Consider the following 227,500-nt stretch of genomic DNA (forward strand, 5'->3'; position numbering starts at 1 on the left):
TTCCTGTTTCGGGATGCGCTTCATGTCGTTCTTCCTGTCTTTGCGTCGATCGTACGACGACTACGTTGGAAGACGAAATCCGTGGGGCAGCTCACAATGGACACGCGGTTCACTGGGTCGCCGCAACGATGCGGAACCGGATCACGACCTCGTTGGCGACCACGTCGAAGGCCCTCCAGGCGCCCTCGCCGATCGAGAAGTCACCGCGCTGGATAGTGAGGCTGCCTTCGAACACGCCGGTCTCGCCCTGAGGCGTGAAGCGTGCGGGAACGACCACGTCCCGGGTCGTCCCCTTGATCGTCAGCTTGCCCGCAACCTCGTACTGGTCCGCGCCGAGCGCCCTGACTGCGGTGGATTCGAAACGGGCGGACGGAAAGTCCTGGGTGTTGAACCAGGTCTTGCGTGCGGCCTCCTCATCGCCTTCTTCGCTGCCGGTGTCGATGCTGGCGAGCGCGACTTCGATCAAGGCGCTCGATGCCTCCGGCGCCGCAGGATCGAAGCGCAACTGGCTGGAGAACTGTCTGAAAGCGCCCTCCATCGACACGCCCATCTGCTGGTAGCCGAAGCCGATCTGGCTCTTGTCGGCCTGCACCTGGTTGTATTCCACCGCATGAGCCCCCGAGGTGGCGATGGCGAGGGTCGAAAACAGGGCAAGTGCGATGCGTTTCATGATGTCAGTCCTTTGATGATCGTTTGGAGGGGACAGCCGTCCAGCTCAGTCCGCGCGCTGGCGCAACATTCTGGTCAGCACGTCGTCCTTGTCGATGAAGTGGTGCTTGAGCGAAGCACCGACATGCGCAAGCAGCGTCGCGATCAACAACAGGTTCAGGCTTGCATGCACCGACTGCAGCAGATCGCCGAGCGCCTTGTCCCTGGACAGCAGATCGGGCAGCGGTAGCACCCCGAACCAGACGGTCTGGAAGCCCTTGGCCGAGCTCATCAGCCAGCCGGTCAGCGGGATCGCGAACATCAACACGTACAACAGGAAGTGGCCCGCATGCGCGGCGAAGCGTTCGAGCGGCCCCATGTGCAAGGGAAGTGGCGGCGGGCGGTGGCTTACACGCCAGGCCACGCGCAACAAGACGAGCAGGAACACGCTGACACCCGCCCACTTGTGCCACGAATACAACTGCAGCTTGGCCGGGGAGAGATCCAGCCCGGTCATGTAAAAGCCCAGCCCGAGCATGCCGAAGATCAGCACGGCCAGCAGCCAGTGCAGCGTCTTCGCGGTGGTGGTGTAGTGCGTGTTCATGAGCAGGGTTCCTCGATCGATCCGCGGGGTCTCATCCCCGCGCTATCCATGCATGAACTCTAGTCACTCATGGCGACGGGAAAAAGGCGGTTTTCGACAAAGGTTTATCCCGATCAGTGCAACAATCAGTATTTTCTGATGCCATTGATCACATAAACTCGACCAAAACCTGCCCTGGCAGCGCCCTCGATCAACGATCCACGCGCGTGGCGCCTCCCCGCTCCAACCCCCACTGCTTCGCCAGCGCATACAGCACCGGGATCACCACCAGGGTCAGCACGGTCGAGGACACCATGCCACCGACCATCGGCGCCGCGATGCGGCTCATGACCTCGCTGCCCGTGCCGGTGCCGTAGAGCACAGGCAGCAGGCCGAGAATGACAGTGATCACGGTCATCATCTTGGGCCGCACACGCTCGACGGCGCCCTCCATCACCGCGGCGTAGAGGTCCGCCACGCCCGGCGTCTCGCCCTGCGCGGCACGCTCGGCGCGGATGCGCGCCCAGGCCTGGTCCAGGTAGATCAGCATGATCACGCCGGTCTCGGCAGCCACGCCGGCAAGCGCGATGAAGCCCACCGCCACCGCCACGCTCATCTGGAACCCCATCCACCACATCAGCCACACCCCGCCGATGAGCGCAAAGGGCACCGACAGCATGACGATGAAGGTCTCGGTGAGGCGGCGGAAGTTGAGGTAGAGCAGCAGGAAGATCAGCGCCAGCGTCAGTGGCACGACGATGGCGAGCTTTTCCTTGGCGCGCTCCATGTACTCGAACTGCCCGCTCCACACCGCGTAGTAACCGGGCGGGAAGCGCACCTGCTCGGCCACCGCACGCTGGGCGCGCTCGACGAAGCGGCCGATGTCGGCTTCGCGCGTATCGACATACACGTAGGCGACGAGCGCGGCGTTCTCGGTGCGGATCGCCGGGGCGCCGCGGGTCAGCTTCACCTCGGCGAGCTGGCCAAGGGGCACCGGGCCGAGCCGGGTCGGCACCAGCACCTGGGCGGCGATGCGCTCGGGGTTCTCGCGCAGCGCACGCGGGTAGCGCACGCTGACGTTGTAGCGCTCCAGGCCCTCGACGGTGGTGGTCACCGCCTCGCCACCGAGCGCGGTGGCAACCGTCATCTGCAGGGCATCGATGGTGAGGCCGTGGCGCGCAAGCTGCTCGCGGCGCGGCTCGATATCGACGTAGTAGCCGCCGGCCACGCGCTCGGCGTAGGCGCTGGAGGCGCCCGGCACGTCGCGCACCGCGGCCTCGACCGCCTTCGCCAGTTGCTCCAGGGTGTCGAGGTCCTGGCCGAACACCTTCACCCCCACCGGCGTGCGGATGCCGGTGCTGAGCATGTCGATGCGCGCCTTGATCGGCATGGTCCACGAGTTGGCCAGGCCGGGAAACTTCACCGCGGCGTCCATCTCGGCGATCAGCGCGTCCACCGTCATCCCGGGACGCCACTGGTCATGGGGCTTGAGGTTGATGACGGTTTCGAACATCTCCAGCGGCGCGGGGTCGGTGGCGGTGTTGGCGCGGCCCGCCTTGCCATACACCGACTCCACCTCGGGGAAGGTCTTGAGGATGCGGTTGGTGGTGGCGAGCAGGCGCCCGGCCTCGGTCACCGACATGCCGGGCAGCCCCGCCGGCATGTAGAAGATCGCGCCCTCGTTGAGCGTGGGCATGAACTCGCTGCCGATCTGGCGCGCCGGAATCAGCGTCACCCCCATCGCCACCAGCGCGAGCAGCACGGTGGTGAGCTTGAAGCGCATCACCAGCGCGATCACCGGGCGGTAGAGCCAGATCAGCACGCGGTTGAGCGGGTTGCGATGCTCGGGGACGATCCGGCCGCGTACGAAGAACAGCATCAGCACCGGCACCAGCGTCACCGACAGGAAGGCGGCGCCCGCCATGGCGAGCGTCTTGGTCCACGCCAGCGGCGAGAACAGCCGGCCCTCCTGCCCTTCGAGCGTGAACACCGGCAGGAAGGACACGGTGATGATCAGCAGCGAGAAGAACAGCGCCGGCCCGACCTCGCGACAGGCGTGGATCAGCACTGCGGCGCGCTCGGCCGCGCTGGCGTCCGCACGCAGGGTCTCGAGCCGCTTGTGGGCGTTCTCGATCATCACGATCGCGGCGTCCACCATCGCCCCGATCGCGATCGCGATGCCGCCCAGGCTCATGATGTTCGAGCCGATGCCCAGTATCTGCATGCCGATGAAGGCCACCAGGATGCCCAGCGGCAGGGTCACGATCGCCACCAGCGCGCTGCGCACATGGAGCAGGAAGACGATGCACACCGCGGCGACGATCAGGCTTTCCTCGAAGAGCGTCCATTTGAGGTTCTCGATCGCGCGCTCGATCAGCGTCGAGCGGTCATAGACCGGCACGATCTCCGCGCCCTCCGGCAAGCCGGGGGCAATCTCGGCGATGCGCGCCTTGACGTTGGCGATCACCTCGAGCGCGTTCTCGCCGAAGCGCGCCATGACGATGCCCGAGGCCACCTCGCCCTCGCCGTTGAGCTCGGCGATGCCGCGGCGTTCGGCCGGCACGAGCTCGACACGGCCGATGTCAGCCACCCGCACCGGGGTGCCGGTGCCGCTGGCATCCAGCTTGAGCACGATGTCCTCGATGTCGGCCACGCTGCGCAGGTAGCCGCGGCCGCGCACCATGTACTCGCGCTCGGCAAGCTCGATGACGCGGCCGCCGACGTCGCGGTTGGACTCGCGGATCGCCCGCCCGACCTCGTCGAGCGCGATGCCGTAGCCGGCCAGCCGGTAGGGGTCGACGGTGACCTGGTACTCGCGCACGAAGCCGCCCACGCTCGCCACTTCGGCCACGCCCTCGGCCTGGGTCAGCGGGTAGCGCACGTACCAGTCCTGGATGCTGCGCGTGTCGGCGAGCGACAGGTCCTTGCCGGTGATGGCGTACTGGTACACCCAACCCACGCCGGTGGCGTCGGGCCCGATCTGCGGCGCCACGCCGGCCGGCAGGCGCGCAGCGGCGGTGCTGAGGTATTCGAGCACGCGCGAGCGCGCCCAGTAGAGGTCGGTGCCGTCCTCGAAGATCACGTACACGTAGGACGCGCCGAACATCGAGAAGCCGCGCACCACCCGCGCCTTGGGCACCGCCAGCATCGCGGTCGTGAGCGGATAGGTGACCTGGTCCTCGACCACCTGCGGCGCCTGGCCGGGGTAGTCGGTGTAGACGATCACCTGCACGTCGGACAGGTCGGGCAGCGCGTCGAGCGGGGTGTGCTTGATCGCGTAGAGGCCGCCGCCGATCAGGAAGGCGGTGGCCAGCAGCACCAGGAAGGCGTTGCGCGCCGACCAGTCGATGAGGCGATCGAGCCAGCCGGCGTCGGGCGCAGCACCGCCCGCCTGCCCTGCCCGCGACCCGACCAGGGCGTCGTCTGCGCGCTCAGTGCCCGGCATGGTCGTGTCCGCCGGCGTTGGTGTCAGCGCCTGCGTTGGCGTTGGTCTCGGCCGGCGCTGCAGCGCCTGCGCCCGATCCGGGCGGGTGCGCAAGGCGCTCGATGCGCGTCACCACGTACTCACCCGGCCCGCGGTCCTCGAAGCGGAAGCGGATCGGTGCGCCCGCTTCCAGGCCCTCGACCAGCGCCGGGTCGGCGAGGCCGAAATCCATGGTCATTTCCGGCCAGCCGAGCGTGGGGATCGGCTCGTGCGACAGGCTGATCCCGTCCGCGAAGGCCTCCTCGAACACGCCTTCGACCTCGTATGCGGGGTAATCCTGCGGCGCATCACTCAACCCGGCGAGCGCGGCACGGAGCTGGCTCTCGGAGTCGATCAGGAAGTTGGCCGACACCACCACGCGGTCGCCCGCCGCCACGCCGTCGAGCACCTCGACGAACGTGCGTCCGCGCTCGCCCAGGCGCACCGCCACCGGCTCGAAGTGCCCTTCGCCGAGCGCGCGCAGCACGACGCGGCGCTCGCCATCGTCGATCACCGCCGATGCCGGCAGCAGCAGGCCCTCGCGGCTGGCGCCGGGGGCGAAATCGAGCTGGGCGAACATGCCCGGGCGCAGCAGGCCCTCCGGGTTGTCGAGCTCGACGCGTACCGGCGTGCTGCGCGTCCCGGCATTCAGGGTCGGATACACGTAACCCACCCGGCCGGCAAAGCTGCGCCCGGGGACGGCGTCCACCTTCACCTCTACCGCATCGCCCGGCTGCACACGGGCGAGGTCGCGCTCATACACCTCGGCGATCACCCACACCCGCGACAGATTGGCGATGCGGAACAGCGCCTCACCCGCCATGAAACGTGCGCCCTGGGTGGCGAGGCGTTCGAGCACGATGCCGTCGGCAGGCGCGTGCACGGTCTGGCGCGCACCGGTCTGGCCGGCGACCTGCAGGTTGGCGAGCCGTGCGCGGGCAGCGTCGGCCAGCCGCGACGCGGCGGCGCGGGCCTCGGTGTTAGCGGCGCTGTCCTGCAGCAGGCGTTCGGCGATGCGCACCTCCTCGCCGGCCGTCTGCAGCGCCGGGCTCCACGCGGTGGCCATCGGCTGACCGCGGCGCACGACGTCGCCTACGGCGTTGACATGCAGGCGCTCGATCCAGCCCTCGAAACGCGGCGCCACCACCACCTGCGCGCGCTCGTCGATCTCGATGCGGCCCGCGGCGCGCAGCACGCCGTCGAGCGCGCCGCGCATGACCTCGGCGGTGCGCACGCCCAGGGTCTGCATGCGCGCCGGGCTCACCCGCACCACGCCGGCGTCATCCTGCGCTTCGTCGGCATAGACCGGGATGTAATCCATGCCCATCGAATCCTTCTTCGGCACCGGCGAGGTGTCGGGCAGGCCCATGGGGTTGCGGTAGTACAGGATCTGGCGCTCACCGGGCTGCCCGGCAACTGGCGCTGCAGCCGACTCCGAACCTGCCTGGACACCCACAGCGGACGCATCCGGTTCGAGCGCAGACGGCGGTACGCCGTCGGCCAAGCCGCTGCTCCCCGCCCAGTAGGCCAGCACAGCAACGCCCGACAGTGAAAGTAGCAGCGCCAGCATGGCGACGACGCTGAAACCGCCCGTCTGCCGACGGATGCCGCACGTTTCGCACATGTCACGACTCGCGGCGCCAGGGCACTTCGACGCGAATCGCATCTCACGGGCAAGGCCCGAGTCGGAACAGCGCTGCGGGCCGACTGCAGCGTCTGCGTCCACGGCCATATGGTCTGGAATCACTCGATTTCTCCGGAGAGTCGGCCGATCTCGACCAGCGCCAGGCGCGCCTCGGCTTCGGCCTGCAGCAACGCGAACTCGGTGTCGAGCACCTGGCGCTCGGTCATCAGCACGGCTTCGAAAACATCGGTCGAAGACGGCGCACCGGCAGCGAGCGCCGCACGGGCAGCGTCACGCCCGGCGCGGGCCTGTGGCAGCAGGCTGGTGCGCACCAGGCGCAGACGGTCCGTGGCGGATTGCCAGGCAGACCACGCTGTGCCGAGTTCGCCCGCAAGGCGGGTTTCGGTCGCCAACCGGCGCGCGTCGGCGGCCAGACTCAGGGCCGCAGTCTCACGCTCACGCGCGTCGCGAACACCTTGCTGCAGCGGGATCATCACCTCGAACATCAGATCCCAGCTCTCCTGCCCTCCGCGCGGGCGGTTGTAGGTGAGGCCCACGGCGTAGTCGGGCTGGCGCTCGCGGCGGGTGCGTTCGCGCTCGATGCGCGCGGCTTCGACGCCCACGGCCTCGGCCCTTGCCTCGGGATGCGCCTGCCGCACGCGTTCGACGAGACTTGGAAAGTCGAGCTTCGCAGGCAGGGGCGGCGGGTCGTCCGGGAGGGCAAGCGGCGCATCCGGCGTCCGCCCGAGCAGGGCGTTGAGGGCTGCCGCTGCGCCCTCCCTGCGCTGCGCGATGGAGAGCGCGGCAAGGCGTTCGGCAGCGTGGGCACGCTGCGCCTGCAGCACCGCCTGCTGGCTGCCGATGCCATTGCGGTAGCGCGCCAGCGCGCTCTCTTCCACGCTTTTCAGCAGGCGCTGCTGAGCGCCGTTCAGCCTGGCCTCGCGATCAGCCTGCCAGTACCGCAGCCAGACGGCACGCACCTGCGCTTCGAGTGTGCGCCAGGCGGCATCCTGCCCCGCCTCCGCCCGTGCGGCCGCCGTCCGCGCAGCATCGCGCTCCAGGGCGCGCTTGCCCCAGCCGGGCAAGGGCTGCACCACGCGATAGCGGGTCTCGCCGACCTCGCCGGGCAGCAGCGCGGTGTTGCCGCCGCGCATGGTATTGGTGACATCCATCAGTTCCACCTGGAAGCGCGGATCGGGCAGCGCACCGGCGGCGCCGACGCGCTCGCGCACGGCCTGGGTCTGGTGGCGCTCGGCCGCGAACGCCGGGTTCGTCGTGCGGGCGAGCGCAACCAGCCCTTCCGCGCTCGCACCGGGCGAATCCTGCGCAGCGGCGAGCGGGGACGCGCCCAGGGACACCCCCAGCGACAACAACGCCGCGACACAAACCCGGCGCCACGCGGCACGTGTTGGCCGCCGCGTGGCGCACGCGGTCATGCCTGAAACCGGCAGGATCCCCGCCCCGCATCGCCGCTCCGTCCAGGCCGCGAAAGAAGTGTCCATCCCGAGACCCCGTCAGTCCTGTACGCGGATCTCGCTCGCCGTATAACGGCGCCCGTCCTTGCCGGCGATGAAGCGGACACGATCACCGACCTTCAGGGCCTTGAGCTGGGCCGACTCATCCACCTCGAAGGCCATGGTCATCGGCGGCATGCCGAGGTTCTCCAGCGGGCCATGCGCGATGGTCACGCGCTTGCGCGCAACGTCGAGGCGCTTGACCTCCCCCTCGGAGGGCGCGAGCTTCGCCCCGTCCTCGGCCTCCACGATCGCCGGGGTTCCGTGGCCGTGATGGGCATCGTGCCCCTGTGCCGCCCCGGCGCGCGTCGTGGCAAGCGATGCGGCGAGCGCAACCCCGCAGGTGAGCATCACCCACAGCGCAGCCACCGGTCGATGCGCGGCCGCATGCTGAACCGCTGCGTCACGGGAAGGTGCAGATCGCGCACCTGCGTTGAAAGCCCGCGCATGGCGCGCTGCGCCGGCCGGAGGGATGTCGTGATGCATGTGCCTTCTCCTGTTCTCTTCGGTGGGGTTCGGACGGTGGATTCAGGGCCATCGATTCCGCCAATACGAACCGAGTATGGAGAGCGGCGGTCGACCGCCTGCTTACGCGCGCATTACATTCCTGTCAGTTTCGTCCGCCGCGACCGCAGCGAGGCAGAATCACGGCCATGAAGATCCTGATCGTCGAAGATGAACCGAAGACCGGCGACTACCTGCGCCAGGGCCTGATCGAGGCCGGGTTCGTGGTCGACCTCGCGCGCGACGGCGCAGATGGCCTGCATCTGGCACTCACGGGCAGTTACGACCTCATCGTGCTCGACGTGATGCTGCCGACCCTGGACGGCTGGGGCGTGCTGCAGGTGCTGCGCCGCAGCGGCCAGGACGTGCCGGTGCTGTTCCTCACCGCACGCGATCAGGTCGAGGACCGGGTGCGCGGGCTGGAGCTCGGTGCCGACGACTACCTGGTCAAGCCCTTCGCATTCTCCGAACTGCTCGCCCGCGTGCGCACCCTGCTGCGCCGCTCACGCACCAAGGAGCCCGAGCAGTTGCGCGCCGCCGACCTCGAACTCGATCTGCTGCGCCGCCGCGTGAGCCGCGCCGGCCAGCGCATCGAGCTCACCGCCAAGGAATTCGCCCTGCTCGAGTTGCTGCTTCGCCGCCAGGGCGAAGTGCTGCCACGCGCATTGATCGCCTCGCAGGTGTGGGACATGAACTTCGACAGCGACACCAACGTGATCGAGGTTGCGGTGCGGCGGCTGCGCGCCAAGGTGGACGATGCCTTCGAGCCGAAGCTGATCCGCACCGTACGCGGCATGGGATACGTGCTCGAGGCGCCGCCGGAGCATGCGCGCACGATGCGGCCGGAGGGCGCATGAGCTTGCCGCGCAGCCTGTCGCTGACCGCCCGCCTCGCGCTGCTGTTCGCGGCGATGACCGCGAGCCTGCTGATCGTGGTCGGGGTGGTGATCGGGCGCGCGGTGGAGCACCACTTCCACGAACTCGACGATCACGAGCTCGCCGGCAAGCTGACCCTGGTCGGCAACCTGCTGCAGGGCGCGGACCCGGCGCACCCGCTGGACGAACGACTGCTGCAACTGGACGACGCCTTCGCCGGCCAGGACACGGTGGCGGTGCTGCTGCGCGATGGCGACGGCCGCGTGCTGCATGCGATCCAGCCCCACTTCTTCACCCGCGCCCAGCGCGAGGGCGGCGAGTTGCCCGCGGCGAGCACACCCTGGTCGCAGGACGGCCATGAGGTCATCGGCCGGGCGGCGCGCATCACGCTGCCTGAAGGGGCGGCGGAAGGCGGCGCCGTGCTTGCCCTGGTTGCCCTCGACGTTTCTCACCACATCCACTTTCTCGACACCTTGCGCCGCGGCCTGTGGCTGGGCATCTCGGCCGCGGCGATCGCCGCCGCGCTGCTCGGCTGGCTCGCCGCACATCGCGGCCTGGCGCCACTGCGCCGGGTCACCGCCACCGCCGGCCAGCTCTCGGCCGAGCGCCTGGGCGAGCGCCTCGCCGAGGACGACGCGCCTGCCGAGGTGCGCGAGCTGGTGGAAGCCTTCAACGGCATGCTGGCACGACTGGAGGGCTCGTTCCGCCGCCTGTCGGAGTTCTCCGCCGACATCGCGCACGAGCTGCGCACACCGATCTCCAACCTGATGACCCACACCCAGGTGGCGCTTGCGCAGACCCGCAGCAACGAAGAGTACCGCGACGTGCTGGCATCGAACATGGAAGAGTTCGAACGCATCGCGCGCATGGTGGGCGACATGCTGTTTCTAGCGCGCGCCGAGGACGGGCGCCTGCCGCGCGGCGACGAGGCCGTCGCGCTGGAGGCCGAAGCGCACGCCCTGGCCGAGTTCTACGAGGCGCTGGCCGAGGCGCAGCAGGTCAGCCTCACCGTACGGGGCACCGCCAAAGTGCGCGGCGACCGCCTGATGCTGCGCCGCGCACTGTCCAACCTGGTGTCGAACGCGCTGCGCCACACCCCCGCGGGCGGTAGCGTGCGGATTCGCCTGCGCACAACCCACCGCCGCGGCACGCAGGCCGCAGCCGGCGCCGACAGCGCCGCTCAGGAACCCGGCTGCGCCGCGCCGACGGTCGCCGAGATCGAGATCGAGAACGACGGCGAGCCGATCCCGCCCGAACAGCTCGAGCGCATCTTCGACCGTTTCCATCGCGCCAGCGCCAACCGCCGCAGCCATGGCGAAGGTGCGGGGCTCGGCCTGGCGATCACACGCTCGATCGTGCACGCCCACGGCGGACACATCCGCGCACGCTCCGCAGCGGGCACCACGACCTTCAGCATTTTTCTTCCTGCCGAGGCCTCATCCTCGGCGCAGTCCCCGAACCCACAACGAAGCACACAGGAGCCCACCTCATGAGCACCAGCCATTACGACAGGCGCCCCCTGCCGCGCACCCCACTGCGCAGCTTCTTCGCTGCCGCACTTCTCGGCCTCGCCACCCTCTCTCCGGCCCTCGCCGCCGATGAGGAGGTCGTCATGTACAAGGACCCCAACTGCGGCTGCTGCGGCAAATGGGCCGAGCACATGCGTGCGCAAGGTTTCACGGTGAAGGAAGTCGCGAGCCCGCAGATGAGCCTCGTCAAGGAGGAGGCCGGCGTGCCGCAGGCGCTGGGCTCCTGCCACACCGCCCGGGTCGGCGGCTATGTCGTCGAGGGCCACGTCCCCGCCGCCGACGTGCGCCGCATGCTCGACGAAAGGCCGGCCATCACCGGCCTATCGGCACCCGGCATGCCGCTCGGCTCCCCTGGAATGGAAGGCCCCTACCCGGCCGCCCGCTACGACGTGGTCAGCTTCGACGCGCAAGGCAGGACGGCGGTCTTTTCCAGCCACTGAGCGCCGGCTCCCCGGTACACGCGGCCCGAGGCCCTTCACGACGCGGCCCCGCCCGGCCGCCGCTGGACTGCGCAGAGGGCACGACGGGCGCAGCTACGAGGCGGCCCCGGAGGGCCGCACCGTCGGCGCGCGTCTTGCCTCGCGCTGGACGAAACCCAGCTTGATCTCGCGCGCGCGTAGCTGTCCGCAGCCCGCATCCACGTCCTGCCCGGCCGACTGGCGCAGCTTGGTGAGGATGCCGCGGCGATGCAGCGTGCGCGCGATCTCGGCCGCGCGATCGGCACTCGGTCGTCGGTAGGCCAGCCCATCCACGGCATTGAACGGGATCATGTTCATCACCGCGTACTTTCCGGCGAGCAGGCGCACGATGCCCTCGATCTCATCCGCGCCGTCATTGACGCCTTCGATCAGCGTCCATTGGTACTGGATCGGATAGCCGCTGGCGCGCGCCCAGGCCTCGCCGCACTCGACCAGCGTGGCGGGGTCGATGCGCGGCGCACGGGGCAGCAGTTCGGCCCGCAAGTCCGCCTTCGTGGTGTGCAGCGACAGCGCGAGCGCGGGCTTCACCGCCATCTGCGGCAGGCGCTCGAACACGCGTAGGTCGCCTACGGTGGACAGCACCAGGTTCTTGTGCGGCACCGCACCCTCGGTACCGAGCAGCTCGATCGCCTCGACCACTGCGTCAAGGTTGTGCGCCGGCTCACCCATGCCCATGAACACCACCTTGTGCACCCGGCGGCGCCGGCGTGCCAGCGCCACCTGCGCGACGATTTCGGCGCTGCCGAGCTGGCGCAGCAGGCCGTCCTTGCCCGTCATGCAGAACACGCAGCCCACCGCGCAGCCGAGCTGGGTGGACACGCACAGCCCCTCACGCGGCAGCAACACGCTCTCCACGGTCTGGCCGTCGGCAAGCTCGACCAGCAAGCGCGTACCCTCCTCGCCCGGGTGCTCGGAGCGCACGCGGGCAAGCGCGAGCAGCCCCGCCTCGAGTTCGGGCAGCGCCATCTGCAGGGCCTTGGGCAGGCGATTGGATTCGGTGTGCGGACCGCCATCCAGCGCGCGACCCTGCAGCCAGGCGCGCAGCAGCCGGCCTTCGTGGCTGGGACGGGCGCCAAGCGCGCGCAGGCGCTGGCGAATCTGTTCGACGTTCATGGCGCGCGATGCTAGCACCTCGACCGGCCCCACGTGCGCACGATCGTGCCGGGGGCGGGACCGCACGACCCGCCCCCCCCGGAAACACGGCCCCTGGTGTCCGACCGGAGGCATCCGCCCTCTATAATCGACGCTAACCGTTTCGAGGAAACCTGCATGTCCGATCTGCGCTTCGAAGGCTCACAAGACTACGTCGCCACCCCCGACCTGATGCTCGCGGTCAACGCGGCAATCCGCCTGCAACGACCCCTGCTGATCAAGGGCGAGCCCGGCACCGGCAAGACCATGCTCGCGGAGCAGGTGGCCGCCGCCCTGGGCCTGCCACTGCTGCAGTGGCACATCAAGTCCACCACCAAGGCGCAGCAGGGTCTGTACGAATACGATGCAGTCTCGCGCCTGCGCGACTCGCAGCTCGGCGACGACCGCGTCAAGGACATTGGCAACTACATCGTCAAGGGCGTGCTGTGGCAGGCCTTCGAGGCCGAGCAGCCAACCGTGGTACTCATCGACGAGATCGACAAGGCCGACATCGAGTTCCCCAACGACCTGCTGCGCGAAATCGACCGCATGGAGTTTCATGTGTACGAGACGCGCCAGACCATCCAGGCGCGCCACCGACCCATCGTCTTCATCACCTCGAACAACGAGAAGGAACTGCCCGACGCCTTCCTGCGCCGCTGCTTCTTCCACTACATCCGCTTCCCCGACCGCGACACGATGCAGCGCATCGTGGACGTGCATTTCCCGGGCCTGAAGAAGGCGCTGCTCGCCGAGGCGCTGGAGGTTTTCTTCGGGCTGCGCGACGTCCCCGGACTGAAGAAGAAGCCCAGCACCTCGGAGCTCATCGACTGGCTCAAGCTGCTGGTGGCCGAGGACATCCCGCCCGAGGCGCTGCGCAGCAGCGACGGCCGGACAGCGATTCCGCCGCTGCATGGTGCGCTGCTCAAGAACGAACAGGACATGCACCTGTTCGAACGCCTGGTGTTCATGGCGCGCCACAATCGCTGAGCGGTCCCCCATCGGCGGACCAGCCGCTGCCGACCCGGTACCCGCGGAACGAACCACCATGCTGATCGACTTCTTCCTGCACTTGAAGACACGCAAGCTGCCAGTCTCGACGCGCGAGTTCCTCGCCATGCTCGAGGGCTTGCACGCGCGGGTCTGCGGCCCCTCGCTCGAGGACTTCTACTTCTACGCCCGCACCTGTCTGGTCAAGGACGAGTCCCTGTACGACCGCTTCGACCAGGCTTTCGGCGAGTACTTCAAGGGGGCCAGCCAGGCGCCGGGTCTGGAAGCGGAGCTGCCCGAGGAATGGCTGCGCGCCATGGCGAAGAAGCACCTCTCGCCTGAGGAACGCGAAAAGCTGGAAAAGCTCGGCTGGGACAAGCTGATGGAAACGTTCCGCAAGCGCCTCGAAGAGCAGAAGGGGCGCCACCAGGGCGGCAACAAGTGGATCGGCACCGGCGGCAGCTCGCCTTTCGGCAACAGCGGCACCCACCCCGAAGGCATTCGCGTCGGCGGCGAGTCTGCCGGCAACCGCACGGCGGTGAAGGTGTGGGACAAGCGCGAGTTCCGCAACCTCGACGATTCGGTGGAACTGGGTACGCGGAACATCAAGGTCGCACTGCGGCGACTACGCCGCTTCGCCCGCGAGGGTGCCACCGAGGAACTGGACCTGGACGGCACCATCGCCGCAACCGCGCGCAATGCCGGCTGGCTCGACCTGATGATGCGCCCAGAGCGTCACAATGCGGTGAAGGTGCTGCTGTTCCTGGATGTGGGCGGCTCGATGGACGACCACATCAAGGTGTGCGAAGAGCTGTTTTCCGCCTGCCGGCTGGAGTTCAAGCATCTCGAGTACTTCTATTTCCACAACTGCGTGTATGAGGGCGTGTGGCGCGACAACCATCGGCGCCATTCCGAACGCACCGCACTGCTCGACGTGATCCACAAGTACGGGTCGGACTACAAGCTGATCTTCGTTGGCGACGCGACCATGAGCCCGTATGAGATCCTGCATCCGCACGGCTCGGTCGAGCACATGAACAGCGAGGCCGGCGCCACCTGGCTGCGCCGCCTGCTCGACGCCTACCCGGCCGCGGCCTGGCTGAACCCCGAGCCCGAGCGTCTGTGGCCCTACCGCAAGTCCATCGAGCTCATCCAGCAGATCATGGGCGCGCGCATGTATCCGCTCACGCTGGATGGCATCGGGCGTGCAATGCAGAACCTGTCGAAGAAGCACTGACCACGCGCAATACAGGCAAAAAGAGAGCGACCCATCGGGTCGCTCCAACTGCTGTCCGCATCAGTGCAAGAACACCAAGGGAACACGTTCGCCCGGCCCGCCCACGGGGCCGGCCGAGTGTCATTCGGTAAAGGGCAGCGGCTGCATGCCGAAGCCGTCGTCGAGGTTCTTGATCTGGCGGAGAAGCTTGTCCAGTTCGCTCTGCAGGCTGACCAGCCCTTCCTCGTCCATCAGGCGCAAGGCTTCGGGTAGTACGCCCCGTGCGGGAGAAGGCGCTCTGGTGAGCAAGGCGTTGCCTTCCTCGGTCAGATAGAGCCGCACCACACGCTGATCCGCGCTCGTGCGCTGCTTGCGCAGCAGACCCGCGGTTTCCAGCCGATCGACCATGTTCGAGGTCGTCGATTGGTGCAGCGCCATACGATTCGCCAACTCACCCACGCGCAAGCCATCGGACTCGCGGAGTTCCTGCAAAGCCCAAAGCTGTGCACCTGTAACGCCACTCTGCCGCTCTATCCACTGCGAGTGCCGCTGCGCCGTGCGGATCAGGATCCTGAAACGTTGCAGCACGGACAACGGGGTTGCCGGCAGCGCCGGCTTCTTCACTTTCTGTTGCGATTCCGCCATTTGAATCTCGTGGAAACTATATTTGTTCAAAGCTTCATTGTCAAAAAAACATCACAGCGTGCAGCGGCAGCTATGGTAGCGGTATCGTTCACCTTGCGCATGTGCAACATTGCAAAAAAACAAACGTTTCCGCGCCCGGCACACCCCGAACCCCGGAAGCGCTGAACCGCCGCCAGGCACCCGATGACGATCGAACCCACACCCGAAACAAGCAGTCGTACAACCCCGCGCAAGCCTGGCCGCTGGGCGCCCGCCCGCCTGCTGCGCGGCGGAAGACGCTACTTCCTTCCCTGGCTCTCACTGCGGCGCTGGCGGGTCCGCCTGTTGCTCGTCGGCGCGGCACTGTTCGCCGGGCTGATCGCGATCGCGTTCGCGATCGGGGCCGAACTCGCAATCGCCACGCACGCATCGATCATCGGCGAGCACCCGTGGCTCACGCTGCTGATCGCCCCCGGCGGCTTCGCCGCGCTCGCCTGGATCTCCTTCCGCCTGTTCCCCGGGACCGAGGGCAGCGGCATCCCGCAGGCAATCGCCGCATCGGCATCCGACGACGGACGGGTGCGGCGCAAGCTGCTTTCGCTGCGCATCGCGATCGCCAAGGTCTTCCTGACCTTGGGCGGCCTGCTCAGCGGCGCATCCGTCGGCCGCGAGGGGCCTTCGGTGCAGATCGGCGCCTCGGTGATGCTTCTGCTGTCGAGCCGCAAGCGGCGGCGGCGCATCGCGTCGAGCCGCGACCTGATCGTCGCGGGCAGCGGCGCCGGCATCGCGGCTGCATTCAACACCCCGCTCGGCGGCATCATGTTCGCGATCGAGGAGATGTGCCGCTACCACGCTTTCCGCGCCAACAGCACCACTCTTACCGCAGTCATCTTCGCCGGTCTGATGTCGCTCGCAGTGCTCGGCAACTACACCTACTTCGGCCGCACACTGGCGGCCATCGGCTGGCCGGACGGCATCTGGCCCGTGCTGGCCTGCGGCGTCGCAGGCGGGCTGCTGGGCGGCATCTTCACGCGCGTGCTGATCGCAAGCGCGCGCGGGCTGCCCGGACGTCTGGGGCTCATCGCACGCACCCGCCCGGTGGCCTTCGCCGGCATGTGCGGCCTGCTGACGGCCTTGATCGGCCTGGCAAGTGGCGGACTGACCTACGGTACCGGCTACGCCGAATCCAAGGCCGCCCTCGAAGGCAGCGCGGCCCTGCCGGTCGCCTTCACGCTGATGAAGATGGCGGTGATCTGGCTGGTCTTCGTTTCCCGCATTCCGGGCGGCATCTTCGCCCCTGCACTCGCAGTGGGCGCCGGTCTGGGATCGGACGTCGCGCTGCTGCTGCCCGGCGAGCCCGACCCGGCGATCCTGGTGCTGGGTATGGTGGCCTTCCTCGCCGCGATGACGCAGGCCCCGATTACGTCCTTCGTGATCGTCATGGAGATGACCGCGAATCACCAGATGCTGCTGCCGCTGATGGCGACCGCAGTGGTCGCACACAGCGTTTCACGTTCGGTCGCGCCCGTGCCGCTGTATCACGCGCTCTCGCACGCATGGCTGCGCAAGGCGCACCGGCAGGTGGAAGCCGCCGCTGCAGGACAAGCCGCGCAGAGCAGCGCCGCGGCAGCCACCGGGCAGGATGGCGCAGCCGCAGCCGCAGCCGCCAAGTCGACGCCGGAGCCGGTTTCCATCGAGTCAGGCACGGCGCCCGAGCCGAGCACTGTGACAGAAACTGCACTGCCTGCCGAGGAGACGCCTGTCCCCGACGCGCCGAGCGCGGTGGCAGCAATACCCGATGCCCCCCTTGCGCCCGATGCGCCAGCGCCCGGCGGCCGGCCCGACGCCACCACCTGAATGCACAAGGGCGGCCACCTTCCGGCGCGCCGCCCTTTTTTTCCCCTCGCGCTGGAGAGGCCGACTCAGTTGCCGCTCATCGCCATCATCAGCTGGTTGATGCGCTTCACAAACGTCGCCGGGTCATCGAGCGTACCGCCCTCGGCCAGCAACGCCTGATCGAACAGCACCGCCGCCCAGTCGTCGAAGTGCTTGTCCTCGTACTTCAGGCGCAGCACCGCCGGATGGTTGGGATTGACCTCGAGGATAGGCTTCGAGTCCGGTGCACTCTGGCCCGCGGCCTTGAGGATGCGCGCCAGATTCATGCCCAGGTCGTGCTCGTCGGCCACCAGGCAGGCAGGCGAATCGGTCAGGCGCAGGGTCACTTTCACATCCTTGACGCGTTCGCCCAGGCTCGCCTTCATCTTGTCGAGCAGTTCCTTGTACTCGTCGGCGGCCTTCTCAGCTTCCTTCTTCTCGGCCTCGTCCTCCAGCGCACCCAGGTCCAGGCCGCCCTTGGCGACAGAGACCAGCGGCTTGCCGTCGAACTCGGTGAGGTTGCCGGTCACCCACTCATCGACACGGTCGGACAGCAGCAGCACTTCGATGCCCTTCTTGCGGAAGACCTCGAGATGCGGGCTGTTCTTGGCCGCGTTGAAGGTCTCGGCGGTGACGAAGTAGATCTTGTCCTGGCCTTCCTTCATGCGGCCGATGTAGTCGGCGAGCGAGACGACCTCATCGGGCGTGTCGAGCTGGGTCGAGGCGAAGCGCAGCAGGCCAGCGATCTTCTCCTTGTTGGCGAAGTCCTCGCCCACACCTTCCTTGAGCACCTTGCCGAATGCCTTCCAGAAGGTGGCGTACTTGGCGCGCTCGGCTTCGTCCTCGCTGTTGGCCAGGCTCTCGAGCAGGGTCAGCACCTTCTTCGTGCAGCCGGCGCGGATGGTGTCGATGTCCTTGGACTCCTGCAGGATCTCGCGCGACACGTTGAGCGGCAGGTCGGCCGAATCGACCACGCCGCGCACGAAGCGCAGGTAGGTCGGCATCAGCTTCTCGGCGTCGTCCATGATGAACACGCGCTTCACATACAGCTTGATGCCATGCTTGGCGCTGCGGTCCCACAGGTCGAAGGGCGCGTTCTTCGGGATGTAGAGCAGGTTAGTGTATTCGTGGCGGCCTTCGACGCGCGAGTGGGTCCACGCCAGCGGGTCCTCGAAGTCGTGCGCAACGTGCTTGTAAAAGCCCGTGTACTCGTCGTCCTTGATGTCGTTCTTGGCGCGTGTCCACAGCGCGTTGGCCTGGTTGACCGTCTCGTCCTCGTCGGTCAACACCTGCGCCTTCTGCTCCTCGCTCCATTCCTCCTTCTTCATCACGATCGGCTGCACGATGTGATCGGAGTACTTGCGGATCAGGCTCTTGAGCTTCCACGATGACAGCAGGTCTTCCTGGCCTTCGCGCAGATGCAGGGTGATCTCGGTGCCGCGGCTGGCCTTGTCGACCTGCGCCACAGTGTAGGCGCCAGCTTCGTCGCCGGCCATCGAGCACTCCCACTTCACGCCCTCGCCGGCAGCCTGACCGGCGCGGCGGGTGAGCACGGTGACGCGATCGGCGACGAGGAAGGCGGAGTAAAAGCCGACGCCGAACTGGCCGATGAGGTTGGCATCCTTCTTCTGGTCGCCCGTGAGCTGGCCGAAGAACTCGCGCGTACCGGACTTGGCGATGGTGCCCAGGTGGGCGATGGCCTCGTCGCGGCTCATGCCGATGCCGTTGTCGGCGATGGTGATGGTCTTGGCGTCGGCGTCAAAGCCGATGCGGATCTTCAGCTCAGCGTCGTCTTCATAGAGCGCGCCGTTGTCGAGCGCCTCGAAGCGCAGCTTGTCGCAGGCGTCGGAGGCGTTGGACACGAGCTCGCGCAGGAAGATCTCGCGGTTGGAGTACAGCGAGTGAATCATCAGGTGAAGCAGTTGCTTCACCTCGGCCTGGAAGTTCAGGGTCTGGGACGATGCATTGTTCGGGTTCTGCACTTCGGACATGTGACTGCGGCTCCGTCTGTTTGATCAGGACGGAGCCGCAGATGGGGGCGTGTGCCCGCGCTTTCAAGTACCGGCCCGCGCATGCGAGCCGGTCCTCAACAGCGGAAGCGACCGACGAGCTGGTTGAGGTCGCCGGCGAGCTGCTCCATGCGTTCGGCGAGCTGCGCCATCTCGACCATCTCGGTGGAGGTGTTCTCCGCCATCGAGGTGATCTTCTCGACCTGCTGGGCGATCTCCGTCGCCGCGGAGCTCTGCTCCCGGGTGGCAAACGCCACACCACGGATCTTCTCCAGCGCCTCGCCGGCGCCCGAGCGGATCTGGTGCAGCGACTCGGTGGTCTCATCGACCAGCGCAACCCCGCCTTCCACCTGCGCCGAAACCTCGGCCATCGCTGCCACCGTGCCACGGGTCTCCGTCTGGATGCCCTCGATCACCTTCTCGATCTGCACCGTGGCAGAGGCCGTGCGCTCAGCCAGACCGCGCACCTCATCCGCGACCACCGCAAAGCCACGTCCCTGCTCACCGGCCCGTGCGGCCTCGATCGCCGCATTGAGCGCGAGCAGGTTGGTCTGCCCCGCGATCTCCTTGATCACGTTCGCGATCGAGCCCACCTCATCGGCACGTGCAACCAGGTGCTGGATCCTTTCGGCCGCAGCGCCCACCTTGGCAGCGATCGAGCGCATCTCCGTCACGACGCGTTCCGCCCGCCCCGCGCCCTCCTGTGCAAGCTCGGACGTGGCCGCGGAGTTCTCCTCGGCATGGCGGGCACCATCGGAGATGTGCTCCACGCTCACCGTCATCTGCTCGACGGCCGCCGCGATGGACGCGGTTGCATCGGTCTGCGCGGCCGATGCCCTGGAAACCACCCGCGAGGCCTGAGAGATATCCTGCGCAGTTCGGGTCAGCTGCCCCGAGCTCTGACCGATCTCGCCGACCATGGAGCGCAGCTGGCCGAGCATGTTCGATAGCGTGCCGAGCAGGCTTTCGCCCCCCGCCCGGTTCCGGACCTCGACATCCAGATGCCCATCCGCCGCGCGGCGCATGATCTCGTTCGCATAGACCGGCTCTCCACCGAGCGCGGAGACCACGCCGCGGACCACCCACCAGGAGATCAAGCCCAGAATCACGACCACGGCGAGCACGAATGCGCCGAGCCTCATCACCGCATCGCGCATCGAGGCGTCGATGTCGTCCACATACACGCCGGTTCCCACGATCCAGTCCCACTCAGCGAACATCTTTACGTAGGACAGCTTCGGCTGCGGCATGTCGGACCCCGGACGTGGCCACAGGTAATCGACGAAGCCCGCGCCATCGGCGTGTGCGACGCGCACGAACTCGCGGAACAGGTATTTGCCCTGTGGATCGCGGTTCTCCGACAGGTTCTTGCCCTCGAGCTCGGGGCGGATCGGGTGCATCACGATCACCGGCCCGCTGTCATTCACCCAGAAATACTCGTTACCCTGATAGCGCAACGCGCGCAGTGCGGCCTTGGCCGCTTCCTGTGCGCTCGCGCGGCTCATCGCCCCGTTGCGCTCCAGGGCGTGGAAGTGCGCGATCAGGCCATGCGCCACGTCCACCTGGTTCTTGATGTTGCGCTCGTACCCCTCGGCCATCTGCCGGTACTCATCGCGCACGGCCACCGCGGTGAGCAGCGCCAGGCCGGCCATCGCGACCACGACCATGAGCGAAATACGCTGCACGATCGACATTGATTTAAGGCTCATGATCCCTGTCCCTGTCTTGTAACGACGCCGACCCAAACCCCAGAGCACGGCGACCTCCCCTGTGCCCGGTATCGGTGAAAATCGTCCTGACTTGAGCCATTTACTTCACGGTCGTCGCGAAAACCTCCATAAAACGCACAGGCGGACATCCCGCTCGCATTTCAGACGTAGGCGATGTCCACGATCTCGAGCTCACGCGGCCCGGCCGGACTCTGGAAGCGCACGACCTCCCCCGCCCTGGACTTCAGCACGGCACGCGCAAGCGGCGAGATCCAGCTGATACGCCCCTGCGAGGCGTCGGCCTCATCCACCCCCACGATCTGCAAAGTCTGCTCCTCTCCGGTTTCGAGGTCGCAGAAGCACACCGTAGCGCCGAAGAACACCTGCTCCAGGCCTTGCTGGCGCTCGGGATCGACCACCTCGGCGTTTTCGATGCGCTTGATCAGGAAGCGGATGCGGCGGTCGATCTCGCGCAGCCGCTTCTTGCCGTAGATGTAATCCCCGTTCTCCGAGCGGTCGCCGTTGCCCGCGGCCCAGGCCACGGTCTCGACCAGCTTGGGGCGCTCGAAACGCACGAGCTGATCGAGTTCGGCACGCAGCGCGTCATAGCCGCGGCGAGTCATGTAGTTCTTGCTGCCGGCGGGCAGGCGCAAGCCCGGTGCGAGCGCCTCTTCGTCCTCGTCCCCGTCGGGCTCCTTCACAAAGGCCTTGTTCATCTTCAGCCCGCTTCGATCACCAAAGTGCGGATGGTACGGACTGGATCGCACTAGCGCCAACCCACCTGCCGCCCGCCGCCCCGCAGCAACCATCCCCGACGCATTGTCAGCCCAGGCCGGGCCGCATACCATTGGGAAAAAATACGGTGCGGGTGCGCCCTTCAGCATGCCGCGCGAAACATCGGGGGAGCGCATTCATGACAAACCAGCAATTCGACGAGGTCACCAGCCTTCGCACGCGACTCGAGGAGCTTCGCCTCGAGCACCGCGACCTCGACGACGCAATCGCCCGCTTCGCGCAGCAGCCGCCCGAAGACGAGCTCATGCTGCGGCGCTTCAAGAAACGCAAGCTCGCACTGAAAGACCGCATCGCTGCGATCGAGCACATGCTCGACCCCGACGAATACGCTTGATGCATGCTTCCCCCTGCCGGGTTCCGATGGCACGATCGTCGCGCATTGAGACAGGCGCTTGGACGCCAGGGCAAGCCCCCATCAAACATCGTCCGTGACGATTCGCACACAAACTCAGCGCTCAAAATGGGTACCATTCTCAACGCGTAAGCTGCTCCCGGGCTGTCGGTGCCGGCGAGCAGTTCCATGTCTCCGAGACCAGGACAATGGCCATTCCGCCCGCGGTCCAGCGAATCAGCACACCCGATCCGTACCGCGGGCAAGCAGGTTTCGTCCACACGGTGCTGCTGGTGCTCATCGCCTGTGTGGCCACCCTTACCGGCAGTGCGCACGCAGGCCAGACGGTGCGCGTGGGTCTCTACCAGAACAGTCCCAAGATTGGCATCACCGCCGAGGGGCGGGGCGAAGGGATCTTCATCGACATCCTCGAGGCCATCGCCGCGCGTGAAGGCTGGCAGATCGAGTACGTTCCCGGTTCATGGGGAGAAGGCCTGGCCCGGCTCGAAGCGGGCGAGATCGACCTGATGCCGGACGTTGCGCGCGACACCGAGCGTGAGATGCGATTCCTGTTTCATGATGAGCCAGTGCTGTCGAGCTGGAATCAGATCTACACCCTGCCGGATGCAGGCGTCCGCGCGCTGCCGGACCTCGCGCAGAGACGCATCGCCGTGCTGGAAGGATCGGTGCAACAGGATCAACTGCAGCAGTTGCTGGCCACGTTCAGCCTGAGCGCAACGCTGCGTGCCTTTCCCAGCTATGCAGAGGCCTTCGCCGCGGTCGCCGCGGGGGAATCGGATGCGGCGGTGACGAACCGCTTCTTCGGCATTCGTCATGCCGCGCACTTCGGTCTGGTCGACACGGCAATCATCTTCAGTCCCTCCCGCCTGTTCTACGCAATGAAGAGGGGCGGTGACCGCTCCCTGCTGGCCACAATCGACCGCCACCTGCTTGCGATGAAAGCCGACCCGAGCTCGGTATTCTTCCGCTCCCACGCCCGCTGGACCGTACAGGCGGAAAGCCCGAAGACTGCCCTTCCGGCCTGGATTGCCAAAGCAGCCATGCTGGTGATCGGGCTGCTCATCGCAAGCGCCCTGTGGGTGTGGATGCTGCGGCGGCAAGTCCGCGTGAAGACGCGCGAGATCACGCAACGCAACGAGGAGATCACGCGCCTCGCCCACGGGCTCGAGCAGCGCGTCGCCGAGCGCACCGCCGAGCTCGCCGACACCAACCGCGAACTGCTCACCGCCAAGCACGCCGCCGAGTCCGCCGACCGCCTGAAATCGGCCTTCCTCGCCACCATGAGCCACGAGCTGCGCACCCCGCTCAACTCCATCATCGGCTTCACCGGCATCCTGCTGCAGGGGCTCGCCGGCCCCCTGAGCAACGAACAGGCTCACCAGCTCGGAATGGTCCGGGACAGCGCCCGCCACCTGCTGGCGCTGATCAACGACGTCCTCGACATCTCGAAGATCGAGGCGGGTGAATTGCGTATCGCCCACGCGCCCTTCGATCTTGCCGCTTCGGCCGAGAAGGTGGCCGGCATCGTTCGTCCTCTTGCGGAACGCAAGGGCCTCACGCTCGAACTCGACAAGCCGCCCGTCCCCTGCGTCATGACCGGAGACGCGCGACGCGTCGAACAGATCCTGCTCAATCTGCTGACCAACGCGATCAAGTTCACCGAGCACGGTCGCGCCACCCTCCAGCTCGAGTATCCGGCGCCTTCGGCCGGGGACGAGCACATCGTGGCCGGCGCTGGTCCCACCGTAGCGAAACTGACCGTACGCGACACGGGGATGGGAATCCGCGCCGAGGATATGCCACTGCTCTTCCAGCCCTTCCGTCAGATCGACAGCGCGCTCTCGCGCCAGCACGAGGGCACGGGCCTGGGGCTGGCAATCTGCAAGCGGCTGGCAACGCTCATGGGCGGAGACATCACCGTCGAAAGCGAATGGGGCCACGGCAGCCGATTCACCCTCACGTTACCGCTCGACACGGCCGCGGTATCACACGGGAGAGAGTCATGAACCGGCGCATTCTGCTGATCGAGGACAACCCTCACAACCGCTACCTCGCCTGTTTCCTCCTCCGCGCTCGCGGATGGGAGGTGATCGAGGCCGAGGACGGCCCCGACGGCCTGCGTGTCGCTGCCGACGTCGCGCCGGCCGTGATCCTGCTCGACATCCAGTTGCCGGGAATGGATGGCTATGAAGTCGCGCGCAGGCTACGCGCAAACCCCAGCCTCGCAGAAGTTCCGATCATCGCGGTGACTTCCTACGCCATGCCCGGCGACCGCGAGCAATGCCTCGCCGCAGGCTGCACGGGCTACATCGAGAAACCCATCGACCCCGAACACTTCGCCGAAGAGGTGGAGCGTTACCACGCGGAGACCGACGCATGAGGAAGATCCTGATCGTCGACGACCGCACCGACAACCGGTACCTGTTGCGCGCACTGCTTCAGGGGCACGGCTTCACAGTGGAAGAGGCCGACAACGGCATTGCAGCGCTGGCCTCGGCCCGGACACACCGACCCAATCTGGTCATCAGTGATCTGCTGATGCCGGCCATGGACGGCTATACCCTGCTCCGCGAGTGGAAAGCGGACCCCAGCCTCGCACCAATCCCCTTCGTCGTCTACACGGCAACCTACACCGAACCGCGCGATGAGCGGCTCGCACTCGACCTGGGCGCCGACGCCTTCATCGTCAAGCCTGCAGAACCCGACGTCTTCATGCACGCGGTGGAGAACGTCCTCGCTGCCACGGCAGCCGACAAACAGCCTGCAGCCAAGCCGCGTACCGATGAAAGCGTCGTGCTCAAGGAATACAACCAGATTCTGATCGGCAAGCTCGAACAGCGCAGCGCACAGCTCGAGGCCCGGGTGGCCGAGCTGCAGCAGGCCGAGTGCCGTCTCGAACGCCTGAACCGCCTGTATGCGGCGCTCAGCGCGACCAACCACACCATCGTCCACGCTGCCGATGCTGCCGACCTGCTGCAGGCGACCTGCCGGATCGCCGTCGAACGGGGCGGACTGGCGGCAGCATGGATCGGCCTCCTCTCCCCCGGCAGCGAAGAACTCCGCGTGGCCGCGAACCATGGCGCACCCCTGCCCTGGCTCGAGCACCTCGCGCCACTGACCACGCAGCCGCCCCCGCGCACTCCTGCGGAGATCGCAACCGCCTCCGGACGCACCTATCTCTGCAACCTCCTTCAGGCTGACGCTGCACTGGTGCACCTGCATGAAGCGTTTGCGCAGGCAGGGGTCGAGGCCGCGGTCGCCGTCCCGTTGCAGCTGGACGGGTCGGTGAACGGCTGCTTCACCCTGTTCGCCCGAGAAGCCGGGTTCTTCGACGACGCCATGACCGAACTCGTCACCGAGATGGCATCGGACATTGCCTTCGCGCTGGAGAACTTCGAACGCGATGCACGCAGCCAACGCGCAGAAGAAACCGCCCATCTGCTGGGCAGGGCAGTCGAGGCCTCGGCCAACGGCATCATGATCACCGACCCGCGCCAGCCGGACAACCCGCTCATTCATGTGAACCGCGCCTTCGAGCGCATCACCGGGTACAGCGCTTCCGAAGCGCTCGGGCGCAACCCACGCTTCCTCGCGGCCAGCGACACCGGACAACGCGGCCTTACAGAGCTCCGCATGGCGATCAAGTCGGGGCGCGAGGTCGACGTCGTGCTGCGCAACTACCGCAAGGACGGCAGCCTGTTCTGGAACGAGCTCAGCGTTGCCCCGGTGTACGATGCGGCTGGCCGGGCGACGCACTGCGTTGGCGTCATCAACGACATCACCGAGCGCATTGCCTACGAGGAAGCGCTCGAGCGCCGAAACAACGAAGACCCCGTGACCGGCCTCGCCAGCCGCAACCTGCTGCGCGACCGCAGCAACCAGGCGATCGCCTTCGCGCGCCAGGACGGGCGGGCGCTGGCCCTGCTGCTGATCGACCTCGACAATTTCAAGCGCATCAACGACGGTCTCGGTCATGACGCAGGCGACCAGATGCTGAAGGAGATCGCCCGCCGCATCCGTGGCTGCGTGGACGCCCACGACACCGTCGCCCGCCTGGGCGGCGACGAATTCGTCGTCATGCTCGCCGACCTCGCCAGCCCCCAGACGGCAGCCCTGGTGGCAGCACGGATCCTGCGTGCGGTGCGCACGCCGATCATCGCGCACGGCCGCGAGATCGAGATCTCGGCCAGCATCGGTGCCAGCGTCTTCCCGCAGGATGATGACGACTTCGACGCGCTGCTTCGCGACGCCGATGCGGCGATGTATCGCGCCAAGGACGCCGGACGCAACACCTTCCGCTTCTACACCTCGGACATGAACGCGGAAGCGGTCACCAAACTCGAGATGGAGGCTCGACTCCGGCGCGCGATCGCGCAGGACGAGCTCGTCCTGCATTTCCAGCCGCTGTACGAGGCGCAATCGGGCAGCTTGTTCGCGGCCGAAGCGCTGGTTCGCATGCGTGCTGCGGACGGCGGGTTGATCCCCCCTGGAAACTTCATCCCGCTCGCGGAGGAGACCGGACTCATCCTCGCAGTCGGCCGCTGGGTCATGCTCGCCGCCTGCCGTGAGGCGCGCCGCTGGATCGACATGGGACGGGAGATGCAGGTCGCGGTCAACCTCTCTGCCCGCCAGTTCAACGACGCCGGACTCACCGAGCACATCCACGACTGTCTCGCCGAAACAGGCCTCTCCGCACGCCTGCTGAAGCTGGAGATCACGGAGAGCATGGTCATGTGCAATGCCGTCCAGGCCGCTCAGATCCTCTCGGGGCTCAAGGCGCTCGGGGTGGGCATCTCGGTGGACGACTTCGGCACCGGCCACTCCTCGCTGGCCTACCTGCGCCGCTTCCCGCTCGATCAGCTGAAGATCGACCGCAGCTTCGTGCACGACGCCGCACAGGACGAGGACAGCGCCGCGATCGTCCGTGGCATCATCGCACTGGCACGCAGCCTGCGCTTGCAGACCGTCGCGGAGGGTGTCGAAACGGCAGAACAGGCCCGGTTCCTGAAAGACGCTGGATGCGACCTCCTGCAGGGCTACTATTTCAACCGCCCGCTCGAATCCGAAGCGCTGGCGCGCCTGCTCGCCACCTGAATTCCCCCGGAGACTCCACGCATGCACACCCTCACCGTGCGCGACCACCCGGTCGCCTACGACGCGTTCGGCCCGAACGCAGCCCACCCGCTCCTGCTTCTCCACGGCGCGGGCCACGATCGCGGCATCTGGCAGGACGTCGCCGAGCGCCTGGCCCAGGCGGGCAGACGCGTGATCACCCCCGACCTGCCTGCCCACGGCGACTCCGGGGGCGATGCGTGCCCGAGCATCGACGCCATGGCTGACTGGGTGCTCGCCTTTGCCGATGCGCTCGGACTGAATGTTTTCGACCTGGGCGGGCACAGCATGGGCTCGCTGGTCGCACTCGCAGCGGCCGACGCCGCCCCGGGCCGGGTCGGCCACCTGATTTTGATCGGTAGCCTGGCGCCAATGCCGGTCGCGCCCTTCGTGCTCGATGCGGCACGCAATGACCCGCCGCAAGCCCACGCGCTGATCAACAAGTTCTCCTTCGCCCCCGCCGAACGGATCGGCGACGCCCGGCGCCAAGCGCTGGAAACCGCAAACCTGGCGCGCCTGCAGCGCAACGGTGCGGCCGTGCTCGCCTCCGACCTCGGGGCGTGCGACGCCTGGCAGGACGGCCTTGCTGCGGCGCGACGGCGCGTCGGCCGCAGCCTGCTGGTGTGCGGAGAAGTCGATCGCATGACGCCGGCGAAGGCAGTCGCGCCCCTCCTCGAGGCCCTGCAAGCGACCGGCGACGCGCACCTGGTGGTGCTGCCGGGATGCGGGCACGGCATGCTCGAAGAGGATCCCGCCGCCGTGGTTCAGGCCCTGCTGGCGGGCTGATCGTCCAGCGTCAGCATCACCGGCTGGTGGTCCGAAGCCGCCGTCCCGGCCACCACCGCGAGCGCACGCACGCGAGCAGCGAGGTCCGTGGTGACGAAGAAGAAGTCGCAACAGTAGGCACGATCGGGCCATTCCGCGCCATGCAGGCCCACCGTGGGCGCATGGAGCGTCCGGCCATGGACGAGCGGCCAGGCATCCAGCCAGCTTGCACGCGTGCCGCCCCATTCCGGGCTCGCCAGCGGCGCCTGAAGTGCCCGATGCTCCACCGAACCCGGCTCGCAGTTGAAGTCCCCGCACAGCACGGCGGCCGCCGGCCGGGGCGGTGCCGCGAACGAGGGATTCGATTCCTTCACCGCGGGCGGGCGCGCGGCCAGGTCAGCGGCTTCGGCCTGCAGGGCGCGCAAGGCTTCGACCTGCGCACGCCGTTGCGTGGTCGAGTAATACTCGAGGTGCGTGGTCAGCACGCGTAGTGGCCCCCAGGGCGCCTGCACCACCGCCTCCACGCAAACCCGCTGCATGGCCGGGTACTCCGGATCAGCCGGTGAGGGCAGCAGATGCCGGAAGATCTGTCCCACGGGCAGGCGTGACAGCAGCAGATTGCCGAAGCGTGCACGCCCCCCCTCGCCATCCGGCAGATCGATCCCCGCCCCGTACACCGGCTCGTACTCGGGAAAGGCCGCGGCAAGCAGCGCCGGCGCATCCTCGCGCGCACCGCCCGCCAGCCCCGGAAAATTGCTCGCCACCTCCTGCAGGCAGATCACGTCGAAGGCGCCCGCCGCGCGGATCGCCGCTGCGGTGCGCGCGAGGTCCACCCGCCCATCGGCCCCCCTGCCCCACTGTATGTTCCAGCTCAACAGCCTCATCGCCACCGCTCACTCCCCCACGCTTTCATGCCGCGTTAAAGATACCCTTCAACAGGCCGATAAGAATATCGACGTACATTCATGCTCGCCCCCCCCTCCCGACGCAGACCCTTCCACGGCACCCCGAATGTTCAATAGCAAACTGAAGAAGACCGTCGACGAGCAGGCTGCTCGGATCGTGCACCAGCAGGCGCTCATCGACGCAATCGACCGCTCGACTGCGCGCATCGAGTTCTCGCCCGGTGGAATCGTGACCGCAGTCAACGACCCCTTCCTCGCCGCGATGAAGTATCGCCGCGAGCAGGTCATCGGCCAGCACCACCGCCTGTTCTGCAGCCAGGCCGTGGCGTCCGCACCGGAGTATGCCGAGCACTGGCGAAGGCTGCGCAACGGCGAGCCGGTGTCCGGCCGCTTCCTGCGCCAGGACGCCGCAGGCAACCCGGTCTGGCTGGAAGCCACCTACAACCCTGTGCTCGGGCCGCAGCGCGAGGTCGTGAGCGTCGTCAAGCTCGCCACCGACGTCACCACCCGGGTGCAGGAAGGCGCCGAACGACGCGCCATCCTCGACGCCATCGAGCGCTCGATGGCCATGATCGAGTTCGACCTGGAAGGCAACATCCTCGGCGCCAACGAGAACTTCATGCGCGTGATGGGCTACGCGCGCAAGGAGGTCGTCGGCCGCCATCACCGCATCTTCTGCACCGCCGAGCACGTGGACTCGCCCGACTACGCCCGCTTCTGGGAACGTTTGCGCCAGGGGCACTACGCCGCCGGCCGCTTCCAGCGCATCGCCCACGGCGGCCGGAACGTATGGCTCGAGGCGAACTACAACCCGGTGGTCGGCGCCGACGGCAAACCCTGCAAGGTCATCAAGCTCGCTTCCGACATCACCGCCCGCATCGAAGCGCTGGAGGAGGAAGTGAACAAGGCCACCGAGGCGCTGCGAATCGCTCGCGAGAGTGCCCACCTCGCCGACAGCGGCGCAAACGTCATCACCCGCGCCACCGCACAGATGAGCACCATCGCCACCAGCGCCGAGGGGGCAGCGCGGACCATCGGCGAGCTCGGAGAGGAGACCGCCCAGATCACCTCCATCGTCAACACCATCCGCGAGATCGCCGACCAGACCAACCTGCTCGCGCTGAACGCCGCAATCGAGGCTGCCCGCGCCGGCGAGCACGGGCGGGGCTTCGCCGTGGTCGCCGACGAAGTGCGCAAGCTCGCCGAGCGCACCTCGAGCGCGACCACCGAGATCACCGGCATGATCACCATGGTGCAGGATGGAACCCGGCAGGCGATCAGCCGTGTCAACGAGATGCACGCGAGCGCCACCTCGAGCGCCGGCCTGGCCGGCGAGGCCGGCGACGTCATCGCCGGCATCCGCAAGGGCGCGATGGAGGTGGTGAGCGCGGTCGAGGGGTTCTCCGAGCTGTTGCAGCGCTAAGCCCAGGCCCGGAGGCCCGCGCCCAAAACACCAAGACGGGCGCACACCTCCCGGCGCAGCAGCATCCGAGCCCTTGCGCCCGAGCTTGACGCGCACGCCATAAAGGGCGAATTTTGTGCGGATGCCGCCACTGATCCGTTTCTTCCTCGCCGCGCTGGCGCTTGCTGCAAGCGCACTTTCCAGCGCCACCTCCCCGGGCAAACCGGTGCGCGTCGGCGTCCTGGCCTTCCTGGGGGCGGACGCGGCAGTGGAAGAATGGACGCCGGTCCTGCGCCGGCTGCAAGCGACCTTGCCGGGCTTCACGCCCGAGTTGCACCAGCTCGACCACGCGGGACTGCGCGAAGCCGCGCAGCGGGGCGAGCTCGACTTCGTCATCACGAACCCGGGCCACTACGTCGAACTAGAGGCCTCGCTCGGGGCAAGCCGCATCCTCACCCTGGACGTCGGCGGCGAGCGCCCGCCGCAGCGCGCGCTCGGCTCGGCGGTGATCGTGCCCCAAGCCAGCACGCTGCAAGGCCTGGAGGATCTGCGCGGGCGCCGGCTCGCAATCGTCGGACGCGGCGGCTTCGGTGGATATCAGCTGGTATGGGGCGAGCTCGATGCGCTCGGCATCGAACCCGAAGTGGATCTGGCCGCACTGCATGAAGTCGGCTTCCCGATGGGCGGCGTGGTCGACGCGATCGACGCCGGCCTGGCGGATGCAGGCGTACTGCGCAGCTGCCTGCTGGAGCAGCACCCCGACTGGGCAGCGCGCTTCCGCGTGCTCTCACCGCGCGACGAAGCGGGCTTCCCGTGTGCGACCTCGACGCCGCTCTACCCAGACTGGCCGCTCGCCGCGCTGCGCCATACCCCGCCCGAGCTGTCGCGCACGGTCGCCATTGCGCTGCTGGGCATGCGCGCCGAGCGAGACGGCCTCGCCTGGTCGGTACCGGCCGATTACCAGTCGGTACACGCGCTCTTTCGCCGCCTCGAGATCGGCCCCTACGCCTACCTTCGCGCGCCCACGCTGATGGTGCTGGCCGAACGCTACTGGCCCTGGGTGGGCGGTTTCGCGCTGCTGATCCTGGGCTGGATTCTGTACACGGTGCGGGTCGAATATCTCGTCCAGACACGTACCGCCGCACTGCGCGATGCACTCGCTGCACGCGAGGCGATGGAAGCGCGCATGCGCGGCGCACAGGAGCAGGCCGAACACCTGTCGCGCCTCTCGGTGTTGGGCGAGCTCTCGGGCACGCTCGCGCACGAACTCAACCAGCCGCTGGCCGCGATCGCCAACTACGCCAACAGCCTGGTGCGCCGCGCCGACAACCAGCGCCTGACCGAAGCCGCGGTGCGCGAGGCCGCGGGCGAGATCGCCGGCCAGGCCGAGCGCGCCGCCGGCATCCTCGGCCGCATCCGCACCTTCGCACGCAAGCGCACCGCAAGCCGCGAGGAGGTGGCCCCGCGCGAGCTGGTCGACGAGGCCGTGACCCTGTTCCGTGGCATGCTCGCGCACGCGCCGCCGGTCGCGGTCGACGACGCCCTGCCACCCGGCCTGCACATCGAGGTGGATCGCCTGCAGATCCAGCAGGTGCTGCTGAACCTGCTCAAGAACGCCTGGGACGCCAGCCGCGGGCTGCCGGCCGAGCGCCAGCGCATCGACATCCGGCTCGAGACGGCTGCGGGCAGCCTGCACATCCGGGTGCGCGACTACGGCAGCGGGCTGGACGAGACTGCGCGCGCGCAGCTGTTCGAATCCTTCTTCACCACCAAGGCCGACGGTCTGGGACTGGGCCTGTCGATCTGCCGCAGCATCGCCGAAGCGCACGGCGGGCGGCTCGCGGTGGCGACCAGCGACACCGCGACAGACACCGCGCCCGACGCCCCCCCGCACGACCCTGCCAACGCATCCGCGGACACGGCCCTGGGCGCCGTCGGCGCGACCTTCATCCTCAGCCTTCCGCTCTCCCCGTCCGCGCCTGGAGCTGCGTCCATCGAGGCCCCCAGCGCATAAGATCCGACCATGACCGTACCCGAAGACCTCCTGATCCACGTCATCGACGACGACGCCGCTTTTCGCCGCTCGCTGGTGTTCCTGCTCGAGTCCATGGGCTGGACCGTAGCCAGCCATGCGTCGGCAGAGGACTTTCTCGCCGCCACGCCCGAGCCCGGCGCCACCGCCTGCCTGGTGCTCGACATCCGCATGCCGATGATGAGCGGGCTGGAACTGCAGCAGCAGCTGCGCCAGCGCGGCTGGCAGGCACCGATCGTCTTCATCACCGGCCATGGCGACGTCGAGCTGGCGGTGCAGGCAATGAAGAACGGCGCCTGCGACTTCCTGGAGAAACCGTTCAAGGATCAGGCGCTGATCGACGCCGTCGGGCGCGCGGTCAAGCTCGGCTGCGAGGCGCGCGAGCAGATGGCACGCGCAGAAGAGGCGAAGTCCCTGCTCGAACGCCTTTCACCGCGTGAAATGGAAGTGGCGCGATTGGTCGCGCTGGGCTTGCCCAACAAGCTGGTCGGACGTGAACTAGACATCAGCGAAAAGACAGTGCATGTGCACCGTCATCACGTCATGGAGAAGACCGGGGTCGGCAGCGCCGCCGAGCTCGCGCGCCTGATGCTGCGCGCGAACCCGGCGGCGCTGGACTGAAGGCGCTCACACCCGCTCGAGCCGCGCCGGCAGGCCCTGGCGCACTGCGGTCCCGGACACCGAATCGACCCAGATGACCTTGTCGCCACGGGTCGGGTCGGTGAGTCCGAGGTCGTTGAGGTTGATGCCGGCGCGCAAGTCCGGGCGATCGGGCTGCATCTGATCGCCGAGGCGGTGCGCACGCGCGCCCAGCTCGCGGTGGCCGTAGCCGTGCTCGATCGCCATCACGCCCTGCATCACGCCCTCATGCACGATCACGGTGCACTCGGCCGCGCCGCCCGGGGTGCGGATGCGCGCGCTGTCGCCGGTGGCAAGACCGAGCTTTCCGGCGTCGGCCGGATGCACGATCACCGGATTGTCCGGATGCAGGCCGGTGATGCGGGTGGCGATGCTGTAGGAGTTCTGCAGCGCAGACTTGTAGCTCACCACCTGCAGCGGCCAATCGGCTTCGGTGTGGATCTCGCGCATCGGCGTGCCGTCGAAGAAGGACGGCGGCATCCAGGTCGCGCAGCCGCTGCTGCGCTGGCCGGTCATGGTGTTGCGCGCGGTGCCGATGAGCTCGTTCCACACCCACAGCGGCTTGTTGAAGCGGTTGGTCTGCCACTCGGGGTGCTCGGCATCCTGCGCCTCGCCGGCGCCCTGGTAGCGCCCGCCGCGGGTGTAGATCATCGCCGCCTTGCGCCACTCCTCGGGCTTCAACGTGGCCTCCATGATCGGGCGGATGCGCTCCACGCCGGTGAGTGCCATGTCCTCGTCGGTGGCGTCGCCCACCGGCGCCTTGCCGGCGAAGGCGATGTTGGCCGCGCCGCGCAGGTACCAGTCTTCGCCGCGATCGAGCGGGTAGCGCTTGCCGTCCATGTCGGCGATCGCGTCGGCGCCGAAGCCGGGCAGGCCCATGGCCTTGGCGAGCGCGATGTAGAAGGTCTCCATGCCGATGCGCTGGCCATCGGCGGTGGTCGCGGCCTTGGGCTCCACCACCGGCCAGCGCGCGGTCGTGGCCTTGGTCGGGATGCCCGCCCACGGCGCCGGGAAGCCCCAGCTCTCGTACATGATCGAGTCGGGCACGATGTAGTCGGCGAAGGCGTTGCTCTCGTTGATCAGCGGGTCGACCGCGATGATGAGCGGCAGCTTCGTCGGGTCCTTCAGCCCGTCCTCGATAAGCGGGCGGATGCCGGGGATGCCGTAGAGCGGGTTGCAGCTCCACAGCACCAGCGCCTTGAGCGTGTAGGGGTAGCCGCGCAGCGCGCCGGTGAACCACTCGGTGCCGAGGCCCGGCGCGTTGGGGAACCAGGCGTCGGTGGCCGGATAGGGCTTGCCCTCGGCCTGGCGGCGCTTGAACTCGCTCGAGCGCTCGTAGGGCACGTTGCGCCCGATCGGCGTGCCAGCGGGCTTGACCTGGCCGGGGAAACCGGCGAGGTCGTAGCGCGGGCCGGCGCCGTTGTCCTTGAAACCACCGCCATTGACGATGAAGCCACCCTTCCAGTTGAGGTTGCCGATCAGCGCGTTGAGCGTGACCACCGCATAGGCGTTACTGAAGCCGTTGCCGGCCATCATGCCGCCATGCGCCACCGCGCTCGCCTTGCGGCCGTGGCGGGTGAACTCCTCGGCCAGCCCGGCGATGACTGCTTCCGGAATACCGCAGGCGGCGGAATACTCCGCCAGCGCGAAGCGGCGCGCAGATTCGCGCAGCAGCTCGAAGGGCGTCTTCACCGTCACCGGCTTGCCGCCGAGCTCGATCACCCGCGTGGCTTCGAGCACGGCCGGCACCATTGCGGTCTCAGCCGCGACCAGTTCGCCGCTGGCGGTGGCGATCACATAGGGGTCGGCGTCCTTGTACCTGTCCTCGGCGGCAACCTCCATGCCGATATCCGAGCCACGCACGAAGCGGCCCTGGCGCGGATGCCCTTCCTCGGCGATCACCAGCCAGCCGGCGTTGGTGAAGGACGGCTCGCCGGCGGTTTGCGCGGCCTTGAGGTTGGGCCACGCGAGGTAGGCGGCATTGACCTTATCGTTGTCGAACATCCAGCGCATCATGCCCATCACCAGCGCGCCGTCGGTACCCGGGCGGATCGGCACCCAGCGCCCATGATCAGCGGCGGCAAGGTTGTTCGAATTGTTCAGCACCGGATCGACCACCACGTAGTCCAGCCGCCCCGCGGCGCGGCCCTTGGCGAGCTTGGAACCGAAGATCTTGAACGGGTTGCCGGCGTTGCCCGGCGCGGTACCGATGAAGAGCACGAACTCGGCGTTCGACAGATCGGGCTTGGCGTGCGGCATCTTCTTGAGATCGCCGAACAGCGCGCCCGAGCCAGAGCGGTAGGCACCGCCACAGTACGAGCCGTGGCCGACGTGATTAAGCGTGCCGAAGGACTGGTTCCAGAAGCGGCGGCTGAAGTTTTCGCGGCCGTCGTTGACGCTGGTGAGCACGCCCACCTGATTCACCCGCTTGCCCAGCTCGGGCGCCGCGGGGTCGATCGGGGCCTCGAGGTCGCGCAGCGCGGCCAGGCCGTCGACGTGGCCCTCGCCGAACAGGTCGCCGCCCTCGACCACCTCCTTCACCAATTGCTCGAAGGAGATCGGCTGCCACTGGCCTGCGTTGCGCGGACCGACGCGCTTCAGCGGCGTCAGCACACGGAAGGGCGAGTTCATCTGGTCCATCGCCGCATTGCCGCGCCCGCAGGCGGTCGAGCGCCCGGCCAGGCCCTGGTCCTGGAAGCGCGACAGGGCGATCAGGCTCTCCTTCACCGAAGCCTTCATCGGCAGGTGGGGCTCGGTCGACAGCGGACTGTAGGGGTTGCCGACCACGCGGATGACCTGGCCGCTGGCCTTGTCCACCCGCACGCGCACGCCGCATTGCGTGGTGCAGCCCAGGCAGGCGGTGTAGCTCACCTGCTGGTTGGGGTTGGGGGTGAATTCGCCGCTCACCGGATCGACGCTGTATTCCGGTTCGGCCGAGCGGCCGTGGATGTGGCGGCCTTCGGCGATCTTCTTCTCTTCGGGGCCGGTGAAGTTGGCCACCATGCGGCCCAGGGTCTGCGAGAAGCCGGCGGCAAAGGCGGCAAGGCCACCGGCGGCGACGATTTCACGACGTTCGATTTTCATGATGTTTCTCCTTGGTCGCCCGCGCTCAGGCGGCAGCCTTGTCGGTGTTGCCGGCCGCGAGGCGGTCGAGCGGCAGCAAGGTGGTGATGAGGATGAAGAGGAAGACCCACAGCCCGGCGGTGCCGACGATGCCCATCAGGCCCTCGGGGCCGAGCGGCAGCGAATAGGTGTAGTAGCCGGCGCCGGTCTTGGGCACTTCCTGGCCGCCGATGAAGATGGACCAGCGCATCATCCACGCCGAGTGCAGCGCCAGCAGGCCGATCAGCAGGCCGGAGCCGGGCCACTTCCACGCCAGCACCAGGGTGAGCACGGTGGCAGCCACTGCCCACGCGGCGGAGAGCTGCCAGTTGGCCGAGGGGCCGACTTCGGCCAGGGCCTGGGCATGGACTGGCGAGATGCCGGAGACGCCGAGCGCCAGCCACAGCGCACCCACGGCCAGCGCCACAACCTGCGTCGCGGCCAGCACGCCGGCCATGCGGCGGTTGGCGGCCGCGTCACGCACGCTGAAACGGTTGAACAGCAAGGCCAGGCCGACCGCGCCGGCAAAGGCGGTGATGAAGAACTGCAGCGGCAGCAGCGGCGTGTTCCACAGCGGACGGGCCTGCACCACCGCGACCTCGGCCCCGGTGTAGAGCGCCACCAGCGCCGCGCCGACGAAGGCGAGCAGCGCCGCGGCCTTCAGCGCACCACGGCTCTCGTGACCGCCGTAGGCAAGCACGCCTGCCAGTCCGGCAAGCTTGCCACCGCCCTGCGCATGGCGCGCCAGATCGGGACGGAAGGCGAGCCAGGCATAAGTGAGCAGTCCGCCCAGATACACCGGGATGAAGAAGGCGCCCCACGACATCCACGAGGTGGGTGTGAAGTAGGCATAGAAATGCCAGAAGCGACCGGGCTGGTGCAGGTCGGCCAGCAGCGCCACCGGCGCGGCCAGTCCGCACACCAGCGCGCCGAGCAGGGCCAGGCGCGAGATGCCCGCCCAGCCCGGGCGGCGGAAGACGATGCCCGGCAGCGACAGCAGGTAGGCGCCGTAGGACAGGCCGATGAGGAAGAAGTACTGCACCGCCCACGGCAGCCACGCGACTTCGCGCGCGACGTTGATGGTTTCGACGATGTTCGGGTTCATGATGGATCTCCTCGCGTGCGGTTCAGGCGTGCGGCAGGTTGCGGGGCTTCCACAGCGTGCCTTGGCCCTCGACCTTGCCGGTGAAGCGCTCGTCGAGGCCGATGTAGAACACCCGCGGCGCGGTCTCGAGCTCGGGCTTGAGCACCTTGAGCTGCGGCTGCGCCTCCTTCAGGCGGCGGGCGAGTTCGCTCTCGGGGTCGTTGATGTCACCGAAGATGCGCGCGCCGCCGACGCAGGTCTCGACGCAGGCGGGCAACAGGCCGGCATCCACGCGGTGGGCGCAGAAGGTGCACTTGTCGGCCTTGTTGGTCTCGTGGTTGATGAAGCGCGCGTCGTAGGGGCAGGCCTGCACGCAGTAGGCGCAGCCCACGCAGCGGTCGCCATCGACCGCGACGATGCCGTCCTCGCGCTTGTAGGTGGCGCTCACCGGGCACACCGGGATGCACGGCGGGTTGTCGCAGTGGTTGCACAGGCGCGGCAGCACGTAGGTGCCGGCGGGCTGGGCGCTGTCGGTGAGCTTGACGCTGTAGGTCGACACCACGGTGCGGAAGCTGCCCTCGGGCACCGCGTTTTCCTGGATGCAGGACACCGTGCAGGCCTGGCAGCCGATGCACTTGCGCACGTCGATCAACATCGCCCACTGCTGCTTGCCGGTGGCGGCGATCGCTGGCGCCGGCGCCATCGCCGCGGCGGCCGTGACGACGGGCACGCCGCGCAGGAAGTTGCGGCGCGAGACCGAGACCGGTGCCGGGCCGGCACAGGCAGCGGGATTGGGGGACGGGAAAGCCTTGTTCATTGCAGTACTCCACGAGCCATTGGCGTGGGTGCCACTCTAGGCTTTCGATACCCCTACAGAAATTGGGGAGATGAGGCAGGGGGCTAGATGGTTTTACCTATTGTGCCGACCGCCGCCCGCAATGCCGGCGTAGCCGCGGGAGGGGCATAATCGGCCAGGTTTTCCCTCGAGAGCGCGCAACGATGCCTACCCACCCCGGGCACGGTCCCGACCAAGAGCCCGAAGAGCACCCCGCCCACCATCAGCATGGCGGCGTTCATGACGGTCACAGCCATGGACCGCAAGGCCACCACCACCACGACCACTCGGCAAGCCGCTTCCTGCCACTGGCACTCGCACTCACGCTGGGCTTTGCAGCGGTCGAGGCCGTCGCGGGATGGTGGTCGGGCTCGCTCGCGCTGTTGGGCGACGCGGGGCACATGCTCACCGACGCGATGTCGCTCGGGCTGGCCGCGCTCGCCGCGCGCGTCGCCCTGCGCGCGCCGAGCGTGCGCCATTCCTACGGCCTGCGCCGGGTGGAGGCGCTCGCTGCGCTGGTCAACGCGTTCTTCATGCTCGCTGTGGTTGGCGGCCTGGTATGGCATGCGGTCGAGCGCCTGCTGACACCGCGCGCGGTGGCGGGCGAGGCAGTGATCCTGGTGGCGATCGGCGGGCTGGTGCTGAACCTCGTCGTGGCCTGGCTGCTCACCCGCGGCGAAGGCGACTTGAACACCCGCGGCGCGCTGCTCCATGTCGTAGGCGATCTGCTCGGCTCCGTCGCCGCGCTCGCTTCGGGCATCGTGATCCTCTACACCGGCTGGACCCCGATCGACCCGCTACTGACCATGCTGATCTGCGGTCTGATCCTGTTTTCCACGCTGTCCCTGCTGCGCCAGGTGCTCAACACGCTGCTCGAAGGCGTTCCCGAGCGGCTGTCGCTGCCCGAGGTCGGGCAGGCGATGGCAGCCGTGCCGCGGGTGCGCTCGGTGCACGACCTGCACATCTGGAGCCTGGACTCGCACCGCACCGCGCTCTCCGCGCACGTCGTGCTCGACGCCGCCGTACATTGGCCCGAGGCACTTGCGGCCCTGCAGACCTTGCTGCGCGAGCGCTTCAGCATCGAACACGTCACGCTCCAACCCGAACTACCCCCTGCATACCCCTTGCTTTTCGTGCCGCGCGCTGCCTCCGAAACCCGCATGAATACTGGGTTTTCGAGCAAATAGCCCCTCTTCAAGAGCTACTAGATCTAGTGCGTGCAAAACATTGAAAACACAAGTAAAACGTATAACTCATTGTTTATGAACGTTTTTATTTTTTTGCACTACTCACGCTTACGCGCTATTCTTTCGTCCGTTTCCACGCCTACCAAGGACGAAGAAGAAGACCATGAGCGAGACCACCAGCACCTCCACACCGCAAGGCGCCAAGCCCACCGCAGCCAACCTGCCGATGCAGGAGATCTCGGGCGAGGTCCTCGTCGAGAAATACGCCAAGGGTGACGAACAGACCGTCGCCGAAGTGCGCCGCCGCGTCGCGCGCGCGCTCGCCACGATCGAGTCCGAGGACAAGCGCGTCCACTGGGAGGCAAAGTTCCTCGAAGCGCAGGAAAAGGGTTTCGTGCCCGCCGGCCGCATCAACAGCGCCGCGGGCACCACGCTGGCCGCCACGCTGATCAACTGCTTCGTGCAGCCGGTGGGCGACTCGGTGACCGAGGCCGTCGATGGCCGCCCCGGCATCTACACCGCGCTGGCCCAGGCCGCCGAGACCATGCGCCGCGGCGGCGGCGTCGGCTACGACTTCTCGTCGATCCGCCCGAAGGGCGCGCTGGTGAAGGGCACGGCGTCGAACGCCTCCGGCCCCGTGTCCTACATGCGCGTGTTCGACCGCTCGTGCGAGACGGTCGAGTCGGCGGGTGCGCGCCGCGGTGCGCAGATGGGCGTGCTGCGCTGCGACCATCCGGACATCGAGGAATTCATCCACGCCAAGGACGAAGGCGACCTCACCAACTTCAACATCTCGGTTGGCGTGACCGACCCCTTCATGCAGGCCGTCGAGGCCAATGGCGACGTCGAGCTCGCGCACAAGGCCGAGCCCACCGAAGAACTGAAGCAGGCCGGCGCCTACCAGCGCGACGACGGCCTGTGGGTGTACCGCAAGGTGCGCGCGCGCGATCTGTGGGACCAGATCATGCGCTCGACCTACGACCACGCCGAGCCGGGCATACTGTTCCTCGACCGCATGAACCAGGACAACAACCTGTACTACTGCGAGACCATCGAGGCCACCAACCCCTGCGCCGAACAGCCGCTGCCGCCCTACGGTTGCTGCTGCCTGGGCTCGATCAACCTGACGCCCTTCGTCAAGAACCCGTTCAGCGACAAGGCCGAGTTCGATTACGCCGGCTTCGGCAAGGTGGTCGACGTCTCTATCCGCATGCTCGACAACGTGCTCGAAGCCACCCACTGGCCGCTCGAGCAGCAGCATGCCGAAGCGCAGTCCAAGCGCCGCGTGGGTCTCGGTTTCACCGGCCTGGGTGACGCGCTGATCATGCTCGGCAAGCGCTACGACACGACCGAGGCACGCGAGGAAGCGCGCAAGATCTCCGAATTCATGCGTAATCGTGCCTACCTCGCCTCGTCCGACCTGGCCAAGGAGCGCGGCGCCTTCCCGCTGTTCAACGCCGACCTGTACCTGTCGGGCGGCAACTTCGCCTCGCGCCTGCCGGCTGACGTGAAGGACAGGATCCGCAAGAACGGCATCCGCAACTCGCACCTGCTGTCGATCGCGCCCACCGGCACCATCAGCCTGGCCTTCGCCGACAACGCCTCGAACGGCATCGAGCCGCCCTTCTCCTACACCTACACCCGCCGCAAGCGCATGGCCGACGGCACCTTCAAGGAGTATGCGGTCGAGGACTACGCCTGGCGCCTGTACAAGCACCTCGGCGGCAACGTCGACAAGCTGCCGGAATCCTTCGTCACCGCGCTGGAGATCTCCGCGCAGGCGCACAAGGACATGGTCGCCGCGGTCGCGCCCTACATCGATACGTCCATCTCCAAGACGGTGAACGTGCCCGAGGACTACCCCTACGCCGAGTTCGAGGACCTCTACCTCACCGCGTGGAAGGCCGGCTTGAAGGGTCTCGCCACCTATCGCCCCAACAACGTGCTCGGTTCGGTGCTGTCGGTCACCCCGACCGCCGAGCAGAAGCAGCCGCACGACGTCGAGATCGCCGACGCCAACAAGCGCCTGTCGATCAAGAACCTGCCCGCCCCGGTGCTCTCCAGCCTGCGCTGGCCCGGCCGTCCCGACCTGCCCGACGGCAACCTGGCCTGGACCTACATGCTCAACACCCCGACCGGCGGCTTCGCGCTGTTCGTCGGCCAGGTGGGCAACAACGGCGGCAGCTTCCCGTTCGAAGTGTGGGTGAACGGTGCCGACCAGCCGCGCGGCCTGGGTGCGGTGGCCAAGACCCTCTCGATGGACATGCGCGCCAACGACCGCGGCTGGCTCAAGCTCAAGCTCGACACGCTGGCCCGCACCGTCGGCGAGCGTTCGTTCGAGATGCCCTTCCCGCCGCACGGCGAGAAGAAGCTGGTGCCCGGCGTGGTGTCGGCCTTCGCCCAGGCGGTGAACTACCGCTGCGAAAAGCTCGGCGTATTCGACAAGGAAGACGAGAGCAACGGCGTGCTCGACACCCTGTTCAGCCTCGAGGAGCCCAAGACCGGCACCGACGGCACGCTGTCGTGGACGGTGGACATCTACAACCCGGCCACGGGTGAAGACTTCGTCCTCGGCCTGAAGGAGATCACCCTGCCGGACGGCGTCACCCGCCCGTACTCGGTGTGGCTGTCGGGCAACTACCCGCGCGCCCTGGACGGCCTGACCCGCATCCTGTCGCTCGACATGCGTGTCATGGACCCGGCCTGGATCGGCATGAAGCTGCGCAAACTGCTCGACTACCCCGAGCCGCTGGGCGACTTCATGGCCTTCGTGCCCGGTACCCGCCGCCAGCAGAACTGGCCCAGCACGGTCGCCTACCTGGCACAGCTCATCATCCACCGCTACGCCATGCTCGGCGTGCTCGACGAGCGCGGCTACCCGACGCGCGAGATGGGCATCCTCGAGTCGCCGCGCGACGAAAGCGAGCCCAAGCTGATGCAGGGCGCGCTGTGCAGCGAGTGCGGCAACCACACGGTGATCCGCAAGGACGGCTGCGACTTCTGCACCGCCTGCGGCGCGGTCGGCACCTGCGGTTGAGCACGCGTGCGGCAGAGGCGGACACCGGGGCTTCATAGCCTATAATCGCGGCTGTCCGAACGAGATCGTGCAGGTGCGGGCCGCTCAAGCGGCCCGCACCTGTCTGAGCCCCCATGCCCACCTGCCCACGCTGCGACGGCACCGATTGTCGCGAATCTCCCTGGCAATCCGAAGACGAGAAGCGCGCCCACAAGGGCGAGCGCGCCTGGCGCTGCATGTCCTGCGTGCACCGCTTCCACGCGCCGGCACGCCGCAGCCTGCTGGTGGAGAATGCGCTCGTCGCCACCATTGGCGGCTCGACGCTGCTGCTCGTGATCGCGGTCGTGGTGATCATGATCGTCTGGAAGAGCTGACCGGACCGCCGGCATGAGCACCTCCGTCTGCTGCCCGTCCTGCACCGCGGCTGCGTGCCGCAAATCCCGCTGGCGCTCGCACGAGGAGCGCGCCGCCCATCCGGGCATGCACCCATTCCGCTGCCCGGCCTGCGGTGACCGCTTCCTCGCGCCCGTGCACCCGCAGGGGAGCGGACGACGCTGGCCGATGTGGGCTGCTGTGGGCGCTGCCGCCGCGGTCGCAGCCATCCTCGCGGCCACCGTGATCATCGCATTCGACGAGGACGCCCCGCCCGCGGTCGACACAGCAACGACCTCGACCTCCACCCGCGCCGCGGCCGAGGACGGCGACGTCGAGGCGCAGTTCCGCCTCGGCCGCGCCCTGCTCGCCGAGGCCGGCAGTGACGCCAGAAAGGGCGAGGAAGCCGGCAACTGGCTCAAGCGTGCGGCAGGTGCCGGTCACACCGGCGCGATGGTGCTGCTCGGCAAGCGCTACCGCAGCGGCATCGGCACGCCGCAGAACTTCGAGCTCGCCGCGCGTTGGCTCGGCGAGGCGGCGCGCGCAGGCGATCCCGAGGGCATGGTCGAGTTCGGCCGCCTGTACCGCAGCGGCATCGGCGTGGAACCCGATGCGGTCGAAGCCTATGTCTGGTTCAATCGCGCCGCTGCCGCCATGAACATGGAGGGCGTGCACGAACGCGACAGCGTCGCCCTGAAGCTGAACCCGGAAGACCTGCGCCGCGCCCAGGCGCTGTCGATCGACGAAGCCGAACTCGCCCCCGCCACGGCCGAGCCCGGCACTGCAGCGCCCGCAGAACCCGTCGCACCGGCGGCAGGCGACTGAGCGCGCTCACAACCTCCCCCGCCACCAACCCGTGCCCAACCAGCCCACCCCGTCTTCCCTGCCGCACCTCCCTTCCGATGCACCGCGACTGCAGTTGCGCGGCATCGGCAAGGTCTATCCGGGGGTGGTGGCCAACGAGGGGGTCGACCTCGCGGTGCAACCGGGCGAGATCCGCGCGGTGCTGGGTGAAAACGGTGCGGGCAAGTCGACACTGATGAAGATCATCTACGGCGTCACCCGCCCGAGCGCAGGCCACCTGTTCTGGGAGGGGATGGAGGTGCATGTCGAGAACCCGGCGCATGCGCGCAGTCTTGGCATCGGCATGGTGTTCCAGCATTTCTCGCTGTTCGAGACCCTGACCGTGGTCGAGAATGTGGCGCTGGCCCTGCCCGGCAACCCGGCGCTGGACGAACTGGCGCAGCGCATCACGGAGGTTTCCGAGCGCTATGGCCTGCCGGTGGATCCACGCCGTCGTGTACATGCACTCTCGGTGGGCGAGCGCCAGCGCGTCGAAATCATCCGCTGCCTGTTGCAGAACCCCCGCCTGCTGATCATGGACGAGCCCACCTCGGTGCTCACCCCGCAGGCGGTGCGAAAGCTGTTCGCAACCCTGCGCCAGCTCTCGGCGGAAGGCTGTTCCATCCTCTACATCAGCCACAAGCTCGACGAGATTCAGGAGCTCTGCCACACCGCCACCGTGCTGCGCGGCGGCAAGGTCACAGGCGAGTGCATCCCGGCGCAGGAAACGCCGCAGTCGATGGCGCGCATGATGATCGGCAAGGACCTCCCGCACTGCGTGCATGGCGCGGCACGCACCGACGGCGAGTTGCGCCTGCGCCTGGCCGGCCTGTCGCACGCCAGCGAGGACCCGTTCGGCACCGACCTCGAGGACATCCACCTCGACGTGCGCGCCGGCGAGATCGTCGGCATCGCCGGCGTGTCGGGCAACGGCCAGCAGGAACTGCTGCGCGCGATCTCGGGCGAGGAGGTGCTGGCGGAGAAGTTTCCCGTGCAGATCTGCGGCGTCGAAGCCGGCCGTCTGAAGCCCGCCGAGCGGCGCAGGCTGGGCCTGTGCTTCGTGCCGGAGGAGCGCCTGGGCCGCGGCGCCGTGCCCGGCATGTCGCTCGCCGACAATGCACTGCTCACCGCCGCTCGAGGGCAAGGCATGCTGGCCGGCGGCTTCGTGCGCTTCGCGCGCGCGCGCGACTTCGCCCGGCAGTGCATCGCGGCCTTCAACGTCAAGTGCGGCGGCCCCGACGCGGCAGCCAAGTCGCTGTCGGGCGGCAACCTGCAGAAGTTCATCGTCGGGCGCGAGATCCTGCAGGCGCCCAGGCTGCTCGTGTGCGCCCAGCCCACCTGGGGCGTGGACGTGGGAGCCGCCACCTTCATCCGCCAGTCGCTGATCGACCTGCGCGACCGCGGCTGTGCGGTGCTGGTCATCTCCGAGGAACTCGACGAGCTGTTCGAGATCTGCGACCGCATCGCCGTCATCGCCCAGGGCCGGCTGTCACCCACCCGCCCCGCGGCCACCACCACGCTCGAAGACATCGGCGTGTGGATGAGCGGCATGTGGCCCGCAGCCGACCTCGAACACCAACCCCCCGCCGGCATGCCGACGGAGCCCGCCGATGCTTGAACTCGAAGCCCGCGCCGAACCTTCACGCCTGATGTCCTGGGCCTCACCACTGCTCGCAGTGGCACTGACTCTCGCCGGCGGCATGGTGATCTTCACCGCGCTCGGCAAGGACCCGGCCGAAGGCTTCCGCATCTTTTTCCTCAATCCCGTGAAGGATCTGTACGGCGTCTCCGAGCTGCTGCTCAAGGCCACGCCGCTGATGCTGTGCGCGATCGGCCTGGCGATCGGCTTTCGCGCCAATGTCTGGAACATCGGTGCCGAAGGCCAGTTCATGCTCGGCGCGGTGGCCGCAACCGGGGTGGCACTGTCTTTCGATGGCACCGAAAGCGCCCTGCTGCTGCCGGCAATGGTACTGGCGGGCGCGCTCGGCGGCGCGGCCTGGGCCGCGATTCCGGCGCTGCTGCGCACACGCTTCAACGCCAACGAGATCCTGGTGTCGCTGATGCTGGTGTATGTGGCACAACTCTTCGTATCCTGGCTGGTGTTCGGGCCGTGGAAGGACCCCGACGGTTTCAACTTCCCGCAGACCCGCATGTTCAGCGACGCGGCGCTGATGCCGATGATGCTCGAGGGCACCCGCCTGCACTTCGGCTTCGTGCTCGCGCTGGCGGTACTGGTGGCCGGCTACGCCTTCATGAACCGCAGCTTCGCCGGTTTTCGCATGCGCGTGGCCGGCGAGGCGCCCGATGCGGCGCGCTACGCGGGCTTCTCGGCGCAGCGTATGGTGTGGGTCGGCCTGCTGCTGGGCGGGGCGGCAGCGGGGCTCGCGGGCATGGGCGAGGTTGCCGGGCCGATGGGCCAGCTTACCGACAAGGTGGGCAGCGGCTACGGCTTCGCAGCGATCATCGTCGCCTTCGTCGGCCGGCTCAACGCCTTCGGCATCCTGCTCGCCAGCCTGCTGATGGCCCTGCTCTACATCGGCGGCGAACAGGCGCAGCAGTACCTCAACCTGCCGAGCTCGATCTCGATGGTGTTCCAGGGCATGCTGCTGTTCTTCCTGCTGGGCTCGGACGTGTTCATCCACTACCGCCTGCGGCTACGCCGCCGCGCGCCCCAGAGCGACTGAGGAGGCAACGGAAATGGATGCGAGCCTGTTCACATCGATCCTGTTCGCCACCGTGGTGGCGGGAACCCCGCTGATCATCGTCGCGCTGGGCCTGCTCGTGAATGAGAAGGCCGGTGTGCTGAACCTGGGCGCCGAGGGCATGATGGCCATGGGCGCGGTCGCCGCCTTCGCCGTCACCCACCACAGCGCCAACCCCTGGCTAGGCGTGCTGGCCGGCATGGGCGCAGGCATTGCGATGGCGCTGCTGTTCGGCGTGCTGACCCTGACCTTGATGGCCAACCAGGTCGCCTCGGGCCTCGCGCTGGCAATCTTCGGCGTGGGCCTCGCGGCTTTCGTCGGCAAACCCTATGAAGCGGTCGCGCTGCAGGCGGTGCCGCCGATCCGCATTCCCTTCATCGCCGACATCCCGCTCATCGGCGAGGCGCTCTACAACCAGCAGGCGCTGGTGTATTTCTCCTGGGCCCTGTTCTGGACGCTGCTGTGGTTCCTGCACCGCAGCCGCGCCGGGCTGGTGCTGCGCGCGGTGGGCGAATCACCCGCGTCGGCGCACGCGATCGGCTATCCGGTGATCCGCATCCGCTATCTGGCGGTACTGTTCGGCGGCGCCATGGCCGGTATCGGCGGCGCCTTCCTGTCGGTGTTCTACACGCCGATGTGGGCCGAGGGCATGGTCGCCGGGCGCGGCTGGATCGCGCTGGCGCTGGTGGTGTTCGCCACCTGGCGGCCGCTGCGGGTGATGATCGGTGCCTACCTGTTCGGCGGCGTCATGATCACGCAGCTCTTCATCCAGGGCTCCGGGCTGCAGATCGACTTCCCCTCGCAGCTGCTGTCCTCCCTGCCCTACTGGGCGACCATCGTCGTGCTGGTGGCGATCTCGCGCAACGCCGGCACGATCCGGCTCAACTCTCCGGTGTCGCTGGGCAAGCCCTACCGGCCGGAAAGCTGACGCTGCCGAAAGCGTGAAATTTTCGGGTTGCCCCCTTCTCCGGGTGGCGTAGCATCGCGCCCGAACCTGACCGAAGAGGCTCGGCGCCTCCCCCATAATGCTCCTCGACCTGATCCGGACCACTGCCCTCCTTCTCGCCCTGTGCATGCTGCTCGGCGTCAACCAGCGTTTCTGGGCGTCGGGCAGTCTCCAGGCCCGGCTCGGCGCGGGGCTGATCTTCGGGCTGATCTGTGTGGCCGGCATGATGATGCCGGTGACCCTCGGACCGGGCGTGATCGTCGACCCGCGCTCGGTGGTGCTCAGCCTCGCCAGCCTGTTCGGCGGACCGTTGACCGGCGCGCTCGCAGGCCTCATCGCCGCGGGTTATCGCATCGCGCTCGGCGGGGGCGGCGCGGCAATCGGCGTTACGGTGATCGTGATCGCCGTGGCCAGCGGGCTGTTCTACCGCGGTACGCTGCGCAGCCTGGGGGCCAGCAAGGCGCCGCTTGGCCTGTTCGCGTTCGGGGTCGTCCTGCACTTCATCACCCTGCTGATGATCTCCCAGGTTCCCGGACAGAGCATGGCGAGCGTGTTCGAAGCGCTGGGCCTGCCCTATCTGCTCGTGATGGGCGCCGGCACCGCCCTGGTGGGCATGCTGCTGCTCGACATCGAACGGCGCCGCGCCACGCAGCTCGCACTGCAGAAGAGCGAGGCCCGCCTGCGCGCAATCACCGCGGCGCTGCCCGATCTGCTGTTCCTGATCGACGAGGACGGGCGGTTCCTGGAGGTCATCACGAGCAGGCACGAACTGCTGCACATCCCGGTGGCGAGCGTGATCGGCAAGCGCTTCGATGAAGTCCTGCCCGAGGCGCAAGGCGCTGCCGGTCTCGCGGCGATTGCGCGCGCGCTCGATACCGGAGAGCGCCAGACCCTGGAGTACACCCTGTCCACCGCAGCCGGCGCACGCGATTTTCGCGCCTCCATCCAGGCGCTCGACCACGCCCTGGACGGACAGCGTGCGGTGGTCGCGCTGGTGCAGGACGTCACCCAGGCGCGCGCCAGCGAAGCGGAGATTCGCAATCTCGCCTTCTACGATCCCCTCACCAGCCTGCCCAACCGCCGGCTGCTGACGGAAAGGCTGGAGCACGCGCTCGGCGATGGCAGTCGCGGCGGCGCACATGGCGCGCTGATGTTCATCGACCTGGACGACTTCAAGAACATCAACGACGTTTACGGCCACCAGGCAGGGGATCTGCTCCTGCGCGAAACCGCTACGCGGCTGCGTGCCATCGTGCGCGAAACGGATACCGTGGCGCGCTTCGGCGGCGACGAGTTCGTGATCCTGCTCGAGCACCTTCCACAAGGCAAAAGGGAGGCCGTCGCCGCAGCGGATCAGGTCGCTGCGAAGATCCTCACCCGGCTCGGCGCCCCATACCGCATCGGCGGCCGACAGCAGACCACCACCGCGAGCATCGGCCTGGTGATGTTCGGCGACCGCCCCTACACGGCGGAAGAGCTGATGCAGCGCGCCGACCTGTCGATGTACGAATCCAAGCGCAGCGGCAAGAACACCGTGCGCAGCTTCGATCCAGCCATGCAGAGCAGCCTCAGCGAGCGCATGCGCGCTCAGGCTGCTCTGCGTGCCTCCCTGGAGAACCGCGAGTTCTTCCTGCACTACCAGCCTCAGTTCGACCGCGAAGGCCGCATCACCGGCGCGGAGGCCCTGTTGCGCTGGACGCATCCGCGAGAGGGTGCCGTGCCGCCGTTCCAGTTCATCAAGCTTGCCGAGCAGATGGGGATGATGCCCGAGCTCGGCCGGCAGGCCATGGAGATGGCCTGCCGCACCCTCGCAGGATGGGCTGCGGACCCCCGGCTCCAGTCCTGCTCACTGGCGGTCAACGTCAGCCCCGCCCAGCTCTATCAGTCCGGCTTCGTGGACGAGGTAAGCGCCCTGCTTGTCCAGACCGGCGCCCCGGCCGAACGGCTCAAGCTCGAGATCACCGAATCGCTGCTGCTTAGCGACATCGAGCAGGCAATCACCGCCATGAAGCAGTTGCGCGCAATGGGCATCCGCTTCTCCATCGACGACTTCGGCACGGGGTATTCGTCGCTGAGCTACCTGCAGCAGCTGCCGCTCGACGAGTTGAAGATCGACCGCGTATTCGTGCGCGACCTGCCGGACAATGCAAGCAGCCTGGCGATCGTGCGCACCATCATGGCGCTTGCGGACGCGCTGAGCCTGCGCGTGATCGCAGAGGGCGTCGAGACCCATGCGCAACACACCTGCCTGCTGGACAACGGTTGCGATGGATTCCAGGGCTATCTGTTTGCCCGCCCCGAAGAAGGCCACGCCTTCACCGCACGACTCGGGAAATTTGCCTGATCCACTGCCAATCGGCGTGGTTTGGCACTAGCCTTGCGATGCCATGATCCGACCATACGGGCCCGCATCGCGAAGCGCATCGACGCGATCTCGGCCCACCTCGACCGCATCGACGGCCTGCTCTACCTCCCGGAAGGACGCGAGATGCTCACCCAGATCCGGGACAAGCGCCGGTCGTACGTAAGCTCTTTCCAGCAGGTTTCCTCGCTGCTGGAGGCGGGCCGAAGGGAAGACGCGTCCGAGCACATGGCGACCCATACGACACCTGCGCTCGATGAACTGCTCGCATCGATCGATGCGCTCATCCGCCTGCAAGGCAGGATCCTCGAGAGCACGGGCGAAGAAGCTGCGGCAAGCTATCTGCGTTCCCAAACGCAGATCTTCGTATTCCTCGCGCTGGCCCTCATATCCTCCATCCTCATCTCCGTCTGGATCGTCCGGGCCGTGACCCGCCCGCTCGGTGGCGAACCCGAGGCCGCGAAGGACGCGGTCGAACGTATCGCCCGAGGCGATCTATCCGCACTGATCCCGGTAAGGGAGGGCGACACGCACAGCCTGCTCGCAGCGCTGCACCAGATGCAGTCAAGCCTCCGCGAGATGATCGGCACCCTCACCGCGAACGCCGACAGCGTTGCCAGCGCGGCAGAGCAATTGGCCGTCGCCTCCAAACAGCTTGCAGAGAGTTCGGCACGCCAGAGCGATGCAGCCACCAGCATGGCGAGCGCCATCGACGAGATGACCACGAGCATCCAGCAGGTTTCCGACAATGCGACCGATGCGCGCCAGATCACGGTGGACGCGGGAGAACGCTCGGATAGCGGCAACCAGGTGATCGGCAGCACCGTCCGGGAAATGCAGGCCATCGCAAGCACGGTCGCCGAAGCGGCCACGACCATCCGGCAGGTCGGTGACGGCTCACAGCAGATCTCCACGGTCGTGCAGGTGATCAAGGAGGTGGCCGATCAGACCAACCTGCTTGCGCTGAACGCCTCGATCGAGGCCGCCCGTGCCGGAGAGCAGGGGCGCGGATTTGCAGTGGTTGCGGACGAGGTCCGCAAGCTTGCCGAACGGACGGCAAAGGCGACGATGGACATCAGCGCGATGATCGACACCATGCTGTCAAGCTCCGATACGGCCATGCGCACGACCGCAGCAGCGGTGACTCAGGTCGAGGACGGGGTCAAGCTTGCCCGGGCTGCGGGCGACGCCATGCGCGCAATCAGCGACGGGACCCAACAGGCTGTGCGCTCGGTCAACGGCATCTACACTGCGCTCAGCGAGCAGAGCCAGGCAAGCGCCGAGATCGCAACCAACGTCGAGCAGATCGCGCAGATGTCGGAGGAGAACAGTGCTGCAACCCAGCAGGCCTACGAAACCGCGCGGCAACTCCGCGAGCTTGCGGCTGAAACGCGAACTGCAGTCAGAGTGTTCAGCCTGTGAAGGCGGGCGCGTCTTCAACCCGCAGGGCGGCGTAGGAAGATGTGAGACAGATCACGAAGGAACATGATTGCTGGCGCGGCGGGGTTGTAAGCGACTCCCACCTTGCTAGAATCCAGACTCGTTCAAAACTAGTCAGGATGACGATGCTCTACCCCGGAACCATGCATCCGGACATCCGGTAAAGCCGGCAAGCCGAATCGGATCTGCGGCCTTCAGGGCTGTCACCGCACGGGCCCCAACCCTGCCCGAATTCTGATCGTCCGCGCGCCTTCTCCAGGTGGAGAGGCATGCTGGCCCTGAGAGTCGAACTGGAGAATCCGCCTTGGGTTGGAACATGAAACAGAGCAGGCCTCGCATCGCACACCCCTCGGGCAGCGCTCGACCATGAGCATCCGACGACTCGCCTACCTGCTATTGGCAGCATTCGCCCTGCTTTCAATGTCTGCAGGGGTCTGGCAGTTGGCCGACAGCCGCAAGAAGGTGCTTGCGGTGGAGTGGGTTCAGAATGCGAACCGGCTATCGGACCTGGCACAGCGCGCAAGCGCGCAACTGGCCATGGAGCGGGGCGCCACGGCAACCCTGCTCGCCAGCGCCGATACGGCGCCCCTCGCGATGCGGGACGAGATCCTGCGGATTCGCAGCGCCGTTGATTTGACCTATCGCCGGATTGCCGCGCACGCGGCGACGATGACGCATCGAGCACCGGATCACCCGCTGCTCAATCAGTTGGAACGGCTGGATCGGGGACAGCGGGAAATCGAGCTTTTCCGCGCTCGGCTCGATGAGCAACTGCAAGGCATCCCTCACGGCCTTGCCGCCGAAACCTGGATCGCGCTGATGAGCGAGCAGATCGAGCAGTTGCGCAGTCTGGGCTCGATCGCGACGCTTCCGCTGCCGAGCAATGACTATACCCAGGCCTCTGCCCCCATCATCAAGGATCAGCTCTTCACCCTGAGCGAGCACCTCGGGCGCGAGCGCGCCCTGGTCGGCGTGGCGATCGCGCGCGGCGCCGCCCTTGGAGAACGGGAACTGGAAGCCCTGGAGGAATACCGGACCATCGCCCTCCACGCCAGGCACCGCATCGAAGCAATCGTCGAGCAGATGCCGCAGACAGCCGAGATCGTGCTCGCACACGAGACCTATCGGACCGAGTTGCTCGACCGCTACGAAGCCCTGCGTGCCCAGATTCTCGCAAGCAGCTCGGGCGGTCAGGCATACCCCATCGACGCGGAGCAGTGGTATCGCGGAGCGACAAGCGGCATCGACGCCGTCCTGGGCCTGACAGCCGCCATCAGCGCGCATTTCGAGCGCGAGTTCGGCAGGCTGCGTACACAGGCCGAAAGCACCTGGGCATTGCTGTGTCTGATCGCTTTTGCCATGCTGGTGCTGCTGGTCGTCACCTTGCAGGTATTGCGCCGCAAGGTGTTGCAGCCGCTGCGCACGCTGGATGACGCAGCCGCCACGATCTCCGTAGGCGACCTGTCACACCCCCTGCCGCCCATGCCCGACGATGAGCTCGGCCGTCTGGGCCAGACCTTCGAAAACATGCGCGAAGCCCTGCTGGCCGATATCACCCGCAGGGAACAGGACGCCCGGCAGCTGAGCCGGTTCAAGTCGCTCATCGAGAGAAGTGCGAGCGCGATGGTGGTGACGAGCCCGGGCGGAATCGTCGAGTACGTCAACGCCAGCTTCGAGACAATGACCGGCTACAGCCCGACCGAATCCATCGGGCGTATGGCCGGCTTCTGGGGCTCCGAAACCGGGGCATCAACCAACCGCCCCAGCCTCTGGGAAACCCTGCGTCAGGGCAGAGCGTGGGAGGGCGAGTTCCTGAACCGGCGCAAGACCGGCGAGCTCTACTGGGCGTCGGCAAACATCGCGCCCGTTGTGAACGACGACGGCCACATCACGCATTTCATCGGCATCCAGAACGACATCAGCGAACAACGACGGCTGCAGGAACGGCTCAATTTCCTCCTGCACTACGATGAGCTGACCGTCCTGCCCAACCGGAACCTGCTCGAGCTTCGCTTCTCCGCGGCCCGCGAGGAAGCGCTGAACCAGGGCGGACAGCTTGCCGTCATCACCTTCGGCCTGAGTCGCTTCGAGCGCATCAACGACAGCATGGGGCGCGACGTGGGGGACCGGATCCTGCGCGAATTCGCTTCGCGCCTGGGTCAGCATGCACGTCGCGGCGACATGGTCTCCCGTCATGGAGGCATCGAATTCTCGATGCTGGCGACGGGGCTCCACAACAGCGAGGATCTCCACAAGCGGCTGGCGCCGATCCTGGAGTCGCTGAATCTGCCGTTCCTGATCGATGGAGAGAGCATGCGGCTGGTGGTACGCGCCGGCCTGAGCGTGCTCCCCGAGCATGGCGAGTCCCTCGAGGTGCTGCTGCGCAAGGCGACGATCGCCCTGCACCACGGCGAACGCTTCGGGCTCGATCGCTGCATCTACGCCGAAGAGCTCGACGAGGATGCGCGTGAGCGGCTTGCGCTCGAAAACGCCCTGCGGCGCGCCCTCGAGCAGAATGAGCTCGAGCTGTATTACCAGCCGAAGGTCGACATGGCCACCGGCAGGCTCGTCGGTATGGAAGCGCTCGCACGTTGGCAGAGCCGGGACACCGGCGAGTGGATTTCACCCGCGCGGTTCATCCCGGTGGCAGAAGAGAGCGGACTCATTCAGCACCTCGGCGCCTGGGCACTGCGCCAGGCCTGCCTGCAGAACTGCACCTGGCAGGCAGCAGGGCTGCCACCGCTGGTCGTTGCGGTCAACCTTTCACCCGCGCAATTGCGCCAGCCCGACCTCCCGGAGGTGGTTTCCAGCGTGCTCGCGGAAACCGGGCTCGACCCCGCGCTGCTCGAGCTCGAGCTGACCGAGAGCGCGCTGATGGACTGCCCGGAACAATCAAACGCAGCCCTGACCCGACTGAAGTCGCTCGGGCTGCAGCTGTCGATCGACGACTTCGGCACCGGATACTCCAGCCTGGCGTATCTGGGCAGGTTCCCGGTCGACCAGTTGAAGATCGATGCGAGTTTCGTTCAGAACGCCACGACCGACGCCACGGCCGCAGCGATCTCCACCTCCGTGATCGCCCTCGCGCATCAGATGGGACTGAAGGTGATTGCGGAAGGCGTGGAGACGGAAGATCAGCTCATGTTCCTCCATCGGCATGGATGCGATGCGATCCAGGGCTACTACTACAGCCGCCCGGTTTCCGCCGCCGCCTTCGCAGTACTCGTCGCCAGCGACAAACGCCTGGCCTTCCCAGATACCCGTCCCGCAGAGCGCACCCTGCTGGCCGTGGACGACGAACCGGCAGTGCTGGCGATGATCTCGCTCGCGCTCGAGAACGAGCCCATGCGCGTGCTCACGGCACGCAGCGCTCGCGAGGCGCTGGAGTTGCTGGCCAGCAACGAAATCCACGTCATCCTGGCCGACGACCGAATGCCGGAGATGAGCGGCACCGAACTCCTCGAGCGCGTGAAGAGCATGTACCCGGACACCGTTCGTATCGTGTTGTCCGGACACGCAGACCCGGGGAAGATACTCAACATCTTCAATAGCGGTTCGGTGTACAAATTCTTCACCAAGCCGTGGGATGCCGCCAGCCTTCGCGAACAGATTCTGGACGCTTTCGCGTATCGCGACGCCCAATCCAGACGCTCGGACAGCGCCTCGGCCCTCGACCACAGCACGAACATCGCCCACCGGACAGCCCGGAGAAAGTGAGCTGCGCGCGCGCCGGGCCTCAGACCCGCGCGCTCGGCCGCTCCGCGACACGGTCACGCCAGTCCTGCAGATTAGCCAGGCCCTCGGCACCGGGCCGGAACTTCATCAGCCCACGCGCGAACTCGATGGCGCAGAACGCGGTGATGTCGGCAATGGTGAAACGTTCCCCGGCCACGAAAGGGCGCGTGGCCAGTTCAGCGTCCAGCCAGCGGGCCACCTCACGCATCTTTTCCCCCTGCGATTCTCCGAACGCCGGAAACTGCGGCTGCTCCAGCGGCGCCAGCCCGGGATGGGTGTGGCGGATGCAGTTGGCAATCGTGCCGAACAGGTACAACTCCATGCGGCGGTCGGTCATTTCGATGAAGGCACGCTCCTCGAAGGTCTCGCCCATCAGGTTCGGCTCGGGGTACAGGCCCTCGAGGTAGCTGCAGATCGCCCGCGTCTCGCCCAGGTAGCGGCCGTCGTCCAGTTCGAGCACCGGCACCTTGGCGAGCGGGCTCTTGGCACGGTAGTTGGAGCTGCGGTGCTCGTCGCGAGCGATCTCGACCACCACCTCCTGAATGCTACGAATACCCTTCTCGGCAATGAACATCTGAACACGGCGCGGATTGGGCGCTCGCGGCGAAACGTAGAGCTTCATCTTCCTTCCTTGAGAACGGCTGGCATCGGTCAGCCCGGCATAGCGGGATGATCGGTCCAAGAAGCTACGCCGGCAAGCACGCCGCAAGCGCTTCAATGCCAACCCACGTAGCGGGCGTGAAGTCCGCCACGATCGCATCCCGAAAGCTGCGGGCCACGGCAGCAGGCACACTAGAATCGGACAATCTGTAGCGCACGGCGGACCATGAGCACTCCCGACTCGAACCTGTTCCACGCCGCGGTCATGCAGTCCTGGAACGCGATCGTGATTACCAGCGCGGACCTCGCGGCAGGCTGTCCGGTGCTGATTGCGAATCCGGCATTCTGCAAGATGACCGGCTACACCCTGGACGAGCTCAAGGGCTGCTCGCTGAAGGTGCTGCAAGGCCCGGAAACCGACCCTGCAGTGATCGAGGAACTGCGCGCCTGCCTGACGGAGGGACGCTTCTTCGAGGGCACCGCGATCAACTATCGCAAGGACGGCACGACCTACGTCGTGCACTGGAATATCACCCCGATCCGCGACACAGACGGCGTCATCACCCATTTCGTCTCGGTGCAGGAAGACATCTCCGCCTACGTACGCGCCAGCCGCGAAAACCGCCTGCTCGCCCGCGCGCTGGATGCTTCTGGCGACCCGATCATGGTGACCGACGCGCAGGAGCGGATCCTCTTCGCCAACGCCGCATTCTCGAAGACCACCGGCTATCCAGCCGAGGATTTGATCGGCAGCACCCCCTCCCTGCTTCGCTCCGGCCGGCACGATCCGGAGTTCTATACGGCTCTCCGCAGGGCGCTTGCGAGCGGGCGGGACTTCCGCGCCACCTTCATCAACCGTCGGCGCGACGGATCGCTCTACCACGCCGACCAGAGCATCTCGCCCATTGTCGACGAGGACGGCCAGACCACCCACTACGTGTGCGTCAGCCGGGACGTCACCGACCAGGTGGACCGGGAGGAGGCCCTGCTGGAGGCCGCCACACGGGATGCGCTGACCGGCCTGTACAACCGTCGCTACGGAGACCAGCGGCTCGACGACGCCCTGGAACGGGCGGAGGCGCTCGGCCACCCGCTGTCCCTGATCCTCGCCGACATCGACCACTTCAAGCAGATCAACGACCGCTACGGACACCCCGCCGGAGATCGCGCCCTGGAGGAGGTCGGGCGCATTTTGCGCCAGTCGGTCCGCGGCCGCGACGCGGTCATCCGCTGGGGTGGCGAGGAGTTCATGATCGTGCTCGAGGACTGCCCCCTCCAGCCGGCCACAGAGCTTGCAGAACGCATCCGGCTGAAGGTGAGCGAATATCGCGACGCCACGTTTGGCGGGCTGACGCTTTCACTCGGACTCGCCACCTTTGCCGCCGACGAACCGAGGAAGCGGCTGGTCGCCCGCGCCGATGCCGCGCTCTATGACGCCAAGCATGCGGGACGCAACCGGCTTTCGGTCGCCGCGCCGCCCGGCGCCGCTCCGGGCTGAAGAGCAATCGGGCACCAGGCGCCCCTAGGCCCGGTATAACACGGGGCCATCCGCACCGGAGCGTGAAATAACCCTTCTTCGATCAGGTATAAATCCGGCACAATTACGGCAAGGACTGGAGGAAACGTGCCGGGCCGCAACACCCCCGGCGGATCGCCCTCCGAACTTCAGCATGCACACCGTCATTCTCGATCGCAGCGCGCCCCAAGCGGCCACACCCCTGCTCAGCCCCGCCCAGATGCTCGGGCTGGCTGCGGTCATCGGCCTGCTGCATCTCACCGCGGCCTACAGCTTCCTGCTGTTCCACACCCTGGTCGAGACCCTGCGCATCGTCGTGCTCGGGGGCATCTTCGTGCTGGCCTGGCACTCCCGCCGCTGGAGTGCAAACAATTTCCTGCTCATCATCGGCACCGGCACGATCTTCGTGGCCGGACTGGAACTGCTGCACACCCTGTCTTACAAGGGATTGAACCTGTTCCCGGGGCACGACGCCAACCTGCCCACGCAGCTCTGGATCGCCTTCCGCTACCTGGAAGCCACCTCCTTCCTGTTCGCCGCACTGTCGATCGGGCGCAGCCACTCGCCGCACCGCCTGGTGCTCGGCTACGGGTTCATCACCGTTGCGATCACCGCTGCGGTCTTTGGCGGCTACTTTCCCGACTGCTACATCGAAGGCAGCGGGCTGACTCCGTTCAAGATCTACAGCGAGTTCGCGCTCATCGGACTCTTCGGCCTGAGCCTGGCGATCCTGTTCGCGCGACGCGATCACTTCACGCCCCAAGTGCTGCAGCTGATTGCGGCCGCGGTCGTCTTCGGCGCGCTGACCGAGGTCGCCTTCACGCAGTACGTGGGCGTCTTCGACTACGCCAACGAGGTCGGGCACTACCTGCTGCTGGTGTCGACCTACTTCCTGTACCGGGCAATGCTGGTCACCGGCATCGTCGCTCCGTTCGATCTGCTGTTCCGCAGCCTCAAACAGAACGAAAGCCAGCTCGAGGCCAGGGTCGCCGAGCGTACGCGCGCGCTGCGTGAAAGCGAATCGCTCAACACCGCCTTCCTGGACAACTCGCCCGCGGTGATCTACCTGATCGACCGCACGGGCCGCTATACCCTCGCAAATGCAGCCTTCGAGCGTCTTGCAGGGCGGCCGAAGTGCGACATCCTCGGCAGGACGCCCTTCGACCTGTGGCCCGCCGAGACGGCCACAGAACTCGACCGTAACAACCGGCGGACGCTCGAAGGAGGAGCGCCGATGCTGCTATCCGAGCGTCTCGGCAGCGGCATCGACACCCGCTTCTTCGAGACCAGCCACTTCCCGCTGCTGGACCCGAGCGGCGCAGTCGTCGGCGCGGGTGGCATCGCCTCCGACGTCACCGAGCACCGCCTGGCCGAAGAGCGCTACGGCATCATGATCCGCACCTCGATGGACGCCTTCGTGCTCATCGACGCCACGGCGCGCATCCTGGAGGTCAACGACGCCTGCTGCACGCTCACCGGCTACACACGTGAAGAGTTGCTCGGCCTGTCGATCCAGGACATCGAGGCCGCAATGGATACGCAGGCGGTGCACCGCACCATCGAGCATGTCGAGCGCGAAGGTGCGGCCCGCTTCGACAGCGTGCTGCGGCGCAAGGATGGCGAGCAACGCGACATCGAGGTCAGCATCCAGTGCCTGAACCACATCGTTGAAGCACGCCTGTTCTGCTTCATCCGCGACATCACCGAGCGCAACCGCACGATGGCGCGCATCGATTACCTCGCACACCACGATGCGCTCACCGGGCTGCCAAACAAGCTCCTGTTCCAGGAGAAGTTCGCCTCCCTGGCCGCACGAACGCTCGCCGCACAGCGCCGGTTTGCGCTCGCCTATGTGGACCTCGATAACTTCAAGAACATCAACGACACCCTCGGGCACGTCGTCGGGGACAGCCTGTTGCGTGAGGTCGCGCAGCGCCTGAACACCCTGCTCGGAGAAGGCGACCGTCTATGCCGCATCAGCGGCGACGAGTTCCTGCTCCTGTTCGACAATGTCGCCGACCAGGCCAGCGTCGCCGCGCGCGCCGAGGAAATCCTGAGCCAGATGGCAGCGCCGGTGTATGTCGACGGACATCAACTGAGCAGCACCGTCTCGGTCGGTCTGGCACTGTTCCCCGAAGATGGCACCGACTTCGACACCCTGTACAAGAAAGCAGACACCGCGATGTTCCAGGCCAAGGCGGCCGGGCGCAACGTGTTCCGCTTCTTCGACGAGGCGATGCACGCCGAGGCGATCGAACGCATCGCCCTGCTCGCCGAACTGCGCGGCGCAATCGAGCGCAACGAGCTGCGCCTGCACTACCAGCCCCAGATCGACCTCGAGACCGGTGCGCTGATCGGCGCCGAGGCGCTGTTGCGCTGGGAACGCGCCGACCAGCAGATGACGCCGCCCGGACTGTTCATCCCGCTTGCCGAAGACAGCGGGCTGATCGTACCGATCGGCGCGTGGGTGCTCCATGAAGCCTGCCGCGAGGCCGTGCGCTGGCAGCAGCAGGGCCTGCCCCCGATGGTGGTTGCGGTCAACCTTTCGGCCGTGCAGTTCCACCGCACGGACCTGCTCGAAACGGTCCGCAATGCGCTGGCCCAGTCCGGACTGCCCGCAGCCTGCCTCGAACTCGAACTCACCGAATCCCTGCTCATCGGCGACACCGACGCAGCGCTCGAGACCGTCCGCCAGCTCAAGGCACTCGGTGTCCGGCTGTCCATCGACGACTTCGGTACCGGCTACTCCAGCCTCGCCTATCTCAAGCGCTTCGCGGTCGACAAGCTCAAGATCGACCAGTCCTTCGTGCGCAGCATGGACAAGGAGCCCAGTAACGCCACGCTCGTGCGCACCATCGTGCAGATGGCGCACAACCTCGGCCTGAAGACGATCGCCGAAGGCGTGGAGCACGAGGGCCTGATCGCGCAGTTGCGCAACCTGCAATGCGACGAAGCGCAAGGCTATCACTTCGCGCGGCCGATGCCGCCGGACGCATTCGCGTCCTGGGCCACCGCGTTCGCGGCCCGGATCGCGGCCCGCCGCGAGCCCGAGAACGCATGAGCGAAACCCGCCTCACCGCGGTGCGCGGCGAGATCGTCCATTTCCTGGCCGATCCGGCACACGATACGGCCGCGCTCGTTCATTTCAATGACGGGCTGTTGATCCTCACTGGCGGTCGCATCGCCGAGTGCGGCCCGGCCCAGGACCTGCTCCCGCATCTGCCCAGCGGCACGCCGGTGGCCGACTACCGCGGCAAGCTGATCCTGCCCGGCTTCATCGACACGCACGTCCACTACCCGCAGACCGACATCATCGCCAGCCACGGCGAACAGCTGCTCGAGTGGCTGGAGAAGTACACCTTCCCCGCCGAGCGCCGTTTTGCGGAACGTGCCCATGCCGACGAGGTGGCGGGCTTCTTCTGCGACACGCTGCTGCGCAACGGCACCACCACCGCGTGCAGCTTCGCCACCGTGCATGCGAGCTCCGTGGACGCGCTGTTCGAGGCTGCACAGGCGCGCCGAATGCGCATGATCACCGGCAAGGTGCTGATGGACCGCAACTGCCCGGACTTCCTGTGCGACACCGCGGCCTCCGGCTACGCCGAATCAAAGGCCCTGATCGAGCGCTGGCACGATCGTGACCGCCTGCTGTACGCGATCACCCCGCGCTTCGTGCCGACCTCCACGCCCGAGCAGCTGGCGCTCGCGGGCCAGCTCTTCGCCGAGCATCCAAGCGTGCTGCTGCAGTCCCACGTCGCCGAGAACCGCGCCGAGCTCGAATGGGTCGCCCGACTCCACCCCGAAGCACGCAGCTACCTCGACGTTTACGCACACCACGGCCTGCTCGGCAAGCGCGCCCTCTACGCACACTGCATCTGGCTCGACGACACCGATCGCCAGCGCATGGCCGACACCGGCACCGCGATCAGCTTCTGCCCCACCTCGAACCTCTTTCTTGGTTCGGGCCTGTTCGACCTCGCCCGCGCCCGCGAGCGCGGGATTCGGGTGGGCCTGGGCACGGACGTGGGCGGCGGCACCAGCTTTTCGATGTTGCAGACCCTGAACGAGGCCTACAAGGTGCTGCAGCTTGCCGGCCAGTCGCTGTCGGCGGTGGCCGCTTTCCACCTCGCCACACTGGGCGGGGCGCGCAGCCTCTACCTGGACGACCGCATCGGCAACTTCGCGCCTGGAAGGGAGGCGGATTTCGTCGTCCTCGACCCCTGCGCCACGCCCCTGCTCGCACGCCGCAGCGCAGCCTGCAACACGCTGGAAGAGCGCCTCTTCACAATGATGATGCTGGGCGACGACCGCGCGGTCGCGGCCACTTTCGTGCTCGGCGAGGCGGCCTGGCGGCGCGACACGCTGCCCACCTGAGGCAGCAGGGCACCGGCACATCCGCGGCGGGGTGGTAAGCTTCGCTCGAGACTTCGAGCCACCCCGCCCCCGCCCGAACAAACAAGCACCTACGCGGAGATACCAAGCCTTGCACCCGCTTCGGGAATTCAGTCACATCCTGCTGCACGCATTTCGCAACCTGATGCCGATCGTCGTCGTGGTCGCGGTGTTTCAGCTTGCAGTGATCCGGGAAGTGCCGGACGGCTTGCTGTCGATGGCGGGCGGGCTGCTGATCGTCGCGATCGGCGTCGCACTGTTCCTGCAGGGCCTGGAACTCGGGATTTTCCCGATCGGGAAGAATCTGTCGAACGAGTTCGCCAAGAAGGGCTCCTTGCTCCTGCTGATGGTCTTCGGCTTCTGCCTTGGATTCGCCGCGGTGATTGCCGAGCCGGCGCTGATCGCGGTCGCCTCGCAGGCGGAATCCATCAGCGGCGGGCGGATCGACGGCTTCACGCTGCGCGTGCTGGTGGCCCTGTCCGTGGGCGCCGTGGTGGCGCTGGGCGTGGTGCGCACGATCCTCGGCCACTCGCTGCACTGGTACATGATCATCGGCTATCTGCTGGTGGTCACGGTGACCTTTTTCGCCCCGGCAGAGATCGTTGGCCTGGCCTACGACTCGGGCGGCGTCACCACCAACATCGTCACCGTGCCACTGATCGCCGCGCTGGGCATTGGCCTGGCGGTATCGATCCGCGGCCGCAATGCGCTCTCGCATGGCTTCGGCCTCGTGGCGCTGGCGGTGATGGTACCGATGGTCCTGGTGCAGCTCTACGGCATCGTGGTCTATCGCTTCGGCATGGGTCCGGAATCCGGCACGCCCGCCGTCGCACTCGCCACGGCCGTGGCCGACACCGGCCCCGCCACCCTGCTTCAGCATCTCATGCGCATTCTGGGCGACCTGCTCGGCATGCTGGGCGACGTGCTGCCGATCATCGCGGTGATCCTGTTCTTCCAGTACGCAGCAATCCGCAAGCCCATCGCCCACCTGCAGAAGGTCACCGGCGGCTTCATCCTCGTCATCGTTGGACTGTACGCCTTCGTGGTCGGGCTCAAGCTCGGACTGTTCCCGATCGGGCGCAGCATGGCGTCCCAGCTCATCGCGCTCGACACCCTGCTCTACGTGTATCTGTTCGCCTTCGCGATCGGCTTCGCCACCACCATGGCCGAGCCCGCGCTGATCGCCATCGGCGAGAAGGCCGAGGAAGCCGGCCAGGGACGTCTGCTCGCCAGCCGCATCCGCATCCTGGTCGCGCTCGGCGTCGCGGTGGGCATCACCGTCGGCGTACATCGCATCATCACCGGCGACTCGATCCACTACTACATCATGGGTGGCTACGCGCTGGTGATTGCGCTGACCTGGTTCGCGCCCAAGTACATCGTACCGCTGGCCTTCGACCTGGGCGGCGTAACCACCTCCGAGGTGACGGTGCCGCTGGTGACGGCGCTCGGCATCGGCCTGGCAACCAACATCGAGGGACGCAACGTGCTGATCGACGGCTTCGGCCTGATCGCGTTCGCGTCGATCTTCCCCATCGTGACCGTCATGCTCTACGCGATCGGGGTGGAGTGGTTGAAGCGAAAAGGAGAGGCAGCATGAAGTTCTCTGTACTGGTAGCGATCCTCGCCGAGGATCTGGAGGAGCAGGCGATCGAGGTCGCGCGCGCGGCCGGCGCAGGCGGCGTGACCATCCTGGGCGGGCGCGGCATCGGCGCGCGGGAGAAGAAGACCTTCTTCGGCCTGACCTACGAGGGTAGCCAGTCGGTGCTCGTGTTCGTGCTCGAGAAGAAGCTCTCGCTGGCCGTGCTCAAGGCGCTTCGCGACGCGCTCGAGCTGCGCGACAACAGCCGGGGAGTGATCTTCACCCTTCCGCTCGAGCATATCGCCGGCATGGACATGAGTCAGATTCACCAATTCGAGGATCGTCTGCGCGACGACATCTAGGAGACATCGACGATGCAACTGGTCAAGGAAATCATGGTGCGCAACGTTGCCACCATTTCGCCCTTCGCGAGCATCCGCGAGGCCATGCAGAAGATGCGCAGCCGCGGCGTCAAGTCGCTGGTGGTCGAACGCCGCGATGCGCACGACGCATTCGGCATCATCACCTACACCAATATCCTCAAGACCATCGTGGCCGAGGAAGGCGACATCGACCTCATCAACGTCTACGACATCTGCGCCAAGCCCGCGCTGACGATCCCGGTCGAGCTGAGCGTCCGCCATGCGGCCCGCATGATGGTGAACATGCGTCTGCGCCGGCTGCTGGTGCTCGACGGCAACGAGCTCGCCGGCATCGTGACCATGAACGACATCGTCACCGACATCCTGAACATGGCCGAAACCGAAACCCCCTGACTGCCTCCTCCGCAGCCCCCAGGAGCGCCGCGAGATGACTGCCCTGCATACCCTGCTCGCCCCGACCGACCTGTCCGCGCTCGCGCGCCACGCCGCCCTGCGCGCAGCGATGATCGCCACCGAAACCGGGGCGCGGCTTTGCCTGCAGCATGTGGTGAACATCAACGCACTCGACAGCCTTCGCCACCTGCTTGACAAGGAGGCGGACGAGATCGAGCGGCGCCTGCTCGACAGCGTGCGCGATGACGTCGAGGCGCTTGCTGCGGACATCGCAGCACGCACAGGCATCCCCCCTGAGGTCCGCCTCAGCAGCGGGCCGATCCTCACAGAAATCGCTGCCCACGCCGACGCCATCGACGCCAGCCTGGTGGTGATGGGCGCGCGCGGTGCAGGTTTCCTGCGCGAGATGCTCATCGGCTCGACAACCGAACGGGTGCTGCGCAAGACCCGCCACCCTTTGCTCGTGGTCAAGCAGAGCCCGCACGAGCCTTATCGGCGCGTGCTTGTCCCGGTGGATTTTTCCGAGCGCTCGGCGGAGGCGATCCGCATCGCCCAGGGCGTGGCGCCAAGCGCCGAGATCTTGCTGCTGCACGCCTTCGATGTGCCGTTCGAGGGCAAGCTGCGCTATGCGGGCGTCGAGGACGCGCAACTCTCGTCCCTGCGCGTGAATGCGAAGCGCGAAGCGGTCGAGCAGCTCAACGCGCTGATCGATGCGGGCGGCTTTCCCACCGACCGCATCCGCCGCCTGGTGCTGCACGGCGACGCCAGCACCTGCATCCTGGAGGAGGAGCAGCAGCAGGACTGCGACCTGATCGTGATGGGCAAGCGCGGGCGTGGCGCGCTCGAGGAGATGTTATTGGGCAGCGTCTCCAAGCACATCCTGCTGCAATCCAGCGCGGACGTGCTGATCACGGACCGCGTCTCCGGCGGCTGAGCGCCGTGGGCCTCCTGCATAAGGGGGCGCAGGAAGCGGGGTCGGTCGGTTCGCCCCCACCCCCCGGCTCAAGCCATCTCGAGGAAATCTCCCCAGGCTTCGATCGGCATCGGCTTGCCGAACAGATAGCCCTGGTAGAACTCGCAGCCGTGCTGGCGCAGGAAGTCGCGCTGGGCTGGCGTTTCCACGCCTTCGGCCACCACTTCCAGCCCCAGGGCGTGGCTCATCGACAGGACGGCGAGTACGATGGCCTCGCTGCCCTCGTCCTGTGCCATGTCGCGAATGAAGGACTGGTCGATCTTCAGCTGGGCGAAGGGCAGACGCTTCAGGTAGGACAGCGAGGAATAGCCGGTGCCGAAGTCGTCCAGCGCGAACTGGATGCCGAGCGAACGCAGCTGGTTCATGCGGATTACCGTCTCATCCAGGTCGGCGAGGATGGCACTCTCGGTGAGCTCCAGCTTGAGCCGGCTGGGGTCGATGCCGGCGCGCATGACGACTTCCCGCACGCTGGCGACGAAGTCGGCCTGGTGGAACTGGCGGGCGCTCACGTTCACGGAGATGCAGAGCGGATGCGTGCGCGCTTCGGACTGCCACACAGCCAGCTGGGCACAGGCGGTGCGCAAGACCCACAGCCCGAGCGGAATGATGTGGCCGGTGTCTTCAGCGAGCGGGATGAACTCTGCGGGCGAAACCATCCCGGCTTCGTCCAGCGGCCAGCGCACCAGCGCCTCTGCACCGACCACCCGCCCGTGACGGTCCACCAGTGGCTGGAAGAACAGGCGGAAAGCCTCCGCAGCAAGGGCCTCATGCAGCCGTGCCTCCATGCGCGCGTGCGCATCCACCACCGCCTGCATTTCCGGGCTGAAAAAGCGCACGGTGTTGCGCCCGTCCTGCTTCGCCCGGTACAGCGCCACCTCGGCCTGCTTGAGCAGGGTGTCCAGCGAACTGTCGCCATCGAAGAACAGGCTGATCCCGATACTCAGCGTTGCAAAGTGGCGCTCGCCTTCATCGTCACCGAGCACGTAGGGCGCCTCGAGCGCCTGCTGCAGCTTGCGCGCGACGTGCTCGGCGTGGGCAAGCGCCTCGGCCTCGGTGCTGCCGATCTGCTCGATCAGCACGGCGAAGTCGTCATCCCCATGGCGGGCGACCGTGTCTTCTTCGCGCACCCCGCCACGTAGACGCGCGGCCACGGTGCGCAGGAGCTGATCGCCGGCAGCGTGACCCAGGGTGTCGTTGAGCTGACGGAAACGATCGATGTCGACCAGCATCAGCATGCCCCAGGCTTCCTTGCGCGAACTGTTTCGAATCGCCTGGGCGATGCGGTCGTGCAGCAACGCCCGGTTGGGCAGCTCCGTGAGGGCATCGTAGTAGGCAAGCCGGTGCAGCAGCGCCTCGGACTGCTTGCGCCGGGTGATGTCCTCCTTGACCGCGACGTAGTGTGTCACGACGCCGGCCGCATCCTTGATCGGCGCGATCGTGGCGAGCTCCAGATAGGTCGATCCGTCCTTGCGCGTATTATGGAACTCGCCGCGCCAGACCTCTCCGCGTCCGAGCGTGGACCACATGTCTTCGTACGTTGCCTTGGGCGTGAGTCCGGTGTTGAGCACGCGCGGATTGCGACCGACGACTTCATCATGTGCATAGCCGGTGGTGCGCCGGAAGGCGTCGTTGACGTAGAGGATCTGTGCATCGGTGTCGGTGATCACGATCGACTCGGGACTCTGCTCGATCACCATCGACAGCCGCCGCAGTTCGCCCTCGCGCTTCTCGATCTCGACGGCCATGCCGTCCACCCCTGCGGACAGTTCGTCGAGTTCGCTGACCCCCGTGTCGTACCCCACACGTGTGCCAGGGCTGCCGCTCGCGATACGGGCGACGGCATCGCGCACTCGCAGCGCCCACACCTCCACCTGACGGTAGATGTAGAAGCGCGCAAGCAGGGCCGAGACGAGGGCCAGACCGGCGATCAGCGACAGATGAAGCTGGAAGCGGTGGTCAACTGCGTCCAGCGAGCGATCCAGCGGCGCGCCGATAGTGAGAAAGCCCGAGTCGGGCGCAAACTCCGGCGTTGCAACGCCATACAGACGGCGTGTGCCGTCGAGCCCGGCAAACTGCGCGATCCCGGTTTCCGTCCGCATGACCTGTGTCATCTGTTCCAGCGCGTCCGCCGGGACGACGTGGTCGCGCCAGCGCGAAACATCGGGGTGATGAGCGAGCACATGCCCGGTCGCGCTGATCACGCTCGCCTCCCACTCTCGCGGCAGATTGAAGCCCTGGATCAGGCGCTCGAACCAGCCCAGCGTGATCGAGGCAAACAGCACCGCACGTACCTCACCCGCCTCGGTGGCGAGCGGATACCCGAACACGAGTCCCGGCTTGCCACTGACGCGCCCGACGATGAACTCCCCGGCGGAGATTCCACGCCCGCCCAGCGCCGCGCGAAACCAGGCCCGATCCGCAACATTGATCGGCGCCGCAGCCGGTTCGGCGCTGCAGAATACGCTGCCATCGGGCCGCACCGCGCCAATGTTGGCGAACCCCTGCACCGAGCCCAGCAACCGGCGCGCAATGCCGGTGCAACGCTCGGGGTCCGCATCGCGCAGATCGTCCGAGCGCGCCATGATCTCCAGAACGAGCACGACCACGCGGTGGGCCGAGCGGATCTCCTGGTTCGCGTCCGCAATCCGGTGCGCAATCTCGGCATGGATGTCGGTGACCGCCTGCCCGCGCCGCTCCTGGTAATCGAGCAGCGCGAACAGCAGGAGCGGGACGACCGCGATCGCGATCGTCAACCACAACCGGAAGCTGAGAGAGTTATGTCGCATCGTTCATGCGGCGCGGAATGCCGGGTTTTCAGCCAATGCAGTACTCGGAAGGGAGCGTGGGCACACTTTGCCCCAATCTGGGGAGTTTGTCTCCTGTCGAGGGCGCTCCCCTGTCAAGAACGTCACGCTGGCACATGCGAATGCGCATGCGGCCAGAAGCGACTCGAAAAATATGACAAAGACCATTTCGGGAAGTTCGCCTTCCCTCCGGTTCCGCCATGACCTTCGACGACCCACCACTCATGCCTTGAGCCGGTAGCCTGTCTTCAGCATCCAGGTCGCCACCGCCACGAACACCGCGAGGAACAGCAGTGCCATCGCCAGGCTCACCCCCACCGCCACATCGGCCGTGCCATAGAAGCTCCAGCGGAAACCGCTCACCAGATACACCACCGGATTGAACAGCGACAGCGTGCGCCAGGCCTCCGGCAGCATGTCGATCGAGTAGAAGCTGCCACCGAGGAAGGTCAGCGGCGTGATGATCAGCAGCGGCACGAGCTGAAGCTTTTCAAAGTTGTCCGCCCAGATCCCGAGGATGAAGCCGAGCAGGCTGAAGCTGAGCGCGGTGAGCAGCAGGAAACCGATCATCCACAGCGGGTGCTCGATGCGCAGCGGCACGAAGAAGGTAGCGGTGGCGAGGATGATGAGGCTGAGCAGGATCGCCTTCGTGGCCGCCGCACCCACATAGCTCAGCACGATCTCGAAGTGCGACACCGGCGCCGACAGGATCTCGTAGATGGTGCGCGAGAACTTGGGAAAGAAGATGCCGAAGGACGCGTTCGACACGCTCTGGGTGAGCAGGTTGAGCATGATCAGGCCGGGTACGATGAAGGCCCCGTAGCTCACCCCTTCCACCTCCGGAATGCGCGCGCCGATCGCCGCGCCGAACACGACGAAGTACAGCGAGGTGGTGATCACCGGGGCCAGCACGCTCTGCAGAAGCGTGCGCTTGGTGCGCGCCATCTCGAAGAAATAGATCGCGCGGACTGCGTGCCAGTTCATCTTGCGCCCTCCTTGGCGGGCGTGCCCGCGGCGTCCTTGTTGCGCGGGTCGCCTGCGCCGCCCGGTTCGCGCTCGCTGACCAGGCTGACGAATATTTCCTCCAGCGAGCGCTGGGTCGTGTGCAGGTCGGCAAAGGCGATGCCGGCAGCGGCGAGATCCTGCAACAGGTCGGCGATCGCCCTCTCGCCAGCCCTCTCGCCGGCCCCCTCGCTGCCCTCACCGCTCTTGCTGCCCTCGCCCCCCCTGGCCATCTCGTACGCGTAAATGAGCGTGCTGCCGCCCTTGCCCAGCGTCAGCCCGTAGTGCGCGAGCGCGGGCGGAACCTCCTGCAGCGGCGCCACCAACTGCAGCGTAAGCTGCTTGCCACCGAGCTTGCGCATCAGCGCGGCCTTGTCCTCGACCAGAATCAGTTCGCCCCGCGCGATCACGCCGATGCGGTCGGCCATCTCCTCGGCCTCCTCGATATAGTGCGTGGTCAGGATCACGGTGACACCGCTGTCGCGCAGCCGGCGCACGAGCTGCCACATATCGCGGCGCAGTTCCACGTCCACGCCGGCGGTGGGCTCGTCGAGGAAGAGGATGCGCGGCTCGTGCGACAGCGCCTTGGCGATCAGCACCCGGCGCTTCATGCCGCCCGAGAGCATCATCAGCCGGGCGTCCTTCTTCGCCCACAGCGACAGATCCTTCAGCAGCTGCTCGAGATAGGCCGGGTCGGGCGGCTTGCCGAACAGCCCGCGCGAGAAGCTGACCGTGTTCCACACCGTCTCGAAGGCATCGGTGGTGAGTTCCTGCGGCACCAGGCCCACCAGCGCACGGGCTGCGCGGTAGTCGCGCACGATGTCGTGGCCGTCGACGCGCACGCTGCCCGCGCTCGGATTAACCAGGCCGCAGACGATGCTGATCAGCGTGGTCTTGCCCGCACCATTGGGGCCGAGCAGCGCAAAGATCTCGCCGCGGCGGATGTCGAGGTCGACACCCTTGAGCGCAGCGAAGCCGGAGGCGTAGGTCTTGGACAGACCGGAGATCGAGATGATGGAAGTCATGGCCCGAAGATAGCAGATCGGCGCAGATGGACGGCAGGCAGCTGCGCGAGCGTGCCGCACAGCCGTCGCATCCGGCGCACCGATCACCGCAGGCGGCCGAGTCGCTCGATCAGGTGGTCGCGCAAGGCGCGCAACGCAAGCAGGCCCGCATCGTTGTCGGGGATGGGCGCAGTCGCCCTGCGGCTCATCAGTTCGTGCGCGAGTTCGTGCACCCGGTCGTGCATCGCCAGTGCCTCGTCGAATGCAGGGTCGTTCCCGTGGCGCAGCCTGCCCTCGTCTTCGAGCCACATCCCGAGCGCACACTGGTCATCGGTCGCGGGCGGCGCAAGCGTCCCGGCCTGCGACAGCAGGTAAGCCTCGATGCGCGCCACCCAGGCGCGATGATGGGCGATCGCGAACATGCGCGGCAGCTCGTCGTACTCGACACGCGGCCGGTCCAGCCAGGACGGACCGGGGCGCCAGCCGCGCACCCAGCCGGGAACATCATCCGCCGCCATGGGACGGGCGATGCCATAGCCCTGCGCGATCTCGCAGCCCAGATCCAGCAGCAGCTCACCATGGAGAACGGTCTCGACCCCCTCGGCGACCGTCTGCCGGCTGAAGGCGCCCGCGAGGCCGATCACCCCCTCGAGAATCGCCAGATCCTCGGGGTCGTCCAGCATGTCGCGCACGAAGCTGCGGTCGATCTTGAGCGTGTTGGCGGGCAGATTCTTCAGATACGTCAGGGAGCAGTACCCGGTGCCGAAATCATCCAGCGCAAAGCGCACCCCCAGGCTCTGGCAGGCGTGCATGATGCTGGACACTTCCGCGATGTCGTCGAGGGCACTGCTCTCGAGCACCTCGAGCTCGATCTGCTCGGGGCGGACGTGGGGATACGCTTCGAAGCGCTGGCGCAGGCCCGCGACGAAATCCGTCTGCTCCAGCTGGCGCGCGCTCACGTTCACACTCACCGAAAGCCGCAGACCTTGCGCCTGCCAGGAGGACACCTGCGCGAATGCGCTGTCGAGCACCCAGGCACCCACGGCGACTGCGAGCGGATGCTCCTCGATCAGCGGCAGGAAGGCGGCCGGCGGCAGCAGACCGCGCTCGGGGTGACGCCAGCGGATCAAGGCCTCGAGACCCAGCACCGCGCCGGAGCGCATGTTCACCTTGGGCTGGTAGAAGAGCACGAACTCGCCCGCCTGAAGCGCCTGGCGGATACGCTCACGCCCCTCGTGGCTGTCACGCACGGCGCGGTCCTGCTCGGCGTCGAACAGATAGTAGCGGTCCTTGCCCTGCAGCTTCGCCTGGTACATGGCCTGATCGGCCTGGCGCAGCAGTTGGTCCGCGTCGACGGGGTCTGCCTGCGGGAAAAAGGTGACCCCCAGGCTGGCGGAGACGCGCAGTTCGCAGTCCTCCTCCACCCAGGGCGTGGACGCGGCCTCGAGCAAACGGTTGAGCAAGGGCACGCACGCCTCGACCGTCGGCATGTCCTGGAGCACGGCGACGAACTCGTCACCACCGAGCCGGGCCAGCGTGTCGCCCTCTCGCAGCACCGCATGCATGCGCTGGGATACGCCCATCAGCAGGCGGTCACCCATGTCGTGCCCGTGCCGGTCATTGACCGCCTTGAAGCCATCCAGGTCGAGATAGACGATGGCCAGCCGGGTGCCGCGCCGCAAGCTCATCACCATGCTCTGGTGCAGCCGGTCGGCGAGCAGGCTGCGATTGGCGAGACCGGTGAGCGCGTCGTAGTGCGCGATGCGCTCGAGTTGCTGCTGGTGCGACTTCTGCGCGGTGATGTCGCTGAACAGGGCCACGTAACACTGGATGCGGCCGTCGTCATCGCGCACGGCGCTGATGGTCAGCAGTTCCGCATACAGGCTGCCATCCTTGCGCCGGTTCCAGATTTCGCCGTGCCAGTGGCCGTGCTCCCGCAGCGCCTGCCACATCTGCGCGTAATGTTCGGGCCGCTGCCGTCCCGACTTCAGCATGCGCGGGTTCTGTCCGAGCAGTTCCTCGCGCGCGTAGCCCGACAAGCGGCAGAAGGCGTCATTGACCTCGAGGATGGTGCCGTCCGCGTCCGTGATCGAAATACCCTCGCGCGCGTAGGTGAACACCATCGCCAACTGGCGCAACTCGGCATTCGAGCGCGTCAGCTCGGCGGTACGCTCGCTCAGGCGGGCCTCCGCCGCTTCGCGCCGCGCCACCTCGGCGGCCAGCGCGGCATTGTCGGCCTCGAGCCGGGAGCGGTGCTGCACAGCGGTCCTGATGTCCGAGCGCAGGCGCTCGGCCCGGCGGCGCTGGCGTAGAAAGGCCAGCCATAGCGCCACGAGCGCCAGCGGGAAAGCCATCATCATGCCGATCACGGCCGTCGAGATCACCTGCCCGCGCGCATCCTCGCGCGCGATCAGGGTAAGCACGGACAGGTCGGTGTGCGGGACCTGCGCACGCACCAGCAACATGTCGGGCGCAAGACCTGGCGTATCCGCAAGCATCGTCGCGGGCACCACCGCGCCGGCTCCGGCGGCGGCGAGCGCCTCTAACGAACCGGGTGACAGCACAAGCGCCGGCGCGGACGAAGCCAGCGGTGCGCCACCAACGCCAAGCACCAGCTCGGCATAGCGCACCGCCTCCTGCTCCGGCCCACGCTTGCCCTCTCGCGCATCGATCAGCAAGGCACCCAGCGTATCGAGACTGCCGACTGCAACCAGGAACGCGCGCGGCGCACCGCGGAACAGCACCGGCGCCACGATCTCGAAACATCGGTTGCCACAGTCCATGCGCAGTCGCGGCCCATCGACGTCCGTGAGTATGGGCGCCCGCTGCGGCGCGCCCCCCGCGGCGGCCAGCACCCGGCCGGAGCCTTCGATCAGGCGCAGGCTGCGAAATACCGGCACGTCACGCAACGTCGCCTCGCGCAGTTGCTCGGCTAGTCGCCGGTCGATCGCATCCAGACTGGCATTCAGGCCATAGCGGGGCGACATGCCGAGGTCGGCGTTGACGAAGTAATCCTCGATCTCCCGCACCGAGGCGATCTGGGCCACGTTGCGGATGCGCTCATCGATGAAGTCGGAGATCACCGCAGCACGCCGCTCGGTGTCGGCCACCAGCCGCCGCTCGGTCACCTCGCGCAGCGCGCTCTGCGACGCCAGCACGTTCCACAGCAGCACCGCCGCATAGGCCACGAACAGGCCGAGGATCAGCAGTGGCGTATGCCTGCAGAGCAGCAGCGCACGCATTCGGCTCATCGACATGCGTCCAGATCCGGCCGTCAACGCGGCACACTCGCGAAGAAGTCGGGGAAATAGCGCCGGATGCCCGGGTAGTATTTGTCCACCAGGGCGTCATACCCGCCACTCGCCTTCAGGGCGGCGAGATAGGCGTTGAAGGCATCGCGCAGCGCCGGTGCATCGGGCGGGAACGCCGCGGCAAGCGCCTGCTCCTCCGAGATCGGCCCCAGTACCTTGATGCGGCCGGCCCACTTGCGCAGATCGAGGATGGCGTCGGGCACGTCGAGCAGCGTGAACTCCGCATCGGCATTGAGCAGCGCCGGCACCATTTCGTTGAGGTTGGTGCTGCGGGTGTAGGCGCGCAGGTCGATACCCACGCCTTCCAGCCCGTAATTGGCCGGATCGAGGCAGGTGCCCTCCATCACCAGCAAACTCTTGCCGGCGATCAGGGCCCGGGTTTCCAGAATGTCGGCGGCGAGATCGTCGCTGCCCGCGATCGGCCTGACCGGGGACTGCGCGCTCGCCACCAGCAGTACCTGCGAGGGAAAGGTGGGCGCAGAGAACAACAGCACCGCGTCGCGCCACGGCAGCACGGTGAAGCCCGCGGCGATCACGTCGCCGCGCACCGGATAAGCCCCTTCCAGCCGCACCGAATCCCCCTCGCGCACAACCTCACGTCCAAGCAGGTCGCGGATGACCGAGTAGAAGTCGGAATACACCAGCGTGTAGCGCACGCCGATGTGCGCCGCGAAGCCCCGCATCAAGTCGACGTCGAAACCGTCGCCGCTGCCGGTGACGAAGTTTGCGTAGCGGATTCCGAGGTGACGAAGCTCGCCGCGCGCACGAATCTCGTCCAGATCCGCAGCCAGGGCGGGCAGCGCCAAGAGATAACCGAGCAGCAGGGGCAAGACACGGCGAAGAAGGCGGATCATGGAGGGGATTCCACGGAGAGGGGGATGAAGGCGCGGCGGCATTTTCGCGGATAACACACTTTCGCGACATGGCCGACTGCTCGGCCGATTGCCCGTATTGGGCGCGCGCCCTCACCCGACGCGGTCGCCCCCTCCGCGCTTGGCTTCGTACAGCACCCGGTCCGCAGCCTTGAGCATGTCCTCGGCGCTGTGCATCGAGGGCTCGATCTCCGCCACCCCGATGCTCACCGCACCGCTCCAGCATTCCTGCCCGAGGGCGTTGATGTGAGGGCGGCGCGAGGCGACGATCTTGCTGGCCACCTGCCGCGCACCGGCGCGGTCGCTGCGCGGACAGATGACCAGAAACTCGTCGCCGCCGAGGCGGCACACGATGTCGCTGGTACGCACGGCGTCGCGCAGTCGCTGACCAAGCGCGCGCAGCACGGCATCGCCCTCGGCATGTCCGTAGGTGTCGTTGACGCCCTTGAAGCGGTCGGCATCCAGCAGCAGCACCGACAGCGGCGTGCCGTCCAGACAGGCCTCTTGCCACAGCGCCTCGAGCGCGGTGACGGCGTGGCGCCGGTTGGGCAGGCCGGTGAGGTCGTCATGGTAGGTCAGCACGTGCAGGCGCTCGTTCGCGCGCGCGAGCTCCGCGGTGCGCTCGGCGACGCGTTGCTCCAGCGTGCGATTGAGCTCGGCGAGCTCGCGGTTACGCTCGGAGACCATCGCCAGCAGCCCGTTCAGGGCACCGAGCAGCGGTTCGGTCGAGGCCTCGCGCTGGCGCTGCTCAAGCTCGGCATCAAAGGCCTCCGGCGCGCTGAGCCCATTCTCCATCAGCCGCAGCTGCCGCGCCATCGACTGATCGACGCCGAGGATGTGGTGAGCAAGCCAGTTGACCAGATAGCCGACCTCCCTCCGCACCGTCTGCTCCCGCTGCGGTCCCTTCGCGTCCTCGGCCGCGCCCATCGCATGAAGCTCGTCGATGAAGCGCTGGTGCTCCCCGCGGTGGAAGTCGACATGGCACGGGTCGATGCCCGCCGCGATGAACATGGCCTCCTCGTCACCGAAGTGCGTTTGGCTGTACTCGATCAGCTCGGCACGGGCCGCATCGATCTGTGCCTGCGAAACCGCTCCCTCCCCCATCAGCAGGCCACCGAGGCGGTTGATCAGGTCGACCAGTCGGCGGTGCTGCCGGTCCACATCGGGAAGGCCGGTCATGAAGGCAGATGACCATGTGAACAATTCGCTCATTCCGAAACTCCTTTGACCCTGACCCTTGGCAAGCCCGGGCGATCTCTTCAAAAACCGCTGCGGGCGAAGTGTTCGATTGCCGGGCCGATCGCATCGAGCGGCAGCACCCTGCCGGCCGCGCCCCGGCGGATGGCCTCCTTGGGCATGCCGAACACCACGCAGCTGGCCTCGTCCTGGGCGATGGTCTGCGCGCCGGCATCGAACATCTCGCGCAGCCCGCGGGCGCCATCGTCGCCCATGCCCGTCATGATGACGCCGAGCGCCCTGCGCCCCGCGTACTTGGCGACGGAGTTGAACAGCACGTCGACCGAGGGGCGGTGGCGGTTGACCGGCGGCCCGTCACGCACCTCGACCACATAGTGCGTACCGCTGCGGCGCACCGACATCTGCCGCCCGCCCGGCGCGATCAACGCACACCCGGGGCGCACGCTCATGCCGTCCTCCGCCTCGAGCACCTCGATCTTGCACAGCTGGTTGAGGCGCTGGGAGAACAGTGCGGTGAACTTTTCTGGCATGTGCTGCACCACGACGATACCCGGCATGGTGAGCGGCAGATTGCGCAGCACGGCCTCCAGCGCCTGCGTGCCGCCGGTTGAGGTGCCGATCGCGATGATGCGGTCGCCGACCTCTGGCCGGGCTTCGCGCGCATGCGCATTTCCAGCCTGCACCGGGTTTGTGCGCGCGGCGGAGGGTCCGTCGGTCGACACCGCCCGAATCGGTCTGTGATCGTCCATCTCCATGCTCAGGCCCGCCGATAAATCGTCGGACGCTCCTGGCGCAGGCCGACGTTGAGGCCGTTCAAGCTCTCCGAGTGGCCGATGAGCAACCAGCCATCGGGGCGCATCTGGCGCGCAACGCGTTCGACGATGCGCTGCTTGGTGGGCGTATCGAAATAGATCAGCACATTGCGCAGGAAGACCACATCGAAATCACCGAGACTCCCGAGGTTCTCGTTCAGATTGACCTGTGCGAAGCGCACCCGCCTGCGCAGGGCGGCGTCAATCTGCAGCGTCTGCTCACCGCCCGTGTTGTCGAGCCGACAGAAACGGCGCAGGTAGTCCTTGGGAATACCGTCGATGCGGTTGGTGGTGTACACGCCGCTGCGGGCCTTCTCGACCACCTGGCGGCTGATGTCGGAAGCGAACACCTCCCACGCCGAAGCCACGCCAAGCCGGTCGGCAAGAACCATGGCAATGCTGTAGGCCTCTTCGCCGGACGAACTCGCCGCACTCCAGATCCGCGGCGGCCTGGCACGCTGCTGAAGCTCAGGCAACACGGTGGCGGTGAGAAAATCGAAGTGCTTGGGCTCGCGGAAGAAATAGGTCTCATGCGTGGTCAGCAGATCCACCATTCGATCGAACTCGTCGGCCGACTTGCGATCGGACACCACCGCGAAATACTCGCCGAAGCTCTTCAGCCCGAGCGCGCGCAGCCTGCGCGCCAGCCGCCCGCTCACCAGGCTCTTCTTCTGCGGCGACAGATCCACGCCAGCGACCCGCCGCATCAGCGTGCGGAACTGCTCGAACTCGTGCTCGGTGATCGAAATTTCCGACATGGATGGCCCTTTCCGACAAGGACTGTAGTGTACGCGCCGGATGGCGGTGCCGGGTGTGCCGTAGTGCGCACGCGGGCGCAACGGAACCGTGCTTGAGTTACCCCAGCGTCGCCGTGGCGAGCTTGGCGCCAAAACCGATGAACACCCCGCCCACCCCTGCGGTCGCCCCGGCCGCGGCACGGCGGTGACGGCGGAACTGCGCCGCGAGACGGGCGCCCGCGAAGATGAGCACCGACAGGTAGAGCAGGCTGCAGATCTGCACGATCACACCCAGGATCACGAAGGACAGCGCCGGGTGTTCGTAAGCGGGGTCTACGAACTGGATGAAGAAGGACACGAAGAACAGGATCGCCTTGGGGTTCATCAGGCTGATCAGCAGCGCGGTGCGGAAGGGGTGCGGGGTGCTGCGCACCGGCGGGTAGTCCGGCTTGCCGTCGCCGACCGCTGCGGCGGTTTCGTCCCCCCGCCGCCAGGTGGCGAGCGCACCGCGCAGCAGACTCAAGCCCACCCAGGCCAGGTAGGCCGCACCGGCGTACTTGATGACCATGAACAGTTCGGGCGTGGCGCGCAACACCGAAGCCATGCCGGTGACCGCCAGCAGCATCAGGAGGGTGTCACCGACGAAGATGCCGGCCGCGCCCCGGTAGCCGGCGCGCACGCCCCAGCGCGAGGCAGCCGCCATCACGTAAAGCGAGTTGGGCCCGGGCAGCAGCACGATGAAGATGGTGCCGAGGACGAAGGTGAAGAGGTCGGTGATGCCGTAGAACATGGCCGGAGCGCTGCACGAAGACGGGTGGGGAGCCACTTTGCCACGCCGCTCATGCGTTCGCCAGTCGTGCACTCGGATGCAGCCAGTTCCGCACTCCTTGTCTGCCGCCCAGCTAAAAGTTTAGATATGATCGACTACTCATTCGGGTATAAAGTATTCTTATACGAGCGCTGCGAAAGTTCGGCATGCCGAAAGAGGCGATTCGCCTCGGTGCGGCCGATAGCGTCGTTCCACTGCACCAGATTCCGGAGATGGTGTTGCGCAAGAGCGCCCAGTAGCGCGTCGCACAGGAAATCCGAACCCGTCTTGCAGCAAGCGCGCGCCGCCCGGCCTTACCCGTCGCTGCGCGCGGCCCGGCTGCTTTGAATCAGGGCCCACAGACTCACCAGCCCCAGCGCACCGACGATAAGCGCTATGCCGGCGAATTCTGCCGCCGTCGGGCGTTCGCCGAGCTCGATCCAGCCCGCCAGCACGCCGACGAGGGGAACCCCCAGCACCGAGAGCCCCGCCATCCCCGCAGACAGGTGCTGGAGGATGTACAGCCACAGCACCCAGGCGAGCCCGGTCGCGAATACGGCGTTAAAGACCAATGCGCCGAAGAAGTACGGCGACGGTTCGATCGGCCGCGAGGGATGCAGCCCCGCGAAGACGCACAGCGCGATCGCGCCGAACAGCATCTGCCACGCAGTGAGCGCGAGCAGATCGAACTTGTGCCTCTGGCGCATGCGCTTGGCGAGCACCGAAGAGGCCGCCCAGATCGCGCCGGCCAGAACGGCCAGCAGATTGCCAAGCACCGAGCCCCCCAGCGACCAGGGTTCGAGCACCAGCACCAGCCCACTGGCTGCCAGCGCGATGCCCAGCCACTGCACGCCGCGCACGCGCTCGCCCAGGGCGAGCCAGGCCATCGGGAGCACCCAGAACGGCATGGTGTAGACGAGCACTGCAGTCTTGCCCGCACCCGCGGTCACCAGCGCCCACTGGATGAGCGCGGTGAAAGCCCCCGTCTGCAGCAGGCCGAGCAACACGACCTCACGCCAGGCCTCGATCGTCATTGGCCGCCGGAGCAGCGCGAGCACCCCGAACAGCGTGAGCGCGCCGAACGCGGCGCGGATGGCAGAGAAATCGAAGGGATCGACGTAGTCGATCACCTGCTTCATGACGACCCAGTTGTATCCCCAGATCAGGGAAAGCGCGACGAGCGCAAGCAAGGCAATGCGGGATGCGCCGGGCGCGGACATCGATCCTCCAGAAGGAAAATGCCGCGACACCCCGGTCGGGCGGCGCGGCGTTTCAGGTGCCGTCGGCTGCGTGCGGATACAGCGCCAGGCAGCGGCAGGCAGCGGCTTCGGACTCGGATTATGCGCCCGCACATGGCAAGATGCGAACCCACGCAGTACAACCGACGCAGCACGTACAGAGCGCCCTCCGTCTCACCCGCGCCCCTGTGCACGAAGCGCCTTCGGGCTGCGAGTGAGCCCCGAAAGAAGGAAGCGCATGCCCAAGTTCGACGCCAACCTGACCCTGCTCTTCAACGATTTACCCTTCCTCGCGCGCTTCGAGGCGGCTGCGGAAGCGGGCTTTCGCGGGGTGGAATTCCAGTTCCCCTACGCCTTCGACCGGAACGAGATCGCCGACCGGCTGCACGCGAACGGCCTGGTGGCGGTGCTGCACAACCTCCCTGCGGGCGACTGGGATGCGGGCGAGCGCGGCATTGCATGCCACCCGGGCCGGGTGGGCGAATTTCAGGACGGCGTCGGGCGCGCGATCGAGTACGCCACGGCGCTCGGTTGCGCACGGCTCAACTGCCTCGCGGGGGTCCCGCCTGCCGATCTGGCCCCGGCTCAGGCGCACGAGATCCTCGTCGCCAACCTGCGCTTCGCCGCACGCGAGCTGAAGGCGGCCGGCATCCGCCTGCTGATCGAACCGATCAACACCTTCGACATCCCCGGCTTCCACCTGCATCACAGCGCGCAAGCCATCGCGCTGATCGATGCAGTGGGCGCGGACAACCTCTTCCTGCAATACGACGTGTATCACATGCAACGCATGGAAGGCGAACTCGCCAACACGATCGCCCGGCACCTGCCGCGCATCGGGCACATCCAGATCGCCGACACGCCAGGCCGGCACGAGCCGGGCAGCGGCGAGATCAACTACCCCTGGCTGTTCGACTTCATCGACCGCATCGGCTACACGGGCTGGATTGGCTGCGAATACCGCCCCGCGGCCGGCACTCGCGAAGGCCTGGCGTGGATGCACTCAGCGACGACCGGCCGGGTCCGGTCCGACTGACCTCCGGCCACGCCATCTCCCCTGGGCTTCAGCCGGCCTTGGGCTGTGCGGGGCCGAACAGGCGGTTGGTGAGCTTGACGTACCACGCCGCCGACTGCACCTGCAGGATGTATGCGAGCGCGATGACCAGCGCGGCGCCCGCGCTTTCGCCACCGAACACGTTCATCGCCAACGCGAGCGCGATCGAGAGATTGCGCATCACCGTGCCGTAGACCAGCGCGATGGCGTCACCACGCGGCAGCAGGGTGCGGGCAACCACCGTGCTGAGCACGTAGTTGATGCCGTACAGGCACAGCAGCGGCACCAGCACGACGACGATCTCTCCGGGCTGGGCGACGAGGTCCTTCGCCTTGAGTGCGAGTGCGACAAATACGATGCCGAGCACGCCGAGCGTGGAGAATGGCGGGAAGCGTGGCCCCCAGGTTTTCTGGTATTCGGCCTGGCCGTGGCGGGCAATGAGCCACTTCTGCGTGAAGTGGCCGGCAACCATGGGCAGGAACACGATGATGATGATCTGCATGAAGATCGCGGCCATGTCGACCGGCACCTCCGCCCCCATCAGCCAGCGCACGTACAGCGGCGTGGCGAGCGAGCCGAGGATGAGGCCGAGCACGGTCATCTTGACCGCAGCACCGAGGTTACCGCCGGCGAAACCGGTCCACGAGATGGTCATGCCGCTCGTAGGCAGCAGCGCGGCCAATAGCAGGCCGAGCGCATAGAAGGGCTGCTCGGGGAAGAAGAGCTTGCCGAGGCCGAAGGCCACGAAGGGGATGATGGCGAAGTTGATCGCCTGCGCGAGCGCCTGCGCCTTGAGGTCGCCGCCCTCGAGCACTTTCTGCAACTTGAGGTTCACCATCATCGGATAAACCATCAGGAAGGTGAGCGGCACGATCAGCGACTTGAGCCACGCCACCGGCGCGACGAGGCCGAAGCCGAAGCCCAGCACCATCGCCACCGGGATGGCGAAGATGAGGTTCTTGTTGATCTTCATGAGGAGCGCGAGCATGGCGGGTCTTCCCTGTTGTCGCTGTTGTGATCCGATGCCGCCATCGTAGCAGCGGGAGAGGCACAAGCAAGCGTGATGCCAGCCTGCCAGCCCCCTTGTCTGGCGCAGACCATGGTCCGCCGCCCCGGGGCACCTTGCGCCAGCAAACTGCCATCTCAGGCACATTGCGGGCAAAACCGCTGCCACTACTGGCAGCAGCCCCGCTCGTCAACACGCGGACGCACTCTGTGTCCCCCGCGCCGTCGTGGACGGAAAAGGGCCCGCACACGGCGGGCCCCTTCACCAGCGACGGCCCAGCCGTCCGTGTTACTTCTTGCCGGCGGCGAGACCGTTCAGGATTTCCTGCTTGGCGTCTTCGACCGTGCCCCAGCCCAGAACCTTGACCCACTTGCCGGGCTCGAGATCCTTGTAGTGCTCGAAGAAGTGCACGGTCTGCTTCATCAGCAGCTCGGGCAGGTCGTCGGTGGTCTGCACCTTGTCGTACAGCGGGGTCAGCTTGGACACCGGCACGGCGACGACCTTGGCGTCTACCCCGCCGTCATCTTCCATCTTGAGCACGCCCACCGGGCGGCAGCGGATGACGACGCCCGGCTGCAGCGGAAAGGGGGTCACGACCAGCACGTCCACCGGGTCGCCGTCGCCGGCGATGGTGTGCGGCACGTAGCCGTAGTTGAGCGGGTAGCGCATCGAGGTGCCCATGAAGCGGTCGACGAAGACGGCGCCGCTGTCCTTGTCCACCTCGAACTTGATCGGATCGCCCTGCGCGGAGATCTCGATGATGACGTTGATGTCGTTCGGCACATCCTTGCCGGCGCTGACCATATCGAAGCCCATGAATCCCTCCCGTGGAAAAATGTGCGCGGATTATAGGGGGAAACCACAATTTCTTGCACTGCGGCATTGCCCCGTCCGCATGAAAACCATCAGGCCGGGGAGTCGAACCCGGCATCCTCGACCGCAGCGCGCAGCGCCTCGACGGAAGTCTGTGCAGGGTCGTGGCGCACGGTGGCAGACGCCGTCCCGAGCGAGACCTGCACGTCCTGCACGCCGGGCAGCGCCTGCAGCACACCGGTCACATTCTTCACGCATCCGCCGCAGCTCATGCCTTCCACCTTGATCGTCACTTCATTCATGTGTTGCTCCTTGTCGATACCAAACGCCGGACGGCGCCCTCAGGTCACGCAGACCACACCACGCCACAGGTCGCCGCCCAGCGTCGGTGCATGATAGAGGCCGAACACCCCGAAACCCAGCACCAGCACGCCGGACGCAATGCGGACCCGGCGGTTGCGGGTGATGTCACGAAAACGTTTGAACAACATGCCTGCCAGCAGCAGATTGGGCAGCGTACCCAGGCCGAAGGCCAGCATCAGCCCTGCCCCGCGCGCACCCGAGCCGGTGACCAGCGCGGTGGCGAGGACGGAGTAGGTCAGCCCGCAAGGCAGAAAGCCCCACAGTAGTCCAAGCGGCAGCGCCTGTCGGATCGAGCGCGCAGGCAGGAAGCGCTGGGTCGCGGGCTGGATGCGCCGCCATAGCACGCCGCCGGCACGCTCGATCGGAGTGAGCAGGCGGGTGAAGCCGGTGAGATAGAGCCCGAGCGCGATCAGCATGAGGTTGGCGAGCACGTACAGCGCCATCTGCACTGGCAGCATGCCGTCGTAGAGCAGGCCGACCGAGCCGAGCAGACCCACTGCCCCGCCGAGCGCAGTGTAGGTGGTGATGCGGCCGATGTTGTACGCCAGGTGCAGCGGCCATTGCGGTTTGCCGCCAGGCGTCTGCACCTGCATGGTCAGTGCACCGACGATGCCGCCACACATGGCCACGCAGTGCGTGCCGCCGAGCAGGCCGATGAGGAAGACTGCGATGTAACCGGTGTCAGGCATGGATGAAAAAGGCCCCGCGGGGAATGCGAGGCCTCATTCTACGCTGCGTTGCCGCAATACTCAGATCACGCGCGAGTAGCGCGCACGCTCGCGGTCGGCGCGCAGGTAACGGTCGAACACCATCGCGATGCCGCGTACCAGCAGGCGCCCGCCGGGCTGCACGCTGATCCAGTCGCCATCGATCTTCACCAGGCCGGCCTTCTCCATCTCCTGCAGGTCGGCGAGTTCTTCGGCGAAATACTCGCGGAAGTTGATCAGATGGGCGATCTCGATCGACTGCATGGACAGCTCGAAGTGGCACATCAGCGCCTGGATGATCGCGCGCCGCAGCAGATCGTCTGCGGTAAGCTCGATGCCGCGCAGCACCGGCAGCTCGTCGCGGTCGAGCGCGTCATAGTACTCGTCCAGGCTCTTCACGTTCTGCGCATACACCGGCCCGATCTTGCCGATCGCCGACACGCCGAAGGCGAGCAGATCGCACTCGGCCTGGGTGGAGTAGCCCTGGAAATTGCGATGCAGACGCCCCTGGCGCTGGGCGACGGTGAGTTCGTCGTCCGGCTTGGCGAAATGGTCCATGCCGATGTACACGTAGCCCGCCTCGGTGAGGCGGCGGATGCCCAGCTGCAGCAACTGCAGCTTGGTATCCGCGGTGGGCATGTCGCCGCTGTTGATGCGGCGCTGGGGCTTGAAGAGGCCCGGCAAGTGCGCATAGCTGTACAGCGAGATGCGGTCGGGCGAGATCTCGAGCACCTGCTCCAGCGTGCGGTTGAAGCTGATCACGTTCTGCTTGGGCAGGCCGTAGATGAGATCCATGCTCACCGACTTGAAACCGGTGGCGCGCGCCGCGTCGATGACGAGCTTCGTCTCGTCGTAGCTCTGGATGCGGTTGACCGCCGCCTGCACGTCCTCGGCGAAGTCCTGCACGCCCACGCTCATGCGGTTGAAACCGAGGTCGGCGAGCAGCTTCACCGTCTCGAAGTCGACCTTGCGCGGGTCGACCTCGATGGAATACTCGCCATTGGGCACCAGCGTGAAGTGCTCGCGCACCGCCGCCATGAGCTCTCGCAACTCGTCGTGGGACAGGAAGGTCGGCGTGCCCCCCCCCAGGTGCAGCTGGGTGACCTGCCGGCTGCCGGTCAGGCCGGCGGCCTGCATCTCGATCTCTTTCGCCAGATATTTCAGATACTTGGCAGAGCGCCCATGATCCTTGGTGATGATCTTGTTGCAGGCGCAGTAATAGCAGATCGTGTTACAGAAGGGGATGTGGAAGTATAATGAAAGCGGTTTGCTTACGCCGCCCACGCCCCTCTTGGCGAGCCAGGTCTTGAGCGCATCCGCATTGAAGGCCTCGACGAAGCGGTCCGCCGTGGGGTAAGAGGTGTATCGCGGTCCGTTGATGTCGAAGCGACGAATCAGTTGCGGATCGAAGATGAGTTCGTTCTGACTTTTCATGATCTTGCTGCTGAGGTGTGTGCCAAACAATGGCAGATCACCGGAATCTTTAGGTTGACGTGGGTCAACGGGCATGTTTTAGACGCCTATTAAACCCTCACCGGGGTCTTTTTTCTGGGAAGCGGGATTATCGTGCAGATGAGGGCTACCGTGCCAATCACCGTGAGCGGGCTGAAAGTGGCCTGCTCGCAATGCAACCTCGTCGAACTGTGCCTGCCCTTCGGCATGTCGGACAGCGAACTGAGCCGGCTCGACGATCTGGTGGGTGCGCGCCGCAAGGTGAAGCGCCAGCATTGCCTCTATCGGGCCGGCGATCCCTTCGAGGCCATCTACGCGATCCGCGCCGGCTCGTTCAAGACCGATGTGCTGCTCGAGGACGGCCGCGAGCAGGTGACCGGATTCCAGATGACGGGCGAAATCCTCGGCCTGGACGGCATCAGCACCGAAGCCCACTCCTGCAACGCAATCGCGCTCGAGGACAGCGAGGTGTGCGTGATCGCCTACGACAAGCTCGAGCAGATGTCGCACGAGATCGAGGGGCTGCAGTTGCAGTTCCACAAGGTCATGAGCCGGGAGATCGTGCGCGACCACGGCGTGATGATGCTGCTTGGCTCGATGCGCGCAGAGGAGCGCCTGGCTGCCTTCCTGCTCAACATGTCGCAGCGCTTCAACGCGCGCGGCTTCTCGCCGCAGGACTTCAACCTGCGCATGACGCGCGAAGAGATCGGCTCCTACCTGGGGCTCAAGCTCGAAACCGTGTCGCGGGCCTTCTCGCGCTTCCAGGAAGACGGGCTGATCTCGGTGCAGCAGAAGCATGTGAAGCTGCTCGACCCTGCCGGGCTGAAGAAGCTCATCCAGCACCAGCAGGGCGTGCGCTGAGCGCTCGCGTACGCGTTCAGGCAAGGTAGCCGGCGGCCTGCTTGGTCAGCGCCACCGAGACGATCCACAGGTAGACCAGCAGCGCGGCCACGAAGGCGCCGACGCGAATACCCTGCGTGCGTCCGCGCTTGAGCGCCACCGTGCCGAGGAGGATGTAGACGATCAGACCAAGGATCTTCGCCGTGGCCCAGCCCGCCACGAAGGGATACTGCTGGATCAGCACGGTCAGGGTGATCGCCGACAACAGCAGTGTCGTATCCACCAGATGCGGCAGAATCCTGGTGAGGCGATGCTGCAGCAATGGATTTCCGGTCATCATCCATAGCCCCCGCAGCAGGAACCCCGCCGCGCTCAGTACCACGCAGGTGATGTGCAGATTCTTGATCGCGTAATAGAACATCCCTTCTCCCTTTGCTAACCGGCCAGAGAGCCGGAATGTGCTGCCGCGAGCCCCCGGGCACAGCGGCTCGATTAGAATTGCGACCCCACCGGAGAGTTCCGAGATGCCTCATTCCCACATACAACTCGACATCCCCGCCCTGCTGGGCCGCATCCCCCTGTTCGGCGAACTCTCGGAGGCCGACATCCAGCTCGTGGCGCGTTTCACCCGCGAGCGCCAGGTGGCACGCGGCGAAGTGCTGTTCCAGCGCGGGGATCAACCGCACGGCTTTTACTTCGTCGTCTCCGGTCAGGTCAAGCTTGCGTTCTCATCCTCGCAGGGCACCGAGAAGGTGGTGGAGATCATCGGCCCGATGCAGAGCTTCGGTGAGGCGGTGATGTTCATGGACCACCCCTACCCCGTGTTTGCCGAGGCACTCACCGACACCGTGCTGATCCACGTCGGCCAGCAGGTGGTGACCGAGCTCATCGACCAGGATTCGACCTTCGCCCACAAACTGCTCGCCGGCATGGCGATCCGCCTGCATGGGCTGATTCAGGACGTAGAAACCTACTCGCTGCGCTCGAGCACGCAGCGCGTGATCGGCTATCTTCTCCAGGTGGCCGACAGCGACACGCCCTGCGAGATCGCGCTGCCCACCAGCAAGCAGGTGATCGCCTCGCGCCTGAATCTGACGCCGGAAACCCTGTCACGCATCTTCCACGACCTGAGCGATGCCCGCCTGATCAGCGTGCAGGGCAAGCGCATCACCCTGCACGACCCGGCCCGGCTGTCTCGCTACGGCGCCTGAACTTCAACGCTCCAGCACGTATTCTCCCGGCGCGTCGGCCAGCGCAGGGAACGCCGCATTCGCGGCCGCTCTTGCTGGCACCTGCTCGCCGGCGCGCGGCTTGAGCCAGGCCATCCAGTCCGGCCACCAGCTTCCCTCGCAGGCCTGCGCGCCCTGGCGCCAGCGCTCGGGCGTATCCCCGGGCTGCGTTTCGCCCACCCAGTAGCGCCGCTTGGGCGGGTCGACCACCGGATTGACGATACCCAGGATGTGCCCCGAGCTCGATTGCACGAAGCGCACCGGCACGCTCACATGATCGACGATGCGGAAGGTCTGCCGCCACGGCGCGATATGGTCGTCCTCGCAGCTCACGGCATAGAGGGGCTGGCGGATACGCCCGAGATCCAGCGCTTCCCCGGCGACGACCAGGGCATCGGGCTGGATGAGACGGTTACGCAGATAAAGCTCCTCCAGATACCAGGCGTGCATGCGGTAAGGCATGCGGGTCGCATCCATGTTCCAGTACAGCACATCGAAGGCCGGTGGTTTCTCTCCGTACAGCCAGCCACGCACCACGTAATGCCAGATCAGGCTGTTGGAGCGCAGGAGGCGGAAGGAGGCGGCCATGGACTTGCCGTCCAGGTAGCCCTTGCGCGCCATCTGGCTGATCAGGTAGTGGATGCTGCCTTCGTCGATGAAGACCTCGATATCGCCCGGCTTGTGGAAATCGACCAGGGTGGTGAAGAGCGTCCAGTCCGCCACCGGCACCTCGCCCTCCGGGTAGTGCCGGTTAGCCCAGGCCATGTACATCGCAAGCGCCGTGCCGCCGATGCAGTAGCCCGCTGCATGCACCTTCGCCGCACCGGTGAACTCACGCGCCACGCGCACAATGGTATCGACCCCCTCCCGCAGGTAGTCGTCGAAACCGGTGTCGCGCATCGACGCGTCGGGGTTCTTCCAGCTTGTGATGAACACGTCCAGCCCCTGGTCGAGCAGATAGCGGATCATGCTCTTCCGCGGCTGCAGATCGAGGACGTAGAACTTGTTGATCCAGGGCGTGATGATGACCAGCGGCTCGGCACACACTTTCTTCTGCACCGGTGCGTAATGGATCACCTCCAGCAGGCGATTGCGGAACACCACCGCACCCGGCGTGGTGGCAAGGTTCTCACCGACCCGGAAATCGTCCGGGTTGGTCATGCGTACCTCGCCCGCCTGCACGTCCTCGAGATAGTTCGAGAAGCCGTCGATGAGGCTTTGCCCACGCGTATCGATCGCACGCTGCAAAGCAACCGGATTGGTCCACAGGAAGTTGGTGGGCGCCACCGCGTTGAGCCATTTCCGCCACCAGAACGCCGCGCGCCTGCGTTCCTTGCTCGACAGGCCGGGCGTCTCGTAGAGCATGTCCTGAGTGTGGCGGGTGAAGGCCAGGTACCATTCCTTGATCAGATCCCAGGTCGGGCGCTCGGTCCACACCGGATCGGCGAAACGGGCATCGTCGACGTTGGGTTCGATCGGGTCGGGGCTGGGCAGCCCATGCATCCGTGCCCAGGAGTGCCATTGCAGCGCCCACAGATCCGAGGACAGACTGAGCATGTGCTCGCCCAGTTCCTGCGGGTGGGACAGCCAGGCCAGCTGCGCATGCAGGATGGGCGCGCCAACACCGAGCGGGTCGAAGGCGTCTTCCATCTGCTCATGGAAGCGATGAAGCAAGGCAGCCGCCGACGCGGCGCCGTGATTGGCCGTACCGTTGCGCAGGCGTGCGCCGTTGCGGGGGCTGCTGCCGTTTGCGTTCGCCATCGTCGTCTGCCTCTGCATTTCGTTCAATCCAATGTGTAGGGCGTCTGCGGCTCGGCCACCGCCACCTCAGGCCAGCCGAACTCGCCCTCGATGGCTTCCGCGAAAGCCGCCGAGGCCGCAGCCTCGCCGTGCACGATGAAGGTTCTGCGCGGCGGACGTTCGAAACCGCGCAACCAGTGCAGCAACGCCGGCTGGTCGGCATGGGCCGAAAGCCCGCCGATCGTATGGATGCGAGCACGCACCGGAATGCGCTCGCGGAACAACGTCACCTGTCGGGCCCCATCGACCAGCCGCCGCCCCAGCGTGCCCGCCGCCTGAAAGCCGGCGATCACGATCGCGCATTCTCGCCGCCCGATGTTGTGCCGCAGGTGATGCTTGACGCGCCCAGCGTCGCACATTCCGCTTGCCGAGACGATAACGAGTCCGCCCTGTACCGCATTGAGCGCCATCGACTCCTCCGCGTCCTGGACGAAGCGCAGGTGGAATCGGTCTGCATGATGCTGAACCCACGCGTAGAGCTCGCGCGTTTCGTCGTCCCACAGGTTGTCATGACGGACGGTGAGTTCGGTCACCATCGAGGCCATGGGCGAGTCGACGACCACGTCGAGGCGAGGCACGCGCCCGGAGCGCACGAGGTCGGCGAGCACGAACAGGATCTCCTGCGTGCGCCCCACCGCGAATGCGGGAATGATCACATTGCCGCCATCGACTTCGAGCGTCCGGTGCAGCACCTGGGCGAGTTCATCCAGCGTCGACTGGAAAGGACGGTGCGCTCGGTTGCCGTAAGTGGACTCGATGCAGAGATAGTCCGCGGCCCGAATTCGCGCCGGATCCTGCAACACCGGGCGCATCGGCTGGCCGAGGTCGCCCGAGGCAACCAGGCGCCGGGCGTGGCCCTTCTCCTCGATGTCGATCTCGATGATCGCCGAGCCGAGGATATGCCCGGCGTCGCGGAACCAGCAACGGACCCCCTTGCCGGGGACGACGGGCTCGCCGTAGTCGACCGCATGCAGACGGCGCAGGCTCGCCCGCGCCTGTTCCACCGTGTAGAGCGGCCCCTGCTCGGCGCCACGCCGTGCCTTGCGCGAGCGCGCATTGCGCAAGGCCCACTCGGCTTCCTTCTCCTGTATGTGGGCAGAGTCGAGAAGCATCACGCCGAGCAGGTCAACCGTCGCCGCGGTCGCATGAAACCGCCCCTTGAACCCCAGCGAAACCAGCCGGGGGACGAGACCGGTATGGTCGAGGTGAGCGTGCGTGAGCAGCACGAAGTCGATCTGCGAAAGATCGAAGTCCAACGCCTCGCGGTTCTTGCGATCGGCCTCACGCCCGCCCTGAAACAAGCCGCAATCGACAAGGAAGCTCCCGCCCGCATGATCGACCCGGAGGCACGACCCGGTCACCTCGCCTGCCGCACCATAAAAAGTCAGCTTCATGGAACACCTCCATCTGCCTACACTGTGCCCCGCAGGATTGCACGCCGGTTTGATCACGATCAATCGGTATGGATACCGAGTCGTCGCTATAATCGACGCGTAACGCTCAACAAGGAGTCCCCGTAATGTTCCAGCACATCCTCGTCCCGACCGATGGCTCGGCGCTGTCCGAAAGCACCGTCGCCCGCGCAGTATCCTTCGCCAAGGAAGCCGGCGCACGCATCACGTTCTTCTACGCACAGCCCGATTTCCCGATGCCGATCTACGGCGAAGGTGCACTGATCGACCCCACCACGCCGGAGCAGTTCGCGAAGTCCGCGGCAGCGGAGGCCGAATCGATTCTCGCCAAGGCGAAGAGTGTGGCCGATGCCTCCGGTGTCGCTGCCGGAACCGACACCGCCGTGAACGAAGTCCCGTACGAAGCGATCATCGATGCCGCTGACCGCCATGGCTGCGACCTGATCTTCATGGCCTCGCACGGCCGCCGCGGGATCGCAGGGCTGCTGCTGGGCAGCGAAACGCAGAAGGTGCTCACGCACAGCAAGACCCCCGTGCTCGTGTACCGCTGAACACTGCGCTGTCCACGCCCCATAAGCAGAACGGCCCGCATCGCGGGCCGTTCTGCTTATGGGGCGTGGCAAGTCTAGCCACCGCGCTCCAGCCGGGTTTTCTGCTCGTCCTCCGCCATATGACGCTTGGCGAAGCGGTACAGGTAAAGGGCCATACCGAGAATGAAGACGATGGTGAACAGGCTCAGCAAGCCAATATCGCTCGTCAGCAACAACTCCCATGCCATGATGTGACTCCTCTGCAGTCAGTGGGTAAATCAGACGTTCGGATCAATAAGGATCTCCGTCTCTGCAGGGAGGTATGCGGACCCGTCCATTCTCCAGCTTCGGGTCTCATCTTCTATGACAAACAGCCAGCGCCCGGTCGATAGCGGTGCCAGCCGGGCCTCGTAGGCCCCATCGGCGCGCTCGGCAATGACGACCTGATCGAGCCCGCCGCGTGTGGGGTGTGCAACAGTCACCAGCAAGCGCTGGGGCAGGCTCGCTGCATCGCGCGCACCGAGCTCGACCCGGATCGAACTGCTCCGCACCTTGAGCGCCGCCCGCATGCCCAGTTCACGCGCATGTTCGACGCGTCCGATCGTCTGAACGATCGCGCGACCTTCCTTGTAGTAATCATCCACCACCATGCCGTCAAAGGTCCTGGCGGCGATCACCAAGGTGGCAATCCCCGCCACCACAGCGATGGCGGGAAACATGATCAGGAACCAGGGCCAGCCCTGACGATACCAGGGCTGGACGGGATGCTCGGTCGATTGGTGAGTGGACATGTCAGCGCGGAATCAGGAAGGTGGTCTGTTCCTTCAGGGTCAGCGAAGGATCATCCTCGGCAGTGACCTGGAAGTGAATCGTGTTGGCACCGGGCTGCCCCTGGTCGTAGGGCACCAGCACCTGCATTGTCACCGACTGCGCCGCGGCGGGCGCGACCTGGATCTGTTCGCTGCCGCCCAGACGGATACCCGGCAGGCCCGACACCTCGAGACGGAAGCTGCGCGCCGCTTCGGTCATGTTCATGACCTGCAACTGATAGACGTTCTCGATCATTCCGCCTTCAACCTCACGCCCAAGCGACGAGCGGTCGCGCAGGACATCCATGCGTAGCGGCTCCCTCGCTGCAAGCCCCCACACGAAGGCAAGGCAAATCAGAATCAGGATGCCGCCGTAGATGAGGGTACGGGGACGCAGCACATGCGCGATGATCTCCTTGCGGCCCCAGCGGTTCTTCATCGCATTCTCGGTGGAGTAACGGATGAGGCCGCGCGGATAGTTCATCTTGTCCATGACCTGGTCGCACGCATCGATACATGCGGCACAGCCGATGCACTCGTACTGCAGCCCATCACGGATGTCGATCCCGGTCGGGCACACCTGCACGCAGATGCCGCAATCGATGCAGTCTCCCTTGGCGACGGCACGCGGGTCGATGCCCTTCTTCCGCGTGCCGCGCGGCTCGCCGCGCGCCTCGTCATAGGTGATGACCAGGGTGTCCGGATCGAACATCACCGCCTGGAAACGCGCGTACGGGCACATGTACTTGCACACCTGCTCGCGCATGACACCGGCGAAGAGGTAGGTGAAGCCACCGTAGAACAGGATCCAGAACGTTTCCCACGGCCCGAAATTGAAAGACGTCACGGACGCGAGCAGTTCGCTCAACGGAGAGAAATAGGCAACGAAGGTAAACCCGGTCCACAAGGACACCAGGATCCAGACCAGGTACTTCGCACCGCGTCGCAGCGCCTTCCCGGCGCTCATCGGCGCCTGGTCCAGCTTCTGACGGCGGACGTGGTCGCCTTCGATCTTCTGCTCGATCCACATGAAGATCTCGGTATAGACCGTCTGCGGACAGGCGTAGCCGCACCACAGGCGGCCGGCGATCGCGGTGAAGAAGAACAGCGCGTAGGCCGAGATGATGAGCAGTATGGCGAGGAAGAACACGTCCTGCGGCCAGAACACCCAGCCGAAGATGTAGAACTTGCGCTCGGTGAGATGGAGCAGGACGGCCTGGCGGTCGTTCCAACTCAGCCAGGGCAGGCCGTAGAAGATGATCTGCGTGATCCACACCAGCGCCCAGCGCCAGTTGGCGAAAATGCCGGTCACGGAACGGACGAAGAGCTTCTTGCGGGCAGCGTAAAGCGTGTCCTGGGAAGAGTCTGCTTGCTGCGTCTTGCGCGGTTCAGGGGATGGGCTGTGCATGGCCTTTGTACCAGTGTTTTTTGTTCTTTTTATTGTTATGGAAACCCCGGGAGGACCCCCTCCTCCCGGGGCTGGACTACACCCTGCTTGAAACGATCACTTCTTGTTCAGGCTCAGCACGTAGGCCGTGAGAATATGAACCTTGTCCTCGCCGAGGAAATCACCGAAAGCCGGCATCTTGTTGTTGCGGCCATGGGTGATGGTCTCGATGATCGTCGACTCGGTCGAGCCATAGAGCCAGTTGTTGTCGGTCAGGTTGGGCGCGCCGAGCATCGGGTTGCCCTTGGCATCCGCACCGTGGCATGCGATGCAGTTGGTGTCGAACAGATCCTTGCCACGCTGAGCGCGCAGCGAATCGTGCGCCAGCCCGTTCATGGAACGGACGTAGTTGGCAACGTCCTTCACACCGTCCGAACCCAGCACCGCGCCGAACGGCGTCATGATGCCGTTGCGGCCGTTGGTGATGGTCTCGCGGATGTTGTCCGGCTCGCCGCCCCACAGCCACGCGCCGTCGGTCAGGTTCGGGAAGCTCTTGGCACCCTGTGCCGCGGCACCGTGGCACTGCTGGCAGTAGGTCAGGAACAGGCGCTGCCCCATCGCCACGGCTTCGGGCTCGGCCGCCACCGCCATCACGTCCATCTCGCGATACTTCGCGAACACAGGGCCGAAGCGCTCTTCGCCCGCCCGCATTTCGGCGTCGTACTGCGCCCACTGCCCGCGGTGCTGGTTGAAGGAGCCGAAGCCCGGGTAGATCGCGAGATAGCCGATGCCGAAGAAGATGGTGATCCAGAACAGATACATCCACCAGCGCGGCAGCGGGTTGTTGTACTCCGCCAGCGACTCATCCCACACGTGACCGTGCAACTCGACCGGCCCCTTCTCGCGCCGGGTCATGTTCGACACGAGCACGAACACACAGAACAGGATGGAGAGGGCCACGAGGACCATCACATACATGTTCCAGAAACCGCTGATAAAGTCAGCCATTTTTCTTTTCCTCTTGGTCTTGCCGGCCGCCCCGGGCCGGCAGGTCGTCATCGCTCAGAGGCAGGCGCGCCGCAGCGTCGAACCCCGGTTTGGCATGCTTGCTGTAAGCCCAGGCGACGATGGCCAGGAAGCACAGCAGCCCCAGAACGGTGAGCAAGCTCCGGATGTCGTTGATATCCACGGCGCACGCCCTCCTTATCGAAAGTGGGAAATCGCGGTACCGAGGCCCTGCAGGTAGGCCACGATGGCGTCGAGTTCGGTCTTGCCCTCGAGTGCAGCAGGTGCCGCGGCGATCTCTTCGTCGCTGTACTTGTGCAGACCCACCTTGTTGAGCGCACGCATGCGGTCCTGGATGTCGTCGCCCTGGATCGGACGATCCAGCCAGGGGAAGGCCGGCATGTTCGACTCGGGCACCACGTCACGCGGGTTGAGCAGGTGAACACGCTGCCACTCGTCCGAGTAGCGACCGCCCACACGCGCCAGATCCGGACCGGTGCGCTTGGAGCCCCACTGGAACGGGTGGTCGTAGATGAACTCGCCCGCCACCGAGTAGTGGCCGTACCGCTCGGTCTCGGCGCGGAACGGACGGATCATCTGCGAGTGGCAGTTGTAGCAGCCTTCGCGCACATAGATGTCGCGGCCAACGAGGCGAACCGGATCGTACGGCTTGACGTCGAGTGCATTGCCCTTCTGATCGATCGCGGTAGTGGTCGAGTGCTGGAAGAACAGCGGCACGATCTCCACCAGACCGCCCACGCTGACGGTAAGCAGCGTGAACACGATCATGAGGAATACGTTGCGTTCGATCTTTTCGTGTTTGGATTGAGCCATGTTGTTGTTCTCCGATCAGGCGTGGGCAGCCGCAGGCGCGAGCACCGGGGCGTCATAGGCCTTTTGGCCGGCGATGGTCTTCACCATGTTGTAGAACATGATCAGCATGCCGCCGAGGAACATCGCACCACCGATGAAGCGGATGGTCCAGAACGGGTAGCTGGCCTTGACCGATTCCACGAAGGAATACGTAAGCGTGCCGTCCGCATTGGTCGCGCGCCACATCAGCCCCTGCATCACGCCCGAGATCCACATCGACGCGATGTAGAGCACGATACCGATGGTCGCGATCCAGAAGTGGGCATTGATCAGCTTGACGCTGTACATCTCGCTCTTGCCGTACAGGCGCGGCAGCAGGAAGTACACCGAGCCGATGGAGATCATCGCGACCCAGCCGAGCGCACCGGAGTGCACGTGGCCGACGGTCCAGTCGGTGTAGTGCGACAGCGCGTTGACCGTCTTGATCGACATCATCGGGCCTTCGAAGGTCGACATGCCGTAGAAGGACAGCGAGGTGACCAGGAACTTCAGGATCGGGTCCGTGCGCAGTTTGTGCCAGGCACCCGACAGGGTCATGATGCCGTTGATCATGCCACCCCAGGACGGCGCGAGCAGGATCAGCGAGAACACCATGCCGACGGACTGGGTCCAGTCAGGCAGCGCGGTGTAGTGCAGATGGTGCGGACCGGCCCACATGTAGGTGAAGATCAGCGCCCAGAAGTGCACCACCGACAGACGGTAGGAATACACCGGACGGTCGGCCTGCTTCGGCACGAAGTAATACATCATGCCGAGGAAGCCTGCGGTCAGGAAGAAACCGACCGCGTTGTGGCCGTACCACCATTGGACCATCGCGTCCTGCACGCCCGCATAGGCCGAGTAGGACTTCATGCTGAAGAGCGAGACAGGGATCGCTGCACTATTGACGATGTGCAACAACGCCACGGTAAGGATGAAAGCGCCGAAGAACCAGTTCGCCACATAAATGTGCGAAACCTTGCGCTTGGCGATGGTGCCGAAGAAAACCACGGCATAGGACACCCAGACAATCGCGATCAGGATGTCGATCGGCCACTCGAGCTCGGCATATTCCTTGGAGGACGTATAGCCCAGGGGCAGCGTGATCGCAGCGAGCACGATCACCAGTTGCCAGCCCCAGAAGGTAAACGCCGCCAGACCGGGAGAGAACAACGTGGTGTGACAGGTGCGCTGCACGACATAGTACGACGTCGCAAACAGCGCCGAACCACCGAACGCGAAGATCACCGCGTTGGTGTGCAGCGGACGGAGCCTGCCGAAATGCAGGAATTCGTGCACGTTCAGTTCTGGCCACACGAGCTGTGCTGCGGCGATGACGCCGACCAGCATGCCCACGATGCCCCACACCACCGTCATGATGGCGAACTGGCGCACGACTTTGTAGTTATAAGTCGCTTGCGATTGCATGTGAGTCACCTCTTCGTTTTAAAAACCGACCCCGGCGCGGCAGCTCCCGACGCCGCGCTTCTTGCCCAGCCGAATCAGCCTAACTTCAGCATGATCGGGCCATTTGACATAGATCAACATTGTATTTCAGGCGAGCCAGGTGAGGAAGAGAAACTTGGACCTAGACCAACTCCAAAGCCAGGTGCAAGCGTGTCCGGACACCCCACCCGGACCCCAAAAAAAAGGGTGCGCATTCACGCACCCCCAACCCCAACAGAGAGACAAAAAACCCGGGTGTTGCGGCCTTCACAGCCTTTGCCGCAAAACTCACCATGGGTCGTATTGTGCCGCGGACCCAAAACCCGATGTTGACCTAGATCAACATTTATCAGCCCCTACCCCCGGTTGTCGTGCTGTTTCTCTCCATCCTCCGGCAGCTCATGCCGGCTATCGACGGGGGCTTTCTCATCCACCGGCGCTTCATCGCGATCATCCATCAGCAAACGGTAGGCCGGCCCCTCCAGGTCGTCATACTGACCGCTGCGCAGGGACCACCAGAACAGCACGCCAATGACGAACACCAGCACGACCGAGAGGGGAATCAGGAGATAGAGGCTTTCCATGCTGTTTTCCTCGCACACTCAACGCGCGGCCGGCACACGCTGCAGGCGCATGGCGTTGAGCACCACCAGCAGCGAACTCGCCGCCATGCCGATGCCTGCCATCCAGGGCGTCACCAGGCCGGCCATGGCCAGCGGCACCGAGGTGAAGTTGTACGCGAACGACCACCACAGGTTCTGCCGGATGATCCGCAAAGTCTTGCGCGAGAGGTCGATGCTGCGGCCGAGGCTGGACAGGTTTTCGCTGAGCAGCACGATGTCGGCCTGGTTGCGCGCAAGGTCGGTGCCGCCACCCATCGCGATGGACACATGCGCCTGCGCCAGCACCGGCGCATCGTTTACCCCATCCCCCACCATCGCCACGATTGCGTTGCGATCCTTCTGCATTGCCGCGATGGCCTCCTGCTTGCCCTGCGGACTGAGCCCCCCGCGCGCATCCTCGATGCCGAGTTGCCGCGCCATGTCGGCAACGACCGTCTCCGCATCACCGGAGAGCATGCTAGTGTGCATGCGCTCCCCGCCAAGTCGGCGCATCAGCAGCGGGGCCTCGTCGCGCACCTGGTCTGCGAGGCGGAAGGCACCCAGCCAAGCCGATGCGGTACCAAGCGCCACCACCGTTCCGCCCCGCACAGCGAACGCATCCAGCGCCCCGGGCAACTCGAGCCCCGTGGACCGGGCCACATAGTCTGGACGACCGATCCACATCTTCTCACCGGCCACGGTGCCGACCATACCCTGACCGGTTTCGGCGCGCACATCCACCGCCACCGGCAGGCGGTCACCTTCGACCGCCTCGCGCAAGCCAGCCGCTACCGGATGCTCGGAGCCTTGCTCCAGCGCCGCCGCAAGCACCAGCACTGCACGGCCTTCGTGTGCCCCGAGCGGCAGCACCTCCTCCAGGCGCATGCGGCCGTGGGTGAGCGTACCGGTCTTGTCGAACACAAAGTGATTGGCCTTCGCCAGGGTTTCGATCGCATGTCCCCGCGTGACCAGCACGCCCAGGCGCGCCATGGCATCGGTCGCGACCGTGAGCGCAGTCGGTGTCGCCAGCGACAGCGCGCACGGACACGCCACGACCAGCACGGAGACGAAGATCCACAGAGCCCGATCCGGGTCGACCATGTACCAGGCCACGCCGGTCCCGCTCGCCAGCACCAGCAGGGTGACGATGAACCAGGCGGCTACATGATCCGACAGCGTGGCTATGCGCGGCTTGTCGCTGGCCGCGCGCTCCATGAGCCTGCGAATGGCCGCAAGCCGCGTCGCATCGCCCACCTGCTCCACCCGCAGCAGCAGCGGCGAGGAAACGTTGATGCTGCCTCCGGTCAGCCGGTCGCCCGGACGCTTGGGGACCGGCATGCTCTCGCCGGTGAGCAGGGCTTCATTCGCCTCACCCTCACCCTCGAGCACCACCCCATCGACCGGGAACACCTCTCCCGGGCGCACCCGCAGCACGTCACCGGGCACCAACTGCGAAGTCGGCACTCTCTCGCCCACTGCGCTGGCGGGCCAGCCCTCGACGCGCTCGGCGAAGGAAGGCAGCGCCTTGCCGAGCTCCTCCACGCCGCGCATCGCGCGCTGGCGGGCCACCATCTCGAGGTAGCGCCCACCGAGCAGGAAGAACACGAACATGGTCACCGAGTCGAAGTACACCTCCGGCCCGTCGGTCAGCGTCGCCCAAAGGCTGGCGAGGAAGGCGCTGCCGACCCCGACCGCCACCGGAACATCCATCCCCAGCCGGCGCAGGCGCACATCTCGCCACGCACGCTGGAAGAAGGGCGCTGCCGAATACAGCACCACCGGAAGGGTCAGGAGCAAACTCGCCCAGCGCAGCAACAGCTCGATGTCCCAGCTCATGTCGCCCTCGCCCGCCACATAGACGGGGAAGGCGTACATCATGACCTGCATCATGCCGAAGCCGGCGACGAACACCCGCCACAGCATCGAGCGGCGCTCGCGGTTCGCGACCTGCTCCGAGCGCTCTGCGTCGTAGGGATAGGCACGATAGCCGATGCCCTGGATCGCGGCGAGGATGTCGGAAAGCTTGATCCTGCGCTCATCCCAGCGCACGCGGGCGCGCCGGGTCGCGTAGTTGATCTGGATCGCCGACACGCCGGGAAGGCGTGCAACATGATTTTCGTTGAGCCACACGCAGGCCGCGCAGGTAATGCCCTCGAGAATCAGCGAAGCCTCGCGTTCGTGCTCGCCCACGGGCCGCACGAAGCTCTTCTGGAAGTCGGGGTGGTCGAACAGCCCGAGCTCCTGGAGCTCGGCAGGCATGGCCTCGCGGCGCGTCTCGGGCATCGCGTCGCGGTGGCGATAGTAGTCGACCAGGCCATTGTCCACGATGGACTGCGCCACGGCCTCGCAGCCGACACAGCACATGCGCCGGCTGCGGCCGTCGATGCGCACGTAATGATCCGTGTCGGACGGAATGGGCAGACCGCAGTGATAGCAGTCGGTATCAACGGCCTCGCTGGCCACGGGAGCAGTGTGTTCGGCGGGCATCATGTGCGGCAATGAGAAACCGCCCCGGCGCGCGCTGCACCCCGGGGCGGGTCGTGAAGGAGCACGGGTTTTAGCACATTTCTCCCGACCCGGCCATTGCACTGCAACATGAGGTTGCTGCGCGCGCGTTCGAACGCGTGCGCAGCAACGCCAGAAGAACTTACTTCGCCGCCATGCGGATTGCGCCGTCGAGACGGATCACCTCACCGTTGAGGTAGGCGTTCTCGACGATATGGCGCACCAGCGCAGCGTACTCCGCGGGCTTGCCTAGGCGGGAAGGGAACGGCACCATCTTTCCGAGCGCATCCTGCACCTCCTGCGGCATGCCCATCAACATGGGCGTTTCCATGATGCCTGGCGCAATCGTCATGACGCGGATGCCGTAGCGCGCGAGCTCGCGCGCGACCGGCAGGGTGAGCCCGACCACGCCCGCCTTGGACGATGCATAACCAGCCTGCCCGATCTGACCATCGTAGGCGGCAACCGATGCGGTGTTGATGATCACGCCGCGCTCGCCGCCTGCGTCGGGCTCGGCCTTGCTCATCACATCTGCCGCAAGGCGCAGCATGTTGAAGGTGCCGATCAGATTGATCGAGACCGTGCGCGCGAAGCTCTCGAGCTTGTGCGGCGCCTCACGCCCAACGACCTTTTCGGCCGGCGCCACGCCGGCGCAGTTCACCAGACCGGTCAGACGGCCGAATCGGCTCACCGCGGTATCGATCGCGGCCTTCGCGCTGGCCGCATCGGCCACATCGGTCACGACGAACACAGCGGCATCGCCAAGTGCCACCGCCTGTGCCTCGCCAGCTTCCTTGTTCACATCGGCAAGCACCACCTTCGCCCCAGCCTCGACCAGCATGCGGGCCGTCGCGGCACCCAAGCCAGAACCACCACCCGTCACCACGAAAACGCCATTCTCGATCTGCATTCGCACCCTCTCCGTTCAAAGACTCCAGACTCGCCCCTTTGTCTGGGCGACCGGTAGAGAACATAGTTTGCGTTTACGTTAACGTCAACATCACCATGAGGGGCTGTCAGATCGCAGTGCGTCCTGAAGGTCTGCAATCCAGCGCCCACCGCGAACCAGCGCACAGCCACGAGGGAGAAGTGCTGAGATAATTCGAGCAAGAATGAACCGAACCACGAACTCCCTGAACCAAAGGGAGGCGCGAACCGCGACCGCGGTTACAAGGAGGAGCACGCGATGACCATGCCACGCTTTCATACCGAAAAGGGCGACGGCCTGTTTCACCCCATTCCCTTCCTGTTTGTCACGCGCCGGATGTGCGAGGAGATCATGGCCGAACGCGAGGCGATTCTTCACGAACAGCCCGCAGCCGCGCGCAAGAAGCAGGAAGCGCTGTTCGCGCGCTACGATCCCGCGGTAAGCGCCAACGCCTTCAGCGGCATCCTGGGGCTGTTCGACACCCCGAAAAGCGAGTTACGCAGCCACCGCTGACGAACCGCACATCCTCGATGCACTCCGCCAGAGGCGGCAAGCAAAAGGGCCCGTCAGTGATGACGGGCCCTTTTGCTTGATTCTGGTGCCGGTGAGAGGAGTCGAACCCCCGACCTTCGCATTACGAATGCGCTGCTCTACCAACTGAGCTACACCGGCTAAGGGCGCGGATCTTACCCCGGATCCCGGTCGGCAGCAACACCATAAACGCAAATTGTAGGGAGCACATAGACTGTCCGGACTTGTAGCACGTGATCCGCCCGGTTTCATTACTCCCCAGGGAGGCTGCGGTGGGACGCACGGGACGGCCTCACCAAGACACACGCCCCCAAGCCCGCACAACGCCCTTTGCCATAAGCAAAATTATCAGACGATTCTATTTTTCTGAATACAACTCTACTAGAATGGGCGTCATCGAAGGGCGGAGGAGACAAGCCCGCATCCAAGAACGCAGCACCGCAAGGGAATCCCCTTGCGGTAGCCGCGCCGAAAGCGTCCGCGACGCCGCTCTCCCGTGTGCGTACCGCTGCACCCTGCCCCATTCGAAACTTCACATGCTCGGCCTCGACTTTTTCGACATCGCCCTCATCGGCATCGCTGCATTTGCCGCTGGTGCGGTGAACTCAGTCGCCGGCGGCGGCACCTTCTTTTCGTTTCCGGCCCTGCTCGCAATCGGCGTGCCACCCGTAATCGCCAATGCCAGCAACTCGGTGTCGCTGTGGCCCGGCAGCCTCGCAGGGGCCTGGGCCTTCCGGCGCGAACTGAAGCGCTTCTCGAAAAGCCTGCCTATGTTGTCCGTGGTCGCCTTCGTAGGGGGCATCGCTGGCGGCCTGCTGCTGCTTGCGACCTCCAACGCGGCCTTCGCGCAACTGATCCCCTGGCTGCTGCTGATCGCCACCGTACTCTTCGCCTTCAGCACGCAGATCTCCGCGCTCGTCAAGAAATGGAAGCCTGCGCCTGCCGGGACGGATGAGCGCCACATCGGACCAGGCGGCTACGCTTTCCAGCTTGTGGTGTCGATCTATGGCGGCTTCTTCGGTGCCGGCATGGGCATCCTGATGATCGCCGCGCTTGCGATCCAGGGCTTCAAGGACGTGCACGAGATCAACGCGCTCAAGAACTGGCTCTCCGCGGTAATCTACAGCGTCGCGGTGGGCACGTTCGTGATCGCGAACGCGGTATCCTGGCCCCACACCCTGGTGATGCTCTTCACCGCAACCCTCGGCGGCTACTGGGGCGCGGCGATGGCGCGCAGGCTGCCTGCGATCTGGCTGCGGCGCTTCATCATCACCGTCGGCGGGCTGCTGACGGTGTACTACTTCGGCAAGACGCTCTGAACGCGATGCTGGTCGGCCTGTCCGCCGCGCTCGGCGCCGGTCTGCTATGGGGGCTGGTGTTCCTGACCCCGCTCGTGCTTGCCGATTACCCCGGCTTCATGCTCGCAGTGGGACGCTACCTGGCCTTCGGCGTGCTCGCGCTCGGGCTGGCCTGGTTCGACCGCGCAGCTCTCGCCCGCCTCACCCGCGCCGACTGGCTGGAAGCGGCCAAGCTCGCATTGATCGGCAACCTGCTCTATTACGCCACGCTGTCGAGCGCGATCCAGTTCGCCGGCGCACCCGTACCGACCCTGATCATCGGCACGCTGCCGGTCGTCATCGCGATCAGCGCCAACCTGCTCGACCGCCGGCGCGGCGGCGGCGAGGACAGCGTGCCCTGGCTGCAGCTCGGCATGCCGCTCGCACTGATCCTCGCCGGCCTGCTCGCAGTGCACTCGGGCGGCGGGCAGCAGGCCGCAACCGAGGGCCGCTACGCCCTGGGCCTCGTGTTCGCGCTCATTGCGCTGGCATGCTGGACCTGGTACCCGATCCGCAACAGTCGCTGGCTGCGCGCGCGCGGCCCCGGCCTGTCGCGCGCCTGGGCCACGGCGCAGGGACTGGCCACGCTGCCGGTCGCCCTGCTTGCGGGCGCAGGCTACTGGATCTGGAACAACCTGGGCGCCGGGGCGCCAGCCTACGACTGGCCGCTCGGGCCGCAGCCGATACGCTTCGTGCTGATGAGCTTGCTGCTGGGCCTGGCCGCATCCTGGCTCGGGACCCTGTTATGGAACAAGGCCAGCCATCTGCTGCCAGCCGCCCTGGTCGGCCAGCTGATCGTGTTCGAGACCCTGTCGGCGCTACTCTATGCGTTTCTCTGGTATGGCCGCTGGCCCACGGCGGGCGAGGCAGCAGGCATCGGCCTGCTGGTCGTGGGCGTGCTCGGCGGCGTACGCGTCTTCCGTCGCAGGGGGCGTGCGGGGCAAGGCTGAGGCCGCACACGCCGAATGTTTCACAACCGGGGGCTTCGGACAAGCATGGATCAACTGACGCAGATCATCCTCCAGGCCGGCCGCTCGGCGGTCGAACTCTCGCTCTTTATCCTGCTGCCAATCATGGTCGTCATGCTGTCGCTGATGCGACTGCTCGAGGCGCGCGGCATCCTCGACTGGCTGGTGGCCCGGCTGGCGCCCCTGCTGCGCCCGGCTGGGCTGACCGGTCTGGGTGTCTTCGCCGCGCTGCAGATTCACTTCGTCAGCTTCGCTGCCCCCGTGGCGACCCTGACCATGATGGAAGGCCGCGGCGCCTCCGACCGGCACCTTGCCGCCACGCTGGCGATGGTGATGGCCATGGCGCAGGCCAACGTAACCTTTCCGATGGCGGCGATGGGGCTGGCCTTCGGTCCGGCGCTGCTGCTGTCAGCCATTGGCGGCCTGGTGGCGGCCGCCGTGACCTTCCACGTCTTCGGTCGCAAGCTTTCGAACGTCGAGACGACGGTGGACGAGACCCTGCACCACCGCATCGCCGACGATGCCAAGGGCGTACTGGACGTGATCAACCGCGCCGGCGCAGAGGCTTTCAAGATCTCGGTCGGCGCCATCCCGATGCTGGTGCTGGCGCTAGTGGCGGTGATGGTGCTGCGCACCACCGGCGGCATCGACCTGCTCACCACCCTGCTCACCCCGCTGCTGCGCGCCTTCGATCTCGACCCGGCGCTGATCCTGCTTACGCTGACCAAATACATCGCCGGCGGCACGGCGATGATGGGCGTGATGGACGAACTGCTCAAGAACGGCGAAACCACGGTGGCCACGCTCAACGCGAGCGCGGGCTTCCTGATCCATCCCTTCGACGTCGCTGGCGTCGCGGTGCTGATCTCGGCGGGCCGGCGCGTGGCGGCGGTGTGGAAACCCGCTGCGCTCGGCGCTACGGTCGGCATCCTTGTGCGCACCCTCGGGCACGGGCTGCTGTAGCCTGTCGCCTTCATCCGGTCGCACACCGCACCGCCGTTCACGCTCGACACCGCACTCGCCGCCGCCCCAATCACGATGATCGTCACGCCCCCTCGTTACGACACTCGACCCAGTCCTCGCCCGGAGCCCTCGCGATGATCGCCGCCCTGACTATGCTTCTCGTCTTTCAGCTTGCGGGCGAGGTGATCGCTCGCGGCTTCGCGCTGCCCATCCCCGGCCCGGTGATCGGCATGGCCCTGCTCTTTCTCGCGCTGATGCTGCGCGGGGGACCGGGCGAGAACCTGCGCCAGACGGCAGGCCAGCTTCTGCAGCACCTGTCGCTGCTGTTCGTGCCGGCCGGCACCGGCATCGTGCTCTACGGAGACCGCATCGCTGCCGAGTGGTTGCCGCTGCTGGTATCGCTCTTCGTCAGCACCTTTCTCGCGATCGCGGTGACCGCGCTGGTACTGAAGGCGCTCACGCGCGGGCGCAAGCCGACGGTGGAGAATCGCCAATGAACCCGAACCTCGAGGAGATCTGGGTCTATCTCTCCGCCTCGCCGCTGCTCGGGCTCACGCTCACCCTGCTCGCCTATCAGGCCGCGTTCTGGATCTACAGGCGCGCCGGCTTCCACCCCATCGCCAACCCGGTGCTGATCAGCGTGGCCATCCTGGCCACCTTGCTGCTGGCGACCGGCACGCCCTACCAGACCTACTTCGACGGAGCGCAGTTCGTACACTTCCTGCTCGGCCCAGCCACCGTGGCGCTGGCAATTCCACTCTACGCCCAATGGCCCAAACTCAAGGCCATGGCCGCGCCGCTGCTGGTCGCACTCGTCGCGGGTTCACTCACCGCCGCGCTCTCGGCCTGGGGCATCGGCGCACTGCTCGGTGGCAGCCGCGAGTCGCTGATGTCGCTCGCCCCCAAAAGCGTCACCACACCCATCGCCATGGGCGTAGCCGAGCGCATCGGTGGCCTGCCCTCGCTCACCGCGGTGCTGGTGATCAGCGCCGGCATCATCGGTGCGGTGTTCGGGCGTGCCATCCTGCGCCGGTTGCATGTGGGCGACCACGCGGTGCATGGTTTCGCAATCGGCATCGCCTCGCACGGCATCGGCACCGCCCGCGCATTCCAGGTCAGCGAGCAGGCAGGCGCCTTCGCCGCGCTGGCGATGGGACTGAACGGTCTGGTCACGGCGCTGTCCCTGCCTTGGATCATGCCTTGGGTGGAGCGCCTGTTCGCGGGCTGATCCCATCCAGGGCCCGCGAGCCCCCGCAGAACCCGGACCCACCCCAAACGCAACCTAACCCCAGCCGCGAGACCGACCGAGTGCTGCACGCCATCTACCGCTGGATCGACCGCAACCTGCTCGAACTCGGCCGCGAGATGCGGCTCTCCTACCTGCCGCCGCTGATGGTGTATTGCGCGGCGGGGGTATCCGGCCTCACCGGCATCGTCGGCACCTTCTTCGTCAAGGACTACCTTGGCCTGTCGGCCGCCTTCCTCGCCGCGCTCGGCTTCTGGGCAGGCATCCCGTGGGCGCTGAAGATGCCCATCGGCCACCTGGTGGACCTCATGTGGCGACACAAGGCTGGGCTGGTCTACCTCGGCGCCAGCCTGATCGCCGCCAGCCTGCTGATCATGATCGGGCTCATCGGCAGCCCGGACGCGATGCGCGCGGTGATGCCGATCGAGGCCTGGTTCGTGCTGTCGGTGCTGCTGTCACCGGTGGGCTACGTGATGCAGGACGCGGTAGCCGACGCGATGACGGTGGAGGCGGTGCCGCGCCTGGACGCCCGCGGCGATCCGATTGCACCGGAGACCATCCGCCTGATGCACACCACCATGCAGATGCTCGGCCGGGTGGCGATCATCGGCGGCACGGTGCTGGTGTCGCTCGCCAACGTAGCGATGTTCCAGGGCTCCGAGAACCTGCCCGAGGCCGACAAGGTCGCGATCTACCTCCGCATCTACGAGCTCGCGCTGATCATCCCGCTGCTGTCGGTCAGCGGTGTGCTGCTCGGCGGCTTCCTCAAGCGCCGCGAGGCCCGGCGGCTCGCCGCACTCGGGCGCAGCGGCGCCGAGATCGACCGCCTGCTCCACGCCCCGGAAGGGAAGACCGCGCCCAACTGGTGGATCCTCGGTGGCAGCGCGGTCTTCGTCGCCCTCACCATCGGCATCGGGCTGTCGGGCTTCAAGTACGGCCAGGAGGTGATCTTCGCCACCTCGTTCGCGATCATCGGCGTCATGATCAGCCGCCTGCTGCGCGAACTCTCGCCCGAGGCCGCGCGCACCCTGCTTGGCACGGTGATCATCATCTTCGCCTTCCGCGCCCTGCCCGGCCCGGGCGCCGGGGCGAGCTGGTGGATGATCGACGCGCTCGGCTTCGACCAGAGCTTCCTGTCGCGGCTGGACCTCATCACCAGCACGCTCACACTCGCCGGCCTGTTCCTGTTCCGCCGCTTCATGGCCGAGAAGTCGATCGCCGACATCGTGATCTTCCTCACCGTCGCCAGCACACTGCTTTCGCTCCCGATCATCGGGATGTTCCACGGCCTGCACGACTGGACCGCGGCGCACACTGGCGGCGTGGTCGACGCGCGCTTCATCGCGATCGCCAACACTGCGCTCGAATCCCCGCTCGGACAGGTTTCGATGGTGCCAATGCTGGCGTGGATCGCAAACTCCGCGCCGCCGCACCTCAAGGCCACCTTCTTCGCGGTGATGGCGTCCTTCACCAACCTCGCGCTGTCGGCCTCACAACTGGGCACCAAGTACCTCAACCAGTTGTACACGATTACGCGCGAAGTGAAGGATGCGGTGACGGGCGCGGTCACCACGCCCGCAGACTACGGCGAACTCGGCGCCATGCTGATCACCGTCACGCTGATCGGGCTCGCGCTGCCGCTGAGCGCCATCCTCTTCACCCGCATCACCCGACTGCGTAGCGCCTGACCCGAAGCGTAGCGCCGACGAGCATTCGACCGAGCGCGCGCATTGCCTTCGGATCAAAGCAAGCGGACACTTGAGGGCATCCCGCACAAACAAGAAAAGCGAGGTCCATGATGACACCCAGTTCGGTTCACGACATCCGCAACCTGGCCCTCTTCGGCCATACCGGCAGCGGCAAAACCACCCTGGTCGAAGCCCTGCTCGCTGCCGCCGGCGAGATCAACGCACCGGGCAGCGTCGAGCGCGGCGACACTGTCGCGGATTTCGACCCGCAGGAGAAGGCCATGGGCCACTCCCTGCATTCGGCACTGGTCCACCTCGAGTGGGCGGGACACTGGATCAACCTGCTCGACACCCCGGGCCTGCCTGACCTCGCCGGTCGCGCACTCGTTGCCCTGCCCGCCGTCGACACCGCCCTGGTCACGATCAACGCCGCCGCTGGCATCGAGAGCGGGACGCAGCGCATGATGGACGCCGCGCAAGGCAAGTGCCGCATGATCGTGGTCAACAAGATCGATGCGGCTGGCACCGACCTCGGCGCCCTGATGGATTCAATCGCGGCCGCCTTCGGTCGCGAATGCCTGCCGATCAACCTGCCCTCCGCCGACGGCAACCACGTGATCGACTGCTTCTTCGCCCCCGACAATGCCGCGGCCACCGCCTTCTCCAGCCCCTCCGCCGCGCACGACGCGATCGTCGACCAGGTCGTCGAGCTGGACGAGGATCTGATGGCGAAGTACCTCGAGCAGGGCGAATCCCTCGACCCCGAGCAGCTGCATGCGCCCTTCGAGCAGGCCTTGCGCGAAGGCCATCTGGTGCCCGTGTGCTTCGTCTCCGCGCGCAGCGGCGCAGGCGTGCGCGAACTGCTCGACATCCTCGGCAAGCTCGCACCCGACCCCACCGAGGGCAACCCGCCCGCCTTCCTCAAGGGTGAAGGCGCCGCGGCCGAGGCGGTGAAACTCGCGCTCGATCCCGAACGCCACGTCGTCGCCCATGTCTTCCAGATCGCCAACGACCCCTATCGCGGCAAGCTAGGCATGTTCCGCGTCCATCAGGGACAGGTCACACCCAACTCGCTGCTCTACGTGGGCGATGGGCGCAAGCCGTTCAAGGTAGCGCACCTGCTCCGCATGCAAGGCAAGAACACGGTGGAGAGCACGCTCGCGGTTCCGGGCGATCTGTGTGCGGTAGCGCGCGTGGACGGGGTCTGCCGCGACGCCGTGCTGCACGACTCCCACGACGAGGATTATTACCACCTCGCGCCCGCCGCCTGGCCGCAGCCGGTGTTCGGGCTCGCGCTGATGACGCGCAAGCCCGCCGACGAGCAGAAGCTGTCCGAAGCGCTGGCGAGGCTGATGGAAGAGGATCCGTGCCTGGAGGTCAGCTTCGACAGCCGCAACCGGCGTACCGTCGTGCGCGGTCTGGGCGAGCAACACCTGAAGATCGTGCTCGACGAGTTGTCGGCACGCTGGAACCTGCAGCTCGACACGGCGACACCCAGTATTCCGTATCGTGAGACGATTACGGTCGTCGCCGAGGCGCGTTACCGCCACAAGAAGCAGAGTGGCGGCGCCGGCCAGTTCGGTGAAGTGGCCCTGCGGGTGGAGCCGCTGACGCGCGGCGCCGGCATCGAGCTGGGCGACGAGGTCAAGGGTGGCACCATTCCGACCCACTTCATGCCTGCGGTCGAAAAGGGTGTGCGCCAGGCCCTCTCCGAGGGGGCGTTGGCCGGCTTCCCGCTACAGGACCTCCGCGTCGTGGTCACGGACGGAAAGCATCACGCGGTGGATTCGAACGAGGTCTCCTTCGTCACCGCAGGCCGCCATGCACTGATCGAAGCCGTGCTCGCGGCGCGACCCGTGGTGCTCGAACCCCTGCTCGACGTACAGGTGAAGGTGGCGGACGCGCTGTTCGGTGAAGTCAGCGCCGAGCTCGCCGGCCGGCGCGGCCGCCTCACCGCCACCGACAGCCCGGCGCCCGGATGGACGCTGATCTCGGCGCGTGTACCGATGGCGGCGCTCGAAGGCTTCGAGAGCCGGCTGAAGGCGATCTGCGCGGGGGAAAGCGAATTCGTGCTCGAAGCAGGCGGTCACGAGCCCGCGCCGCAGGACGTACAATCCGAACTCGCGCGTGCCCACGCCAATGGTGGCGAAAACGGCGCGCACTGAGCCCGCAGCGCCGGCTCGGGCAACCGGGCCGGCCGACATCGCAGAAGCCGCGCAAGCAACCATGAACCGATCCGACCTGCAACGCGCCTACTGGCGCCGCAACCTGTGGCTGACGCTCGCGCTGCTCACGTTGTGGTTCGGCACCACCTTCGTCGCCGGCTTTTACGCGGAGGCGCTCAACCAGATCGAGTTTCTGGGTTTTCCGCTCGGCTTCTACATCTTCGCCCAGGGTGCGCTGATCGTGTATCTCGTGATCATCGTGGTCTACGTGACCGTGATGAATCGCATGGATCGACGCTTCCGCGTCGACGGGCGGCGCTGAACGACCGCATCGCGGAGGAACGCCCAGCCCGGGGCTCATGGGCAGACTGGGCCTCACAGGCGCGTGCCGCGCATGCCGGCACGCGCGGCAGATTGCTGACCCTGTCTTACTTTCCCTGCGAGACGGCCGATTCGTCGGCCGCCTTCTTCTTGCGCCCCCATTCGATCGGGTGCGCGTGACGGCTGAGGATGAAGTCGAGCAGGAACTTGCTCCAGATCGTGATGCCTGCGGTCGAACTCCAGGTGTCGTAGTCGAGCCGTGCGGTAACGACGCCGAAGATCACGAACACGACGATCACCCCGCACACGAGGTTGATGACCGCGGTGAAGGGCGCGAACTTCGCAGGATTGGCGGGGGGCAGGCCGCGTTTGAGCGCAACCTCGGAGAAATCGCGCTTGACCAGGATGCGCCAGGCGCGCCGCAGCCAGAAAAAGGCGATCGGAAACAGGGCCAGGAAGAGGATCCAGGTCACTGCCATGCTGATGTCGAAAACCATGTGCTGCTCCAGTCACTGCGGGCGCCGCGGATGCCGGGAGCCCTTGTGGCAAGGTGCCACAAAATGGAAAGCCCCGCCATCGAGAGACGCAGGCGGGGCTTTCGTTCCCGCCGCCACCCGAGGGTGACGGACCGGGTTCATGCTGCGAACTGCTTAGTGCGCGCCATCCACCGCCTTGGCGCCACGCGGGATGCGGACTTCTTCCACCAGGTGCTGGATGTGCTCCGGCGGCTCCTTCGTGACCTTATCCACTGCGAAGGCGACGATGAAGTTCACCAGCGCACCGATCGCACCGAAGGCTTCCGGCGTGATGCCGAAGAAGCTGTTCGCACCACCGATCAGGTCGAGGTACTCGGTGCCCTTGATGAACACGATGCCCTTGTGTGCGAACACGTAGAACAGGGTCACGAACAGACCGGACAGCATGCCGGCGATCGCGCCTTCCTTGTTCATCTTCTTGGAGAAGATGCCCATCATGATCGCGGGGAACAGCGACGAGGCCGCAATACCGAAGGCCAGCGCCACCGTACCGGCCGCGAAGCCCGGCGGGTTCAGACCGAGGTAGCCGGCGAGCACGATCGCGAACACCATCGAGATCTTGCCGACCATCAGCTCGTTCTTGTCCGACATGTTGGGCGCGAACACGTTCTTCACCAGGTCATGCGACACCGCCGAAGAGATCGCCAGCAGCAGACCGGCAGCGGTCGACAGCGCAGCAGCCACACCGCCCGCGGCAACCAGCGCGATCACCCAGTTCGGCAGCAGCGCGATTTCCGGGTTGGCCATCACCATGATGTCGGCGTTGACCGTCAGCTCGCTGCCCTTCCAGCCAGCCTGCTCGGCCTTGGCCAGCACGTCGGCGTTCTTGGTCTTGTCGTTGTAGTACTGGATGCGACCGTCGCCGTTCTTGTCTTCCCACTTCAGCAGGCCGGTCTTCTCCCAACGCGACATCCAGTCCGGACGCTCGTCGTACTTGAGGCTCGACTCCGCGGCGTACAGGTCGCCGTTGGCTTCGATCGCGACGTTGACCGTCTTGTGCAGGTTGTACTTGGCCATCGCGGCAACAGCGGGCGCGGTGGTGTACAGGATGGCGATGAAGACCAGCGCCCAGCCTGCGGAGTAACGGGCGTCGGAAACCTTCGGCACCGTGAAGAAGCGGATGATGACGTGCGGCAGACCGGCGGTACCGATCATCAGCGACACCGTGTAGACAAACATGTTCAGCTTGCTACCCGGCACCGAGGTGGTGTACTCGGCAAAGCCGAGGTCGACCACGACCTGGTTCAGGCGCTCGAGCAGGGTGGTGTCGGTGCCGACCAGCGAACCGCCCAGACCCAGCTGCGGCAGGAAGTTGCCGGTCAGGTTCAGGGAGATGAAGATCGCCGGAATGGTGTAGGCCAGGATCAGCACGATGTACTGGGCCACCTGGGTGTAGGTGATGCCCTTCATCCCGCCGAACACCGCGTAGGCGAACACGATGCCCATGCCGAGGTAGATGCCGGTCTCGTTGCTCACGCCCAGGAAGCGGGAGAAGGCCACGCCGACGCCAGTCATCTGGCCGATCACGTAGGTGATCGAGGCCACCAGCAGGCAGACCACCGCCACCGTGCTGGCCGTCTTCGAGTAGAAGCGGTCGCCGATGAACTGGGGCACGGTGAACTTGCCGAACTTGCGCAGGTACGGCGCCAGCCACATGGCCAGAATCACGTAGCCGCCGGTCCAGCCCATGAGGAACAGCGAGCCGCCGTAGCCCATGTTGGAGATCAGGCCGGCCATGGAGATGAAGGACGCAGCCGACATCCAGTCAGCGGCCGTTGCCATGCCGTTGGTGACCGGGTGCACACCGCCGCCGGCGACGTAGAAGTCGCTGGTGCTGCCTGCGCGCGCCCAGATTGCGATCCCGATGTAGAGCGCGAAGGACGCGCCCACCACCAGGTAGGTCATAGTTTGAAGATCCATGTGTCCGTCCCCCCGTTTATTCTTCGTGAACGTCGAACTTGCGGTCGATCTCACCCATCTTCTTCGCGTAGAAGAAGATCAGTGCGATGAACACATAGATCGAGCCCTGCTGTGCAAACCAGAACCCGAGCGGATAGCCGCCGAGATGGATGCTGTTGAGCGCGTCTGCGAAAAGGATTCCAGCCCCGTAGGACACCAGGAACCACACGACCATGATCTTGGTCAGGAGGCCCAGTGTGGCTTTCCAGTAGCCAGCTGCACTGTTGTTTTCCATCATGTCTCCTCGTTGTCTGTGAAACACCGCCACTGCGTGAACCGGCAAGAGACAACTCCAGCCCATGCAGCAGTGTGCGAATTATAGAAACATCAGTCTTACTTATCCCTTACAGCGCGTGTCAGGAATGAACCGATCGAATCCGCCGACGCCGACGGGGTGAAGCACAGGCAACAAAAAACCCGCCGGCTCGGGCAGAGCGGGCGGGTTCTTGCGGGGCGGAACGGCTTACATGCGCGCGATCATCGCGTCGCCGAACTCGGAGCACGACACCTCGTTGGCGCCTTCCATCAGGCGGGCGAAGTCGTAGGTGACCTGCTTGTCGGCGATCGCCGCCTCCATGCCCTGGATGACGAGGTCGGCCGCTTCCTTCCAGCCCAGGTGGCGCAGCATCATCTCGGCCGACAGGATCAGCGAGCCCGGATTCACCTTGTCCAGCCCCGCGTACTTGGGCGCGGTGCCGTGGGTGGCCTCGAAGCAGGCGTACTGGTCGGAGATGTTCGCCCCCGGCGCGATGCCGATGCCACCCACCTGCGCTGCGAGCGCGTCCGAGATGTAGTCGCCGTTGAGGTTGAGCGTGGCGATCACGTCGTATTCGGCCGGGCGCAACAGGATCTGCTGCAGGAAGGCGTCGGCGATGGCGTCCTTGACGAGGATCTCGCGGCCGGTCTTAGGGTTGGCGAACTTGCACCACGGGCCGCCGTCGATCGGCTGCGCACCGAATTCCTCCTGCGCCACCTTGTAGCCGACGTCGCGGAACAGGCCCTCGGTGAACTTCATGATGTTGCCCTTGTGCACCAGGGTCACGCTCTTGCGGTCGTTGTCGATCGCATACCGGATCGCGGCGCGCACCAGGCGCGTGGTGCCCTCGACCGAAACCGGCTTGACGCCGATGCCGCAATCCTGCGGGAAGCGGATCTTCTGCACCCCCATCTCTTCGCGCAGGAACTGGATGACCTTGTTGGCCGCATCGGAGCCTGCCTGCCACTCGACGCCGGCATAGATGTCCTCGGTGTTCTCGCGGAAGATGACCATGTCGGTCAGCTCGGGGCGCTTGAGCGGGCTGGGCACGCCCTTGAAGTAGCGCACCGGACGCACGCACTGGTAGAGGTCGAGTTCCTGACGCAGCGCCACGTTGAGCGAGCGGATGCCGCCGCCCACCGGCGTGGTCATCGGGCCCTTGATCGACACCGAGTAGGTCTTGAGGGCGTCGAAGGTTTCCTTCGGCAGCCACTGGTCCGGGCCATAGATCTGCGTCGACTTCTCGCCGGCGTAGACTTCCATCCAGTGGATCTTCTTCTTGCCGCCGTAGGCCTTCTCGACCGCAGCGTCGATGACCTTGATCATCACCGGCGTGATGTCCACGCCGATGCCGTCGCCTTCGATAAACGGGATGATGGGGTGGTCCGGAACCGCTTGCCCCGGGACGATTTTCTGGCCGCCCGCGGGTACCGTGATCTTGGATTCGCTCATGCCTGCTCCCTCTCTCAATGACCGCGAACGGGTCCGCGGTTCTGGTCTGTGGTGACAGCAACGGAAGGGCGCGACGGCGAACCGGGCGCATCGCAGCCCTGTACCGAGGGCGCATTATCCTCCAAAAGAACGCGGCCCGAAAGAAAGCGCCTTCCCGGCAGGGGACGGAAAAACGCACCGCCGCCGTGCCCCAACGCCCCCGCCCGGCACATGAGCGGGTGATAGACTGAGCCACCGTTGGGCGGGCCGGAACGGCCCCCGCCAGACCCCCGAGGAGGCTCGATGGACGTGCAGTTGGGAGAGAACCCGGTCGCACAGGCGATCGCCCAGGCCCTGGTGGAGGGCTTCAACAAGCACTACCGGATCTTTCGCGAAACCTCGCGCCGCGCGAAAGAGCTGTTCGAGGGCGCTCAATGGCAGAAGCAGCTCGATTCGGTGCGCGAACGGGTGCAGTTCTACGACGATCGCGTAGCCGAGACGGTGGCCCGCCTGCTCGACGAGTTCGACGCCGACGCGCTCGATGACGCCACCTGGCAGCAGGTCAAGCTGCAGTTCATCGGCATGCTGATCAATCACCGCCAGCCCGAACTCGCCGAAACCTTCTTCAACTCGGTGACGACCAAGATCCTGCACCGCAGTTACTTCAACAATGACTACCTGTTTGCGCGCCCGGCGATCTCGACTGAGTTCATCGAATCCTACCCGCCGGTGTACTCGAGCTACTACCCGCAGGAGCGCGGCCTGCGCGCCACCATCCGCCGTATCGTCGAGGACTTCGACTGGCAGCGCAGCTTCGAGGACCTGGAGCGCGACGTCCACCAGGTGATGCGCGCCGCGCTGGCGCACCTGGGCGAGTGGCCGCAGATGGAGGTCAACTGCCAGATCCAGGTGCTGTACTCGGCCTTCTATCGCAACAAGACCGCCTACATCATCGGCAAGACGGTCAACGGCTACCAGGAATACCCCTTCGCCATCGCCGTGCGCCACAACGCGCGCGGCCTGCTCTATCTGGACACGCTGATCCTCGACCCGTGGCGGATCTCGGTGCTGTTCTCGCTGTCGCGCGCCTACTTCCTCGTCGACATGGAGGTGCCCTCGGGCTACGTGCAGTTCCTGCGCTCGATCATGCCCAACAAGCCGCGCAGCGAGCTCTACACCATGCTGGGCCTGGGCAAGCAGGGCAAGACCATGTTCTTCCGCGACCTGGTCTCGCACCTGCGCCACTCGAACGACCAGTTCATCATCGCGCCCGGCATCCGCGGCCTGGTGATGCTGGTGTTCACGCTGCCCTCCTTCCCCTACGTGTTCAAGATCATCAAGGACACCTTCGGCAGCTCGAAGAACATGGATCGTGCCACGGTCAAGCGCAAGTACCTGATGGTCAAGCACGTCGACCGCGTCGGCCGCATGGCCGACACGCTGGAGTTCTCCTACGCCGCGCTGCCGCTGTCGCGCTTCCATCCCGAGTTGCTGGACGAGCTGCGCACCCTCGCACCCTCGAGCTTCGAGATCGACGGCGACAAGGTGATCATCAAGCACCTCTACATCGAGCGCCGCATGACGCCGCTCAACATCTACCTGGAGAAGGCGAACGATACGGAACTGGAAGAGGCGGTCCGGGAATACGGCAACGCGATCCGCGAGCTCGCGATCGCCAACATCTTCCCTGGCGACATGCTGTGGAAGAACTTCGGCGTGACGCGCTACGGCCGGGTCGTGTTCTACGACTACGACGAGATCGAGTACATGACCGACATGAACTTCCGCGCCATCCCGCCCGCGCCCTATGAGGAAATGGAGATGTCGGCCGAGCCCTGGTATTCGGCGGGGCCGATGGACGTGTTCCCCGAGGAGTTCGCCACCTTCCTGCTCGGCGTGCCGCGCGTGCGCAAGGCCTTCCTCAAGCACCACCGCGACCTGCTCGCGCCGAAGTTCTGGCAGCAGGCGCAGCAGCGCATCCGCGATGGCTACGTGGAAGACTTTTTCCCCTACCCGCTCGAGTTGCGCTTTTGCAATCTGTTTCCGGCAAACGAGCACATTTAGGAGGGTGCTGCAAAGGATGCAGCCCGTCGCCGTACCGAGCGCACGACGACGGACTGCCTCACTTTCAGCGGGTGGGGCTTAGATCGCCACGCCCGGGTTGCCGTCCATACCCTTGAGCGTGGGCAGGTTGAGCGCGCGCTGGGTGATCACCTTCTGGCCGCGAAGGTAGTCGGCGACCACGTCCCAGACCGCCGGGCCGGAGTCCTTGGCCTCCTCCGACACCGGCGCCCAGCCGGCGACCTTGTAGGTCTTGCCGGCTTCGATCGGCGTGCCCTTGAGCATCATGTTGTCGATGCGCTTGCCCATCGCCGCATTCGGGTCGCAGGTGTATTGCAGCCCGCCCACGCGCACCATGTCGCCGCCCTGCTGGTAGTAGGGGTCGGGGTTGAAGAGGTTGTCGGCGACGTCCTCCAGAATGGTCTTGATCATCTCGCCGCTCATCTCGGTGAGCGTGGTCCACGGGTAGGTGATCGCGGTCTGGTCGAGCAGATGCTCCATGGTGATGGTGTCACCCGGCAACAGCGAGGTGCCCCAGCGGAAGCCGGGCGAGAAGGCAATCTCGGCGTCCTTCTCGGCGATCAGCGCATCGACGATGAGCTGGTCCCACGAACCGTTGAAGTTGCCGCGGCGGTACAGCAGGCCTTCGGTGACGGCGAGCTTTTCGGTGAGCTTCTCGAGGAAGGGCGCGCGCGTCTTGTCGATGAACGCGGCCATCTCGGGGTGGGCAGGCAGCAGGTTGGAGAACACCGGCAGCAGCTTGTAGCGGAAGTCCGCCACCTTGCCGTCGCGCACGTCGAAATCCATCACGCCGAGGAACTTGCCGTTGGAGCCGGCGTTGGTCACCAGCGTCTTGCCGCCCGCGTTCTCGACGATGGTGGGCGCCGGCATGCCGTCGTGGGTGTGGCCGCCGAAGATGGCGTCGATGCCGGTAACGCGGCTTGCCATCTTCAGGTCCACATCCATGCCGTTGTGCGACAGCACCACCACCACCTGGGCGCCCTCGCCGCGTGCGGCGTCCACCGCCTGCTGCATGTCCTCGTCGCGGATGCCGAAGCTCCAGTCCGGCGTATGCCAGCGCGGGTTGGCGATCGGGGTGTAGGGGAAGGCCTGGCCGACGATGGCCACCGGAACGCCGTTGATATTCTTGATGACGTAGGGCTTGAAGACCGGATCCTCGAAGTCGGTGGTCTTCACGTTCTGGGCGACGATGTCGATCTTGCCCGCGAAGTCCTTCTCCTCGATCTCCTTGACGCGATCGGCGCCGTAGCTCGATTCCCAGTGCAGCGTCATCACGTCCACGCCGAGCAGCTTGCAGGCGTCGACCATGTCCTGCGCGTTGGTCCACAGCGCAGTGCCCGAGCCCTGCCAGGTGTCGCCGCCGTCGAGCAGCAGCGCGCCGGGGCGGCTGGCCTTCATCTTCTTGACCAGGGTGGCCAGGTGGGCAAAGCCGCCGACCTTGCCGTAAGTCCTCGCAGCCTCGACGAAGTCGAGATAGGTGAAGGCATGGGCCTCGATGCTGCCCGGCTTGATGCCGAAGTGCCTGAGGAAGCCCTCGCCGACGATGTGCGGCGCGTTGCCCATCATGCCACCCACGCCAAGGTTGACGTTGGGCTCGCGGAAATGGATCGGCAGCAGCTGCGCGTGGCAGTCGGTCATGTGCAGCAGGCTGACGTTGCCGAACGGCGGGAGGTCGTAGAGCGCTTCGGCCGACTTCTCGGCACGCGCGAAGTTCGAATGCAGCGTCATGCCGCCTGCTGCGGCGACCGCGAGCATCTGCATGAATTCACGACGATTCATCGACATGGAATACCCTTTTCGAGTGATCTGGAGACGAAGGCGCGCCAAGCAAAACGGGCCCGGGGCCGAAGCCGCGGGCCCGATCCGGAGCGCCAGCCTGGCGCCGGTTACTGGTTGACCGGTGAGGCCGGGTCAAACAGATAGGCCATGACGTGGCGGATCTGCTCTTCGGTGAGGATGCCGCCATAGCCGTTACGCGGCATGTCGCTGCATGCGTTGTAGGCCTTGGAGTTCCACAGCTTGCCCCAGGTGTACTTGACGACCTCTTCCGAGTTGCCGCGCAGCTTGCCGTAGCCTTCGAGACTCACGCCGATCGTGCCCTCGGACACCTCGTTCGGGTCCATGGCGTGGCAGTTGTAGCAGCCACCGCCATTGTTGTCGGGGCTCTTGTCGGTCCAGGTCAGACCACGGCCGCTGGCCGCGATCTTCTGCCCCTGCTTCCAGTCGCCACCGGTGTAGTTACCGTCGGAAGGCCACTGGATCGTTTCGAACTCGGCGGCCTCGAGGCGTTTCATGGTCTCGGCGTCCAGCGGTGTCAGGCTCGAGCACGCCTTCTGGATCGCATCCTGTTTCTGGCGATCGAGGCTGGCGATGCCGTTCGCCTTGAACGAAGACACCATCATCTGCTCGACCTTGGCCTGAAGCTCGTCAGCCTGGGCGAAGGACGCGGCGAGCGCCAGCGGGATCGCAAACATCAGTTTCTTCATCTCATGTCCTCCTTAGCGCTTCACGCCCGGCCACTGGGCCTCGGCACCGTTGCCCTTGCCCGCCATGAACACCGACAACGCGATGGTCACGTCCGATGCGAACACCGGCTCGGCCGTGCGCTGCTGGCGGAAGCAGTCCCACAGGCGGTGCTGCATGGTCCAGAACTGCGAGTTCGACACACGGTAGGCGGGCCACGACCCCCAGCCGGCGGCCGCGCCCTCGGGCTTGGTGATGTTGGGCAGCTGCGTGGCGCGGATGCGCTTGTCGTCCTGGCTGTGGCAGGAGGAACAGGCGAAATCCATGGCGCCGGTGCGGTAGAAGAAGACGCGCTCACCCATGTCGTACATCTCCTTCATCTTCGGATGCGACAGGTCGACCGCGATCGGCTTGCCCTTGGAGTGGGTGACGACGTAGGCCACCAGGGCCGCGACCTTGGCACGCTCGCCCTGGCCGAACTTGCCCTTGATGATTTCATCGGGCGGGATGCCCTGCTGGGTTTCCATGCAGTGCATCAGGCGCGACTCGAGGTCCTGCACCTTGCCGGTGTCCTCGAAGAAGCGCGGCAGCTGCGCAGCGGCGCCTTCCACCACGCCGGGCCCCATGCCGAGGTCGCACTGCTCGAGCGTGGCGTTCTTGGGGCCACGCGCGGTGCGCCACAGCTCTTCGCCTTCCATCTCGTAGAGCTCGGCCGGGTTGCCGTCGGCGAGCATCTCGCGGTAGGCGTCGAAGTTGAGCTCCTGCTGCGCCGATGCGAGCGGGCCACCCAGCATCGTCGCGGCGCCGAGCGCGGCAAACATGACTTGTCTTTTCATCGTCTCTCCTCCAGGGGCCGTTCGAGCGGTCCCACTTGTTTTCGGGCTGCCGGCCCCTCGCCGGCAACGACCGAGGCTGCGCCCGCGGACGCGCAGCCACCGCCCTCCGATCAGGAAATCTGAACTTCGTCGGTACGGCTGTCGCCCTTGTTGTCGACCCAGCTCACCGAGAGCTTCTCGCCCTTGGCGCCGCCGTTGAACTTGAAGGCGAGGTAGGGGTTTGTGGACACGGAGGGGCCGAACTCGGCGCTGAGCACGACCTTGTCGTTGTGCTTGGCGGTGAGTTCGGTAATGAAGTGGGCCGGGATCGGGGCACCGGACGAGTCCTTGCGCTGGCCGGTTTCCATGACGTGCGACATCAGCACACGGACTTCGGTGACGCCATCCTTGGCGGCGGCGCGAATGCGCATCGGGTTTGCCATATCGATTATCTCCTTGATCTGTACTGAGGATCAGCCGCCGCAGCCGCCGAGGGTGACCTTGACTTCCTTCTTGGCCATGTAGAACTTGCCGTCGGCCTTGACCATCGCATACACGTCCGAGGTCTGGCCCATCTTCACGCGCGTCTGCACGTCTGCGACCGTGCCTTCGGGCAAGGTGAAGGTGGCGGCGACCATGTTCGGATTCTTCTCGATGAGGATCACGATCTGCTCGGTCTTGGGCAGCTTGCTGACCACGCCCACCGGCACCACGGCACCGTTCTCGGCGATGTCCGGCGCGGTGATCACCACGTCCGCGCTCTCGGCCGGCTTGCCGGCGTTGAAGGCGCCAAAGGCCGCGTCCATGTTCTTGGCGTCGAACGCGGCTTGGTTCCAGGCGGCGTGCGCCAGTTCGGGCTTGATGAAGCCGGCCGCTGCGAGCAGACCGAGCATGCCCAGACCGCTGCCGGCCTTGAGGGTGTCCCTGCGTTGATTGTTCATCCCGTCTCTCCTTGTTTAGGGGTTACTGCGCTTTCGCGCCTTCCAGAATCCACTTCACGAGTTGCTGGAGCTCCTCGTCCTTGACGTGCCCTTGCGGCGGCATGGGCACCGCCCCCCAGACACCCTGGCCCCCGGCCTTGGCCTTGGCGACCAGCGTCGCCTGGGCATCGGCCTGGCCCTGGTACTTGGCCGCGATCTCGTTGTAGCCGGGGCCAACGATCTTGTGTGCGACGCCATGGCAGGCCATGCAGCCCTTGGCGTTGGCGAGCGCGAGGCTCGCCGCTGCCCCGGCGGACTCGGGCGCGGCTCCCGCCTCGCCCGAGGCGGCGGGCGCCCCCGTGGGCTTGCCGCGCGCGGGACCGATCGGGCGGTTCTGCTCGGCGAGGTTGCCGTGTGCGTCCTGCGCGTAATCGGGCAGCGCGGAGGCGATCTCGACCGCCTTCTTGCAGTCCTGCATGCAGGCCACGCTCTGCACGTCGGGCGTGCCGCCGTTGCCGATGCCGCCCTTGTCACCCGCCGCACCCGGCCACATGCCGTGATCGGTGGTCATGCCGTTGCGGTTGGGCATGCGTGCCTGTACCTCGCGGATGTTCTCGTCGCTGAGCTCGTAGTCGGCCGGAACCACCTCGGCGAGGTTGAGCAGGTAGGCGAGGATCGCATACACCTCGTCCGGATTCAGGGACTTGGGCGCGGTCCAGGGCATGGCACGCTGAATGTAGTCGAACAGCGTCGACACCGTCGGCACTTTCATCAGCGTGGTGCGCTGCGGAAAGGAGCCGGTGACGAGCGACTCGACGTGGCCGGTCTCGATGTCCTTCAGCGTGGTGCCGCCGACGATGGGGGTGAATACTTCGTTCGACTCGCCGAAGATGCCGTGGCAGCTCGCACAGTGGGTTTCCCACAGCACCATGCCGTCATCGACATTGCCACGCCCCTTGGGCAGGCCGACGAAATCCGGACGCACATCGATGTCCCAGGCCTTCACCTCGGCCGGCGTGGCTTCTCGGCCGATGCCGGGGAAGCGGTCTTCCCAGGCCATGGCTGCGGTGCTGGCGCCGGCGACGAGCAGCGCGATCAGCGTCTTAGAGAACCTGGACATTGCTCACCTCCCCGGACTCGACCACCTTCCAGGACTGGATGGCGTTGTTGTGATAGATGGACTTGGTCCCGCGCGCCGCGCGCAGCTGGCCATAGCTCGGCTGCACGTAGCCAGTCTCGTCGACGGCGCGCGACTGCAGGATCGCGGGCTTGCCGTCCCACACCCAGTCGATGTTGAAGCGCGTGATCGCCTTGGACAGCACCGGCGTCTCAAGGCGCGCCTGGCGCCAGTTGATGCCGCCGTCGGCCGACACATCGACGCGGGTGATCTTGCCGCGCCCCGACCACGCCATGCCGGAGACGTTGTAGAAACCCTTGTCGAGCAACAGCTGGCCGCCCGAGGGGGTCGTGATGACCGACTTGCACTCCTGGATCGAAGTGTACTGACGATGCTGGCCATCGGGCATCAGGTCGATGTAGTGCACCGCCTCGTCCTTCGCCCCCCAGGGCTGGTCGCCCACCTCGATGCGGCGCAGCCACTTCACCCAGCTCACGCCCTGCACGCCCGGCACCACGAGGCGCAGCGGATAGCCATTCTCGGGGCGCAGCATCTCGCCGTTCATGCCGTAGGCGACCAGCACCTCGCCCGACTCGATCATCTCCATCGGGATCGTGCGCGTCATCGACGAACCATCAGCGCCCTCGGCGAGCACGAAGCGGCCGGTCTTGTAGTCGGCGCCGCACATGTCGAGGATTTCCTTCAACGGCACGCCCGTGAATTCCGCACAGGACAGCATGCCGTGCGAATACTGCACGGTCGGCACCGCGACGTTGCCCCACTCCATGCCGGTGTTGGCGCCGCACTCGATGAAGTGGATGCGCGACACCGAGGGCAGACGCATGATGTCGTCCATGGTGAAGACCGCGTTGGTCTTGACCAGGCCGTTGATCATCAGGCGATGCTTCGAGGGATCGATGTCGTGCCAGCCCTGGTGGTGGCGTTCGAAGTGCAGGCCCGAGGGCGTGATGATGCCGAACAGGCCCTGCAGCGGCGTAAAGGCTACCGAGGAACCGCCCACGCGGGTCAGACCCGGGCTCTCGCGACGCTGCAGGCCACGCTCGTACTGTGAAGGCATGCCGTACGGATTGGCCGCCACCGGCAAGCCCAGCGTGGTCGACCACTGCGGCAACTCCAGGATTGCCGGGTCGCCTTCGACGGCAGCGCGAGCCACCGCAGGTACGGCCATGGCGGCCGACGCGGTGACGAACGCCTTGCGCAGGAAATCGCGTCGGCCATCCTTGACCGCGGCGATCTGCGCGTCGGTGAGGAAATTCTCGGGCGCAGGCCTCACCCGGCCGGGCCGGGTCTCGAACATCGTCATGCTTTGTCTCCCCCTTCGTTGTCTCGATGCACGACCAACTATCACTGCCGCAACGGCCCCGCTTGCTGCCCGGTTCCGAGCCCGGGCTTGAGCAACCCGGTGTCACCGACCGCGCCCGGCTGACCCCGCGAGGCGATGCGCACGCACACCGTCCGGCACAGGTCCGTGAAATCGGGGTCGGTCAGGCGATAGAACACCTGAGCGCCGTCCCGGCGACGACCGAGCACCCCGGCCCGGTAGAGCAGGCTCAGGTGGCGGGAAACATTGGCCTGGTTGAGCCCGGACGCCTCGACCACCTCATTGACCGAGCGCTCCCCGTCGCACAGGCAGTGCATGATCTTCAGGCGCGAAGGCTCTGAGAGCAGGCCGAAGTACTGCGCGGCGCTTTCGAAGACTTTTTCGAGCTCATCCATATCAGTCTCTTTTATGAGATCATTTTTGACATGGATCAAATCTAAAAGTCTTCAATCATATAGTCAAGCACTAATATTTGTGCGCCACAGCAAACCGGTTTCCGATGGCAGAATTCAGCACATCCTGCTTGCCCATCCGGCCAGCCAGGCGCGCGATTCGACCAGGCGCGGTCGCGCGGAACAGCGGACGACGGGTCTGGCGTTGTGCAGGCAGTACCACCCCTTGGAACCAAAGACGGAGGGACCATCCATGAGAACAAGAAGCTTCATCGCCGCACTCGGCCTGCTCGCGCTGAGCGGGGGACTGCACGCACAAGACCCGAACCTCGCGCGCAACCTTGCAGCAACCTGCGCGAACTGCCACGGCACAAACGGCCACAGCGTGGGCGGGATGGACTCCCTTGCGGGAGAATCGAAGGAGAAGCTGATGCAGAAGCTCGCCGATTTCCGCTCGGGGGACAAGCCGGCGACGATCATGCACCAGATCGCGGCCGGCTATACCGATGAGCAGCTCGATCTCATCACCACCTGGTTTGCCGAACAGAAATGACGGGGAGACAAGAACGATGCTGAACAGACGCAACTTCCTCAAGGCCTCGGCCATCGCTGCCGCAGCAGGCGCCGGACTCCCCGGACTCTCGGGCAGCGCAACCGCAGCATCCGGTGGCGCGCGCCGCCACGTCGTCATCGTGGGCGGCGGCTATGGCGGCGCCACCACGGCCAAGTACCTGCGCATGTGGAGCAAGGGCAAGGTCGACGTGACGCTCATCGAGCGCAACGCCCAGTTCGTGTCCTGCCCCATTTCCAACCTCGTGATCGGCGGCCTCAAGCAGATCGAGGACATCACGGTCAGCTACGACAACCTCGTATCGAAATGGGGCGTGAAGCTGATCACCGACGAGGCGACTGCGATCGACGTCGAAAAGCAGAGCGTGACCACGGCCAAGCACGGCACGCTCCACTACGACCGTGTCGTGCTCTCCCCCGGCATCGATTTCGTGCCGGAACGCATCGGCGGTCTTGCCGGCAATGAGGAGCGTATCCCCCATGCCTGGAAGGCAGGCCCGCAGACGGTGACGCTGCGCAAGCAGCTCGAGACCATGCCCGACGGCGGCGTGTTCGCCATGCACATCCCGCGCGCGCCCTACCGCTGCCCGCCCGGCCCCTACGAGCGCGCATGCCTGGTGGCCAACTATCTGCGCGAAGCCAAGCCCAAGTCCAAGGTCCTGGTGCTCGACGCCAACGGCGATATCCAGTCCAAGAAAGCCTTGTTCAGCCAGGCGTTCGAGCGCTACGGCGCCCTCGTAGAGTACGTACCCAACAGCGCACTGCAGTCGGTGGATGCCGCCACGCTCACCGCCGAGCTGGAATTCGACTCGATCAAGGCGGACGTGCTCAACGTGATCCCGCCGATGCGCGCGGGCGACATCGCAACGAAGTCCGGCCTGCCGCTGGTCAACGACGCCTGGGTGGACGTGGACTGGCTCACGCTCGAAGCCAAGGGCATGCCAGGTGTTCATGTGATCGGCGACGCCCTCTTCCCGGCGCCGACGATGCCGAAATCGGGGCACATGGCCAACCAGCACGGCAAGGTTGTCGCCGCAGCCATCCTCAACCTGTTCGAGGGTCTGCCGCCCAATCCCACGCCCGTGGTCATGAACACCTGCTACAGCTTCGTCGACAGCCGCAACGTCGTACACGTCGCCTCGGTGCACCAGTACGACGCCGACAAAAAGCAGCCGATGCCGGTCAGTGGCGCGGGCGGGCTCTCGCCGATGGCCAACGAGATCGAGGCCAAGGCCGCGCTCGCGTGGGCGCGCAACATCTGGGCCGACATGCTCGCCTGAGCGCAGCACGCAACAAAACGAAGGGGGCCGCTGGCCCCCTTTCTTCATGCCCCGCGGGACCGCCCTTCGGGCGCGCCGCTGGACTCACTCCAATGTACTGATGTACAGGGCAACCGCCTTGACCTCGAGCTCGGTGAGCTTGGAGGCGATGGAGTGCATGATCTCGTTGTCGTTGGTGCGCTCGCGCTTGTTGAAGGACTTCAACTGCGATTCGGTATATCGCGGCACTTGGCCGGCGAGGCGCGGCAACTCCTCCGTCCCGTGGCCGTTGTCGCCATGGCAGCCGGTGCACGCCGCCACACCCGAGTATTCGTTTCCGCGATGAAAGATGAAGCGCCCGATCGCGGCGAGCTCTTCATCTCGCGCCGGACGGGCCTTGGTCGGCTTCTTCTCGAAATACACGCCGAGGGCGAGCATCTCGTCCTTGGTGAGGTCCTGCGCCATGCCGTTCATGGTGTCGCTCTGGCGCCGCCCGGACTGGAAGTCCGCGAGCTGCTTGGCGATGTACTGATGGTGCTGTCCGGCCAGACGCGGATAGAGCGGCGAAGAGCTGTCACCCTCCGGACCGTGGCAAAGCGCACAGCGCCCGCCGCTGATCTCGGCCGCGCGAGCCAGATCGACCTCGGGCAGTTCGCCCGAAGCGATCGCCAGCGGCGTCGCAAGGCCCACAGCACAGGAAACGGCCAGCCTCTTCCAGATCTTCATCGCGCTCTCCTCGCGGCTCTCCGCTCGCCGCGCACCTGCGTGGCGTCTGATCATCACGGAGGATTATAAGAATTCCGCCATACTTTGGACAAGATCGAAACTAACAGATCAGAACCTGATCGATCAGACTCCGCTGCATCACATTCCGCGTTACCGCCCAAGCAGCACGGTCGCGCCGCCACACGCTTGCACACGGAGATCTCGCCGTTGCCGCGCGCCTGACCTCAGCGCTCTGCGGTCCAGCCCAGCTCCAGCATCCATGGAGCCGCCCCCGCTTGCAGTGCGCAGCGGACGTATTCGACCATTTCGTCCGGCAGGGCATCCTCCGCATACCAGTCGAGCCGGTCACACTTGTCCGGCTCGCAGATCCGCGGCGCACCATCGACATCGGTCGCTTCGAAGAAAAAGTCGATGCGATTGGTGTCTGAAAGCCGGTGCACCACACCCATCCAGGACAGCGACGCGCTCGCGACCCGAAGCCCTGTTTCCTCGAGCAACTCCCGGCAAGCTGCAGCCCGCACCGGCTCGCCCGGCTCCACGTGCCCGCCCGGCAAGCTGTACAGACCGTCGAAAAAGCCCGTCCCTGCGCGGCGCATGAGCAGAATCCGCCCCGCACGCCTGCAGATCACGTGCACCCCGGTGGGAATGCCGGCATGCATCAATGCTTGCCCGTGCTGCCGAAGCCTTCAGCACCGCGCACGCTGTGCTCGAAGCTGTCGACGATGTTGAAGCCCACCTGCAACACCGGCACCACCACCAGTTGGGCAATGCGCTCCATCGGCTGGATCGTGAAGCTGGCCCGCCCCCGATTCCAGACGGATACGAAGACCTGGCCCTGGTAGTCCGAATCGATCAACCCCACCAGGTTGCCAAGCACGATCCCATGCTTGTGCCCCAGGCCGGAGCGCGGCAGCACCATCGCGGCGAGACCGGGGTCCGCGAGATGGATGGCCAGGCCGCTCGGCACCAGCGTCGTCTCGCCGGGGTGAAGGGTGATCGGGCCCGGGAGGCAGGCGCGCAGGTCAAGCCCCGCCGCGCCCTCGGTCGCATACGCGGGCGGGTGTGTCCTGAGGCGCTCATCGAGCAGCTTGACGTCGATGCGGTGCATAAGCGGTTCTCCATCCCGCATGGCTGCGATGGCAGCGCGCGGCTGAGGTTTCAGTGTTCCCGCCGTCCGAGAAGGTCCGCGAGATGGGTAACGATGTCCCGCGCGACCTCGGCCTTGGGCGCGCGCGGCAGGGGGTGACGGCCGGCATCGTCATAGATGATCACGGTGTTGTCGTCCCCCCCCATACCGTCGCTGACCAGATTGCCCACCAGCATCGGCAGCCGCTTGTTGCGCCGCTTGCCTTCCGCGTAGGCGTCCAGGTCGCGGCTTTCGGCCGCAAAACCCACGCAGAAGGGCGGGCGCTCCAGCGCGGCCACTTCAGCGAGGATGTCCGGGTTCGGCGTGAGCGTGATCGTGAGCGTATCCCCACTTTTTTTCATCTTGTGTTCGGCCACCTGCTGCGGGCGGTAATCGGCCACCGCCGCCACGCCAATGAACACGTCAGCGCCCGGCAAGGCCGCGAACACCGCTTCGCGCATCTGCAGCGCCCCGGTCACGTCCACACGTCGCACCCCGACCGGCGCTGGCAGCCCCACCGGCCCGCTCACCAGCGCGACCTCGGCTCCGGCCTGCGCGCAGGCACGTGCCAGCGCATATCCCATCTTGCCCGAACTGATGTTGGTGATGCCACGCACCGGGTCAATCGCCTCGAAGGTCGGCCCCGCAGTGATCACCACCTTGCGGCCGGCGAGCCGCTTGGGCACGAAGAATGCCGAAAGATGCTCCACCAACTCCTCGGCCTCGAGCATGCGCCCCATGCCCGTCTCGCCACAGGCCTGGTCGCCCGCCGCGGGACCGAACACCGTGACCCCATCGGCACGTACCTGCGCCAGGTTGCGCTGCGTCGGCGGTGACGCCCACATCTGGCGGTTCATCGCCGGCGCGACGATCAGCGGTACGTCACGCGCAAGGCACAGGGTGCTGAGCAGATCGTCGGCGCGCCCCTGGGCGAGCCGCGCGATGAAATCGGCAGTCGCGGGCGCCACCAGAATCGCATCCGCATCGCGCCCGAGGTCGATGTGCGCCATGTTGTTGTCCATGCGCACATCCCAGAGCTCGGTCCACACCCGGTTGCCCGAGAGCGCCTGGAAGGTGACCGCGGTGACAAAGCGCGCTCCGCCCTCGCTCAGCACCACGTGCACATCGGCCCCCGCCTTGCCGAGCAGTCGTACGAGCTCGGCAGCCTTGTAGGCGGCGATGCCACCGGTGACCCCGAGAACAATCCTGCGGCCCTTCAGAATATTCATGACGTACGCTTATAATCGATGGCAGTTCATGCCCTTGTCACTGGCGCGGCGCGCGCCCTGAGGAGTCCCGTACGATGGCGATCACCGACTGGCCGGCAGAAGAGCGCCCCCGCGAAAAACTGCTTGCCCGCGGCGCTGCAGCCCTGTCCGACGCCGAGCTGCTGGCGATCTTCCTGCGCGTGGGCATCCCGGGCCAGAGCGCGGTGGATCTGGCACGCGTGCTTCTCGTTCGCTTCGGCAGCCTGACCCGCATGTGCGGCGCGAGTGCACGGGACTTCTCCGCGGTACCCGGCATGGGCCTGGCGAAGTATGCCCAACTGCAGGCCGCGATGGAACTGTCGAGGCGAGCCCTGACCGAAACCCTGCGCGAACGCCCGCTGTTCGATTCGCCGCAGGTCGTGCGCGACTGGTTGCGCCTGCGTCTGGGCCACCTTCCGCACGAAACCTTCTGCATTCTCCTGCTCGATGCGAGACATTGCCTGATCGACGCCGTAGACCTGTTTAGGGGGACCCTCACCCAAACCTCGGTTTACCCGCGCGAGGTCGTCAAACTCGCCCTCGCACACAACGCCGCAGCGGTCATCCTCGCCCACAACCACCCCTCCGGCGCCGCCGAACCCAGCACCGCGGACGAGTTGCTCACCCGCGCACTGAAAGATGCGCTCGGCCTCGTCGATGTGCGCGTACTCGACCATTTCGTGGTCCCGGCACACGGATCTCCGGTATCATTCGCCGAACGCGGCCTGCTGTAAGCCCTTACCGGCCAGCACACCGGCAGTTTTCCCACGAACAGCTCACGAAATTCACGCGCACGATCCCGGCGCGGGGCTTGCCATGAGCGCACATGTTCGTTTATCCTTTTGCGTTTTCCGCAATCAGAATTCCCTGGAGCATCGTATGGCTCGCGTCTGCCAAGTGACCGGTAAAGCACCGATGGTGGGAAATAACGTTTCCCACGCTAACAACAAAACCAAGCGCCGTTTTCTGCCCAACCTGCAGAGCCGTCGCTTCTGGAGCGAAGGCGAGAACCGCTGGATCCGCCTGCGCGTTTCCAACGCCGGTCTTCGCACGATCGACAAGAAAGGCATCGACGTCGTCGTTGCCGAGCTTCGCGCCCGTGGCGAGAAGCTTTAAGCAACCGAACTGAACGGAGAAAGCCATGGCCAAGGGCATCCGCGAGAAGATCAAGCTGGAGTCGACCGCCGGTACGGGTCACTTCTACACGACCACGAAGAACAAGCGCACCACCCCCGGTAAGCTCGAGTTCAACAAGTACGACCCCGTCGCTCGCAAGCACGTGCCGTACAAGGAAATCAAGCTCAAGTAAGGCTTGTGCGGGCGCTTGCCGCCCGCGACGTTGCGCGGAATCTCCCCGCAATGCGCCGGTCGGCAGCGCAAGCTGCGTCAGCTCCAGAATGCACGAAGGCCATCAGCTCGCTGATGGCCTTCGTGTTTCAATACCCGCGTTTCACGCAAGGCCGGCCTGCCGGCCGACCTGCTGCATCATGCACGCTGGATGTTCGAGGCTTGCTTGCCCTTCGGACCCTGGGTCACCTCGAAGGAGACCTTCTCGCCTTCCTTGAGCGACTTGAAGCCGTTCATGTTGATGGCCGAGAAATGCGCAAACAAGTCCTCGCTTCCATCATCCGGCGTGATGAAGCCGAAACCCTTGGAATCGTTGAACCACTTGACGGTACCAGTTGCCATATTGCTTGAATCCTTCAAGGTTGCTCTTTACTCCGCAGCGGTGCTGCTGCGGTTGCTGTGGCGCCGACGAAGGATCAGTACTACCTCGGATCTCCTCGGCATCAAGTCCCGGCCTGCGCACGCAGCCGGTTTTACGCATTCGGCACGGCAGCGTCAACGGTCTTTCGCACCCCCACGGATACCGCAGCGCAGCATCGATCACCCTCCCGATGCGCCCCGCGGACCTCCAGGCCGCGAGGCAAAAGGGCTTCGGCGCATTGCGCATTGCACGATCGATGCCTTCACCTTCGCGCCGAAACAACACCGGCGCGCGCGCCGCAAGATCCATCAGCGCTCGCGTGTGCGCCTGCCTTCAGCCGCTCGTCCGCCTGCCGACGTGCGCGCAGCCAGCGTTTTGACTGATCACAGTTCAAGGCCCGGCTGCCGCTCATTTGCCGCTCATCTGCCGTGTTGCACTCTCGTTCGACTTCATTAGAATGGTTTCATGGGCACCCGAAAACAAGATGAAGTCATTCTCGAAGCAAAGCGGACACAGACGCGTCCGCCCCCCCTTTTCAGGGTGCTTCTGTTGAACGACGATTACACGCCGATGGATTTCGTCATCGCCGTGCTGCAGAAATATTTCGGCATGGATCGCGAACGTGCCACGCGAGTCATGCTCCAAGTCCACAGAGAGGGCATGGGGGTATGCGGCGTCTTCCCAAGAGACATCGCCACGACCAAGGTAGAGCAGGTCACCTCGTTTGCTCGTCAGCATCAGCATCCGCTGGCATGCGTGATGGAGGAGAATTGAATGATCGCGCAAGAGCTTGAAGTCAGCCTGCATATGGCTTTCGTCGAGGCACGTCAGAAACGCCACGAGTTCATCACCGTGGAGCATCTTCTGCTTGCCCTGTTGGATAACCCGTCCGCGGCACAGGTGCTACGCGCCTGCAATGCGGAAGTCGCCGATTTGCGCCGCGAACTGGCGAATTTCATCGAGGAGCACACGCCCCGCATCGAAGGCACCGAGGACATCGACACGCAACCGACGCTTGGCTTCCAGCGCGTCATCCAGCGCGCCATCCTTCACGTCCAGTCCTCCGGCAAGAAGGAGGTCACCGGCGCGAACGTGCTGGTCGCAATCTTCGGTGAGAAGGATTCGCATGCGGTGTATTTCCTGCAGAAGCAGAACATCTCCCGCCTCGACGTGGTGAACTTCATCTCGCACGGCATCGCCAAGACGCCGCCGCAAGGTGGTTCGGCCCCCTCCCGTGGCGAAGCGGAAGCAGGTGAGCAGGAGCAGGAAGACAAGCAAGGCGGCGGCGCACTCGAAGCCTACACGCAGAACCTCAACCAGCAGGCCCTGGTGGGCAAGATCGACCCCCTGATCGGCCGCGAGAAAGAGGTCGAACGCGTCATCCAGACCCTGTGCCGTCGGCGCAAGAACAACCCCTTGCTCGTCGGAGAAGCCGGCGTGGGCAAGACCGCGATTGCCGAAGGACTGGCACGCCGCATTGTCGAAGGCCGCGTACCCGAGATTCTGGAGGATGCCCAGGTCTATGCGCTCGACATGGGCTCGCTGCTCGCGGGCACCAAATACAGGGGTGACTTCGAGCAGCGCCTGAAGGCGGTGCTCAAGCAACTCACCGAGAGCCCGAGCTCCATCCTGTTCATCGACGAGATCCACACGCTGATCGGTGCGGGTGCAGCTTCGGGCGGCACGCTGGACGCATCCAACCTGCTCAAGCCGGCGCTCTCCTCCGGTCAGCTGAAGTGCATCGGCGCCACGACCTACAACGAGTTCCGCCAGGTGTTCGAGAAGGACCACGCCCTCTCCAGGCGCTTCCAGAAGATCGACGTGGTCGAGCCGTCCGTCGCCGAGACCATCGAGATCCTCAAGGGGCTCAAGACCCGTTTCGAGGAGCACCACGGGATCAAGTACAGCAGTTCGGCGCTCTCGAGCGCGGCCGAACTGTCAGCCAAGTACATCAACGACCGCCACCTGCCGGACAAGGCGATCGACGTCATCGACGAGGCCGGCGCGGCACAGCGCATTCTGCCCAAGTCGAAGCAGAAGAAGACCATCGGCAAGAACGAGATCGAGGAGATCGTCGCCAAGATCGCCCGCATCCCGCCGCGCACGGTGTCCAACGACGACAAGGCGGCACTGAAGACACTTGAGCGCGACCTCAAGAATGTCGTTTTCGGCCAGAACGCTGCGATCGAGGCGCTGGCCAAGGCAATCAAGATGTCACGCTCCGGTCTCGGCAACCCCCAGAAGCCGATCGGCTCCTTCCTGTTCTCCGGCCCCACCGGTGTCGGCAAGACCGAGGTCGCCCGACAGCTCGCCTACACCCTGGGCATCGAGCTGGTGCGCTTCGACATGTCCGAGTACATGGAGCGCCATGCCGTCAGCCGCCTGATCGGCGCTCCCCCGGGTTACGTCGGCTTCGACCAGGGTGGCCTGCTGACCGAGCAGATCAGCAAGAAGCCGCACTGCGTCCTGCTGCTCGACGAGATCGAGAAGGCCCACCCGGACATCTATAACATCTTGCTGCAGGTCATGGACCACGGCACGCTGACGGACAACAACGGCCGCCAGGCGGACTTCCGCAATGTGATCCTCGTCATGACCACCAACGCGGGCGCGGAGGCCATGCAGAAGTCGGTGATCGGCTTCTCGGCCAAGCGCGAGGCGGGCGACGAGATGAGCGAGATCAAGCGCCTGTTCACGCCGGAGTTCCGTAACCGGCTGGATGCAATGATTTCCTTCAAGGCGCTCGACAACGAGATCATCCTGCGCGTGGTCGACAAGTTCCTGATGCAGCTCGAGGCGCAGTTGCACGAGAAGAAGGTCGAGGCCCATTTCAGCGAGGAACTCAAGGCCTGGCTGGCGGAAACCGGCTTCGACCCGCTGATGGGCGCCCGTCCGATGGCCCGCCTGATCCAGGACACCATCCGCGCCGCGCTCGCCGACGAGCTGCTGTTCGGTCGCCTGGTCAATGGTGGCAAGGTCACCATCGACCTCGACGAGAACGACAAGGTCAAGCTCGTTTTCGAGGAAACGGAAGCGGCCACCGCCTGATCCATGCGCCTCTGCGGCAAGACGGCACGCCTGCGGTAACGCGGCGTGCCGTTTTTTTCATACCGCTCCCACGCAGCGCCCCAAGCCCAGGCGCACAAGGCACAGAACGCTTCGCGGATCGTCTCGTTTATCATGCCCGCTCCCGCGCCGGTCGCCCGACGCATAGCCCCCTTCTTTCGAGGAGCCAGCATGAATATCCAGACAGCCGACCTTTGCGACGCCCACGAAGACAAGCTCGCCGTCGTGGCACCCATGTTCGCCAGCTACGGAGGCCGCGCCGCCTTCGGCGGACCGATCTCCACGTTGAAGCTGTTCGAGGACAACTCCTTCGTGCGCAAGGCGGTGGAGAGCCCGGGCGAAGGTCGCGTACTCGTCATAGACGGCGGCGCCTCGATGCGCTGCGCGCTCGTCGGCGACCAGCTCGCCGAGCTGGCGGTGAAGAACGGCTGGGCAGGCATCCTCGTCTATGGCTGCATCCGCGACTCGAAAGCGATTGGCGAGATGGACCTCGGCGTGTTCGCGCTCGGCACCCATCCAAAGAAGACGGTCAAGCGTAACACCGGCGAGATTGACGTGCCGGTGAGCTTCGGTGGCGTCACCTTCCAGCCGGGCCACTACGTCTACGCGGACGAGGATGGCGTGATCGTCAGCGCCGAAGCCCTGCTGTAAACCTGTCGCTGCCGAAACGGGCTGGAGGCGATCCGGTGGCGGCCCACCGGCTTCGCCACCGGCGCTGCGTGCAGCGCAACACGAAAGAGGTGAAAAACCATTTCACAGCGCTCCACATTCTTTCACGATACAAAAAATAAGATCCAAGCAACTGTTTTTCAAGAAGAAGATTTTTTCTTATGTCTTATATAAGACATATTGCTGCTGCGCAGAATGACCCCTATACTTCCGTCCCATCTGCAGCAGGTTTCTCCCTCGAGCCAGCTGCAGCCGTAACACCGCGACCGGTGCCTGAAACCGCCGCGATGGTTGACCCCCTTCTGCACTGACAAGGACGCATCATGACTCTGACCCGCGAACAGCAAATCGCCGCCCTGGAAAAAGACTGGGCCGAGAACCCCCGTTGGAAGGGCGTCAAGCGCGGTTACACCGCCGCCGACGTCGTCCGCCTGCGCGGCAGCCTGCAGCCCGAGTACACCCTGGCCCAGCGTGGCGCCAAGGTGCTGTGGGAGAAGGTCAACGGCGGCGCCAAGAAGGGTTATGTGAACGCCTTCGGCGCGATCACCGCCGGTCAGGCCATGCAGCAGGCCAAGGCTGGCCTGGAAGCCGTGTATCTGTCGGGCTGGCAGGTCGCCGCCGACGGCAACACCTCCGAGACCATGTACCCGGATCAGTCGCTGTACGCCTACGACTCGGTGCCGACCATGGTTCGTCGCATCAACAACACCTTCAAGCGCGCGGACGAAATCCAGTGGTCGCGTGGTGTCAACCCGGGCGACAAGGAATTCATCGACTACTTCCTGCCGATCGTCGCTGACGCTGAAGCCGGTTTCGGCGGCGTGCTGAACGCCTTCGAACTGATGAAGAACATGATCGCCGCGGGTGCCGCCGGGGTGCACTTCGAAGACCAGCTGGCCGCCGCCAAGAAGTGCGGCCACATGGGTGGCAAGGTGCTGGTGCCGACCCGTGAAGCCATCGAGAAGCTGATCTCCGCGCGTTTCGCCGCCGACGTCATGGGTGTGCCCACCCTGATTCTGGCCCGTACCGATGCCGAGGCTGCCAACCTGATCACCTCCGACTACGACGCCAACGACAAGCCCTTCCTCACCGGCGAGCGCACCCAGGAAGGCTTCTACCGCGTCAAGAACGGTCTGGAGCAGTCGATCTCCCGCGGCGTCGCTTACGCTCCCTACGCCGACCTGGTGTGGTGCGAAACCGGCGTGCCCGATATCGGCTTCGCCCGCGAGTTCGCCCAGGCCGTGCTGGCCGCCTGCCCGGGCAAGCTGCTGTCCTACAACTGCTCGCCGTCCTTCAACTGGAAGAAGAACCTCAACGACTCGCAGATCGCCTCCTTCCAGGAAGAGCTGTCGGCGCTGGGCTACAAGTACCAGTTCATCACCCTGGCTGGTATCCACGTCAACTGGTACAACACCTTCAAGTTCGCCCACGCTTACGCTCGCGGCGAAGGCATGAAGCACTACGTCGAAATGGTCCAGGAGCCGGAATTCGCCGCGCGCGAACAAGGCTACACCTTCGTGTCCCACCAGCAGGAAGTCGGCACCGGCTACTTCGACGAAGTCACCACCGTGATCCAGGGCGGCTCGTCCTCGGTCAAGGCGCTGACCGGCTCGACCGAAGAAGAGCAGTTCCACTAAGAAACTGCATCCCCGCATAACAAGGGGGAGGAGACGAGGCCATCCTGCGGGGTGGCCTTTTCTTTGAGCCGGCGATAGCGGGATGCGCCCGCGTTCGAGCCCCGCCCACGACAGGGCCGCCCCGCAGGGCAGCCCTTCTTCGTCAACGCATCCGCGAAATCTGAGGATCAGCCGCGGCCCGGCCCCATGCCGCTACCGTTATGCGGTCCGCCCCTGCCGCCACGCATGCCGCGGTCGCCCTTGCGCCCCATGTTCTGGAACTCGGCGTCGAACACCGTCTTCTGCGCATCACTCAAGGTCGCATAGAAGGTTTCGACCGATTTGCGCGCCTGGGCCATCTCGGTCTGACGCAGGGAGCCCATCTCTTCCATGCGCTGCATGCGCTGCAGCGCAGTCTGCGCCACACCCGCCGCACTACGCTCGGCCATGCCCGTCGCCATACGCTCGGCACGCGCCTTCATGTCGGACTTGAAAGTCTCAAAGGCTGCCTTCTGCTCGGGCTTCAGCGCAAGCGACAACTCCAGGCGGGCCATATGAAGCTCAGCACGCTGGGCCATGCGGGCCTTCACCTGCTCGGGTTCGACCTGCGTCCAGCCCGCCTTGCCGCCGCGCATGCCGTCGCAGTGACCACCCCATGCGAGTACCGCGGTGGAACCCATTGCGCCAGTGGCGATGAGGGCAGCAGCGAGCGAAGTTTTCATCCAGGTTTTCATGATCGTTCTCCTGTGGGTTTCCAAGTGGGTGTTGCCCGTTCGCTTGGGCGACGGAGCCATTACATCACCGCGGTGTAAGCCCCATTTGTCCGGCAGCGGCGCTTTTGCAGCCTCTTGTCTCAGAGGCCGTGTTTGATACGCTGGGATACAAACCTCCCCTCACCCGCGCTTATGATCCCGGCCATGGAGAATCCTGCATGAACACCGCCGACCACATCCTGATCGTCGATGACGACCGCGACATCCGCCAGTTGCTCGCCGACTACCTCGAGAAGCAGGGGCTGCGCTGCACCACTGCGGCCGACGGCCGCGAGATGAAGGCGGCACTCGAGGCACACCGTATCGACATGATCGTGCTCGACGTGATGATGCCCGGTGAGGACGGCCTGAGCCTGTGCCGCAACCTGCGCGCAGGCGGCGGGGCGCACGCGAACACCCCGATCCTGATGCTGACCGCACGCGGCGAGGACATGGACCGCATCATCGGTCTGGAGATGGGCGCGGACGATTACCTGCCCAAACCCTTCGTGCCACGCGAACTGTTCGCGCGCATCCGCGCGGTGCTGCGCCGCACCCGCGCGCTGCCGCCCAATCTGGAGGCCGCGCCGCCGGCCAACGCGCGTACGCTGCGCTTCGCGCACTGGCTGCTAGACACGGTCAACCGTCACCTCATCGATGCGGACGGCAGCGTGGTCGCGCTCTCGGGTGCGGAATACCGCATGTTGAGCGTGTTCCTGTCGCACCCGCAGAAGGTTCTCTCGCGCGACCAACTGATGGAACTCACCCAGGGGCGCGAAGCGGACGTGTTCGATCGCTCGATCGACCTGCTGGTGAGCCGCCTGCGCCAGCGCCTGGGCGACAACGCGCGGGAGTCGTCCATCATCAAGACGGTGCGCAACGAAGGCTATGTGCTCGCCAGCGAAGTCAGCGTCGGCGACACTGCGCCGCTAGGCAGCACCCCATGAACCTGCACGGGCCATCCTGGCTGCACCGCCTCGCGCCGCGCACGCTCTTTGCCCGCCTGATGCTGATCTGGATGGTCGGCATCGCGCTGGTGCTCGCGGTGAGCTTCGCCCTCTTCGTCGGCGAGCGCGAACGCGTGGGGCGCAGTGCGCTGTTCGAAGGTGTCGCTCAGGAGATCGCCACCGCAGCCGATCTGCTCGATTCCATGTCCGGCCCCGAACGCGAGCGCTGGCTCGACGAGATCGGTCGCCGCCGCCTGCGCCTGGCGCTGCGGCCGCCGCACGAACACCTTCGCCCACTCGCCGGCGAACACCCGCTGCGCACCGCGCTGCAAGCGGCGATGCCGCAGCGCAGCTTCGACATGTACACCCACCGCCGCAACGAACGCTCGCATCCGATGCTGCTCGTACTCGTTCATCTGGCCGACGGTACACCGCTGCAGATCCGCCTGCCCGACATTCCCCCCGCGCCACCGGTGATCCAGCGTGCGCCCGAGCGTCTGCTTGCTGCACTTGCGGCGCTGGTGCTGGGCGTAGGCCTGCTCACCTGGATCGCAGTGCGGCTGGCCACCCGCCCGCTGTCACGCATGGCCGAGGCTGCACGCGCACTGGGCGAAGACCCCGGGCGGGCCCCGATGGCGGTGCGCGGCCCAACCGAGGTCGCACAGGCAGCCGCCGCATTCAACCAGATGCAGCAACGCATCTCGGAACACGTCACCGAGCGCACCCGCATCCTGGCGGCCATCTCGCACGATCTGCAGACACCGATCACCCGACTGCGATTGCGCGCCGAGATGGTCGAGGACGAAGACCTGCGCACCCGCATCCAGTCGGACCTCGACGCGATGCAGGGGCTGGTCAAGGAGGGCCTGGCCTATGCGCGCAGCCTGGACGAGCGCACCGCACCGCAGCCAATCGAGCTCGGCCCGCTGCTGCAGGCGCTTGCCGAGGATGCGCGCGACATGGGCTGGATGGTGCGGGTGCCCGAGGACTGCAGCGGACGGGTCATCGGCAACCCGCCCGCACTGCGCCGCGCACTGTGGAACCTGATCGAGAACGGGGTGAAGTTCGGCGAGACGGTCGAGCTCACGTTCGCATGCGACGCGGCACACTGCGAGATCCTCGTCCGCGACCATGGCCCCGGCTTGCCCGAAGCCGAATTCGAGAAGGTGTTCGAGCCCTTCTACCGCACCGAATCATCGCGCAACCGCGAGACTGGCGGCACCGGACTGGGGCTGGCGATCGCCCGCAACCTGCTGCGCGGCCAGGGCGGCGAGGTGAGCCTGCGTAATCACCCTCAGGGCGGACTCGAGGCCTGCGTACAGCTGCCGCTGCGGTAGCGGCCCGCCAGCGCGTGGAAAGCCGCCAGCGACTCGGCACGACGCTCCGCGCTCCAGCCCAGTTCCGCGGCGAGGATGTCCGCCACCGGCGCAGCGGCTGCTTGCGCTGCCGCCGCATCCAGGAACAACACCCGGCTGCGCCGCGCGAGCACGTCCTCCACATCGAGCGCGAAGCCCTCACGCACGGCATGGCGCACCGCATCCACCCCGGGCAGCAGGCCGGCACGCTGGCCACCCGGCAGCAGCGCCGCATCATGCGGGGCAGTGCAGCCCCAGGGCATGTCGCAATCCAGCCCCAAGGTGGCCGTCGGCGAGGCCCGGTGCGCAAGGCCCGCCACCGCCTCCGCGCGATCGATCGCCTGCTCCGCCATGCTGCGGTACGTGGTCCACTTTCCGCCCAGCACGCTCACCAGGCCCCGCGCCGACACCTCAACCCGGTGCTCGCGCGAGATGCGACTGCTCGCCTCGGCGGATGACCCGCCCAGCAGCGGACGCAAGCCGGCGAACACGCTGCGCACATCCGCCATGCCAGGCGCACGCACCAGCCAGCGCCCTGCGGCGGCAAGCAAGCCCTCGACCTCTCCGGCAAGCGGCGCCGGCTCCTCCGCCACATCGTCTCGGGGCGTGTCGGTCGTACCAATCAGCAGCTTGCCCTGCCAGGGAATCATGAACAGCACCCGCCCGTCATCAGTGTGCGGCACGAGCAGTGCATCTAGCCCCGGGAGGAACGCCGCATCGACCACCAGATGCACGCCCTGGCTGGGCTGGAGCAGCGTATGCGCCCGCGGGTCTGCCATGCGCCGCACCGCATCGCCCCAGACCCCGGTGGCGTTGACCACGACCCGCGCCAACACTTCGAAACTGCGTCCGCTCGCACGCTCGGCCAGCACCGCGCCGCACACGCGGCCACCCGCTTGCAGCAGCCCGTCCGCCCGGCAGTGGTTCAACACCAGCGCCCCATGCTGGCTGGCGCTGCGGGCGAGCGAGAGTGCCAGTGCGGCATCGTCGAACTGCGCATCCCAGTACGCCACGCCACCTGCCCCCGGGGTGAGAACCCCTGGCATCATCGCACCCAGGGCTGCCGGCCCCAGCCCCTCACAGGGTGCAATGCGCAGCCCGCCCGCAAGCCGGTCGTAGAGTCCCAGGCCCACCCGCAAACGCAGCCGGTCGAGCCGCCCACGCGCCGGCACCACAAAGCGCAGCGGGCGTACCAGGGCCGGCGCGTTGCGCAGCAGATGACCGCGCTCACGAAGGGCCTCGCGCACGAGCGAAAACCGGCCCTGCGCAAGGTAGCGCACGCCGCCATGGATCAGCTTGGTCGAGCGAGAACTGGTCCCCGCGGCAAAGTCACGCGCTTCGACCAGCAGCACCGAATACCCGCGCGCCGCGGCATCGAGCGCGCAACCGAGGCCAGTGGCACCGCCGCCGATGACAAGCACGTCCCATGACGGCGTCGCTGCCAGCCGCGCCAACAGGGCGTCACGGGAATAGGGGGCGGACATTCAGACGGACTCCGCCCCCTGCCCCACCTCCTGCGCCCAATCGCGCGCACGTTCGACCGCCCGTGCCCACAATACACGCGCCTCGGCCCGACGTGCCGGCGACCAGCGAGGCTCGAAGCAGCGGTCGAGTTGCCAGCGCGCGGCGATCTCATCCTCGTCCTGCCACAGGCCGCACCCCAGCGCGGCAAGACACGCCGCGCCCAACGCAGTGGTTTCGAGCAAGCGCGGGCGCAGCACCGGCACCCCCAGCACATCCGCCTGCAACTGCATCAGCAGATCGTTGGCCGCCGCACCGCCGTCTACACGCAGTTCGTTCAACGCAGCCGCGCCATCACGGGCCATGGCATCGACCAAGTCTGCGCTCTGCAGCGCGATTGCCTCCAGCGCCGCGCGCGCGATGTGCGCCGCACCGCTGCCACGCGACAGCCCCAGCAGCGTGCCGCGTGCACGTGCATCCCAGTACGGTGCCCCTAGGCCGGTAAACGCCGGCACCAGCACCACCCCGCCACTGTCGGGCACACTCGCCGCGAGCGCCTCCACCTCGGCAGCCTTCTTCACCAGCCCAAGTCCGTCCCGCAGCCACTGCACCACGGCGCCGCCCATGAACACGCTGCCTTCGAGCGCATAACTGGCCTGTCCGCCGGCGCTGCACCAGCCCACCGTGCTCAGCAGCCGGTTGCGCGAGATCACCGGACGCGTGCCGGTGTTCATGAGCAGGAAGCAGCCCGTACCATAGGTGTTCTTCGCCATGCCGGGGCGCAGGCACGCCTGGCCGAAGGTCGCTGCCTGCTGGTCGCCGCCAATGCCGGCGATCGGGATGGCCGCACCGAAAACCCGCGCATCCGTCTCGCCGCAAACACCGCTACTCGGCACCACTCGCGGCAGCAGCGCACGCGGGATGCGAAAGCGCTCGAGCAGCACCGGGTCCCAGTCCAGCGCACGAAGGTTGAAGAGCAGCGTGCGCGAGGCGTTACCGGGATCGGTGACGTGCAGGCGTCCGCCGCTCAGGTGCCACACGAGCCAGCTGTCCACCGTGCCGAAGGCAAGTTCCCCCGCCTCGGCACGCACGCGGGCCCCGGGGACGCTGTCGAGCAACCAGGCCAGTTTGGTCGCGGAAAAATACGGATCGAGTTCCAGCCCCGTGCGCTCACGCAGCTCTTCCGCCCAGCCCAGAGCGCGCAAGCGCTCGCACTCGGCGGCGGTGCGGCGGTCCTGCCACACGATCGCGGGGGCGAGTGCACGTCCGCTTGCGCGCTCCCACAACACGGTGGTCTCGCGCTGGTTGGCGATGCCGATCGCGGTCACCGCACGTGCCGGAACACCGGCATTGGCGAGCGCCTCGCGCGCACAATCGAGCTGGGTGCGCAAAATGTCGTTCGCATCATGCTCGACCCGGTCCGGCGCGGGGAAGTGCTGGGCGAACTCGGCCTGCGCGAGGCCACACACGCGCAAGCCCTCATCGAACACGATGGCGCGCGAACTGGTCGTGCCCTGGTCGAGGGCGAGCAGGTAAGCCATGGTGATCTCCGGTCGGTGCGTGCGTACGATGACGCAAGCCTAACCCCGAAACACGGTTCTGGGGCGACTCCGGCCAAGCACGGCCGCGCCCCCGGCAAATTTTCGCGGCAGCGGCCCCGCGCGTGCCCCCTATACGCCCCTATACGCCCCAACAGGCCCCTGTACGCCGCAATACGCCTCGCACCGCCGTCTCGGTGCGCTCGCTGTCGATTGCCGCTGCTCCTCCGCACAGGGCTGCATTGTGTTCCAATGAGCGGCTTCCACGCTGCAGTGCAACAATCGCCATGCCCGCCTTCTGGATGATCATTTCGTGCTTCCTCTTCGCCTGCATGGGCGTATGCGTAAAGCTTGCCTCGGCCGAGTTCTCGACCGGAGAGATCGTCTTCTACCGCGGCTTCGTGAGCGGGCTGATGATGCTCGCCCTCGCCGCCACGCGCGGCATACCGCTGCGCACACCGAACTGGCGCATGCATGTTTCGCGCAGCCTGTCGGGGTCGATCGCACTGGGTTGCTACTTCTTCGCGATCGGCCTGCTGCCGCTGGCCACCGCGGTCACACTCAACTACACATCGCCGCTGTTCGTCGCCCTCCTGCTCGCGCTCTTCTTCGGCGAACGCCTGCGCTGGACGGCCAGCCTCGCCGTGCTTGCGGGCTTTGCGGGGGTGATCCTGCTGCTGCGCCCCACCCTGCAACCCGAGCAATGGATCGGTGCCGCGGTTGGCCTGGGCTCGGGCGCCATGGCGAGCCTGGCTTACATCAGCCTGCGCGAACTCGGCCGGGCCGGCGAACCGGAGGTGCGGACGGTATTCTGGTTCTCGGTGATGACCACCGTCGTCGGCCTGAGCTGGGCGCTGACCGGGGAGATCCACACACCCGACGACTCCGAGTTCGCGACCCTGGCCGGGGTCGGCCTGTTCGGCGGCCTCGCCCAGCTCGCGATGACGCGTTCCTACCGCTACGGTCGCACGGTGGTGTCGGCCAATCTCAGCTACGCCACGGTGATCTTCGCCAGCCTGTTCGGCATGCTGCTATGGGACGAGCGCATGCCATGGTCGTCCTGGGCCGCCATCGGCCTGATCATCGCCGGCGCCATCACGGTGTCGCTGGCCACCCGCAGCAGGCCCGCGCCGACCGACACACCCACGCCGGAGCACGCATCGACGCGCAATTGAGCCCGTTCCCGGTCGCGGATATAGTGGAGCCATCCTTGGCCATCATCGTACGGCCACCCTTCGCGGCGAACTCATGGAGGCTGTCATGATCAGTACCGAGCACACGGACAAGCTGGTTTCGGTCACCGTATTCGGTGAATTCACTCTGGCCGACTACAAGGAATTCGAGGAACTGGCGAACTACCACATCCAGTTCAGCGGCCGCATAGACGTACTGCTCGACCTGCGCCAGATGGCGGGCTTCACGCTCGACGTCGCGTGGGAGGAGATCAAGTTCTCGCGCGAACACGCAAAGGACTTCGGCCGCATCGCAGTGATCACCGAAGACGAGTGGCTGACCTGGAGCGCTTGGGTTTCGCAGTTCTTCGTCGACGCCGAAGTCAAGGTCTTCGACGACGAGCAGGAAGCACGCGGCTGGCTGGCCGCGGACGCTGAGGCGTCTGCCGAATCGTGAGCGCAGGCCCGAATGCCGTCATGGGTGCAGGCTTCTCGACCCTCGTCACGGTAGACACGCTGGCACCACACATCGACGATCCGGGCTGGGTCGTTTTCGACTGCCGCTTCGACCTCGCGGACGCAAGCTTCGGACGCCGGGCCTACGCCGACAGTCATCTGCCCGGCGCGTTCTTCCTCGATTTGGAAGAGGACCTCTCAGGCCCGAAGAGCGGATTCAACGGCCGCCACCCGCTGCCCGATTCCGCACGCCTGTCCGCACGCCTCGCCGCCTGCGGCGTGGGAAAGGGCAGCCAGGTCGTCGCCTACGACGACGCTGGCGGCATGTCAGCGGCCAGACTATGGTGGCTGCTGCGCTGGCTGGGCCACACCCGCGTCGCTGTACTGGACGGCGGCTTCCAGGCCTGGCTGGAGGCCAGCCTTCCCGTCACGGCCGCCCCGCCCGCTGCGCGCGCTGCGCAGTTTGACGGCAAGCCAGGACCACAAGGAGTGACGGTCGACGAGGTACTCGCACACCTCGGCAGCCCGGAGATGCTGCTCGTGGACGCCCGCAGCCCGGACCGTTTCCGCGGCGAGAACGAAATGCTCGATCCGGTGGCCGGCCACATCCCTGGCGCGGTGAACCGCTTCTACCGCGACAACATGGACGAACGCGGACGCTTCAAGGCACCCTTGGACCTGCGCGCGGAATTCCTGAATCTGCTCGGCACACACGACGCGCACGAGATCGTGCATCAGTGCGGCTCGGGCGTTTCAGGCTGCGTGAATGTGCTCGCGATGGAGCTCGCCGGACTCACCGGCTCCCGCCTGTACGCCGGGTCGTGGAGCGAGTGGTGCGCCGACCCTTCGCGCCCCGTGCGCACGCGCCCAGCCTGAAGCCAAGCCTTGGCCGTGCAAGCCCGACCCTGCGCATTGCGCGTGTCCCTCACCAGTCGACCTTCTCCACCTCGCCGAGCGAGCGCCCGAGGAAGCGCTCGCCGATGGTCTGGAAGCGCAGCGGCACGTCGCTGACCACGAATCGATATGCGGCAGGCTCACCCCCAGCGCGCGCCAGACCATCCCGCTGCAGTCGCTGCGCGGCGAATTCGGCGGTGGTCACGGCAGAATCGATGAGTTGCACGCGCGGCCCGATCACGTCGCGCAGCAAGGGCTTCAGCAGCGGATAGTGGGTGCACCCCAGGACCAGACTGTCGACCTCCTCGGCCAGTACCGGCCGCAGATACTCCTGCGCGGTCAGGCGGGTGACGGGATGATCCAGCCAGCCCTCCTCCACCAGCGGCACGAACAGCGGGCAGGCCTGCGAATACACACGCACCGAAGGGTCGAGCTCGTGCATGCGACGGGCATAGGCGTTGCTGTTGATGGTCGTGGGCGTCCCGATCACGCCCACGCGGCGCCCGGGCGAGCTCGCCACTGCGGCACGTGCGCCCGCCTCGATGACGTCCAGCACCGGAATGCCGGCCGCGAGGCGGTGCACCACCTCGGCAGCGACCGCAGCAATGGTATTGCAGGCGATGATCAGCATCTTGACGTCGCGCTTCAGCAGGAACTCGGTGATCTGCGCGGTGAAGTGCTCGATCGTGGCGACTGATTTGACGCCGTAGGGCACGCGGGCGGTATCGCCGAAATAGACGATGTCCTCGAGCGGCAGACGCTCCATCAGCGCGCGCACCACGGTGAGCCCGCCCACGCCGGAATCGAACACCCCGATCGGGCGCGCGGGCGCACTCATCGCCCTGCTCCCGGGCGGCACTGATGACGCATCAAGACAGCACCACCGAGGCGAACTTGCGCTTACCGACCTGCAGCACGACGGTCTCACCGGCGCGAAGCAGCAAGCCCTTGTCTTCTGCGCGCTCGCCATCGATGCGCACCCCCCCCTGCTCGATCATGCGCATCGCCTCCGAAGTCGTGCCGGTGAGCCCGGCCTGCTTCAGCACCTGGAACAGCGGCATGCCCTCTGCACCGACACGCACGCTCACCTGCGCAATGTCATCGGGGATCGCGTTGCGCTGGAAACGTGCCTGGAAATCGGCGAGCGCCTCTTCGGCGGCACGCTGCCCATGGAAGCGAGCGACGAACTCCATCGCCAGCATCACCTTCACATCACGCGGGTTACGCCCTCCCTCCACATCCGCGCGCAACTGCGCGATCTCGGTGGTAGAGCGGAAGGACAGCAACTCGTAGTAGCGCCACATCAGCGTGTCGGAAACCGACATGGTCTTGCCGAAGATCTCCTTCGCCGGCTCGGCGATGCCGATGTAGTTGCCCAGCGATTTGGACATCTTGTTCACGCCGTCCAGCCCCTCGAGCAGAGGCACCATCACTACGCACTGCGGCGCCTGACCGAAGTGCTTCTGCAGTTCTCGGCCCATGAGCAGATTGAAGCGCTGATCGGTACCACCGAGCTCAACGTCGGACTGCATCGCCACCGAGTCATACCCTTGGCACAAGGGGTAGAGGAACTCATGGATCGCGATCGGCTGGTTGTTGCCGTAGCGCTTGGCAAAGTCGTCGCGCTCGAGCATGCGCGCTACGGTCTGCTGCGCCGCCAGGCGGATCATGCCGGCGGCGCCGAGATCGTTCATCCAGGCCGAGTTGAAGCAGATCTCGGTCTTCTCCGGGTCGAGGATCTTGAACACCTGCTCCTGGTAGGTCTTCGCGTTCTCCACGATCTGCTCGCGAGACAGCGGCGGCCGCGTGGTGTTCTTGCCGCTCGGGTCACCGATCATGCCGGTGAAGTCGCCAATCAGGAACTGGACGGTGTGGCCGAGTTCCTGGAAATGACGCATCTTGTTGATCAGCACGGTGTGGCCGAGGTGGAGGTCGGGTGCGGTGGGGTCGAAGCCGGCCTTCACCCGCAAAGGCTTGCCGCGCTTGAGCTTCTCGACCAGTTCGGCCTCGATCAGGATGGCATCGGTGCCACGCTTGATCAGGTCGATCGCAGCCTGAACATCAGACATTCAATTTCTCCAAAAATACTTTGCCGAACTGAAGCGCACCTTTGCTACACTTCCGAAAATTTTTCCCAGCGTTCAAGCGAACCGAGCTCATGAAGGCCAGAAAGACCCGAATTCTAGCCGATCTGCCGGCCCGTCTCCTCTCCCGCCCACGGACCTGGATCGCAGCCGGCGTGGCAGGGGCGTCGTTGATGGGCGTCGTCGCAGCCACGGCCGTCACGCCGGACACCCTACCCCCGGACATCCTGTTCGAGCGCGTCGTCGAAAACCTGCCCGCGCCGGAGCTGGAGATCGCCAACACCGACGACCTGCCCTTCATCCAGGTCGAGCAGATCCGCACCGGAGATACATTGCAGGCGATCTTCACCCGCCTCGGCATCGACGACGCCGAAGCGCTGAACCACCTTACCGCCTCCGACGAAGGCAAGCAGGCGATCCGCATGATGCGGGCTGATCGTACGGTCACGGCGGTCGTTTCGCCCGCGGGCAAGCTGCTCTCCCTGAACCTTCCGATGGGCAACACCGCGCAGGACCTCGTCCTCGAGCGCGGTGATGACGGCCTGGCACTGCGCGACTCCACGAGCACCGAACAGACCACGATGGTCGAGATGCGCTCGGGCACGATCACGCACTCCCTGTTCGGTGCCACGGAAGCCGCCGGCCTGCCCGACAACATTGCGACGCAGCTCGCCACGCTCTTCGGCACCTGGATCGATTTTCGCGCCGACCTGCGCAAAGGCGACCGATTCAACGTCGTCTACGAGGCGATCTACGAGGAAGGCAACCCGGTTCGCGCCGGACGCATCCTGGCCGCAGAGTTCATCAACAACGGCGAACGCTACGCCGTCGTCCGTTACAAGGGCCCCAGCGGCAGGGAGCAATACTACAGCGACGACGGCCGCAGCCTGCAGCAGGGCTTCCTGCGCACGCCACTGGAGTTCTCGCGCGTCAGTTCGAACTTCGGCCGCCGCCTGCATCCGATCAAGGGCAAGTGGCGTGAGCACAACGGTACCGATTTCGCAGCACCGACCGGAACCCCGGTGATGGCCTCTTCCGACGCCACGGTCGACTTCGTCGGCAAGCAGCGCGGCTTTGGCAACCTGATCATTCTCAAGCACCGCAACGAGATCACCACGTACTACGCACACCTCAACGGCTTTGCCAAGGGCCTCTCCAAGGGTCAGGTCGTGAGTCAGGGCGACGTGATCGGCTTTGTCGGCTGCACGGGCTGGTGCACCGGGCCGCACCTGCACTACGAGGTTCGCATCAAGGGGCGCCCCTCCGATCCGATGACGGTCGCCCTGCCCGCAGCGGATTCGTTCAGCGCCAAGGAGCTCGCTGCCTTCAAGCAAGACACGGCACCGCTACGTCAGCGCTTTGCGCTGCTCAACTACGAGTTTGCAGACGCGCGCTGAGCCGCGCCAGCAAGGCTAAAGAACAAACGGGGCGCACAGCGCCCCGTTTTTCCTTCAGCGGCCCAGTTCAGACGGTGAACGAAGAACCGCAGCCGCAGGTGCTGGTAGCGTTCGGATTCCGAATCACGAACTGCGAGCCCTCGAGACCTTCGGTGTAGTCGATCTCCGCGCCGAGCAGGTACTGATAGCTCATCGGGTCGATCAACAACATCACACCATTCTTCTCGTAGGTCGTATCGTCCTCGTTCACCTCCTCATCGAAGGTGAAGCCGTACTGGAAGCCGGAGCAGCCACCACCGGACACGAAGACGCGCAGCTTGAGATCGGGATTGCCTTCTTCCTCGATCAGCTCTCGCACCTTGTTTGCGGCGCTGTCGGTAAAGACAAGGATATCGGGGGTTTCGACTTCTGCGCTCATGTTTTCTCCTCTGTTGGGGGGTGCCGCGAATGATGCGCCTTCCGCGGCCGAATCGTCAAAATCGGATCGTCGTCCGCTGTGCAAGTTCCCGTCAGGGGCTGACCGGAACGATGTCCAGCCCGGCTTGCTCGTCGCAACCGAACATGATGTTGAGGTTCTGCACCGCCTGCCCAGCAGCACCCTTCACCAGGTTGTCGATCACCGAAAGCACCACCACGGTATCGCTGCCCTGCGGACGATGCACCGCGATGCGGCACAGATTGGAGGCGCGCACCGACCGTGTTTCCGGGTGGCTGCCAGCAGGCATTACATCGACGAAGGCCTCGCCAGCGTAGCGCTTCTCGTACAGCCCCTGCAGATCGGAAGCATCGACACCCGGCTTGAGCCGACCGTAGAGCGTGGCATGAATGCCGCGAATCATCGGCGTGAGATGCGGAACAAAGGTCAGGCCAACCGGCTTTCCAGCCGCCAGTGAGAGCCCCTGGCGGATTTCCGGCAGGTGGCGATGCCCGGGCACCCCATACGCCTTGAAGCTGTCCGCCGCCTCGGGCAGCAGGGTATGCACCTCAGCCTTGCGGCCCGCACCCGATACACCGGACTTGGCGTCCGCGATCAGGTGGTCGATCTCGATCAGACCCGCCTCGACCAGAGGCAGGAAACCGAGCTGCACCGCGGTCGGATAGCAACCGGGGTTAGCCAGCACGCGCGCCTGGCGGATCTGCGCGCGATTGACCTCGGGAAGGCCGTACACCGCCTCGGCGACCAACTCGGGCGCCGCATGCTCCATGCCATACCATTTCTGCCATTCTGCGATGTCACGGATGCGGAAATCGGCTGCGAGGTCGATCACGCGCACACCGGCAGCGACCAGCTCGGTCGCCTGTTTCATGGCGATGCCGTTGGGGGTCGCAAAAAAGACGGCGTCGCACTTCTCGAGTTCGGCATCCTGCGGTGTCACGAACTTCAGGTTCACCCGCCCGCGCAAGCTCGGGAACATGTCTGCAACCGCCATGCCCGCCTCACCACGCGAGGTGATGGCGACCAGCTCCACCTGCGGGTGGCGCGAAAGCAGGCGCAGCAGTTCCACGCCGGTGTATCCGGTACCGCCTACGACTCCAACCTTGACCATGCTAACTCCTCGCAGCAAATGACTTCAGACGGGGGATTATCGCACTCCTGATACCGCTGCGCAGCGCGCGTCCACACCGCTCGCCTCGAACCCCACTCCAGAAGCGCAAAAGCCGCCCCAAGGGACGGCTTTTGACTGCAGCACAAAACCGGGAACCGGATCAGCGCTTGGAGAACTGCTTCGCGCGGCGGGCCTTGCGCAGACCGACCTTCTTACGCTCCACCTCGCGAGCATCGCGGGTTACGAAGCCTGCGGAACGGAGTTCACCCTTCAGCTCGGCGTTGTAGTCCACCAGCGCACGGGTGATGCCGTGACGCACGGCGCCGGCCTGACCGGACTCGCCACCGCCGACGACGTTGACCATGATGTCGAACTTGCCTTCGTTGCCGGTGAGAACCAGCGGCTGACGCACGATCATGCGGCCGGTTTCACGCGAGAAAAACTCGTCGACCGGCTTGCCGTTGACGACGATGTTGCCGGTACCCGGCTTGATGAACACACGAGCGACCGCAGTCTTGCGACGACCGGTACCGTAGTTGTAAGTCACAGCCATTGTCGGCTCCTTCAGATCTCGAGAACTTGCGGCTGCTGAGCGGTGTGCGGGTGAGCGGGACCCGCGTAGCACTTCAGCTTCTTCAGCATGGCGTAGCCCAGCGGGCCCTTCGGCAGCATGCCCTTCACCGCCTTCTCGAGCACGCGCTCGGGGAAGCGCTGCTGGAGCTTGGTGAAGTTGGTTTCGTAGATACCGCCCGGGTAACCCGAGTGACGGTAGTACTTCTTGTCCTGCGCCTTGTTACCGGTTACGCGCAGCTTGTCCACGTTGACCACGACGATGTAGTCGCCGGTATCCACGTGCGGGGTGTAGATGGCCTTGTGCTTGCCACGCAGGCGACGGGCGACTTCGGCGGCGAGACGGCCAAGCACCTTGTCCGTGCCGTCGACAACGAACCAGTCGCGCTTGACCTCGTGCGGCTTGGCGGAAAACGTCTTCATGTGAATCCTCGATCTTGTCGGGCCGTAAGAGATGGCCGTCAAACGGAAAGCTCGCAATCCTACGTCCAATAGGTAGCACCTGTCAATCGCCGAAAACGGCGTCGACGGTTTTGCGGGCAGCGCATACCAAAAAAAACGCAGTCCGACTGGACTGCGTTAAATCCACACCAAAGGAGGAGGGTGGAGGAGACATCGTTTGGACCGGCGCGAGCACTTGAAACATCTTGCCGCGTCAGCGATCCGACTGGGACGAATTATCCATGTCTCACGCAGCGCGTGCAAGAGCGCTTTTGTGCATTGCGTAAGAAAAGTTTTGATTTACCCATAAGCAGCCTCTATTTTAATCAAACGCCTTGTTTTAGATCAAATTTCTCCACCAAGGAGCGTCCCACAGAAGCGCCTCTGACAATTCCTTTGTCATTCCAAGCAGTACTTTTTGCGCAGTGCGGCACTACGCTACCGTATGGCGGACCGGCCGCCACCTTCAATCCACGGCGGCCGGCAGCCACCCCCTCTACTGCCCGCCCCTGCGGTAAGATCGCGCCTCCCTGACAACCCAGAGCGAGAAGAGGGCCCTGCCCCAGGAGTGAAAACCTATGGAATGCACCGTCAAATGGTTCGACGGCATGAGCTTTGTCGCAGAAACCGGATCGGGTCACCTTCTTGCCATGGACGGAGCCCCCGAAGCGGGCGGGCGCAACCTCGCACCACGGCCGATGGAGCTTCTTCTTGCTGGCGCGGGCGGCTGTACGGCTTTCGACGTGGTGATGATCCTCAAGCGCGGCCGTCACGACATTCGCGGCTGCAGTGTGCGCCTCGAAGCTGAGCGGGCAGACGCGGACCCGAAGGTGTTCACCCGGATCCGATTCATCTACACCGTGAGCGGGCGCAACCTGAAGCGCGAAAGCGTGGAGCGTGCCGTCCACCTCTCCGCAGACAAATACTGCTCGGCTTCGATCATGCTGGCGAAGACGGCCGCGATCACCCACGAGGTCGAGCTCGTCGAGCTGGATTGACTCGCCCTGCGGCCCGCCCCCGAGGCTGCAGCCGAGCCCGGGGCTGGATCAGACGCGGTAGGCGAGCGTCGTCATCACCCGCGCGGCGAGCTTCATCGCTGTCCTTGCCGGTGCAGGAAGCGCGTGCGCACCCAGCCGAACCGCCATCTCGGCATGCTCGGCTTCATCCACCTTCATCTGCTCGACGATCGCACGCGAACGCTGATCCGTTGGCGGCAGCGTGTCGAGATGGCCCTTCAGGTGCTGCTCGACCTGGCGCTCGGTTTCGGCGAGGAAGCCCAGGTTCCAGCGCTCCCCGAAGCGTCCCGCGAGCATCCCGAGCGCGAGCGCGCCACCGTACCAAACGGGATTGAGCAGACTCTTGCGCCCCCCCAGCTCGGAGATGCGGCGCTCGGTCCAGGCCAGGTGCTCCGTTTCTTCCTGCGAGGCCTCGCGCATCGCATCCCGGACCGCCGCATCGCGCGACATGATCGCCTGCCCCTGGTAGAGCGCCTGCGCGCAGACTTCTCCAACGTGGTTCACCCGCATCAGCGCTGCCGCATGCGCGCGCTCGGCATCGCTCATCTCCGATTCTGGTATCCCATCGCCAGGTACGGGACGAACGCTTCGCGCCTGCGCAAAGACGGTGCGCAGGGCTTTGTCGAACTCGATGATGGCCTGATCGATCATCATTGGCGGACTCCAAGAGGATCAGTGGGCTCACGCCTCTGCTGCAGCAGACGCAAGGCCTGTTTGCGGTCGCGCGGACCAGCCGCCCCATCGCAAAAATAATCATAGGCCAGCGCGGCACGCGGACGGTTGTACCGGTTGTCGCGGATCGGCTGCCAGTCGCTGTTCTTCAGCAACGTCCAACTTCCGTCCTTGCGCCCGCTCGCATAGATGCGGCGCTCGCCGGTCGCACAGCGGATGCCCTCGAAGGTCACATTCTCCGCACCTCCCGGCGTGCGCACCACCAGCGTGTAGCGCACCACGCCATCCGTGCCGACGCGAACGCTTTCCTCGTCCACAAAGAAGCGGTTGGGTGAAGGCGAGCCAATGTCGAATGTGCGCAGACCGGCCTCCGCAGGCGCCGCCGGCAGTTCCACCTCCCCCTCCTGCCAGTCGGGATCAGCCTCCACGAGCAGGCCCGCCACTGCGGGCGCCACCATGCCGGCGGCCAGCGCCAGGCCGGCAAGCCAGCCACGAACAAAAGATGTCTTCAAGAGTGCAGATCTCCGCATGATTGGCGCGCAGGCCCTCCCGCGCGGCCCCGACTCCGACTCGACTAGCCTTTGTGTGCCAAGTCCCGTCGCGCCTGCTGACCCAGCATGACACGCACCGGCTCCGGCGCGACCGGCGGCTCCGGCAGGCGATACGCGTCAGGCAGTTCGAACGCACGGGAACGAAACAGGATGCGCGCCAGTTCGATCAGCGCGAGCTGGTACACCTGCCGTTTGAACTCGATCACCGCCTCGAGCGGTACCCAGTAGTTGCTCCAGCGCCAGGCATCAAATTCCGGATGGGTGCTCGCACGCAGACAGACGTCCGAATCGCGCCCCACCAGCCGCAGCAGGAACCAGATCTGTTTCTGGCCGCGGTAGGTGTTGCGCCATTCACGCCGTATCCAGTGCTTGGGCACCTCGTAGCGCAGCCAGCCGCGTGTGCGGCCGAGGATCTTGACGTGTTCCGGGCGCAGCCCGACTTCCTCGAAAAGCTCCCGGTACATGGCCTGCTCCGGCGACTCGCCGTGCTTGATGCCACCCTGCGGGAACTGCCAGGAATGTTCGCGGATACGCTTGCCCCAGAACACCTCATTGCGCGCATTGACCAGAATGATGCCGACGTTCGGGCGAAAGCCTTCACGGTCAAGCATGACAAACCTTCAATTTCGGTTGATTGGATGCGATTTTTTCACACTTGCGCATGCTTTGAAAGCACACCGCTGACGTGCATCGACTAAGCTCATGACGCACGGAGCGTTGCGCGGCGGTGCCATGCGCTAAAATCCCGCGCTCCTGTCCTACCAAGCCATACAGTCGAAGACCCTCATGCGCGCCAGCCAGTTCCACCTGTTCACCCTCAAGGAAGCCCCGTCGGATGCGGAAGTCGTCAGCCAGAAGCTGATGCTGCGTGCCGGCATGATCCGCAAGGTCGCCGCCGGCATCTACAGCTATATGCCGATGGGGCTGCGTGCCATCCGCAAGGTCGAGACCATCGTGCGCGAGGAGATGGATCGCGCCGGCGCAATGGAGCTGATCATGCCGATGGTGCAGCCCGCCGAGCTGTGGAACGAGACCGGGCGCTGGGACAAGATGGGCGACGAGCTGCTGCGCTTCAAGGACCGCCACGAACGCGACTTCGCACTGCAGCCCACCTCCGAGGAGGTCGTCACCGACATCGCGCGCCAGGAGCTCAAGAGCTATCGCCAGTTGCCGAAGAACTTCTACCAGATCCAGACCAAGTTCCGAGACGAACGCCGGCCGCGCTTCGGCATCATGCGCGGGCGCGAGTTCACGATGAAGGACGCCTACTCCTTCGACCGCAGCGAGGAAGCAGCAGGCCGCAGCTACGACATCATGTTCGCCGCCTACAAGCGCATCTTCGACCGCCTGGGTCTGGAGTACCGCGCCGTGGCGGCCGACACCGGTGCCATCGGCGGCGACCGCTCGCACGAGTTCCAGGTCATCGCCGACACCGGCGAGGACGCCATCGTCTACTGCCCCGACTCCGACTACGCCGCCAACATCGAGCTCGCCGAGGCCGTGTCTTTGCTCGCGCGCCGCGCCGAACCGGCCAAGGCGCTCGAGAAGACCCCCACACCGGGCAAGGCCACCTGCGAGGACGTCGCCAAACTACTCGGTGTACCGCTCGCGACCACGGTGAAGTCGCTGGTGCTCGCCACCGACGACATCGACGAAAAGGGCAAACCCGCTGGCGTCACCGTGTGGCTGCTGCTGGTGCGCGGCGACCATGCGCTGAACGAGGTCAAGGCCGGCAAGCTGGAAGGCCTGAAGGCGGGCTTCCGCTTCGCGACCGAAGCCGAGATCCTCGAGCACTTCGGCTGCAAGCCGGGCTATCTCGGCCCCCTCGGCCTGAAGAAGCCGGTCAAGGTCATTGCCGACCGCACCGTCGCCCACATGGCCGATTTCATCTGCGGCGCCAACGACGCGGACTTCCACTTCACCGGCGTCAACTGGGGCCGCGACCTGCCCGAGCCCGACCTGGTCGCCGACCTCCGCAACGTGGTCGAAGGCGACCCCAGCCCGGACGGCCGCGGCGTGCTCGCCATCCAGCGCGGCATCGAGGTCGGCCACGTGTTCTACCTCGGCACCAAGTACTCCAAGGCGATGAATGCCACCTTCCTCGACGAGGACGGCAAGCCCAAGCACTTCGAAATGGGCTGCTACGGCATCGGTGTCACCCGCATTCTGGGCGCCGCGATCGAGCAGAACCACGACGCCCGCGGCATCCTCTGGCCGCGCGCGATCGCGCCCTTCGAGGTGGTGATCTGCCCGGTGGGCTGGGGCAAATCCGAGGCCGTGCGCGACGAGGCGCAGAAGCTCTACGACGCGCTCATCGCCGCCGGCGTGGACGCCATCCTCGACGACCGCGACGAGCGTCCCGGGGTGATGTTCGCCGACTGGGAACTGATCGGCGTGCCGCACCGCGTCACCATCGGCGACCGCGGCCTCAAGGAAGGCGTGGTCGAGTACCAGGGCCGGCGCGACGCCGAAGCGGTCAAGCCGCCCGCCGGGGAAATCCTGGGCCATGTGCTCGAGCGCCTGAACCAGGGCTGAGCGCGGGAAGATCCGCATGCGCCCTTTACCCGCCCCGTTCCGCCAGCTCGCCGCCGCATGTGCGTTCGCGGTGGCGGCCGGCGGCGCACACGCCGGGGCGCAGCAGTACGAGCCCATGGCCGCGAGCGTACGCGCCGCGCTGTATGCCGCAGTCAGCGATGCCGCGGCACCGACGCTGCCGATTCCGGATGCCGGCGAGCGCGCGCAATGGCTCGCCGAGATGTCACGCCGGCTGGCGAAGCGCATCCCGGACGAGGCCTACCGCACGGAACTCCTCACCAGCATCCACTACGAGGCCACCCGTGCCGGGCTGGACCCGCAGATGGTGCTCGGCCTGATCCAGGTCGAGAGCGCCTTCCGGAAATACGCGATCTCGTCGGCAGGTGCACGCGGCTACATGCAGGTGATGCCATTCTGGATCAAGGTCATCGGCCGCGAGGACGACAACCTCTTTCACATGCGCACCAACCTGCGTTACGGCTGCACCATCCTGCGCCACTACCTCGACATCGAGAAGGGTGACCTCTTCCGCGCCCTCGGCCGCTACAACGGCAGCCTGGGCAAACCGCAGTACCCCAACCTCGTGCGCACCGCCTGGGAAAAGCACTGGACCTGGACGCCTCAGCAACTCGCCGCGGCGGTCCGCCCCCCGCCCAACGAGGCCGCCCGATCTCGATGAGTGTCGCCTCAGCCCGCCACGGCGGCGAGTGGGCGCGGCTCGGCAGGTTTGCCTTCGATCGCGCGCAACCCCTCCTTGGCGACGGCGCTCAGCGCCTGCACATCGCCCGACAGCTCCCCGCCTTCCTCGATCAGGATCTTGCCGTAGCGGATCTTGCCGCTCACGCGCCCGGTGGCGTGAATCAGCAGTTGCTTGCGCGCCGTGAGTTCGCCCTCAAAGTGGCCGTGGATCTCGGCAATGTCGATGCCGACCGTACCCTTGTAGGCGCCCTTCTCCGCGATGCGCAGCACACGGCTGTCCATCGTGGCCTCGACCCGACCTTCCACCACCAGCGTGTCGCAATCCAGGATCTCGGCGCCCTTGAGCTTTACCTCCGGTCCAACGATCAGGCGGCTCTCCCCCGTGCCCTCTGCGGCAGGCGCACCCGCCTTTTCCTCCAACCGCTCGCCGGCGTCGTCGCGCCCGGCCGTGGTGCCTGTTTGCGGGCTGGTGCGGGCGGTCTCCGGCGTGGCCGCGGAAGACTGGCGCTCACCGAAAGCCGTCGCTGAACTGGCAGCGGTGCCGCTCCCCACCGGGCGCCCGTTGCTGCGGCTGGAGGCGGTTTCGCTGCTTTTGTGGAACAGATTGGGCTTGTTGAACATGATTTCTCCTTGAGTCGGGGCTGCAGCCCTGGCGCTACAGACCATACCCTTCTAGCAAACACCATGCCTGCGCAGAAATCGGCATTGTGCTCAGACACTTGGCAACCGCAGTCCGGCGCGGGACGGAGCCTCATCCAGGCTGCAGGGGAAGAACTGTCGGGCGATGGCGACAGTTATTCTGCGTGGACACGCAAGCCGCTGAAGCGCCGGCGCTTGCACATGTCGCCCGCAGGCGACACCCGCACGGCGCTTACGTTGGCTTGCATTTGCACGCTCTGCCCGGGGCGTTTCCTGGCCTAGACTCGCGCGGGTCGGCTGCTCCAGCGCCACTCGATCGTCATGAATCGAACGAAGCGTGGAGTGGGCGCGCGTTCAAGCAAACCCCACCGTTTTCCGCAGAGCAGCTTCCATGCCACGCCTGTCCTTCCGCGCCATCCTGTTGCTTGGCTTCCTGCTGGTGGCCGGCATCCTGAGCACCATCACGGTGAGTGGGTGGCTGAGCATCGAAGCCCTGGCCCACCGGATCCATGATGAAAACCACACCGCACTGACGCTGAGCGCCGCTACCGCAAGACTGTCCGAGCGCAGCGTCGATCTCGAGCGTGCGGCGCGCCAGTTCATCGTGCTCGGTGACCACGCGCTCGTCGAGCGCTTCCAGGTAGCGCTCGACGACGCCCAGATCACGATCGCCACCCTCGAATCCAGCGCGGGAAGCCCTTCCGGGCCCCTCGCTGCCTGGCGTGAGGCCGCGATGCGCATCCACCGCGCCATCCTCGCCGGACAGGGCGGCGCCCCCATGCCACTCCTCGACGAGGACTTCACCGCCCTGTCCGTACAGGCCGCAGCACTGGACCGGCAGCTGCGCGCACATCTCGCGCAGCGCAACCAGGCGCTGTTGCAGTCCCTGGACGCGGCCCGCGACAGCGTGATCCTCCAGATTGCCATCGCGCTCACCGTCTCCGCCCTGCTCGCCGCGGCGAGCGCCTGGTGGTTGCTGCGCCCCCTCGTGCGTATCGAGCACGCGATCGGCGCGATCGGCGAGAACCGGCTCAGTGAGCCGATCCGCATCGCCGGCCCGGCCGACCTGCGCCAGCTCGGCGAACGCCTCGACTGGCTGCGCCTGCGCCTCGCCGAACTGGAAGCGAACCGCAACCGGGTGCTGCGCCACGTCTCGCACGAGCTTAAAACCCCGCTGGCCTCGCTACGCGAAGGCATCGCCTTGCTCTCCGACGGCGTGCTCGGCGAGCTCGACGCGCGCCAGCGCGAGGTCGCGAGCATTCTGGAACACAGTACGCAGGCGCTGCAGTCACGTATCGAGCAGCTCCTGCAATACAACGCGAGCCAGTTCGATGCGCGCAGGCTGGATCTGCGTGACACCGTCCTGCTGCCGCTGCTGCGTGAGGTCGGCGCCGAACAGCGCCTGCTTGCCGAGAGCCGGGAGGTCAGCATCCATGTCCGTGGCGACGCCCCGGCCGTGCGCGCCGATGCCGGCAAGCTGCGCATCGCCTTCGCCAACCTGCTGGCCAACGCCATCGCCTTCAGCCCAATGGGCGGGCGCATCGAACTGCTCGCCGGCAGCGACGGCGAGCGGGTCATCGTTGACTGTCTGGACGAAGGCCCGGGGATCGACCCCGACGAACTCGAACGCGTATTCGAACCCTTCTATCAGGGACGCCACAATCCGCCCGCCCCGGTCCAGGGCAACGGGATCGGCCTGGCCATCGTGCGTGAATTCGTCACGGCCCACCAGGGCAGGGTACGTGCTCTCCCGAGCGCCTGCGGGGCGCATTTCCGAATCGAACTGCCATATGCCTGAACAGCACCGTGCCCGCCTCACCGGCCACCACCTCACCGGCCACCGCCGCCCCGCCACGCTCCTGCTCCGGGCCACGGCGATAGCCTGCATCTCCCTGGCCGGCTGCACCGGCCTCCACGATCGCACGACATCCCCCGGGGCAATCGTCACCGCGCCCGCCGACACCAGCGCACATGAAGCCGCCCAGGAGCGTCTGCATACCGCAGTGCAGGCTCTGCAGCCCGGACAGGCGCGGCTGCAGCAGGCCCGCCGTGCGCTCGAAGGCCTGCTCGCCGATGGCAGCACCGAAGCCCGCGCGCACCACCCCTACGCGCGCGCGCTGCTCGAGCAGATCCGCGAGCGGCAACGCCTGATCGCACACAACGAGCAGCTCGTGCGCGAGCGCGACGCGGCCATCGCCGACCGGGACGCAAGGGCCCAGGCGCTGGAGGCGGCGCTGGCAGAAGCCCTGCTCGCGCGGGACGCGCTCCAGCACAAGCTCGACGCACTCGGCGAGATCGAACGCCGTCTTCCGGCCCCGGCCACACCCGGACTCGAACGATGAGCGTCGGACTCGCAGGCCGACGGGGTACAGCGCAGACGCGCGCGCGCCTGCTGGTGGTCGACGACGACCCCGATCTGCTGCGGCTGCTCGGCATGCGGCTGCGCGCCAGCGGCTATCAGGTGGTCGGCGCCGAGAATGCGGCACAGGCACGCGCGCACCTGAGCATCGACCACTTCGACCTCGTGCTCAGCGATGTCCGGCTGCCGGATGGGGACGGACTGGCGCTGTTCCGGGACATCCGCGCCCAGCACCCTGCACTGCCCGTGATTCTGCTCACCGCGCACGGCAGCATCCCGGACGCCGTCGAGGCGACGTCACACGGCGTGGCCGGCTACCTGACCAAGCCTTTCGACAGCCGCGACCTGCTGCAGCGCATCGCGCAGGCCCTGTCGCACGGCACCCCGGCCGACCAGAGCCCGCCCCAGGTCGATGCCGGCTGGCGTGCGGACATCATCAGCCGCAGCACCCGCATGCACGCCCTGCTCGACGAGGCCCGGCTGGTCGCTGCCTCCGACGCCAGCGTGCTGATCCGCGGCGCCAGCGGCACCGGCAAGGAAGTGCTCGCCCGCGCCATCCACCTTGCCAGCCCGCGCGCCACCGCGCCCTTCATCGCGATCAACTGCGGCGCGATCCCCGAGCCCCTGCTCGAGTCCGAGCTCTTCGGCCACGTACGCGGCGCCTTCACCGGGGCGAGCACTGCGCACACGGGCCTGGTCCAGGCCGCGCATGGGGGCACGCTGTTCCTCGACGAGATCGGCGACATGCCGCCCGCGCTGCAGGTCAAGCTGCTGCGGGTACTGCAGGAGCGCGCGGTACGACCGGTCGGCGCCACACACGCCCAGCCGGTGGACCTGCGCATCCTGTCCGCAACCCATCGCGATCTCGATACCGCGCTGAGCGAGGGGCAGTTCCGTGAGGATCTGTACTACCGCATCAACGTGGTGAGCCTGGAGTTGCCCACGCTGGCCGAGCGCCGCGAGGACATCCCGCTGCTCGCCGCGCACTTCCTGCGCGGCCTGGCGCAGAAATACGGCAAGCGCTTGGGCGGCTTCGCGCCGGAGGCGCTGGAGGCGCTGAGCACCGCCCCCTGGCCGGGCAACGTGCGCCAGCTGCACAACGTCGTCGAGCAGGTGTGCGCGCTTGCAACCACGCCCGTGATCCCGCGCGCCCTGGTTGAGCGCGCGCTGCGGGTGCAACCGATCGAGGCACTCGGCTACACCGAGGCCAAGCGTCGCTTCGAACACAACTACCTGATCCAGTTGCTCAAGCTCACCGCGGGCAACGTCTCCGACGCAGCGCGCCTGGCGGAGCGCAACCGCACCGAGTTCTACCGCCTGCTGCAGCGCCACGGGCTCACGCCCGGCCTCTTCCGCGAGGGGCCGCCGGCTCCCTGAACCTCAGGCCGTCCCACCCACGGTCAGGCCGTCGATGCGAAGGGTCGGCTGGCCGACGCCCACCGGCACGCTCTGGCCGTCCTTGCCGCAGGTGCCCACGCCCGGGTCGAGCGCCATGTCGTTGCCGACCATCTTCACCTTGGTCAGCGCATCCGGCCCATTACCGATCAGCGTCGCACCCTTGACCGGGCGCGTGACCTTGCCGTTCTCGATCAGGTACGCCTCGGAGGTCGAAAACACGAACTTGCCCGAGGTGATGTCCACCTGACCGCCGCCGAAATTGGCCGCATACAGCCCCTTCTTCACGGACTTGATGATCTCCTGCGGGTCCCGGTCGCCGTTGAGCATGTAGGTGTTGGTCATGCGCGGCAGCGGCAGGTGGGCAAAGGACTCGCGTCGGCCGTTGCCGGTGAGGCCCATCCCCATCAGACGCGCGTTCATCATGTCCTGCATGTAGCCGGTGAGGACGCCGTCCTCGATCAACACGGTACGCGCGGTAGGGTTGCCCTCGTCGTCGATCGAGAGCGAACCGCGACGGTCGGGCAGCGTACCGTCATCGACCACGGTGACGCCCTTTGCAGCCACCTGCTGGCCGATCCGCCCCGAAAACGCCGAGCTGCCCTTGCGGTTGAAATCACCCTCCAGGCCATGACCGATCGCCTCGTGCAGCAGGATGCCCGGCCAGCCCGGCCCGAGCACCACCGGCATGGTGCCGGCCGGTGCGGGATCGGCGCCCAGGTTCACGCGCGCCTGGTGCACCGCGGCCTGCGCATACTCCTGCAGGCGCTCGTCGGTGAAAAAGCCGTAGTCGTAGCGCCCGCCGCCGCCGGCGCTGCCCTGCTCGCGGCGACCGTTGTCCTCCATGATCACGGTGATCGACACACGCACCAGCGGGCGCACGTCGGCGGCCTGGTGGCCATCGCTGCGCACCACCATCACCACCTCCCAGGAGCCGGCGATGTGCGCCATGACCTGGGACACACGCGCATCCGCATCACGGGCGAACCCCTCCAGGCGCTCAAGCAGCCGGACCTTGGCGGTATCGTCCAGCGAGTCGAGCGGATCATCGGCGCGGTACAGGCGGGTGCGCAGCTTGTGCGGCCGGATGCCGACCTCACGCCGCTCCCCCGCCGCGGCGATCGCGCGCGTGGCGGTGGCCGCGTCGATGAGGGCGTCGACCGAAATGTCGTCGGAGTAGGCGAAGGCGGTCTTCTCGCCGCTGATCGCACGCACACCCACACCCTGCTCGATATCGAAACTGCCCGACTTGACGATGCCCTCTTCCAGACTCCAGGCCTCGGAGCGCTGGTACTGGAAGTACAGGTCGGCAAAATCGATGTCGTGCCGCATCAGCTTGCGGAAGGTCTTCTCGAGTTCTGCCCCGCCCAGGCCGTAAGGCGACAGCAGGTAACGGTCGGCGACCTTGAGGGGGTTCTGGCTCTTGCTCATCGGAATTCCTTGTTGTTCATGCCGGCTTCGACCGGCACACGACGAAAACGATCATCCAGCGCTACCCACCGCTCACGCGAGCGGCCGTCAACGCATAGGTACTGGCCGGGCGCACGCGCCGTCACCGCGCTGCTCAGCCCAATCGCCGATGCGCCAGCGCCGGGAGACTCTCACGGACTGCGGCGATTCTGGCCGGATCCAGCGCGGCGAGCACCACCCCCGGGCCTTCCTCGCGGCAGGCGAGCACCTCGCCCCAGGGGTCGATGATCATGGTGTGCCCCCAGGTCACGCGTCCGCTCGGGTGCCTGCCACCCTGCGCAGGCGCCATCACGTAGCACTGATTCTCGATCGCGCGCGCGCGCAACAGCACCTCCCAATGTGCGCGGCCGGTGGTGTGGGTGAAGGCCGCGGGCAGCACGATCAGATCGACCGGTCCCATGGCACGGAAGAGTTCGGGAAAGCGCAGGTCGTAGCAGACGGAGAGTCCGACCCGACCGAAGGGCGTGTCGAAGCAACGCACCGCATCGCCCGCCTCGATCGTGGCGGACTCGTCATAACGCTCTTCGCCGCGCTGGAAGCCGAACAGGTGAATCTTGTCGTAGCGCGCGACCTGCCGGCCGCAGTCATCGAACACGAGGGTGGTGTTGCGCACCTTTTCCGGCGCGCCGGACTCGAGCGGGATGGTGCCGCCCACCAGCCACACACCATGGCGCCGCGCCATATCGGCGAGGAAGTCCTGCAGCGGCCCGCCATCCGCGCGCTCACGGATGCGCACCTTGGCGCCCTCATCGGCGCTAATGAGCGGGAAGTACTCCGGCAGCGCGACCAGCCGCGCGCCCGCCGCGGCGGCCTCGGCCACCAGGCCGGCGATCTGTTCCAGGTTGGCCTGTACATCGGGGCCGGATACGGTCTGGATGGCTGCGATGTGCACGGTCGAAGCGGGAGTCTGCTGCGTCATTTCGGTGCTCAATTGCAAACGGTTGGCCTGGCGAAGTTCGCGAGAAGAGGATGGGCCGGAACGGCCCGGGAAACGGGATCGGCAAGGTCTGCACACGATGCCTACTGCGCCGGCCGCGCCTCGGCACCGGTCCGTCGCGCCACCAGCGGATCACTCCAGCTGCCGGTGATCGAATACTCGAAGGTGAAGAGCTTCTCGATCGGATCGCTCAGCACCTTCTGCGCGAGATAGGTCACGACCCCCACGGCCGGGTTCAGCAGCCCCGCCGCTGCACCAATCGCCACCGATTCGGACAGGGTCGGCTGGACGAACACCTGCAGATCCTGGGTTTCGGCGACCACGTCCGCCGTGCCGCTCATGCGCACCCGCGCCGCGGGCCCGCGGATGTCGAGGTCGTCGGTACGCAGGACACCGGAAGCGAGTTCGATGCTACCGGAAATGCGGTCGAAGGCGAATCCCTCCGAGAACACGTCACGGAAATCGAGCGTGATCCGGCGCGGCAGGGACTGCAGGCTTAGGATGCCGAGCAGACGCCCGACGCCGGGCTCGAGCTTGTTGAACTGCCCGGCACCCGTCTCGAACTGGAGCGCACCCGAAAGCGTCGGATGGTCGATGCGCGTAGGCGCCCCCCGCCAGGCAAGGCGGCCGGACAGATCGGCGGCGCCCCCGCGCACAACGTCTGCGTAGCCCAAGCGGCGCACCAGCTGCCCCATGCTGGAAGTCGAGAGGGTGAATTCGAGCTGCGTACGTTGCAGGCCCGATGACCGCCATTCACCGTGGCCGACCACCCGGCCGTCCTCGTTGTGGAGCGCAAGGCGCTCGAGCTGCCACAACCTGCCGCGGTTGCGGGCAAGGAGTTCCAGCCGGCCGAGTTCCAGTCCGTCGAGCACGAAACGCTCGGCGACGATGTCAAGCGCAGGCAGACTGCCCGGGTCGCGCCCTTCTGCCGCCACCTCGTCCCCAGCAGGCTCTGGCTCGCCATCCGCCACGGCTGCGTCCTCCGTGCCCTTGCGCGCATCCGCACCGCGCACCAGGCTCAGGTGGCGGAAGCGCGCCAACAGCGCGCCGCTGCCCGCATGGCGCCAGTCGAACTCGCCATCGGCGACATCGCTCTCAAGGCGCGCCTTCCACCCCCCGGCGTCCGCCGTGGCGCGCAGATCGACCGCCTTGAGGGTCTGCCCGAGAACGCTCAGCTCATCCGCCGCCAGCGCAACTTCCGACCACGCAGGCACCTCGCCGATCGCAGGCATCTCGCCGCCCCCCGATTCAAGCGCCCGCTGCCAGGCATCGAGGTCGAGCCGGTCGAGCACGGCCGCAATGCGCACCCCGTCGGCCGAAGCCGGTGGTGCATCGACCGTCGCCCGCCCCAGCGCTACACCGCCACGCAGCGCGGGGTGCGCACCCTCCTGCCGGCTGAGGGCCGCGCGCAGCAGCGCGCCTGCGCGCAAGGCGTAGGTTTCAGCCGCATCAGGCCCGGAATGCTCGAAGCGGAACTCCGTCGCCCATGCCTCACCGGCCGATTTGTTCAGCGGCGCAGGCAGGCTGGAGGACAGACCGACGAGATCAGAGCTCACTTCGACCTGCGTACCCTGCCCCTGCACCGAAACCGCGGCCTTCCAGCCCACATCCCCCGAGATTGCGTTGAGCAGGTGCAGGTCGTAGGCCGCGCGTACCGCATCGGCGCCTGCCCTGCCGCTGGCTTCGAAGCGGACGCCGCCGTCCTTCAGCGTTTTCGCGACCAACCGCAGCGGGTGTCCGAACAAGCGGGCACGCGCCTCGGGGATGGAGAGCGAATCCCCAGTAAACCGGATCTGCCCCGCCGCACCCTCAAGTGCAGGCAACGCCTCCAGCAGGCGGATGCGGTTGCCGGCAAAGCGGAAATCTCCACCCACACGGGTCTCGGCAACCGCGTGCAACGGCATGTCCAGTTCGAGCGCGAGCACCCCCTCGCCCTGGGCGGCGATACCTGCAGTAAACCGGCCCACGCGCCGGGCGACCGGGCTCTCGGCCACGAAGCGCAGAAAATCTGCAGTCGCGCCGGCTGCTTGCCCCCGGATCTGCATGACGGGCGTCGGCCGCGCATCCAGGTCAGGGATCTCGGCCACCACATCGCGCAGCGCGACCCCGAGGATCCTGCCCTGGCTTGCCGCCATGCGCATGCCCGCTGCCTCGAAGCGAAGCTCGCCGGCGATACCCTCGATACCGGGCCAGCCCGGCGCGTAGTCAAGCACGGCATCGGTAATCCGCACCGTGACCAGGAACTGTCCACTGCCATCGCGGAAAGGAAAATCCGACAGGGCGCCCTTCAGCCGCAGGCGCGCCTCGGGCACCGTCGCCTGACGGATCGCATGCTGCACCCATGCCCGTGTGTGCGCATTGACCACGCTGGGCAGATAGCGCCAAACCGAGGTGCCCTCGGCCCGGTGCAGTCTGGCCTGCAGGTCGATCTCGCCCGCCCCGCCATCGGGCCAGTAACGACCCGATGCGCTGCCCGCCGCGTCAGCGTTCTCGAACTCGGCTCCGTCCAGCACCACCTCCAGCCTGCCTTCACGCTGCGACCAGCCACCATCGGCACGGAAACGCGCGAAATCGAGCCGCCCCTGTTCGAACACGGCCGGTAGATCGATGTGCATGTCCTCGCCGTCGAGACGGAAGCGGCCACGTTCGCCATCCCCCTCGACACTTCCCGACAGACCGCCCATGCCAGGAAGATTCGCCTGCGCCCGCACCCCCAGCCCCTCGAACCGTGCCGCCAGCGCCCAGTGCGCGGGCGCCGCGGCGGGGCCCTGCCACGACAGACGCAGGTCGTTCACCCGTCCGCGAGGCTCGAAGCCCGCCAGGCGTGCGCGCACCCCCTCGTCGAGCGGCAGGTGTGCGGCAAGCGCCGCCAGCGCGGCGAAATCGAGCCGGTTTGCGCGCAACTGCCCGCCCGCCGCCGCAGCGCCATCCTCCTCGCCGTGCGCGAGCTCGAACATCAGGTCGGCGGGGGCCAGGCGCAAGCCCGCGTCCTGCTCCAGCGCCAGCGCATGTGTGCTCACCCGCCAATGCTTCGCATCACGCGCAAGGCCCAGCCTGCCTTCCAGCCGCTTCAGCGCCAGTTCAGACAGCCCTTCGGCGAGCCGGGTGCGCACGCCGTAGAGCGCGAGATCCGCAGTAAGCGCAAAACCTCCCCTTCCGTCCGCATCGATCCAGGCCCGCGCCGCGCCGCGGCCGTCGAGCGGCAGGGGATAGTCGAGCCATGGCCGCCATGCACCGAGCTCGGCCTCGTCCAGCGCCACATGAAAACTGCCGCGAACGTGCGCGAGCGGCGCGCGCGCGCCGCCAGTCAGATCCAGTTCGCGCACCTCGGCACGTACGCTCAGGCGCGCTGCGATCGCGGGGGGAGGTTCGGCCTCGAACGCCATGCGCGTGGCGAAGCCGCGCCGGTCAAGACGAAACGACACCTTGTCGAGCACGAGCAGCGGCGCGGCCCGGGTCTCGTCCTCCCAGCTCAGCCGCGCGCCATGGATGAAGATCTGGCGCTGTGCGAACAGCCATTGCAGCCCCGCGCCATCCGGCCCGCCTCCACGAACAGGCACGCCGGCGACATGCAGCATGCCTTCTGCATCACGGCGCAGCGCAAGCTCGGGGGCGACGATTTCCAGGCGGTGGAAATAGGGCCGCAGGCGAAGCAGCGAGCTCCACGCCAGCGTGGCATCGACCGCCCGCAGGGTGAGCGCGGGCCGGCCGTCGACGTCGGCGATGCCGATGTCGGCCATGCGCAGGCGCGGACGCCACCCCGCCCAGCCGCCCTCAAGCTGGCCGATGGAGACCGGCAGGCCGATCTGCGCCGCCAGCGCACGCTCGATCGGCCCGCGAAACTCGCCCACCGCGGGCAGCAGGACATGGCGCGCCACGAGCATCAGCGAAGCCCCGGCACACCACAGCAGCACGAGTGCGAACGCAGCGCGCGCGAACGCACGGCGCAGCCGCTCCGCCGTGCGCGGAGGCGACACCGAAACCGCCACGGGGGGCGGAGGAGCTGCGGCCGAGCCAGAATCTTGCGTGTTCAGGGAAATGCTCGATAGCTGTGTGGCACATCGCCACGATCGTCATGCCGGCCGGCTGCGCGGGCGGATAAAATGGACGTCTCTGCGGTACCGGCGGGCATTGCGCCGGAACGGCCGCATTCTACCAACGATCCGCGTCCGCACTGGAGCCACGCCATGTCCACCCTCCCCAGCGCCAGCGCGCCAGGCCTGCCCCCGGAAGTGCAGCAGGCCCGGCGCATGTCGCGCTATCTGTCGCGCATGCTCGACAGCCAGCCCTGGCTCGGACCCGCGCTGGTCGCGAGCATGTCGGCACCGATCGGCGAAGCCCAGATGCAGCGCTTCATTGCCGAACGCGAGCAGGTGCACGGCGGTGGGGACGCCGCGTTGCGCCCCGCCCTGCGCCAGTTGCGGACCTGGGTGCTGTGCCACCTCATCGTGCGCGATCTGGCGCTCGCCGCCCCGCTGGCCGAGGTCATCCAGACCATGACGCTGCTCGCCGAAACCGCGATCCGGCACGCACACGACGTGCTGCACGCTGGACTCGTCGAGCGCTACGGCCAGCCGCTCTCACCCACCGGCTGGGAGCAGGAGCTGCTGGTGATCGGCATGGGCAAGCTCGGCGGGCGAGAGCTCAACGTGTCCTCGGACATCGACCTGATCTTCGTCTACCCGGAAGACGGCGATACCGGCGGCAAGAAGGTCATCAGCAATTTCGAGTTTTTCGAGCGCCTCGGCAAGCAGCTCATCCAGGCCCTGGCCGAGATCACCGAGCACGGCCAGGTGTTCCGGGTCGACATGCGTCTGCGCCCGAACGGCGACTCCGGCCCGCTGGTGTGCTGCTTCGACATGCTGGAGAACTACTTCTTCACCCAGGGCCGCGAGTGGGAACGTTACGCCTGGATCAAGGGGCGCGTGCTGCTCGGCCAGCGCTGGCCCGAGCTGCGCGACATCGCCCGTCCATTCGTATTCCGCAAGTATCTCGATTTCGGCGCGATCAACGCGATGCGCGACCTGCATGCGCAGATCCGCCGCGAGGTGGCTCGCCGCGACCGGGTGAACAACGTCAAGCTCGGCCCGGGCGGTATCCGCGAGATCGAGTTCATCGCCCAGGTGTTCCAGCTCATCCGGGGCGGCCGCGACATCGCGCTCCAGGTGCGCCCAACGCTCAAGGTGCTCGAAATGCTCCCCGAACGCGGCATTCTCTCCCCCGAGGCGGTGGCCGAGCTGTCCTCGGCCTACGTCTTCCTGCGCCGACTCGAGCATCGGTTGCAGTACCTCGACGACGCACAGACGCACGATCTGCCCGCAAACACGGAAGACCAGGCGCGGATCGCGGAGGCCATGGGTTTCGCCGACTACCCTGCCCTGCAGAGGGTGCTTGCGGCACATCGCACGGTCGTGAGCCGCCACTTCGACCATGTGTTCGGCGACCCGTCGGAAGAGGATCACAGCCTGGACGCCGTATGGTCCAACGCGGAGGACCGCGACGCCGCAACCGATGCGCTTGCGGGGCTGGGCTACCTGCATCCCGGCGCCGGCGCCGAGCGTCTCGCCGCAATCCACGCCAGCCCGCGCTACCGCCAGCTGCCCAACAACATCAAGAGCCGCTTCGACGCGCTGGTGCCGCGCATGGTCGAGGCCGCAGCCACCAAGCCCGGAGCGGACGACACCCTGGCGCGGATGCTCGACCTCATCGAGGCGATCGGCCGCCGCGGCGCCTACCTCGCGCTGCTGCAGCAATATCCGCAGGCGCTGCAGCGCGTCGCCGACCTGATGAGCGCATCGCGCTGGGCGGCACAGTTCCTCACCCGGCATCCCATCCTGCTCGACGAGATGCTCGATTCGCGCAATCTCGACACGCCCCCGGACTGGGCCGCCTTCCGCACCAGCCTGGCCGCCGAGCTGGAGACGCTCGAACCCGACATGGAGCGCCAGATGGACGTGATGCGCGAGCAGCACCACGCCCAGGTGTTCCGCCTGCTCACGCAGGACATCGCTGGCCTGCTCACGGTGGAAAAGCTCGCCGATCACCTCTCCGAGCTCGCCGACATCATGCTCGATCTCACGCTGCCGCTGTGCTGGCGTCGGATCAAGATCCGCCACCGCGAGGCGCCGCGTTTCGCCGTCGTCAGCTACGGCAAGCTCGGTGGCAAGGAGCTCGGCTACGCCTCCGACCTGGACATCGTTTTCCTCTTCGACGACGACGCGCCCGAAGCCCCCGAGGTCTACACGCGGCTCGCGCAGCGCACCAACACCTGGCTCTCCAGCCAGACCGCCGCCGGCCAGCTCTTCGATACCGACCTGCGCCTGCGTCCGAACGGCGAGTCCGGCCTGATCGTCACCTCCCTGGACGCCTTCCGCAAGTACCAACGCGAATCGGCCTGGGTGTGGGAGCACCAGGCGCTGACCCGGGCCCGCTTTTCCGCGGGCGACCGCGCCATCGGCGAGGCCTTCGAGCGCATCCGCTGCGAGGTGCTGCGCATGCAGCGCGACCGCAATGCGCTGCGCGCCGAGGTGCTGGCGATGCGCAACAAGATGCGCGATGCGCACGGCAGCAAGGGGGATGGCACATTCGAACTGAAGCACGATCCGGGCGGCCTGATCGACGTCGAGTTCCTGATCCAGTATCTGGTGCTGGGCTTCAGCCACGACCACCCGCAACTGACCGGCAACCTCGGCAACATCGCACTGCTGCGCATCGCCGGCGAGCTCGGCCTGATCCCCCGCGAACTGGCCGCCGCCTGCGCCGACAGCTATCGCGAACTGCGTCGCCTGCAGCACCGCCAGCGCCTGAATGACCGCCCGTCGCGGGTGGTACCCGAAGAAGCCGGGCACGCACGCGCCCCGGTGATCGCCCTGTGGCGGGAGGTGTTCGGCGAGTGAATGCCGAACGCGGACGCGTATGTCACGAAACCGAGCATGACGCACCACAACGGGGCGTCTAGAATTCAGGCGCCCTTTCTTCCGACGCCCCCACGGGGCGATCACCATGAGCCACGAGATCGAACTCAAGCTTGCCCTGCCCCACCGCGCACTGCCCGCACTCCGGCGCCATCCGCTGGTGAGCGCCGCGCAGAAGCTTGGCAACGCGGTGACGCTGGACAACACCTATTTCGACACCCCCGCGCTGCAACTCAAGGCACGCAAGGTGGCGCTGCGCATCCGCCGCCAGGGACGTCGCCAGTTACAGACGGTCAAGTGTGCCGCGGTGTCCAGTGGCGGCCTGTCCCAGCGCCCGGAGTGGGAGCAGGACTACACCGGCGCGTTCGATTTCGGCGCGATCGACCAGCCCGAAGCGGCACAGTTGCTCGCGCGCCACCACGACGCGCTGGTGCCCGTGTTCACCACGCGTTTCCGGCGTGAAACGCGCGTGTACAGCCCGCGCGAAGACCTGCGCATCCTGATGATGATCGACACCGGCGAGGTGAGCCTGCACACACCCGACGGCGTCGAGCGCAGCGCCCCCATCTGCGAGCTCGAACTCGAGCTCGAAGCCGGGCAGCCGCTGGACCTGATCGAACTCGCCGAAACCCTCGCCAGCGACCTGCCGCTGATGCCTGCGGACCTCTCCAAGGCAGAGCGCGGCTACCGGCTGTTCCTCGGCACGCCGTCCACTGCAGTGCGTGCCGAGCCGTCCGCGATCGACGCCACGCAGAACGCGGTCGATGCCTTCCGCACCCTCGCCTTCTCCTGCGTCCGTCAATGGCAGGCCAACGCTGCCGGTGCGCTCGAGCACACGGACCCGGACAGCATCGCAGCCGATTTCATCCACCAGCTGCGCGTATCGCAGCGCCGCCTGCGCGCCCTGCTCAAGCTCTTCGCGCCGGCGCTGCCGGCCACCTTCGTCGCAGACTGGAGCGTGCGCCTGCGCGAGAACGCCAACCGCTTCGGCGACGCCCGCGACCTCGATGTGTTCCACGCCGAACTGTTCGCCCCGGTCGCCCCCGAGGGCCTGGCCGACGAGGCCTCCTTCTCGGCCCTGGCCAGCACCGTCCGCCGCGCCCGTGAGGAAGCGCGCGCACACGCCTGTCACAACCTCGATATGGCCACCCAGGGCCGCCTGCTGCTCGGACTCACAGCCGACCTCCACCGCCTCACCATCGACAGCCTGATCCAGGCGGCCGACCTGCGCACCTTTGCGCGTCTGCGCCTGGACCGGCTGCGCAAGCGCACGCGACGGCTCGCAGCGGCGGCCGAGACCCTCGAGCCGACCCGTCTCCACGCGCTGCGCATCGGATTCAAGCAACTGCGCTACGCGGTGGAGTTCTTCGCCCCGCTGTTCCCCGCACGGGCGGTGCGGCGCTATCTGGAAGCGGTCGTGGTCGTCCAGGACACACTCGGCTTCCTGCAGGACGTCGACGCTGCGCAGCAGCGGCTCGCCGCCTGGGTGGCGGCAGACGCGCGCCTCGCTCCGGCAGCCGCATTCGTGCTGGGCTGGCACGCCGCGCGGTATGCACGCCTGCGGCGGCGTGCGCTGCGCGAGAGCACACCGCTGCTGTCGGGCAGGAAACCCTGGTAGGCTTCCCCGTCATCAAGCTGCAACAGCCACAGACGAAGATGTCGGCCTTTTCAACCCGGAAGCACGACATGGACCTCCTGCTCTGGCGCCACGCCGAAGCCTTCGACGGTACGCCCGATCACACGCGCGAGCTCACGCCCCGCGGCCACAAGCAGGCGCGGCGCATTGCCCAATGGCTGGACGAGCACCGCCCGAAGCAGCTCAAGGTCCTCGCCAGCCCCACGGTGCGCACCCGGCAGACAGCCGCCGCATTCACCGACAGCTTCCAGATCGTCGCCTCGCTCGGGCCGGATGGCAACGTGCCCGACCTGCTCGCCGCCACCGGCTGGCCAGACGCCAGCAGCGCAGCGCTCGTGGTCGGCCACCAGCCCGCGCTCGGCCGCCTGGCGGCCCTGCTGCTCTCCGGCCACGAGGCGGACTGGACGATCAAGAAGGGCGCGCTGTGGTGGTTCACCAACCGCGTCCGCGAGGGCGAATCCCAGACCGTGCTGCGCGCAGTGATCCCGAGCGACCTCGCCTGACCCGCCTGCTTGCCCTCGGCACGGCGGGGCAGGGAAAACCCCGCTGCAGGCGTGTGAATTTCTCACGGCGGGAACGGTCACATCGACGGATAATCAGCACCTTGCAGCCGCCTGCGACCGTTTCGTGCGGCCACGCGGCGCTACGCTTGTGCTTTGCGGCGCAATGCGTAAGATGCCGACTTCTGCCCGGACCGGAACATGCTCGAACGCCTTCTGCCCACTCGTGAAACGATCACGCAAAGCCGGCTCCTTCGCTGGCTGGGGCCGCGCGTTCACGATCCGCTGCTGTGGCATGTGAATCGGCGTTCGGTCGCGCGTGGGGTGGCCATGGGGGTGTTCTTCGGGCTCATGATCCCGATCGCCCAGATCCCGGCCGCCGCGGTCGCCTCGTTGTTGCTGCGTGGTAATCTGCTCATCGCTGCGGCATCGACCCTGGTCAGCAATCCGCTGACCTACGGCCCGATCTACTACTTCGCCTATCGACTGGGTGCGGGCATCATCGGTACGCGCACCCCGCCCGACCTTACCCCGGAAGATGTTGAACGCCCCCTGCGCATGATCGACTCGCTGAACCAGGCGTGGACGTGGGTCACCGGCATCGGCCAGCCACTGCTCGTGGGCATGGTCATCATGGCGGCCACGGGCGCCATTCTCAGTTACTGGGGCACGCAACTCTTCTGGCGCATCCGGGTGAGCGCAAAGTGGCGCAAGCACCGGCGCGCACGCCAGATCCGCGCCGCCGCCCGGCAGGGCGCTATTGGAGGCGCCTGAACAGCGGCGTATCCTTCGCCCTCTCCCACACGCTCAGGCATCGCACCGCTATGGAAGAGCTCATCCCCGACGGCACCGTCAAGATCATCGACGGTGTTCGGCGCATTCATTACGACGGCTACTGGCTCAAGGTCTACGAGCCGCCGGCGGACTCCCTCGACGCCAAGAAGAAGCTCATCCAGGCGCTGACGCGCCGCCTGTTCAACCACGTCGAGCACGGCATCAACATTCCCGGCAGACGCCTGGACGACGCGCGCCAGTCCTACGCGTCGGAGCAGGACCCCGAGCGCAAGCGCGTCAAGGGCGCGATGTACGCCGGCGCGCTGTTCAACCGCGCCACCGACATCTTCACCAAACTGGTCGAACTGCAGGAACTCGGCGTCGAGATCGCCACCGACAACCCGCTGATGCGCGAGTGCGGGCGCTGCCTGCAGGAGGCCCTCACCCTCGGTCGCCTGGTGCTGCACCGCAGCGGCGAGGAAGGCATCGACGAGTTGTGGGGCGAGCCCTTCCGCGCCTTCTCGATCCCGGTCGAAGCCTTCTACGAGAGCCGCTACATCAAGATCGCCCAGGCGCTGCGCGAGATCGACCGCATCGGCGCGATCATGGCGACCACATTTTCCGCGGCGCCGCTGTTCGACAACCTCGCCCCGCTGGTGTACGAATTCACCCGCATCGCCAAGATCAAATGCGAGACATTGCGCACCGACCCCGACATCTTCGACGTGTGGGCCGACTTCGTCGTCGCCTCGGAACATCTGGGCGCGGTCTCTGCGATGCTGTCGCCAGCAGCCAGCGAGCATGAACGTCAGCTTGCCGCGGACGGCCTGCGTCTGATCCTGCACGGACGCAACCTGGTGACCGACATCACCCGGGCGCGTGTCACCATGCCCAAGAGTGCGCGCGAATACATTGCACGCTGCGAAACCTACGCCGCGCGCCTGCAGGCGCTGGCACATCCGCCGCTGGCCGTGGCCGGCGGGCCACTGCCCGCCTGAGATTCACCCCGTCCTGCGACATGCGCACGGGGGATGCCGCGCTGGCCCGGGGCCAGCGCGGTCGCTCGAACGACCTGGCCCCGCGCCTCAGACGATGATGCCGCCGCCCAGGCAGACCTTGGACTCATACACCACCACGCTCTGACCCGGCGTCACCGCCCACTGTGGCTGGGCGAATGCGATCTCGGCACGCCCTTCGGCGATGCGGTCGATCTCGCACGCCTGGTCCGGTGTGCGGTAGCGTGGTTTGGCCGTGTAGACCCAGTTGGTGTGCGGGTCGCGGCCAGCGATCCAGTTCAGGTCGGTGGCCACCAGGCGGTCCTTGAGCAGCGCCGGGTGGTCGTGGCCCTGCACCACGTAGAGCAGGTTGGCCTTCACGTCCTTGCCTGCGACATACCAGGCGTCGTGCTCGCCGGCCTCGTCCTGGTTGCCCTTGAGGCCGCCGATCATGAGCCCCTTGCGCTGGCCGATGGTGTGGTACATCAGGCCCTGGTGCTCCCCCAGGACGCGGCCGTCGTCGAGTGCGCGGATCTCGCCCGGCTGCGCCGGCAGATAGCGCATCAGAAACTCGCGGAATGGGCGCTCGCCGATGAAGCAAATGCCGGTCGAGTCCTTCTTGGCAGCGACGTGCAGCCCGGCCTGCTCGGCGCGCCGCCGCACCTCGCGCTTGTACAGCGTGCCAAGCGGAAACATCGTCTTCGCCAATTGCTCCTGGGTCAGGCGGTAGAGGAAATAGCTCTGGTCCTTGGTGCCGTCCTCGGCCTTGAGCAGTTGGTATTCGGTGCGGCCATCGTTGGTCCATTCGCGCACCTGGGCGTAGTGCCCGGTGGCGATGCGCTCGGCGCCCATCTTCATGGCGTGATCGAGGAAGCAGCGGAACTTGATCTCGGAATTGCACAGCACATCCGGATTGGGCGTGCGGCCAGCCTCGTATTCGCACAGGAAGTCGGCGAACACGCGGTCCTTGTACTCGGCGCTGAAGTTGACCACCTCGAGGTCGATACCGATGACGTCGCACACCGAAGCCACATCGACCAGGTCCTGCCGCGTCGAGCAGTACTCGGAATCGTCGTCATCCTCCCAGTTCTTCATGAACAGGCCCGTCACCTGGTAGCCCTGCTGCTTGAGCAGCAGTGCCGTCACCGACGAATCGACCCCGCCGGACATGCCGACGACCACCTTCATGCCATTTCCGTCCTGCTTACTGGACATTCGGTCCACCTCCATTGAGCCATTCCGCGAGCGGCAGCACCACCGCCGGCTCGCCATTGTCGCCGAACCAGCTGTCGACGACATACGCGTTGGCGGGCGGCACGCCATCCGCACCGCCCGGATTCGGGCCGGCTTTCTCCACCGACCGCTCCTCGATCACTGCGCTGAAATGCTGGAAGATGAAGCGCGTACGCCGCGCCGGCTCCGCCACGCGGTGGAAGCGCAGCCAGCCTCTCGCCTCCAGCAGCTTCAGCAGGCGCGTGGTGGAGGTCGCATGGTCGATGCAGTCCATGCGCCCCTCCACACCGCCATCCAGGTAATTCCCCGCCCGGTCCGCGGCGACCGGGCTCTGCGTCGCAGCGATCCGGTACAGCATGCCGATCTCCCCTGCGAGGCGGGCGCGCTCTTCCTCAGCGTTCGCGGCCTGTCCCAGCCGCGCACCCAGGCGCAGCAGCCGGGCGCGGTGAAACCGCACCTCAGCTTCGCGACTGCAGCCGTAGTTGTAGCAGATGCTCACCTGAGCGTGCTCCCCAGCCCGCACGCTCACTGCCCCTTCCACCCCTTCTTCCATAGCTCCCGCCCCCTCCGGCCAGGCCGCGGCCGCGCATGCCGGCACAAGGACAAGCAGCAATGCCGCGACGCGCATCAGGCCGACGCGCAGTGATGCACCAGTGACACCGGATAGCGCTGCCCGGCACGCCAGTCCTCGATGCACTGCAGGATCAGCGGACTGCGATGCCGGTCCGCGGTCGCGCGCACCTCGTCCAGCGTCATCCACACTGCACGCACAATCCCCTCGTCGAGCGCGCGGCCGTCCTCCACCCCTTCGACCCGCCCACCGTAGGCGAAACGCAGGTAGGTGATATCGCCCTGCGGCCGGGTCCACTGGTAGACCCCGACCAGATACTCCGGGACGAAGCGGTGCGCGGTTTCCTCCAGCGCCTCGCGTACTGCAGCATCGAGCAGCGACTCCCCCTCCTCGAGGTGACCGGCGGGCTGATTGAAGCGCAGGCCCTCTGGGGTTTCCTCCTCGACGAGCAGGAAACGGCCATCACGCTCGATCACCGCCGCGACGGTGACGTTGGGTTTCCAGGGTCGTTCCTTCACGTTCGGCTCCAGCCACGACAAGCGCCGCATTCTACCGCGGGGCGCGCACGACGCATGCGCGAGCAGGCGCCGCAGAACGCGCCAGGCAACGAGCGGGCGCACGCGGCACGCGTCGCAGGCGGCGCTTTACGCTAGAATTTGCGGGTTCTGCGACGGCCTCACCCTCCGGCGCGACCGACACCATCCAGCGAACCTATTTCAGGCGGAGATCTTCATCATGTCCATGGCTGACCGCGACGGCTTCATCTGGCAGGACGGCAAGCTCGTCCCGTGGCGCGAGGCGACCACGCACGTCCTCACCCACTCGCTGCACTACGGCCTCGCCGTATTCGAGGGCGTCCGGGCCTACAACACCGTCAGCGGCACCGCGATCTTCCGCCTGGCCGAGCACACCCAGCGCCTGATCAACTCCGGCAAGATCTACATGATGGACATCCCCTACTCCAAGGATGAACTCATGGAGGCACAGAAGGAGGTCGTGCGCGCGAACAAGCTCGAGTCGTGCTATCTGCGCCCGATCGCCTTCTACGGCTCGGAAAAGATGGGCATCTCCACCGTCGGCGCCACCGTGCATGTGGCGATCGCCGCCTGGCCCTGGGGCGCCTACCTGGGCGAGGAAGGCCTGCAGAAGGGCATCCGCGTAAAGACCTCGTCCTACACCCGGCACCACGTCAATTCGACGATGCCGCGCGCCAAGCTGGCTGCAACCTATCCGAACTCGATCCTCGCCAACCTCGAAGTCACCCGCATGGGCTACGACGAGGCGCTGCTGCTCGACAACCAGGGCTTCGTCGCCGAAGGCGCGGGCGAGAACCTCTTCATCATCAAGGACGGCCGCATCTACGAGCCCGAGATCGCCTCGGCGCTGACCGGCATCACGCGCGACTCGATCCATGCCATCGCACGCGAACTCGGCTATGAGGTCGGCACCAAGCGCCTCACGCGTGACGACATCTACCTCGCCGACGAAGCCTTCTTCACCGGCACCGCCGCCGAGGTCACGCCGATCCGCGAACTCGACGACCGCAAGATCGGCGAAGGCAAGCGCGGTCCGATCACCGAGAAGATCCAGTCGCGCTTCTTCGACGTCGTCAATGGCCGTGCGCCCGAGTACGCGCACTGGCTCGCCCACGTCTGATCTCCACGCACCGAGGATTGCGACATGGCTGAAACCGCCAACAAGCCCCACGCCATCATGGTCACGGCCAAGGACCTGCCGCTGCACTGCCCGCCCCCGGGCGCGCCGCTGTGGGCCCGCCACCCGCGCGTGTTCCTGGACGTCCTGAAGACCGGTGAGGTCGTCTGCCCATACTGCAGCGCCCAGTACGTCTTCAACGGCGAGCGCCCCAAGGGCCACCACTGAACCCGGCGGCTCGGCCGCGGTCTGTCCTGCACACGGGGGCTTCGGCCCCCGTGCCTTTTCATCGCCCCCAGAACATCGTCGACAAAACTCCATGCCTGCAGAGAGCACAGCCCACTTCACCACGCCACTCGAAGCCGAGGCCGCGTTCTACCGCGCGCTGGCCGAAGGCAACCTCGACGCGCTGATGGCAGTGTGGTCGGAAGAGGAAGAGGTCGTCTGCGTCCACCCCGGTGGCCCGCGCATCGTCGGCCTGGCCGCCGTGCACGAAACCTGGCGGCGCATCCTTGCCGGCGGCACGCGCATCGAGATCGAGGTGAGCCATGCCGTGGGCAGCGCGAGCGCGACCATGGCCATGCATTGCGTCATCGAGCGCCTGACCGTACCGGGGCAGGGCAGCCGCAACGCCTCACTCGCGGCCACGAACGTTTTCGTGCGCGGCGCCCATGGCTGGCGCATGGTGCTGCACCACGCCTCGCCGGTGCAGGAACAGTCCGACTTCGGCGACCTTTCGCCCAGAGTGGTGCACTGACGACGGCCAGCGCGGCTCGAAGCGGGCGTTCAGTGCGCGCCCATCGCGGAGTCAGCCCTCGCTCAGCGGTCTCCCAGCCCTCGCTCAGCCTTCATACACCTCAGCTGCAGCCAGGCTCTGGCCCAACCGGTCCTTCGCCGACAACAGCGGCGCCCCCTCCAGCGGCCAGTCGATACCGATCTGCACGTCGTCCCAGGCGATGCAGCGCTCGTGCTCGGGGGCGTAGTAGTCGGTCGTCTTGTAGAGGAAGTCGGCCGACTCGCTCAGCACCAGGAACCCGTGCGCGAAGCCGGGCGGGATCCACAGCTGGCGGTGATCGTCCTCGCTCAGCTCGACCCCCGCCCAGCGCCCGAAGCGCGGCGAGTTGCGGCGCAGGTCGACCGCCACATCGAACACCCGGCCGCGCACCACGCGCACCAGCTTGCCCTGTGGCTGCTGCAACTGGTAATGCAGGCCGCGCAGCACACCGCGCGCCGAGCGCGAATGGTTGTCCTGCACGAAATCAAGGTCGAGCCCGGTCAACTCGCGGAAGCTGCGCGCGTTCCAGCTTTCGAGGAAGAAGCCGCGCGCATCCCCGAACACCTTCGGCTCGAACAGAAGCACCTCGGGCAACACGGTCGGTGTCGCCTTCATCAGAACACCCGATCTTCGAGCAGCCGCAGCAGATACTGGCCGTAGCCGCTCTTGGCCAGCGGCTGAGCGAGCGCGCCCAACTGCACCGCATCGATCCACCCTGCCCGCCAGGCGATCTCTTCCGGGCAGGCAATCTTCAGCCCTTGCCGTTTCTCGATGGTCTGGATGAACATTCCGGCCTCGAGCAGGCTCTCGTGCGTGCCGGTATCCAGCCAGGCATGGCCACGGCCCATCACCTGCACATCGAGCTCGCCGCGCTCCAGATAGATGCGGTTGAGGTCAGTGATCTCCAATTCACCGCGCGTGCTCGGAGCCAGATTGCGCGCAAACCCGGGCGCCTGCCCGTCGTAGAAATAGAGTCCGGTCACGGCGTAACGGCTCTTGGGGCGGGCCGGCTTCTCCTCCAGGCTGATCGCGCGCCCTTCGGCGGAGAACTCCACCACGCCATAGCGCTCGGGATCGTGCACCGGATAAGCGAATACCGTCGCCCCTTCGGTACGCACGGACGCCGCCCGCAGTTCGGAAGCGAAGTCGTGGCCGTAGAAGAGGTTGTCGCCCAGCACCAGCGCTGACGGCGACCCGTCCAGAAAGGGCTCGCCGATGACCAGCGCCTGGGCAAGTCCGTCCGGGCTGGGCTGCACCGCATACTGCAGCTTCAGCCCCCATTGGCTGCCATCCCCCAAAAGCTGCTCGAAGCGCGGCGTGTCCTGCGGCGTGGAGATCAGCAGGATTTCACGGATCCCCGCCAGCATCAGCGTGGCGAGCGGGTAATACACCATTGGTTTGTCGTAGACCGGCAGCAACTGCTTCGAAACCGCCAGCGTGGCCGGATGCAGCCGGGTGCCGGAACCCCCGGCGAGAATGATGCCCTTGCGTGTCGTCATCGGAAGAGGTCTTTCAAGAGAATGAAGTGCGTATGCCGCTGCGCGAACAGCCGGACCGCAATTGTAGACGCTGCGCATGCGCGCCGCCGCAATGCGGCATAGAATTCGCCCCGCGTCCGCCAGTCCCTTCCTGCAGGGACAGGACCGCCGGAGCCGCCAGTCCCGAATCTCGCCCGACCTCCCCAACCACAGCACCCATTACGCCCCGTCCCATCATGCGCTACGCCCTGCCCGCCCCCGAAATCTTCAAGGCCTACGACATCCGCGGCATCGTCGACACCGTCCTGACCCCCGACGCCGTGCGCGCAATCGGGCACGCCCTCGGCTCGGAGGCCGCCGCGCGTGGTCAGAAGGCGATCGCGGTCGGCCGCGACGGACGGCTCTCCGGTCCGGCACTGTCTGGCGCGCTCGGCGAGGGCATCCGCGCGGCGGGCATCGACGTCATCGACATCGGCTGCGTGCCCACGCCGCTCACCTACTTCGCCGCCTACCAACTCGGTTGCGACTCCTGCGTATCGGTCACCGGCAGCCACAACCCGCCCGACTACAACGGGCTGAAGATGGTGCTCGGCGGCCAGACCCTGTTCGGCGAGCTGATCCAGTCCCTGCGCCGGCGCATCGCCGAGGACGATCTGACCCACGGCGCGGGTGCCCTGCACACGGCCGATGTACGTGCGGCCTATCTGGAACGCATCGTCGGCGACGTGAAGCTCGCACGGCCGATGAAGATCGTCGTCGACTGCGGTAACGGGGTCGCGGGCGGCATCGCGCCCGAGCTCTTCCGCCGCCTGGGGTGCGAGGTCATCGAGCTGTTCTGCGAGGTGGACGGCAGCTTCCCCAACCACCACCCCGACCCCTCCAAGCCGGAGAACCTGCAGGACGTGATCCGCGCCCTGCGCGAAACGGACGCCGAACTGGGGCTGGCCTTCGACGGCGACGGCGACCGCCTCGGTGTGGTGACCAAGGACGGCGAGATCATCTTCCCCGACCGCCAGCTCATGCTGTTCGCCGAAGACGTGCTCTCCCGCGTGCCCGGCGGCGAGATCATCTACGACGTCAAATGCACGCGCAACCTCGGCCCCTGGATCCGCGCGCGCGGCGGCAAGCCAACCATGTGGAACACCGGGCACGCGCTGGTCAAGGCCAAGCTCAAGGAGACCGGCGCGCCGCTCGCGGGCGAGATGAGCGGCCACATGTTCTTCAAGGAGCGCTGGTTCGGCTTCGACGACGGCCTTTACTCCGGTGCGCGCCTGCTCGAGATCCTGTCCGCCCGCCCGGACGCCAACGCCGCGCTGAAGGCACTGCCCGACGCGGTGAGCACGCCGGAACTCAACCTCAAGATGAAGGAAGGCGAGCCCTTCGAGCTCGTCCGCCGCCTGCAGCAGGCCGCGCTGGCTGCACCCTCGTGCTTTGCCGCCGCAGATGAAGTCATCACCCTCGACGGCGTGCGGGTGGAGTTCGCGCACGGGTTCGGCCTGGCGCGTGCATCCAACACCACACCGGTGGTGGTGCTGCGCTTCGAAGCCGACAACGCCGCGGCACTGGCGGAGATCCAGGCCGAATTCCGGCGTGCGATCGAGGCGGCCTGGCCGGGGCTGACACTGCCGTTCTGATCCGTATCGGGGGGGCGTATCCGGAGCGCCCCTCGCAACGAGACAACTCACAGCCACGCAACTCGCGCCGCCCCACTCGCAGCCCCCACTCGCGGGCCCCACTCGCGGGCCCGCCCCGCACGCAGGCGCGGCCCTGCGGCGGAACGCCCCCAAAAAAGGCCCAGCCTCCGGCTTCAGACCGGGTCGAGCTTCGCCACCCCCAGCAGCAACCACTTCACCCCGGCCGGCCCGAAGTTGATCTGCACCTTGGCGTCGCTGCCGCTGCCCTCGGCAGCGACAATCACCCCCTGGCCGAATTTCGCGTGGCTGACCGCCTGCCCGATGCGCAAGCCATTGGGCAGGGTCGCGAAGTTCGGCCGCGGCGCGCGCTGCACCTGTGCAGGCGCTGAAGGCTTGAAGTAGCCTCCGCCCATGCCCCCCATCGCCCCGCCCGCGGCCGAACGCGGGTTCGGCGGCGTCAGCCACTTGACCAACGCCACCGGAATCTCTTCCAGGAAGCGCGAGCGCAGGTTGTAGCGCGTCTGGCCGTGCAGCATGCGGCTCTGCGCGAAGGAGAGGTACAGCCGCTCACGCGCCCGCGTCACGGCCACGTACATCAGCCGGCGCTCCTCCTCCAGCCCGTCGGTTTCGAGAATGCTGTTCTCGTGCGGGAACAGCCCCTCCTCCAGCCCGGAGAGGAACACCACGTTGAACTCCAGGCCCTTGGCCGAGTGCACCGTCATCAACTGCACCGCATCCGCGCCCTGGTCGGCCTGGTGGTCGCCCGCTTCTAGCGAGGCATGGGCGAGAAAGTCCGCCAGCAGCGCATGCGGCTGGGCGGGCGCCTCGCCACCTGACGTTGCCTGGGCCTGCGACTCGGCGAGGAAGTTCGCCGCGGCGTTGATCAGCTCATCCAGGTTCTCCAGCCGCTCGCGGCCTTCCTTGTCGGCCTTGTAGTGCGCACGCAGGCCGCTGAGGTCGAGCACATGGTCGACCAGCTCGGGCAGCGGCAGGCCGGACGTGTCGCGGCGCAGGTCCTCGATCAGGCGCACGAACTGCGCCAGCGAGGTGCCGGGCTTGCCGCTGAGGTGCGGGACTGTGGCGTACAGGCTCGTGTTCCAGGTACGCGCCGCATCCGTGAGCACCTCGAGCGAGCGCGCACCGATGCCGCGTGTGGGGAAATTCACCACACGCGCGAAGGAGGTGTCGTCGTCCGGGTTGGCAATCAGGCGCAGGTAGGCGAGCGCGTGCTTGATCTCCTGGCGCTCGAAGAAGCGCAGGCCGCCATATACGCGGTAGGGAATGCCGGCCGAGAACAACTGATGCTCGAGCACTCGGGACTGCGCGTTCGAGCGATAGAGCAGCGCGATCTCGCTCCGTAGCGCGCCGTCGCGCACCAGCGACTGGATCTCCTCAACGATCCAGCGCGCTTCGTCTCCGTCCGAGTAGGCCTCGAACACACGGATCGGCTCGCCCGCGCCCTGGTCGGTCCACAGGTTCTTGCCCAAGCGATTGCTGTTGTGGCGGATGATCGCGTTGGCGGCGTCCAGGATGTTGCTGTGCGAGCGGTAGTTCTGCTCCAGCCGGATCACGTTCTGCACCCGGAACTCACGCTCGAAGTCGCGCATGTTGCCGACCTCTGCGCCGCGGAAACGGTAAATGCTCTGGTCGTCGTCGCCGACGCAGAACATCGCCGCGCCGCCCTCGCGCCCCTCATCGGCGAAGAGCTTCAGCCAACGATATTGCAGGCGGTTGGTGTCCTGGAACTCATCGACCAGGATGTGGCGGAAGCGGCGCTGGTAGTGGCGGCGCAGCGGTTCGTTGCGCTCGAGCAGCTCGTAGCTGCGTAGCAGCAACTCCGCAAAATCCACAACAGACTCGCGCTGGCACTGTGTTTCATACTCCTGAAACAGTTGTACGCGCTGGCGGGTGTAGTCGTCCCAGGCCTCCACCGCATGCGGCCGGTTGCCGGCTTCCTTCTGGCCGTTGATGAAGTGCTGCAGTTCGCGCGGCGGGAACTTCTCGTCATCGACGTTGAGCGTCTTCAGCAGACGCTTGATGGCGGCGAGCTGGTCGCCCGAGTCGAGAATCTGGAACAGTTGCGGCAGCCCGGCGTCGCGGTGGTGCGCACGCAGCAAGCGGTTGGCGAGGCCATGGAAGGTGCCGATCCACATGCCGCGGGTGCTCACCGGCAGCATCGTGGACAGGCGGGCAAGCATTTCCTTGGCTGCTTTGTTCGTGAATGTAACGCCAAGGAGACCAGCCGGATCGACCTGGCCGGACTGGATCAGCCAGGCGATGCGGGTGGTGAGCACCCGCGTCTTGCCCGAGCCGGCACCGGCGAGGATCAAGGCGTGCTGCGGCGGAAGCGTGACCGCCTGCAGTTGTTCGGTGTTGAGATTGGCGAGCAGCGTGGACATCGGGATTCCTTCTTCGACCCCGCATTGTATCGGCGCAGCGGCCCGGGGCCGAACCCATCCCGGGGCGCGCAAGGACGCGCACAACTGTTGCATCGCAACAACAGTGCGCTTGCGGTACGCCCAGAACGGGCTAAATTTGGATTGTGCAACGCACAAAAAGAGTTTGCGATTGCGGTAAACCGTCACGGACAACCCGCTCTTTTTTGTGCAGAATCAAGTGAAATTTCTGCCGCGCTCGCTACATTGCAGCACAGCATCAAAGCATGAACGAAGCACCCTCTGCCCAGAAAGCCGATGGTGCGATGACGGTGCCCTACCCGGCCCGAATGGAGAACACGATGAAGACGCCGAAACTGCTCCCCTGGTATGCCCGCAAGGCGGGTGTTTCACTCGAACGCGCCGAAGCCCTGTGGCGCAAAGCCGTGCGCGAAGCCACGGCCGAGACCGGCTGGGTCGGCAACGCCGAATACTGGGGTGCGGCCATGGACCATTTCGTCCGTCTGCTCGAAGAAGAGCGCAACACCCTGTGCGCGCCGCGCGTGCTGCCCTATGTGCGCAGCCAGAACCGCATGATGCGTCTGCCCCTGCTCGCCATGGAAGACCTGTTCTCGGCCTTCCACGCAAACTGGCAGCGCCAGATCCGCGCCACCCGCCGCGTCGCCTGATTCATCGCGCTGCGCCGCAGCGTGAGCACCTGTTGATTGTCTCCCTCCCTCCTTCAATGGAGATTCGGCACTCCGCACGCGGAGTGCCATTTTTTTGTCCAGCCCGAACGCACACCCTGCACCCACGGTGCGACACGCGTCACTGACAATTCGCGCAGCATGGGGCATCATCCCCGCCGACGATGCAGAATCAGCCCGGCAAGGCGGGCCATGGAGAGACTCGTGCGTGAACGTTTCAGTGGTGTTCTCGGTACACCGGAAGCCGCAACATTCCTTCCCGGGCACATGGCACGGCTGCAGTTCCCCGCTGGCGCCCTGGCCTACCCGCCCGCTGCCAGCATCTACCAGGAAAGCGGACGGGTGTGCCTCGCGCTCGGCCGGCCGCGCTTCCACGACGAAGCGCTGCAGCAGACCAACACCCGCCAGGGCGCCGCTGCCGCCTGGGCGCAGGCCTTCGCCCGCTTCGGCGACGAGGCCGTTCGACAGGCCGCCGGCCGGTTCTGCGTGGTGATGGTCGCCAGTGATGGCCGCGAGGCGGTGCTCGCCACCGACCGCTTCGGCACCTGGCCGATCTGCTACGCCACGCACGACGGCCGCCTGCACTTCTCCGACCGTGCCGACTCGGTACCGGGCATCGATCGCAAGCTCGCGCCGCAGGCGGTGTTCGAGTATCTGTTCTTCCACATGATCCCGGCGCCGACAACGGTTTTCGACGGCATCGCGCGCCTGCCCCACGGCCACCTCATCCAATGGCAGGACGGCAAGGCCGAGCTGCGCCGCTGGTGGAACCCGCAGTTCGACGAGCACGGTTCGCCCGACCTCGAGCAGTCCAAGGCGCGTTTCCTGCAGATCATCGAGGACGGCGTGCGGCGCGAGGCCGAAGGTGCCAGCGTGGGCTGCTTCCTGTCCGGCGGCACCGACAGCTCCACCGTCACCGGCATGCTGTGCAAGGTGCTCGGCCAGCCCGCGCGCGCCTACTCGATCGGCTTCGACGCCAGCGGCTACGACGAAATGGAATACGCCCGCCTCGCCGCCAAGCGCTTCGGCGCCGACCACCGCGAGTACTACGTCACCCCCGACGACCTGGTCGACGGCATTCCCAAGGTCGCGACCCACTACGATCAGCCCTTCGGCAACTCCTCGGCACTGCCCGGCTGGATCTGCGCCACCCGCGCACGCGAGGACGGCGTCGAGCGCATCCTCGCCGGCGACGGTGGCGACGAGCTCTTCGGCGGCAACAGCCGCTACGCCAAGCAGCGCGTGTTCGGCTGGTACGACGGCGTGCCCGGCCTGCTGCGCCGCGGCCTGCTCGAGCCCGCACTGGCGCTGCCCGGCATGGACCGCATCCCCGTCGCGAAGAAAGGCATGAGCTACGTGGAGCAGGCGCGCGTACCCATGCCCGACCGTATCCACATGTACAACATGCTGGTGCGCCTGGGCATGGAGAACGTGTTCGAGCCCGACTTCCTCGCCCGCGTCGACACCGGCCGCCCAAATATCGAGCAACGTGAGGTGTGGCGTGCGACCAATGCGCGCGCACACATCAACCTGATGCTCAACTACGACTGGAAGTACACCCTCGCCGACAACGACCTGCCCAAGGTCATCGGCACCACCCAGCTCGCCGGGGTGGAGGTGGCCTTTCCGCTGCTGTCGGACGAGCTCACCGACTTCTCCACCACGCTGCCGCCCGAATGGAAGCTCAAGCGCCTGACGCTGCGCTGGTTCTTCAAGGAAGCGCTACGCGGCTTCCTACCCGACGAGATCATCGCCAAGAAGAAGCACGGTTTCGGCCTGCCCTTCGGCGTGTGGGCCTGCCAGCACGCCGGCCTCAAGGCACTCGCCACCGACGCGCTCGGCAGCTTCCGCAAGCGCGGCATCGTCCGCCCCGCCTTCATCGACGATCTGCTCGCCATCCATCTGCCCGCTCACCCCGGCTATTACGGCGAAATGGTCTGGATCCTCACCATGATGGAGCTCTGGATGCGCGAGCACGTCGATGGGGCCGGCATCGACTGATCCGCAAACCGCTCACGACCGCGCCAACGGATCGGGTCGTAGGATCGCGCCGAAGGATGGCGCCGAATTGAACGGCGCGCCGTCCTCGCCCACAATGGCGGCTGACGACAAGGAGCCTCTCGTGAGCACCGCGCACACCCCCGACGCCGAAGCGATCCGCAGCGCCCTGCGCCTGGTCATGGATCCGGAGGTCGGCCTGAACATCGTCGACCTCGGCCTCATCTACAAGATCGAGTGCGAGCCCGGCAAGGTTTACATCGAAATGACGATGACCTCGCCCGCCTGCCCGCTCGCCGACATGATCCTCGACGACGTCGATAGCGTGCTCGACCCGATGCTGCCGCCGGAGATCGACATCCGCGTCGAACTCGTCTGGGACCCGCCCTGGACACCGGAGCGCATGGCCCCCGAAGCCCGCGACCACTTCGGCTGGAATCGATGAACACCCTGCCGCCGCTCGCGCGCGTGCCGCTGCTGGTGCTCGGGCTCGCCTCGCTCGTCACCGGCGTGCTGGCCGGGCTTGCCCGGCTCGGTGTCGTGGTGCCCGATTTCGGCGCCATGCAGGCGGGCAACCACGCCGCCCTGATGATCGGCGCCTTCTTCGGCGCGGTGATCTGCCTCGAGCGCGCGGTCGCGCTCGGCGGGCTGTGGCCCTATCTGGGGCCTGCGCTCTCCGGCGGCGCCGGCGTGCTGCTGCTGGCCGGCGGGCCACTCGTGGTCGCGCAGTGCCTGCTGGTGCTCGGCTCGGGCGTGCTCGTGGCCGGCGGCATCATGGTCACCCAGCGCCAGACGGCGCTGTTCACGGTGATGCTCGCGGTGGGCGCGGCCTGCTGGCTGGCGGGCAACCTGGCCTGGATCGCTACCGGCAACGTGCACGCAGCAGTGCCGCTCTGGCTCGCCTTTCTGGTGCTCACCATTGCCGGCGAGCGGCTCGAGCTCACCCGCTTCCTGCCGGTGCGCCCGGCCGCGCCGCCCAGCTTCCTGCTCGTCACCGCAGTGATCCTCGGCGGCGCGATCTTCGCCGCCTTCGACGACGCGCTCGGGCTCCGGGTGTTCTCGGCCGGCATGCTCGCGATGGCGGTCTGGCTGCTGGTGTTCGACATCGCCCGTCACACGGCCGCGCAGCAGGGGCTCACCCGCTTCATCGGCATCTGCCTGCTCACCGGCTACGTGTGGCTGGGCGCGGGGGCGCTCACGGGCCTGGCCGGCGGCTTCAGCCCGTCCAGCCCGCTGCACGACGTCGCGATGCACGCGCTCGCGCTCGGCTTCGTCTTCGCCATGGTGTTCGGCCACGCGGCCATCATCTTCCCGGCCGTGCTCAAGGTGAAGATTCCCTACCACCCCTTCTTCTATGTGCCACTCGCGCTGCTGCATCTGTCGCTCGCGCTGCGCGTGTTCGGCGGTCTCACCGAGAACCTCGTCCTGCGCCAGTGGGGTGCGCTCGCCAACGCCGCGACGCTCCTCGTCTTCATCGCCACCATGATCGCCAGCGTCCTGCGCGGTGCGCGCCAGCCCAAGGGCCGAAGCGGGCGCAGGCGAACTGCATAGCCGCTACAATCCCGGCCAAGCCCAACCACCCGAGCTCGCCATGACCGAGACCCGCCAGCCCCCCGCCCACACCCCGATGTCGCAATTCCGCAGCGAAGACGGCGAGCTGCTCGTCAACGGCCAACCCATCGGCCGCATCGCCGCGCGCCTGGGACGCACGCCGTTTTACGTGTACGACCGCAGCCTGCTGGACGCGCGCGTGGCGCAGCTGCGCGCGGCGCTGCCCCGGGCGATCAAGCTGCATTATGCGATGAAGGCCAACCCCATGCCGGCGCTGGTGTGCCACATGGCGCGCCGGGTCGATGGTATCGACGTGGCCTCGGCGGGTGAGCTGCTGGTGGCGCTGGACGCGGGTGCCGACCCGCGGGAGATCAGCTTCGCCGGCCCGGGCAAGACCGAAGCCGAGCTGCACCAGGCCGTCGCCGCCGGCATCCTGATCAACGTCGAGTCCTTCCGCGAGTTGCCCGTACTGGCGGCCGCCCAAGCGGCGCTGGGCCTGCCCGCGCGCGTGGCGGTGCGCGTCAATCCGGATTTCGAGCTCAAGTCCTCGGGCATGAAGATGGGCGGCGGGCCCAAGCAGTTCGGGGTGGATGCCGAGCAGGTGCCCGAACTGCTCGCCGAGATCGGCCGCGCAGGGCTGGCCTTCGAGGGCTTCCATCTCTTCGCGGGCTCGCAGAACCTCAAGCCCGACGCCATCATCGAGGCCCAGCAAAAGAGCTTCGCGCTCGCCTGCCGGCTGGCGGAGCATGCGCCCTCGCCGGTCCGCTTCCTCAACCTCGGCGGCGGCTTCGGCATTCCCTACTTCCCGGGCGAACAGCCGCTCGACCTGACCCCGATCGGCGCCAATCTCGCGGACCTCGTCGAGCAGGCGAAGACGGCGCTGCCGCAAGCCGAAATCGTCATCGAACTGGGGCGCTACTTCGTTGGCGAAGCGGGCCTGTACGTCGCCAGGGTGCTGGACAGGAAAGTGTCGCGCGGCCTCACCTACCTGGTCACCGACGGCGGCCTGCACCACCACCTGTCGGCCTCGGGCAACTTTGGCCAGGTCATCCGCAAGAACTACCCGGCGGCCATCGCCAACCGCATGGACGCCAGCGAGATGGAGACCGTGTCGGTGGTCGGCCCGCTGTGCACGCCGCTCGACCTTCTCGCAGACCGCATGAGCCTGCCTGCGGCCGAGCCTGGCGATCTGGTGGCCATCTATCAGTCAGGCGCCTATGGCGCCACCGCCAGCCCGCAGCGTTTCCTGGGACATCCGGCGGTCATTGAGGCGCTGGTGTGACACGCCCTGCTTGAATGGCATCAGCACGCGACACACCACCTCGAACGGCGCCCCCGCCGCCTCCATGGTCTGCGCCGCGCGCGACACCGACATGAAGCCGCGACGGACCGAGTCGAGGCACAACTCGATCAGCCGCCGCAGCTTCAGGCGCGTACGTTGCTCCATTTCCAGCCCCCTTCCAGAAAGTAGGTGCTCGACCTGGCGCCTCAGGCACCGGTCGGGCATTCTTGCTCGCGCAAGCAAGATTCATTCTCAGCTGCAAAGCCAAACGCTGCGAAGAATGCCGAATCAAGCACTTGTGAGCGGCCCGCCTGGCTGACACGCCCCGACAGACGCCCCGTACTCGCCCGTATGTAAAGAAAGTCGACACGCTCGAACCGGACATCCCATGCGCTTCCTCCTTCTCCTCGTCCTCGCCCTGATCGCCTACGGGTCGCTCTACCCGTTCGATTTCGTCATGCGCCCGGACGCCATGGCAGAGGTCGTGGCGCTGTTTGCCGCGCCTTCCCTGCAGATGCAGCGCGGAGATCTCGTCGGCAACCTGCTGCTCTTCGTGCCCTACGGCTTCCTCGTCGCGCTCGCGGCCAGGTCGGACCGGCGACCTGGGCCGGCGTATCTGCTCCATGCGGCCGCAGGCATGCTGGTCGCGGTAGGCGTTCAGATCGTGCAGATCTGGCTGCCGAGTCGCGTCCCCGCGCTGGGCGACGCCGTCATCAACGCGGGCGGCATGGCGCTCGGCTTCGTTCTCGGCCAGCTTGCGCTGCGCCTGCGCCCCTCGCTTGCTGACGCACGCCACGTGGCGGCGCTCGTGCCGCTGGGGCTCATGCTGGCATGGCTGGCTTACCAGTGGTTTCCACTCGTCCCGACGCTCGACTGGCAGAACGTCAAGAACGCGCTCAAGCCGCTCCTGCTCACCCCCCGGCTCGATCCGGTGCGGAGCCTGAGCACTGCCGTCGCCTGGGCCGCCTTCTTCAAGCTGTGGGACCTGCTCGCCGCCGGGCGGCGCTCCGCGCTGCTGCAGGCGCTCACCGGCATTGCGATCCTGTGCGCCAAGGTGCTCATCCTCGGCGCCGGCATCTCCGCCAGCAACGTCATCGGCCTCGGGCTGGCGCTCGTCGCGCTGCCCTGGCTGCACCACGCAAGAGCCCTGCCCGCGCTGGTCGTCGCGATTCTGCTCAGTGTGTTCCTCGCCGGCCTGCAGCCCTTCACCCCGAGCGGCACACCGGGCAGTTTCGCGTGGGTGCCCTTCACCGGCATGCTCGAAGGCAGCATGGCCACCAATCTCGCCAATCTGCTGGAGAAGACCTTCCTCTACGGCGCGGCAATCCTGTTCATGCAGCGCCACGGCGCGCGCGCCCTGCCTGCCGCCATCGCCGTCGCGCTATGCCTGGCGACGATCGAAGCCGCACAGCTCTTTCTGCCCGGACGCACCGCAGAATCCACCGACCCGATGCTCGCGCTCCTGCTCGGTGTCGTGATGGCGCAGTTGTCGCGGCGGCGCTGAACGCTCACCTGGCCCGCAGCCGCCGCATCAACCCCCGCGAACCCGGCTGCGCCACGCGCCCGGACTGGGATCGGAGAGCAGTTGCCGGACGATCGTCCAGCCACAGCGCAGCGCCTCCTCCCCCGCCGGCGAGAGCCCCTCGCCCAGCGCGGTGGAATCGGCGCGCAGCGCGAGCACGAAGGCCGGGGGCGGCGGGCGGCCCTGGGTTCGCACAAAGACCTCGAGCAAGGCTTCGGGCGCCATCGCATGGCTGAAAGCCAGACGCGACGCCTCGGCCCGGGCCTCATGGAGCGCGCAGGGCTCCTCCAGCCCGATCGCCGCATCGCAGAACAGCACGCACGCTGCGCCGGCAAGGTCCAGCACGTGCTCGATCTGCAACTGGAACACCTCCAGCGTCCCGACCGCCGGGTAGTGCTGCCTCACCCGCTCGAGCAGGCGCACGCCGAGCGCATCATCGCCCCGCGCCGTATTGCCGATCCCGATCACCAGCGTACGCTCGACCCCGCTCAATCGCGCACCAGCCGGTCGAGGGTCGAACCGTCGGCGTCCTTCAGCTCGAGCACCAGCGGCATCTGCCCGAGCGCATGGGTCGCGCACGACAGGCACGGGTCGAAAGCCCGTATCGCCACTTCGATATGGTTGAGCAGCCCTTCGGTGAGCGTGCGCCCGTCGAGATAGCGGCGCGCCACCGCACGGACCGCGGTATTCATGGCCTGGTTGTTATGCGTGGTCGACACGATCAGGTTGCACAGGCTCACCAGGTCGTCGTCATCGACCTGGTAGTGATGGATCAGCGTTCCGCGCGGCGCCTCGATGATGCCCACCCCCTCGCTCCGGCGCTCGCCAGTGGCCATGCGCTCGCCGCTCAGCAGGTCCGGGTCTTCGAGCAGTTCGCGGATCACCTCGGCCGCATGCAGCATCTCGATCATGCGCGCCCAGTGGTAGGCGAGCGTAGCCTGCACCGGCCGCCCCTCGCCATGATCGAGAAACTCGCGCCGCTCCGCCTCGGCAAAGGTGCTCGGGATGAAGTCGCAGTTCTGCACCCGGGCCAGCGGCCCCACCTTGTACCAGCCCGCATCCGGCCCCAGCTCGCGCAGATAGGGGAACTTCATGTAGCTCCACGGCTTGACCTGCTCGCAGATCACCGAGCGGTAGTCCTGGTCGGGCACGCTGTCCCGCAGGATGCGCCCCTCCGCGTCACGGAAGCGCAGGTGGCCGTGGTACAGATCCATCGCCCCATCGTCGCGCACGATGCTCATGAAGCCCGAGTCGAAGCGACCAAACACGTCGTACAGGGCCGGGTCGGCCCGATGCAGGCGCTTTACCAGCTCGACCGCCGCGCGCGACCACTCCACCACGCGGCCAACCTCCGCCCGCAGCAGCGCGTGGTCCTCGGCGGACAGGTGGCGGTTCACACCGCCCGGCACGGCGCCGGTGCCATGGATGCGCTTGCCGGCCGTCGCGCGGATCACCTCCTGCCCGAACTTGCGCAACAGCACGCCCTGGCGCGCAATCTCGGGATGTGCCTCCGCCACCCCGACGATGTTGCGGCGGCCGGCCTCGCTCTCGAAGCCGAACAGCAGGTCTGGCGAGGACAGATGGAAGAAGTGCAGCGCATGGGACTGCAGGATCTGCCCGTAATGCATCAGCCGCCGCAGCTTCTCGGCGGTGGGGGTGATCGGCACGCCGCCGACCACCCGATCCAGCGCCTTCGAAGCCGCCAGGTGGTGGCTGACCGGGCAGATGCCGCACAGCCGCTGCACCATGACCGGCACTTCCCAGTACGGCCGCCCCTTGATGAACACCTCGAAGCCGCGGAACTCGACGATGTGCAGCCGCGCCTCGCGCACATGGCCCGCGTCGTCCAGCAGCAGCGTGACCTTGCCGTGTCCCTCCACGCGGGAGACCGGGTCGATGACCACACGGCGCAGGGTTTCGCGGTCGTTTGCGGTTTCGAGTCTGGAAAGTGCGTCGTTCATGATGGGTTTCCCGGGGAAGCGACGCTCAATCGAAACGCAGGAGTTCGCGGTACAGGCGCGGCGTGCGCCCGGCGATCAGGTCGGAGAGGAATTTCCAGATCGCCTCACCCGAAGGCGGGCAGCCGGGAATGAAGTAATCCACCCGCACGATCTCATGGATCGGGTGCACCTTGTCGAGCAGCAGGGGCAACTCGGGGTCGTTCGGCACGCCGGGGGTCTGCATCCCCTCGCGGGATGCGTACACCTCGCGCAGGCAGGCGTCCAGGTCGAGGTGGTTGCGTTGCGCCGGCAGCCCGCCATTGATCGCACAGGCGCCCACCGCCACCAGCGTCTTGCAGTGGGCACGGAACTCGCGCAGCACATGCACGTTCTCGGCGTTGCACACCCCGCCTTCGATCAGGCCGATATCACACGGGCCGCAGTGCTTGATGTCGGTGAGCGGAGAGCGGTCGAATTCGACCAGCTCGGCAAGCTCGAAAAAGTGCTCGTCGATGTCCAGAAAGGACATGTGGCAGCCGAAGCAGCCCGCGAGCGACGTGGTCGCGATGCGCAGCCGGGGCTTCATGGGCACCGTGCTCATGGCGTGTCCTCCCGCCCGCGCATCGACACCACCGAGATCGGCGCTTCGTCGTAGGTTCGGCTGCCGATCGGGACCTCGAAGCCCACACGCTTGCGCAGGATCACCCCCACCGGACAGATACGCGCAGCCAGGTCGTCGGCCGAGAAATCGGTATCGCCGAGCCGCCCGGACTCGGCATTCACCACCAGGTGCTTGTGGATGCCGCGGTTCGTCAGCGCGAACACGCTCTTGCCATCCACGTCGCGACTCGCGCGCACGCACAGCTCGCAGAAGATGCAGCGGTTGAAGTCGAGCAGGATGTCCGGGTGCGAGGCATCGACGGGGCGCACCGGGAAGAAGTGGTCGAAGCGCGTGCTCGTCATTTCCAGCTCGTAGGCCTGCGCCTGAAGCTCGCAGTTGCCGCTCTTCTCGCAGCTGGGACAGAAGTGGTTGCCCTCGACGAACAGCATCTGCAGCAGGGCGCGGCGCTCGCCGTTCATCTCCGGCGTATTGCTCTCCACCTCCATGCCCTCCTTGGCCGCAAGCGCGCACGAAGAGACGTGCCGCCCGCCCACCTTGACCATGCACAGCTTGCACGAGCCATGCGGCGGAAAGTCCGGATGCCAGCACAGGTGCGGAATGTAGTAGCCCGCCGCGCGCGCCGCCTCGAGGATGGTCTGCCCCGCCTCGAAGGGAACCGGCCGGCCGTCCAGCATGAAGTGGTGGCTCATCCCTCACTCCCGTTCTCGGTATGGTTGCCGTTGTCGAGCCGCGCCGCCGGATCGTTGCGCCCGGTGATGCGGCGGGCAGTCTCCAGCTCGGCATCCAGGTCGAAAGCCGGCTCGAAATCCAGCGTCTTCAGCCGCCGCTCGTACGCGGGCCGAAACTTGCTCAGGGTATCCACCACCGCGTTCGGCGCCGTCGAACCCAGCCCGCAGTGGCTGGCGTTGCGCAGCAGGCGGTTGATCCACTCGATGTCCGCCAGATCCTTCTTCGCCCCGTACCCCTTGGCGAGCTTGTCCATGTAGCCCTTGAGCAACGAGGTACCGACGCGACAGGGGGTGCAGAAGCCGCAGCTCTCGTGGGTGAAGAACGCCACGAAGTTGCGCGCGATCTCGAATGGGTCGCGCGTGGAATCGAACACCATGAAGGCCCCCGCGCTGGGCACGTCCTCGAACGCGATCGCACGCGAGAACTCGTAGCCGGCCACCGAAACCCCCGACGCACCGCCCACCTGCACCATGTGCGCATCGCTGGCGCCGCAATCCTCGAGCACGCGGTCGATGCGCACACCGAACGGATACTCGTAGATCCCCGGAAACGCGCAGTCCCCCGACACCGACAGCAGCTTGGTGCCCGCAGACTGCGCCGTCCCGGTTGCCGCAAAGGCCGCGCCCCCGCCAAGCGCGATCAGCGTCGTCTTGGCCAGCGTCTCGACGTTGTTCACCACCGTCGGACGCCCCAGATAGCCATGCGTCGCCGGGAACGGCGGCCGTATTCGTGGCGTGCCGCGCTTGCCCTCGAGCGACTCGATCAGCGCGGTCTCCTCCCCGCACACATAGGCGCCGGCACCAAGGTGGATCTCGATGTCGAAGTCGAACCCCGCCTCGCCAAGAATGTGCGCCCCGAGCAACCCTCTGTCGCGCATGTCCTGCAGCGTGCGTTCGAGCCGCGGCCGCAGATAACGGTACTCGCCGCGCAGGTACACGAAACCCTGCTGCGCACCGATCGCCCAGGCCGCGAGCAGCATGCCCTCGAACACGCGCTCGGCGCAGCGGGCAAGCAGCACACGATCCTTGAAGGTGCCCGGTTCGCCCTCGTCGGCATTGCACACCACCACCTTGTGCTCGCCCGGCGCATCCCGGCAGGCCTCCCACTTCACGCAGGTCGTAAACCCGGCGCCGCCCCGGCCCCGCAGGCGCGAGCGCCGCATCTCCTCGATCCAGGCCGCACGCCCCATGCGCACCGCCGCCGCAATCGCGCTGCCCGCGACGAAGTCCTGCCCCAGCAGCGCATCCCGCCGCCGAATGTTGTCATCGACGTGAAAGAGCGCCTGCGGCCAGCGCGCGAGCGGCACCCGAGCACGCACCAGTTCGGCAACCTCGATGATGCGCGCGTGGTCCAGCCGCGTCACCGGCAGACCATTGACCAGCATCGCCGGCCCCTGGTCGCACATGCCGGTACAGGACGTCACATCGACACTGACCAGGCCATCCTCCGACAGCTTGCCGCGCTGGACCCACAGCTCGCGGCACAGCGCCTCGCGCAGCGCGGACCCGCCGAGCATGCGGTCGGTGATGTTGTCCGAGAACAGGATCCGGTACGCCCCCACCGGCTCGAGATGCAGAAAACTGTAGAAACCCGCCACGCCCTCGACCCGCGCCCGCGGCAACCCCAGCCCCGCCGCAACCGCGCTGATGCTCGCCGGTGGCAGATACCCAAGCCCGTCCTGCACGTCGATCAGCACCTGCAGCAGCCGACTCGCATCGCCCCCGCACCGGACCAAGGCCCCGCTCACCATCCGCTCGATCTCGACTCCAGGCACGGCACGCCCTCCGATGGACTCCCCACGATTCTACAACCCCAAAACCAATGGGATCAGACTCGATTGATTTCCCAAGGCATCGGCACCCCGCAAATTTCCTTTTGTCATATTTCCATTTAGCATTCCAGCTCCTCACGACGGAGCCCGGAGATGTCCAACACAGCAGCGCACGACGACCTCGACAGTCCGTGGAAGGAAGTCGTCGAGCACGCCTTCCCCGAATTCATCGACTTCTACTTCCCCAACATCAACCGTCAGATCGACTGGGCGTACGGCTACACCTTTCTCGACAAGGAACTGCAGAAGATCGCCCGCGACGGCGAACTCGGCCGCCGCTACGTCGACAAGCTTGTCCGCGTCACCACACTGGCGGGCGAAGAAGACTGGCTCTGCGTGCACATCGAAGTCCAGGGCGAGGTCGACCCCGGCTTCGAACGCCGGATGTTCGTCTATAACTACCGCATCTTCGACACTTACGACCGCCCCGTCGCCAGCCTCGCCGTACTCGCCGATAACGACCCGACCTGGCGCCCCGACCGCTTCGAATACGAGCGGTTGGGTTGTCGCCACAGCCTGCACTTTCCGGTCGCAAAGCTTGTCGACTACATTGCAGACGAAGGATCGCTGCTCGCCAACCCCAGCCCCTTCGCCCTGATCACCGCAGCCCACCTGTACACTCGCCGCACCCGAAAGAGCCCGGCACGACGCTTCGACGCCAAGCGCCGCCTCGTCCGCCTGCTCTACCAGCGCAACTGGTCTCGCCAACGCATCATCGATCTATTCCGGGTGCTCGACTGGATGCTCAAGCTGCCTGACTCGCTAGAACGCCAGCTATGGCAAGATATTGAAAACATTGAAGGAGAACGCAACGTGACGTACGTGAGCAGCATCGAGCGCTTCGCCATCGAGCGCGGAATGAAGAAAGGCATGCAACAAGGCATCGAGCAAGGCATCCAGCAGGGCATCGAAAAAGGAATCGCGAGAGGGATCGAAAAAGGGATCCAACAAGGCCTCGCCCAAAGCCTCCAGCGTCAGCTCAACCGCCGCTTCGGCCCGCTCTCAGCCGAAGTCACCCGCCAACTGGAGAACGCCACGCCCGAGCAACTTGAAACCTGGACCGATCGGGTTCTCGACGCGCGCACGATCGAAGAGGTCTTCGCCGAAGGCTGACTGCCCCTCACAAGACCGGGAGCAAGGAAAATTGGGGTCAGCCCCCATTTACTGCTCAGTGAAAGTAGCACCTGCGGCAAATTCTGATTGTTGCGTGATGCGCAACGCGATACGATCCGCCATGATCAAATCCTTTCGGCACAAAGGCCTCCGCAGACTCTTTGAGACAGGCAGCACTTCGGGCATACAGGCCAGTCACACCAAGCGACTGCGGATGCAGCTCGCAGCGCTGGACACGGCGCAGTCGATCGACGACATGGACATCCCGAGCTTTCGCCTGCATCCACTCAAAGGCAACCACGAGGGGCGCTGGTCGATCACCGTTAACGGCAACTGGCGGATGACCTTCGAGTTTGTCGACGGCAACGCTTACGTTCTGGACTACGAGGACTACCACTGATGGCCATGCATAATCCACCCCACCCCGGCGAATTCATCACCGAGATCTATCTCGCGCCTCACGGCGTCAGCGGTCGTGAATTGGCCAGCCGCCTGGACGTCGCAGCATCGACCTTGAGCCGCGTACTCAAGGGCAGCAGCCGCGTCACGCCCGACATGGCCTTGCGGCTGTCGAAGGCGCTGGGGCGCAGCCCCGAGAGCTGGCTGGCGATGCAGGATGCACACGACCTCTGGCTTGCGCGCCAGACCACCAATCTTGCCCGGGTGAGCAAGCTGGAACTGGCCGCAGCCTGAAGTGGGAAACTGGGGTCAGACCCCATTTACTCCCCCCCCGACCGCGACACCTTCCCGTTGAAGCTGTCATCCAGACCCGCTAGCCTTGCGGCGTTGCATCAGCACCCCGTGCAGATGCCCGTCTCATTCACTGCGAGCGCGAGCCAACCATGAAACTCACCATCTTCGGCACCGGCTACGTCGGCCTCGTCACCGGCGCCTGCCTGGCGGAAGTCGGCCACACCGTGGTCTGCATGGACGTCGACCAGGGCAAGATCGACAAGCTCCAGGCCGGCGTCGTCCCCATCTGGGAGCCCGGCCTGCAGCCCATCGTCGAGCGCAACGTCGCCGAAGGCAGGCTGCGCTTCACCACCGATGTGGAAGAAGCCGTCAAGCACGCCGAAGTGCAGTTCATCGCCGTCGGCACCCCGCCCGACGAAGACGGCTCGGCAGACCTGCAGTACGTGCTCGCAGTGGCCGAGGCCATCGCCCGCTACATGCCGCGCTACCGCGTCATCGTCAATAAATCCACCGTCCCGGTCGGTACCGCGGACAAGGTCCAGGCCAAGGTCGAGCAGATCCTCGCCGAGCGTGGCGAAGCGATCCCCTTCGATGTCGTCTCCAACCCCGAATTCCTCAAGGAAGGCGCGGCCGTCGGCGACTTCCTCAAGCCCGACCGCATCATCATCGGCACCCGCTCGGCCAAGGCGCAGGAGCGCATGCGCGAGCTCTACGAGCCCTTCAACCGCAACCACGAACGCACCCTGTTCATGGACGTGAAGAGCGCGGAGCTCACCAAGTACGCGGCCAACGCCATGCTCGCCACCAAGATCAGCTTCATGAACGAGCTGGCCAACATGGCCGAGATCCTGGGTGCCGACATCGAGGAAGTGCGTAAGGGCATCGGCGCCGATCCACGCATCGGCTATCACTTCATCTACCCCGGCTGCGGCTATGGCGGGTCTTGCTTTCCCAAAGACGTGCAAGCCCTGGGCCGCAGCGCCGACCAGATCGGCTACGACGCCCCGCTGCTCAAGGCCGTCGAGGCGGTCAACAACCGCCAGAAAACCACCCTCTTCGCCAAGCTCGCCCGCCACTTCGGTGGCGCCGAAGCCCTGCGCGGCAAAACCATCGCCGTCTGGGGCCTGGCCTTCAAGCCCAACACCGACGACATGCGCGAAGCCCCTAGCCGTACGCTCATCGAGGCACTCTGGGAAGCGGGCGCAAAGGTGCGAGCGTATGACCCGGTAGCAATGGACGAAACGCGGCGCATCTACGGCGAACGGCTCGACCTGGCGCTGTGCGGCAACAAGTACAGCGCGCTGGAAGGCGCCGATGCGCTAGCCATCTGCACCGAGTGGCAGCAGTTCCGCGCGCCCGATTTCGAGGAGATGCAGGCGCTGCTCCGCGCCAAGCTCATCATCGACGGCCGCAACCTCTACAACCCGGACCGCCTCGCCGACGACGGCTGGCACTACTACAGCGTCGGCCGCAGTCAACCACACACCAGCTCCCCCACGGAACCGAACGCGAGCATGCCCAAGCCCGAGGCGCTCGGCTGCTGAAAGATCAACGGAAAATTGAGGTCAGCCCCATTTGTCAGGCTCCATAATAAACGGGGTCAGCCCCCATTTACTCAGGAAACCCCCAGGGAGCACGACACCATGAACACCGAACTAGACCAGCGCATCACCTTCAATCCACGTCAGTGCGGCGGGCAGGCGTGCATTCGAGGGCTTCGGATCCGGGGGACTGACATCCTGGAAATGCTTGCCCAAGGAGTGGACCAGTCCGAAATCCTGGCCGACTTTCCCGACCTCGAAGCCGCAGACATCCTGGCCTGCCTGCATTTCGCCGCCAAGCCGTAAGCGCCCACCCGCCGATGCTCTTCAACGCCTACGAACTCCTCTTCCTACCGCTCACGGAAAATTGGGATCAGACCCCATTGATTCACAATTCATGAAGCGCACCATTCATGAAGCGACGGCTGGCAGCATTAAATCGTTGGCCGCGCCCAGTAGATCAATGTTGGCAACAATGCGCAGCTCTGCCAACATTTGGAGCACACATCGTTCGAGGCCCAAACCATGGCACACGCACAAGTCCCCAAGCGGGCAACCAACGTCTCGCTGGCCGAGCCCCTTCTGGCCGAGGCCAAGCAACTGCGCATCAACATCTCTCAGGCTGCAGAAGCGGGCGTGGCGCGCGCTGTCGCCGAGAAGCGCGCCGAGCTCTGGGTAGCGGAAAACCAGAAGGCGTTCGATTGCTGGAATGCGTACGTCGAGAAGAACGGCCTCCCACTTGGCAAGTACAGGAGCTTCTGATGACCCGGCTGACCGTCTACAAGAACCCTGACGGCCCTGGCTACCTCGTGGACCTGCAAGCCGACATCAACAGCCATTTCGCAACCCGCGTCGTGGCGCCGCTACTGCCGGTTGAAGCGGTACCGTTCTACGCCTCCGCGCTCAACCCCGTTTTCGAGATCGAAGGCGCGCGCTTCGTGATGGCAACGCAAGGCATGGCGGCGGTTCCACTGGCGATCTTGAAGCACCCGGTGGCTTCGCTCGAACATCGGCGAACAGAAGTCGTCGCCGCAGTCGACCTCTTGTTCCAAGGTTTTTGAGCCCCCTTTCCTCAAGAAGAAGTCGAAGCCCGCATGGGCACGACCAAGAGCGCCATATCACGGCTCGAGTCCTCGCTGCGCACCGACAAGCACCCGCCGATGCTCTTCAACGCCTACGAATTCCTCTTCCTCTTCCTTCCGCTCACGCTCGCCGGCTACTTCTGGGTCGCGCGGCGCGGGCATGAGCCGGCGATCGTCTGGCTGGTGCTGGCCTCGCTGTTCTTCTACGCGTGGTGGCGGCCGGTTTATCTGGTGTTGCTGCTCGTGTCGATGCTCGCCAACTTCGGCCTCGGCAGCCTGCTCGACCAGGCGCACCGACTGAGCCGCCAGCACGCCGGCAAAGCCTGGCTGATCGCTGGCATCGTCTTTAACCTCAGCCTGCTCGGCTACTTCAAATACGCCAACTTCACCGTCAACAGCCTCAACGCACTCGCCGGCACCGACTTCCACCTCGACACCATCATCCTGCCGCTGGCGATCTCCTTCTTCACCTTCCAGCAGATCGCCTACTTGGTCGACGCATACCAAGGCCAGGCGCGCGAATACCGCTTCACCCACTACGCGCTCTTCGTCACCTTCTTTCCGCAGCTCATCGCCGGCCCCATCGTCCATCACCGCGACATGCTGCCGCAGTTCATGCAGCCCGGCGCGCTCACGCCGCGCGCGCAGAACATGGCTATCGGCCTCAGCGTCTTCGCCCTCGGGCTGTTCAAGAAAACCGTCCTCGCCGACGGCGTCGCCCAGTACGCCACCCCCGTCTTCGACGCTGCTGCTGCGGGCGACACGCTCAGCTTCTTCGAGGCCTGGGGCGGCGCGCTCGCCTACACGCTGCAGCTCTACTTCGACTTCTCCGGCTATTCCGACATGGCCATCGGCGCCGCGCGCATGTTCGGCATCGTCCTGCCGGTCAACTTCCACTCGCCCTACAAAGCCACCAACATCATCGAATTCTGGCGGCGCTGGCACATGACGCTGTCGGCCTTCCTGCGCGACTATCTCTACATCGCGCTCGGCGGCAACCGCGCCGGGCGGCTCATGCGCTACCGCAACCTCATGCTCACCATGCTGCTCGGCGGCCTGTGGCACGGTGCGGGCTGGACCTTCGTCGCCTGGGGCGCGCTGCACGGACTGTATCTGTGCATCAACCACGCCTGGCGGCACACCACCACGCGCCTCTTCCCGCAGGGGCTACTCCCCGTCCCGCTCGCCAAGGTGCTGTCGTGGCTCGTCACCTTCGTCGCCGTCGTCATCGGCTGGGTGTTCTTCCGCGCGGGCAGTTTCGATGCCGCCGTCAGCGTGCTGCAGGGCATGGCCGGCCTCAACGGCATCGCGCTGCCCAACGCCATCGCAGCGCGGCTCGATGCGGCGTGGCCGGTGCTTGCCAGCCTCGGCTTCGGCACCTACCTCGGCGGCGGATCGCAGTTCGTCTTCACCTGGCTATGGATCGCCGCCCTGCTACCAGTCGCGCTCATCCTGCCCAACACGCAGCAGATCATGCGCCACACCCAACCCGGCCTGCACCTGCACAGCGGGCGCGCCGAAGACGAACTCCAGGCCGCCCCGCGCCTCGCGGACAAACTCGCCTGGCGCAGCACCACTGGCTGGGCCATCGGCATCGGCCTGCTCGCCGCCATTGCCGTGCTCGCCATGACGCGCATCTCCGAATTCCTCTACTTCCAGTTCTGAGCCCGCCATGGACAGCCCCACCGCCTCGCGTCGCTTCCTGCTCTGGCTGGCGCTCAGCTTTGCCCTGGTGTGCACCGCAGCCGCCGGCTTCAACTACGTCGTCGACCCCTACGGCCTGTTCGGCACACCCCGCATCCAGGGCCTCAACGCCGTCAAGCCCACCGCAGCCGAACGTGTGCGCGTCACCAAGCCCTACATGGCCAGTGTCGCCCGCCCGGCCACCGTCATCGCCGGCAACTCGCGCCCCGAGCTCGGCCTCGACCCGCAAAGCCCCTGCTGGCCCGACGATCACAAGCCCGTCTTCAACACCGGCATCCCCGGCGCCAGCTTCTACATGCAGACCCAGTACGCCAAGCACGCCCTCATGGCCGGCGGCGGCAAACGCGCCCTGCTCGCGGTCGACTTCCTCGACTTCCTCACCAATACCGCCACCCCCGCCCCCCCGCCCAACTGGCCGGCGCTGGCCCGCAGCTATGCCGGCCGCCTCCAAATCCCCGGCGAAAACGCCCCCGGCTGGCAACGCATCCACCTGCAGGCGCAGGACCAGCTCGGCGCCCTGTTCTCGCTCACCACCCTGGCCGACGCACTCGGCACCGTCGCCCGCCAGCGCGCCCCCTTCACCGCCGACCGCCGCGCAGACGGCTTCAACCCCGGGCGCGACTACCAGGCCATCATCCGCAGCGAAGGCCAGCACGTGCTCTTCGCGCAGAAAAACGCCGAGCTACGCGAGCGCCTGGCAAACCCGAAGCTAGGCCTCTTCCCCGCAGGCCAGCACAGCAACGAAAGCTTCGAGGCGCTCAAGGGTTTTCTGGGATGGGCGAAACAGCACGGCATCGCCGTCACCGTCTTCATCAACCCCTACCATGCCGACTACCACCGCATCATCGCGGAGTCGGGACTGGGCGAGACATACGCGCAGTGGACGCGGAGGGTTGCGGAGATCGCGGCGGCGGCAGCGGTGCCGTTCCGGGACTTCAATGCGCAAGGGTTCGAGCTGGACGAGACGCCACCGGGGCCTGGGGTGCGGGGGGAGCACATCCGGTGGTTCTGGGAGCCGGCGCATTACACGGCGAAGTTGGGGGAGGTGATGCTGAGCAAGACGGTGATCAACGCGGCTTGCACCATCCCGCCAACGGAGTAACTTCGCGGGCCCGGCCCAGACAGCAGGCCGCCAAGCCCCAAGCGCTTCAGGCCAATCCTCGCACCCACGCCAACGTCGCCCTCGCCACGCCCTCGCTCTGCGCCACCGCAGAAAACGTGTGATCCGCCTCTGGAAAGTGCTGCACCTGGCAGCGCCCGGAACCTATGAACGCCCCCCACCCCCCATCCCCGGAAATACACTGCTCGAACTCGCGCGCAACGTAGTCACGGCCGCTCAGAAACACCGCGACAGGTAAGTCGCAACGCAGCAACCCACGCAGCATGCGCTCCGGCAGCGCCCCCTCCCGATCAGATGTCGTCGGCGTATCGCCTGCACCTGCCGCCGCCTCGGCTGCCTCTTTAACCCCACCCAGCGCGCCGCGCAAATTCACGCCACCGCCGAACAGCTTGCGCCAGAAACCAGGGTCCAGCAGCCGCTGCAGGTAATAGTGCTTGAGCATCGTGCGCGCCTGGGTTTCGGCCGTTCGCACCCACGGATTCAGCAGCACGGCGCCCGCCACCAGCGGGTTGCCGCCAAGGCTCAGGCAGATCGCACTCGCGCCATCGCACAGCCCCCAAAGCACGATCCGCTTCAGCGCCGGCACCTCACGGGCAAATGTCGCGATCGCCGCCTCGATGTCTTCAGAAACGGCTTCAAAATCCCGCGCCTCTCCGCTCGAATCCCCCATGCCGCGGTAATCGAAGCGCATGCAGGGCACGCCATTGTCCGCAAGAAAGCGTGCCAGCATTACGAACTGCCGATGACTACCCACCCGGTACTGCGGCCCGCCGACAACGATCAGCACACCCGTATCCGCAGTCGCCACATCGACACTCGCCGGCAGGGAGATCACGCCGACGAGCGTCTCCCCCTCGCAGTCGAACACCACCGTGCGCTCAGTGTGCATTCGCCCACCCGTCGAGCACTGCACACGACGCTTCGATCAGCGGCAGCGAAACCTCGATCTCCTGCGTCTGCCAGAAGAACGAGCCGGCCACTTTCTGATGCAGTATGGCTTGCCCCGTAGCCGAGCAGCGCGCTACCCACTCACCCAGCGCACGGCTCGGCTTCGCGCTGCCCGTGGCAGTCAGCTCCATGACCGCCACGGACGCATCAAAGCCGGCGGGCAGCTCGAGCCTCGACACGGACCACCCCTCGGCCAACTTCGGCGCCATTTGGTAGCCCGCGACCTCAACATCGCCCCCCGCCTCCAGCCGCGACAAAAGTGCCGATGCCGAGGCGCGCGCCCTTGTGTCGTCCTGCAAGTTGGCCGTGGCAATCAAGCGCAGAAACTGCAAGAGGTTTCGCCGCCCATCAACCACCGGGTGCCACAGCAGCAAGCCGTCGCACCGCCCGCCTCGCGTCAGCCAATCACCCGCGAGCAAGGCGCCACTCCGCACCGCCCAGATGAACAATGAGCCATCGGCCTGCGACCGCAGCCACGCGGCACCGCGCCCGACATCATCGACCCACGTCTCCCAGGTCGCCTCGGCAAGATCTCCACTGCTGTCCCCGCTGCCGTGCAGATCCATCCGCAGCACAAGCAGCCCGGCATCCGCCAGTGCCCGCGCAGCCAGCGCGCACATGCGCCGCGACTTGTTCAGCTCTTCCAGCAGGGGCGGCACCAGCAGCACGAGTCCGCGCGGCCGCCCCGCGGGTCGGTTCACAATGCAAAAACGCTGCCCGAAAGCAGCGTCCATGAAAAAAGCCTCGAGCGCACACATGCGCTGCAGCGCTCGTCAGCCCAGCTTGCCCTGGATGAACTCGACCAGCGTGCCCACCGTGGCAAACGTCGCGCCATCGATCTCGTCGTCCTCGACGAAGAAGTCGAAGCGCTCTTCCATGAGGTTGATTACCCCGACCACCGCCATCGAGTCGAGTTCGGGCACCGCGCCCAGAAGCGGGGTGTCGTGTGTGAATGCAGCTGCACGGCCGTTCAGGCAGAGCACCTCATCCAGGATGCTCAGCACTTCTTTCGTGATATCCAACGATGCTCTCCTGCATGTTGTCGTTGATATTCAGATCGCAGGCGATCTGCGATAAACGGCTTGTATTATAGGGGCTTGTTTGCGAAAGACGACGCCATTGCGACACACCATTCCCGCAGACTGCCGCGCCACATGAAATCCCTCCTCATGATCGCCTTCCACTTCCCGCCGATTCAGGGCAGCAGCGGCATCCAGCGCACGCTGGGTTTCGCGCGGCATCTACCCGAATTCGGCTGGCAGCCGATCGTGCTCACCGCTCATCCGCGGGCCTACCCCAGCACCACCAACGACCTCGCCGACAGCCTGCCACCCGAGCTCCAGGTCATTCGAGCCCAGGCCTGGGACGCCTCGCGCCACTTCGCCATCCGCGGCCGCTACCCCGCCGCACTCGCGCGCCCCGACCGCTGGGCGAGCTGGTGGTTTGGCGCAGTCCCCGCCGGCATGTCAGCCATCCACCAGCTCAAGCCCCACGCACTCTGGTCAACCTACCCCATCGCCACCGCCCACCGAATCGGCGCCACGCTCCAGGCGCGCAGCGGCCTGCCCTGGGTTGCAGACTTTCGCGACCCCATGGCGCAGGACGACTACCCACCCGACCCGGTCACCCGCCGCCACTACGCCGACCTCGACCAACGCACCGTCACCCAAGCCAGCCGCACGTTTCTCAGCACGCCCACCGCCGTCGCCGACTACCGCCGCCGCTACCCACAGCAAGCGCACCGCATTGATCTTCTGGAAAACGCCTTCGATGAAGGGGCCTTCCAACAGGCTGAGACATCTCACGAAGCCATTGCTGGCCCACTCGCCCCCGGCAAGCGCACCCTGCTCCACAGCGGCATCGTCTACCCAAGCGAGCGCGATCCCAGCCATCTCTTCGAAGCACTCGCCCGCCTGCAGCAGACTCGGCCCCAGGTCTATGACGGCCTGCAGATACGCTTTCGCGCCCCGGTGCACGACACCCTGCTCAAACACCTCGCCACCAAGCATGGGGTGCAGCAGGCCGTACAGATCCTGCCCGCCCTCGGCTACCGCGACGCACTCGCAGAGATGCTCCGGGCCGATGGACTGCTGATCCTGCAGGCAAGCAACTGCAACGCGCAGATCCCCGCCAAGCTCTACGAATACTTTCGCGCGCAGCGCCCCATCATCTCGCTCACCGATCCAGCAGGCGACACCGCCGCACGGTGCCGCGCCGCCGGCATCGAAACCGATGCGCCCCTTGACGACGTCACCGCCATCGCCAGCCGGCTGGAACAGTTCGTCACCGGCACGCTTCCGCGCAGCATCGCGCCCGCAGTCAATATCGCGCAGGCGTCGCGTCGCGCCCGTGCGCAGCAGCTCGCCAAGGCGCTCGACGCCTTATGAGCACATCGGCGCCAAGCATCGTCGGCCAGGACCCGCACCTCAGCGAAGCCTGGTTCGCCCTGCTGCGCAACACCGCCCTGCCACCCGGCACCACGGCTCACACCCTCGACATCGGCATGGCCGCGGCGCCTGCCTCCGCGCAACTGCACCTCATGCGCAGGCCCGACGCCCCGCGCGAGCTCCACGGCCTGTCCACCTTCTACACCCCGCGCTTCGGCCCAAGCGGTCCCGGCCCAATCGACGCCGAGGCACTCTGCGCGCATTGGCGCCGCATCCGCCGCACCGCCGGCGCCCCACACCTCATCCAGCTCGCACCCCTCGCACCTGACGACCGCTTCTTCACCCTCGCATGCAGCACGCTGCGCCAGGCGGGCTGGCTCGTGGATGACTACTTCTGCTTCGGCAACTGGCATGCCGATGTATCAGGCCAACACTTCGACGACTATCTCGCCGCCCGCCCCTCGCAACTGCGCAACACCCTGCTTCGTCACCGCCGCAAGCTCGCGCGGCGCAGCGACTTCAACGTCCGCATCCAGGTCGCTGCCAATGCAGCGCTGCCTGCAGCCATCGCCGAATTCACCCGCGTCTACAACCTGAGCTGGAAGCAGCCCGAGCCCTTTCCGCAGTTCATCCCCGGCCTGTGCGCACTCGCGGCCAACCAGGGCTGGCTACGCCTCGGGCTGCTCGAGCTCGACAGCCGCACGGTCGCCGCACAGCTCTGGCTTGTCGCAGCCGGAACCGCATACATCGTCAAGCTCGCGCACGACAAGCAATACGCTGCGCTGGGCGTAGGCACCGTGCTCACCGGCCACCTCATGCAGCACGTCATCGACATCGACCGCGTGCAGCACATCGACTACCTCATCGGCGACGACCCCTACAAACGCAACTGGACACCCCTGCGTCGCGAACGCCGCGGGCTCATTGCCTTCAACCCGGCCAGTGCCCGCGGACTCGCCCTCGCAGCGCGGCACTTCGCAGGCCGCGCCCTGAAAGGGTTTCGGCGACACATTTCGGGCGCCGGCACAACATGACCACCGCCCCCGGCAGCCTCGTTCAAGGCACCCTGCTCACCGTCGCAATGCGCTGGACAGACCGCCTCATCGGCCTCGTCAGCACGCTCATCCTCGCCCGCCTGCTCACGCCCGCCGACTTCGGCATCATCGCCATGGCGACGCTCGTCATCGCGCTCGCCGATGTTCTGCTCGATCTCGGCACCAACATCGCGCTAGTGCGCGACCCCGACGCCACCCAGGCACACTACGACACCGCCTGGACACTGCGCCTCATCCAGACTGCGCTCTCGACCGCGCTCATCATCGCCGCCGCCCCACTGGCCGCTGACTACTTCGGGGACGCCCGCGTTCAGCCGGTGCTGCAGATCCTCGCCTTCTCGCTGCTGCTCGGCGGCCTGGAAAACATCGGCATCGTCGCCTTTCACAAGCAGATGCAGTTCGGCGACGAGTTCCGTTTTCTGTTCGCACGCCGCATCGCCGGTTTCATCATCACCATCGTCGCCGCAGTCGTGCTGCGCAACTACTGGGCGCTGGTCATCGGCACGCTCGGTGGGCGCCTGCTCGGTGTGCTGCTCAGTTACTTCATGCACCCGATGCGCCCGCGCCTGAGCCTGGCGCGCTTTGGCGCACTGTTTGCCGTGTCGCAATGGATGCTGCTGCGCGGCATCGGCGACTTCCTCAACCAGAGCCTGCACCGCATGCTGGTCGGGCGCTGGAACAGCGCGCCGGTCATGGGTGCCTACACCGTCGCGCACGAGATCGCCACCATGCCCTCGGCCGAGCTCGTCGCCCCCATGAACAGGGCGCTGTTCCCCGCCCTCGCTGCCGCGCACGACAACCCGGCCGAACGCCAGCGCCTCTTCCTGCTCGCACTCGGTCTGCAAGCCGCCATCGCCATCCCAGCCGCCACGGGCCTGGCGCTGGTCGCACCGCTTGCCGTGCCGGTGCTGCTCGGTGCGCAGTGGGTCGAGGCCGTGCCACTGCTGCAGCTCCTCGCGCTTGCCGGCATTGCCCATGCACTCACCGCCGGCAGCCAGTATCTGCTCATCGTGCTCGGCAAGCTGGCCCAGGCCACCGCCATCATCTGGCTGCAGGTGGGGCTGTTCGCCGCGCTCGCACTGGTCGCCATGCCCGGCGCCGACGCCGAAGCGCTCGCTGCCCTCCGCCTGGTGGTATCGGCCAGCGCCATCCTGGCCACCGCCGTGTTCGTCCGCAGGCATGGCGGCATCGCCCTTGCTGCCATGGCCCGAACCTGCTTACGCCCCCTTGCAGCCACCGCGCTCATGGCCGTCACAGTCCTCGCAACCGGCTCCCTCGATGCCGCCGCCAGCCTTCCGACCTCGATGGTGCTGATCATGCAAATTGCCCTTGGTGCAATCAGCTACGCTGCCGCACTGTTTGGCCTGTGGGCCCTCCGAGGGCGACCGGCGGGTGCAGAAAGCTGGCTCTTCACAAAAATCCGCAGCGTAATGGGGCAATAATCCCGCCTAACGTCATCACGCCTGACAGCCCCCCCTGCTCCCGACCATGGCCCGTTCGCTTCTCGACACCCTCAAGCAGCACTACATCCGCCACTTCCGCAGCTACAACGCGCAAGCCTTGCGCAACAAGCTCACGCAGATCGGCGTGCGCACGGGCGACACGCTCATGGTCCATTCGTCCTGGCGCCCCAACAACGGCTTCACCGGCACGCCCGCCCAGTTCTGCGCCGCGCTGCGCGAGGCCGTGGGCGAAGGCGGGCTGGTGGTCATGCCCTCGCTCACCTACCACAACATGAGCTCGGCCGAATTCCTTGCCACCGGAAAGCCGATGAACGTGCGCCGCAGCCCCTCTGCCATGGGCCTGCTCACCGAGGTTTTCCGGCGCGGCAAAGGCGTCATACGCAGCCTCAGCCCCACGCACCCGCTGCTCGCCTGGGGCAAGGGCGCCGAAGAGTTCATCGTCGGGCACGAAGCCACTGACCGCCCCTTTGGCCCCGACTCCCCCTTCGCCCGCCTGCTGCAGCGCAACGCGTTCATCCTGTGCGTGGATGCCGGCTTCTCGTCGATCACCTTCACCCACTTCGTCGAAGACCAGCTCGCACACACGCTCGACGTGCCGCTCTACGAGCCCAGCCCCATCAACGGCACCGTCATCGACAGCGCGGGCGCCGAGCACATCGTCCCCACCCGCGTGCTGTCCGCTGCGGCCAACAAACTGCGCCGCGAACCCCGCCTGATCGCGCACCTCACCCAGGCCGGCAGCCTGCACGAGGGCCGCATCGGCAACACCCGGCTTACGTGGATTCGCGCGCAAGACCACCTGCGTGGTGCGGAAACACTGGCGACGTCAGGCGCGCATTTCTTCGATCGCGCAACGGCCGGCTGATCGCGCAAGCGGTGGAGACTTAGCGCGCCAACTGCTCGATCAATTCACCAAGCCGCATTTCCCGCGCGATCGCAACGGATCCTTCATGGGTCAGGTGGCCAGCATCCACGTACAGGATCGCCTCACCGCTCGTCACTCTGCACGACCCCGCTGAGCAGAGATGCTCGTCAAGTCGAATCACCCCAACGTCGGCAGCCCGCTCAAGCCTGTCGAGAAAGCCGATCACGGCGCCATTCGCTTCCAGGTGCTGTGCATGAGGTACCGTGCAGTCATCTGTAGGCGCGCCAAGAACGAGCTTCTGCTTGGCACGGCGTTCGAGGCAGGCTCCGACATTGAAGCCGGCCGAAGGCGTAGGCCCGACCACGACAACGCGCTTGCCTGCGGCGCGCAACGCCTCGACCGTTGCAGTGAAATACTCGATGAACAAGGCTTCACCCACCGCAGACTCCTGGGCGTTGCCAGTTGCATCCACCGTCAGCAGCCGCCATACCCTTCGCCCGTCGTGACTCATGAGGTACTGCCGGAAGGAGCTCGCCAGCACCACGATCTCGATCTCCGCCGCCCCCCGCACATGCTCGAACACCTGCCGGTTGTAGGCGATACAAGACGCCGCCCAATGGCGCGTATAAAACACGTCACTGGTCGGCGCCATATCAAGCACAGGCCCACAGTTGCCCATCGTCGCCTGCGCAACACCACCACGACTCGTGTCGACGACACCGGGCACCAGATGCATGGCGTAGGAATCACCCCACACCATCACGGCCGGCTTGTCGGCGCTCCTGCATTCGGCCTTGAGCTCAAAGCGACCTTCGGATATGCAGACTGCAGAAAAGCCATCATTCGGCCGTCGGATGTGCGCAAAGTCCTGCTCCGTCACAAACGCCCGAGACAGCAGCAGCGGCAGCACAACCAAGGCCGTGCTCACCGCAATAACGCCTGCAAGCTGGGCGCGGGTGCCCTTGAGCGGCATCTCGCGAATGGGGCGCTCGACAAACCGGTACAGGCAATAACCAAGAACGACGCTCAGCACCAGCGCGAGACACCGCTCCCACAGCCCAACTGACGAAACGGAGGCGTTCTTGAGAAAGGCGAACACCGGCCAGTGCGCGAGATACAACGAATACGAGATGTCGCCAACACGAGCGAGCCCCCGCACAAGCGCGGACTGCCCCGCGTCCGGGTGGCGCCGCGCGATCACGATCACGGTAGCGAGGCAAACCAGCGCCGCGTTCAAGCCCGGGTGCGAGCCCGGTAAGGGAAACAGCGGCACCAGTAGCAACGCACTAGTCGCCGGCCAGAACAACCACCGGCTCCAAACACCAGGCCCTGCAGAATTTCTCGGCATCAGCGCCAGGATCGAGCCCAGCCCAAGCTCCCACGCCCGAGTCGGCAAGAGATAGAAGGTCGCGATCGGTTTGTAGTCGAGAAGCACGAAGCAAGCGAGCGCACTCAGGCCAACCACGAGGCTTATCGCAGGCAATCTGAACCGCTGCGGCAGAAACACCAAGGCCGCCGGCAGCAGAAAGTAGTACTGCTCCTCAATCGACAGCGACCAGATGTGCAGCAGTGGCTTGAGGTCGGCCGCCCCCTCGAAGTAGCCCGACTGCAGGAACAGCACCACGTTCGACGAAAACGTAAGTGCGCCGATCAACTGCGCAAAGAAATCCCGCAACTCGGCGTCGTTGAGGACCACCGGCGCCAACAAGCCTGTCACCAGGAAGGTCACATATGCCGCAGGCAGCAGCCGCTTCGCACGGCGGTAGTAAAACTCCGCAAAGGAAAACTCGCCCCGCCCGAGCGCCCGAGCAACCAGCCCGGTGATCAGATAGCCCGAAATGACGAAGAAGACATCGACCCCGAGGTAGCCCCCGGGCAGAAACAGGTCTGCGTGATAGAGCAGCACCAGCAGCACCGCCACGCCGCGCAGCGCCTGCAGGTCAATACGAAAACCGGACTGCATTCACAAGGCTCCTGCTCGATTGTCGTGTCATTCCCCCCCGCCTTGCGTACCAGCTGCATGCACCCCCGGGAGCCAACTCGGTCACGGAATGCTCACCGAATCCAAGTATTATTATCTGCAATGCAATGCACGCCCAACCACCTGATCACGGCCATCGCCGACCCACAGCCCCATGCAACTCACCGACGCACTACAGCAAAGGTATCTTGTCCTGCGTGACAAGTTCGGGATCGGACTCACGACCCCCACCGACAACCGCACTCATCTCGATGCCGCCATCGCCTGGCTGAAGCACGCCCAGGATGTCACCGGCAACGGTGGCGTTGCCCAGACCTGGCTCGTCCGGGTGAAAAAGTGGGCGCCATCCTACCCGGAAACCACCGGCTACATCATCCCGACGTTCTACCGGTACGCAGCCCTCTCTGGCGACGATGACGCCCGCCAGCGTGCACGCCGCATGGCCGACTGGGAGATCGACATCCAGCACCCTACCGGCGGCGTACTGGCAGGGGCACTCGGCGATTCTGACCAGCCCACCGTGTTCAACACCGGCCAGGTCATCTTTGGCTGGGTGCGCGCGTTCGAAGAGGAAGGCGACGAGCGCTACCGCGAAGCGGCGGTGCGCGCCGCGAACTGGCTGTGCAACATCATGGAAGACGACGGCTGCTGGCGGCAGTTCGGCTCGCCAATGACCGGCAAGCACATCAACACCTACAACACACGCTCGGCCTGGAGCCTGGCGCGCGCGCACGAGATCACTGGCGAGCAACGCTTCCTGGACGCTGCCGTGCGCAACTGCGAATGGGCACTGACCCAGGCCGAGGCCAACGGCTGGCTCAACACCAACTGCCTGCAGGACAACACCCAGCCCTTCACCCACACCATCGCCTACGCCATGCGCGGTCTGCTCGAAATTGGCGCATACGCGCAACGCGAAGACTTCCTCAAGATCGCCCGGCAGATCGGCGATGCGATGCTTGCAGCGCTACCCGAAAACGGATTCCTGCCCGGGCGCTTCGACAAGCAATGGCAACCCACCGTGAAATGGTCGTGCCTGACCGGGGATTGCCAGCTCGGGATCAACTGGGGGCGGCTCTATCAAATTACAGGCGAAGTGAAATATCGCGAAGCCACCTCGCGCGTACTAGGCTTCGTCAAGAAAACACAGCGGCTGAATCGCGGAGACGTTGATACCGACGGAGGCATCAAGGGCAGCCATCCAATCAATGGTGGCTATCATCCTTGGCAGTATCCGAATTGGGCGACGAAGTTTTACGCAGATTCGCTGATGATGAACCAAAGTAACCAGTCAGGCCCCAAATACATAATTGCACAAAGACGCGTGCAGGCATGAACTCAAACCTTTCTAGCCACCCCATTTTAAGCTTCGATTTCAATACCTTCATGGAGCACGGCTCGATGATGAGCCGCGAGCACGTGCTGCTTCGGCTCGCAAAAAAACACTTAATTCTCCACTCCACACCACCGAGCGGCCGTGAAGTCGAGCCAAAAAATGGCGGCTTGACCAAAATCGCAGAGAATCTGTATCACTACACAAACCCACGATTTTTACCCAAGCTCTATCACCCAGAATTTCTTGTTCATCTCGTGGACCGCGTTAGATCTATCCACAGAAGAAGAACCCTATTAAGACTCGGCGGCAGGACTCCGCCGATCCTTTATATCTGGCACCCAGAATTCGCCACCGAGATCGATCGATACGACCACGCCTTGTCGGTCTACCATATTTACGATGACTATCCAACGCTGAACGGAACACATCCGGATCTTGAAGAAAAAGAGATTTCGCTACTCAAAAAAGCAGACGTTGTCTTTGTTATCAATAAGAGTCTGATCGAGAAAAAACGAAAACTCGTAGACCGAGAGTACATACATTTACCGCAAGCGGTAGATTTCGATATTTTCGACCTTGCGCGTAAGAGTAAAAAACTCGCTCCGGCAGACATATCAAAAATCGAAACGCCACGCCTTGGCTACATTGGCAGGATCAATGAAAAAGTTGACCTTAGTTTAATTGTCAAGCTTGCCCTCAAAAGAAGCGATTGGAGTTTCGTTTTTGTAGGTCCGGTCAACTCCACCCCAGCCATAGCCGACCTCATTCACCGCCTAGAACAAACTCCAAACGTCCATTTCCTTGGAACCAAGGACTTTTCTGAGATAGCAAACTACTGGAACTGCATCGATGTCGCGATAGTTCCTTACCGCGTCGAGCCCGGTCAGTGGGCTCACTTCGGAAGCCCCTTAAAACTACGCGAAGCCTTTGCTGCTGGCAAACCCGTTGTTTCCACTCCGCTAAGCGACGTAAAAGAGTTCGAAGGCTTAGCACTAACCGCCTCCTCTACATGCGAATGGGAAGCGCGAATTGAAGATGCGCTCGAAATACGAAAAGACTCAAAACTCACAACAAAAATGATAGACCTCGCCCGCCAAAACAGCTGGGGCGCAAGGACAGAAATGATTTCTAAAGTCTTTCAAGAGAGAATCGGAGCACATTGAACCTTAAAACCGCCCCTTAGTGACAGAAGCGTTTCACGTCAGATGAAGGATTCTCCGCAAATGAAGAAGCCTCAGAATCACACCACTTATGACGAAATGTTCTCAAAGGGCGGAGAGCAAGCCCCCTATCAGCTCCCATATTTTCTGTCTTGCTATTACCCAATGTACCTTGCAGTTCTCGATGTATTAAAAAGAACTGGCAGCTCAAGGGTGCTCGAAGTTGGATGTGGCACCGGTGGATTGGCACACCTTCTAAAAGATCGTTATCCAGTCGAGTATATTGGGATCGATTTCAGCTCGGTTGCTGTAGAGAAAGCAATCAAGAGGACGAATAATCCTGACTCATTCTTAGTGGCCGACGCACTCTCCCCTGAGCTCTACAACAGCAACTTGAGTACGATTGTCTGCACCGAGGTTCTTGAACATATCCCCCAAGACCTGAAACTCGTAGAGCTCTGGCCTGAAGGCACGCACTGCATCTGCTCGGTACCCAACTACGACTCGCAATACCATGAGCGCTTCTTCAAAGACGAAGCAGAAGTGATTGAACGCTACGGCGAGCTGATAGAAATAGATCGAATAGATCGAATCAAGAAACCCATTCTTGAAAACATCGCGATATCCAATCTGCTTCGACACCTGCGCTGGAACCGGTACAGACCCGGAAGGCTTCTTGAGCTTCTGGGCTTCGGGGATTTCGATAAAGTTGGAGGGTGGTTTGTCTTTTCAGGACAACGGCCCAGCCGCAAATCTTCCAACCATTAGCTCCACGCCTCTAATATGAATATTCGTTCGGCTCTCGCATACTCCTTTGGTACTCGTTACGCTGCGACGGCCGTACAGTTCCTATCAACGCTGATTCTTGCGCGCCTACTCACACCAGGCGAGATTGGGATCTACAGCGTAGGCGCCAGCGTCATCATGATCGCGCATACGTTACGCGATTTCGGCACGTCGACTTATGTAATCCAAGAGCAAGAACTGACACCAGCACGATTACGTACCGCATTTACCCTAACGGTGGCGATTGCCTGGTTTCTTGCGCTGACAATCTATTTTTCGGCACCCCCCCTTGGCGACTTCTACTCTGAGCCAGGTGTGGCGCTCGTAATGCAGATTATGGCCATCAATTTCGCACTGATACCGCTCGGATCAATCAGTGGCGCGATTTTAAGGCGCGAGATGCGTTTTCGCGCTCTTATGTACATAGCTGTCTTGAGCACAATGGTGAACTCTCTGAGTGCAATCGTGTTGGCCTATCTAGGTTTCGGCTTCATCAGCCTCGCCTGGAGCGCCGTACTCGGCACCGCAACGACCGTCATCGGCAACTGGATGGCAGAGCGCAAGGCGTTTCTGATGTGGCCCAGCCTGTCGGAACGGCACCGTGTGCTCGCCTTCAGTCTCAGGAGTAGCGTCTCATCGATTGCAGCGGAAGCCGGCCACGCGGCGCCGGACATCGTGCTCGGCCGGACGATCGGCATGGAAGGAACGGGGCTTTTCTCGCGCGCGCTGGGTTATGTGCAGATCTTCGAGCGGCTTCTGCAGGATGGTCTGCGGGGTGTGATGCTGCCTTACTTGTCCGAGCAGTTTCGATCGGGGGGCAACGTAAGGGCCAAACTGCGAGAGGCGGCCCCCAACATCGCTTCGGTTTCGCTACTCATCATCGGTCTTACCGGCACGCTGGCTGACGCGGCCATTACAGTCCTATTTGGCCCACAGTGGAACGCGGCCGTGCCCCCGGCGCAACTGCTTTGTATTGGCATGGCCTTGCGCTGCCTGTCTCCCACCCTTGCAGCGGCCATGGTTGCAACCGGTGGAATCACGAGCGTCATGCGTGTCAGTCTGGTCGCGACGACAGCCAAGTTCGCGCTATTGATCGCGCTTTCGGGGTATGGTCTGACCTACGCCGCAGCCGGCTTTGTAGGCGCCGAGGTGCTTGGGCTGGCAGTGCTGCTTTGGCAGAGTAGTCGAACGAAGATCTTTTATTTCGCCGACTATGCAGCCGCGATTTTGAAAACTGCGCTGCCCGTCACAGCAGCTTGTGCCGCCGCGTGGCTGCTATCGAGCTACGTGCCTTACGGAAGTGACTTCCTTGGGCAGGTGATGAGGCTCGGCGTCGGCGGTACCGCAGCGGTCGCATTGTGGCTACTCCTCATCTGGGTCACGGATGCTGCACCCAAGGCCGAGTTGAAGAGGCTGGGCACGACAATGACGCGCCGGGGGGGTACGCGGGGCTCGCAATAACAGGAGATGGCACCATGCGGACGACGGAGACAACCGATTTCAGCAAGGCACCCATTGCAAGGGTTGTGCTTGCACTTTGCGCCGGGGCTTCGATAAGTCTGAGCGCGCACGGGTCGACAACACCGACCGAGATGGAATGGCTGGGATGGCCTGATTTTTGTAAGGCGGGCTACCTGGCCTCCGGATGGGGAGGAGGCAGCGGCTTTCAGGGGCGAATGCCGCACTCGCAGGTCGAAAGTCTCAGACGGCAATTTGAGATAACCGTTGGCATTCCCGGCGTTCACCATTTCTGCGTCGGCATGTTGTACGTCAACCGCGCCAAAGCAATGCCTTCAGGCAATAAGCGAACAGAGACGCTTCGAAGTGCAGTTTCCGAAATCGACTATTCGTTCTCACGCGCCACACCCTCGGCTCCAATGTACTCGTTAATCACAGCCTATTACGGCACAGCGCTTTACCGGCAGGGCAAACGACAGGAAGCAAACGCCATGTGGGACAAGGGAATTCAGGCCAAGCCGAACGCTCGTGAGTCCTATCTCGCGAAAGCCGAGGTCCTGATTACCGAGAAGAAGCATCGCGAAGCCCTAGACGTGTTACTCAAGTACGAGAAAGCCAAGGAAACGGACTATGCAGACGCCGAGTACTTTCTGGGTCATGTCTACTTCGAACTGAAGCAGTACGAAAAGGCTCGAGAGCACGCAGACAAGGCCTACAAGCTCGGCTACCCCTTCCCCGGCCTGCTCAGAAAACTGGAGCGCGTCGGCAAATGATTGGAACTGATAACGTAATCGCCCCCGTCGCCACAGCAGCAATCAACGGCCATCTTCTTTAACCCGTTCCCGATAGCACCTCGCATGCGCTGCCTTCTTGTCGCCAGTATCTTCTCCCCGATCAACGGGGGCTCGGCCGTGGTGTACGAAACCCTGTGCCGTTTCGCACCTAGGGACTCGATGATCGTCTACGCCCCTTGGCGGCATTACATCGACGGGAAAGAGATCGATGGCTGGCGAGAACACGATGCGGCCACGCCCTACAAGGTTTACCGCACCGAACTGATCCGGCCGCAGATCCTGCCGCCACCGCCAAGTCGCTTGCATTCGCTGTGGCGCTTGCTGAGCATCGACATTCCGCTGAAGTGGCGTGTTTTTCGGGAGGTACGCCGGATCGTCCGCACACATCAGATCAATGTGGTCTGTATCGGCGAGCTGACCTCGGGCAGTTGGATCGGCATTGCCGCGCAGCGCTTCCTGGGCTGCAAGATGATCAACTACATCCATGGTGAGGAGATCACCACGGAGACGGAATACCGTTTCTTTGGTCGTCAGCGGCGGAAGTATCTGCACAAGGCCGATGCGATCGTGGCGGTAAGCCACTTTACTGAACACGCTTTGCAAAGGCTCATGGGCGTACCGGCCAGCAAGATCCGGCTGATACACAACGGGGTAAATATTCAGCGCTTCACCCCCGGGCCACGGCCGCAGTATCTGGTCGACCGTTATCAGCTCGCGGGCAAGCGGGTAATCGTTACAGTGGGGCGCACCGTACCGCGCAAGGGCGCCGATGCGTTGATCCGCGCCCTGCCCGAAGTACTGAAGGCCGCACCCGATGCGCATCTGCTGGTGGTGGGCGAAGGCGATTACCGCCCGGTGCTCGAGGAGTTGGTCCGAACCCATGGCATGAATGCACACGTGAGCTTTGCCGGCAAGGTGCCGGAAGAGGAACTCGCCGACCACTACCGGCTGTGCGACGTGTTCGCGATGCCCAACCGCGAGATGCCCGACGGCGACACCGAGGGTTTCGGGCTGGTGTTCCTGGAGGCCAATGCCTGTGGCAAGCCCGTGATCGGGGGACGCGCGGGCGGCGCTGTAGAGGCCGTGCGGGACGGCGAGAATGGTCTGCTCGTAGACGGCTGGAGCGTGGAAGATGTTGCGGCTGGCCTGACCCGCTTGCTCACGGACGACGCCGTGCATCAGCAGATTTCGCAGCGTGGTCTGGAGATTGCGCTTGCGTCGAGTTCGCGTGCCAAGGCAGAACAGTTTTACGACTTATGTGTGGAGTTGGTGCGTCAATGAGTCAAACCCCTGCGCAGCGGCGCACCGTATTGATCGTTGCCGGCGAGTTTCCGCCGCTCAAGACCATCGGGCGGATCCGCACGGTGAAATTTGCCGAGCATCTTCGCAGTCTGGGCTGGGATACGGTGGTGTTGACGGTTGCCGCCAATGGCGACGAGCCAAACTACGACGCCGCCCTGGAGTCGGAAGTACCCGATGGCATCGAGGTGGTACGCGTGCCGCTGGTGACTTTTGACGAGAGGATCACCCGCTTTGCAAAGCGCCTGCTTGGGCGCGGTGATGAAAAGGCGGCCTCGTCGCGAGCGTCCTCTGCTAGCGGTGCAGGCTCGGCGGCTGCGTCGCGTGGAGGCGCGCAGCCGGCAGGCTTTTTCGAGCGGCTGCAGCTTGCAGTGAAACGCTGGATCCGGCTGGGCCTGGACATCCCCGACAGCTATCTTCCGTGGGCACTGAAGGCCGTGCCTGCTGCGCGGGAGGTCTGTGCTCGCCGCAAGATCGATGTGATCTTCACCACCCTGCCGCCTTTCAGCGCGGCCTACGTTGGCTATGCGCTGCGGGGTGAGACTGGCATCCCCTGGGTGGCCGACTATCGCGACCTCTGGTACGGGGATGTGCTGCGCGAATGGCTGCCCAAGTGGCGGCAGAAGCTCGAGTTGCTGATCGAAAAGCGGCTGCTGACGCGCGCGGATGTAATCGTGACCGTCTCCGAGCAGAAGACCGATTACATGCGCCGCATGCACCCCCAGTTGAAGGCGCGCTGGGAGACGCTGACCAATGGCTACGATGCCGAGATCTACGCGACCCGAGGCCGCAGCCGCCCGTTCGATTCGCAGGCAATCGAGTTCGTCTATACCGGCCGCTTGTTCAAGAACCGGCGCGGTTATGCGTTTGCCGAGGCTTTCGGACGCCTGAAGCAACGGCGCCCCGAACTCGTCGCACCCGTGAAGGTGCGCATCCTCGGCGGCGTAGCGCCGGAGATTGCCGCACGGTATGGCGAGATCCTCGCGCGCTACCAGATTGGCGAGCATTTCGATTTTCCCGGTGATGTGAGTTACCAGCAGGCCATGGATGCGCAGGTCAATTGCGACTGGCTATTGCTGATCGTGGACACGGGCGAGACCTCGGACGGCGTCATCCCGGGGAAGCTGTTCGAGTACGTCGCGTCGCAAAGGCCGATGTTCGCACTGTGCAACCCGGGCGCAACACAGCAGATCATCGAGCGCGCCCGGCTGGGCGTGGTGGTCGGCGCGGAGGATACCGATGCGTGCGAGCGGGCCTTGGAGAAAGCACTCGACAAGCCGGTGCCGCAGCGTCTCGACCGGGACGAGGATTACCTGGCGCAGTTCGACCGCAAGAACATCAGCCGACGCCTGGCCGAACTGCTCGAGCAAACCGCCGCCGCACGGCAACGCACCTGACCGGCAATTGCAGCCTCAGGCGGCCTGCCGGTAGGTGACGTTGCGACGGCTCAGGAGGAAGCGCAGCACGTAGCGAGCAGCGGTCTTGTCCCACGGGGTGAAGCGCGGCAATTGAAAAAGGTCGCTCCGTGCGGTCGCGACGCCCCAGGCCGTGCTGAGGGCCGCCTCGAAGCCGCATTCCCTGACCAGTTGGGCGTGCGTCACATCGTAGTCGTCGCCGGGAATTCCGTTAGGGTAGGCGAAATAGCGCACGGGCTTGCAGGCAAGCTGCTCGAGCTTGGCCTTTGCAGCCAGGATCTCCTGGCGCGCCGTTTCAACGGACACACGGGTAAGAATCGGATGCGTGACCGTGTGGCAACCGATTTCCATGCCACGCTGGGCAAGATCGCGCACTTGTTCCGAAGTCATCATCAGGTCGTCGGGCAGCGGTTGACCAGCGCGCTGCACCAATTCATTCAGGAACCCGTCGCGTCCCTTTACGCCGATGCGTCGCAACCAGCGCTGCAGACTCTTGAAGATGCACCGCTTGTCCTGGTCGGTCTTTGCAGGCATGACCGGAATTCCCCAATCGTGCAAATCGACCGTGTCGTGCGGCCAGCGGCGCAGGACTTCGAGCAGGGTGTCGTTCCACATTCGCCCACCGTCGATGAAGCCGGTAGCGACAAAAAAGGTGGCCTGCAGTCCAACCCGCTCCAGAATCGGGAGCGCCACCTCGTAGTTGTCGCGGTAGCCATCGTCGAACGTAAGGCACAGTGAATACGGGGGTAGCGTGCCCCTGCGCAGACGCTCGAGCCCTTCCGACAGGCTCAAGACGTTGAACTTGCGCCGGAGGAGCTGCATGTCCTTCAAGAACAACTCAGCGGTCATTTCCTCGGGGAGGAGCGGGTCGGCCTCTGCCAGCACGCGATGAAAGATCATGACCGAGAGCCGATCCTTGGCCGCCTCCGGGAAGAGGGCTCTGCCAATGGTGGTAACAACCTTGGTCCCCAGGGCATCGGCAACCATGGCGGGGAAGGCGGAGCCCCCCGGCTCGAGTCGTGACGGTTCGGTCATGTGAAATCCCCCGCGGCTGCAGCCGCTTTAGCGTGAACCGCGTTCGAGCCCTGAGAAGCTTAGCCCGCCCTGCATCGCGGGTGCCACGGTCTTCAGGTGCTCATTGACCTGCAACTTCGCGGCAACGAGTGCTGCGATCACGTAATAGGGCATTTCCCAATAAGCCAGATCAAGAAACGCCCCGCCAACTGCAAAGCCGGCAATGCTGACCTTTGCCATGTTGCCGAAATGAGCCGCCCAAACCAGATCATCGACGCCCTTGCCTACCCTGACGAGATATCCCGCCACGCGATAGGCCGAGATCCACATCAGCAGAAACAAGGCCAAGCCGATGTAACCATGCTCGCCCAGGACCTGAAAATAAATGCTGTGCGCCACAAGAACGATCGACGGATCGGGCGCATACATCTGGTAGATGAATGGGGATGCAAACGCAAACCCGGCGCCGGTGATCCGGTCGTTGGCGATGTTGAAGGCCATCGTCCAAGCGTTGATCCGTCCCATGGCGGAGGCATCCTGTTGGTAGGTGCCGATAGTGCCCATTCGATCAAACCATGTGTCGGGTGCGGCGAGCAGCACCAGCACGCCGAATCCGACAGCGGCCAGCGCAATCGGCAACTTCGATTTGCTACGCCACCACAGCACGCTGCCCATGGCGATGATGGCGAGCAAGGCGCCGCGCGACTGGCTACCGATCGCCGCTATCGCGGAGAGCCCCATGGCTGCATAGAGGCCGCGGCGAATCCACTTTTCGCCCAGGCGCCTGAAGCCGGGCCACTGTGCAGCGACGGCAGACTCCTGAACCAGGAAGTACATGAGGGGGATCGTCATGATGAGTCCGACGGCAAGCTCATTGTTACCCTGAATGAAACTGGAGGTTGGCCCCCACACACGGTGCGCACCACCGGTCGCAATGGTGAACAAGCCGCCTTTGATGCCGAAGAAACCCAGAGACACGGCAATCACCCAGATCATTCCAATCACCTGTTCGCGCGTCCGCATTACAGCCCCCACGGCGAGCGTCATCAAAACGACCTTAAGGAAATCGATATAGCGGGAAAGACTGTGATCAACGATGAAGGCGCTGAATGAGGTAATCGCCATCCAACATGCGAGCAAGAGCATCCAGTTGAGCGGAGCCCCCGCAGGCCATCGGGCCTGTTTCCTGTTGAAAAAGATGCTAAGCAGGGTGACGCCGGCCGCAACCTGGGCGAAAGGCATTGAATAAGCGAAGCCCCAACCGAGCCGATGCGGGTTCATGACGCCGATCCACACCCACAGCACGGCACCGAAGAATGGGCGCTTCAGTGCATAGGCCGCAAGCAGGCCAACAAGAGCAAGGACAATGATGTCGCGTATGGGCATGGAACGAGGCCTGAGTTACTTCGTTAGGCGGCTACCGGCCAGCCACCTTGCTGCTTACATAGCGGTGTTTACCCGATTTTTCTGCAGGCAGCACTTCAACAATATGGACCTCGATGTCGACCGATCGTCCAAGCCGAGCCTTGAGCCCTTCGGCAATGACGACCCGGCCGGTATTCGAATCGAAGTCTGCATCGGGCTCGACCCACACACGCGTCAGCCCGAGCGACTCCTGCACGATCTTGAACCGGGCCACACCCGGAATATCCCGCAGCACGTAAATCAGTGCCAGGCCGTGCATCACGGTGCCGTCTTCCGCCACCACGAAATCAGTGCTGCGCCCCTGAATGTCCTTGAGGATCGGCAGGCCACGGCCGCAGGGGCATGCATCCTCGCCCAGCGTGCCGATGTCGCCGGTGCGGTAGCGGATGAAAGGGTAGTCGCGCGTGGCGAGGTGGGTGACGACGATCTCCCCCGACTGCCCCGGCGGCAGCACCCTGCCCGCCTCATCGATGATCTCGACGACGATGTCCTCGGCCGTGATGTGCATGTTGCCGCTGGGGCATTCGTGCGCGATGAAACCGGCGTCACGCCCGCCGTAGCCGTTGGCCACCGGGCAGCCGAAGAGCCGGCGGATGGTTTCGCGCTGGTGGTCGTAGAGCCGCTCCGAGGTGCAGAAGACCACCTTGATGCCCAGGTCGTCGAGCCGCACGCCGCGCTGTTCAGCGCGCAGGGCGATGTGGCTGATGGCCGAGGGGTAGCCGAAGAGCATCTTCGGCCGGCGCTCGCGGATGCGGGCGATGAAGCCGTCGACCTTGGCGTCGGACATCTCGAAGGCGGGCAGCAGCTCGGTGCGCATCAGCGCGTCGCGCACCAGGCGCACGCGGTCCTGGGTGCCGAGCTCGATCGGCGAGCCCCAGACCACGATCTCGCGGTCGCCGATGTCCACGTCCCACCAGCGCGTCGCGCGCCACTTGGCGGCGACGTCGTGGGTGACGCGCTCGGTGCCGATGAAGAAGATCAGCGGCTCGCCGCTGCTGCCACCGGTGTTGAAGCGGGCCAGACCCATGGCGTTGTCGGCGCGCAGGGCGTCGGTGTGGGCGCGAATCTCGGCCTTGGTGAGGAAGGGTAGCGCCTGCAGGTCGACCACGCTGCGCACAGCGGCGGGGTCGAAGCCGCTGCGGGCGAAGAGCTCGCGGTAGTACGGCACATGCACGGCCACGTCCTGCAGCAGGGCATGCAGGCGCTCGAGTTGCAGGTCCAGGATGCGCTGGCGCGGCCACCACTGCGAGGCTTCCATGTCGCGGTGCACGCGCACGGTGTCGTGCTTCTTGAGCTTTTCCTGCAGCGGGAAGAGCGCACCGGAGACGAAGCGGGTATAGAGGTCGCTCATGATCTTTCTCTCAGGCCACCGGCCGCATGGATTGGGCGGGGGCGTGCAGGGCGTCGTGGTAGGCGGCGAGCAGGGTGTCGCGCACGGCCTCCCAGCGGTAGCGCTGCACGGCCTGCAGGCCGGCGGTACGCAGCATGGTTGCGCAAGCCGAGTCGGTCAGGATCTGCAGGGCCGCGGCGCCCATGGCTAGGGCATCGTTGGCCGGCACCAACAGCGCGGTACGGCCGTGGTCGACGATGAAGGGCACGCCGCCCACATCAGTGCTGACCACCGGCACGCCACTGGCGAGCGACTCGAGCACCGAGTTGGGCATGTTGTCCACGTGGCTGGGGTTGAGGCTGAGGTCTGCCTCGCGGTACAGCGCGGCCATCTGGTCGCGGTCGAGCCGGCCGGTGAAGCGGACTCGATCGGCCACGCCGAGCGTGGCGGCGAGTTGTTCGAGTTCTTCGCGTAGCGGCCCGCTGCCCGCAATCGACAGGCGCGCCGCCGGCAGCTTTGCGGCCACGACGGCAAAGGCACGCAGCGCGACGTCGATGCCGTAGATCGGCTCGAGGTTACGCGCCACCATGATGTGCGGTGCCTGTGGGTTGGGCGGGTAATTAGCCGCTGGGTGGAAGCGAACCAGGTCGATGATGTTCGGCACCACCCTGCCCTGCATGCCGTGGCGCGCAAACACTTCGAGCAAAAATCCCGAGGGCAGCAGCAGCCCGGCGCTGTGGCGCAGGGTGGCGCGCACGGAGGCTGCAGCCTTGTCCAGAAACGGCCCCGCCTCGCCGCCACGGTAATTGACCACAACCGGCGTGCCACGCAGCGCCGCGATGCGGATGGCCGGCATGGCGAAGAGGTGCCAAGACCAGCCGGAGTTGGCCATCACGTGCACGATGTCCGCCCGGCCGCAGACCTGCCAGAGGTGCGCCAGATAAGGCAACAGACGGAACACCGCGCGCACACCCTTGATTCGGCCCGCCCAGGCGGGTTTGTAGGGCGCATTCACCTGCACCAGCTCGACGCTCGCGCCTTCGCCGCGCAGCAGCTCGGCGAGCTGGCGCGTCTGGTTGGCCATGCCGCCGGCGGGCGGAGGCAAGGGGCCGACGAGGGCGATGCGCAGGCCGTCGAGCTTCATACGGCCTTCCGCTGCGTGAGCCGGCCATACACCGGGATGTAATTCGCCACGCTGTTCTTCCAGTTACGCACCTCTTCCACGAAGTGCCGCCCCGCCGCGCGCATCGCCGGCCAGCGCTCGCGGTAGTCGAGCATGCCGTCGATGGCGGCGGCGAGCGCCTCGGCGCTGCCGGCCTTGAACAGCTTGCCGGTCTCTCCGTCGCGGATCAGTTCCTTGTGCCCGCCGACGTCCGAGGCCACAAACAGCCGCCCCTGCGCCATGGCCTCGAGCGGCTTGAGCGGGGTGACGAGTTCGGTGAGGCGCATGGAGTGGCGCGGGTAGGCGAGCAGGTCGATCTGATCGTAATAGCGGCTGACCTCGCCATGCGGGACGCGCCCGGTAAAGACGATCTTGTCGGCAACGCCCAGTTGCTGCGCCTGCGCCTTGAGGTTGGCCTCCTGCGGGCCGCCGCCGACCAGCAGCAGGCGCAGCTCGGGGCGCTTTTGCAGCAGCGCGGGGAAGGCGTCGAGCAGCAGGTCGAGGCCTTCGTAGGCATAGAACGAGCCGACGAAACCGACGGTGGTGCAGCCTGCCACGCCGAGCTGGCGACGCAGTTCCTGGTCCGGGTCGCCGGAGAGCTGGAAGCCTTCGGTATCCACCGCGTTGGGGATGACCGTGACCTTGGCCGCTGGAATGCCGCGCGCCACGATGTCGGCGCGCAGGCCTTCGCAGATGGTGAAGGCGTGATCGACACGCTTGAGCGCCCAGGTTTCCATGGCGCGCGTGGCGCGGTAGCGGATGCTGCCCTCGGCGGTGGTGCCGTGGTCGACCGCGGCATCCTCCCAGAAGGCGCGGATCTCATAGACGACAGGAATGCCCAGGCGCTTGCCGACGCGGATCGCGGGGATGGCGTTGAGCACCGGCGAGTGGGCGTGCAGCACGTCAGGCTTGAGCTCGCGGGCGAGCTGTTCGAGGCGGGCCTCGGTGGCGCGCATCAGGCGCAGCTCGTTGATCCCGGCCGGGCCGGCCTCGGGCACCGGACAGCGGTAGAAGCACAGGCCGTCGACGTCTTCGACCTCGGTCGCGGTCTTGCCCTGCTTGGGCGAGGTCAGGTGAAACGTCTCCCACCCCAGCGCCCGCTGCTCGCGCAGGATGGCCGCAGTGCGGAAGGTGTAGCCGCTGTGCAGCGGGATGGAGTGGTCGAGGATGTGGAGGATGCGCATGGTTAGGGCAGCAGTCGGTCGTACTCGGCATGGCTGCCGATCCAGAACCAGAGAACACCGTCTTCGAGCTCAACGCCCAGAGCGCGAAACTTGAGCCCAACGCGAGCAGATCGGTATTTCCCGACTTTCTTGAAATGCAGCGAGGGATGAGCCGGATTGAGCTTCAGCAACTCGAAATTCTGCCTCGCAAGTTCCTGCACATGCTCCGGCAAGGCGTCGAATCGCGCCCAGAAGTCGTCCGACGCGTGATGCCTCAGAGTTCGCGACTCCTTCCAGCCCGATGCGCATTCAATGCGGCTCCGGCCAGGGTGTCGAGCTTGCCAGCCAATGCGTCACGCTCGAACCTCTCATCCCAGGCCGCTTCGTCAAAGCGTGCAAACCACTCCCGAAAGCTTGCGAGCTCTTGCGGCGACAAGGCCTGAACGCTCTTCTCGATTTCCTCGACTCGGCTCATTTGTCTGCTCCTTATTAGCTGAAGTGATTCAGACCACACACTCGGCGGGAGATTGCCCGTGCGGGGCCAAACCGCTCCCGATATTCCGCACAAACGCCTCGAACATCAACAAGGTCCACAGCGGTGAGCTGTAGTCTCGCCCGCCGGACTGGTGGGCGTCGACCAGATGCTGCAGGTAATCACGGTTGAATATACCGGTGGCGGCCAGGGTTTCGCCCAGCACTGCGTCACGCACGCGCTGTTTGAGCGGGCCGCGGAACCAGCGCGCGAGCGGCACGGCGAAGCCCATCTTCGGGCGGTAGAGCACGTCGTTGGGCAGGAAGGGTTCCATCGCCTTCTTGAACAGGTACTTGCCTTCGTTGCCCTGGATCTTGAGGCCGGAGGGCAGCGTGGCGAGCCATTCGACCAGTTTGTGGTCCATCAGCGGTTCGCGCACTTCCAGCGAGTGGGCCATGCTGGCGCGGTCGACCTTGGTGTTGATGTCGCCGACCAGGTAGGTCTTGAGGTCCAGGTACTGGATCAGCGCCAGCGGGTCGTCGGTATTGGCGGCTCCTGCGTGGCGGCGGAAGACGTCGAGTGCATTGTAACCACCGAGCTTGTTGCGGAAGTCGGCGCTGAAGAGCTTGTGCCGCATGTCGCCGCGCAGGATGGACACGCTGTGGAAGTAGGCCTCGGTAGCGTCGCGCGCCATGGCCTGGAAGGTGGTCTTGGCGCGGAACACCCGCGGCGCCCAGTCGGCCTTGGGGTAGAGGCGGCCGAGCAGGCCGAAGACGGGCCGGCGCACGCCCATGGGCAGCGCGGCGCGCATCTTCTCTTCCATCAGGTGCATGCGGTAGCGGCGGTAGCCGCCGAAGCTCTCGTCGCCGCCGTCGCCCGACAGCGCCACGGTGACGTGCTTGCGTGCGAGCTGGCACACCCGGTAGGTGGGGATGGCGGAGCTGTCGGCGTAGGGCTCGTCGTAGAGGGCGGCCAGGGTGTCGATGAGGTCGAAGTCGTCGGACTTGACCGTTTCGACGAAGTGGCGGGTTTTGTAGCGGTCGGCGACCTTCTGCGCGAATTCGGATTCGTTGAACTTGGGGTCGTCGAAGGCGATGGAGCAGGTGTTGACGGGCTCCGCGCTGATGCCGGCCATGGTGGCGACGACGGCGCTGGAGTCAACTCCACCGGACAGGAAGGCGCCCAGCGGCACCTCGGCGATCATGCGCAGGCGCACGGATTCGCGCAGGCGCTCGGTGAGTTCGGCGGTGGCTTCCTCGAGGCGGATGTCGTTGTCGAGGGTGAAGCGTACGTCCCAGTACTGCTTGGGCTCGGGGATGGGCTGGCCGCGGCGGATGCAGAGCGATTCGCCCGGACCGAGCTTTTTGGCGCCGAGGAAGATGGTGCGCGGCTCGGCGACGTAGCCGAGCGCGAAATACTCCTCCACCGCCAGCGGGTCGATGCGGCGGTCCAGATCCGGGTGCTGCATCAGCACCTTGAGCTCGGAACCGAAGGCGAGCGTGCCGTCGGCCAGCAGCGCGTAGAACATCGGCTTGACCGCGAGGCGGTCGCGCGCCATGAAGAAGGTGTCGCGGTTACGGTCGTGCAGGGCAAAGGCGAACATGCCGCGGAAGCGCTGCACGCAGTCTTCGCCCCAGGCTTCCCAGGCATGGACGATGACCTCGGTGTCGCTGCGGGTGTGGAAGACGTGGCCCAGGGCTTCGAGCTCGGGCACCAGCTCCTGGAAGTTGTAGATCTCGCCGTTGAACACCACCGCCACCGAGCCGTCCTCGTTGAACAGCGGCTGCTGGCCGGTGGCGAGGTCGATGATCGACAGCCGCCGGTGCGCGAGCGCGACGCCGGGCTCGAAGTGGTAGCCGCCTTCGTCCGGCCCGCGATGGTGCTGGACATCGTTCATGCGCTGCATGAGGGCGCGATCGAAGTCGCGCTTGCCGCGGGTGTCGAAGAGGCCGGCAATGCCGCACATGATCGGGAGTCCTCTTTATCGGGCGCCGTTTGGGCGCAGCAGCTGTTCGTAGAGACGGGTGTAACGCGCCACCATGTTGTCGATGCTGAAGTTGCGCTCAACCCGCCGGCGGCCGGCGGCGCCATGACTTTGCCGCAACGCAGCATCTGCAGTGTAGCGCAGGAATGCCTGCGCCATGGCGTGCGGGTCCTGTGCGGGGACGAGCGCGCCGGTCTCGCCTTCGACGACCAGCTCGGCGTTGCCGCCGACGTCGGTGGCGACCACGGGCAGGCCGCTGGCCATGGCTTCGAGGATGGTGTTGGAGATGCCTTCGGCCTGCGAGGGCAGCGCGAAGAGGTCGAGCGCGCGCATGACTTCGGGCACGTCGCTGCGCGCGCCGGCCAGCCAGGCGATGTCGCCGATGCCGGTGGCGGCGATCTCGGCTTCGACCTCGGCGCGCTGCGGGCCGTCGCCGGCGATGACGAGGCGCAGCCGGGCGCCGGCTTCGCCCTGCGCGCGCGCGATGGCGACAGCACGCACCAGGTTGAGCTGGTCCTTGACGGTCTGCAGACGGCCGACGGTACCGACGATGACCGTATCCGGGTCGTCGAAGGGGCTGCCCGCCACCGCCTGCCGTGCCGACGCGGGCTGGAAGCGCAGCGTGTCGACGCCGTTGCAGATGCGTTCGACCTGGCTCGCGGCGATACCGACACGCTCGGTGAGGTAGGACTCGATCTGCCCCGAGAGCGCCACGTAGCGATGGACGAAGGGGCTGTAGGCGCGGCGCAGCAGCTGGTACTTGCGCTGCGTTCCGCCAGGGTCGGAGGTGTCCCAGCCGTGTTCGCCATGCACGCGTGCCGGCACACCGGCCAGCGCGGCCGGCACGGCGAATTCCAGCGCGGCCAGGTTGCGTGTGTGCACGATGGCCGGGCGCAACTGGCGGCAGAGACGGTAGAAACGCGGATAGCGCTTGATGCCGTGGCCGGGCGGCTTGTGCAGCGAGATGAATTGCACATCGCTGCGCTGCACGCGCTTGCAGAAGTCCGGCGCGCATTGGGCGAGCGCCACGACAGCATGGCGGAAGCGCTCAGGCGGCATGTGGTTGATGAGATTGACCACGCCGTTCTCCAGCCCGCCGACGTCGAAGCTGTAGAGCACGTGCATGACCAGCGGGCGGCCGTCGCCCTTGTGGCTGAGCCCGGGCTGGGTCATTGCGGAATGCTCCGCGCCGGAGCCTCCACGGCCTGCTCGATTGCGGCTGCGTGCGCGTCGAAGAAGGCCTGCAGCCGGGCGCGGGCGGCGAGCTCATCATCGCCCGCAGGCGTGGCGAGTACCGCTACGGCGGACTCATCCGACTGCCCGAGCAGGCGGTCGAGCGCCAGGCGTGCCTTGGCTTCGGCATCCCCCACCAGCGTGCGGCCGTTGATGCGGTACCAGTGCCAGGTGAGCACGCGCCCCTGCTGGGTGGAGATGAGATTCTCGCGCACGGGTTGCCCTGCGATGGTGAGCGTATGCGCGGTACGCACCAGGCTCACGTTCTCGATCGACGGTGATGCCGGCCCGTTTGCCCAGGCCACCATCTCGCTGCCGTCGCGCTGGCCAAAGTACCACGCCGCGTGCAGCAGGACGGGCGCCTGCGCCCCGTCGGCAACGTAGGTCTGCGAGGCTTCGGCGCGTGCACCGCGATAAACCGGACGGTAATCGAAAGCCTGCGCAGCCGGCGCAGTCCACCCCGCGGCCGGGGCGGGTGCGGACAGCGCCACCGGGAACACGGCAACCGGGGCATCGAGCACCTTCAGCACGGGGGGGAACGCCGCCGCCACCACGGCCAGCGACAACGCCGCCAGCCAGCGCAGGCTGCGCGGCCCGGCCGTCTGCGCCACGGCGGCCTGCGGCGCCA

At 66.0% G+C, this 227,500-nt stretch carries 203 protein-coding genes, 1 tRNA gene and 1 pseudogene (1 of these 205 cut by a window edge); 101 read left to right on the plus strand and 104 right to left on the minus strand.

Translation table 11 applies throughout. The annotated features are described in order from the left end of the window. Positions 1-109 precede the first annotated feature (109 nt). From ACPT9U_RS00005 to ACPT9U_RS00030, 6 genes are all read right to left on the minus strand, one after another. Positions 110-670, minus strand: a complete 561-nt coding sequence (locus ACPT9U_RS00005) for a YceI family protein (RefSeq protein WP_418363400.1) — start codon at positions 668-670, stop codon at positions 110-112. Between the two features lie 45 nt (positions 671-715). After that, the gene (locus ACPT9U_RS00010) at positions 716-1,252 is read right to left on the minus strand and encodes a cytochrome b (protein ID WP_418363401.1); all 537 of its coding nucleotides are present in this window, start codon (positions 1,250-1,252) and stop codon (positions 716-718) included. Between the two features lie 190 nt (positions 1,253-1,442). Then, positions 1,443-4,676: an efflux RND transporter permease subunit gene (locus tag ACPT9U_RS00015; RefSeq protein WP_435749474.1), complete on the minus strand. Its 3,234-nt coding sequence runs from the start codon at positions 4,674-4,676 to the stop codon at positions 1,443-1,445. Further along, complete coding sequence (locus ACPT9U_RS00020) at positions 4,663-6,318, minus strand: efflux RND transporter periplasmic adaptor subunit (protein ID WP_435749476.1); 1,656 nt, start codon at positions 6,316-6,318, stop codon at positions 4,663-4,665. The genes ACPT9U_RS00015 and ACPT9U_RS00020 overlap by 14 nt, the downstream gene beginning before the upstream one ends. 119 nt (positions 6,319-6,437) lie before the next feature. Then, complete coding sequence (locus ACPT9U_RS00025) at positions 6,438-7,754, minus strand: TolC family protein (RefSeq protein WP_435749478.1); 1,317 nt, start codon at positions 7,752-7,754, stop codon at positions 6,438-6,440. Positions 7,755-7,832: 78 nt separating this feature from the next. Next, the gene (locus ACPT9U_RS00030) at positions 7,833-8,318 is read right to left on the minus strand and encodes a copper-binding protein (RefSeq protein ID WP_435749480.1); all 486 of its coding nucleotides are present in this window, start codon (positions 8,316-8,318) and stop codon (positions 7,833-7,835) included. Between the two features lie 167 nt (positions 8,319-8,485). On the opposite strand from ACPT9U_RS00030, the gene ACPT9U_RS00035 reads away from it, so the two are divergent. The 3 genes from ACPT9U_RS00035 to ACPT9U_RS00045 are packed head-to-tail and all read left to right on the plus strand — an operon-like array spanning position 8,486 to position 11,180. Further along, the gene (locus tag ACPT9U_RS00035; protein ID WP_418363405.1) at positions 8,486-9,193 is read left to right on the plus strand and encodes a heavy metal response regulator transcription factor; all 708 of its coding nucleotides are present in this window, start codon (positions 8,486-8,488) and stop codon (positions 9,191-9,193) included. After that, positions 9,190-10,704, plus strand: coding sequence for a heavy metal sensor histidine kinase (locus ACPT9U_RS00040; RefSeq protein ID WP_418363406.1), 1,515 nt, complete (start codon positions 9,190-9,192; stop codon positions 10,702-10,704). The genes ACPT9U_RS00035 and ACPT9U_RS00040 overlap by 4 nt, the downstream gene beginning before the upstream one ends. Beyond that, on the plus strand, positions 10,701-11,180 hold the full coding sequence (locus ACPT9U_RS00045) for a DUF411 domain-containing protein (protein WP_418363407.1): 480 nt from the start codon (positions 10,701-10,703) through the stop codon (positions 11,178-11,180). The genes ACPT9U_RS00040 and ACPT9U_RS00045 overlap by 4 nt, the downstream gene beginning before the upstream one ends. A gap of 93 nt (positions 11,181-11,273) precedes the next feature. On the opposite strand, the gene ACPT9U_RS00050 is transcribed toward ACPT9U_RS00045, so the two are convergent. Continuing rightward, positions 11,274-12,332 carry an RNA methyltransferase gene (locus ACPT9U_RS00050; RefSeq protein WP_418363408.1) on the minus strand — a complete coding sequence of 353 codons (1,059 nt, stop codon included), beginning with the start codon at positions 12,330-12,332 and terminating at the stop codon, positions 11,274-11,276. A gap of 156 nt (positions 12,333-12,488) precedes the next feature. On the opposite strand from ACPT9U_RS00050, the gene ACPT9U_RS00055 reads away from it, so the two are divergent. After that, the gene (locus tag ACPT9U_RS00055; protein ID WP_418363409.1) at positions 12,489-13,340 is read left to right on the plus strand and encodes an AAA family ATPase; all 852 of its coding nucleotides are present in this window, start codon (positions 12,489-12,491) and stop codon (positions 13,338-13,340) included. A 58-nt stretch (positions 13,341-13,398) separates the two neighbouring features. Beyond that, complete coding sequence (locus ACPT9U_RS00060) at positions 13,399-14,577, plus strand: vWA domain-containing protein (protein ID WP_418363410.1); 1,179 nt, start codon at positions 13,399-13,401, stop codon at positions 14,575-14,577. A 120-nt stretch (positions 14,578-14,697) separates the two neighbouring features. Here the strand turns inward: ACPT9U_RS00060 and ACPT9U_RS00065 are convergent, their stop codons facing one another. Beyond that, on the minus strand, positions 14,698-15,201 hold the full coding sequence (locus ACPT9U_RS00065; RefSeq protein ID WP_418363411.1) for a MarR family winged helix-turn-helix transcriptional regulator: 504 nt from the start codon (positions 15,199-15,201) through the stop codon (positions 14,698-14,700). Between the two features lie 183 nt (positions 15,202-15,384). On the opposite strand from ACPT9U_RS00065, the gene ACPT9U_RS00070 reads away from it, so the two are divergent. After that, the gene (locus ACPT9U_RS00070) at positions 15,385-17,037 is read left to right on the plus strand and encodes a chloride channel protein (RefSeq protein WP_435749485.1); all 1,653 of its coding nucleotides are present in this window, start codon (positions 15,385-15,387) and stop codon (positions 17,035-17,037) included. A 65-nt stretch (positions 17,038-17,102) separates the two neighbouring features. Here the strand turns inward: ACPT9U_RS00070 and htpG are convergent, their stop codons facing one another. From htpG to greB, 3 genes are all read right to left on the minus strand, one after another. Next, positions 17,103-19,046 carry a molecular chaperone HtpG gene (htpG, locus tag ACPT9U_RS00075; protein WP_435749486.1) on the minus strand — a complete coding sequence of 648 codons (1,944 nt, stop codon included), beginning with the start codon at positions 19,044-19,046 and terminating at the stop codon, positions 17,103-17,105. Positions 19,047-19,141: 95 nt separating this feature from the next. Next, entirely contained in the window at positions 19,142-20,773 is a 1,632-nt protein-coding gene (locus ACPT9U_RS00080) for a methyl-accepting chemotaxis protein (protein ID WP_435749487.1), read from the minus strand. 161 nt (positions 20,774-20,934) lie between these two features. Beyond that, positions 20,935-21,489 carry a transcription elongation factor GreB gene (gene greB / locus ACPT9U_RS00085; protein WP_435749488.1) on the minus strand — a complete coding sequence of 185 codons (555 nt, stop codon included), beginning with the start codon at positions 21,487-21,489 and terminating at the stop codon, positions 20,935-20,937. 197 nt (positions 21,490-21,686) lie between these two features. Between greB and ACPT9U_RS00090 the strand changes: the two genes are divergently transcribed. The 5 genes from ACPT9U_RS00090 (at position 21,687) to ACPT9U_RS00110 (ending at position 27,818) form a co-directional block, all read left to right on the plus strand. Then, positions 21,687-21,902, plus strand: a complete 216-nt coding sequence (locus ACPT9U_RS00090) for a YdcH family protein (RefSeq protein ID WP_418363416.1) — start codon at positions 21,687-21,689, stop codon at positions 21,900-21,902. A gap of 206 nt (positions 21,903-22,108) precedes the next feature. Further along, complete coding sequence (locus ACPT9U_RS00095; protein ID WP_435749490.1) at positions 22,109-23,926, plus strand: ATP-binding protein; 1,818 nt, start codon at positions 22,109-22,111, stop codon at positions 23,924-23,926. Further along, positions 23,923-24,300: a response regulator gene (locus tag ACPT9U_RS00100; protein WP_435749491.1), complete on the plus strand. Its 378-nt coding sequence runs from the start codon at positions 23,923-23,925 to the stop codon at positions 24,298-24,300. Before ACPT9U_RS00095 ends, ACPT9U_RS00100 begins: the two co-directional genes overlap by 4 nt. Continuing rightward, a complete protein-coding gene (locus ACPT9U_RS00105) occupies positions 24,297-27,014 on the plus strand; it encodes a two-component system response regulator (RefSeq protein ID WP_435749492.1) in 2,718 nt (905 codons plus the stop codon). Before ACPT9U_RS00100 ends, ACPT9U_RS00105 begins: the two co-directional genes overlap by 4 nt. A gap of 21 nt (positions 27,015-27,035) precedes the next feature. Then, positions 27,036-27,818 (plus strand): alpha/beta fold hydrolase, encoded by a 783-nt coding sequence (locus tag ACPT9U_RS00110; RefSeq protein WP_418363420.1) that lies wholly within the window; start codon positions 27,036-27,038, stop codon positions 27,816-27,818. Here the strand turns inward: ACPT9U_RS00110 and ACPT9U_RS00115 are convergent. Continuing rightward, complete coding sequence (locus tag ACPT9U_RS00115) at positions 27,797-28,681, minus strand: endonuclease/exonuclease/phosphatase family protein (protein ID WP_418363421.1); 885 nt, start codon at positions 28,679-28,681, stop codon at positions 27,797-27,799. The genes ACPT9U_RS00110 and ACPT9U_RS00115 overlap by 22 nt on opposite strands. A 127-nt stretch (positions 28,682-28,808) precedes the next feature. Here ACPT9U_RS00115 and ACPT9U_RS00120 point away from each other — a divergent pair, with 127 nt between their 5' ends. The 3 genes from ACPT9U_RS00120 (at position 28,809) to ACPT9U_RS00130 (ending at position 32,757) form a co-directional block, all read left to right on the plus strand. Next, positions 28,809-30,125 carry a methyl-accepting chemotaxis protein gene (locus ACPT9U_RS00120; RefSeq protein ID WP_435749493.1) on the plus strand — a complete coding sequence of 439 codons (1,317 nt, stop codon included), beginning with the start codon at positions 28,809-28,811 and terminating at the stop codon, positions 30,123-30,125. Between the two features lie 121 nt (positions 30,126-30,246). Beyond that, positions 30,247-32,118 (plus strand): sensor histidine kinase, encoded by a 1,872-nt coding sequence (locus tag ACPT9U_RS00125; RefSeq protein WP_435749494.1) that lies wholly within the window; start codon positions 30,247-30,249, stop codon positions 32,116-32,118. Positions 32,119-32,127: 9 nt separating this feature from the next. Then, positions 32,128-32,757 (plus strand): response regulator transcription factor, encoded by a 630-nt coding sequence (locus ACPT9U_RS00130; RefSeq protein ID WP_435749495.1) that lies wholly within the window; start codon positions 32,128-32,130, stop codon positions 32,755-32,757. A gap of 6 nt (positions 32,758-32,763) precedes the next feature. On the opposite strand, the gene ACPT9U_RS00135 is transcribed toward ACPT9U_RS00130, so the two are convergent. From ACPT9U_RS00135 to dsrO, 3 genes are read right to left on the minus strand one after another with little or no spacing between them, the layout of a single operon-like run. After that, complete coding sequence (locus tag ACPT9U_RS00135; RefSeq protein WP_435749496.1) at positions 32,764-35,859, minus strand: molybdopterin dinucleotide binding domain-containing protein; 3,096 nt, start codon at positions 35,857-35,859, stop codon at positions 32,764-32,766. Positions 35,860-35,884: 25 nt separating this feature from the next. Beyond that, entirely contained in the window at positions 35,885-36,982 is a 1,098-nt protein-coding gene (gene nrfD, locus ACPT9U_RS00140; protein WP_288090104.1) for an NrfD/PsrC family molybdoenzyme membrane anchor subunit, read from the minus strand. Positions 36,983-37,004: 22 nt separating this feature from the next. Then, complete coding sequence (gene dsrO / locus ACPT9U_RS00145; protein WP_435749498.1) at positions 37,005-37,778, minus strand: sulfate reduction electron transfer complex DsrMKJOP subunit DsrO; 774 nt, start codon at positions 37,776-37,778, stop codon at positions 37,005-37,007. A gap of 182 nt (positions 37,779-37,960) precedes the next feature. On the opposite strand from dsrO, the gene ACPT9U_RS00150 reads away from it, so the two are divergent. The 10 genes from ACPT9U_RS00150 (at position 37,961) to ACPT9U_RS00195 (ending at position 54,381) form a co-directional block, all read left to right on the plus strand. After that, complete coding sequence (locus ACPT9U_RS00150; RefSeq protein ID WP_435749499.1) at positions 37,961-38,983, plus strand: cation diffusion facilitator family transporter; 1,023 nt, start codon at positions 37,961-37,963, stop codon at positions 38,981-38,983. A 163-nt stretch (positions 38,984-39,146) separates the two neighbouring features. Further along, a complete protein-coding gene (locus ACPT9U_RS00155) occupies positions 39,147-42,020 on the plus strand; it encodes an adenosylcobalamin-dependent ribonucleoside-diphosphate reductase (RefSeq protein WP_435749501.1) in 2,874 nt (957 codons plus the stop codon). Positions 42,021-42,133: 113 nt separating this feature from the next. Next, positions 42,134-42,373, plus strand: coding sequence for a hypothetical protein (locus ACPT9U_RS00160; protein WP_320368277.1), 240 nt, complete (start codon positions 42,134-42,136; stop codon positions 42,371-42,373). Positions 42,374-42,386: 13 nt separating this feature from the next. Continuing rightward, on the plus strand, positions 42,387-43,196 hold the full coding sequence (locus ACPT9U_RS00165) for a tetratricopeptide repeat protein (RefSeq protein ID WP_435749502.1): 810 nt from the start codon (positions 42,387-42,389) through the stop codon (positions 43,194-43,196). Positions 43,197-43,227: 31 nt separating this feature from the next. Next, positions 43,228-44,832, plus strand: coding sequence for an ABC transporter ATP-binding protein (locus tag ACPT9U_RS00170; protein WP_435749504.1), 1,605 nt, complete (start codon positions 43,228-43,230; stop codon positions 44,830-44,832). After that, positions 44,825-45,898, plus strand: a complete 1,074-nt coding sequence (locus ACPT9U_RS00175) for an ABC transporter permease (protein ID WP_435749505.1) — start codon at positions 44,825-44,827, stop codon at positions 45,896-45,898. The genes ACPT9U_RS00170 and ACPT9U_RS00175 overlap by 8 nt, the downstream gene beginning before the upstream one ends. Before the next feature lie 13 nt (positions 45,899-45,911). Beyond that, a complete protein-coding gene (locus tag ACPT9U_RS00180; RefSeq protein ID WP_435749506.1) occupies positions 45,912-46,844 on the plus strand; it encodes an ABC transporter permease in 933 nt (310 codons plus the stop codon). A gap of 97 nt (positions 46,845-46,941) precedes the next feature. Beyond that, positions 46,942-49,206 (plus strand): putative bifunctional diguanylate cyclase/phosphodiesterase, encoded by a 2,265-nt coding sequence (locus ACPT9U_RS00185; protein ID WP_435749507.1) that lies wholly within the window; start codon positions 46,942-46,944, stop codon positions 49,204-49,206. Between the two features lie 33 nt (positions 49,207-49,239). Continuing rightward, positions 49,240-50,646 (plus strand): methyl-accepting chemotaxis protein, encoded by a 1,407-nt coding sequence (locus tag ACPT9U_RS00190; RefSeq protein ID WP_435749508.1) that lies wholly within the window; start codon positions 49,240-49,242, stop codon positions 50,644-50,646. 384 nt (positions 50,647-51,030) lie between these two features. Beyond that, the gene (locus ACPT9U_RS00195; RefSeq protein ID WP_418363442.1) at positions 51,031-54,381 is read left to right on the plus strand and encodes an EAL domain-containing protein; all 3,351 of its coding nucleotides are present in this window, start codon (positions 51,031-51,033) and stop codon (positions 54,379-54,381) included. Positions 54,382-54,400: 19 nt separating this feature from the next. Here the strand turns inward: ACPT9U_RS00195 and ACPT9U_RS00200 are convergent, their stop codons facing one another. Further along, complete coding sequence (locus tag ACPT9U_RS00200) at positions 54,401-55,021, minus strand: glutathione S-transferase family protein (RefSeq protein ID WP_418363443.1); 621 nt, start codon at positions 55,019-55,021, stop codon at positions 54,401-54,403. A gap of 204 nt (positions 55,022-55,225) precedes the next feature. Here ACPT9U_RS00200 and ACPT9U_RS00205 point away from each other — a divergent pair, with 204 nt between their 5' ends. From ACPT9U_RS00205 to ACPT9U_RS00235, 7 genes are all read left to right on the plus strand, one after another. Next, the gene (locus ACPT9U_RS00205) at positions 55,226-56,497 is read left to right on the plus strand and encodes a sensor domain-containing diguanylate cyclase (RefSeq protein ID WP_418363444.1); all 1,272 of its coding nucleotides are present in this window, start codon (positions 55,226-55,228) and stop codon (positions 56,495-56,497) included. A 172-nt stretch (positions 56,498-56,669) separates the two neighbouring features. After that, entirely contained in the window at positions 56,670-59,576 is a 2,907-nt protein-coding gene (locus ACPT9U_RS00210) for a bifunctional diguanylate cyclase/phosphodiesterase (RefSeq protein ID WP_435749509.1), read from the plus strand. Continuing rightward, the gene (guaD, locus tag ACPT9U_RS00215) at positions 59,573-60,889 is read left to right on the plus strand and encodes a guanine deaminase (RefSeq protein ID WP_435749510.1); all 1,317 of its coding nucleotides are present in this window, start codon (positions 59,573-59,575) and stop codon (positions 60,887-60,889) included. The genes ACPT9U_RS00210 and guaD overlap by 4 nt, the downstream gene beginning before the upstream one ends. A 109-nt stretch (positions 60,890-60,998) precedes the next feature. Next, positions 60,999-62,507 carry a DUF1538 domain-containing protein gene (locus ACPT9U_RS00220; protein WP_435749511.1) on the plus strand — a complete coding sequence of 503 codons (1,509 nt, stop codon included), beginning with the start codon at positions 60,999-61,001 and terminating at the stop codon, positions 62,505-62,507. Then, positions 62,504-62,851: a P-II family nitrogen regulator gene (locus tag ACPT9U_RS00225; RefSeq protein ID WP_418363448.1), complete on the plus strand. Its 348-nt coding sequence runs from the start codon at positions 62,504-62,506 to the stop codon at positions 62,849-62,851. The genes ACPT9U_RS00220 and ACPT9U_RS00225 overlap by 4 nt, the downstream gene beginning before the upstream one ends. A gap of 12 nt (positions 62,852-62,863) precedes the next feature. Beyond that, positions 62,864-63,265: a CBS domain-containing protein gene (locus ACPT9U_RS00230; RefSeq protein ID WP_418363449.1), complete on the plus strand. Its 402-nt coding sequence runs from the start codon at positions 62,864-62,866 to the stop codon at positions 63,263-63,265. A gap of 34 nt (positions 63,266-63,299) precedes the next feature. Then, positions 63,300-64,199 carry a universal stress protein gene (locus ACPT9U_RS00235; protein ID WP_435749512.1) on the plus strand — a complete coding sequence of 300 codons (900 nt, stop codon included), beginning with the start codon at positions 63,300-63,302 and terminating at the stop codon, positions 64,197-64,199. A gap of 68 nt (positions 64,200-64,267) precedes the next feature. On the opposite strand, the gene ACPT9U_RS00240 is transcribed toward ACPT9U_RS00235, so the two are convergent. The 10 genes and pseudogenes from ACPT9U_RS00240 to ACPT9U_RS00285 form a co-directional block, all read right to left on the minus strand. Beyond that, entirely contained in the window at positions 64,268-67,024 is a 2,757-nt protein-coding gene (locus tag ACPT9U_RS00240; RefSeq protein WP_435749513.1) for a bifunctional diguanylate cyclase/phosphodiesterase, read from the minus strand. 240 nt (positions 67,025-67,264) lie between these two features. Further along, positions 67,265-68,026: an ABC transporter permease gene (locus tag ACPT9U_RS00245; protein WP_435749514.1), complete on the minus strand. Its 762-nt coding sequence runs from the start codon at positions 68,024-68,026 to the stop codon at positions 67,265-67,267. Then, entirely contained in the window at positions 68,023-69,069 is a 1,047-nt protein-coding gene (locus ACPT9U_RS00250; protein ID WP_435749515.1) for an ABC transporter ATP-binding protein, read from the minus strand. The genes ACPT9U_RS00245 and ACPT9U_RS00250 overlap by 4 nt, the downstream gene beginning before the upstream one ends. Before the next feature lie 83 nt (positions 69,070-69,152). Continuing rightward, positions 69,153-72,305 (minus strand): EAL domain-containing protein, encoded by a 3,153-nt coding sequence (locus ACPT9U_RS00255; RefSeq protein WP_435749516.1) that lies wholly within the window; start codon positions 72,303-72,305, stop codon positions 69,153-69,155. 17 nt (positions 72,306-72,322) lie between these two features. Then, on the minus strand, positions 72,323-73,213 hold the full coding sequence (locus ACPT9U_RS00260; protein WP_435749517.1) for a transporter substrate-binding domain-containing protein: 891 nt from the start codon (positions 73,211-73,213) through the stop codon (positions 72,323-72,325). A 111-nt stretch (positions 73,214-73,324) separates the two neighbouring features. Beyond that, complete coding sequence (locus ACPT9U_RS00265; protein WP_435749518.1) at positions 73,325-74,443, minus strand: diguanylate cyclase; 1,119 nt, start codon at positions 74,441-74,443, stop codon at positions 73,325-73,327. Between the two features lie 47 nt (positions 74,444-74,490). Continuing rightward, a pseudogene (locus ACPT9U_RS00270) lies at positions 74,491-75,063 on the minus strand (chemotaxis protein CheB); the annotation flags it as partial. Between the two features lie 122 nt (positions 75,064-75,185). Further along, the gene (locus ACPT9U_RS00275) at positions 75,186-75,998 is read right to left on the minus strand and encodes a CheR family methyltransferase (protein WP_435749519.1); all 813 of its coding nucleotides are present in this window, start codon (positions 75,996-75,998) and stop codon (positions 75,186-75,188) included. A gap of 97 nt (positions 75,999-76,095) precedes the next feature. Next, positions 76,096-76,767: a leucine efflux protein LeuE gene (gene leuE, locus ACPT9U_RS00280; RefSeq protein ID WP_435749520.1), complete on the minus strand. Its 672-nt coding sequence runs from the start codon at positions 76,765-76,767 to the stop codon at positions 76,096-76,098. Positions 76,768-77,099: 332 nt separating this feature from the next. Beyond that, positions 77,100-78,005: a DMT family transporter gene (locus ACPT9U_RS00285; protein ID WP_418363459.1), complete on the minus strand. Its 906-nt coding sequence runs from the start codon at positions 78,003-78,005 to the stop codon at positions 77,100-77,102. Positions 78,006-78,261: 256 nt separating this feature from the next. On the opposite strand from ACPT9U_RS00285, the gene hyi reads away from it, so the two are divergent. Then, positions 78,262-79,059, plus strand: coding sequence for a hydroxypyruvate isomerase (hyi, locus tag ACPT9U_RS00290; protein ID WP_435749521.1), 798 nt, complete (start codon positions 78,262-78,264; stop codon positions 79,057-79,059). A gap of 28 nt (positions 79,060-79,087) precedes the next feature. Here the strand turns inward: hyi and ACPT9U_RS00295 are convergent, their stop codons facing one another. The 5 genes from ACPT9U_RS00295 to hemN form a co-directional block, all read right to left on the minus strand. Beyond that, positions 79,088-80,065 (minus strand): arsenic resistance protein, encoded by a 978-nt coding sequence (locus ACPT9U_RS00295; protein ID WP_418363461.1) that lies wholly within the window; start codon positions 80,063-80,065, stop codon positions 79,088-79,090. A gap of 306 nt (positions 80,066-80,371) precedes the next feature. Continuing rightward, positions 80,372-80,899, minus strand: coding sequence for an inorganic diphosphatase (gene ppa, locus ACPT9U_RS00300; RefSeq protein WP_418363462.1), 528 nt, complete (start codon positions 80,897-80,899; stop codon positions 80,372-80,374). 89 nt (positions 80,900-80,988) lie between these two features. Beyond that, positions 80,989-81,198 carry a heavy-metal-associated domain-containing protein gene (locus ACPT9U_RS00305; protein ID WP_418363463.1) on the minus strand — a complete coding sequence of 70 codons (210 nt, stop codon included), beginning with the start codon at positions 81,196-81,198 and terminating at the stop codon, positions 80,989-80,991. A 39-nt stretch (positions 81,199-81,237) separates the two neighbouring features. Beyond that, complete coding sequence (locus ACPT9U_RS00310) at positions 81,238-81,948, minus strand: sulfite exporter TauE/SafE family protein (protein ID WP_435749522.1); 711 nt, start codon at positions 81,946-81,948, stop codon at positions 81,238-81,240. Positions 81,949-82,008: 60 nt separating this feature from the next. Then, positions 82,009-83,400, minus strand: coding sequence for an oxygen-independent coproporphyrinogen III oxidase (hemN, locus tag ACPT9U_RS00315; protein ID WP_435749523.1), 1,392 nt, complete (start codon positions 83,398-83,400; stop codon positions 82,009-82,011). Between the two features lie 138 nt (positions 83,401-83,538). Here hemN and fnr point away from each other — a divergent pair, with 138 nt between their 5' ends. Next, the gene (gene fnr / locus ACPT9U_RS00320) at positions 83,539-84,279 is read left to right on the plus strand and encodes a fumarate/nitrate reduction transcriptional regulator Fnr (RefSeq protein ID WP_418363466.1); all 741 of its coding nucleotides are present in this window, start codon (positions 83,539-83,541) and stop codon (positions 84,277-84,279) included. Positions 84,280-84,295: 16 nt separating this feature from the next. Here the strand turns inward: fnr and ACPT9U_RS00325 are convergent, their stop codons facing one another. After that, positions 84,296-84,679: a SirB2 family protein gene (locus tag ACPT9U_RS00325; protein WP_418363467.1), complete on the minus strand. Its 384-nt coding sequence runs from the start codon at positions 84,677-84,679 to the stop codon at positions 84,296-84,298. Between the two features lie 103 nt (positions 84,680-84,782). Here ACPT9U_RS00325 and ACPT9U_RS00330 point away from each other — a divergent pair, with 103 nt between their 5' ends. Beyond that, complete coding sequence (locus ACPT9U_RS00330; RefSeq protein WP_418363468.1) at positions 84,783-85,469, plus strand: Crp/Fnr family transcriptional regulator; 687 nt, start codon at positions 84,783-84,785, stop codon at positions 85,467-85,469. A gap of 3 nt (positions 85,470-85,472) precedes the next feature. Here the strand turns inward: ACPT9U_RS00330 and ACPT9U_RS00335 are convergent, their stop codons facing one another. Together ACPT9U_RS00335 and ACPT9U_RS00340 are read right to left on the minus strand one after the other, a co-directional pair. Next, positions 85,473-87,137, minus strand: a complete 1,665-nt coding sequence (locus ACPT9U_RS00335) for a PHA/PHB synthase family protein (RefSeq protein ID WP_435749630.1) — start codon at positions 87,135-87,137, stop codon at positions 85,473-85,475. Positions 87,138-87,271: 134 nt separating this feature from the next. After that, positions 87,272-88,681: an MBL fold metallo-hydrolase RNA specificity domain-containing protein gene (locus ACPT9U_RS00340; protein ID WP_418363469.1), complete on the minus strand. Its 1,410-nt coding sequence runs from the start codon at positions 88,679-88,681 to the stop codon at positions 87,272-87,274. A 125-nt stretch (positions 88,682-88,806) separates the two neighbouring features. On the opposite strand from ACPT9U_RS00340, the gene ACPT9U_RS00345 reads away from it, so the two are divergent. After that, entirely contained in the window at positions 88,807-89,250 is a 444-nt protein-coding gene (locus ACPT9U_RS00345; protein ID WP_418363470.1) for a universal stress protein, read from the plus strand. Between the two features lie 74 nt (positions 89,251-89,324). Here the strand turns inward: ACPT9U_RS00345 and ACPT9U_RS00350 are convergent, their stop codons facing one another. From ACPT9U_RS00350 to ACPT9U_RS00395, 10 genes are all read right to left on the minus strand, one after another. Continuing rightward, a complete protein-coding gene (locus tag ACPT9U_RS00350; RefSeq protein WP_418363471.1) occupies positions 89,325-89,477 on the minus strand; it encodes a DUF3149 domain-containing protein in 153 nt (50 codons plus the stop codon). Between the two features lie 30 nt (positions 89,478-89,507). After that, entirely contained in the window at positions 89,508-90,020 is a 513-nt protein-coding gene (locus ACPT9U_RS00355; RefSeq protein WP_418363472.1) for a FixH family protein, read from the minus strand. 1 nt (position 90,021) lies between these two features. After that, the gene (gene ccoG / locus ACPT9U_RS00360) at positions 90,022-91,446 is read right to left on the minus strand and encodes a cytochrome c oxidase accessory protein CcoG (protein WP_418363473.1); all 1,425 of its coding nucleotides are present in this window, start codon (positions 91,444-91,446) and stop codon (positions 90,022-90,024) included. 96 nt (positions 91,447-91,542) lie between these two features. Continuing rightward, positions 91,543-92,433 carry a cytochrome-c oxidase, cbb3-type subunit III gene (ccoP, locus tag ACPT9U_RS00365; protein ID WP_418363474.1) on the minus strand — a complete coding sequence of 297 codons (891 nt, stop codon included), beginning with the start codon at positions 92,431-92,433 and terminating at the stop codon, positions 91,543-91,545. Further along, positions 92,426-92,614, minus strand: coding sequence for a cbb3-type cytochrome oxidase subunit 3 (locus ACPT9U_RS00370; RefSeq protein WP_418363475.1), 189 nt, complete (start codon positions 92,612-92,614; stop codon positions 92,426-92,428). The genes ccoP and ACPT9U_RS00370 overlap by 8 nt, the downstream gene beginning before the upstream one ends. 14 nt (positions 92,615-92,628) lie before the next feature. Beyond that, positions 92,629-93,264, minus strand: a complete 636-nt coding sequence (gene ccoO / locus ACPT9U_RS00375; RefSeq protein WP_418363476.1) for a cytochrome-c oxidase, cbb3-type subunit II — start codon at positions 93,262-93,264, stop codon at positions 92,629-92,631. Positions 93,265-93,279: 15 nt separating this feature from the next. Then, complete coding sequence (gene ccoN / locus ACPT9U_RS00380) at positions 93,280-94,710, minus strand: cytochrome-c oxidase, cbb3-type subunit I (protein ID WP_418363477.1); 1,431 nt, start codon at positions 94,708-94,710, stop codon at positions 93,280-93,282. A gap of 374 nt (positions 94,711-95,084) precedes the next feature. Then, positions 95,085-95,312: a cbb3-type cytochrome oxidase assembly protein CcoS gene (gene ccoS, locus ACPT9U_RS00385; protein WP_435749524.1), complete on the minus strand. Its 228-nt coding sequence runs from the start codon at positions 95,310-95,312 to the stop codon at positions 95,085-95,087. Between the two features lie 18 nt (positions 95,313-95,330). Beyond that, entirely contained in the window at positions 95,331-97,820 is a 2,490-nt protein-coding gene (locus ACPT9U_RS00390) for a heavy metal translocating P-type ATPase (RefSeq protein WP_435749525.1), read from the minus strand. Positions 97,821-97,977: 157 nt separating this feature from the next. Next, the gene (locus ACPT9U_RS00395) at positions 97,978-98,745 is read right to left on the minus strand and encodes a 3-hydroxyacyl-CoA dehydrogenase (protein ID WP_418363480.1); all 768 of its coding nucleotides are present in this window, start codon (positions 98,743-98,745) and stop codon (positions 97,978-97,980) included. A 276-nt stretch (positions 98,746-99,021) separates the two neighbouring features. Here ACPT9U_RS00395 and ACPT9U_RS00400 point away from each other — a divergent pair, with 276 nt between their 5' ends. Further along, a complete protein-coding gene (locus ACPT9U_RS00400; RefSeq protein ID WP_418363481.1) occupies positions 99,022-99,276 on the plus strand; it encodes a hypothetical protein in 255 nt (84 codons plus the stop codon). Positions 99,277-99,359: 83 nt separating this feature from the next. Here the strand turns inward: ACPT9U_RS00400 and ACPT9U_RS00405 are convergent. Then, a tRNA-Thr gene (locus ACPT9U_RS00405) sits at positions 99,360-99,435 on the minus strand. Positions 99,436-99,830: 395 nt separating this feature from the next. Here ACPT9U_RS00405 and ACPT9U_RS00410 point away from each other — a divergent pair. The 8 genes from ACPT9U_RS00410 to ACPT9U_RS00445 all read left to right on the plus strand — a co-directional run bounded on the left by ACPT9U_RS00410 (position 99,831) and on the right by ACPT9U_RS00445 (position 107,983). Beyond that, positions 99,831-100,613, plus strand: a complete 783-nt coding sequence (locus ACPT9U_RS00410; RefSeq protein WP_435749526.1) for a sulfite exporter TauE/SafE family protein — start codon at positions 99,831-99,833, stop codon at positions 100,611-100,613. Positions 100,614-100,618: 5 nt separating this feature from the next. Then, positions 100,619-101,581: a DMT family transporter gene (locus ACPT9U_RS00415; RefSeq protein WP_435749527.1), complete on the plus strand. Its 963-nt coding sequence runs from the start codon at positions 100,619-100,621 to the stop codon at positions 101,579-101,581. A gap of 45 nt (positions 101,582-101,626) precedes the next feature. Continuing rightward, the gene (locus ACPT9U_RS00420; RefSeq protein WP_435749528.1) at positions 101,627-102,562 is read left to right on the plus strand and encodes a nucleoside recognition family protein; all 936 of its coding nucleotides are present in this window, start codon (positions 101,627-101,629) and stop codon (positions 102,560-102,562) included. Positions 102,563-102,696: 134 nt separating this feature from the next. Further along, on the plus strand, positions 102,697-103,059 hold the full coding sequence (locus ACPT9U_RS00425) for a CidA/LrgA family protein (protein ID WP_435749529.1): 363 nt from the start codon (positions 102,697-102,699) through the stop codon (positions 103,057-103,059). Continuing rightward, complete coding sequence (locus ACPT9U_RS00430) at positions 103,056-103,790, plus strand: LrgB family protein (protein ID WP_418363486.1); 735 nt, start codon at positions 103,056-103,058, stop codon at positions 103,788-103,790. The genes ACPT9U_RS00425 and ACPT9U_RS00430 overlap by 4 nt, the downstream gene beginning before the upstream one ends. Before the next feature lie 80 nt (positions 103,791-103,870). Continuing rightward, positions 103,871-105,496, plus strand: coding sequence for a hypothetical protein (locus ACPT9U_RS00435; protein WP_418363487.1), 1,626 nt, complete (start codon positions 103,871-103,873; stop codon positions 105,494-105,496). 110 nt (positions 105,497-105,606) lie between these two features. Further along, entirely contained in the window at positions 105,607-107,661 is a 2,055-nt protein-coding gene (fusA, locus tag ACPT9U_RS00440; RefSeq protein ID WP_435749631.1) for an elongation factor G, read from the plus strand. Between the two features lie 61 nt (positions 107,662-107,722). Then, a complete protein-coding gene (locus tag ACPT9U_RS00445) occupies positions 107,723-107,983 on the plus strand; it encodes a DUF4212 domain-containing protein (protein ID WP_418363488.1) in 261 nt (86 codons plus the stop codon). Positions 107,984-108,089: 106 nt separating this feature from the next. Here ACPT9U_RS00445 and ACPT9U_RS00450 read toward each other — a convergent pair whose 3' ends face one another. From ACPT9U_RS00450 to icd, 4 genes are all read right to left on the minus strand, one after another. After that, positions 108,090-108,479, minus strand: a complete 390-nt coding sequence (locus ACPT9U_RS00450; RefSeq protein WP_418363489.1) for a hypothetical protein — start codon at positions 108,477-108,479, stop codon at positions 108,090-108,092. A gap of 153 nt (positions 108,480-108,632) precedes the next feature. Continuing rightward, positions 108,633-110,438 carry a sodium:solute symporter family protein gene (locus tag ACPT9U_RS00455; protein ID WP_435749530.1) on the minus strand — a complete coding sequence of 602 codons (1,806 nt, stop codon included), beginning with the start codon at positions 110,436-110,438 and terminating at the stop codon, positions 108,633-108,635. A gap of 16 nt (positions 110,439-110,454) precedes the next feature. Then, on the minus strand, positions 110,455-110,712 hold the full coding sequence (locus tag ACPT9U_RS00460; protein WP_418363774.1) for a DUF4212 domain-containing protein: 258 nt from the start codon (positions 110,710-110,712) through the stop codon (positions 110,455-110,457). Positions 110,713-110,940: 228 nt separating this feature from the next. After that, positions 110,941-112,185 (minus strand): NADP-dependent isocitrate dehydrogenase, encoded by a 1,245-nt coding sequence (gene icd / locus ACPT9U_RS00465; RefSeq protein ID WP_418363491.1) that lies wholly within the window; start codon positions 112,183-112,185, stop codon positions 110,941-110,943. A gap of 282 nt (positions 112,186-112,467) precedes the next feature. Between icd and aceK the strand changes: the two genes are divergently transcribed. Further along, positions 112,468-114,228 (plus strand): bifunctional isocitrate dehydrogenase kinase/phosphatase, encoded by a 1,761-nt coding sequence (aceK, locus tag ACPT9U_RS00470; protein WP_435749531.1) that lies wholly within the window; start codon positions 112,468-112,470, stop codon positions 114,226-114,228. Between the two features lie 78 nt (positions 114,229-114,306). Here aceK and soxB read toward each other — a convergent pair whose 3' ends face one another. The 8 genes from soxB to ACPT9U_RS00510 form a co-directional block, all read right to left on the minus strand. After that, positions 114,307-116,031, minus strand: coding sequence for a thiosulfohydrolase SoxB (gene soxB / locus ACPT9U_RS00475; RefSeq protein WP_435749532.1), 1,725 nt, complete (start codon positions 116,029-116,031; stop codon positions 114,307-114,309). A gap of 101 nt (positions 116,032-116,132) precedes the next feature. Continuing rightward, positions 116,133-116,732, minus strand: a complete 600-nt coding sequence (gene soxX, locus ACPT9U_RS00480) for a sulfur oxidation c-type cytochrome SoxX (RefSeq protein WP_320383975.1) — start codon at positions 116,730-116,732, stop codon at positions 116,133-116,135. A 12-nt stretch (positions 116,733-116,744) separates the two neighbouring features. Continuing rightward, positions 116,745-117,545: a sulfur oxidation c-type cytochrome SoxA gene (gene soxA, locus ACPT9U_RS00485; protein ID WP_435749533.1), complete on the minus strand. Its 801-nt coding sequence runs from the start codon at positions 117,543-117,545 to the stop codon at positions 116,745-116,747. A 110-nt stretch (positions 117,546-117,655) separates the two neighbouring features. After that, positions 117,656-117,967 (minus strand): thiosulfate oxidation carrier complex protein SoxZ, encoded by a 312-nt coding sequence (gene soxZ, locus ACPT9U_RS00490; protein WP_418363496.1) that lies wholly within the window; start codon positions 117,965-117,967, stop codon positions 117,656-117,658. 30 nt (positions 117,968-117,997) lie between these two features. Continuing rightward, positions 117,998-118,465, minus strand: coding sequence for a thiosulfate oxidation carrier protein SoxY (soxY, locus tag ACPT9U_RS00495; protein WP_418363497.1), 468 nt, complete (start codon positions 118,463-118,465; stop codon positions 117,998-118,000). Positions 118,466-118,487: 22 nt separating this feature from the next. Beyond that, positions 118,488-119,564, minus strand: coding sequence for a c-type cytochrome (locus ACPT9U_RS00500; protein WP_435749534.1), 1,077 nt, complete (start codon positions 119,562-119,564; stop codon positions 118,488-118,490). After that, a complete protein-coding gene (gene soxC / locus ACPT9U_RS00505) occupies positions 119,548-120,885 on the minus strand; it encodes a sulfite dehydrogenase (protein ID WP_418363499.1) in 1,338 nt (445 codons plus the stop codon). The genes ACPT9U_RS00500 and soxC overlap by 17 nt, the downstream gene beginning before the upstream one ends. A gap of 41 nt (positions 120,886-120,926) precedes the next feature. After that, positions 120,927-121,298, minus strand: coding sequence for an ArsR/SmtB family transcription factor (locus tag ACPT9U_RS00510; RefSeq protein ID WP_435749535.1), 372 nt, complete (start codon positions 121,296-121,298; stop codon positions 120,927-120,929). Between the two features lie 250 nt (positions 121,299-121,548). Between ACPT9U_RS00510 and ACPT9U_RS00515 the strand changes: the two genes are divergently transcribed. Together ACPT9U_RS00515 and ACPT9U_RS00520 are read left to right on the plus strand one after the other, a co-directional pair. Continuing rightward, complete coding sequence (locus ACPT9U_RS00515) at positions 121,549-121,848, plus strand: c-type cytochrome (RefSeq protein ID WP_418363501.1); 300 nt, start codon at positions 121,549-121,551, stop codon at positions 121,846-121,848. 16 nt (positions 121,849-121,864) lie between these two features. Continuing rightward, positions 121,865-123,145 (plus strand): FCSD flavin-binding domain-containing protein, encoded by a 1,281-nt coding sequence (locus tag ACPT9U_RS00520; RefSeq protein WP_435749536.1) that lies wholly within the window; start codon positions 121,865-121,867, stop codon positions 123,143-123,145. Between the two features lie 84 nt (positions 123,146-123,229). Here the strand turns inward: ACPT9U_RS00520 and ACPT9U_RS00525 are convergent, their stop codons facing one another. From ACPT9U_RS00525 to coaBC, 4 genes are all read right to left on the minus strand, one after another. Beyond that, entirely contained in the window at positions 123,230-123,850 is a 621-nt protein-coding gene (locus ACPT9U_RS00525; protein ID WP_418363503.1) for a c-type cytochrome, read from the minus strand. A gap of 224 nt (positions 123,851-124,074) precedes the next feature. Then, positions 124,075-124,509: an NUDIX hydrolase gene (locus ACPT9U_RS00530; protein WP_418363504.1), complete on the minus strand. Its 435-nt coding sequence runs from the start codon at positions 124,507-124,509 to the stop codon at positions 124,075-124,077. Continuing rightward, positions 124,509-124,958: a dUTP diphosphatase gene (dut, locus tag ACPT9U_RS00535; protein ID WP_418363505.1), complete on the minus strand. Its 450-nt coding sequence runs from the start codon at positions 124,956-124,958 to the stop codon at positions 124,509-124,511. Before dut ends, ACPT9U_RS00530 begins: the two co-directional genes overlap by 1 nt. Positions 124,959-125,008: 50 nt before the next feature. Next, the gene (coaBC, locus tag ACPT9U_RS00540) at positions 125,009-126,205 is read right to left on the minus strand and encodes a bifunctional phosphopantothenoylcysteine decarboxylase/phosphopantothenate--cysteine ligase CoaBC (protein ID WP_418363506.1); all 1,197 of its coding nucleotides are present in this window, start codon (positions 126,203-126,205) and stop codon (positions 125,009-125,011) included. A gap of 74 nt (positions 126,206-126,279) precedes the next feature. On the opposite strand from coaBC, the gene radC reads away from it, so the two are divergent. The 3 genes from radC (at position 126,280) to rpmG (ending at position 127,532) form a co-directional block, all read left to right on the plus strand. Further along, positions 126,280-126,957: a RadC family protein gene (radC, locus tag ACPT9U_RS00545; protein ID WP_418363507.1), complete on the plus strand. Its 678-nt coding sequence runs from the start codon at positions 126,280-126,282 to the stop codon at positions 126,955-126,957. A gap of 145 nt (positions 126,958-127,102) precedes the next feature. Beyond that, positions 127,103-127,339, plus strand: a complete 237-nt coding sequence (rpmB, locus tag ACPT9U_RS00550; RefSeq protein ID WP_002924478.1) for a 50S ribosomal protein L28 — start codon at positions 127,103-127,105, stop codon at positions 127,337-127,339. A gap of 25 nt (positions 127,340-127,364) precedes the next feature. Beyond that, on the plus strand, positions 127,365-127,532 hold the full coding sequence (rpmG, locus tag ACPT9U_RS00555) for a 50S ribosomal protein L33 (protein ID WP_075149299.1): 168 nt from the start codon (positions 127,365-127,367) through the stop codon (positions 127,530-127,532). Between the two features lie 176 nt (positions 127,533-127,708). Here the strand turns inward: rpmG and ACPT9U_RS00560 are convergent, their stop codons facing one another. After that, a complete protein-coding gene (locus tag ACPT9U_RS00560; RefSeq protein ID WP_418363508.1) occupies positions 127,709-127,912 on the minus strand; it encodes a cold-shock protein in 204 nt (67 codons plus the stop codon). Between the two features lie 484 nt (positions 127,913-128,396). On the opposite strand from ACPT9U_RS00560, the gene clpS reads away from it, so the two are divergent. The 4 genes from clpS (at position 128,397) to aceA (ending at position 133,303) form a co-directional block, all read left to right on the plus strand. Next, positions 128,397-128,705 carry an ATP-dependent Clp protease adapter ClpS gene (gene clpS, locus ACPT9U_RS00565; protein WP_418363509.1) on the plus strand — a complete coding sequence of 103 codons (309 nt, stop codon included), beginning with the start codon at positions 128,397-128,399 and terminating at the stop codon, positions 128,703-128,705. Next, entirely contained in the window at positions 128,706-130,979 is a 2,274-nt protein-coding gene (gene clpA / locus ACPT9U_RS00570; RefSeq protein WP_418363510.1) for an ATP-dependent Clp protease ATP-binding subunit ClpA, read from the plus strand. A gap of 189 nt (positions 130,980-131,168) precedes the next feature. Continuing rightward, complete coding sequence (gene rraA / locus ACPT9U_RS00575) at positions 131,169-131,648, plus strand: ribonuclease E activity regulator RraA (RefSeq protein WP_435749537.1); 480 nt, start codon at positions 131,169-131,171, stop codon at positions 131,646-131,648. Between the two features lie 341 nt (positions 131,649-131,989). Further along, on the plus strand, positions 131,990-133,303 hold the full coding sequence (gene aceA, locus ACPT9U_RS00580; protein WP_418363512.1) for an isocitrate lyase: 1,314 nt from the start codon (positions 131,990-131,992) through the stop codon (positions 133,301-133,303). Positions 133,304-133,470: 167 nt separating this feature from the next. Here the strand turns inward: aceA and ACPT9U_RS00585 are convergent, their stop codons facing one another. Continuing rightward, positions 133,471-134,016 (minus strand): Spy/CpxP family protein refolding chaperone, encoded by a 546-nt coding sequence (locus ACPT9U_RS00585; protein ID WP_418363513.1) that lies wholly within the window; start codon positions 134,014-134,016, stop codon positions 133,471-133,473. Positions 134,017-134,213: 197 nt separating this feature from the next. Here ACPT9U_RS00585 and ACPT9U_RS00590 point away from each other — a divergent pair, with 197 nt between their 5' ends. Continuing rightward, positions 134,214-134,981 carry a response regulator gene (locus ACPT9U_RS00590; protein ID WP_435749538.1) on the plus strand — a complete coding sequence of 256 codons (768 nt, stop codon included), beginning with the start codon at positions 134,214-134,216 and terminating at the stop codon, positions 134,979-134,981. After that, on the plus strand, positions 134,978-136,318 hold the full coding sequence (locus ACPT9U_RS00595; RefSeq protein ID WP_435749539.1) for an ATP-binding protein: 1,341 nt from the start codon (positions 134,978-134,980) through the stop codon (positions 136,316-136,318). Before ACPT9U_RS00590 ends, ACPT9U_RS00595 begins: the two co-directional genes overlap by 4 nt. Here the strand turns inward: ACPT9U_RS00595 and ACPT9U_RS00600 are convergent. Further along, positions 136,276-137,820 (minus strand): FAD-dependent oxidoreductase, encoded by a 1,545-nt coding sequence (locus ACPT9U_RS00600; protein WP_435749540.1) that lies wholly within the window; start codon positions 137,818-137,820, stop codon positions 136,276-136,278. The two genes, ACPT9U_RS00595 and ACPT9U_RS00600, sit on opposite strands and share 43 nt — an antisense overlap. Next, positions 137,821-139,338 (minus strand): glycerol kinase GlpK, encoded by a 1,518-nt coding sequence (gene glpK, locus ACPT9U_RS00605; RefSeq protein WP_435749541.1) that lies wholly within the window; start codon positions 139,336-139,338, stop codon positions 137,821-137,823. A 284-nt stretch (positions 139,339-139,622) separates the two neighbouring features. Here glpK and ACPT9U_RS00610 point away from each other — a divergent pair, with 284 nt between their 5' ends. The 3 genes from ACPT9U_RS00610 (at position 139,623) to ACPT9U_RS00620 (ending at position 141,839) form a co-directional block, all read left to right on the plus strand. After that, positions 139,623-140,510, plus strand: coding sequence for a DMT family transporter (locus tag ACPT9U_RS00610; protein ID WP_435749542.1), 888 nt, complete (start codon positions 139,623-139,625; stop codon positions 140,508-140,510). Positions 140,511-140,595: 85 nt separating this feature from the next. Beyond that, entirely contained in the window at positions 140,596-140,964 is a 369-nt protein-coding gene (locus tag ACPT9U_RS00615) for an STAS/SEC14 domain-containing protein (protein ID WP_435749543.1), read from the plus strand. A 20-nt stretch (positions 140,965-140,984) separates the two neighbouring features. After that, the gene (locus ACPT9U_RS00620; RefSeq protein WP_435749632.1) at positions 140,985-141,839 is read left to right on the plus strand and encodes a sulfurtransferase; all 855 of its coding nucleotides are present in this window, start codon (positions 140,985-140,987) and stop codon (positions 141,837-141,839) included. A gap of 49 nt (positions 141,840-141,888) precedes the next feature. Here the strand turns inward: ACPT9U_RS00620 and murI are convergent, their stop codons facing one another. Further along, on the minus strand, positions 141,889-142,695 hold the full coding sequence (gene murI / locus ACPT9U_RS00625) for a glutamate racemase (RefSeq protein ID WP_418363521.1): 807 nt from the start codon (positions 142,693-142,695) through the stop codon (positions 141,889-141,891). A 31-nt stretch (positions 142,696-142,726) separates the two neighbouring features. Next, on the minus strand, positions 142,727-143,926 hold the full coding sequence (gene tyrS / locus ACPT9U_RS00630; RefSeq protein WP_418363522.1) for a tyrosine--tRNA ligase: 1,200 nt from the start codon (positions 143,924-143,926) through the stop codon (positions 142,727-142,729). Between the two features lie 188 nt (positions 143,927-144,114). On the opposite strand from tyrS, the gene ACPT9U_RS00635 reads away from it, so the two are divergent. Next, positions 144,115-145,338 carry a M23 family metallopeptidase gene (locus ACPT9U_RS00635; RefSeq protein WP_435749544.1) on the plus strand — a complete coding sequence of 408 codons (1,224 nt, stop codon included), beginning with the start codon at positions 144,115-144,117 and terminating at the stop codon, positions 145,336-145,338. A gap of 67 nt (positions 145,339-145,405) precedes the next feature. Here ACPT9U_RS00635 and erpA read toward each other — a convergent pair whose 3' ends face one another. The 4 genes from erpA to rplM all read right to left on the minus strand — a co-directional run bounded on the left by erpA (position 145,406) and on the right by rplM (position 147,878). Continuing rightward, the gene (gene erpA / locus ACPT9U_RS00640) at positions 145,406-145,756 is read right to left on the minus strand and encodes an iron-sulfur cluster insertion protein ErpA (protein ID WP_418363524.1); all 351 of its coding nucleotides are present in this window, start codon (positions 145,754-145,756) and stop codon (positions 145,406-145,408) included. Positions 145,757-145,847: 91 nt separating this feature from the next. Beyond that, positions 145,848-146,885: an N-acetyl-gamma-glutamyl-phosphate reductase gene (argC, locus tag ACPT9U_RS00645; protein WP_418363525.1), complete on the minus strand. Its 1,038-nt coding sequence runs from the start codon at positions 146,883-146,885 to the stop codon at positions 145,848-145,850. Positions 146,886-147,045: 160 nt separating this feature from the next. After that, a complete protein-coding gene (gene rpsI, locus ACPT9U_RS00650) occupies positions 147,046-147,438 on the minus strand; it encodes a 30S ribosomal protein S9 (RefSeq protein ID WP_418363526.1) in 393 nt (130 codons plus the stop codon). An 11-nt stretch (positions 147,439-147,449) separates the two neighbouring features. Beyond that, on the minus strand, positions 147,450-147,878 hold the full coding sequence (gene rplM / locus ACPT9U_RS00655; protein WP_418363527.1) for a 50S ribosomal protein L13: 429 nt from the start codon (positions 147,876-147,878) through the stop codon (positions 147,450-147,452). Positions 147,879-148,474: 596 nt separating this feature from the next. Between rplM and ACPT9U_RS00660 the strand changes: the two genes are divergently transcribed. Next, positions 148,475-148,894: an OsmC family protein gene (locus tag ACPT9U_RS00660; RefSeq protein WP_435749545.1), complete on the plus strand. Its 420-nt coding sequence runs from the start codon at positions 148,475-148,477 to the stop codon at positions 148,892-148,894. Between the two features lie 48 nt (positions 148,895-148,942). Here ACPT9U_RS00660 and coq7 read toward each other — a convergent pair whose 3' ends face one another. The 3 genes from coq7 to ACPT9U_RS00675 all read right to left on the minus strand — a co-directional run bounded on the left by coq7 (position 148,943) and on the right by ACPT9U_RS00675 (position 150,746). Next, positions 148,943-149,563 (minus strand): 2-polyprenyl-3-methyl-6-methoxy-1,4-benzoquinone monooxygenase, encoded by a 621-nt coding sequence (coq7, locus tag ACPT9U_RS00665; protein ID WP_435749633.1) that lies wholly within the window; start codon positions 149,561-149,563, stop codon positions 148,943-148,945. After that, positions 149,563-150,042 (minus strand): CNP1-like family protein, encoded by a 480-nt coding sequence (locus ACPT9U_RS00670; RefSeq protein ID WP_418363776.1) that lies wholly within the window; start codon positions 150,040-150,042, stop codon positions 149,563-149,565. Before ACPT9U_RS00670 ends, coq7 begins: the two co-directional genes overlap by 1 nt. 116 nt (positions 150,043-150,158) lie before the next feature. Continuing rightward, positions 150,159-150,746, minus strand: a complete 588-nt coding sequence (locus ACPT9U_RS00675) for an RNA pyrophosphohydrolase (protein ID WP_435749546.1) — start codon at positions 150,744-150,746, stop codon at positions 150,159-150,161. 175 nt (positions 150,747-150,921) lie between these two features. On the opposite strand from ACPT9U_RS00675, the gene ACPT9U_RS00680 reads away from it, so the two are divergent. Next, entirely contained in the window at positions 150,922-152,670 is a 1,749-nt protein-coding gene (locus tag ACPT9U_RS00680) for a proline--tRNA ligase (protein WP_435749547.1), read from the plus strand. Positions 152,671-152,686: 16 nt separating this feature from the next. After that, on the plus strand, positions 152,687-153,349 hold the full coding sequence (locus ACPT9U_RS00685; RefSeq protein ID WP_435749548.1) for a lytic transglycosylase domain-containing protein: 663 nt from the start codon (positions 152,687-152,689) through the stop codon (positions 153,347-153,349). A gap of 8 nt (positions 153,350-153,357) precedes the next feature. On the opposite strand, the gene ACPT9U_RS00690 is transcribed toward ACPT9U_RS00685, so the two are convergent. After that, a complete protein-coding gene (locus tag ACPT9U_RS00690) occupies positions 153,358-153,990 on the minus strand; it encodes a bactofilin family protein (protein ID WP_435749549.1) in 633 nt (210 codons plus the stop codon). 409 nt (positions 153,991-154,399) lie between these two features. Here ACPT9U_RS00690 and ACPT9U_RS00695 point away from each other — a divergent pair, with 409 nt between their 5' ends. Genes ACPT9U_RS00695 through ACPT9U_RS00705 form a run of 3 tightly spaced genes read left to right on the plus strand, consistent with a single transcriptional unit; the run spans position 154,400 to position 157,744 of the window. After that, the gene (locus ACPT9U_RS00695) at positions 154,400-155,806 is read left to right on the plus strand and encodes an ATP-binding protein (RefSeq protein WP_435749550.1); all 1,407 of its coding nucleotides are present in this window, start codon (positions 154,400-154,402) and stop codon (positions 155,804-155,806) included. Further along, positions 155,799-156,350 (plus strand): hypothetical protein, encoded by a 552-nt coding sequence (locus tag ACPT9U_RS00700; protein ID WP_435749551.1) that lies wholly within the window; start codon positions 155,799-155,801, stop codon positions 156,348-156,350. Before ACPT9U_RS00695 ends, ACPT9U_RS00700 begins: the two co-directional genes overlap by 8 nt. Beyond that, positions 156,347-157,744, plus strand: a complete 1,398-nt coding sequence (locus tag ACPT9U_RS00705; RefSeq protein ID WP_435749552.1) for a sigma 54-interacting transcriptional regulator — start codon at positions 156,347-156,349, stop codon at positions 157,742-157,744. The genes ACPT9U_RS00700 and ACPT9U_RS00705 overlap by 4 nt, the downstream gene beginning before the upstream one ends. Positions 157,745-157,747: 3 nt before the next feature. Here the strand turns inward: ACPT9U_RS00705 and tldD are convergent, their stop codons facing one another. From tldD to ACPT9U_RS00720, 3 genes are all read right to left on the minus strand, one after another. Then, entirely contained in the window at positions 157,748-159,193 is a 1,446-nt protein-coding gene (gene tldD, locus ACPT9U_RS00710) for a metalloprotease TldD (RefSeq protein WP_435749553.1), read from the minus strand. 133 nt (positions 159,194-159,326) lie between these two features. Further along, positions 159,327-160,151 carry a carbon-nitrogen hydrolase family protein gene (locus tag ACPT9U_RS00715; protein WP_418363537.1) on the minus strand — a complete coding sequence of 275 codons (825 nt, stop codon included), beginning with the start codon at positions 160,149-160,151 and terminating at the stop codon, positions 159,327-159,329. A 101-nt stretch (positions 160,152-160,252) separates the two neighbouring features. Continuing rightward, positions 160,253-164,146: a YhdP family protein gene (locus ACPT9U_RS00720; protein WP_435749554.1), complete on the minus strand. Its 3,894-nt coding sequence runs from the start codon at positions 164,144-164,146 to the stop codon at positions 160,253-160,255. Positions 164,147-164,356: 210 nt separating this feature from the next. Here ACPT9U_RS00720 and glnE point away from each other — a divergent pair, with 210 nt between their 5' ends. The 5 genes from glnE (at position 164,357) to ACPT9U_RS00745 (ending at position 170,991) form a co-directional block, all read left to right on the plus strand. Beyond that, positions 164,357-167,065, plus strand: a complete 2,709-nt coding sequence (glnE, locus tag ACPT9U_RS00725; RefSeq protein WP_435749555.1) for a bifunctional [glutamate--ammonia ligase]-adenylyl-L-tyrosine phosphorylase/[glutamate--ammonia-ligase] adenylyltransferase — start codon at positions 164,357-164,359, stop codon at positions 167,063-167,065. Positions 167,066-167,171: 106 nt separating this feature from the next. After that, positions 167,172-168,701 (plus strand): CHAD domain-containing protein, encoded by a 1,530-nt coding sequence (locus ACPT9U_RS00730; protein WP_435749556.1) that lies wholly within the window; start codon positions 167,172-167,174, stop codon positions 168,699-168,701. Between the two features lie 68 nt (positions 168,702-168,769). Continuing rightward, the gene (locus ACPT9U_RS00735; RefSeq protein ID WP_435749557.1) at positions 168,770-169,222 is read left to right on the plus strand and encodes a SixA phosphatase family protein; all 453 of its coding nucleotides are present in this window, start codon (positions 168,770-168,772) and stop codon (positions 169,220-169,222) included. 198 nt (positions 169,223-169,420) lie between these two features. Next, positions 169,421-169,993: a DUF2062 domain-containing protein gene (locus ACPT9U_RS00740; RefSeq protein WP_435749558.1), complete on the plus strand. Its 573-nt coding sequence runs from the start codon at positions 169,421-169,423 to the stop codon at positions 169,991-169,993. 50 nt (positions 169,994-170,043) lie between these two features. Then, complete coding sequence (locus ACPT9U_RS00745; protein WP_418363543.1) at positions 170,044-170,991, plus strand: hypothetical protein; 948 nt, start codon at positions 170,044-170,046, stop codon at positions 170,989-170,991. A gap of 87 nt (positions 170,992-171,078) precedes the next feature. Here the strand turns inward: ACPT9U_RS00745 and mnmA are convergent, their stop codons facing one another. From mnmA to ACPT9U_RS00760, 3 genes are all read right to left on the minus strand, one after another. Then, positions 171,079-172,176, minus strand: a complete 1,098-nt coding sequence (gene mnmA / locus ACPT9U_RS00750) for a tRNA 2-thiouridine(34) synthase MnmA (RefSeq protein WP_418363777.1) — start codon at positions 172,174-172,176, stop codon at positions 171,079-171,081. 16 nt (positions 172,177-172,192) lie between these two features. Beyond that, positions 172,193-172,774 (minus strand): hypothetical protein, encoded by a 582-nt coding sequence (locus ACPT9U_RS00755; protein WP_435749559.1) that lies wholly within the window; start codon positions 172,772-172,774, stop codon positions 172,193-172,195. 74 nt (positions 172,775-172,848) lie between these two features. Further along, positions 172,849-173,310 (minus strand): NUDIX hydrolase, encoded by a 462-nt coding sequence (locus ACPT9U_RS00760; protein ID WP_435749560.1) that lies wholly within the window; start codon positions 173,308-173,310, stop codon positions 172,849-172,851. Positions 173,311-173,527: 217 nt separating this feature from the next. Here ACPT9U_RS00760 and ACPT9U_RS00765 point away from each other — a divergent pair, with 217 nt between their 5' ends. From ACPT9U_RS00765 to ACPT9U_RS00775, 3 genes are all read left to right on the plus strand, one after another. After that, positions 173,528-174,448: a branched-chain amino acid transaminase gene (locus ACPT9U_RS00765; protein ID WP_418363546.1), complete on the plus strand. Its 921-nt coding sequence runs from the start codon at positions 173,528-173,530 to the stop codon at positions 174,446-174,448. A 24-nt stretch (positions 174,449-174,472) separates the two neighbouring features. Further along, positions 174,473-174,673, plus strand: a complete 201-nt coding sequence (locus ACPT9U_RS00770) for a zinc-finger domain-containing protein (RefSeq protein ID WP_418363547.1) — start codon at positions 174,473-174,475, stop codon at positions 174,671-174,673. Between the two features lie 91 nt (positions 174,674-174,764). Next, on the plus strand, positions 174,765-175,202 hold the full coding sequence (locus ACPT9U_RS00775) for a YybH family protein (RefSeq protein WP_418363548.1): 438 nt from the start codon (positions 174,765-174,767) through the stop codon (positions 175,200-175,202). A gap of 84 nt (positions 175,203-175,286) precedes the next feature. Here ACPT9U_RS00775 and rfbC read toward each other — a convergent pair whose 3' ends face one another. Together rfbC and rfbA are read right to left on the minus strand one after the other, a co-directional pair. Then, the gene (gene rfbC / locus ACPT9U_RS00780) at positions 175,287-175,835 is read right to left on the minus strand and encodes a dTDP-4-dehydrorhamnose 3,5-epimerase (RefSeq protein WP_435749561.1); all 549 of its coding nucleotides are present in this window, start codon (positions 175,833-175,835) and stop codon (positions 175,287-175,289) included. Beyond that, entirely contained in the window at positions 175,835-176,719 is an 885-nt protein-coding gene (gene rfbA / locus ACPT9U_RS00785) for a glucose-1-phosphate thymidylyltransferase RfbA (RefSeq protein ID WP_435749562.1), read from the minus strand. The genes rfbC and rfbA overlap by 1 nt, the downstream gene beginning before the upstream one ends. A gap of 215 nt (positions 176,720-176,934) precedes the next feature. Here rfbA and ACPT9U_RS00790 point away from each other — a divergent pair, with 215 nt between their 5' ends. Continuing rightward, positions 176,935-178,332, plus strand: a complete 1,398-nt coding sequence (locus ACPT9U_RS00790; RefSeq protein WP_435749563.1) for a phosphomannomutase/phosphoglucomutase — start codon at positions 176,935-176,937, stop codon at positions 178,330-178,332. A gap of 173 nt (positions 178,333-178,505) precedes the next feature. Here the strand turns inward: ACPT9U_RS00790 and ACPT9U_RS00795 are convergent, their stop codons facing one another. Next, positions 178,506-180,731 carry a 3'-5' exonuclease gene (locus ACPT9U_RS00795; RefSeq protein ID WP_435749564.1) on the minus strand — a complete coding sequence of 742 codons (2,226 nt, stop codon included), beginning with the start codon at positions 180,729-180,731 and terminating at the stop codon, positions 178,506-178,508. A 338-nt stretch (positions 180,732-181,069) separates the two neighbouring features. On the opposite strand from ACPT9U_RS00795, the gene ACPT9U_RS00800 reads away from it, so the two are divergent. The 5 genes from ACPT9U_RS00800 to ACPT9U_RS00820 all read left to right on the plus strand — a co-directional run bounded on the left by ACPT9U_RS00800 (position 181,070) and on the right by ACPT9U_RS00820 (position 186,245). After that, complete coding sequence (locus ACPT9U_RS00800) at positions 181,070-181,396, plus strand: hypothetical protein (protein ID WP_418363778.1); 327 nt, start codon at positions 181,070-181,072, stop codon at positions 181,394-181,396. Between the two features lie 222 nt (positions 181,397-181,618). Then, entirely contained in the window at positions 181,619-183,415 is a 1,797-nt protein-coding gene (locus ACPT9U_RS00805) for an asparagine synthetase B family protein (protein ID WP_435749565.1), read from the plus strand. A gap of 121 nt (positions 183,416-183,536) precedes the next feature. Continuing rightward, positions 183,537-183,857: a metal-sulfur cluster assembly factor gene (locus tag ACPT9U_RS00810; protein ID WP_435749566.1), complete on the plus strand. Its 321-nt coding sequence runs from the start codon at positions 183,537-183,539 to the stop codon at positions 183,855-183,857. Further along, complete coding sequence (locus ACPT9U_RS00815) at positions 183,854-184,963, plus strand: hypothetical protein (RefSeq protein ID WP_435749567.1); 1,110 nt, start codon at positions 183,854-183,856, stop codon at positions 184,961-184,963. Before ACPT9U_RS00810 ends, ACPT9U_RS00815 begins: the two co-directional genes overlap by 4 nt. 40 nt (positions 184,964-185,003) lie before the next feature. Continuing rightward, positions 185,004-186,245: a pyridoxal-dependent decarboxylase, exosortase A system-associated gene (locus ACPT9U_RS00820; protein WP_435749568.1), complete on the plus strand. Its 1,242-nt coding sequence runs from the start codon at positions 185,004-185,006 to the stop codon at positions 186,243-186,245. Here the strand turns inward: ACPT9U_RS00820 and ACPT9U_RS00825 are convergent. Next, positions 186,171-186,410: a hypothetical protein gene (locus tag ACPT9U_RS00825; RefSeq protein WP_435749569.1), complete on the minus strand. Its 240-nt coding sequence runs from the start codon at positions 186,408-186,410 to the stop codon at positions 186,171-186,173. The genes ACPT9U_RS00820 and ACPT9U_RS00825 overlap by 75 nt on opposite strands. A gap of 223 nt (positions 186,411-186,633) precedes the next feature. Here ACPT9U_RS00825 and ACPT9U_RS00830 point away from each other — a divergent pair, with 223 nt between their 5' ends. Continuing rightward, positions 186,634-187,749 carry a VanZ family protein gene (locus tag ACPT9U_RS00830; RefSeq protein ID WP_435749570.1) on the plus strand — a complete coding sequence of 372 codons (1,116 nt, stop codon included), beginning with the start codon at positions 186,634-186,636 and terminating at the stop codon, positions 187,747-187,749. A gap of 27 nt (positions 187,750-187,776) precedes the next feature. On the opposite strand, the gene ACPT9U_RS00835 is transcribed toward ACPT9U_RS00830, so the two are convergent. Genes ACPT9U_RS00835 through ACPT9U_RS00855 form a run of 5 tightly spaced genes read right to left on the minus strand, consistent with a single transcriptional unit; the run spans position 187,777 to position 192,808 of the window. Then, entirely contained in the window at positions 187,777-188,259 is a 483-nt protein-coding gene (locus tag ACPT9U_RS00835; protein ID WP_435749572.1) for a hydrogenase maturation protease, read from the minus strand. Further along, positions 188,256-189,728, minus strand: a complete 1,473-nt coding sequence (locus ACPT9U_RS00840) for a Ni/Fe hydrogenase subunit alpha (protein WP_418363560.1) — start codon at positions 189,726-189,728, stop codon at positions 188,256-188,258. Before ACPT9U_RS00840 ends, ACPT9U_RS00835 begins: the two co-directional genes overlap by 4 nt. A 25-nt stretch (positions 189,729-189,753) precedes the next feature. Beyond that, positions 189,754-190,308 (minus strand): NADP oxidoreductase, encoded by a 555-nt coding sequence (locus ACPT9U_RS00845; protein ID WP_435749573.1) that lies wholly within the window; start codon positions 190,306-190,308, stop codon positions 189,754-189,756. Next, a complete protein-coding gene (locus ACPT9U_RS00850; protein ID WP_418363562.1) occupies positions 190,305-191,018 on the minus strand; it encodes a 2Fe-2S iron-sulfur cluster-binding protein in 714 nt (237 codons plus the stop codon). The genes ACPT9U_RS00845 and ACPT9U_RS00850 overlap by 4 nt, the downstream gene beginning before the upstream one ends. Further along, complete coding sequence (locus ACPT9U_RS00855) at positions 191,015-192,808, minus strand: NAD(P)H-dependent oxidoreductase subunit E (RefSeq protein ID WP_435749634.1); 1,794 nt, start codon at positions 192,806-192,808, stop codon at positions 191,015-191,017. The genes ACPT9U_RS00850 and ACPT9U_RS00855 overlap by 4 nt, the downstream gene beginning before the upstream one ends. Positions 192,809-192,982: 174 nt before the next feature. On the opposite strand from ACPT9U_RS00855, the gene ACPT9U_RS00860 reads away from it, so the two are divergent. From ACPT9U_RS00860 to ACPT9U_RS00900, 9 genes are all read left to right on the plus strand, one after another. Beyond that, entirely contained in the window at positions 192,983-194,002 is a 1,020-nt protein-coding gene (locus ACPT9U_RS00860; protein ID WP_435749575.1) for a DUF4351 domain-containing protein, read from the plus strand. Positions 194,003-194,123: 121 nt separating this feature from the next. Continuing rightward, a complete protein-coding gene (locus ACPT9U_RS00865; RefSeq protein WP_435749576.1) occupies positions 194,124-194,402 on the plus strand; it encodes a type II toxin-antitoxin system RelE/ParE family toxin in 279 nt (92 codons plus the stop codon). Next, positions 194,336-194,695, plus strand: a complete 360-nt coding sequence (locus ACPT9U_RS00870; RefSeq protein WP_418363779.1) for a HigA family addiction module antitoxin — start codon at positions 194,336-194,338, stop codon at positions 194,693-194,695. Before ACPT9U_RS00865 ends, ACPT9U_RS00870 begins: the two co-directional genes overlap by 67 nt. Positions 194,696-194,844: 149 nt before the next feature. After that, positions 194,845-196,239 carry a UDP-glucose dehydrogenase family protein gene (locus tag ACPT9U_RS00875; RefSeq protein WP_435749577.1) on the plus strand — a complete coding sequence of 465 codons (1,395 nt, stop codon included), beginning with the start codon at positions 194,845-194,847 and terminating at the stop codon, positions 196,237-196,239. 99 nt (positions 196,240-196,338) lie between these two features. Next, positions 196,339-196,542, plus strand: a complete 204-nt coding sequence (locus tag ACPT9U_RS00880) for a DUF433 domain-containing protein (RefSeq protein WP_435749579.1) — start codon at positions 196,339-196,341, stop codon at positions 196,540-196,542. A gap of 219 nt (positions 196,543-196,761) precedes the next feature. Beyond that, a complete protein-coding gene (locus ACPT9U_RS00885) occupies positions 196,762-196,998 on the plus strand; it encodes a type II toxin-antitoxin system CcdA family antitoxin (RefSeq protein WP_418363568.1) in 237 nt (78 codons plus the stop codon). Continuing rightward, positions 196,998-197,297, plus strand: a complete 300-nt coding sequence (locus tag ACPT9U_RS00890) for a CcdB family protein (RefSeq protein ID WP_435749580.1) — start codon at positions 196,998-197,000, stop codon at positions 197,295-197,297. The genes ACPT9U_RS00885 and ACPT9U_RS00890 overlap by 1 nt, the downstream gene beginning before the upstream one ends. 33 nt (positions 197,298-197,330) lie before the next feature. Continuing rightward, entirely contained in the window at positions 197,331-198,983 is a 1,653-nt protein-coding gene (locus tag ACPT9U_RS00895; RefSeq protein WP_435749581.1) for an MBOAT family O-acyltransferase, read from the plus strand. A 7-nt stretch (positions 198,984-198,990) separates the two neighbouring features. Beyond that, positions 198,991-200,124 (plus strand): hypothetical protein, encoded by a 1,134-nt coding sequence (locus ACPT9U_RS00900; protein WP_435749582.1) that lies wholly within the window; start codon positions 198,991-198,993, stop codon positions 200,122-200,124. A gap of 46 nt (positions 200,125-200,170) precedes the next feature. Here ACPT9U_RS00900 and ACPT9U_RS00905 read toward each other — a convergent pair whose 3' ends face one another. Genes ACPT9U_RS00905 through ACPT9U_RS00915 form a run of 3 tightly spaced genes read right to left on the minus strand, consistent with a single transcriptional unit; the run spans position 200,171 to position 202,112 of the window. After that, the gene (locus ACPT9U_RS00905; RefSeq protein ID WP_435749583.1) at positions 200,171-201,031 is read right to left on the minus strand and encodes a hydrolase 1, exosortase A system-associated; all 861 of its coding nucleotides are present in this window, start codon (positions 201,029-201,031) and stop codon (positions 200,171-200,173) included. After that, positions 201,021-201,848, minus strand: a complete 828-nt coding sequence (locus tag ACPT9U_RS00910) for a hydrolase 2, exosortase A system-associated (protein WP_435749584.1) — start codon at positions 201,846-201,848, stop codon at positions 201,021-201,023. The genes ACPT9U_RS00905 and ACPT9U_RS00910 overlap by 11 nt, the downstream gene beginning before the upstream one ends. Before the next feature lie 15 nt (positions 201,849-201,863). After that, positions 201,864-202,112: an acyl carrier protein gene (locus ACPT9U_RS00915; protein ID WP_435749585.1), complete on the minus strand. Its 249-nt coding sequence runs from the start codon at positions 202,110-202,112 to the stop codon at positions 201,864-201,866. Between the two features lie 132 nt (positions 202,113-202,244). Between ACPT9U_RS00915 and ACPT9U_RS00920 the strand changes: the two genes are divergently transcribed. The 4 genes from ACPT9U_RS00920 to ACPT9U_RS00935 are packed head-to-tail and all read left to right on the plus strand — an operon-like array spanning position 202,245 to position 206,860. After that, positions 202,245-203,477 carry a glycosyltransferase gene (locus ACPT9U_RS00920; protein WP_435749586.1) on the plus strand — a complete coding sequence of 411 codons (1,233 nt, stop codon included), beginning with the start codon at positions 202,245-202,247 and terminating at the stop codon, positions 203,475-203,477. Continuing rightward, positions 203,474-204,511: a GNAT family N-acetyltransferase gene (locus tag ACPT9U_RS00925; RefSeq protein ID WP_435749587.1), complete on the plus strand. Its 1,038-nt coding sequence runs from the start codon at positions 203,474-203,476 to the stop codon at positions 204,509-204,511. The genes ACPT9U_RS00920 and ACPT9U_RS00925 overlap by 4 nt, the downstream gene beginning before the upstream one ends. Beyond that, positions 204,508-205,974 carry an oligosaccharide flippase family protein gene (locus tag ACPT9U_RS00930; RefSeq protein ID WP_435749588.1) on the plus strand — a complete coding sequence of 489 codons (1,467 nt, stop codon included), beginning with the start codon at positions 204,508-204,510 and terminating at the stop codon, positions 205,972-205,974. Before ACPT9U_RS00925 ends, ACPT9U_RS00930 begins: the two co-directional genes overlap by 4 nt. A gap of 46 nt (positions 205,975-206,020) precedes the next feature. Beyond that, entirely contained in the window at positions 206,021-206,860 is an 840-nt protein-coding gene (locus ACPT9U_RS00935; protein ID WP_435749589.1) for an AAC(3) family N-acetyltransferase, read from the plus strand. Positions 206,861-206,879: 19 nt separating this feature from the next. Here the strand turns inward: ACPT9U_RS00935 and ACPT9U_RS00940 are convergent, their stop codons facing one another. After that, the gene (locus tag ACPT9U_RS00940; protein ID WP_435749590.1) at positions 206,880-208,823 is read right to left on the minus strand and encodes an acyltransferase family protein; all 1,944 of its coding nucleotides are present in this window, start codon (positions 208,821-208,823) and stop codon (positions 206,880-206,882) included. A 172-nt stretch (positions 208,824-208,995) separates the two neighbouring features. Here ACPT9U_RS00940 and ACPT9U_RS00945 point away from each other — a divergent pair, with 172 nt between their 5' ends. The 7 genes from ACPT9U_RS00945 (at position 208,996) to ACPT9U_RS00975 (ending at position 217,071) form a co-directional block, all read left to right on the plus strand. Next, entirely contained in the window at positions 208,996-210,177 is a 1,182-nt protein-coding gene (locus tag ACPT9U_RS00945) for a beta-L-arabinofuranosidase domain-containing protein (protein ID WP_435749591.1), read from the plus strand. Beyond that, on the plus strand, positions 210,174-211,340 hold the full coding sequence (locus ACPT9U_RS00950) for a glycosyltransferase (protein ID WP_435749592.1): 1,167 nt from the start codon (positions 210,174-210,176) through the stop codon (positions 211,338-211,340). Before ACPT9U_RS00945 ends, ACPT9U_RS00950 begins: the two co-directional genes overlap by 4 nt. Positions 211,341-211,400: 60 nt before the next feature. Next, positions 211,401-212,105: a class I SAM-dependent methyltransferase gene (locus ACPT9U_RS00955; RefSeq protein WP_435749593.1), complete on the plus strand. Its 705-nt coding sequence runs from the start codon at positions 211,401-211,403 to the stop codon at positions 212,103-212,105. A gap of 15 nt (positions 212,106-212,120) precedes the next feature. Next, positions 212,121-213,584: an oligosaccharide flippase family protein gene (locus tag ACPT9U_RS00960; protein WP_435749594.1), complete on the plus strand. Its 1,464-nt coding sequence runs from the start codon at positions 212,121-212,123 to the stop codon at positions 213,582-213,584. Between the two features lie 14 nt (positions 213,585-213,598). After that, positions 213,599-214,354 (plus strand): tetratricopeptide repeat protein, encoded by a 756-nt coding sequence (locus ACPT9U_RS00965; RefSeq protein ID WP_435749595.1) that lies wholly within the window; start codon positions 213,599-213,601, stop codon positions 214,352-214,354. A gap of 180 nt (positions 214,355-214,534) precedes the next feature. Next, positions 214,535-215,656, plus strand: coding sequence for a glycosyltransferase family 4 protein (locus ACPT9U_RS00970; RefSeq protein WP_435749596.1), 1,122 nt, complete (start codon positions 214,535-214,537; stop codon positions 215,654-215,656). Beyond that, entirely contained in the window at positions 215,653-217,071 is a 1,419-nt protein-coding gene (locus ACPT9U_RS00975) for a glycosyltransferase (RefSeq protein WP_435749597.1), read from the plus strand. Before ACPT9U_RS00970 ends, ACPT9U_RS00975 begins: the two co-directional genes overlap by 4 nt. Positions 217,072-217,086: 15 nt before the next feature. Here the strand turns inward: ACPT9U_RS00975 and ACPT9U_RS00980 are convergent, their stop codons facing one another. The 10 genes from ACPT9U_RS00980 to xrtA all read right to left on the minus strand — a co-directional run. Then, positions 217,087-218,124 carry a polysaccharide deacetylase family protein gene (locus ACPT9U_RS00980; protein ID WP_435749598.1) on the minus strand — a complete coding sequence of 346 codons (1,038 nt, stop codon included), beginning with the start codon at positions 218,122-218,124 and terminating at the stop codon, positions 217,087-217,089. A gap of 27 nt (positions 218,125-218,151) precedes the next feature. Then, entirely contained in the window at positions 218,152-219,489 is a 1,338-nt protein-coding gene (locus tag ACPT9U_RS00985; protein WP_435749599.1) for a putative O-glycosylation ligase, exosortase A system-associated, read from the minus strand. Positions 219,490-219,520: 31 nt separating this feature from the next. Next, positions 219,521-220,879, minus strand: coding sequence for a phenylacetate--CoA ligase family protein (locus ACPT9U_RS00990; protein ID WP_435749600.1), 1,359 nt, complete (start codon positions 220,877-220,879; stop codon positions 219,521-219,523). Positions 220,880-220,889: 10 nt separating this feature from the next. Further along, entirely contained in the window at positions 220,890-222,002 is a 1,113-nt protein-coding gene (locus tag ACPT9U_RS00995; RefSeq protein WP_435749601.1) for a glycosyltransferase family 4 protein, read from the minus strand. Beyond that, complete coding sequence (locus ACPT9U_RS01000) at positions 221,999-223,204, minus strand: TIGR04063 family PEP-CTERM/XrtA system glycosyltransferase (protein ID WP_435749602.1); 1,206 nt, start codon at positions 223,202-223,204, stop codon at positions 221,999-222,001. The genes ACPT9U_RS00995 and ACPT9U_RS01000 overlap by 4 nt, the downstream gene beginning before the upstream one ends. Positions 223,205-223,206: 2 nt before the next feature. Continuing rightward, positions 223,207-223,374: a hypothetical protein gene (locus ACPT9U_RS01005; RefSeq protein WP_435749603.1), complete on the minus strand. Its 168-nt coding sequence runs from the start codon at positions 223,372-223,374 to the stop codon at positions 223,207-223,209. Positions 223,375-223,457: 83 nt separating this feature from the next. Next, complete coding sequence (locus tag ACPT9U_RS01010; protein WP_435749604.1) at positions 223,458-223,658, minus strand: hypothetical protein; 201 nt, start codon at positions 223,656-223,658, stop codon at positions 223,458-223,460. Positions 223,659-223,686: 28 nt separating this feature from the next. Continuing rightward, complete coding sequence (locus ACPT9U_RS01015) at positions 223,687-225,621, minus strand: XrtA/PEP-CTERM system amidotransferase (RefSeq protein WP_435749605.1); 1,935 nt, start codon at positions 225,619-225,621, stop codon at positions 223,687-223,689. 15 nt (positions 225,622-225,636) lie between these two features. Next, positions 225,637-226,812, minus strand: a complete 1,176-nt coding sequence (locus ACPT9U_RS01020; protein ID WP_435749606.1) for a TIGR03088 family PEP-CTERM/XrtA system glycosyltransferase — start codon at positions 226,810-226,812, stop codon at positions 225,637-225,639. After that, positions 226,809-227,500: the 3' portion of an exosortase A gene (xrtA, locus tag ACPT9U_RS01025; RefSeq protein ID WP_435749607.1), read on the minus strand. It continues 829 nt past the right edge of the window; only the last 692 of its 1,521 coding nucleotides appear in the window; the start codon falls outside the window, past its right edge; the stop codon is at positions 226,809-226,811. Before xrtA ends, ACPT9U_RS01020 begins: the two co-directional genes overlap by 4 nt.

The organism is Thauera sp. AutoDN2 (assembly GCF_051280715.1).
Classification (GTDB): domain Bacteria; phylum Pseudomonadota; class Gammaproteobacteria; order Burkholderiales; family Rhodocyclaceae; genus Thauera.

Excerpts from the sequence above, each read along its gene's own strand:
- ACPT9U_RS00460 (WP_418363774.1), bottom strand. The coding sequence starts at position 110,712 with ATGGAAAACAACAGTGCAGCTGGCTACTGGAAAGCCACACTGGGCCTC.
- hemN (WP_435749523.1), bottom strand. The coding sequence starts at position 83,400 with ATGAAAAGTCAGAACGAACTCATCTTCGATCCGCAACTGATTCGTCGC.
- rfbA (WP_435749562.1), bottom strand. The coding sequence starts at position 176,719 with ATGACGACACGCAAGGGCATCATTCTCGCCGGGGGTTCCGGCACCCGG.
- ACPT9U_RS00055 (WP_418363409.1), top strand. The coding sequence starts at position 12,489 with ATGTCCGATCTGCGCTTCGAAGGCTCACAAGACTACGTCGCCACCCCC.
- ACPT9U_RS00815 (WP_435749567.1), top strand. The coding sequence starts at position 183,854 with ATGAACACCCTGCCGCCGCTCGCGCGCGTGCCGCTGCTGGTGCTCGGG.
- ACPT9U_RS00890 (WP_435749580.1), top strand. The coding sequence starts at position 196,998 with ATGACCCGGCTGACCGTCTACAAGAACCCTGACGGCCCTGGCTACCTC.
- ACPT9U_RS00910 (WP_435749584.1), bottom strand. The coding sequence starts at position 201,848 with ATGTGTGCGCTCGAGGCTTTTTTCATGGACGCTGCTTTCGGGCAGCGT.
- ACPT9U_RS00745 (WP_418363543.1), top strand. The coding sequence starts at position 170,044 with ATGGAAGAGCTCATCCCCGACGGCACCGTCAAGATCATCGACGGTGTT.
- glnE (WP_435749555.1), top strand. The coding sequence starts at position 164,357 with ATGTCCACCCTCCCCAGCGCCAGCGCGCCAGGCCTGCCCCCGGAAGTG.
- ACPT9U_RS00900 (WP_435749582.1), top strand. The coding sequence starts at position 198,991 with ATGGACAGCCCCACCGCCTCGCGTCGCTTCCTGCTCTGGCTGGCGCTC.
- ACPT9U_RS00770 (WP_418363547.1), top strand. The coding sequence starts at position 174,473 with ATGGCTGAAACCGCCAACAAGCCCCACGCCATCATGGTCACGGCCAAG.
- ACPT9U_RS00520 (WP_435749536.1), top strand. The coding sequence starts at position 121,865 with ATGCTGAACAGACGCAACTTCCTCAAGGCCTCGGCCATCGCTGCCGCA.
- ACPT9U_RS00395 (WP_418363480.1), bottom strand. The coding sequence starts at position 98,745 with ATGCAGATCGAGAATGGCGTTTTCGTGGTGACGGGTGGTGGTTCTGGC.
- ccoO (WP_418363476.1), bottom strand. The coding sequence starts at position 93,264 with ATGGCTCAATCCAAACACGAAAAGATCGAACGCAACGTATTCCTCATG.
- ccoN (WP_418363477.1), bottom strand. The coding sequence starts at position 94,710 with ATGCAATCGCAAGCGACTTATAACTACAAAGTCGTGCGCCAGTTCGCC.
- ACPT9U_RS00065 (WP_418363411.1), bottom strand. The coding sequence starts at position 15,201 with ATGGCGGAATCGCAACAGAAAGTGAAGAAGCCGGCGCTGCCGGCAACC.
- ACPT9U_RS00695 (WP_435749550.1), top strand. The coding sequence starts at position 154,400 with ATGCCACGCCTGTCCTTCCGCGCCATCCTGTTGCTTGGCTTCCTGCTG.
- ACPT9U_RS00985 (WP_435749599.1), bottom strand. The coding sequence starts at position 219,489 with ATGCCCATACGCGACATCATTGTCCTTGCTCTTGTTGGCCTGCTTGCG.
- ACPT9U_RS00595 (WP_435749539.1), top strand. The coding sequence starts at position 134,978 with ATGAACCTGCACGGGCCATCCTGGCTGCACCGCCTCGCGCCGCGCACG.
- ACPT9U_RS00675 (WP_435749546.1), bottom strand. The coding sequence starts at position 150,746 with ATGCTTGACCGTGAAGGCTTTCGCCCGAACGTCGGCATCATTCTGGTC.
- tyrS (WP_418363522.1), bottom strand. The coding sequence starts at position 143,926 with ATGTCTGATGTTCAGGCTGCGATCGACCTGATCAAGCGTGGCACCGAT.
- tldD (WP_435749553.1), bottom strand. The coding sequence starts at position 159,193 with ATGAGCAAGAGCCAGAACCCCCTCAAGGTCGCCGACCGTTACCTGCTG.
- ACPT9U_RS00850 (WP_418363562.1), bottom strand. The coding sequence starts at position 191,018 with ATGAGCCACCACTTCATGCTGGACGGCCGGCCGGTTCCCTTCGAGGCG.
- soxA (WP_435749533.1), bottom strand. The coding sequence starts at position 117,545 with ATGAAAAGACAAGTCATGTTTGCCGCGCTCGGCGCCGCGACGATGCTG.
- ACPT9U_RS00965 (WP_435749595.1), top strand. The coding sequence starts at position 213,599 with ATGCGGACGACGGAGACAACCGATTTCAGCAAGGCACCCATTGCAAGG.
- dut (WP_418363505.1), bottom strand. The coding sequence starts at position 124,958 with ATGCACCGCATCGACGTCAAGCTGCTCGATGAGCGCCTCAGGACACAC.
- ACPT9U_RS00455 (WP_435749530.1), bottom strand. The coding sequence starts at position 110,438 with ATGGATCTTCAAACTATGACCTACCTGGTGGTGGGCGCGTCCTTCGCG.
- ACPT9U_RS00975 (WP_435749597.1), top strand. The coding sequence starts at position 215,653 with ATGAGTCAAACCCCTGCGCAGCGGCGCACCGTATTGATCGTTGCCGGC.
- clpS (WP_418363509.1), top strand. The coding sequence starts at position 128,397 with ATGGGCACCCGAAAACAAGATGAAGTCATTCTCGAAGCAAAGCGGACA.
- ACPT9U_RS00680 (WP_435749547.1), top strand. The coding sequence starts at position 150,922 with ATGCGCGCCAGCCAGTTCCACCTGTTCACCCTCAAGGAAGCCCCGTCG.
- ACPT9U_RS00275 (WP_435749519.1), bottom strand. The coding sequence starts at position 75,998 with ATGTCGGAAATTTCGATCACCGAGCACGAGTTCGAGCAGTTCCGCACG.
- ACPT9U_RS00895 (WP_435749581.1), top strand. The coding sequence starts at position 197,331 with ATGGGCACGACCAAGAGCGCCATATCACGGCTCGAGTCCTCGCTGCGC.
- ACPT9U_RS00310 (WP_435749522.1), bottom strand. The coding sequence starts at position 81,948 with ATGCCTGACACCGGTTACATCGCAGTCTTCCTCATCGGCCTGCTCGGC.
- ACPT9U_RS00325 (WP_418363467.1), bottom strand. The coding sequence starts at position 84,679 with ATGTTCTATTACGCGATCAAGAATCTGCACATCACCTGCGTGGTACTG.
- ACPT9U_RS00285 (WP_418363459.1), bottom strand. The coding sequence starts at position 78,005 with ATGTCCGCGCCCGGCGCATCCCGCATTGCCTTGCTTGCGCTCGTCGCG.
- ACPT9U_RS00635 (WP_435749544.1), top strand. The coding sequence starts at position 144,115 with ATGGGCGTCGTCGCAGCCACGGCCGTCACGCCGGACACCCTACCCCCG.
- ACPT9U_RS00135 (WP_435749496.1), bottom strand. The coding sequence starts at position 35,859 with ATGAAAATCGAACGTCGTGAAATCGTCGCCGCCGGTGGCCTTGCCGCC.
- ACPT9U_RS00940 (WP_435749590.1), bottom strand. The coding sequence starts at position 208,823 with ATGCAGTCCGGTTTTCGTATTGACCTGCAGGCGCTGCGCGGCGTGGCG.
- ACPT9U_RS00100 (WP_435749491.1), top strand. The coding sequence starts at position 23,923 with ATGAACCGGCGCATTCTGCTGATCGAGGACAACCCTCACAACCGCTAC.
- ACPT9U_RS00040 (WP_418363406.1), top strand. The coding sequence starts at position 9,190 with ATGAGCTTGCCGCGCAGCCTGTCGCTGACCGCCCGCCTCGCGCTGCTG.
- ACPT9U_RS00865 (WP_435749576.1), top strand. The coding sequence starts at position 194,124 with ATGATCAAATCCTTTCGGCACAAAGGCCTCCGCAGACTCTTTGAGACA.
- ACPT9U_RS00245 (WP_435749514.1), bottom strand. The coding sequence starts at position 68,026 with ATGAACTGGCACGCAGTCCGCGCGATCTATTTCTTCGAGATGGCGCGC.
- ACPT9U_RS00790 (WP_435749563.1), top strand. The coding sequence starts at position 176,935 with ATGCGCTACGCCCTGCCCGCCCCCGAAATCTTCAAGGCCTACGACATC.
- ACPT9U_RS00130 (WP_435749495.1), top strand. The coding sequence starts at position 32,128 with ATGACCGTACCCGAAGACCTCCTGATCCACGTCATCGACGACGACGCC.
- rpsI (WP_418363526.1), bottom strand. The coding sequence starts at position 147,438 with ATGGCTGTGACTTACAACTACGGTACCGGTCGTCGCAAGACTGCGGTC.
- ACPT9U_RS00960 (WP_435749594.1), top strand. The coding sequence starts at position 212,121 with ATGAATATTCGTTCGGCTCTCGCATACTCCTTTGGTACTCGTTACGCT.
- ACPT9U_RS00830 (WP_435749570.1), top strand. The coding sequence starts at position 186,634 with ATGCGCTTCCTCCTTCTCCTCGTCCTCGCCCTGATCGCCTACGGGTCG.
- ACPT9U_RS00120 (WP_435749493.1), top strand. The coding sequence starts at position 28,809 with ATGTTCAATAGCAAACTGAAGAAGACCGTCGACGAGCAGGCTGCTCGG.
- ACPT9U_RS00955 (WP_435749593.1), top strand. The coding sequence starts at position 211,401 with ATGAAGAAGCCTCAGAATCACACCACTTATGACGAAATGTTCTCAAAG.
- ACPT9U_RS00425 (WP_435749529.1), top strand. The coding sequence starts at position 102,697 with ATGATCGCCGCCCTGACTATGCTTCTCGTCTTTCAGCTTGCGGGCGAG.
- ACPT9U_RS00610 (WP_435749542.1), top strand. The coding sequence starts at position 139,623 with ATGCCCGCCTTCTGGATGATCATTTCGTGCTTCCTCTTCGCCTGCATG.
- ACPT9U_RS00585 (WP_418363513.1), bottom strand. The coding sequence starts at position 134,016 with ATGAAAACCTGGATGAAAACTTCGCTCGCTGCTGCCCTCATCGCCACT.
- ACPT9U_RS00700 (WP_435749551.1), top strand. The coding sequence starts at position 155,799 with ATGCCTGAACAGCACCGTGCCCGCCTCACCGGCCACCACCTCACCGGC.
- ACPT9U_RS00260 (WP_435749517.1), bottom strand. The coding sequence starts at position 73,213 with ATGATCCGCCTTCTTCGCCGTGTCTTGCCCCTGCTGCTCGGTTATCTC.
- ACPT9U_RS00690 (WP_435749549.1), bottom strand. The coding sequence starts at position 153,990 with ATGTTCAACAAGCCCAATCTGTTCCACAAAAGCAGCGAAACCGCCTCC.
- ACPT9U_RS00045 (WP_418363407.1), top strand. The coding sequence starts at position 10,701 with ATGAGCACCAGCCATTACGACAGGCGCCCCCTGCCGCGCACCCCACTG.
- ACPT9U_RS00080 (WP_435749487.1), bottom strand. The coding sequence starts at position 20,773 with ATGAGCCTTAAATCAATGTCGATCGTGCAGCGTATTTCGCTCATGGTC.
- ACPT9U_RS01020 (WP_435749606.1), bottom strand. The coding sequence starts at position 226,812 with ATGACCCAGCCCGGGCTCAGCCACAAGGGCGACGGCCGCCCGCTGGTC.
- aceK (WP_435749531.1), top strand. The coding sequence starts at position 112,468 with ATGGACGTGCAGTTGGGAGAGAACCCGGTCGCACAGGCGATCGCCCAG.
- ACPT9U_RS00920 (WP_435749586.1), top strand. The coding sequence starts at position 202,245 with ATGAAATCCCTCCTCATGATCGCCTTCCACTTCCCGCCGATTCAGGGC.
- soxB (WP_435749532.1), bottom strand. The coding sequence starts at position 116,031 with ATGTCGATGAATCGTCGTGAATTCATGCAGATGCTCGCGGTCGCCGCA.
- ACPT9U_RS00990 (WP_435749600.1), bottom strand. The coding sequence starts at position 220,879 with ATGAGCGACCTCTATACCCGCTTCGTCTCCGGTGCGCTCTTCCCGCTG.
- ACPT9U_RS00820 (WP_435749568.1), top strand. The coding sequence starts at position 185,004 with ATGACCGAGACCCGCCAGCCCCCCGCCCACACCCCGATGTCGCAATTC.
- ACPT9U_RS01010 (WP_435749604.1), bottom strand. The coding sequence starts at position 223,658 with ATGAGCCGAGTCGAGGAAATCGAGAAGAGCGTTCAGGCCTTGTCGCCG.
- ACPT9U_RS00600 (WP_435749540.1), bottom strand. The coding sequence starts at position 137,820 with ATGTCCGCCCCCTATTCCCGTGACGCCCTGTTGGCGCGGCTGGCAGCG.
- ACPT9U_RS00160 (WP_320368277.1), top strand. The coding sequence starts at position 42,134 with ATGCCCACCTGCCCACGCTGCGACGGCACCGATTGTCGCGAATCTCCC.
- ACPT9U_RS00195 (WP_418363442.1), top strand. The coding sequence starts at position 51,031 with ATGAGCATCCGACGACTCGCCTACCTGCTATTGGCAGCATTCGCCCTG.
- ACPT9U_RS00230 (WP_418363449.1), top strand. The coding sequence starts at position 62,864 with ATGCAACTGGTCAAGGAAATCATGGTGCGCAACGTTGCCACCATTTCG.
- ccoS (WP_435749524.1), bottom strand. The coding sequence starts at position 95,312 with ATGGAAAGCCTCTATCTCCTGATTCCCCTCTCGGTCGTGCTGGTGTTC.
- ACPT9U_RS00240 (WP_435749513.1), bottom strand. The coding sequence starts at position 67,024 with ATGCGACATAACTCTCTCAGCTTCCGGTTGTGGTTGACGATCGCGATC.
- ACPT9U_RS00340 (WP_418363469.1), bottom strand. The coding sequence starts at position 88,681 with ATGAAGCTGACTTTTTATGGTGCGGCAGGCGAGGTGACCGGGTCGTGC.
- ACPT9U_RS00110 (WP_418363420.1), top strand. The coding sequence starts at position 27,036 with ATGCACACCCTCACCGTGCGCGACCACCCGGTCGCCTACGACGCGTTC.
- ACPT9U_RS00225 (WP_418363448.1), top strand. The coding sequence starts at position 62,504 with ATGAAGTTCTCTGTACTGGTAGCGATCCTCGCCGAGGATCTGGAGGAG.
- ccoG (WP_418363473.1), bottom strand. The coding sequence starts at position 91,446 with ATGCACAGCCCATCCCCTGAACCGCGCAAGACGCAGCAAGCAGACTCT.
- soxX (WP_320383975.1), bottom strand. The coding sequence starts at position 116,732 with ATGAAGAAACTGATGTTTGCGATCCCGCTGGCGCTCGCCGCGTCCTTC.
- ACPT9U_RS00180 (WP_435749506.1), top strand. The coding sequence starts at position 45,912 with ATGGATGCGAGCCTGTTCACATCGATCCTGTTCGCCACCGTGGTGGCG.
- ACPT9U_RS00500 (WP_435749534.1), bottom strand. The coding sequence starts at position 119,564 with ATGTCCAGGTTCTCTAAGACGCTGATCGCGCTGCTCGTCGCCGGCGCC.
- ACPT9U_RS00005 (WP_418363400.1), bottom strand. The coding sequence starts at position 670 with ATGAAACGCATCGCACTTGCCCTGTTTTCGACCCTCGCCATCGCCACC.
- ACPT9U_RS00335 (WP_435749630.1), bottom strand. The coding sequence starts at position 87,137 with ATGGAAGACGCCTTCGACCCGCTCGGTGTTGGCGCGCCCATCCTGCAT.
- rplM (WP_418363527.1), bottom strand. The coding sequence starts at position 147,878 with ATGAAGACGTTTTCCGCCAAGCCGCACGAGGTCAAGCGCGACTGGTTC.
- ACPT9U_RS00855 (WP_435749634.1), bottom strand. The coding sequence starts at position 192,808 with ATGGTGAGCGGGGCCTTGGTCCGGTGCGGGGGCGATGCGAGTCGGCTG.
- ACPT9U_RS00840 (WP_418363560.1), bottom strand. The coding sequence starts at position 189,728 with ATGAACGACGCACTTTCCAGACTCGAAACCGCAAACGACCGCGAAACC.
- ACPT9U_RS00150 (WP_435749499.1), top strand. The coding sequence starts at position 37,961 with ATGCCTACCCACCCCGGGCACGGTCCCGACCAAGAGCCCGAAGAGCAC.
- ACPT9U_RS00740 (WP_435749558.1), top strand. The coding sequence starts at position 169,421 with ATGCTCGAACGCCTTCTGCCCACTCGTGAAACGATCACGCAAAGCCGG.
- ACPT9U_RS01000 (WP_435749602.1), bottom strand. The coding sequence starts at position 223,204 with ATGCGCATCCTCCACATCCTCGACCACTCCATCCCGCTGCACAGCGGC.
- ACPT9U_RS00730 (WP_435749556.1), top strand. The coding sequence starts at position 167,172 with ATGAGCCACGAGATCGAACTCAAGCTTGCCCTGCCCCACCGCGCACTG.
- ACPT9U_RS00050 (WP_418363408.1), bottom strand. The coding sequence starts at position 12,332 with ATGAACGTCGAACAGATTCGCCAGCGCCTGCGCGCGCTTGGCGCCCGT.
- ACPT9U_RS00715 (WP_418363537.1), bottom strand. The coding sequence starts at position 160,151 with ATGACGCAGCAGACTCCCGCTTCGACCGTGCACATCGCAGCCATCCAG.
- ppa (WP_418363462.1), bottom strand. The coding sequence starts at position 80,899 with ATGGGCTTCGATATGGTCAGCGCCGGCAAGGATGTGCCGAACGACATC.
- ACPT9U_RS00305 (WP_418363463.1), bottom strand. The coding sequence starts at position 81,198 with ATGAATGAAGTGACGATCAAGGTGGAAGGCATGAGCTGCGGCGGATGC.
- ACPT9U_RS00165 (WP_435749502.1), top strand. The coding sequence starts at position 42,387 with ATGAGCACCTCCGTCTGCTGCCCGTCCTGCACCGCGGCTGCGTGCCGC.
- ACPT9U_RS00685 (WP_435749548.1), top strand. The coding sequence starts at position 152,687 with ATGCGCCCTTTACCCGCCCCGTTCCGCCAGCTCGCCGCCGCATGTGCG.
- ACPT9U_RS00430 (WP_418363486.1), top strand. The coding sequence starts at position 103,056 with ATGAACCCGAACCTCGAGGAGATCTGGGTCTATCTCTCCGCCTCGCCG.
- ACPT9U_RS00925 (WP_435749587.1), top strand. The coding sequence starts at position 203,474 with ATGAGCACATCGGCGCCAAGCATCGTCGGCCAGGACCCGCACCTCAGC.
- ACPT9U_RS00175 (WP_435749505.1), top strand. The coding sequence starts at position 44,825 with ATGCTTGAACTCGAAGCCCGCGCCGAACCTTCACGCCTGATGTCCTGG.
- ACPT9U_RS00510 (WP_435749535.1), bottom strand. The coding sequence starts at position 121,298 with ATGGATGAGCTCGAAAAAGTCTTCGAAAGCGCCGCGCAGTACTTCGGC.
- ACPT9U_RS00125 (WP_435749494.1), top strand. The coding sequence starts at position 30,247 with ATGCCGCCACTGATCCGTTTCTTCCTCGCCGCGCTGGCGCTTGCTGCA.
- ACPT9U_RS00095 (WP_435749490.1), top strand. The coding sequence starts at position 22,109 with ATGGCCATTCCGCCCGCGGTCCAGCGAATCAGCACACCCGATCCGTAC.
- ACPT9U_RS00185 (WP_435749507.1), top strand. The coding sequence starts at position 46,942 with ATGCTCCTCGACCTGATCCGGACCACTGCCCTCCTTCTCGCCCTGTGC.
- ACPT9U_RS00735 (WP_435749557.1), top strand. The coding sequence starts at position 168,770 with ATGGACCTCCTGCTCTGGCGCCACGCCGAAGCCTTCGACGGTACGCCC.
- nrfD (WP_288090104.1), bottom strand. The coding sequence starts at position 36,982 with ATGAACCCGAACATCGTCGAAACCATCAACGTCGCGCGCGAAGTCGCG.
- ACPT9U_RS00015 (WP_435749474.1), bottom strand. The coding sequence starts at position 4,676 with ATGCCGGGCACTGAGCGCGCAGACGACGCCCTGGTCGGGTCGCGGGCA.
- ACPT9U_RS00515 (WP_418363501.1), top strand. The coding sequence starts at position 121,549 with ATGAGAACAAGAAGCTTCATCGCCGCACTCGGCCTGCTCGCGCTGAGC.
- ACPT9U_RS00590 (WP_435749538.1), top strand. The coding sequence starts at position 134,214 with ATGAACACCGCCGACCACATCCTGATCGTCGATGACGACCGCGACATC.
- ACPT9U_RS00980 (WP_435749598.1), bottom strand. The coding sequence starts at position 218,124 with ATGACCGAACCGTCACGACTCGAGCCGGGGGGCTCCGCCTTCCCCGCC.
- ACPT9U_RS00210 (WP_435749509.1), top strand. The coding sequence starts at position 56,670 with ATGCACACCGTCATTCTCGATCGCAGCGCGCCCCAAGCGGCCACACCC.
- ACPT9U_RS00410 (WP_435749526.1), top strand. The coding sequence starts at position 99,831 with ATGCTCGGCCTCGACTTTTTCGACATCGCCCTCATCGGCATCGCTGCA.
- radC (WP_418363507.1), top strand. The coding sequence starts at position 126,280 with ATGGCGATCACCGACTGGCCGGCAGAAGAGCGCCCCCGCGAAAAACTG.
- ACPT9U_RS00615 (WP_435749543.1), top strand. The coding sequence starts at position 140,596 with ATGATCAGTACCGAGCACACGGACAAGCTGGTTTCGGTCACCGTATTC.
- mnmA (WP_418363777.1), bottom strand. The coding sequence starts at position 172,176 with ATGAAGGTGGTCGTCGGCATGTCCGGCGGGGTCGATTCGTCGGTGACG.
- ACPT9U_RS00935 (WP_435749589.1), top strand. The coding sequence starts at position 206,021 with ATGGCCCGTTCGCTTCTCGACACCCTCAAGCAGCACTACATCCGCCAC.
- ACPT9U_RS00105 (WP_435749492.1), top strand. The coding sequence starts at position 24,297 with ATGAGGAAGATCCTGATCGTCGACGACCGCACCGACAACCGGTACCTG.
- ACPT9U_RS00400 (WP_418363481.1), top strand. The coding sequence starts at position 99,022 with ATGACCATGCCACGCTTTCATACCGAAAAGGGCGACGGCCTGTTTCAC.
- ACPT9U_RS00905 (WP_435749583.1), bottom strand. The coding sequence starts at position 201,031 with ATGCACACTGAGCGCACGGTGGTGTTCGACTGCGAGGGGGAGACGCTC.
- ACPT9U_RS00415 (WP_435749527.1), top strand. The coding sequence starts at position 100,619 with ATGCTGGTCGGCCTGTCCGCCGCGCTCGGCGCCGGTCTGCTATGGGGG.
- ACPT9U_RS00200 (WP_418363443.1), bottom strand. The coding sequence starts at position 55,021 with ATGAAGCTCTACGTTTCGCCGCGAGCGCCCAATCCGCGCCGTGTTCAG.
- soxY (WP_418363497.1), bottom strand. The coding sequence starts at position 118,465 with ATGAACAATCAACGCAGGGACACCCTCAAGGCCGGCAGCGGTCTGGGC.
- ACPT9U_RS00825 (WP_435749569.1), bottom strand. The coding sequence starts at position 186,410 with ATGGAGCAACGTACGCGCCTGAAGCTGCGGCGGCTGATCGAGTTGTGC.
- ACPT9U_RS00670 (WP_418363776.1), bottom strand. The coding sequence starts at position 150,042 with ATGGTGGCGCCCGCAGTGGCGGGCCTGCTCGTGGAGGCTGATCCCGAC.
- fusA (WP_435749631.1), top strand. The coding sequence starts at position 105,607 with ATGACACCCAGTTCGGTTCACGACATCCGCAACCTGGCCCTCTTCGGC.
- ACPT9U_RS00255 (WP_435749516.1), bottom strand. The coding sequence starts at position 72,305 with ATGTCGATGAGCCGAATGCGTGCGCTGCTGCTCTGCAGGCATACGCCA.
- ACPT9U_RS00885 (WP_418363568.1), top strand. The coding sequence starts at position 196,762 with ATGGCACACGCACAAGTCCCCAAGCGGGCAACCAACGTCTCGCTGGCC.
- ACPT9U_RS00755 (WP_435749559.1), bottom strand. The coding sequence starts at position 172,774 with ATGGAAGAAGGGGTGGAAGGGGCAGTGAGCGTGCGGGCTGGGGAGCAC.
- ACPT9U_RS01015 (WP_435749605.1), bottom strand. The coding sequence starts at position 225,621 with ATGTGCGGCATTGCCGGCCTCTTCGACACCCGCGGCAAGCGCGACTTC.
- ACPT9U_RS00970 (WP_435749596.1), top strand. The coding sequence starts at position 214,535 with ATGATCGTCTACGCCCCTTGGCGGCATTACATCGACGGGAAAGAGATC.
- hyi (WP_435749521.1), top strand. The coding sequence starts at position 78,262 with ATGCCCAAGTTCGACGCCAACCTGACCCTGCTCTTCAACGATTTACCC.
- guaD (WP_435749510.1), top strand. The coding sequence starts at position 59,573 with ATGAGCGAAACCCGCCTCACCGCGGTGCGCGGCGAGATCGTCCATTTC.
- ACPT9U_RS00090 (WP_418363416.1), top strand. The coding sequence starts at position 21,687 with ATGACAAACCAGCAATTCGACGAGGTCACCAGCCTTCGCACGCGACTC.
- soxC (WP_418363499.1), bottom strand. The coding sequence starts at position 120,885 with ATGACGATGTTCGAGACCCGGCCCGGCCGGGTGAGGCCTGCGCCCGAG.
- argC (WP_418363525.1), bottom strand. The coding sequence starts at position 146,885 with ATGGTCAAGGTTGGAGTCGTAGGCGGTACCGGATACACCGGCGTGGAA.
- ACPT9U_RS00845 (WP_435749573.1), bottom strand. The coding sequence starts at position 190,308 with ATGAGCACGGTGCCCATGAAGCCCCGGCTGCGCATCGCGACCACGTCG.
- ACPT9U_RS00800 (WP_418363778.1), top strand. The coding sequence starts at position 181,070 with ATGAAGACGCCGAAACTGCTCCCCTGGTATGCCCGCAAGGCGGGTGTT.
- ACPT9U_RS00525 (WP_418363503.1), bottom strand. The coding sequence starts at position 123,850 with ATGAAGATCTGGAAGAGGCTGGCCGTTTCCTGTGCTGTGGGCCTTGCG.
- ACPT9U_RS00020 (WP_435749476.1), bottom strand. The coding sequence starts at position 6,318 with ATGTGCGAAACGTGCGGCATCCGTCGGCAGACGGGCGGTTTCAGCGTC.
- ACPT9U_RS00930 (WP_435749588.1), top strand. The coding sequence starts at position 204,508 with ATGACCACCGCCCCCGGCAGCCTCGTTCAAGGCACCCTGCTCACCGTC.
- ACPT9U_RS00945 (WP_435749591.1), top strand. The coding sequence starts at position 208,996 with ATGCAACTCACCGACGCACTACAGCAAAGGTATCTTGTCCTGCGTGAC.
- rpmB (WP_002924478.1), top strand. The coding sequence starts at position 127,103 with ATGGCTCGCGTCTGCCAAGTGACCGGTAAAGCACCGATGGTGGGAAAT.
- ACPT9U_RS00880 (WP_435749579.1), top strand. The coding sequence starts at position 196,339 with ATGAACACCGAACTAGACCAGCGCATCACCTTCAATCCACGTCAGTGC.
- ACPT9U_RS00530 (WP_418363504.1), bottom strand. The coding sequence starts at position 124,509 with ATGCATGCCGGCATTCCCACCGGGGTGCACGTGATCTGCAGGCGTGCG.
- ACPT9U_RS00235 (WP_435749512.1), top strand. The coding sequence starts at position 63,300 with ATGACTGCCCTGCATACCCTGCTCGCCCCGACCGACCTGTCCGCGCTC.
- ACPT9U_RS00295 (WP_418363461.1), bottom strand. The coding sequence starts at position 80,065 with ATGCTCGCGCTCCTCATGAAGATCAACAAGAACCTCATCTTCGCCATC.
- ACPT9U_RS00620 (WP_435749632.1), top strand. The coding sequence starts at position 140,985 with ATGGGTGCAGGCTTCTCGACCCTCGTCACGGTAGACACGCTGGCACCA.
- coaBC (WP_418363506.1), bottom strand. The coding sequence starts at position 126,205 with ATGAATATTCTGAAGGGCCGCAGGATTGTTCTCGGGGTCACCGGTGGC.
- fnr (WP_418363466.1), top strand. The coding sequence starts at position 83,539 with ATGAGGGCTACCGTGCCAATCACCGTGAGCGGGCTGAAAGTGGCCTGC.
- ACPT9U_RS00450 (WP_418363489.1), bottom strand. The coding sequence starts at position 108,479 with ATGGTTTTCGACATCAGCATGGCAGTGACCTGGATCCTCTTCCTGGCC.
- leuE (WP_435749520.1), bottom strand. The coding sequence starts at position 76,767 with ATGTTCTACGGCATCACCGACCTCTTCACCTTCGTCCTCGGCACCATC.
- ACPT9U_RS00765 (WP_418363546.1), top strand. The coding sequence starts at position 173,528 with ATGTCCATGGCTGACCGCGACGGCTTCATCTGGCAGGACGGCAAGCTC.
- htpG (WP_435749486.1), bottom strand. The coding sequence starts at position 19,046 with ATGTCCGAAGTGCAGAACCCGAACAATGCATCGTCCCAGACCCTGAAC.
- ACPT9U_RS00560 (WP_418363508.1), bottom strand. The coding sequence starts at position 127,912 with ATGGCAACTGGTACCGTCAAGTGGTTCAACGATTCCAAGGGTTTCGGC.
- ACPT9U_RS00030 (WP_435749480.1), bottom strand. The coding sequence starts at position 8,318 with ATGCATCACGACATCCCTCCGGCCGGCGCAGCGCGCCATGCGCGGGCT.
- rraA (WP_435749537.1), top strand. The coding sequence starts at position 131,169 with ATGAATATCCAGACAGCCGACCTTTGCGACGCCCACGAAGACAAGCTC.
- ACPT9U_RS00060 (WP_418363410.1), top strand. The coding sequence starts at position 13,399 with ATGCTGATCGACTTCTTCCTGCACTTGAAGACACGCAAGCTGCCAGTC.
- ACPT9U_RS00025 (WP_435749478.1), bottom strand. The coding sequence starts at position 7,754 with ATGACCGCGTGCGCCACGCGGCGGCCAACACGTGCCGCGTGGCGCCGG.
- ACPT9U_RS00345 (WP_418363470.1), top strand. The coding sequence starts at position 88,807 with ATGTTCCAGCACATCCTCGTCCCGACCGATGGCTCGGCGCTGTCCGAA.
- erpA (WP_418363524.1), bottom strand. The coding sequence starts at position 145,756 with ATGAGCGCAGAAGTCGAAACCCCCGATATCCTTGTCTTTACCGACAGC.
- ACPT9U_RS00860 (WP_435749575.1), top strand. The coding sequence starts at position 192,983 with ATGTCCAACACAGCAGCGCACGACGACCTCGACAGTCCGTGGAAGGAA.
- ACPT9U_RS00705 (WP_435749552.1), top strand. The coding sequence starts at position 156,347 with ATGAGCGTCGGACTCGCAGGCCGACGGGGTACAGCGCAGACGCGCGCG.
- ACPT9U_RS00795 (WP_435749564.1), bottom strand. The coding sequence starts at position 180,731 with ATGTCCACGCTGCTCGCCAATCTCAACACCGAACAACTGCAGGCGGTC.
- ACPT9U_RS00775 (WP_418363548.1), top strand. The coding sequence starts at position 174,765 with ATGCCTGCAGAGAGCACAGCCCACTTCACCACGCCACTCGAAGCCGAG.
- murI (WP_418363521.1), bottom strand. The coding sequence starts at position 142,695 with ATGAGTGCGCCCGCGCGCCCGATCGGGGTGTTCGATTCCGGCGTGGGC.
- ACPT9U_RS00950 (WP_435749592.1), top strand. The coding sequence starts at position 210,174 with ATGAACTCAAACCTTTCTAGCCACCCCATTTTAAGCTTCGATTTCAAT.
- ACPT9U_RS00205 (WP_418363444.1), top strand. The coding sequence starts at position 55,226 with ATGAGCACTCCCGACTCGAACCTGTTCCACGCCGCGGTCATGCAGTCC.
- ACPT9U_RS00330 (WP_418363468.1), top strand. The coding sequence starts at position 84,783 with ATGCCTCATTCCCACATACAACTCGACATCCCCGCCCTGCTGGGCCGC.
- ACPT9U_RS00995 (WP_435749601.1), bottom strand. The coding sequence starts at position 222,002 with ATGAAGCTCGACGGCCTGCGCATCGCCCTCGTCGGCCCCTTGCCTCCG.
- ACPT9U_RS00420 (WP_435749528.1), top strand. The coding sequence starts at position 101,627 with ATGGATCAACTGACGCAGATCATCCTCCAGGCCGGCCGCTCGGCGGTC.
- ACPT9U_RS00875 (WP_435749577.1), top strand. The coding sequence starts at position 194,845 with ATGAAACTCACCATCTTCGGCACCGGCTACGTCGGCCTCGTCACCGGC.
- ACPT9U_RS00070 (WP_435749485.1), top strand. The coding sequence starts at position 15,385 with ATGACGATCGAACCCACACCCGAAACAAGCAGTCGTACAACCCCGCGC.
- ACPT9U_RS00155 (WP_435749501.1), top strand. The coding sequence starts at position 39,147 with ATGAGCGAGACCACCAGCACCTCCACACCGCAAGGCGCCAAGCCCACC.
- soxZ (WP_418363496.1), bottom strand. The coding sequence starts at position 117,967 with ATGGCAAACCCGATGCGCATTCGCGCCGCCGCCAAGGATGGCGTCACC.
- ACPT9U_RS00010 (WP_418363401.1), bottom strand. The coding sequence starts at position 1,252 with ATGAACACGCACTACACCACCACCGCGAAGACGCTGCACTGGCTGCTG.
- ACPT9U_RS00265 (WP_435749518.1), bottom strand. The coding sequence starts at position 74,443 with ATGAGCGAATTGTTCACATGGTCATCTGCCTTCATGACCGGCCTTCCC.
- ACPT9U_RS00355 (WP_418363472.1), bottom strand. The coding sequence starts at position 90,020 with ATGTCCACTCACCAATCGACCGAGCATCCCGTCCAGCCCTGGTATCGT.
- ACPT9U_RS00115 (WP_418363421.1), bottom strand. The coding sequence starts at position 28,681 with ATGAGGCTGTTGAGCTGGAACATACAGTGGGGCAGGGGGGCCGATGGG.
- coq7 (WP_435749633.1), bottom strand. The coding sequence starts at position 149,563 with ATGATCGATCAGGCCATCATCGAGTTCGACAAAGCCCTGCGCACCGTC.
- greB (WP_435749488.1), bottom strand. The coding sequence starts at position 21,489 with ATGAACAAGGCCTTTGTGAAGGAGCCCGACGGGGACGAGGACGAAGAG.
- dsrO (WP_435749498.1), bottom strand. The coding sequence starts at position 37,778 with ATGAACAAGGCTTTCCCGTCCCCCAATCCCGCTGCCTGTGCCGGCCCG.
- ACPT9U_RS00390 (WP_435749525.1), bottom strand. The coding sequence starts at position 97,820 with ATGATGCCCGCCGAACACACTGCTCCCGTGGCCAGCGAGGCCGTTGAT.
- ACPT9U_RS00250 (WP_435749515.1), bottom strand. The coding sequence starts at position 69,069 with ATGACTTCCATCATCTCGATCTCCGGTCTGTCCAAGACCTACGCCTCC.
- rfbC (WP_435749561.1), bottom strand. The coding sequence starts at position 175,835 with ATGAAGGCGACACCGACCGTGTTGCCCGAGGTGCTTCTGTTCGAGCCG.
- ACPT9U_RS00660 (WP_435749545.1), top strand. The coding sequence starts at position 148,475 with ATGGAATGCACCGTCAAATGGTTCGACGGCATGAGCTTTGTCGCAGAA.
- clpA (WP_418363510.1), top strand. The coding sequence starts at position 128,706 with ATGATCGCGCAAGAGCTTGAAGTCAGCCTGCATATGGCTTTCGTCGAG.
- ACPT9U_RS00350 (WP_418363471.1), bottom strand. The coding sequence starts at position 89,477 with ATGGCATGGGAGTTGTTGCTGACGAGCGATATTGGCTTGCTGAGCCTG.
- ccoP (WP_418363474.1), bottom strand. The coding sequence starts at position 92,433 with ATGGCTGACTTTATCAGCGGTTTCTGGAACATGTATGTGATGGTCCTC.
- ACPT9U_RS00035 (WP_418363405.1), top strand. The coding sequence starts at position 8,486 with ATGAAGATCCTGATCGTCGAAGATGAACCGAAGACCGGCGACTACCTG.
- ACPT9U_RS00445 (WP_418363488.1), top strand. The coding sequence starts at position 107,723 with ATGAACCGATCCGACCTGCAACGCGCCTACTGGCGCCGCAACCTGTGG.
- aceA (WP_418363512.1), top strand. The coding sequence starts at position 131,990 with ATGACTCTGACCCGCGAACAGCAAATCGCCGCCCTGGAAAAAGACTGG.
- rpmG (WP_075149299.1), top strand. The coding sequence starts at position 127,365 with ATGGCCAAGGGCATCCGCGAGAAGATCAAGCTGGAGTCGACCGCCGGT.
- glpK (WP_435749541.1), bottom strand. The coding sequence starts at position 139,338 with ATGGCTTACCTGCTCGCCCTCGACCAGGGCACGACCAGTTCGCGCGCC.
- icd (WP_418363491.1), bottom strand. The coding sequence starts at position 112,185 with ATGAGCGAATCCAAGATCACGGTACCCGCGGGCGGCCAGAAAATCGTC.